Source organism: Pseudonocardia xinjiangensis (assembly GCF_050948425.1).
GTDB lineage: Bacteria > Actinomycetota > Actinomycetes > Mycobacteriales > Pseudonocardiaceae > Pseudonocardia > Pseudonocardia xinjiangensis.
Window position 1 is genome coordinate 6,710,432 of sequence record NZ_CP192009.1, and the last position, 226,432, is coordinate 6,936,863.

The window sequence follows — 226,432 nt, forward strand, 5'->3', positions numbered from 1 at the left end:
CGGTGTCGGCGACCACGACCGGCACGGGGCACGTCGGTCCGAGCGCCGCGGTGAGCAGGCCCGCTGCCGCGCCGGAGGTACCCGGCCTGCGCAGGAGCACCAGCGCGCGCGGCCGCGAGCCGGCGAGATCAGAGATACGGGCGTCGGCGGCCCCCTGGGCCGCTGACCGCACCTGGGCGCCCGCCGTGGCGGCACCGCGGAGCACGCCACTCGTGTCGAGGGCGGTCAGCGCCCGCGGATCGGCGAGCAGGATGTCGTCGAGCACGGTCACCCGCCGACCGCACCGGAGGTCGGGGGGTCGGCGGGCTGGATGGCCTCGTCGAGCAGCAGCACCGGGACACCGTCCACCACGGGGAAGGCGCGGCCGCACTCCGTGCAGGTGAGCACGTCGGCCGCCGGGTCGGTGGCGGTGCCTGCCCGCAGCGGGGCGTGGTCGTCGGAGGGGCAGGCCAGGATGTCCATCAGCTGGGGGTCGAGCTCTACGGCCACGGTCTACCTCTTTCTGTGCGTAACGGCTCCGCGGGGCGGATCCGTACCCCGCGATGCTGCCAGGGCGAAGCGCTCGGCGCCGGGTCCATCCGGACACGGTTTGCGTGCCCGAGGACCGTTCGCTAAGCGCGGATGACCGCGAGAACCTCGTCACGCAGCACGGCGACCGCCTCTGCGTCGGCGGCCTCGACGTTGAGCCGGAGCAACGGCTCCGTGTTCGACGCGCGCAGGTTGAACCACGACCCGTCGGGCAGCCGCACGGTGAGCCCGTCGAGCTCGTCGAGCTCGACCCCGTCGCGGCTCCCGTAGCGCTGCTTGATCGCGGCGATCCGGCCGGCCTGGTCGGCAACGGTCGAGTTGACCTCACCCGACGCGGCGTAGCGCTCGTAGCCGGACATGAGCTCCGAGATCGGCCCCTCCTGCTCGGCCAGCGCGGCCAGCACGTGCAGCGCGGCGAGCATCCCGGAGTCGGCGTTCCAGAACTCGCGGAAGTAGTAGTGCGCCGAGTGCTCCCCGCCGAACACGGCGCCGGTCTCGGCCATCGTCTGCTTGATGAACGAGTGCCCCACCCGGGTGCGGACCGGCCTGCCCCCGTGCTCGGTGACGATCTCCGGCACCGCCTGCGACGTGATCAGGTTGTGGATGACGGCGGAGCCGGGCGCCTTCGCCAGCTCACGGACGGCCACCAGCGCGGTGATGGCGCTCGGGCTGACGGGGCCGCCGAGCTCGTCGACGACGAAGCAGCGGTCGGCGTCACCGTCGAAGGCGAGCCCGATGTCGGCGCCCTCCTCCACCACGCGCTTCTGCAGGTCGACGAGGTTGGCGGGGTCGAGCGGGTTGGCCTCGTGGTTGGGGAACGTGCCGTCGAGCTCGAAGTACATCGGCACGACGTCCACCGGAAGCTGCCCCAGCACGGGCGGCACCGTGTATCCGCCCATGCCGTTGCCCGCGTCCACCACGACCCGCAGCCGCCGCCCGGCGGGCAGGTCGACGAGCCCGCGGAGGTACTCGGCGTAGCCGATGAGCAGGTCGCGCTCGGTGACGGTGCCGCCGCCGGGACCGGCAGGCACCCCCGCCTCGACGGCCTCGCGGATCTCCGTCAGGCCCGTGTCCTGCCCGATGGGGACCGCGCCCGCCCGGCACAGCTTGATCCCGTTGTACTTCGCCGGGTTGTGGCTCGCGGTGAACATCGCTCCCGGCAGGCCGAGCGTGCCGGAGGCGAAGTAGAGCATGTCGGTGCTGGCCAGACCGATCGAGACGACGTCGAGGCCCTGCCCCGTGACACCGTCGGCGAACGCGGCCACGAGTTCGGGAGAGCTGCTGCGCATGTCGTGCCCGACGACCACGGCGCTCGCGCCGTCGGAACGCACGAGTGACGCCATGGCGGCGCCGATGTCCCGGACGGTCGGGGCGTCGAGCTGGTCACCGACGACACCACGGATGTCGTAGGCCTTCACGATCGCCGACAGGTCTGCCACGGGTAAAGACCCTAGCGGGCGCCCGAACCCGCAGACGGTCGGCCGCGCCGCTCAGTCCTCTGCAGGACCCGGAAGCACCCGAAGGTGCCCTCGACGGCCGGTGCCGGTGGTGGGCACGGCGTCGACCGGCCGGTCGACCCGGCCTGCCTCCCGCACGGCCTCGGCCAGCGCGGTGAGGTCGTCGTTGCTGTGCGGGGGCGGGGCGAACTCGCCCTCGAACCGCACCACCTCCCAGCCGCGCGGCGCCGTGAGGCGGTGCGCGTGCTTGGTGCACAGGTCATAGGAATGCGGTTCGGCCTGCGTGGCCAACGGGCCTACGACCGCCGTGGAATCGGCGTAAACGTAGGTGAGCGTGGCCACCGCGAGCTCGGTGCACCCGGTCCGCGAACACCGCCGCACACTCAGCACGTCACTGACGATAGCGCTTGGACCGCCTGTCATCCCACCGCGACGCGCGGGCATCGAGCAGCGGGCCCGCGTAGCCGTAGGATCGCGCGGGTGACCACCGCGCGCCGCATCCTGCGCCGCTCGCCCCGCCGGCGGGACCGACGAGGCCGGGGCCTGCGCGGGCTGATGTATCCGGCCACCACGCCTGCCTCCCGAACCCGCGCGGAGAAGTTCGACGCGATGGTGCTGGAGGCGCTCGAGCCGATCGAGCTGCGCTGGGGCACGGAGCTCGCCGAGCTGGACCTCGCCGTCGACGAGGTGCCGGAGGTCGACGAGACGTCGCCGGACGAGGTGGTCTGGGGCCAGGGCGTGCTGGCCGACATCGGGGTGCCGCTCGCCCAGCTGGTGCCGGCGGGCGTCGACCCGGAAGGACTGCCGTCGCGGGCGCGGATCGTGCTCTACCGGCGTCCCCTCGAGGCGCGTGCGCGTGGTGGCGCCGACCTCGCCGACCTGCTGCACGAGGTGCTCGTGGAGCAGGTGGCGGAGTACCTCAACATCGAGCCCGACGCCGTCGACGGCGGCGCCTGAGGCGAGGGGCGGACACCGCCCCTGTCCGCCGGAGCGGTGGCGGTCACCGGGCCGGCAGGTGAGGACCCGATGCTCGCCCGCACAGCTGTCTCCCCGACGCTGCTGATCGGGGGGCTGCGGGCGAGACCGGGGACCGGGTGGCCAGGTCGGTTCGGGCGTCAGGCCGGGGGGCTAGGAGACGGCGCGGCGCAGTCTGCGCCGTTCCCGCTCCGACAGGCCGCCCCAGATCCCGAACCGCTCGTCGTGGGCGAGTGCGTAGTCCAGGCACTCGGCCCGCACCTCGCAGCCCGAGCAGATGCGCTTCGCCTCTCGCGTGGAGCCGCCCTTCTCCGGGAAGAACGCTTCAGGATCGGTCTGCGCGCAGAGCGCGCGCTCCTGCCAGTCCTGCTCCTCGGCATCATCCTCACCGAGCGAAACGATCCCCTCTCCGAACGGATCGAGAGCCGGAAACGGCACACCCGCCGTCGTCTCGACCAGCTCCATCGTGGCTGTGATCACGTTCACTCGCCCACCTCCCCGCACCCCGGCGAATGGCTGCCCGCGGGGATCCATCGGTACCCCACCCCTGAATAACAGCTATGTAAGTACAGCGCTGTCAGTCGGGCCTTGGCAAGCCGAAGCTGCCGTCCGGGTGATGCACTCCACCCGGTCGGTCGCGCGATCAGCACAATGGTCAGGTGCGCCACGTATCGAAGAGGGTCAGTCCGTGGTTCCTGATACTTCTGGCCGTGGCGATCGGCGGTGGCGTACTCACGGTGCTCGGCACGCCGGAGATGGTGTTCGCCGGCACATCCGTGCTGCTCACGGCCGGTGTCGTGCTCCTGGTTCTGGGGGGCTGGGCGGTGTCGCTGTGCCTCCACGAGTTCGGTCACGCGGCCGTCGCGTACCGGGGCGGCGACCTGTCGGTGCGAGACAAGGGGTATCTCACCCTCGACATCCGTCGCTACACCGATGTCGGACTGTCGTTCGTCCTCCCAATCGTGTTCCTCCTGCTGGGTGGTATTCCGCTACCTGGTGGCGCTGTGTGGATCAACCATGCGGCGATCAGGTCACGCGGCATGCGGAGCTTGGTCTCACTTGCCGGTCCCGGGATCAATTTCGTGATCGGAGCGTTACTTACGGCAGCCGTGGCGCTCGTGCCGATGCCGTACGGGCTCGCCGTCGGGCTGTCGTGCCTCGCGCTGATCCAGGTGCTCGCATTCGTCCTGAACATCCTGCCGGTGCCGGGTCTCGACGGGTTCGGGGTACTCGAGCCGTACCTCTCCCTGCCCGCGCGCCGGCTGGCGGCACAGGTGCGCCCGTGGGCCCCGATCGTCCTGTTCCTGTTGATCATCGGGGTGCCCGGCGTTGCCCAGCTGTTCTTCCAGGCGGGCGGCGCGGTCTACTCCGCGGTCGGCGGCGACTTCGGCCTCGCGGCCGAGGGGTACGACCAGCTGCTCTTCTGGCGCTGACCTGCCAGGCCCGTCCTCATTGCAGCAAAGCCACGTTCATGCCGTCAGATTGCGTGAACGTGGCTTTGCTGCAATCCGGGGTCCTGCGCGGCGCGGACCATCGTGGCCACCGTGTCGGAGTCCTCGGGCAGCGCGTCGAGGGGCCACCAGCGCAGGTCGAGGGACTCGTCGCTGATCCGGGGCACCGCGCCGGCCGGTGCGTGCACCAGGAACCGGACGTCGAGGTGGCGCGTCGGCACGCCGCTGGAGCAGGTGATCGGGTGCACGCCGATGTGCAACGGCTGCGGGGCGATCGTCAGCCCGTCGATGCCGGACTCCTCGGTCGCCTCCCGCAGCGCGGCGTCCCGCAGCGAGACGTCGGCGTCCTCGCAGTGACCACCGAGTTGCAGCCACCGTCCGACGCGCGGGTGCAGGGTGAGCAGCGTCCGCTCGCCGTCGGCGTCGAGGACCAGCGCCGAGGCCGTCAGGTGCCCCGGCTCGCACGACCGCGAGCACGCATCGTCGGGCCGGGCCGCGAGGAACGCGAGCAGGGCGTGCTGCAGCGCCTGCTGCTCCTCGCCCACCGGCTGCCAGGCCGCCAGCTCGGCTGCCGCGGTGGCCGGGGCTACCACTCGACGAGCCCGGTCCCCGGATCCCGCGGCGGCCGTGGGACCAGCGGCTGGGCCGGCATCCCGACGGCGACGGCACCGAGCGGCTGCCAGTCGGGCGGCAGGTCGAGCGCTGCGCGCACCACGTCGGGGGCGAAGATCGTGGACCCGACCCAGCAGGACGCCAGCCCCTCGGCGGCCAGTGCCACCAGCAACGACTGCACCGCCGCGCCTCCCGCCACCGTGAACATCGTGCGTTCACCGAGGCGACGGGCCTCGTCGGGATAGGTGTGCATGCCGTCGCCGGTGCGGAAGGCCAGCACGAGCTCGGGTGCGCGGCGCAGCAGGTCACCGCGGCGCATCCGGCGCTCGACCTCGTCGGCCGGGCGGCCGTCGGCCTCCAGGTGCTCGCGCCACCGGGCCGCCATCCCGTCGAGCACGGCGGCCCGGCGCTCGGCGGTGCGCACCCAGGCGAAGCGGATCGGCGTGCTGTGGTGCGGCGCGGGCGCGGTGAGCGCCACGCCGACGGCCCGGCGCAACGCGGCGCCGTCGACCGGCTCGGCGGAGAAGTCACGGGTGCTGCGGCGCAGCAGCACCGCCTCCCGCCTGCCCTTCGCGATGGCTTCGTCGGTGCCCAGCCAGAACATGTCCTCGTCGAGCGGGCGCACGAGCTCACGAGCGGTGGAGCCGTCGTCGACGGGGCGCATCCCGCGCACCACGGCCACCGGCAGCCCGCCCAGCTTGCCCTTCACGAGGTCGGCGGCAGACGCCAGCTCGTCGGCGATCGCAACCTCGGTGACCAGCAGCTCGTTGCCCTCGGCGTCCTCGGCGCCCGCGTACCGGTGCAGCACCTCGAGGCCGGCCGAACCGATCGCGACGTCGGTCTGCCCGACCCGCCACGACCGGCCCATCGTGTCGGTCACCACCACGGCGACCTCCACACCGAGCAGCCGTCCCAGCTCCGCACGCAGCCGCGCCGCGCTGGCGTCCGGGTCGGCCGGCAGCAGCGCCAGCTCGTCGCGCCGCACGTTGGAGCCGTCGATCCCCGCTGCGGCCTGCACGATGCCGAGCTTGCCCGCGACGATCAGCGTGCGCCCGCGCCGCGCGAGAACGCGCTCCGTCTCGGCGTCCACCAGCTCACGACGCAGCGCGTCGCGCGCCTCGGGGTCGGTGGGCGCGGGCACGAGGCGGCCCTCGACCTTGGAGAAGATCTTCGACGTCACCACGACGACGTCGCCGTCGACGATCCACGGGGCGGCGGCGGCGAGCGCGCCGGCCAGGTCGTCGCCCGGCCGGAACTCCGGCAGCCCGCGAACGGGGAGGACGGTGATCGCGTCGGGGGCGGCGTGGTCGGTGACCGGCTGCTGGTCAGGCAACTGCGGCACCGGCCAGCTCCAGGGCGCGGCGCGCCATCTCGGCCGTGGCGTCGACGTCGGTCATCAGCAGCGGAACCGACCGCACCTCGACGCCGGGCACCTCCGCGGTGTCGCCGGTGTGCACGAGCCAGCCGTCGAGCAGGCCGCCGTCGGCGCGGGCCCCGAGGTGACGGCCGACGGCCTCCGCCGTGGTCTCCACCCCGATCGCGCTGAGGCACGCGTCGGCCATGCCCCGCAACGGCCTGCCTCCGACGATCGGCGACAGCCCGACGACCTTGGCGCGCGTGTCGCGCAGGGCGTCGCGCATCCCGGGGATCTCCAGCAGCGTCCCGATGCTCACCACCGGGTTGGACGGCGCGACGAGCACCGCGTCGGCCCCCGCGATCGCCTCCCGGACCGCGGGCAGCACGGTCGCCTGCTCGGCGCCGATCGAGGCGAAGCTGTGCGCGACCGGCTCGGCCTTGTGCCGCACCCACCACTCCTGGAAGTGGATCGCCTTGCGCGCCTTCGGGCCCGTCTCCGGGTCGTCGACCACGACGTGGGTCTCCACGCGGTCGTCGGTGGCGGGCAGGAGCGTGACGCCGGGCTGCCAACGGTGGGACAGCGCCGCCATGACGTCCGAGAGCGGGTAGCCGGCCCGGAGCATGCGGGTGCGGACGAGGTGGGTGGCGATGTCGCGGTCACCGAGGCCGAACCACGTGGGGTCGGCCTCGTAGGCGGCGAGCTCGTCGCGCACCGCCCACGTCTCCCCCGCCCGGCCCCAGCCGCGCTCCGGGTCGATGCCCCCGCCGAGCGTGTACAGGCAGGTGTCCAGGTCGGGGCAGATGCGCAGGCCGTGCATCCAGACGTCGTCGCCGACGTTCACGACGGCCGTGATCTCGTGCTCCGACTCGCCCGCCCCGACGGGAGGCAGTCCGAGGGCCGCCTTCACCCCGAGCAGGAACCTGGCCCCACCGACGCCGCCGACCAGCACCGTGACTCTCACCCGCGCGAGCCTACGCGCGGGAGATCGGCCGCTGAGCAGCGGCGGCGGGTACCGGGACGCCCGGACCAGGGCGCAGGTCAGGGCTTTCCGTCGCCCACGCCCGCCCGGTTCACCGGAAGGCGGTGGCCTGCTCGGCCGCCCATCGGTCGAAGCGGAGCGGCGGGCGGCCGGTGAGCCGTTCGACGGTGTCGGCCACGGTGGACGCAGCCGCCGGCGGGTTCGACTGCCACGCGACGAGCAGGTCGATCAGCTCGTCGGCATAGCCGTCGGCCCGCCACCTCGCCCTGGCCTGCTCCTCGGTGAGCTCCACGAACTCGACGGGCCTGCCGATCGCCCCCGCGATGACCGCCACCCGCTGCCGCGGGGTCAAGGTCTCCGGACCCGTGATCGAGTAGGTCCGCCCGGCATGGCCCTCACCGACGAGCACCGCGGCCGCCACCGCCCCGACGTCCGCCTCGTGCACGACGGCCACGGGCACGTCAGCGAACGGCTCCCGCACCACGCCGTCGGTCGCGATCGAGGCCGCCCAGGCGAGCGCGTTGCTCATGAAGTCGACGGGCTGCAGTCGCGTCCACTCCAGACCGCTCGCCTCGACGGCCTGCTCCACCGGCCCGTCCTGCCCGTTCCACAGCAGGGCGACCCGCCGGACGCCCGCCTTCTCCGCGAGGTCGGCGATCTCGGGCCCGGTCGTCAGGGTGGCGTAGTCGTCGCCGCCCGTCGTGAGCAGGTGAACCGCCGTCACGCCGTCGAACGCCGGGCCGAGGGTGTCCGGATCGGTCAGGTCACCCGCCACCACCTGCACGCCGGCGGGCAGCGCGGCGCGTTCCGGGCGGCGGGTCAGCGCGCGGACGTCCTGGCCCGTGCGAAGCAGGTGTTCCACCACGTGACGCCCGGCCTTGCCGGTGGCGCCGGTCACGAGAATCGTCATGGGCGGGACGCTAGGAGCTGAAGTCGACTACAGGTCAATACCGACGGACAGGATCAACCGGACATCCACCCACCGTCCACGATCCACCGCTGCCCGGTGCAGGAGCGGCTGTCGTCGGCGGCGAGCCAGAGCACCATCCGGGCGATGTCGTCGGGCTCGAGACGGTGCGGGAGGCACTGCGCTCTGGCCCGGTCGGCGTCCGCCTCCGGGGTGAGCCAGTGCTCGAGCTGACGCTCGGTCATGACCCAGCCGGGCAGGACGCAGTTGACGCGGACGCCGTCGGGTCCGTAGTCGCGGGCCAGCGAGCGGGTCATGCCTTCGATCGCGGCCTTGGCGGTCATGTAGGCGGTGAGGTCGAGCAGGTCGATGTGGGCGCTGATCGACCCCAGGTTGATGATCGAGCCCCGCCCGGCGGCGCGCATCGCGGGGGCGACGGCCTGGGCGGCGAAGAACTGGTGGTCGAGGTTCACCCGCATCCGGGCGTCCCAGTAGGCGGGGTCGATCTCGGCGCTGGGGTGGCGGGTGTCGTCGGCGGCGTTGTTGACCAGCACCTGCACGTCGCCGAGCTCACCGGCGATCTCGGCGATCGTGGTCCGGTAGGCGTCGAGGTCGCGGACGTCGCAGCCGCGGAAGAGCGGCCGGGGGTGCCCGTCGGCGGCGACGGTCTCGACGAGCGCGGCACCGGCCTCCTCGGCGATGTCGACGAACCCGACGCGCGCGCCCTGCGCGGCGAACTGGCGGACGAACTCCGCCCCGAGCCCGCTGGCCCCGCCGCTGATCAGCACCACGGCGTCGCGCAGGCTCGGGTAGGTGGCGTACCCGGTCACGGCACCACCACGGCGCGACCGGTGGCGCCGTCGCGCAGGGCCCGGTAGGCGTCCTCGACGCCGTCGAGGGGGTACTGCGCGCCCAGCAGCGCTTCCAACGGGAGCCGCCCGGCCTGGTACAGCGCCAGGATCCGGGGCAGGTCCACCGGCGGGTTGGCCGAGCCGTAGAGGCTGCCGACCAGGTGCTTCTGCTGCTGCACCAGCTCGTTGATCGGGATCGACGCGGTGGCGTCCACCGCGGCCAGCCCGACCGCGATCGCGGTGCCGCCGGGGCGCAGCGCGGTGAAGGCCTGGCGCAGGGTGTGCGGGCTGCCGACGGCGTCGAGCGCCACCTCGGCGCCTCCCCCGGTCAGGTCCTGCACCGCCGCCACCACGCCGGCCGCGTCCAGGCTGCCGGCGTCGACGGTGTGGGTGGCGCCCAGCTGCCGGGCCAGCTCCAGCTTGTCGGCGGCCATGTCCACCACGACAACGGGTCCGGCCCCGACCAGGACCGCGCCCATCACCGCCGACAGCCCGACACCGCCCGCGCCGATCACCAGCAGCGGCCGGCCGGCCAGCTGGCCGCCGACGTTCACCACCGCACCGAGCCCGGTGATCACGGCGCAGCCGGTGACCGCGGCGACCGCGACCGGCACGTCCTCGGGCAGCGGCACCACCGCGCGCTGCGACACCACCGCCCGCTCCGCGAAGCACGAGACGCCCAGGAAGTGGTGCACCTGCTCCCCGCCGCGGTGCAGCCGCGAGGTGCCGTCCATCAACCCGCCCGAGCGGGCCTGCACCCGGCCGTAGATGCACATGACCGGGCGGCCGGTCATGCAGAACTCGCAGAACCCGCACCGCGGGCGCCAGGTGAACGAGACCCGGTCCCCGACCTTCAGCGTGTCGACCCCGGAGCCGACCTCCTCGACGACCCCGCAGCCCTCGTGCCCCAGCACGATCGGCAACGGGCACGGGATGTCGCCCGCCATGTAGTGCAGCTCGGTGTGGCACACCCCGGCCGCCTCCACCCGCACCAGCACCTCGCCGTCGTGCGGGGCGTCGAGCTCGACCTCCTCGACCTGCAGCGGCGTGCCGGGTTCGCGCAGGACGGCGGCCCTCATGCGGCCGTCCCGTTGCCCGCCCGGCCGGCGTACCAGTCCTCGGGACCGTTCTCGGTGACCGCGACGAAGACGTCGTCGGGCCGGACACCCACCGCCTCCAGCTCCTCCGCGATCGCCGCGAAGGTGGCCTTCTTGGTCTCGGTGCTGTAGCCGCGGACCATCAGGATCTGCACGAAGACGACGGCGCCGCGGTCGACGCCGAGGTAGTGCCGGTCGTAGGCGAAGGACTCGACGGGCAGGCTCCGCACGATCTGGAACCGGTCGTCCACGGGCATCCCGAGACCGCGCACCAGGCCCGCGTTGACACCGTCGGCGATCGCGCGGCGCTGCTCGTCGGGGGTGGTGTCGGGCAGGTCGATCCTCACCAGCGGCATCAGGCCCACGGCTCCTTCGTCACACGGACATCCTGCCCCGTACGGGCGGACTCGCCGATCGCCAGCGCGATGGCGTGGTCCTGGCAGCCCTGCGCGAGCGGGTAGGGCTCGGGGCCCTCCCCGCGGGCCCACGCTCCGGTGGCCTCCAGGAACGCCGCGACGGCGATGTCGTCCTCGGACAGCCGGGTGCCGACGTAGGGGTTGCGGTACACCACCTTGCCGTCGACGCTCACGAAGTCGAGGTCGTTGCCCTCGAGGTTCATGTCGACCCCGGTGCGGCGGTAGACGAGGTGCGACTCGACGGGGCTCGTGGCGTCGACCATCCGCACGAGGCGGTCGTCGACGAGCTCGCCGGTGGAGCCGCGGACCACGATCCGCCGGGCGCGCAGCGGGTTCCACCACTGGTTGTCGGTGAAGTCGTAGAGGCCGGAGCGGCCGCCGAAGTCGATGGTGGCAAGCGTGGTCTTGCGCGGCTCTGGGGCAGCGTCCTCGTGCCAGCCGCCGAACGAGAGCGGGTCGACCAGCGGCGCGGTGAAGTCGCGCCCGGTGACCACGGCCTCGTCCATGTCCACGCCGAGCAGGCCGCGGATGAGGGAGACCGCGTGGTACATGTGCGTGGAGGAGAGCTGCACCGAGGTGGGCTCGCCGATCAGGCCGTCGCGCACCACCGCGAGCCGGGCGGCGTGGCCCGGCATCAGCAGGTACTGCTCGGCCACCTGCACGAGGCCACTGCCGCCCACGTCGGACCACAGGGAGCGCAGGCCGTCGAGGTCGGGGGCCGGTGGGGTCTCGGCCAGCACGGGCACGCCGAGGGCCACCACCTCCCGCGTGGTGACGGGCATCTGGCCCCACGGCACCGACGCGATCACGAAGTCGGGACGGTCCGCGGCGAGCAGTTCCTCCACCGTGCGGAACGTCGGCACGCCCCACTCGGCGGTGACCTCCTGGCCCCGCTCGGCGGTCCGCGTGACGACGCCTGCGGCGCGCAGCCGGTCGGGGGCGGCCCGGGCCAGCCGCAGGAAGAACAGCGAGCGCCAGCCGCTGCCGACCACGCCGAACGTGGTGGGGGTGCGGGGCGTGGGGTCGGGTGCGGTCATCGCAGCCAGTTCTCCTCGGCGGGGGTGAGGTCGGCGAGCACGGTCCAGAGCTCGTCGGGGATCGGGTGGGTGGCGAGCTGGATCGTCTGCTCCAGCCGTTCCGGCCGGGACATCCCGACCACCGTGGACGTGATGCGCGGCTCCCGCAGTGAGTACTGCAGCGCGGCTGCCGCGAGTGGCACGTCGTGCTCGGCGCAGGCCCGTTCCATGGCGGCGGCGGCCGCGAGCACCGGCTCGCGCGCAGGGCCGTAGGCGTACTTCGGCTGGGCCGCCGGGCCCTTCACCAGCAGGCCGCCCCCGAAGGGAGCGCCGTTCAGGACGGCCACGCCGGCCGCCGCGCACTCGGCGAGCAGCGGTTCGGCCGAGCGGTCCAGCAGCGTCCAGCGGTTGTGGGTGAGCACCACCTCGAAGGCACCGGTGGCCACGAACCTGCGCAGCAGGTCGATCGGGCCGCCCGCCACGCCGATGTGGTCGACCAGTCCCTCCGCGACCAGCTGCTGCATCACCTCCACCGGGCCGCCGGGGGCGGTGGCCTCGGCGAAGGTGATCCGCTCGGGATCGTGCAGGTGCAGCAGCCGGATGCGGTCCACCCCGAGGTTGGCCAGGCTCTCCTCGAACGACGCCCGCACGCGCGGCCCGTCGAACGGACCGCCGTCCACGGGGTCGACCTTGGTGGCGAGCAGTACCCCGTCGGGCACGCCGCCCAGCTCCCGAACCACCGCGCCGATGCGGCGCTCGCTGGTGCCCGCGCCGTAGCCGTTGGAGGTGTCGACGAAGGTGAACGGCCCGGCGAACGCGCTGCGGACCGTGGCGAGCGCCCGTTCCTCCGGCACCGCGTAGCCGTAGACGGAGGTCATGTCGCCGAGCTCACCGGTGCCCACACAGAGCGGGGTGACACTCAGTCCGGTGCGGCCGAGGGCCCGCGGGGTCAGCACGTCCACGAAGTCTGCTCCTGTCCGATCTTGCTGTCACTGCTCACGACTTCCCTCTCAGGTCTTCACCGCACCGGCGGTGAGCCCGGCGACGAACCAGCGCTGGAAGACCACGTAGGCGATCACCATCGGGAGCGCACTCAGCGTCATCGCGGCGGTGAGGGCGGGCCAGTTGGTGGAGTACTGGCCGATCAGTGCGTTGGCCGCCGGCTGGATGGGCTGGTCGCCGGGCTCCGAGATCAGCGCGCTGGCGAACAGCAGCTCGTTCCACACCCCGATCATCTGGAAGATCGCCACGGTGGCGATGCCGGGCATGGCCAGCGGCAGCATCACCCGCCAGAAGATCTGCACCTCGCTGGCGCCGTCCAGCCGGGCCGCCTCGGCGAGCTCGTTGGGGAGCGCCTCGAAGAACGTGCGCATCAGGAACAGCGAGAAGGAGACGCCACCCGCGGTGTAGACGAGGATCAGGCCCAGCTGGCTGCCCAGCAGCCCGAAGGTCTGCAGCTCCAGGTAGACCGGGATGAGCGTCGCCACGCCCGGCAGGAACAGCGCACTGGTGATCACGAAGAACAGCAGGTTCCGCGCGGTGAAGCCGATGCGGGCGAAGGCGTAGCCGGCCAGCGTGGCGGCCACGATCGTGAACACGAGTGTCGCGCCGGTGATGAGCACGCTGTTGAGGAAGTTGCGCCAGATCTCCAGCTCGTTCCAGGCGAAGACGTACGCCGAGAACTGGATCTTCTCCGGGATGAGCGGCCCGGAGAACGCGGTGTTCTGGGGCCGCAGCGAGGTGAGCACCATCCACACGAGCGGCCCGATCGCCCCGGCGGAGATCACCACCATCGCCGCGTGCCACAGCACCCGCCGCAGCACCGCCCCCGGGTCGCGGCGCCTGCCGCGCGCCACCGGGGGCGGCGCCGGCGGCCGGACGCCGGCGTCCACCGTCGTGGTCATGCGTCTCCCTTCCGGAACCGGTAGAGCAGCAGGGTGGCCACCCCGGCGACGAGGAAGACGACCACGCTGATCGCCGAGCCGTAGCCGAAGGAGGAGACGCCGCCCGTGGAGGACCCGAAGGTCAGCAGGTAGGTGTAGGTGCTCAGCGACTCCGAGGCGTGCAGCGGGCCGCCGTTCGCCATCACGAAGTTGAGGTCGAAGACCTTGAGGCCGTTGAGGACGTTGAGCATGACGACCACCTCGATCACCGGCCGCAGGATCGGGATCGTGATGCTCCACGCCTCGCGCAGCGGCCCAGCGCCGTCCATCCGGGCGCTCTCCGCGATCGCCGGGTCGATGTTCCCCAGCGCCGCGTAGAAGATCAGCATGAACAGCCCGGTGGCCTGCCACAACGACACGACGATGATCGTCGGCAGCACGGTGGCGGTGTCACCGAGCCAGGGGTGGGTGAGCGCGCCGAGCCCCACGTCCGTGAGCAGGCGGTTGACCACGCCGAAGACCGGCGTGAGCCCGAGCCGCCAGAGCAGGCCCGTGACCGTCAGGGAGATCGCGGCCGGGAGGAAGAGCAGCGTGCGGTAGACCACCGCGCTGCGCCGGGGTCCCGCGTTGACCAGGAGCGCCAGGCCGAGCGCGAGCCCGGTCTGGAGCACGGTGGTGACCACCGTGTACACGACCGTCACCACCGCGGCCTGGACGAACGTGGGGTCGGTCAGCATGACGCCGTAGTTGTGCAGGCCGGCGAAGTAGGTGCCGCCGAAACCGTCGGAGCGGGTCAGCGACAGGTAGAAGGTGCGGGCGACCGGGTAGGCGATGAACACGACGAAGAACGCCAGCGCCGGGACGACGAAGCTCAGGCCGGTGGGGGTGGACCATCCGGTCAGCGGACGTCGGCGCCCCGGCCGCGGCGGGGCCGCGGTGCGGGTGCTCGGGGCGAGGGAAGCCATGGGCGGGGCCGCGTCAGATCTTCCGGGCCTGCACGACGGCGGCCTCGATGGCGGTGGCGGCCGCCGCGGGGGTGGCCGAGCCGTTGATGACAGAGACCACGCCGTTGGACACGGCGTCGAGCGAGCCCTGCCCGAAGAGGATGTGCGGGGCGCCCTCACCGTCGAGCAGCCACTGGGTCATGGTCTTGATGTCATCGCCGGTCACGCCGGCTGCGGCCTGCTTCGTGCAGGGCATCGAGAAGGTGTCGTTCATCATCTTCAGGTAGCGCTGCGGGTCGTAGAGGTACTTGAGGAAGTCGATCGCGGCGTCCTTGTTGTCGGACTTCTCGCTGATCGCCCACGTGTAGCCCGCCTGGTTGGCACACCAGTGCTTCCCGCCCGCGGTGTAGGCGGGCGTCTTCGCGATGCCGTACTCCTTCAGGAACCCGGCGGGGGCCTCCTTCTGCAGCACCGGCGGGAAGAACGACCCCGAGAAGAGCATCGCCGCCTTGCCCGTCATGAAGGTGCTGTTGGAGGTGTCGCTGTCGACCGCGAGCACGCCCTTGTCGAACACCCCGGCGTCGGTGAGCCGCTTCACGACCGTCAACGCCTCGACCACCTCGGGACGGTCCCAGGTCACGCCCGGCTTCTCGTGGGAGTCGAGGTCGAGCACGATCTGCGGATCGCCGGAGATCTGCGTGATGATCGGCAGCATGAAGTCCGACAGCTGGTTGCTGGGCGTGCCCTGCGCGGACATCGGCACGTAGCCCGCGGCGTTGATCGCCGGCGCCATCGCGATCAGGTCGTCCCAGGTCTCCGGCGGTTCGAGACCCAGCTTGCCCATGATCGTCTTGTTGTAGAACAGGCCGAACGTCTGGGCGGCCCAGCCCACGGCGTACTGGCCGTCGCCGTAGACGTTCTCGTCGTTGGTGGACGGGAAGAACCCGTCGAGGAACGGCTGCCCCAGCGCCTGGCGCAGGTCCACGATCCGCCCCGCCTTGCCCAGGGCGAGCGTGGAGACCAGCGGCATGAAGATGTCGGCCTCGTTGTTGGCCGCGAGCGCCGCCTGCAGGGCGGGCGCGTAGCTGCCGAAGTCCCAGTAGCGGGGTTCGATCTTCACGTTGGGGTTGATCGCTGTGTACTCGGCGATGGTGGCCGCGAACGCGTCCTCGAACTCCGAGGCCCAGGTCCACAGGCCGAGGGTGGTGGTGCCGCTGCCGCTGCCGCCACCCGCGCCGCAGGCGCTCAGCGCGGCGGCGGCGCCGGCGGACAGCCCGGCGACCGCACCCATCCGCAACAGGCTGCGGCGACTGAACCGGCCTGCGTCGAGGGTCCGGGCCAGGGAAGAACCGTTCACGTCTACCTCCGGGGAACGAGCGCCGACGAGACCTCGACGCCGGTGTCAGGTCACGGGCTGGGTGGGCCCGCGCAGTGCCTCAGCCCTTCGTCAGCTGCTCGCGCAACGTCTCGCGGACGGTGCAGTTCTCGAAGGCGAAGGAGTCGGCGAGAGCGCAGAGCTCGCTCTCGTCGAGCCCGCGCAGCAGGTCGGCGTACTCGTCGACCAGCGGCTGCGCGAAGGTGATGTTGAGCAGCAGCGTCCGGACCCAGTCGAAGCGCCCCCACGGGTAGGGGTCGAAGCCGGGGAACTCCCGCTCCACCAGGTCCTGGACGGGCTGGGTGACCTCGCGGACGCCCTCGCCCCTGCTCCCCCACTGGTCGGCGCCCAGCCGGTCCTTCTTCGCGACGAAGTCGGCGAAGTGGCGCCGGTAGGGGGAGTCCGGGGCGGCGCTGACCAGCCCCTGGCGGCCGATGTCCTTGTACATCCAGATCGACCAGCCGGCGTCGTACTCCCGGTAGATGTCGAGCTGGTCGGCCAGGATCTGCCTGCGCTGCTCGTCGACGGCCGGGTCGCCGGTGTAGATGGGGCCGAACTCGCCGACGTAGATCGGTGTGCCCGTCGACCGCGCGTACTCCGAGCGTTGCAGGAACTTGCGCTCGACGGCGTCCCGGTCGATCCACACGCCGTCGGTGTGTCCCGGGTAGGGACCCCCACGGCCGAGACCGGCCGCCACGTAGTCGTGGCAGGTGTAGACGGTGTTCTCCCAGGGTTCGGTGAACATGTCGAACTCGGTGGAGTAGGTGTTGCCGTCGACGAAGAGCGTGTGGTGGGGGTCGACGGCCCGGATCGCGGCGGCCAGGCGCTCGTAGAACGGGCCCACCACGGCGCGGGACTCGTCCGCCGGCTCGTTCATCAGGTTGTAGCCCGCCACCCGGACGTCGCCGGAGTAACGGTCGGCGATCGCCTCCCACAGGTGGACGACGCGGTCCTGGAAGTGCCGGTGCTCCCAGAGCAGCGCGCGGTGCGTGGAGTTGTCGGAGTGCCAGTGCTGGTTCTGGGATCCCGGCAGCGCGTGCAGGTCGATGACCGACGTGATGCCGTGGGCCCCGAGGGCGGCGATCGCCCGGTCGAGGTGGCGGAAGCCGTCCTCGGTCACCTCGAACGGGCGCATGTCGTCCTCGAGGTGGCGGTAGTTGAGGGCGATCCGCACCGAGTTGAGACCGACCTCGGCCAGGAAGGCGGCGTCGGCCTCACCGAAGAAGCTGGTGAGGAGCCGCTCGAAGAAGAGCTCGTAGCGGTCGTCGCCGATCGCCTTGCGGACGGCCGCGCGCATCATCGACTCGTTCGCCGCATAGCCGGTGATGAAGTTCTCCATGTTGAGCCAGCCGCCGAGGCACACCCCCCGCATGCGGAACGGCTTGCCGTGGACGTCGAGCAGCTGGGCTCCGTGGGTGCGGATGTGCTGCAGGGCTGCGGCGGGCACTCAACCAGCTCCTCATCGAGTGGATGTTTCGAAAGTTTGCGATACTTCCGATGCTCGTCGGGACGCTAGAGCGCGGATGTGATCTCCGTCAAGCCTTGATCTGAGCCTCTGCCAGGCGTACGGCGCTGGACAGGGCGTTCCACTTAACGAAACCTTTCGCATACTGCGGGTGACGGTGCAGGCTGTGCCCTCGGCGCCGAGCCCGGCCACAATGAGGACGATGGGGGGAAATCGGATGACTCAGCCCGAGGGTCGCCGCAAGCGGTCGACGCTCGCCAGCGTCGCGACCGCGGCCGGCGTCTCGCTCGCCACGGTGTCCAAGGTGGTCAACGGACGCGACGACGTGGCACCCGACACCCGCGCCGAGGTCGAACGCCTCCTCGAGGAGCACGAGTACGTCCGGTCCGCCAAGCGACGCGTCCCGTCCCGCTCACGCACCATCGCCCTGGTCTTCGACGACTTCATGAGCCCGTACGCCACCGAGCTCATCCGCGGGGTGACCGACGCTGGCGTCGAGTCGGAGGTCGACGTCGTCGTCGGCCGCTTCTCGATCGACAGGGCGGGACCGAGCAGCGGGGCCGGGTGGGCCCAACGGCTCGTCCGCGACGGCCGCGACGGCGTGCTGGTCGTGACCTCCGACCTGACCCTCCAGCAGCTCGCCGCGTTCGAGCGCGCCCGGCTGCCCCTGGTCGTCATCGACCCCGTCCACCTGCCGCGCGCCGACGTCACGAGCATCGGGGCCACCAACTGGTCCGGGAGCCTGAGCGCCACCGAGCACCTCATCGGTCTCGGGCACCGGCGGATCGCCTTCGTCCGCGGCCCGGACGGGGCCATGGTCGGGCAGACCCGGCTGCACGGCTACCGGGCGGCGATGACGAACGCGGGGCTGACCCCGGAGCCGGACCTGGTCGTGCCTGGCGACTTCGGCTTCGAGGCGGGCCTCGCGGCCGGCAGGCGGCTGCTGGCGATGCCGGATCCGCCCACGGCGGTCGTCGCCGTCACGGACGTGGCGGCGTTCGGGGTGCTCCAGGCCGCGCACGCGGCGGGCCTGGGGGTGCCGTCCGACCTCAGCGTGGTCGGCTTCGACGACACCTACATGGCGTCGTGGTCGTGCCCGCCGCTGACCACGGTGCACGCCCCGCTGCAGGAGATGGGTCGCGTCGCGCTCCGCACGCTGCTCCGCATCGCCGACGGGGGCACGGTCGACTCCCACCACGTCGAGCTGGCCACGGAGCTCGTGGTGCGCGCGTCGACCGGGCCACCTCAGATCGCGCGGTAGTCCTTCGGGGAGAACCGCGGGCCGAACCGGGGCCTGCGGAACCCCGACACCTCCACGAACCGCACCGCCCGCTGGCGCTGGGGCGCGTACGGGGCGAGGACGCCGAGCATGCCCGCGTCGTCGAGCGGACGCCCGACGAGCGCCCAGCCGACCAGCGTGGGGATGTGGAAGTCGCCGACGCTCACCGCGTCCGTGTCACCCCACGCGCGCTGCGCCACCTCGGCCGCGGTCCACACCCCGATCCCGGGGACCTTGCGCAGCAGCTCCCGCCCGGGCTCACCGCCGAGCTCGCAGGCCGCCTCGAGGCGGTGCGCCACCGCGGCGCAGGCGAGGATCGCGCGCCGCCGGGCGGAGTCGACACCCGCCTTGTGCCACTCCCAGTCCGGGATCTCCCGCACCTGCGCCGGGCTGGGCGGCACCCGCATCCCGTCCGGTGCCGGACCGGGCGCCGGGTCACCGAAGCGCCGGCAGAGCTCCCGCCACGACCGGCGGGCCTCCACCCCGGTGACCTTCTGTTCGAGCACCGACGGCACGAGCACGTCCCACACCCGGCCGGACGCGCCGAACCGCAGGCCGGGCATCCGCCGCGAGGCGTCGGCGACGAGCGGATGGTGCGCGACGAACTCCTCCGGCCGGTCGCCCGCCCCCAGCAGCATGGGCAGCCCGTCGAGCGACCACTGCGCGCCCGGACCCCACGCGTCGCAGACGACGGTGCCGTCGGAGCGGCGGCGCAGGCGCGTGGTCGCCGGGCCGTCCGGGGTGGTGGAGACGCGCCAGATCGCCGAGCCCTCGCCCGCGGAGCGCCACGTGGGGTCACCGCGGCCGCGGCGCAGAGGGGCGAGCACCCCCGCCAGGTCCAGCCGGTACTCCGGTCGCCACTCCCGCGTCGCCATCACACCCGCGGCGCGCCTGCTGACCTACACATCGGGGGAGAAGCGCAGCCCGTGCGGGGGCAGGACCACGTCCGGCCAGACCCGCATGCCACGGCGCAGCTCGCAGTACGCGCCCACGACGGCGCGGTCGCCCACCACGGTGTCGTTGACCAGCGCGCCCTCCTCGACGCGGGCGCCCGCACCGATGACGGAGTGCTCCACCACCGCGCCCTCACCGACCACGGCCCCATCGAACAGCATGGCGCCCTCGACGCGGGCACCCGCCCCGATCCGCACGCCCCGGCCCACGGTGGTGCCCCCGAAGACCAGCGCGCCGTCGGCGATCTCCGCACCCTCCAGCACCAGCGACTCGCCGGTCGGCCCGGGGAGCGCGGCGGAGGGGGCGACGCCGCGCACCAGGTCGGCCGAGCCGTGGATCAGGTCGGCGGGGGTGCCCATGTCACGCCAGTAGGCGTTGTCGACGTGGCCGGAGACCTGCGCGCCCGCCAGGAGCAGCTCGGGGAACGTCTCCCGCTCCACCGACACCGGGCGACCCTCGGGGATCGACTCGATGACCGAGCGGCGGAACACGTAGCAACCCGCGTTGATCTGGTCGGTGGGCGGGTCCTCGGTCTTCTCGAGGAACTCCAGCACCGAGCCCGACTCGTCGGTGGGGACGCAACCGTAGGCACGGGGGTCCTGCACGCGCACGAGGTGCAGCGTCACGTCGGCGTCGGTGCGCCGGTGGGTGTCGACGACCGCGCCCAGGTCGGTGCCGCACAGCACGTCCCCGTTGAAGACGAGGACGTTGTCGGTGGTGAGGTACTTGGCCACGTTGCGGATGCCGCCGCCGGTGCCCAGCGGGTGGTTCTCCACCACGTACTCGATCTCGAGCCCGAGGGCGGCCCCGTCGCCGAAGTGCGCGGAGAACGTCTCGGCCAGGTACGAGGTGCCGAGCACGACGCGTCCGACACCGGCCGCACGGATACGCGACAGCAGGTGCGCCAGGAACGGCACGCCCGCCGTGGGCAGCATCGGCTTGGGGGCCGACAGCGTGAGTGGCCGTAGTCGTGTCCCTTTGCCCCCGACCAGCACCACGGCTTCGACGTCCTGCAGCACGCTTTCTCCTCCAGCTCCGTACGGCTCCGGGTAAAGCCCGGTCTCGAGCTCGGTAAAGCCCGGTAGTCAGCTCTCGGTTTTTCGAGTCGCGGTGTTTCGGACCGCGGCGTTGCGGCCGGTCACGGCACCCGAACGGGTTGCGAGCGCCAGGAGCAACCGGGCCGGCGCCCCGCTGCGGGCGGATACGTACCGGCGTAGGCCGTCCACCGGTGTGGCCAGGACGCCGTCCCCGTTGCGGGCCGCGGCGGCCACCTCGACGCCGGGCGCGTGGACCACCAGCCAGCCCGCGCGGAGCAGCCGGTCGGCCAGGTCGACGTCGGCCATGTCCACGGGCCCCGCAGTGTCGAGATACCGCGGGTCGAAGCCGTCCACGGAGTCCCAGGCGGCCCGGCGCAGCAGCACGCACGACGTCGAGAGCCATCCGGTCGGCCCGGCGCCTGCCCCGACCGGGATCCGGCCGCGCAGCGCCTGCGTGGTCGAGGGCAACGCGCCGGCGGACGGCAGGACCGAGCCCGCCGCATCGCGCAGCCGTGGCCCGATCAGGCCGGCCCGCGGGTACCGGGCGGCGGCCGCGAGCAGCCCGTCCAGGACATCGGCGTCCCACCGCACCACGGGGTCGGCGATCAGCACCCAGCCCACCTCGGCGTCGAGGCCGGCCACCGCGCGGTTGATCGCGGCGGGGCGCCCGATGTCCTCGGCGAGCCGCAGCACCTCGACGCCCGCCCCGGGGTCGTCGACGACCGCGGTGGCGTCCGCGACGACGGTCAGCACGACACGGACCGGGCGGGGGGCCGGTGTGGACACGGTCGCCGCGAGGCGATCGACGTCCGGGCGCCCCGAACGCGCGACGGTGACCACGGCGAGCTCGTTCCCGTACTTCCGGGCGGCGTCGCGGGTGACCGATTCGCTCCGTTCCGGATCGCGGCGGGTGTCCCCGTCGACCGGGGCGCCGCGGATCGGATCTCGGTCCACGCGCGCACCCTAGTGGCGACGCGGCACCCGAGCGCCGCGGCCCACCGCTGATGGGGGTACCCGATCAGGCGATCCTTCGGCTCAGTCGTCGCCCGGGTCGCCGCCGTCCAGCTCCGCCAGCGCCTGCCGCGCCGAGGAGTCCCCGGAGTCGGCCGAGATCTGCAGGTAGCGGCGGGCCTCGTCGAGCCGGCCCTCGTCGAGGAGGAAACGACCGAGCACGTACGCCCAGCCCGGCTCGGCGTGCCGCTCCGCCTCGCGGAGCTCGCGCTCGGCACCCGCGGTGTCACCCCGGCCGGCGAGGAACTGTCCGTAGGCGGTGTGGGCCCGCAGCGCACCCAGCTCCCCGGCCCGGCGGTACCACGACTCGGCCTCGTCGGCCCGGCCCTCCATCGCACGGACATCAGCGAGCGCCACCAGCGTGTCGGGCCGGCTCTGGGCGGCGTACCGCTCAGCGGCAGCCGCGGCCGCGGAGAGGTTGCCCGCCTCCAGGTGCAGCTCCACGACGTTCGCGGCGGCCAGCTCGTCACCGGACTCCGCGGCGTAACCGAGAAGCTGCACCGCCTCGGCGAGCCTGCCCTCGTCGCGGAGCAGGATCGCGAGGTCGTTCGCCGCCACGAGCTCACCGGACTCGACGGCCAGCCGCAGCATGCTCTCGGCGCGTGCGCGTTCCCCGAGCTCCGCCAGCGCCACCCCGAGGCGACCGGCGAAGCGCACGTGGCCCTGCTCCACCACCACCGTCAGCCAGTCGGCGGCGGCGTGCCAGCTCCCGCTGTCGAGATAAGCGCGGGCCAGCAGATCAGCGGCCGACGGCTCGCCGGCCGCCACGGCGCGGCGCAGCACGTCGACGGCGTCGAGCGGGCGGCCGGCGTCGAGCTGGGCGGCTCCCTCCGCGGACAGGGGTTCGGGCGGCACCGGGGACGGCTGTGTCATCGTCATCTGGCTCCCTCATCGAGTGATCGATCGTCCCACCAGGCGGACCGATTTACCCCTTGTACGTGGCGATCACCGTTCTATAAGCCATTCGGCGGATCCGCTCGGGAACGACCCGATAGCCACCCCGCACGAGGATGTTGCGGGCGAACTGGGGCCACGTCGTGAACCCGATCAGCTTGAAGCGGCGCTGGATCGCGACCTCGGCACGCAGCTGGCGCAGGCCGCCCCGGCGCGCGTAGGCGCCCTCCCCGACGCGGTACTTCACGAGCGGCTCGGCGACGTTGGCCACCCGCGCCCCCGCGAGGATCAGCTTCGCCCAGAGCAGGTAGTCCTCCATCAGCGCGAAGTCGGTGTACCCACCGACCGAGCGCACCAGCTCGCGCCGGTACACGACGGTGGGATGGTTGAACGGGACGGCGAACCGGGCCCGCGCGCGGATGTCGGCCGGGTCGATCGGCGGGGTCCGCATGCCCACGATGTCCCCCGGGTCCGCACCGAACTCCAGCAGGCCGGAGCCCACGATGTCCACGCCCGACTCCATGATCGGCATCTGGACGGCGAACCTGTGCGGGAGCGAGATGTCGTCGGCGTCCATCCGCGCGACGACGGAGTGGTGGCAGGCCGCGAGCCCGGCGTCCAGCGCGGGGCCGAGACCCACGTTGCGCTCCAGCGCCACCACGTCCACCGGCACCGGGCTCGCCGCGGCGAGCTCCGCGATCCGCGATCCGAGCGCCGCGGGCACCGGGCCGTCGCGCACGATCACGACCTGGTCCGGCCGCCGGGTCTGCTCCTCCACCGAGGAGCGGAACGCCTCGGTGAGGAAGTCGGGCCGGTCACCCGCCCACACCGGCAGCAACAACGACAGCTGCTCGGGCAACGAGAGCTCCCCTCTTCTCCCGGGCTACCCACCCGGGGTGACTCTCAGTAGTGACGACGAGGGCGACCATGGTCACCCGCGACACGCGCACGGCCATCGCGGGAGTGCGCAGCCGGTGCTGCACCCTAGGAGATCCGGTAGCGACGGCCAGCGGAGGTGCACAGGTGGACGGACGGGGCTGGTCGGACGGGTCGGCCTGGTCGTCGTCCGGCAGGCAGCGCAGCAGCTCGTACCACCCCACCAGGCCCACCCGCCGTGAGAGCGAGTCCTACCCGGACCGCTCGGCCCGGTACCGGCGGACCTCTCCCGAGCCCCCGACGCGAGCGCGTGGCGTGCCACGGGCGCCGAGCCGGCGCCCCGCCCGCAGCGCCGCGGCGGGCACGACGACGGCACCCCCCAGACGCACCCGTCCGGCCCCGCCTGCGCGTCCGAAGCGCCCGAAGAAGCCCCCACGCACCCTCCGAGAACGCATCAGGCTCTTCCTCGTGGTGGCGTCGGCGCTCGTCCTGGTGCTCACCGGCTCCGCGTGGGGCCTCTTCCGCGACATCACCGCCGGGATCACCACCACCGACGTCATCACGGGCAGCGATGACGACGGCGCGGACAACATCCTGCTCGTCGGTGTGGACAGCCGCACCGACGCGCAGGGCAACCCGCTGCCCCCCGAGGTGCAGCGCCTCCTGAACAGCGGCCCCGACTCGGGCGTGCTCAACTCCGACACGATCATCGTGCTCCACGTCCCGCAGGGCGGCGGAGCGGCGGCCGCCTTCTCCATCCCCCGCGACAGCTACGTCGACATCCCCGGCTACCGCCGCGACAAGATCAACGCGGCCTACCCGGCGACCAAGGCACTGGCGGCCGAGCGGCTGGTGGCCGACGGGGTGCGCGACCCGAAGCAGGTCGACGCCGAGTCGGCGCAGCAGGGCCGCACCGCCCTGATCCAGACCGTCCAGAACCTCACGGGCCTGCACATCGACCACTACGCCGAGATCAACCTGCTCGGGTTCTACAACCTCACCACGGCGATCGGGGGCGTCGACGTCTGCCTCAAGGCGCCGGTGGACGACCCGTTCTCAGGAGCCGACTTCCCCGCCGGGCCGCAGACGATCTCTGGTGCCGCCGCACTGGCGTTCGTCCGGCAGCGCCACGGCCTCCCCGAGGGCGACCTGTCCCGGATCCGCCGCCAGCAGGTGTTCCTCGCCGCCGTCTCCGACAAGATCCTCTCCGGTGGCACGCTCACCAACCCGGGCAAGCTCAGCTCCCTGATCGACGTCGCCCAGAAGTCACTCGTGGTCGACTCGGGCTGGAACCTCCTCGCGTTCGCGCAGCAGGCGTCCGACATCGCGGCGGGCCATCTGGAGTTCGTCACCATCCCCACGCAGGGCGGCGAGACCAACGCGCGTGGCGACGTCGTACTCGTCGACCCCGGCGTCGTGCACACGTTCATCGAGCAGCGGATCGCGGAACAGCAGCAGGCCGTGCAGGCCACGCAGGAGGCCCCGCCCCCGCCGCCGCCACCGGCGCAGCTCGACGTGATCGCGTCCCGCTACGTCGTCGACGTGCGCAACGGCTCGAACCTCTCCGGCATGGCCGCCACGGTCGCCGGCCGCATGCGTGACCTCGACTTCGTCCCGGGCACGGTGGACAACACCGACCCGACGCCCACCTCGACCGTCCACTACACGGGCTCGGACGGCGACGCGGCGCGCGCCGTGGCCGCCCAGCTGGGCAACATCCCCGTGGAGAGCGACGACCAGGTGACACCCGGACACCTGCTCGTCGTGCTCGGTGCCGACTTCAACCCCGCGACCGTGCCCGCTCCCGTCGACGACGCGCCGGCCCGCCCGTCCCCCGCCGCACCTGCGCCGTCGGCACCGATCACGGCGGCGGGCGTCCCCTGCGTCGACTGACCTACGGTGAGCCGGTGACGCTCACCGCCGCCCTGCTGGACCCGCTGCGCTCCGGCGCGGCCGCCGCCCGACCGCTGATCACGTTCTACGACGACGCGACGGGCGAGCGCATCGAACTGTCGGCCGTCACCACGGCCAACTGGGCCGCGAAGACCGCCAACCTGCTCCGCGACGAGTGCGACGTGGAGCCGGGCACCCGGGTGGCCCTGCTCCTGCCCGCGCATTGGCAGACCGCCGCGGTGCTGCTCGGCGCGTGGTGGTGCGGCGCCGAGATCGTGGCCGCACCGGAGGACGCGGAGTGGGTGCTCTGCGACGCCGACCGCATCGACCTCGCGCTGGCCGCGGAGCCGGCGGGCGGCGTGGTGGCGCTGTCGCTCGACGCCTTCGGGAAGGGCGTGCCCGGACTGCCGTCCGGCGTGATCGACTTCGCCACCGAGGTGCGGCTGCACGGCGACGACTTCGTGCCGTGGTCCCCCGTCCCCGACGACACCCCCGCGCTGGCCGGGGCCACGGTCACCGACGTGTTCGCCGACGCCCGCGCCCGGGCCACGGCGCTGGGGCTCACGGCGTCCGACCGGGTGCTCTCCACCCTGGAGTGGACGAGCCCCGACGGGCTGGGCGACGGCCTGCTCGCGGTGCTGGCGGCCGGGGCGTCACTGGTTCAGGTCCGGAACCCGGCGCCCGACGCGCTGGAGCGCAAGGCGCAGACCGAACGCGCGACGAAACGGCTGCACCCCTGACCCGCCCCACCCACCCCCCGCGGGCGGCCGCTACGCGATGAGCTTGTCGGTGAAGTCGTCCGTGCGGGTCTCCGGCATCAGCAGCAGGCAGACCAGGCACAGCACCGCAACCCCGATCAGGTACCAGGACACGCCCGTCGTCGCGTGGGTGCGGGCCAGGACGTCCGTGGCGATCAGCGGGCTGATGCCGCCGCCGATGATTCCGGCGGCGCTGTAGGCGAACGAGGCCCCGGAGTAGCGGTAGCGCACCCGGAACAGCTCGGGGAAGTAGGCCCCCATCGGGCCGTAGAGCAGCGCGAAGCACAGCAGGCCGACGATCATCGCGATCCCGATCAGCACCGGCTGCCGGGTCTGGATGAGCCAGAACAGCGGGAATGCCCACAGCCCGGACAGCACGGCTGCGGCGATGCACAGTTTGCGCCGGCCGACGCGGTCCGAGAGCGCCGCGAACCAGAGCGTCGCAGCGCCCATGGCCAGCGACGCGATGATCGCCTCGGTGAGCATCGTGGTCTTGTCGATGTGCAATGTCGCGGTGCCGTAGGACAGGCAGAACGTGGTGATCGTGTAGAACATCGTGAACGCCAGGATGAACGACAGCGTGGCGAGCACGAGCACGCCGGGCTGGCGCCGGAGCAGTTCGAGGAACGGCACCCGCACCTGCTGGTGGGCCGCCACCGCCGCCCGGAACACCGGGGTCTCGGCAATCCGCAGCCGGATGTAGAAGCCGACCACCAGCAGCACCGCCGAGGCCCAGAACGGGATACGCCAGCCCCAGGACGCGAACGCCTCCGCGCTCATGCTCGCATTCAGCACCAGGTACAGGAAGTTGCCCAGCGCGAACCCGATCGCCGGCCCGAGCTGTGGGAATGCCGAGTACAACCCGCGTTTGCCCGCAGGGGCGTACTCCGTGGCCAGCAGCACCGCGCCGCCCCACTCACCGCCCAGCCCGATGCCCTGCAGGAAACGCAGCACCGCCAGCAGGATCGGCGCGGCCACACCGATCGCGGCGAACGACGGCACGCAGCCGATCAGCACCGTGGACAGGCCCATGACAAGCAGAGAGGTGATCAGCATCCGCTTGCGGCCCAGCCGGTCGCCGAAGTGGCCGAACAGGATCGCGCCCAGCGGCCGCGCGATGAAACCCACCGCGAACGTGGCCAGCGCGGCCAGCGTGCCGGCGGCCGCCGAGAAGGACGGGAAGAACAGGTTGCCGAAGACGAGCGCGGCGGCGGTGCCGTAGATGTAGAAGTCGTAGAACTCGATCGCGGTGCCGATGAAGCTGGCAACGGCGATCCTGTTCCGCGACGGCGCGGCGGCAAGCGTACTGGTCACGAACTCATCCCAACGCCCGAACACGGACAACGGTGGACGACATTCGACACCGACCCGAGACGACTCTGCCCGTTTCGGGATTATGGTGCCCGATTGTCCGGTCCGCGGAGCCACTCGATCTGGTCAAGACGCCTCCGGTCGGATCTGATTGCGGCCACAATGCCCCAGCCTTCCGGACGCAGCAACGCCACCGGCAGTTTGTTACGTCACAGGTGGGCCCGGAGTCTTTCCCGACGGGCCGGGATTGCGCCACCGGTCATTACGGCGCAATTACGCACCCGGCCCCACAGCACTGCGACCACTCCGGGGGCTAGCCCTTCAGCAGGGCCCGGGCCATCACCATGCGCTGGATCTGGTTGGTGCCCTCGTAGATCTGGGTGATCTTCGCATCGCGCATCATGCGCTCCACCGGGAAGTCCTTCGTGTACCCGGCGCCCCCGAGCAGCTGCACCGCGTCGGTCGTGACACTCATCGCCGTGTCCGACGCCAGGCACTTCGCCGCGCTCGAGATGAAGCCGAGGTTGGGCTCGCCGCGCTCGGCGCGCGAGGTGGCGACGTACACCAACTGGCGCGCGGCCTCCACCTTCATCGCCATGTCGGCGATCATGAACTGGAGGCCCTGGAACTCGGCGATGCTCCGGCCGAACTGCTTGCGCTCCTTGGCGTAGGCGATCGCGACGTCGAGCGCGCCCTGCGCGATTCCCACGGCCTGCGCGCCGATCGTCGGGCGGGTGTGGTCGAGGGTCCGCAGCGCCGTCTTGAAGCCGGTGCCCTCCGCCCCGATGATGCGGTCGGCCGGGATCCGGCAGTCGGTGAAGTAGATCTCGCGGGTGGGTGAGCCGTTGATGCCGAGCTTGCGCTCCTTGGGCCCCACCTCGAAGCCGGGGTCGTCCCGGTGCACCACGAACGCGGAGATGCCGTTGGCGCCGCGCTCCGGGTCGGTCGACGCCATCACCGTGTACCAGGTGGACTCCCCCGCGTTGGTGATCCAGGCCTTCGTGCCGTTCAGCACCCAGGAGTCGCCGTCGCGGCGGGCCCGGGTCCTCATCGACGCGGCGTCGGAACCCGCCTCCCGCTCGGACAGGGCGTAGCTGATCATCGCCTCGCCCGAGGCGATGGAGGGGAGCACCTGCTTCTTCAGGTCGTCGGATGCCGAGAGCAGGATCGGTGTGAGCCCCAGCCCGTTGACCGCGGGAATCAGCGACGACGACGCGCAGACGCGCGCCACCTCCTCGATCACGATGCAGCCCGCGAGCTCGTCGGCACCCTGGCCGCCGTACTCCTCGGGGATGGTGACGGCCTGGAACCCGGCCTTCACCAGCGCGGTGCGCGCCTCCACGGGGTAGCGACCCTTCTCGTCCACCTCGGCGGCGTGGGGGGCGATCTCCTTCTCCGCGAGCGCGCGCACCGCATCGCGCAGCGCCTCGTGCTCGTCGCTGAGCCGATACGTGTCGAATGCGGCATCCATGAAGGGAAGCGTAACGGCACTGCGTGCCACGATTCAAGGTGGTTGCTACCCTGCGTGCCATGACTGGGGCCACCCGCCGCGGCCGCTCCGCACAGGGGCGCGCCGAGGTCCGTCGCGACCTCGTGGCGGCCGCCGTCACGCTCTTCCGGGAGCGCGGTTACGAAGACACGACGGTCGACGACATCGCCGCAGCCGCGGGGGTCGGGCGCCGCACCTTCTTCCGCTACTTCCGCAGCAAGGAGGACGCGGTCTCGCCCGACCACGAGACCGCGCTGGCCAGGGCGGCAGAGGTCTTCGAGACCGCGCACGCCACCGAGCCCGCCGCAGCGCTGGCCCTGCGCGCGGGCGAGACGGTGTTCGACATCTACACCGACGACCCGCACCTGTCGGTGGAGCGCTACCGGCTCACCCACGACGTGCCGGTGCTGCGCGACCGGGAGTCCGCGAGCATCGACCACTACCGGCGGCTGTTCACCCGGTACCTGCGTGGTCGCTTCGCCGACGATCCGGACGGCGACCTGCGCGCCGCGGTGATCGGCGCGGCGGTGGTGGCAGCGCACAACCTGGCACTGCGTGCCTGGCTCGCGGCCGGTGCTCCCGAGGACGGGATGGAGGCCTGCCGCCTGCGGTTCCGGCGGGTGGCCGAGATGCTGCCGGGAGAGCCTGCGCACACCAACGGCCTGCACGCGGTGACCCGGCGCCTGGAGCAGGCGGTCGTGCGCCTGGAGCGCACGACACCCCCCGCGCAGTAGCGTTTCCTCCTGGGTCGGTCACAGGGCCTCAGCCACTGGTGCCGCGGAGGCCCCCCTCCATCTCCGCGCTGGCGGCGTCCAGTGGCACGCCGGACGGGTCCCGCAGCACCAGGGTCGCGAGAATCGCCAGCACGAAGCACACACCTGCGAGCAACGTGGTGACCCTCAGGCCGTAGGCGCTCAGCACGAGCGGTGCGACGAAAGCGCCGAGGAACGCCCCCACCTTGCCGAGGCTGGAGGAGATCCCGTGGCCGGTGCTCCGCGCCGCCGTCGGGTAGCACTCCGCGCTCAACAGAATCAGGCCCGGATTCGGGCCGAATGCGGAACCGAACAGGGACAGCCCGAACACCACCGCGAATGGCGCGACCGTATCCGTCAGGCCCGGGATCGCGGCGATCAGCAGCATCGAGGCCGCACACAGGCAGAGCCCGGAGATCTGCAACGTGGTTCGCCGCATACGGTCGATCAGGGCGAGCCCGACCAGCGCACCGGTCACTCCGAAGCAGACCACCAGCAGGGCGTTGATCGCCACGTTCGTCACGTTGTCGGTGGCCGGCGAGATGCTCTTGATCAGCAGCGGCTGGCTCACCGAGTTGCCGTAGGACGCCACGTCGTAGAAGAACCAGCTCACCCCGGTGCCCACGAGCGTGAGGAGAAAGATCCTGTTCCGGAGCATGTCGCTCAATGAGAGCTTCACGCGAGCCGGGCGGGAGACCACACCGATCCCGCTTCGCTCCGAGAACGCCGAGAGATCGTCGGCCGCCCGCTCCCGGTCCCCCGCCACCCGCAACGTCCAACGCGGCGATTCGGGCATGTGCCTGCGGTTCCAGAGCACGATGATCGACGGAATCGCGCCGAAGCCGAGGATGATGCGCCACGCCAGATCTGATGGCGTGCCCGCGGCCAGGATGAGCAACGACACGAGATACGCCGTCATCTGCCCGAGGACGTAGAACGCGAACGACAGGCCTACCAACCTGCCTCGATTGAAGCGGTTCGCGTACTCCGTCATGATCACGCCGGACGCGGGGTAGTCGCCCCCGATGCCCAGACCGAGGATGAACCGGGCGACCAGCAGCCACGTGAAGTTGGGTGAGACGGCGGACAGCAGAGCGCCGACCACCATGATCGCTGCTTCGAGCCCGTAGATCCGGCGCCGGCCGAGGAGGTCGCCCAACCGTCCGAAGAGGAACGCACCGATCGCGGTGGCCAGCAACGCGGAACTGCTGGCCACCGCCACCTGGCCCGCGTCGAGCCCGAACTGTGGTCTCACGAGCAACATCACCGTACCGATGACGTTGAGGTCGTATGCGTCGGTGAAGAAACCTGCACCCGCCGTGATCGCCGCCTTGAAATGGAACAGGCTCAATGGTGCATCGTCCAGCGCTTCCTCGATCGGGTCGGATATCACCGGCACCACCGTCCGGCCACGGCGGACTGATCGCAGCATCTGTAGCTCCATACTCCAGGCACAACTCGGCCGACGTCAACATTCCAAGAAGCTCTCCGACGGTAATGCTGACCCGGCGTGACACTCTGGTGAACTCCGGTGAAACTGCACCGACCGAAGCCCGGACAACTCGGTCCGGTTCCCCGGAGTGGCCGAGGCCATACTGTGGTGATGACTATCTATCCCAGAGGCTGCCGGTTGCGCCTACGGTGGATGCGATTTGCGGGGCGACTCCTCGCCCGTTTCCGTGATTCGCCCCGATCAGCAGACTCGTCGGAAACTCGACAACAAGTAAGGACGGGACATGTCGCGCGTGCTTTTTCTGGGAGACGTCGTCGGACCCGATGCAGTCGATTACGTCTGCGAGCGGGTTCCGACGCTCCGCCGGGAGCGTCGGGCGGATCTTGTCGTGGTCAACGCCGAGAATGCACTGCGCAGCGGACCGCGGATCCGCACGGGTTTCGGCATGAGCCAGGACATCGTGCGACGGCTCTGCGAGTCCGGGGTGGACGTCATCACCAGCGGAAACCACGCGTGGGACGGCGAGGTCGCCGAGGTGGAACGGGTACTGGCGCATCCGCGCGTGCTTCGCCCGGCGAACATGCCCGCCGGCGTTCCCGGCAAGGGCTCGATCACGCTGGGTGTCCGGGACCACGCGATCACGGTGGTCAACATGATGAGCAGATCCGCCGTGGTGGAGGCCCAGCCGATGTTCCAGCGCTGGCTCGACCACCCGGGGCATGTCGGCCCGCTCTGGCCGGCCTGGGAGGCCGTCGATCGGCAGGGGGCCACCATCGTCGACCTCCACGGCCTGGTGATCAGCGAGAAGCAGGCGTTCGCCTATGCGGTGGACGGCCAGGCGGCCGCCGTGCTGGGCACCCACACCCACGAGGCCACCCACCATCTGCACCTGCTCCCCCGCGGCACGGCGCTGGTCACCGACGTGGGGATGACCGGACGGCTCGGCGGCGTCACCGGTATCGCCCCGGCGCATTGGGTGGCCACGTTGCGGGGCGAGGACGTCACGGATCTCCCGCCGTACGAGCTCGCCGACGGCCCCATGACCCTCGGGGCGGTCGTGGTGACGATCGACGGGAAACGGTCCACGGCGATCGAGCGGGTCAGCTGACCGTCCGGCATGTCCCGACCAGGTTCGAGCAGGACGCCCCGCAGCCCTCGTGCCGAGCTCGTGAGGGACGTGGACGTGCGTGATCCCCGGGCCGCACCATCGGGTGCGCAAGCCGAGCTGGACGGGCTCGGGCCCGGGGATCACGGGTGACTGCCTGGAATTCGCCGGCACCACACCGGCTTCCACTTGGCCGTCGAAACGAGTCCTGTGGTGCTAGCGGACAGCCACCTCACGAGTCCTGTAGCTAATCAACGCTGGACCACCTCCTCTCACGTGTACTGCCACCCTACGTGCGGGAAGCGGCAGCGCGCCACGGGATTTTCGGCGTCCTCAGCCCTGCCCCGCGGCGGCCCGCAGGGCCGTGTCCTTGGCCAGGACGGACTCCGCCAGCTCGGCTTGAAACCGCTCCATCCGGGCCAGAAGTTCGGGGTCACCGGCCGCCAGGATCCGGACGGCGAGCAGGCCGGCGTTGCGTGCGCCGCCCACCGCGACGGTGGCCACCGGGACCCCGGCGGGCATCTGCACGATCGACAGCAGCGAGTCGAGCCCGTCGAGCTTCGCGAGCGGCACCGGCACGCCGATCACGGGCAGCGGGGTGGCCGCGGCGACCATCCCGGGTAGGTGCGCGGCCCCACCGGCACCGGCGATCACCACGCGCAGCCCGCGGCCGGCCGCGGCGGTGGCGTAGTCGAGCATGCGCTGCGGGGTGCGGTGGGCGGAGTACACGCCCACCTCGTACGGCACGTCGAACTCGGCGAGGGCCAGCGCAGCGGCCTCCATCACCGGCCAGTCCGAGTCGCTGCCCATGATCACGCCGACCAGTGGCTCAGGCATGCTGCACCTCCCGTTCGACCGTCCCCGTGTGGGGCGACCACCCGTCGGGCCACTCGGCGGTGGAGAGCCACGCCGCGGCCAGCGCGGCCCGGCGGCGCACGACGTCCATCTCGGCGCCCAGCGCCGTCACGTGGCCCACCTTGCGCGCAGGCCGCTCCTCCTTGCCGTACAGGTGCACCTTGACGTCGGGGAACCGCGCGAAGAGGTGGTGCAGCCGCTCGTCGGTGCTCATGGCGGGCGGCTGGGCGGCGCCGAGCACGTTGGCCATCACCACGGCGGGAGCGGTGGGCGTGGTCGTGCCGAGCGGGTAGTCGAGCACCGCACGCAAGTGCTGCTCGAACTGGGACGTGCGGGAGCCCTCGATCGTCCAGTGCCCGGAGTTGTGCGGGCGCATCGCGAGCTCGTTGACGACCAGCGCGCCGTCCGTGCGCTCGAACAGCTCGACGGCCAGCAGGCCGGTGACGTCGAGCTCCGCCGCGATGCGCAGGGCGAGCTCCTGCGCCGTGACGGCCACGTCCTCGTCCAGGCCGGGGGCGGGCGCCAGGACCTGGACGCACTGGCCCTGCTCCTGCACCGTCTCCACCACGGGCCACGCCGCCGCCTGGCCGTACGGCGAGCGCGCGACGAGCGCGGCCAGCTCGCGGCGCATCGGGACGGCCTCCTCGACCATCAGCGGCGTGCCGGCGGCCAGCAGTTCGGCGACCAGGTCCTCGGCCGGGGCGTCGAGCATCCAGACGCCGCGGCCGTCGTACCCGCCGCGGACGGCCTTGAGCACCACGGGCCAGCCGTGCTCGGCGCCGAAACGCGCGACGTCGCTCGCGTCGCGGACCTCGGCGAACCGCGGCACGGCAGCACCGAGCCCGGCGAGCCTGCGCCGCATCACCAGCTTGTCCTGGGCGTGCAGCAGCGCGTCCGGGCGCGGGTGCACGGTGACACCCGCGTCGACGAGCGCGCGGAGGATCTCCTGCGGCACCTGCTCGTGGTCGAAGGTGACCACCGTGGCGCCGCGCGCGAACTCGCGCACCGCAGTCAGGTCGGCGGCGGCTCCGCTGTGCACGTCGGCACACACCAGCGCGGCGGGGTCGCCGGGGCGCTCGGCGAGCACCCGGAGCGACTGGCCGAGCGCGATGGCGGCCTGGTGGGTCATGCGGGCCAGCTGCCCGGCGCCGATCATGCCGACGACGGGAAGGGGGCGGGAAACGGACGGGTCCACGATGCGGGAAGCCTACCTGCGGGCGCCGCGCTCTCGGCGTCTGGCACGATCGAGCAGGTGCCTATGGTCGAGTCGGTGCTGGCAGCCATCCCGCAGCCCTACCGTGACGTCGCCGTCAAGCATCGCGAGCTCGTGAAGTTCGCCGTGGTCGGCGGCTCGACCTGGGTGATCGACACCGCGATCTTCCTGTTCCTCAAGAGCACCGTTCTCAGCGACAAGCCCATCACGGCGAAGATCATCTCGGTGCTGGTGGCCACGATCGTGTCCTATGTCCTGAACCGCGAGTGGTCCTTCCGCACGCGTGGAGGCCGGGACCGGCACCACGAGGCCGCGCTGTTCTTCATCATCAGCGGTGTGGGCGTGGTGGTCTACACGGCCCCGCTGGCGATATCGCGCTACGTGCTCGATCTCCAGGTGCCGGACGTGAGCCTCCTGACGCAGGAGATCGCCGACTTCGTCAGCGGCCAGATCATCGGGGTGCTCGCCGGCATGGCGTTCCGCTGGTGGGCGTTCCGGCGGTTCGTCTTCCCCGACGAGAACGCGCGCAGCAAGGTCCCCACGAGCTGAGGCCGCCCCGGGGGAGGCCCCCGGGGCGGTCAGCGCGGTGGTGAGGAGACCGGCAGCGGCGTGCCCACCACGGCGTCCGCCCGCGCCACCGGCAGGAAGATCGTGAACATCGGCGGCCGGGCCCGGGACAGCTCCAGCCGCCCGCCGTCGGCCTCGACGAGTGCCCGGGCCAGCGCGAGCCCGAGCCCGGTGGACGACCCCACCGAGACCCCGCGGTCGAAGACGTGGGGCACCAGCTCCTCCGGCACCCCCGCTCCGGCGTCGCTGACCTCGATGAGCAGGCTGTTCTCCGCCGCCCGTGCGCTGAGCGTGACGGTGCCGGCCCCGTGCTGGATCGCGTTCTCGACCAGCGCCCCGACCGCCTCCCGGATCCGGGCGGGCGTCACCCGCGCCAGCAGCCCGGCGGGCACCCGCAGCTTCAGCGACCGCCCGGCGGCGCGCAGAGCGGGCCGCCACTCGTCCGCGACGGTGCTGAGGCCCTCCCGCAGGTCCTGCAGCTGCGCTCCTGCCGCCCGGGCCGCGCGGGCGGCCTCGAGCAGCTCGTCGAGCACGGCGGAGAGGCGCTCGGCCTGCTCCAGCGCGGCCAGTGCCTCCCGGCGCGCGCTCGGGTCGGGATGCTGGGTGAGCTCGTCGAGCCGTAGCTGCAGTGCGGTGAGCCGGCTGCGCAGCTGGTGAGACACGTCACCGACGAGCGCGCGCTCGCGCTGCACGAGCTCCGCGAGCGCCGTGGCCGAGGTGTCGAGGACGTCGGACACCGCGTCCAGCTCGGGGATGCCGTGCCGCTCGGGTGCGGAGCGGAAGTCGCCGGCGCCCAGCCGGGCCGCGCGGTCGGCGACTCCGCGGAGCGGCTCGGCCAGCCGCCGGGCGGTGACGGTGGCCACCACCGCTCCGGTGGCGACCGAGAGCACCACCAGCAACGCGACGACGAGCGTGACCTGCACCTGTTCGGCACGCAGGACCAGGTGTGGCTCCTCGAGCGTGATCGAGCCACCTGGACCGAAGGGGATGGTCTCCGACACGGGGTTCGCCCCCACGTCGGGGCCGATCACGTGCGGCGGCTGACCGGCCTGCTGCAGCACGAGGCGACCGCCCGCCGGGATGGCCAGCTCGAGCGCCCGCATGTCGACGTTGGAGAAGTCCCCGTTGGCGCCGGTGAGGGTGGCGTCCAGCCGCCCGGCGACCCGTTCGAGGCTGGACGTCAGCTCGCCGCGGGTGAAGTCCTCGACGAGCCGCCAGGTGGTGATGGTGAGCGGCCCGCCGAGCACCAGCGCGGTGATGGCGACGACGAGCAATGTGGACTGCAGGATGCGGCGACGCAACGCAGGGACCGATCAGTCGTGGTTGAACCGGAAACCGACGCCGCGCACAGTAGCGATCCGGCGCTCACCGCCGATCTTGCGGCGCAACCACGACATGTGCATGTCCAGGGTCTTGGAGGTCTTCATCTCCGGGTCGTTCCAGACCTCGCGGAGAATCTCCTCGCGGGTGACGACCTGGCCGGCGCGCAACAGCAGCACGCGCAGCAGCTCGAACTCCTTGTTGGCGAGGCCGATCTCGGCCCCGTCGACGAGCACCCGCCTCCCGGACAGCTCCATGCGTACGCCGCCCACCTCCACCGACTCCGGGGTGAGCCTGCGCAGCAGCGCCCGAACCCTCGCCAGCAGCTCGGCGAGCCGGAACGGCTTGCCGACGTAGTCGTCGGCCCCCGCGTCCAGCCCGACGACGAAGTCGACCTCGTCGGTGCGCGCGGTGAGCATGAGAACCGGCAGGTCAGGGGCGTCGAGCCGCACTCTGCGGCACACCTCCAACCCGTCCATCCCGGGTAGACCCAGATCGAGAACGAGCAGGTCGACCTGCCCGAGCCGCACCCGCTCCAGCGCGGCGGCGCCATCGACGGCGACGTCCACGTCGTAACCTTCGCGCTGCAGTGCGCGCGACAAAGGTTCCGCGATGGCGGCGTCGTCCTCAGCCAACAGGACGGTGGTCACAGCCCCAGTCTATGCACCTTCTGGTCGGGCTGTCCGACAATCGGGCCGCGGCACGCCCCGCGTCCCCGCTCACTCCGTCACCGGCGAGCTCACGACGGTCACCGGCCGGCCGTGCCGCGGGAGCGAACCTCGGCGTCACCGGCGGGTGAGGCAGGCTCTCCGTTGTGGACAGCGATCTCGAGCTCGCCCTGCGTCTCGCCGACACCGCGGACGCCATCACCCTCGACCGGTTCCGCGCGGCCGACCTGCGGGTCACCCGCAAGCCGGACCGCACGCCGGTCACCGACGCGGACACCGCGGCCGAGGACGCCATCCGCCGCACCCTCGCAGCGGAACGTCCGGACGACGCCGTCCTCGGTGAGGAGGGTGGGGGTGGAGTGCCGGAGTCCGGCCGCGGCTGGGTGCTCGACCCGATCGACGGGACCAAGAACTTCTCGCGCGGCATGCCCGTCTGGGGCAGCCTGATCGCCCTCGCCGTGGACGGCGAGCCGGTCGTCGGGGTCGCGAGCGCGCCCGCACTGGGCCGGCGCTGGTGGGCGGCCCGCGGTGCCGGCGCGTGGACCACCGACGCCCCGGGCGCCCCGCCGCGCCGGATCACCGTCTCCGGCGTCACGGACCTCGCCGACGCGTACGTCTCCACCACCGACATCACGACGTTCGCCGAGCTGGGACGCCGCGAGGACTACCTGCGCCTCGTCGACTCCTGCTGGGAGAGCCGCGCCTTCGGTGACTTCTGGCAGCACTGCCTCGTCGCCGAGGGCGTGCTCGACCTCGCCGTCGACGTCATCGCGAACACGTGGGACCTGGCCGCGCTGCTGCCGATCCTCGCCGAGGCGGGCGGCGCGCTCACCGACCTCGCCGGGGTGGCGACGCCCGCCGGTGGGGACGGGATCGCCTCGAACGGCAGGCTGCACGACGACGCGCTGGCGATCATCGGCAGGGAGAAGCGGAACCCGTGACCGAGCTCGCCTACGAGGACTTCACCCCGGGCCGGGTCTTCGACCTGGGGACGACGGTCGTGGACCGGGACGAGATGCTCGCGTTCGCCCGCCGGTTCGACCCCCAGCCGTTCCACGTCGACGAGGAGGCTGGGGCGGCGTCGATCTTCGGCCGCCTGGCGGCATCCGGCTGGTTCACCGCGGCGCTCTGGATGCGCGCCTACGCCGACGGCGTGCTGGCGCGCGCCACGTCCGTCGGCTCCCCCGGCGGCGACGAGATCCGCTGGCCGGCACCCGTCTTCGCGGGTGACGAGCTGCGGGCGACCATGGAGGTGCTGGAGGCGCGGCGCTCCCGCAGCCGCCCGGGGCTGGGGCTGGTGCGGCTGCGGGCGCTGCTGCACCGCGGCGACGAACTGGTCTACAGCAGCACGTTCACCGGGATGTTCGGCACGCGCGACGCGCAGTAGCCCCGCCGCCCGGCGCCCGCCCCCGTTGCAGCAAAGCCACGTTCATGCCATCTGGTTGCGTGAAAGTGGCTTTGCTGCAACTCCGGGGGCCGCGTCAGCCGCGGTCGGCGAGCTCCTTCTGGTACTTCTCCGTCATGTGGGCGACGGCCTGGTTCTGCTGCTCGGCGTGCCCCTCCCGGGTCTCGGTGGCGCGGGCCTTCGCGTCGAGCGTGGCCTGCGCCTGGCCCTGGAACCTCGGCATCACGTGCTGCGCGATGAGCTCGTAGGACCGCCGGGTCGCGTCCGGGTTGGCCCACTCGTGCGCCATCAGCAGCATGGCGCCGAAACCACCGGACTGGTCCACGAGCTTCTGCACCTGGGCTGCGGCGTCGTCGGGCGTACCGATGGCGCCGATACCGGCCTCGTTGACGAAGTCGATCATCTCCCGGACGTCGCCGCCCGCCACGGCCATCTGCGGGAACGCCGCCACCTTCTGGAAGTAGCGGAACCACTGCTCGATGCCGTGCTCGACGTCCTTGTACGCCTGCTCGCGGGTCTCCGCGATGTGCATGAGTCCGACCAGGCGCCACTTCAGACGATCGACGGCGGTGCCGTACGCCCCGGCCCGCTCCTCCATGACGCCCCAGTGGTGCGCCAGCGCGTCGAAGCCCTCCTTGGTCAGGGTGGCGCCGATGGAGAGCAGGCCGACCCCGTACCGGCCGGCGAGCCGGGGCCCGGTCGGCGAGGCGACCGCCGCGACCGCGACGTCGAACAGCGGGTCGGAGTACGGGCGCAGGTGCAGCCGGGCGTCGACCAGCGTGTGGGTGCGGGTCGTCGCGTTCACCGGTTCGTCGCCGCGCAGCAGGCGCATGACGATGTCGAGGTTCTCCTCGAGCAGCTCGCGCGTGTCGGTGGGGTTCAGGCCGATCATCGCGGAGTCGGTGGGCAGTGAGCCCGGACCGACCCCCAGCATGATGCGGCCGCGCGTGAGGTGGTCGAGCAGCACCATGCGCTCGGCCACCCACAACGGGTTGTGGTAGCTCAGCGAGGTCACCCCGGTGCCGAGCTTGATGTGCCGCGTGCGCTCGGCCGCGGCGGCGATGAAGATCTCCGGTGACGCGATGATCTCCGAGCCGGCGGAGTGGTGCTCGCCGATCCACGCCTCGTCGTAGCCGAGGTCGTCGAGATGCTGGACCAGCCGTAGGTCGCGCTGCAGGGCGCTGGTCGGGTTCTCCCCCGCGGGGTGGAACGGGGCCAGGAAGGTGCCGAAACGCAGTCGTGTCACGAGCGGACTCCAGTCGTCGACGACAGTCCTCCCGACCGTAGGCATGCCGACCGGGAAGCGCAGCTCCTCTGTCGGTCAGGGACCGCCCAGCGCGCGCACAACTCGCGACGGTGACGGCCTGCCGAGGTGGTGGGCCATCCAGGTGCTCGTGGCGACGAGCGCGTCGAGATCCACACCGTGGCGGATGCCCAGGCCGTCGAGCATCCAGACGAGGTCCTCGGTGGCCAGGTTGCCGGTGGCCGACTCGGCGTAGGGACAGCCACCGAGCCCACCCGCGCTCGCGTCCACGGTGGTGACCCCGTGGCGCAACGCGGCCAGTGTGTTGGCCAGCGCCTGCCCGTAGGTGTCGTGGAAGTGCACGGCGAGCTGCCGGACGGGGACCCCGCCGGCCACGCACGCGTCGAGCACGGCGCTGACGTGGCCCGGCGTGCCGGTGCCGATCGTGTCGCCCAGCGACAGCTGGTGGCACCCCATCTCGACGAGCCTGCGTCCGACCGCGGCCACCTGGCACGGCGCCACCGCGCCCTCCCACGGGTCGCCGAAGCACATCGACACGTAGCCGCGCACCCGGAGCCCCCGCGCCAGTGCCCGGCCGACGACCGGGGCGAACATGTCGAACTGCTCGTCCAGGGTGCGGTTGAGGTTGCGCTTCGCGAACGTCTCGGTGGCGCTGGCGAAGATCGCGATGTGCCGCACGCCCGCGGCCAGCGCGCGGTCGAGGCCCCGCTCGTTGGGCACCAGCACCGGATAGTCGATGCCGTCGACGCGCACCATCCGGCGCAGCAGGTCGGCGGCGTCCGCGAGCTGCGGCACCCACCTCGGGTGCACGAAGCTGGTGGCCTCGAGAACGCGGAGGCCGGTACGCGCCAGCCGCTGCAGGAACTCGGCCTTCACCTCGACGGGCACGACCGTCGACTCGTTCTGCAGCCCGTCGCGCGCCCCGACCTCGTAGATCGTGACGTGGTCGGGGAGCGTGGGATCACGCACGACCATCGGAAGCTCGCGGGGCCGTCCAGCACCACTCATCCCCGCAGCTTCGTGGCCCTCGGCGGGCGGGTCAACGTACACGCCGCCCGAACGACGCAGTCGTTCGAAAAGGCCGGAACCGCGGGCCGCCCGGCCCGCCCGGCCGTAGTCTCGACGTTCGTGGGAGAGCCGGACGTGAGCCGCAGCACAGGGCCCGGCGATCGGAGATGGGCCTCCACCGGGTGCCCACCGGGCTCCCGCTTCGAAGCCTGGCGCGACGTACTCGGCGCGACGCACCTGCCGTTCGCCGTCGACCTGTCCGAGCCCCCGGTCGAGGCCTTCTCCGCGGAGGTGCGCGAGCACCACCTGGGGGACCTGACGCTGGTCGACACGCGGGCCTCCCCGCACCGAGGGGTCCGCAGCCGCCGGCAGGTCGCCGTCTCCGCCTGCGACGTGGTCGGCCTGCAGTACGTGGTGTCCGGGCGGGAACTCGTCGACCTCGGGCACGAGTCCGCGGTGATCGGGCCCGGCGATCTCCTGCTCTGGCACGGGGACGCGCCGGTCGGCTACGAGGTGATCGAGCCGCTCCACAAGCGCACCCTGATCCTGCCGCGCGCGGTCGCCGCCGCGGCGCTGCCCGGGTTCCGCGGCAGGTTCCTGGCCTTCCCGTCCCGCACCGCGCCGGTTCCGACCGCGCTGGTCGGGCTGCTGGCCCTGCTCAGCACCGAGCTCACGGGGATGGACGACGGGGCGCGCGCCGCCTCAGCGGCACTGACCGTGCAGCTGGTCAGGTTGCTCGACCCGGGACGGGGCGAGCTCGCCCGCCACTCGCGACGGGACCTGCGGGAACGGGTGCTGCAGTACGTGGACGACAACCTCGGTGACCCGGCGCTGTCGCCGGCCACGATCGCGGCGGCGCACGCCGTCTCGGTGCGCAACCTGTACTCGGCATTCGACGGCCTCGGCACCACACCGGCCGCCCACATCCGCCACCAGCGGCTCGCCCGCTGCCGTGCCGAACTGGCGGACACGTCCGGCTCGGTCGGGGACATCGCGTTCCGGTGGGGCTTCCGTAACCGGGCGCACTTCAGCCGGCTGTTCCGCGACCGCTACGCGATGCCGCCCAGCGAGGTACGACGGCGACGGGGCAGGTGATCGGCGCCCGGCGGCTCAGCCCTCGGACCGCTTCAGCAGGTGGTCGACGAACCAGTCGCGCGCCGCCGTGCTCGCGATCTGTGCGCCCGCGCCGCGGTACCCGGCGAAATGGTCACCGGGGACGGTCACCAGCTTCTTGGGCTGCAAGGCCCGCTCGTAGGCCTCGAGCGCCCAGTCGCCGGGGGCCACGTCGTCCGCCGGGGCCACCACCATCAGCACCGGGGTCGGGGAGATCTGCGGCACGTACCACCCCGGCTCGTAGCCGGCGAGGTACTCGACGCTGCGCAGCGTGATCTCGTTCGCCCATTCCGGGTCACGTTCGGCGGCGCCGCCCGGCGCGAAGAAGTACTCGTAGGCCGAGCGGGACGGGAGGCCCGCCTGTACCGAGGGGTCCTCGGCGACCAGCGGGACCACGGCGGGCGCCTCCCCCCGGTACCGGGCCCGCCGGTCGGCCGCGAAGGCTTCCCGGGTCGGCGCCACCATGTCGACGCGGACCAGTGCCCGCAGCTCGCGGGAACCACTGATGAACGGGGCCTGCCCGACCACCGCACCGACCCGCCGGTCGATCGCGCCCACCACGAAGGCGTGGCCGGCCGAGAAGCTCGTGCCCCACACCCCGATCCGCCCGGCGTCCACGTCCGGCCGGTTCTGCGCGTAGGTGATCGCGTGCTGGTAGTCGCGGATCTGCTCCCACGGGTCGACCTCGTGGCGCGGCTTTCCCGCCGCGACGTCGGACCGGCCCCAGCCGCGGTGGTCGTACAGCACCACGGCCAGCCCCGCGGCTGCGAAGACCTCGGCGAAGTCGTCGATGAAGTGCCTGATGGTGCCGCCCCAGCCGTGCGCCATGACCACGCACGGAGCAGACTGCGCCCCGCTATCGGCGGGGTGGAACCGGCCCCGCAGCGTGACGCCCTCGGCGTCGAACTCGATCTCCTCGAACATGGTGCCCCCGTCTTCTCGGCTCTGCCGCCAGTCTCTGCGGGGCACCGGAGGGGGGCGTGCCGAATCCTGCACGGATCAGTTGCCGATCCGTGCGCGCTCCTAGGCCTGGGTGTCGGCCAGCTCCTGGTACAGCATCGCGTGCACTCTCTGCACGCCCGGAACGTCGTCGAACTCGAGTGGCTCGTCCGACGCCGACTCGATCACCAGCGTGCCGCAGCCCAGGATCCGTTCGAAGATCGTGTGCCGGAACTGCACGCTGTTGATGCGTCTCATCGGGATGTCGATGCCCCGGCGCGACAGCACGCCTTCCCGCACCAGCACCCGCCGGGTGGTGACGACGAAGTGGGTGGTGCGCCAGCGGACCACCGGCACCACCGTGAACCGGACGACGAGCGCCAGCGCGAGGACGGCGAGCGCCAGCCAGGCCCACGGGGCCCAGGTCTGCGCACGCACCACCGCGGCGAGGAACGTGCCGACCGCAACCACCAGCAGCAGCACCAGCACCGGGACGACGACCATCTTCCAGTGCGGGTGCTTGTGCATCACGACCTGCTCGCCCTCGACGAGGAGCTCGTCCGGGTAGGCCACCCAGCCACGGTACTGCTCAGTCGGCAGGCCGCAGGTGTACGACGTCGCCCGCCGCGACGGCCCGCCGGTGGCCCGCCGGGTCGAGGAGCAGCAACCTGCCGTCCCGGTCGACGTCCTCGGCGATGCCGGTGAGGACCGTGCCGCCGGGCAGCTCCACCCGCACCTCGGAGCCGAGGCTCGCGCACCCCGACCGGTAGTCGGCGCGCAGCCGGGTGGCGTCCGGGTCGCCACGGCCATCGCGCCATTCGGCCTCCCGCTCGGCCAGCCGCCGGAGCAGCGCCACGAGCACGGCGGTGCGGTCGGCCGGGCCACCCTCGGCCGCCAGCGACGTGGCACCGGGCTGGTCGGGGGGTGACCCCACCACGTTCAGCCCGATCCCGACGACGACGGCGGGGCGCGCGTGGTCGGCGACCTCGGCGAGAATCCCCGCCACCTTCCGGTACCCCGGGCCGAGCAGCAGGTCGTTGGGCCACTTCAGCCCAGCCGGAGCGGTGGTGAGCTCCCGGACCGCGTCGAGGGCGGCGAGCCCGGCGAGCAGCGGCAGCCAGCCGAACCGCGACGGCGGGACGCCGGTGGGACGCAGCAGGACGCTCACGGTGATGCCGGACCCCGGCGGGGCCACCCAGGTGCGGGCGAGCCTGCCTCGGCCGGACTCCTGGTACTCCGCGACGAGCACCGACCGGTCCGGGGCGCCTGCGGCCGCGGCAGCCATCAGGTCGGCGTTGGTGGAGCCGGTGCGCTCGACCACGTCGAGCTGAGCCCAGGGGCCGACGAGCGACGTGCGCAGCACATCCGCGTCCAGCGGCTGAGCGGTCCGGTTCATACGGGCGGACGCTACCGACGGTGCGGCCGCGGCGCGTGATGCAGCGCGGTGTCCGCGACGGACGGACGCCGGCGGGCGACGGACGTGCCGAAATCGTCCCCGCGTCGCCGCCGGGCGGGAGGGGAGCGGACCAATCGGTCTAGACCGCCACCACCCGCGGCCCGCTCAGGGCCCCGTGGAGCTCGGACCGCGACGTGATCCCGAGCTTCGGGAAGGTGCGGTACAGGTGGGTGCCGACGGTGCGGTGGGAGAGGAAGAGCCGTTGGCCGATCTCGCGGTTCGAGAGCCCCTGCGCGGCCATCCGGGCGATCTGCAGTTCCTGGGGTGTGAGGAGGTCGTCGCGCCCCTCGGGCACGTCCACCCGGCTCGTCTCGCCGGACGCGCGCAGCTCCTGACGCGCCCGCTCACCCCATGTCCGTGCACCGAGTGCGTCGAACGCCTCCCGAGCCGCGCGGAGCAACGGGCGCGACTCCACCGCCCGCCGATGCCGCCGCAGCCACGTGCCGTACGCGAACGCGACCCGGGCCCGCAGGAACGGCCAGGCGCTCAGATCGGCACCCAGCGCGTCCCGGAAGAGCGCCTCGGCGTGCTCGTCCGAGGCGAGCAGCGGCCGGACGGAGCAGAGGTTCACCCGCAGCAGCGGGGACCGGGTCTCGGCGACGATCGGCTCGAACTCGTGCACGATCACCCGCGCCTCGTCGGTGTGCCCGCTGTGCACCGCGGCCTCGACGAGGTCCACGAGGACCCAGTCACGGACGTAGCCGTGGTGAGCGATGTCGCCCGGGTCGAAGATCCGGCGCAGGTCTTCGTAGGCGTCGGCATGACGGCCCGCGGCGAGCGCGGTGGACCCACGAGCGAGCTGGACGAGCGACAGCATCGGGGTGGCGCCCATCGACAGCGACAGGCCCTCCGCGCACGTCGCGAGCGCTTCCGCCGCCGACTGGTCCCCCTGCAGGCCCACGACGGTCGCCTCGGCCGCCTTCGCGGCCGTCGCCCAGGTCGGCTGACCCGTCTCGACCGCGAGCCGCGCGCCCTCCTCGGCAGCCGATATCGCCACGCGCCAGCCGCCGAGGAAGATCCCCGTCCAGGCCTGGGACACCAGCGCGTAGGCGAGCAGCCCCAGCCGGCCCTGGGCGCGCAGCCCCGCGACGGCCGCCTCGAGGAACCGCGGCGCCTCGGGGAACGCGCCGATACCGGTGGCTGCCGAGCCCAGCAGACGCAGCGTCTCGGGGTCGCGCGCGGCGTCCGCGTCGAGCCGGGCGACACGATCGAGGACGACGGCACCCCGCTCGCGGGGGGCGGCGAACGCCAGGGTGGCGAGCAGTTCGGGCGTGTCCTCGGGCACCGGGATCCGCTCCGCGGCCGCGACCACGAGCTCCCGGGTGTGCCCGTCCGGATTGGCCCACCAGCACCGCAGCGCCACCAGCAGGAGCGCATTCAGCGCCCGGTAGGCGTCGCCTCCGAGCCGCAGCCGGTCCGCGATCTCGACGATGGCGGCGACCTTCGCCGAGCCCGACCACTGGCCCGCCTCGAACATCTCCCGCAGCCACGACAGGCGCGGGCGCTCCAGGGGCCCGAGCTCCAGCGGCTCGGCCTCGTGCAGCAGGCTGAGGACGAGGTCGCGGCGTCCGATCTCGAACGCCAACTCGGCGGCCCGGAGCAGCCGACCACCTCGCCGTGCGGGGTCCTCGGTCAGCTGCGCCGCCCGTTCCAGCGCACTGACGGCACCCGCGATCGCCCCCCGCCGCGCTGCGCGCGTGGCGGCGGCCTCCAGCTCGTCCGCCGCTTCGTCGTCGGGCCCGAGCCGGCACGCGACGCGATGCCACACGCGCCGGTCGGGCTGGTCGGTCAGGACGCTCGCGAGCGCGGCGTGTGCCGCCTGGCGCCGGGCCATACCCGCGGTCTGCCGGATCGCCGAACGCACCAGGGGATGACGGAAGCGCAACACGGTCTCGTCGGGCGCGGTCTCGTCGACGGTCACGAGCGCCGCGGACACCGCGGGCGCGATCTCCGCCACGGACAGCTCGGCCCCGAGCAGCACGCCTGCGGCGCGCACGACCTCGGCCAGGGAGTCGCCGTCGTTGAGGGCGGCGACCAGTAGCAACGCACGCGTGCGGGTCGGCAGCTCCGACTCGCGGGCCGCGAACGCCCGCTCCAGACGCGTGGTCAGCGGTAGCCACGGCGGGAGCGCGGGCGCGTCACCGAGGTCCTCGAGGGCACGCGGCAGCTCCACGAGCGCGAGCGGGTTGCCCGCGGCCTCCTCGAGCAGCCGCTCGCGGCGGGCAGGTGCGAGGCCGGGCGCGTGCGCGTCGAGCAGCCGCGCGGCAGCGGCATCGTCGAGGGCCGCCAGGCGCAGCTGCGGCAGGCTCGGGTCGGCGAGGGGATGTTCGGACCCCTCTCGGCCGGCGGCCAGCAGGATGACCGGATCGGACTCCAGGCGCCGCGCGACGAAGGCCAGCACGTCGGCGGTGCCGCGGTCCAGCCAGTGCGCGTCCTCGACGATCAGGACCAGCGGGGCGCGCGCCGCGCTCTCCGCGAGCAGGTCGAGCACCGCCAATGCGATGCGGAACAGCTGAGGGGGCGCCGCGTCGCTCAGGCCGAAGGCGACCCTCAGGGCCTCCCGGTGGGCCTCCGGCAGCCCGTGGGTCGCCGGGAGGATCGGTCGCAGGAGCTGGTGGAGGGCCGCGAAGGGCACGGTGGCCTCGGACTGCACACCCGCGGTCCGGAGCACCCGGATGCCGCGTTCCGTCGCGCGTCTCTGCGCGGCGGTCAGCAGCGCCGACTTCCCCACGCCGGGTTCGCCGATCACGACCAGGGCCCCGCCCCGCTGCGGTGCAGCGTCGACGAGATCGTGGAGTGCCGTGATCTCCACGGTGCGCCCGAGGAGTTCTCCACCAGCCGGCATCACGCTCGCTCACCTTCTTCGATTCCCGGGATCCATTCCCGGCGAAGCCACGGAATGTGTCCGAAGAAGAACCGCGAGCAACTGCCGCCGACACCTCCGCGCAGCATTCGATCCGGCACGGTGGTCGGGCCATCGTTCGACATGGCTCAGGGTGTCCGTCGCGGTCGGTCGTTGGCGGTCTCGAAGTTCGCCTGGGTCGGCCGCCCTCGACTCGAAGCCGGAGAGCGCGGGGCAACCGGACCATCGAGGATCCTAGGACGAATTCGTCCACACCGGTCAGATCACCGGAAAATGAGTGAGCGGATCCGCCGAACAACGGAAGGGAATCCCATTTCCGTAGTGGACCGCTGACGCTGCGCGAGACCCGGGCGTCGGCGGCGCCCGGCGCCCACCCCCGGGTTGACCTGTCCGGATTAAGCTGCCCAGCCATGAGCGAGGGACGACGATGAGCGCCGCTGCTGAGCCGGTCGGGGACGCGTCCGGGGCCGACGAGCCCGACATCCACACCACGGCAGGCAAGCTCGCCGACCTCTACCAGCGCATCGACAGCGCGGTGCACGCCGGCAGCGCGGCGGCGGTGGAGCGCCAGCACGCGAAGGGCCGCCAGACCGCCCGAGAACGGGTCGACCAACTGCTCGACCCGGGCTCCTTCGTCGAGCTCGACGCCCTCACCCGGCACCGTTCCACGAACTTCGGGATGGACGCCAACCGCCCGCTCGGGGACGGTGTCGTCACCGGCACGGGCACGATCGACGGCCGTCCCGTCGCGGTGTTCAGCCAGGACGCCACGGTGTTCGGCGGGGCACTCGGCGAGGTGCACGGCGAGAAGATCGTCAAGGTCATGGACCTGGCCGCGAAGATCGGCTGCCCCGTCATCGGCATCAACGACGGCGGCGGGGCCCGCATCCAGGAGGGTGTGGTCGCGCTCGGCCTCTACGCCGAGATCTTCGTGCGCAACGTGCGCAGCTCCGGTGTCGTCCCGCAGATCTCACTGATCATGGGGCCGGCCGCGGGTGGCGCCGTGTACTCCCCTGCGCTCACCGACTTCACGGTGATGGTCGACGGCACCAGCCACATGTTCATCACCGGCCCGGACATCATCAAGACGGTCACCGGCGAGGAGGTCGACTTCGAGGACCTCGGCGGCGGCCGGGCCCACAACACGAAGTCCGGGGTGGCGCACTACCTGGCCGACGACGAGGCGGACGCGTTCGCCTACGTCAAGGAACTGCTGAGCTTCCTGCCGTCCAACAACCTCTCCGAGCCGCCCGCGTTCCCGGCGCCGGAGCCGACGGACGGCGCGATCGCCGACGGGCTCACCGACACCGACCTCGAGCTCGACAGCATCATCCCGGACTCCCCGAACACCCCGTACGACATCCGCGAGGTGATCAACCGGGTGCTCGACGACGGCGAGTTCCTCGAGGTGCACGAGCTGTTCGCGCCCAACATCGTGGTGGGCTTCGGCCGGGTGGACGGCCGGTCGGTCGGCGTCGTGGCGAACCAGCCGACGCAGTTCGCCGGCTGCCTGGACATCGACGCCTCCGAGAAGGCGGCCCGGTTCGTCCGCACCTGCGACGCGTTCAACGTCCCCGTGCTGACGTTCGTCGACGTGCCCGGCTTCCTGCCCGGCACGGAGCAGGAGTGGAACGGGATCATCCGTCGCGGCGCCAAGCTGATCTACGCCTACGCCGAGGCCACGGTCCCGAAGGTCACGGTGATCACCCGCAAGGCCTACGGCGGCGCGTACGACGTGATGGGGTCCAAGCACCTGGGTGCCGACGTCAACGTGGCCTGGCCGACCGCGCAGATCGCCGTGACCGGCTCAGCCGGAGCGGTGAGCATCCTCTACCGCAAGGAGCTCAAGGGCCTCGAGGGCGACGAGCTCGCCGCCCGGCGGGCCGAGCTGCAGCAGCAGTACGAGGACACCCTGGCCAACCCCTACATCGCGGCCGACCGCGGCTACATCGACGGCGTCATCCCGCCGTCGCACACGCGCGGCCACATCGCGCGCGCCCTGCGGCTGCTGGCCACCAAGCGGGAAGCCGTGCCGGCCCGCAAGCACGGGAACATCCCGCTGTGACGGCGCCCGGCGAGGCGACCCCCGAGGAGCGCCGGGCGCTGTTCCGGGTGGTGCGGGGCGACCCGACCGACGAGGAGGTGGCCGCGTTGACCGTGGTGCTCGCCGCGGCGGCCGCCACACCCGGCACGACGTCGGCGCCGGCCGTCCGGGACCGCTGGTCGGACCCCGTGACCAGGTTCCGCGTGCCGCTGCACCCGGGCCCCGGCGCGTGGAAGACCTCCACCTGGCCCCGCTGAGGCCTGCCGCGCGCCGCCAGCCTCAAGGTTCGCCCAAGTTCCTGGCCTCCCCGCTGTGATCGCCCCCACACTCGGCTCACCGGCCGAGGGGGACGGGCCGTCCGTCCGGACGGCAGACCCGCAGCCAGGAGGAGGGGACCGGCGTGGACACCGACACGATCGTCAGGATCGGCCTCATCGCGCTCGTGGCCATCGCGGTGCTGACCGCGATGCCCCGCCTGCGTGGCACCTCCAGCAAGCGCACCGCCACCGGCAAGGGCGCCGGCTCCACGCCCGTCCGGCGGGAGCCGTACGGCACCGGCGCCGGCGACGCCCCCGCCGACACGAACCCCGTCGGCCACCCGACGGGCCCGGACGGCGGCCGGGGCAGCTGACGCCTGGTTGCAGCAAAGCCACTTTCATGCCACCTCGTTGCGTGAAAGTGGCTTTGCTGCAGCGTGTGGGCTCCGGCGGACGGCGGCGCTGGTCGCAGGGGGCTCGGCGGTCCATGATCGGGGCATGGGGGAACGTGTGGTGCCGTCGGTCGAGGAGATCCGGCACGCCGCGGAGCACCTCGACCCGGTGTTCGCCGGGTCCCCCCTCCTGTCCGGCACCACGCTCGACGCCGGGGGCGCCCGGGCCGTGCTCAAGGTCGAGACCCTCAACCCGATCCGATCGTTCAAGGGTCGCGGGGCGGTCACGTGGATGCGCGAGGTCGGGTCGACGGCCGGCGGGGTGGTGTGCGCGTCGGCGGGGAACTTCGGCCAGGGGCTGGCGTATGCGGCCCGCGCGGCCGGGACCTCGTGCCGGGTCTTCGTCGGGGCGTCGGCGAACCCGGCGAAGGTCGAGTCGATCCGCGCTCTCGGGGCCGAGGTCGAGGTCGGTGGCCCCGACTACGACTCCGCCATCGCGAGCGCCCGGCAGTTCGCGAGCGCGTCCGGGCTGAGCTTCGTGCAGGACGGCCGGGACCCGTGGATCGCCGCGGGGGCCGCGACGATGGCGCTCGAGGTCACCGAGGCCGGGACGCTGCCCGACGTCGCGCTCGTTCCCGTCGGCAACAGCGCACTGATCCTGGGTGTCGCCCAATGGCTGCGGCACCGCAACCCCGAGGTCCAGGTCGTCGGCGTCTGCGCCGAGAACGCCGCGGCTCCCGCCCTCTCGTGGCGGGCGGGCCGGGTGGTCACCACCGCGAGCGCCACCACCGTCGCCGACGGGATCGCCGTTCGCGAGCCGTTCCCGGAGTCGGTCGCGGCGATGCTCGATCACGTCGACGACATGGTCCTGGTCAGCGAGGAGCAGCTCCGGAGCGCGACGCGGTGGCTGGCCGCCGACGTCGGGCTCCTCGTCGAGCCCGCCGGTGCTGCCGGGGTGGCCGCGCTACAGGCTGACCCCGACCGGTACGGGGGCCGGACCGTGCTCATCCCGCTCTGCGGGGGCCATCTGCCCCCGGACGCGCTGGACTGGAGCGAGGAATGGAGCAGGTGAGCGGCTGACCCGCACGCGGGTCCACCGTGGGGTGGAGACGCGATCTCCACCCCGGGTCCACCGCCGGGCCGACGATCACCGGGCCCGCACGCAGCAGGGTCGTCGGCATGGAGATCCTCTCGTACGCGCTCGCGGGCCTCGTGCTCGTCTGGGTGCTGTCGCGGCAGTTCAGCGGCCGGTTCGTGTCCTTCCGACGGGCCGTGGTGCTGCCGGTCGTCCTCGTGCTGGTCGGGCTCGACCAGGCCTGCAACGCCGACATCCGCTGGACCGGCGCGGCGGTCGGGGTGGTGGTGCTCGACCTCCTGCTGATGGTGGGGCTCGGGGCCGCTCGGGGCGCCGCGGTCCGGTTGACCGAGCGCGACGGCTACCTCTACCAGCGCGGTGGCTGGCCGCTCCTGGTGCTCTGGGTGGTCTCGATCGGCGCCAGGGTGGGCGTGGCCGTCCTGACCACCGGCGACGCGCGGGCGGCCGCTGCGACCACCGTGGCGCTCTCGGTGGGGGTGAGCCTCGCCGCCCAGTACGCGGTGCTCAGCTACCGGGTCCGGGCCGACGGGAGGCCGCTGCGGCCGGGCGCCCGTGATCGACGCGGCGCCGTGGCGGGGTCCAGACTCGACCCGTGATCGTGGAACGCGGCCCGCTGCGGGTGGCGGGCAACCTGGTCTGGTTGCCGATCGTGCTGGTGGCGTCGTTCGTGAGAGAGCCGCCGCCCACGCACCCGCTCGCCGCGGTCGCCGCCGCGGCCGTCGCGACCACGGGCTGGGCACTCCTCGGGTGGATGCGCGAGGACCCACCGTGGTGGTGGACGCCCGCAGGTGTCGCCGCGACCGGCCTGGGCGGCGTCGCACTCCTGGCCACCACGCGGTCCCCCACCCCGTTCGCGTTCCTCGTCTACGCCGTGCTGATCGCCGCGGTCAGGTTTCCCGTCGCCGCCGCGGCGGCGACGCTCGTCGGAGCGGTCATCGGCCTGGTCGCGGTGAGTCTCGGGTCCGCACCGGCCGTCGTCGCGGTGTACGTGCTCCTGCTCGTGGCGATACTGCTGTTCGGGATGGGGCGCCGCGAGAGCGCCCACCGCGCCGAGCAGCGGGAGCTCGCCGTCGTCGCCACCGCGAGGGCGCACGAGGAGCACGCCCGCGCCGCGGCCCTCGACGAGCGCGCCCGGATCGCCAGGGACGTCCACGACGTGCTCGCGCACTCGCTGTCCGCGCTCGCGGTGCAGCTGCAGGGGGCACGGCTGATGCTGCTGCGCGACGGCGCCCCGCCGGACACCGTGGCGCAGGTGGAGCGGGCGCAGCGGCTGGCCACCGACGGGCTGGCGGAGGCGCGCAAGGCCGTCGCCGCCCTGCGCTCGGAACCGGTCGACGTCGTCGAGGGGCTGCGGGCGCTCGTCGCCGACGCCCCCGACGCCACGCTGCAGATCGACGGCGAGCCGGCCGGCCTGGCGGCGGGCGAGCGGGAGACGGTGCTCCGCACGGCCCAGGAGGCCCTCACCAACGCCCGCCGGCATGCTCCGGGAGCGCCGGTGCACGTGCGGCTGACCCGCCGCGGCGCGGCCACGGAGCTGGTGGTGCAGGACCGCGGTGGAGCGCCCGCACCCCGGCAGCCGGGTGGCTACGGCCTCACCGGCATGGCCGAACGGGCCGCGCTGGCCGGCGCCGAGCTGGAGGCCGGCCCGGTGGCGGACGGCTGGCGGGTGCGGCTGCGGCTGCCCGCGGCGGACGCGATGCGGGCGTGAGCGCCCGGGACGGCCGGACGGCCGCGGAGCTGCGCGTCGTGCTCGCCGACGACCAGACGATCGTGCGCGAGGGCCTGGTCACCCTGCTCGACCTGCTGCCCGGGATCCGGGTCGTCGGCGCCGCGGCCGACGGCGACGAGGCCATCGCCCTCGTCGCCCGGCACGCCCCCGACGTCCTGCTCACGGACCTGCGCATGCCGGTGTGCGACGGGGTGGGCGCCACGCGGCGGGTGCGCGCGGAGCACCCCGGCACGGCGGTCGTCGTGCTCACGACCTACGCCGACGACGCCGCCGTGGTCGACGCGCTGCGCGCAGGCGCGCTCGGGTGGCTGTCCAAGGACGCCGACGCCGAGGCGATCGGGCACGCGCTGCGGTCCGCCGCGGCGGGGCAGTCCACGATCGACTCCGCAGCGCTCGCCCGCCTGGTCGCCGCCGGTCCCCGGCCGTCCGGCCCACCTCCCGACGGCCTGACGAGCCGGGAGGCCGAGGTGCTCGCTCTGATCGCGGCCGGGCTGTCCAACCGCGAGATCGCGCGCCGCCTCGTGGTCGGGGAGGCGACGGTGAAGACGCACGTCAACCACCTGTTCGCCAAGGCCGGCCTGCACGATCGGGCCCAGGCCGTGCGCTACGCCTACCGGCACGGGCTCGTCGCCGAGTGACCTCTAGGCTCGGTCGTCGTGCGTGTCGTACTCGCTTCCGCCTCCCCCGCCCGGCTCTCGGTACTGCGAGCGGCGGGCCTCGACCCGGTCGTCGAGGTGGCCGACGTCGACGAGGAGGCGCTGCTCGACACCGTGCCGCACGCCTCGCCGGGCGAGAAGGTCACCACCCTCGCCGGCGCGAAGGCCACCACGATCGCCCGCCGGATCGCCGGCACCCACCCGGACGCGGTCGTGATCGGCTGCGACTCGATGCTGCACGTGAACTCCGAGCTCGTCGGCAAGCCCGGCGACGTCGAGGTGGCCAGGCGGCGCTGGCGGGCCATGGCCGGGCGCACCGGTGAGCTCGTCACCGGCCACACCGTGCTGCGGCTGGCCGACGGGGAGATCGACCGGGTCGCCGAGGGACACGCGGTCACCGTGGTGCGGTTCGCCGAGCCGAGCGACGAGGAGCTCGACGCCTACCTCGCCACCCGTGAACCGCTCGCCGTGGCCGGCGCCTTCACGCTCGACGGCCTCGGCGGCTGGTTCGTCGAGGGCATCGACGGTGACCCGTCCAACGTCATCGGCATCAGCCTGCCGCTGACCCGCCGCCTGCTGGCCGGTGTCGGTGTCCGGGTGACCGACCTGTGGACCTCGACGGCCTGACCGCGCCGGAGACCGTGATCGACTCCGCCACGATCGATATACCGTCGTGGTCGTGAGCTACTACGAGGACACGCGTGCGGCGTTCCGTCGTGGCGAGACGGCGGTCGTCGAACGGTTGAGCCGGGAGGAGCTCGCCCGCGCTCGCGGGAGCGCCGACGTCGACGCCGAGGTGGAGGCGCTCTGCATGCTGGCCAGGGTGGCCGTCCGCGGCGGAGACGTCTCCGAGGGCCGGCGGTTGGGGCGGGAGGCACTGGAGCTCGCGCGGCGCGCGGGCCGGCGGCGGCTCGAACTCGCCCCGACGCACATCCTGGCCGGCTCCGCGCGGATCTCGGGGGACCTCGCGTCGGCACGCACGCTCTACGCCGAGAGCATCGCGCTCAGCGAGGAGTTCGGCAACGCCGACCGGGTGGTCATGGAGATGCACAACCTGGCCTACGTCGAGTGGCACGCGGGTGACGTCGACCGCGCCCGGGAGCTGTTCACCACGACCTGCCGGCGGGCTCTCGAGCAGGGGATCGACGACTTCCTGCCCTACGTCACGCTCGACGCGGCGATCGTGGCCGAGATCGACGGCGACCACGTCCACGCCGCCCGCCTGCTCGCCGCCGCCGAGAGCGCGCTCGCCACGCTCGGGCAGATCCTCGACCCGGACGACGCGATCGAGCAGAAGGAACTCCGTGGCCGGCTGGTCACCGCGCTCGGACCGGACGGGTTCGACGCCGCATACGCCACGGGAGCCGGCCTCGGGCTCCGCGAGGCGCTCGGGGGGTGATCGCCGCTGCCGGTTGCACTACACCCGAGCGGACGGTGAGGACTAGCCTGAACGCATGGCGCTGCCCCACGACACCGACCCGAAGCTGGCCGAGTACGCCCACCCCGAGCGGCTGGTCACCACCGAGTGGCTCGCGCAGAACCTGGGCACCGACGGTCTCGTCGTCGTCGAGTCCGACGAGGACGTGCTGCTCTACGACACCGGGCACATCCCCGGCGCCGTGAAGGTCGACTGGCACACCGAGCTGAACGACCCCGTCACCCGCGACTACGTCGACGGGGAGGGGTTCGCGCGGCTGTGTGCCGAGCGCGGCATCTCGCGGGAGAGCACCGTGGTCTTCTACGGCGACCGCAACAACTGGTGGGCCACCTACGCACTCTGGGTGTTCTCCCTGTTCGGCCACCCGGACGTGCGCATCCTCGATGGCGGCCGGGCCAAGTGGGTCGCCGAGGGCCGCGAGATGACCACCGAGCAGACGAAGCCGACCCCCACCGACTACCCGGTGGTCGAGCGCGACGACGCCACCATCCGCGCGTTCAAGGACGACGTGCTCGCCCACCTCGGGCTCGTGGGTCGGGGAGGGGCGCTGGTGGACGTGCGCTCGCCCGGCGAGTACTCCGGCGAGCTGCTGCACATGCCCGACTACCCGCAGGAGGGTGCGGTCCGTGGTGGCCACATCCCGGGCGCGGCGAGCGTCCCGTGGGCCCGCGCGGCGGCCGAGGACGCCACCTTCAAGCCGCGGGCCGACCTGGACGCCATCTACGTGCAGGAGCAGGGGCTCTCGGCCGAGGACGACGTGGTCGCCTACTGCCGCATCGGCGAGCGCTCCAGCCACACCTGGTTCGTGCTCACCCACCTGCTGGGCTTCGGCAAGGTCCGCAACTACGACGGCAGCTGGACGGAGTGGGGCAACACCGTGCGCGTGCCGATCGTCCAGGGCTCGGAGCGCGGTTCGGTATGAGCACCCGAGCGACCGGAGCACCGGCCGAGCGCTGCGAGGGCGGGCGATGAGCGAGCTTGCGAGCGAATCATCGACACAGCGCCCGGGGGAAAAGCCGGTCGAGCGCAGCGAGGACGTGCGATGAGCCTCCCCCCGCAGCTCGCCGAGCTGGTCGAGGACTTCTCGGAGGTCGGTCCGAAGGACCGGCTGCAGCTGCTGCTGGAGCTGTCGCGGGAGCTGCCCGCGCTGCCGGAGCGCTACGCCGACGCGGCCGACACGATGGAGCAGGTGCACGAGTGCCAGTCGCCGCTGTTCCTGGCGGTCGAGGTGGAGCCCGGGGGTGACCGGGCCGTGCACCTGTTCTTCTCGGCACCGCCGGAGGCGCCCACCACCCGGGGCTTCGCGTCGATCATGCACACCGGGCTCGACGGCGAGCCCGCCGCCGAGGTGCTGGCCGTGCCCGACGACTTCTACACCGCGCTCGGGCTGGCCCAGGCCGTCAGCCCGCTCCGGCTGCGCGGCATGGCGGCGATGCTCGCCAGGATCAAGAACCAGGTGCGCACGGCCACCGCAGCGGCCTGACTAGGCAACCTCAAGTCCTGGTCAAGAAGGTTCTCGCCGCCGCAAGAGGGCAGCAACACTGTGAGACGTCTCATAAGGACGGCTCAGGAGGTGTGCGGTGGCCCTCACAGCAACAGCTGACACCTGGGGCATCAGCGGTCCGACGTTCCTGCTCGCCTATCTCGTGATCGCGGTGGCGGTCTGGGTGGCGAGCACGCGAGCCCGCCGGGTGCTCGCCGAGTCCCGGGTCACCGCCCCGGCCATCGACCTCACGACCCGTCCGCACGACATCGCCTACCTCAACGGAGGCGCCGACCTGGCGGTCGTGTCCGCGCTCAGCGCGATGCACCTGCGCGGGACCGTCAGCTCATGGCACGGCGCCGTCCGCGCCGCCGGCCGCCTCGAGCCCGGCGCCGACGAGCTGGAGCGCGCGATCCACGCCACCGCCCGGGGCGGCCAGCGCAAGCGGTTGCCGTTCCACCGCCAGGTGGCCGCCGCGCTGGCCGCGATCGACGCGCGCCTCGTGACCGCCGGGCTGCTGCTGTCGCCGCAGCGGCGGCTCCGGATCCGGCAGATGGGCCTCTGGATGCTCGCCGTGGCCGTCCTCGGTCTGGTGCGGGTGGTCGCCGGGGTGGCCGAGGCCAAGCCGGTGGGCTTCCTCGTGGCGGCGCTGGTGGCGGTCACGGTCGTGGCCACGGTCCAGCTCTCGCGCGCACCGCGGCGCACCCGGCTGGGCGACCGCACGCTCGCCGCACTGCGCGACGAGCACCACCTGCTGTCTCCCAAGGTGAAGCCCAACTGGGCGATCCAGGGGCCGGCCGGTGCCGCCCTGAGCGTCGGGATCTTCGGGATGAGCGCGCTGTGGGCGTCCGACCCGTCCTTCGCCACCGAGCTGGCCGCCCAGCGCGCGACCGCAGGCGGGGGCACCGCCGACGGCGGCGCCGGTGGGAGCGGCGGCGGTGACGGAGGGGGAGGCGGGGGCGGGGGCTGCGGCGGAGGCTGCGGTGGGTGAGCGGCCCGCGTCGCTCCCGGCCGGGGTGGGGGTCGGCTGGCGACCGGAGATCGCCGCATGGGTCGCCGGCCTCGCCGCGCCCGCCTTCTGCGAGGTGATCGCCGAGTCGATCGCTCCGGCAGCGGCACATCGCGGGGTGACGGAGCTCCGGGAGCGGGGTGTCCCGGTCGTGCCCCACGGCGTCCGGCTCTCCCTCGGCGGCGCCGAACCCGTCGAGGCCCGCCGGGTCACGCACCTCGCGGCGTGCGCCGCCGCACTGCAGGCCCCGCTGGTGAGCGAGCACATCGCCTTCGTCCGCGCAGGCGACCTCGACGCCGGACACCTGCTCCCCGTGCCGCGCACGCGGGAGGCGCTGGACGTGCTCGCCCGCAACATCCGGCGCACACAGGCCGAGCTCGACGTCCCGCTCGCGCTGGAGCCGATCGCGGCGCTGTTCGACTGGCCCGAGGACGAGTACACCGAGGCCGACTTCCTCACCGCCCTGCTGGAGCGCACCGGGGCGCTGCTCCTGCTCGACGTGGCCAACATCCACGCCAACGCGGTCAACCGCGGCCAGGACCCGGAGGCCGTGCTCGACCGGCTGCCTCTGGACCGGGTCGCCTACGTGCACGTCGCCGGAGGTGCGGAGCACCCCGACGACCCCGGGATCTACCACGACACCCACACCCATCCGGTGCCCGCAGCCGTGCTGCGCCTGCTCGAACGGCTCGTGGAACGGACCGCGCAGGCCCCGCCGGTGATGCTGGAGCGCGACGGCCGCTACCCACCCGCCGCCGAGCTGCTGGCCGAGCTGGACGCGATCGCGGCCGCGGCCGGGCGCCCGCCCGTCGGGCAGCAGCGGGTGCCCCGGTGAGCCACGACCACGGCCTCGCGGCCCGGCAGGCCGAGCTGGTGGCGGCGCTCGTCGCGGGCGCACCGGTCCCCCACGGCTTCGACGTCGCCCGGATCGACGCCACCCGGCGCGCACTCCTGCGCAAGCGCGCAGGCGAGGCGGCGACGGTGTGGCCGCTGCTGGCGGCGTCGCTGGGAGCCGAATGGCCGCGCGTCTTCGCCGCGCACCACGCCGGCCGCGAACCCTCCGGCGCCCTGCGCGAGGGCTGGGACGTCGCCAGCGCCCTGCACCGGCGCGGCGAGCTCGGCAGCGCGGCCGGAGCCGAGCTGGCCGAGCGGGAGGCCGCGTTCCGGTACGACGGGCACCGGCCCCCGACGCCGCGCCGCCTCCGCCGCCTTCGCCGCCTGCTGCGGGGCGTCAGGAAGCTCACGGGCCGACGGTGACCGACCGCGCCGGGCACGAGGGATCCACCCCCTTAAACTCACCGGTAACAACCGATTCGGGGCACCCGTCCCAGCGGACACCACGAGGAGGCCGACCGTGGCGCGCTTGAGCAAGGTTCTCGTCGCGAACCGTGGGGAGATCGCCGTCCGCGTCATCAGGGCCTGCCGCGACGCCGGACTGGGGAGCGTCGCCGTCTACGCCGACCCCGACCGGGACGCCCCCTTCGTGCGCCTGGCCGACGAGGCGTTCGCCCTCGGCGGCACCACCGCCGCCGACTCCTATCTCGCGATCGACAAGCTGCTCGACGTCGCGAAGCGCGCCGGTGCCGACGCCGTCCACCCCGGGTACGGCTTCCTCAGCGAGAACGCCGACTTCGCGCAGGCCGTCATCGACGCCGACCTCACCTGGATCGGCCCCACCCCGCAGGCCATCCGCGACCTGGGGGACAAGGTCACCGCCCGGCACATCGCCACCCGGGCGGGCGCGCCGCTCGTCCCCGGCACCGCCGAGCCGGTGAGCGGGGCCGACGAGGTGGAGGCCTTCGCCGAGGAGCACGGGCTCCCCATCGCGATCAAGGCCGCGTTCGGCGGCGGGGGCAGGGGCATGAAGGTGGCCCGGGAGAAGAAGGAGATCGCCGAGCTCTACGAGTCGGCCGTCCGCGAGGCCACCGCGGCGTTCGGCCGTGGCGAGTGCTTCGTCGAGCGCTACCTGGACAAGCCCCGCCACGTCGAGGCCCAGGTGCTGGCCGACACCCACGGCAACGTCATCGTGGTCGGCACGCGCGACTGCTCACTGCAACGGCGGTTCCAGAAGCTCGTGGAGGAGGCGCCCGCGCCGTTCCTCACCGACGAGCAGCGCAGCACGATCCACGAGGCCGCCAAGGCCATCTGCACCGAGGCGGGCTACCACGGCGCCGGCACCGTCGAGTTCCTCGTCGGGCAGGACGGGCTGATCTCGTTCCTGGAGGTCAACACCCGGTTGCAGGTGGAGCACCCCGTCTCGGAGGAGACGAGCGGGCTCGACCTGGTGCGCGAGCAGTTCCGCATCGCCGAGGGCGAGGTGCTCAACCTGCTCGAGGACCCCGAGCCGCGCGGGCACTCCATCGAGTTCCGGATCAACGGCGAGGACGCCGGCCGGAACTTCCTACCCGCGCCGGGCACCGTCCGGTCCATCTCCTTCCCGGCAGGCCCCGGGGTGCGGGTGGACGCGGGCGTCGAGCCCGGTTCGGTGATCGGCGGCCAGTTCGACTCGCTGCTGGCCAAGCTCGTCGTCACCGGCTCGGACCGGGCGCAGGCCCTGGAGCGGTCACGCCGGGCGCTGGCCGAGTTCCAGGTCGAGGGCATGGCCACGGTGCTGCCGTTCCACCGGCTCGTCGTCGAGGACCCGGCGTTCGCCGCGACGGAGGAGAAGGACTTCACCGTCCACACCCGGTGGATCGAGACCGAGTGGGACAACACCGTCGCGCCCTTCGAGGGCGGCGAGGACGCCGAGGAGGACGCCGGGCCGCGCCAGACCGTGGTCGTCGAGGTCGGCGGCAGGCGGCTGGAGGTCTCGCTGCCCGCCGACCTGGCCATCGGTGGAGGCGCGGGCGCTGGCGCAGCGGCCAAGGCGGCGCCCCGCAAGCGTGGCGGTGGCCGCGGCGGCGCGACGGCCTCCGGCGACGCCGTGACCGCGCCCATGCAGGGCACGATCATCAAGGTCGCGGTGTCCGACGGCGACACGGTCTCGGCGGGTGATCTCGTGGTCGTGCTGGAGGCCATGAAGATGGAGAACCCGGTGATGGCGCACAAGGACGGCACGATCACCGGCCTGGCGGCGCAGACCGGTAGTTCCGTGTCGCAGGGCACCGTGATCTGCGAGATCAAGGAGTAGGCGCACCGCGCGCTCCCGCCATGGAACCGGTGGAGATCAACGCAGGCTCCTGGTACCTGCGCGCCCTGCGCGCCGACGACCGCATCGACGACCGGCCCGCCGTGGTGGCGTCCTGCCTCGATCCGGAGATCCGCCGCTGGCGCCGCAGGCCGGCGGCCACCCGGGCGGAGGCCGACGCCTACGTCCGGCTCCGCGCCCGCGAGTGGAGCCGCGACGAGCGCTACACGTGGGCGGTGTGCGAGCCCACCACCGGGGAGATGATCGGCGAGGTCGAACTGGCCGCTCTCGACCTCGCCGCAGGCACGGCCGAGGCGGCCTGCTGGGCGCTCCCGGCGGCCCGCGGCAAGGGGATGACCACCACCGCACTGTCCGCGGTGCTGCGGTTCGGGTTCGCCGGGCTGGGCCTGCGCCGCGTCACCTACGCCTGGGCCGAGGGCAACAACGCATCGGCCCGCGTGGCGATCAAGTGCGGGTTCCGGCCGGAGGCGCGGCAGCCGTCGGCCTGGGTGGTCGACGGGCGGCACATGGACGTCCTGGTGGCGGCCCGGTCGGCGACGGATAGTTGACCTTCGAGCACTAGCGTCCTACCGTCGTCGGGCCAGGCATTCCACAGCGACCCCGCACCGTGCTGGACAAGTGCATAGCGGACAGCAGTGACGCATCCCGTGACCACCACGGGGCCCGGTGACTCCGCCACGCGGAAGTGCCGCGCCGCGGATCCGTTCGCCACGCAGGCTCAGGCCGCGCCGCGAACACGCCCCCATCCCGACCGGCGACCAGGATCCGTATGCCCCCCGACACGTTCGTGACCACCCACATCCACATCGACGGGCCGATACCCGGTCCCCACTCCCTGCTCACCCTCACCTCCGCCGCGCACTCGCCCGACGGAGACCCGACCGCCGTGTTCACCACCAACGTGCGTGAACTGCCCGGTGCCACCCTCCACCCCGTCGCCCTCCAGACCTGGAGGCGGCGAGCGGATGACTGGCTCTCCACCCGCCGGGCGACCCGACCACCCGCCCTCGCGATGAGTGCCTACGCCCAGTGGATCGACCGACTCCCCGGGCGCCCGGTCTTCGTCGCCGACACCGCAGAACCGGACTATCTGTTCCTGTACTGGTACCTGCAACGCTTCACCGGGCACTGGCCCTTCGCCAGGACCCTCACCGATGCGGATCTCCACGCCCGCATCGGATGCTCGATGCTCTGCCCGCTCGCCGGGTGCCGGACGCCGGAGACGGTGCTGGCCAGGACGAGCTGACGCTCCACGACGGCCGGTGCGGACTGCAGCCGCACCGGCCGTCGTGCGTCCCGGGGTCGGCCATGCCCGCCGACCGACGCCTGGAAGCTCCCCCGGCGCGCCTCCCAGACCCGCGGAACCCTCAGGGGCCCGCCGGGGGTTCGCTCGCCACCCCACGGCCCGCGGTATAGCCGACGAAATGTGCTACTTATATTCGTCTACCCCTACACCACGTATATGAGCGATGAACACCATCTGTCACGAGAGCGATGTTCCCTTGGATGCACACTCGCTCTCCTCGGCGCCCACCAAACAGGCCGGCCGCCTACGCGGAGCTGTGGCGGCGCCTCGAGCATCTCGAAGCACGACCGCCCCGCGGGTCTCCGCCCCGGGATGACCTCAACGAGCGGATCGTCGCGTTCATGTGCAACCACCCGGGCATGAAGCTCACCGCCCAGAACATCGGCGAGGACACGCACGGGTTGGGCACCCCCTGAAGACCCTGGCGAACAGCGGGATCATCGGGAGTGAGAAGGAAGACGGCCAGACCCGCATGTACCTGTGGCCAGCCGCCAACTGACCGGCACATCGCCCCTGATCGCCACAGAACCCCCTGCTCGCCCTGATCAGGGGGCTCTGTTGTGTCCAGGTCAGACGCGGAACTCTTCGCGGATCTAGGCTTGCGGCGGCTGCGGAGTCGGAGTCGGTGTCGGTGTCGGCCAAGCCGTCGTCGGAGGCGGGGGCTGCGTCGGCCGGACCGTCGTCAAAGGCGGCGTCCGAGTCGTCGGCGGAGCCGGAGTCTCGAAGGTCGGCCTCGTCGGCGGCGGAGTCACCGTTGGGCGCGGGGCCGTCGTCGTAGGAGGAGCCGGCGACCAGTCGACCGTCCCATCGGTCTTGCAGACCATCTGTATCACCGACCCCTGGTTCGGCGCGCTGATCCGGATCTCAACCACGCCTTCGTCGTCGCTGTCGGTATTGCACGGCAGGCCGGCCAGGTTGTCGAGGCTCCCGAGCGAACCCCCCTCGCCGTTTCCGCCCAAACCTCCGGACCCGCGAGGTCCACGGGGTCCGGCAGGCCCGGCAGGCCCGGGAGCGCCGCCGTTCCGGTCCCACGAGATCGGAGTCTCCTGCCACGGACCGCGCCTCGTGATGCAGTCGCCGTCGCGACGGTCGAGGAGCATGCGGATCGCGCCGGTCCGCTCATTGACACACGCACGGTAGGTCTCTGCGCCGCCGCGGCTGGACATCGCGTAGGCGGTGCCCCCGACGAGTAGCCCGACGACCGTCAGCGATGCGGTGACGAGGATAAGACGGGACGGTCGTTTCACACGGACTCCGATTCCGGATGCGCCGGTCGTCGTTGCTTGGGGGGGAGCGGAGCGACGGGGATGCGCGGAGATGCTGGGGGCACCGGCTCGTCGCCGAGGGCCATCGGTCCGTTACGCCCCAATACCGAGGTTGCGCCATCTGACGCAATGCCCGCCGGAGCGGCGTCGAGCCCCGCCGGCCCAAGGTCCGCTGCCCGGCCGGACACGTCACCGTGGGCCTGCCGCCCCGCGCATACCGGGAGCCCTGCCCCACCAGTTGACACCGACCCGCTAGCCCCCCTTTAGGCTGGCGGACAAGGGGGGCTAGGCTTATCCTCGTGGTGTTCAGGGAGATGAAGCTCCGCGCGGTAGAGAAGGCGCTCATAGCGCACGGCTGCCAGGTCTTGCGCAACACCGGCGACCACACCGTGTGGAAGTGCCCATGCGGCGCGCACCGCGCGCCCGTACCACGGCATCGCGACATCTCCCCGGGCGTAGTACAGAGCGTCGGCAAGCAGATGGCCTGCCTGCCGGAAGGGTGGTTGCAATGAGCACCTACAGCGTCCAGGCGAAGCGATGGGCCCGCGGCTGGGAGCTGCACATCTTCGACGCCCAAGGCGCCGAGGTCGGCGTAACCCAGTCACACACCATCGCCGGAGCAGGTCGAATGGTCCGCGACTACCTCGCGCTGCAGCGCGACGAGGACCCCGACGCCGTTGAATTCACCGTGCGCGCCGAGCTCGACGCCGCCACCACCGCAGAGGTCGAGCAGGCACGCAAAGAGATGCGGGCAATCGAAGAGGCACAAGAACGAGCGGCCGAGCACTGGCGCTCGATCGCCCGTCGGCTCAGGGACTCCGGCCTCACCGGCGGCGACATCGCCGCAGTGCTCGACGTGTCACCCCAGCGGGTCTCCCAGCTCACGAAGGCCTCCTGAAACGACGAAGAGCCCCCGCCCGGACCTCCGAAGAGGCCAGGCGGGGGCTCTCGCGGCACTGCACCTTGTACTTCGCCAGCTCGCTGGCGGCCTTCGCCCGCAGGGCCTCCCATTCGGCGATGGCCCTCACCGCGCCGGCGCGGATCTCGGGTGAGACGTTGCCCTTGCCTTCGGCCCAAACGCTGCTTGTCCTCCACCCAGGCGCGCTGCACGAGGCACTTCGCCATCTCGGGTGTGACTTGCGGTCCTCGGCCCAGGCGCGGCAGCGCTCGATGACCGGGCAGGAGAGGCAGACGCGGCCGGCGTCGACGGCACGGGGCGGGTAGCCGCGCATACGCTCGCCGTCCGCGGGGGGCTCGAGGAGCCGGTAGTCCGCGCCGACGCACGCGCTCTGGGAGCGCCAGTCGTTCTCGTCGCCGAGCAGCTCAGCAAGGAGGGCGGGGTGGGTTCCTGCGCGATCAGGCGGACGACCGAGCATGAGCGCAACCAGCTCGAACTGTTCACCGCGCGATCACCGCCCGATCCGTCTCTGCGCCGTACATTGCGCGGACGGAAGCGCCGATGGACTGGTGAGCGCGCAGTTCCGATTCGAGCGCGCGGGCCTGCCGGTCGGCGTGCTTGAACGCGAGCTGGGCGATGTCGCGGACGTCCCGTTCCGCCGCGGTGGCCAGCTCGATGGCGTACTTCTTCTCGTGCGCCGGTCCCTCGTGTGAGAGGTAGGCGCTGGCGAACACGCGGTCGTACTCGGCCTCCGCGACGCGGGCCGGGTTATCTGAAAGGGGCCCTGCGGGGGACGGCGATCCCACGCGAGGGGGACTGATCCGGTTCCGTTGCCGCCTAGCTTTCGTGCCCATGGGGTCCTGTTCGGCCAGGTGGCCGGCCTTGCTTCCCGCTGGATGGTCGGCCGGGTACGCGGTGGTCCTCGCCTCGAGGGCGGTTGCCGGCTCACCGTCCTTCAGTGGGGTGGCGTTCTTCCCAGCGGGGTGGGTGGCGGTGCTACCGGCGGCGCTGTCCGCAGCGTTCTGCCTGGCGACAGGTCTGGGTGCGACTCGCCGGTGGCCGCCACGATGGCGCCGGCTGCTGGCGTGGCTGGGATGGGCGGCGGGAGCGTCAATGATCGCGTACTGCCTCCTGTTCTGGATCGACCTGACGATGATCTTCATGCTGCCGTTCGGTGTCGACAGCCGAGATCAGCTCGTCGGGCTGCCCCTGCGGAGCGCGGGCGTCGCGGCCGGAGCTCTGACACTGTGGTGCGCCGCCACGGAGCTCCGCCAAGTCCGGTCGGCATGTGATCGCTGCGGCCGGCTTCACGGACTGTCCCCGGAGCGGCGCACCGAGCCGTCGCCGTGGTGGGCCTACGCGGGCGCCTACGTGGCTGTCGCCGGTCTGGCGGCACGGCTCAGCCCCGCACTCGTGGAAGGACTGAACCTCGACGGACCGGGCGGGGCCGGGTTCACGATCTTCGTCGGCCTCATGGTGCTGGCGGGGACGTTGTTGCCGTTGGCACTGGCTCACCGGTGGGGACGAGTGTGGCCGGACTGGTCGCCGTGGGCCGGGCAGTTCGTCCCCAGGTGGCTGGTGCTCGGGCCAGGAGTGTTCATGGGGGTCGGGTTGAGCGCGTACTTCGGCGTCGGCGGGATGACCGCGATGGCCGTCGGGGCGACACCCGCCGGCCTGGGCGCCGTGCTGGAGATCGGTGGCTACACACTCTGGGGTGCCGGCCTGCTCGTCGCGTCGACCTCCTACTACCGCCTGACCAGACCCGAGTGTCAGGGCATCCACACGGGCCTGATCAGCGACGGAGCGGGATGAGGCCTGTCGTGTACGCGATGACCACGGCCTGCGTACGGTCGCGTGCTCCGAGCTTGGCCAGTATCCGGGACATGTGGGTGCGTACGGTCTCGACGCCCAGGAAGAGCGCTTGCGCGATCTCGGCGTTGGTCTGCCCCGCGGCCACCTGGGTCAGAACGTCGCTCTCCCGGTCGGTCAGCGCCGGCCCCCGGTAGGTGACCTCTGCGGGGGCCCGGGTGGCCACGAGCGTTCGTAGCGCCTCGGGGAACACCAGGCTCTCACCGAGCGCGACGGTCCGCACCGCGGTGATGATCTGCTCGGCGTTCGCACGCTTGAGCAGGAACCCGGACGCACCGGCGCGCAGCGCCCCGAAGACGTGCTCGTCGGCGCCGAACGTCGTGAAGACCAGCACCCGCGGCGCGTCGGGCAGCGTCAGCAGTTGCTCGGTGGCCCGGATGCCGTCGAGCGTGGGCATCTGGACGTCCATGCACACGACCGAGGGACGCATGCGGCGGACCAGTCCCACCGCCTCGACGCCGTCGCTCGCCTCACCGACCACCTCGATGTCCGGCTCGGACTGAAGCAGGTTCCGCAGGCCGCTGCGGATGATCGGCTCGTCGTCGACGACCGCGACGGAGATCGGTTCACCCACGGTGGCCCACCGCCCACGGCAGGTGCGCGGACAGCCGCCATTGTGCGTTCTCGGCGCCCGCCTCGAACCGGCCGCCGAGCAGCGCGACGCGTTCGTCGAGACCGACGAGCCCGCGTCCGCGGCGGCGCGACGGCGCGTCGGTACCGGCGGGGTTGGTCGCGGTGATGACGAGGTGGTCGCCCTCCGGTCCCACCCTGAGGGTGACGGGCCCGGGTCCGCCGTGCTTGGCGGCGTTGTGCAGAGCCTCCGAGCAGACGCGGTACGCCGTGGTGGACAGGAGCGGGCCGACCGGCAGCTCTGCCACCTCGAACGTCACGTCCAGACCGAGCTTGCGATGCTCGTCGACGAGGGTTTCGAGCTGGTCGAGCCCCGGTTCGGGTTGCCGCAACGGCTCGTCGTCGCGCAGCAGTGCCAGCACCTGATCCAGCTCGCCGAGCGCTCGCCCGGCGAGTGCCTCGATCGTGGTGAAGGACTCGGCCGCCACATCCGGATCGCGGCGCAGCAGCCGGGCGCCGGCGGTGGCGTGCAAGGAGATGCCGCTCAACGCGTGCCCGACGCCGTCGTGCAGGTCACGTGACAGCCTGCGGTACTCGGTCTCCTGGTGCAGCCGGGCCGTGACCTCGGCGAGCCGGTCCGTGCTGGTCGGCCCCAGCAGCCGGGACGCGGCCCGGGCCATCACCGCGCCGGCACCGAGGACGAGTCCGACGGTCCCGGCGACGACGCCCACCGCCCCCGCGGCGGTGAGCGCCCAGCCCAGTGGGGTCGACGGCCGGGCCAGCCGGACGATGAACTCGGCCTGCCCGCCCCGCACGATGACGACGGCCAACGCGCCCAGTACCCACACCGCGAGCACCACCCACAGCCCGGTGGCGAAGCCCAGGATCTGGTGGGCGGCGGTGTAGACGGCGGTGCGCCACCGGTGCTCCCACCGGAGCTGTTGCGGACGGACGAGCCCGGTGTCGACCCGCAGCAGCGAACGGGCCGCCTCGACCTGCAGGTCGCGGATCCCGGGGAGCAGACCGATGGTCAGCACCGGTACCGACCCGAGCCCCACCACCACTGCGGGCATCGGCACCCCGGGCCCGGCCAACGCCGGGGAGAAGGTCCAGACGATGATCGCGACAGCGAGGCAGAATGCGGCGCCTATCAGCAGGTAGACGGCGCGACGCGGCACCTCCTGCCAGTTCATGCGTCCATGATGCCCATCACACCCGCTTCGGGCGCCTCCCCCGTCCGGGGGACGCTCCCTCGATCACGGGGGATGCGCGGTCGGCCGAGAGGAACCGGTCCCGGCCAGAACACGTCGTCGGCCATCTCCTGCCCGGCGTACCCGGACCTATGCTGCGGAGGCGTGGACGTCGAACTCCGTCATCTCCGGGCGTTCGCCGCCGTCGCGCGGCAGCGGTCGTTCACCCGCGCGGCGGAGCAACTCCTGATCACCCAGCCGGCGTTGACGCGCACGGTCCAGCAACTCGAGGCGGCACTCCAGGTGCGACTGCTCGACAGGACCTCGCGCCGGTTCGAGCTCACCGAAGCCGGGCAGGAGTTCCTGATCCGTGCCGAGCGGGTGCTCGCCGAGATGGACGAGGCGCTGGCGGCCGTGCGCGGGCAGGTCACCGTCCGCCTCGGGTTCAGCTGGCTGCTGCCCGACCCATGGGCCCAGCACGCGGTGAGCATGTTCGAGCAGGCCACGGGCAACACCGTCTCGCTGGTCCGCTGCGACGACCCGCTTTCCTGCCTCCGGCAGCACACGATCGACGTCGCGCTCGTTCGCGGCGACATCGCCCCGTCACCGATCCGCGTGGTGCACCTGTTCGACGAGAAACGGGTCGCGGTGTGCTCGGAACACTCCGAACTGGCCGACCGGGAACAGTTGGCCTGGAGCGACGTGCCCAAGTGGCCGCTCGTGGTGAACACCCTCAGCGGCACGACCGGACCCTGGACGTGGGCGCCGGGGGAGGGACCGGCTCGCATCATCGAGACCGCGAACTTCGACGAATGGCTGGAGTCGGTGGCCGCCGACCGCGGGATCGGCGTGGTCCCCGACGTCGCGAGGCGGCGTCACATTCACTCGGCCGTCAGGTTCGTCCCGCTGGTCGGCGCGCCACCGGTCCCTGTTTCCCTCGTATTCGTGCCGCACGTGCAAGAGGCATTGATGCGGAAGTTCGTCGAAGCCGCCGTTGCCGCGATCAGTGCCTGAACTGCTGACCGAAAGCGGCGAGCGCCCGGAAATTCCGTAGCCCGACGTCCATGCCTGCGGAACATGGATGCGCTACGCCAGGCATTTAACAAGGCGCCGTGCCGCACTTACGTTCGATGACGAGCCGACAAGGGAGAACTCGTCGTCATGATCCGCATCGTGAGCGCAAGGCGAGCAATGTGCTCGGAAGCATCGTCGTCCCCGTGGCCGATCGTCGGGCAGGGCGCGGCGGCGCTCGCGGCGAGTATGGGGATCGGCAGGTTCGTCTACACCCCGATCCTGCCCCTGATGCAAGCGCAGACGAGCCTGTCCCCGCAGTGGGGGTCGGCGCTGGCGACGGCGAACTACGTCGGCTATCTCGCCGGGGCGTCGGCCGGAATCCTCGTCCCGGCGTTGGTGCGCTCGGCGGTGGCCCTGCGCACGTCGCTGATCGTGCTGGTCGCGACCTTGGCGCTGATGCCGGTCACGCAGAACGACGCAGTGTGGGCCGTGCTGCGGCTGACCGCGGGCGCCACCAGCGCGCTCGTGTTCGTCATCGCCGTCAGTGCCGTGCGCCGTCACCTGCGTGATCACGGTTCGCACCTGACCGGATGGGCTTTCGGCGGCATCGGCACCGGCATCGCCCTGTCCGGGATCCTGGTGCTCCTCCTCCGGTCGGTGGCCACCTGGCGGGCGGCCTGGTGGGCGTCGGCGGCTCTCGCGCTCGTCCTCGCGGCAGGCGCCTGGGCGCTGCAACCGGAGCCGGAACCGGAGGGCGCGGCCGGAGTCGGCCGGGCCGGGCCGGGGACGGACACCTGGTTCTGGGCGCTGTTCGCCGGCTACACGCTGGAAGGTGTCGGCTACATCATCGCCGGGACGTTCCTGGTGGCGGCGATGGACCAGAACGCCTCCGGCTCGACCGGCAGCGGTGCGTGGGTTCTGGTCGGGCTCGCCGCCCTGCCGTCCTGCGCCCTGTGGGCGCGGCTGGGCAAGCGGTGGCCGGCATCGGCGCTGCTGCCGGTCGCGCTGGTGATCCAGGCTCTCGGCATCGCTCTGCCCGCTGTCTCCGGGGGCATCGGACCAGCGGTGGTGTCAGCTCTGCTGTTCGGTGCGACGTTCGTTGGCGTCACCTCGATGGCACTCGGGATCGGCGCGCACCTGCGGTTCCCGCGTGCGGTGGCCTTGTTGACCACCGGGTACGGCGCCGGGCAGATCGCCGGCCCACTGGTCGTCACCCCGTTGTTGAGCCATGGCTACCAGCAGCCTCTGCTGGTCGGCGCCGCCGCCGTCCTCGCCGCCGCCCTCGCCTCCGCGGCACTGCGATTCCGATTCCCGCGCCGGCCGGATCGCGTGGCGGAAATCTCTCGATAACCACTCCGCACGACAACCAGAGAACACGAAGGGGAACAGACCGTGGGAAACCTCCAGGGACAGCAGGTCGCCATCATCACCGGCGCCTCGCAGGGTATCGGCGCCGACCTGGTCAGCGCCTACCGGAAGCTGGGCTACGGCGTGGTCGCGAACTCACGCTCGATCGCGCCGTCCGAGGACCCGGACATCGTGAGTGTCCAGGGCGACATCGCCGACGCAGATACTGCGCAGCGGGTGATCGGAGAGGCACTGAGCAGGTTCGGCCGCGTCGACACACTGGTCAACAACGCCGGCCTCTTCATCGCGAAGCCTTTCACCGAGTACACGGAGGAGGACTTCGCCGCCGTGGTGCGGGTGAACCTGGCCGGGTTCTTCCGCATCACGCAAGGAGCCGTGGAACTCATGGAGAGCCAGGGAACAGGGCACATCGTCAACATCACGACGAGCCTGGTCGACCACGCCAACTCGAACGTGCCGTCCGTGCTCGCCTCGCTGACGAAGGGCGGCCTGGGCGCCGCCACGAAGTCGCTGGCCATCGAGTACGCGACGCGCGGCATCCGCGTGAACGCCGTGTCTCCGGGAATCATCAAGACCCCGATGCACCCGGTCGAGACCCACGAGGCGCTCGCCGGACTGCACCCCGTGGGCCACATGGGCGAGACCAGGGACGTCGTCGACGCCGTCGTCTATCTCGAGTCGGCGCCCTTCGTGACCGGAGAAGTCCTGCACGTCGACGGCGGCCAGAGCGCCGGTCACTGACCCGCGCAACATCTCGGAGAGGAGCAGGAAGAAATGCCGGTCGTGACCATCAAGGTGACCCGAGAGGGAACCACTCCTGACGCGCACTCGGTGACCGCCGAGGAGAAGGCCGCGCTCATCAGCGGAGTCAGCGCGCTGCTGCTCGACGTGCTGAACAAACCGGTCGACTCCACCTTCGTCATCATCGACGAGGTCGAGACCGAGAACTGGGGCTGGGGCGGCCTGCCGGTGGAGCAGTTCCGTGAGCAACTGCGTGCGCGTCAGGCCGAATGACCAGCAAGAGGTCCGGCGCCGGTTCGACCGGTTGCCGGAGGCCGCGACGGCCGGTGCGGACTGCAGCCGCACCGGCCGTCGTGCGTCCCGGGGTCGTTCACGTTCGTACACAGGTTCCCGGGAACGCCCCCGGCACCGGATCTCCCCGCCCTACCGTCGCCGCGAGATCTCGCGCACGGGAGGACACCATGGCCGAGCCCGCCCTCGAACCGCTGCCCGACGCATCCCGGCACGTGCTCACCGCCGTCGAGTTCGACGTGCTGTGGGAGCGGCTCCGGCTCGGCCCCACGCCCGTCGTCCTGCGCCTGGAGTCGCCGGGCCGCACCCGTGCCGGGCGGCGGGAGCTCCAGGCGGCGGGCTGGCAGGCGCTGCGCCGGCGCGGGCTCGCCGGGCCGTCCGGCCCGGATCCCGGGCTCACCCGGCTGCTGCACCTCCTGGCCCGTCCCGCCGAGCAGCTGGAGCTGCGGGGGCGGTGGCAGCACAGGGTGCGGGCCGTGGCCGCAGGCGGCCCCGACGCGTGCGTGCTGGCGGTCCGCCAGGACGCCACCGTCACCCTGGGAGCGCACGGCTCGCTTCCGGCCGCACTGCTGCGCGCGCTCCCCCACGTCCCGCCGGGTCCCGGGCGGGCCGCCACCGTGCCGTCGGCCGTGCTCGCCACCGCCGCGGCGGGCCCCGGACTGCGGACGGCGCTCCTCGCCGGGAAGGTCGCTCCGGCCGATGCCGGCCTCCTGGCCCGCATGGTCACCGGCATCGACGCGGGCGCGCAGATCGTCGCCCTCAGCGCCGACCGCTGGGGCGTGCTCCGCCGCGCGGGCGGTGTACTCGCGATCCTCGACGGACCCCGCGGCCGCTACCTCATGACGCGCTCCGCCGGCGAGGACGGCGTCGAGTGGACCACGGTTGCGCCCACCGACCCCCGCAGGCTGGGGCACCGGGTGTCGGAGCTGCTCGCCGCGGCGCGCGCCGCAGCGGGTAGCGGCTGACGCCCCCGCACGCGGATCGTCAAGATCATGCCCGCTTGCCGGGCATACCTCCGAACGGGTTAACGTACCCGCCACTCACCCCTCGGAGGATCACCATGGCCGTCAGTCGCAGGGCGCTGCTTCTCGGAGGAGGATCGGCAGCACTGGCCGTCGCCGCCGGCACCACCACGGCCTTCGCGCAGACCCCTGCACCGGCCCCGCCGCCGGGCGAGCCGGGGGTGACCGGCACGCTCCGGCTGCTCGGCGACACCGCACCGGTCCGGGCCGAGCAGCGTCTCACCCACCTGGGGCTGAGCTGGTCCGGAGAGCCGGACGTCGGGTTGCGGGTGCGGGTCGGGTCGGACTGGCAGGCCCTACCGGTACGGGCGGCGTGCGGCGGGGGGCGCGACGACAGGCCCGGCCGACGGCGCTCCGCGCTGGTGGCCGTCCCCGACACCGGGGAGTACACACTCGACATGGGCACCGACACCCCGGTGCGGGTCGGCGAGATCAACACGATGGCCGAGCCGAAGTCGGCTTCCGGACCTCGGAGCGAGAAGTGGGACGACGGCCTCGTCTACCGCACCCGCGCCGGGTGGGGCGCCGACGAGGGGCTGCGGTTCAGCGCCGAGGGCACCGAGCTGTTCCCGCCCACCTGGCACCCGGTGCAGACGCTGACCGTGCACCACTCGGCCACCCAGAACAACGACCCCAACCCGGCGAGCACGGTGCGCGGGATCTACTACGACCACACGGTCACGCGCGAGTTCGGTGACCTCGGCTACCACCTGCTGATCGACGAGGCGGGCGCCCTCTACGAGGGCCGCTGGTCGGGGGACGACCCGGTTCCGGTCTTCGGCGGCGCGTCCACCCACAAGGCACCGCTGATGGCCAACGCCGCCCACGTCGGCGGCTTCAACGCCGGCAACGTCGGGGTGGTGCTGCTCGGCGACCTCGTCGACGTGGAGCCCACGTCCGCGGCGCTGGACACCCTGCTCCAGGTGCTCACGGTGCTCACCCGCGTCTGCCGGCTGGACCCCACGGGCACCACCGACTACGTCAACCCGATCTCCGGTGCCACGGCCACGGTGCCGACCATCTCCGGGCACCAGGACTGGGAGCCCACCACGGAGTGCCCGGGCGACAAGCTCCACGCGAAGCTCCCCGAGATCCGCAAGCGGATCGCCGCCGCCCTGGCCTGAGGGCCCGCGCGGAGTGGTGCGCCGGAGCGCTCAGCCGTCGAGGTTCCGAGCGCCCGTACCGCGCCCGGCCACCGCCCCGGCGACACCCGCCACCACCGTCACGCCGGCGAGCAGGATCGCCACCAGCCCGAGGCCGCCGACGAGCAACCCGATCACCGCGGACACCGCGCCGACCGCGAGCCCGGTGCGCGCCACCGCCGCCCCCGTGCGGTCGCGGGACACGTAGCGAGCGGCTCCTGCCGTGAGCAGGATCGCGAGCAGCCCGCTGAGGGGGGCGAGCAGAGCGACGGGCGGCAGGAGCAGGTAGGCGGCGTCGTCCACGAGCTGCGCGCCGATCCCGGCGATCAGCACTGCGCCGGCGGGCACGCGGGACGTTGCAGGCAGAGTGGTCATCACTCGATCGTGCGCGGCCGGCCGGGCGCCGGCATCAGGGATCGCCCGGACCGGACCCGGAGCCGGGACCGCAGGGCATGCGGGAGCGGCCTCGCCCGGGCGGGTGCCCGGGGTAGCTTCAAGATCCCGTTTGCCCCGTCGCCGGAGCCCGTCGCCCGGCCGCACCAGCAGGAGTCCACCCAGTGCCGTCCGCATCCCGCGTCTTCACGGAGCTCAGCACGTCCCGACGGCCGACCGATACCAGACCGATCATGGGTCGCGCGGTCGTGCTCGGCGCCAGCATGGCGGGCCTGCTGGCGGCCCGGGTGCTGAGCGACCACGCCGAGGAGGTCGTCGTCATCGAGCGCGACGCGGCCGACACCGGGTACGAGCCCCGGCCGGGGGTGCCGCAGGGCAGCCAGGTGCACGCGCTCCTGCCGGCGGGTCAGGTCCAGCTCGAGCGCTGGTTCCCCGGGTTCGCCGAGGAGGCGCTCGCGGCCGGCGCCGTGGTGCCGTCGCCGTCCGGCACCCGGATGTACGTCAACGGCGTGCTGCAGCCGCCCCCGCAGCGGATCGCGGGATCGGGCATCGCGCTGGTGACGACCCGGCCGTTCCTCGAGGCGATGGTCCGGCGCCGGACCACGGCCATCGCCAACATCCGGATCGTCCACGGGCGCGCCGAGGGCGTGGTCTTCACCGGCGACAGGGCCACGGGAGTGCGGTACCGGCCGACGGGCGAGAGCGCCGACGCCGACGCGACCATCCAGCCTGCGGACCTGGTCGTCGACGCGATGGGCCGGTCGAGCCGCCTCAGTGACTGGCTCGAGGAGAACGGCTGGGTCCGGCCGCCGATGCAGCGGATGCCGATCAAGCTGAACTACGCCACGGCGATGTTCCGCCGCGACGAGCAGATCAGCGACATCAGCGTCGTCGTGTCGCAGACCCGCCCCGCGGCGGACCGGGTGGCCCGGATCGGAGGCATCAACGCCGTCGAGGACAACCGCTGGATCATGTTGATCTCGGGTTACGCGGACGACCGTCCGAGCCGTGATCCCGCCGAGTTCGCCGCCCGGTGCCGCCGGGACTTCCCGTCCGTCTTCGGGGACATCGCCGAGCAGGCCGAGATGCTCGGGGACGTGATCACCTACCACCAGGCCGACAGCAGGCGGCGCGAGTTCCACGAGCTGGAGCGCTTTCCCGCCGGGCTCGTGGCGATCGGGGACGCGGTGGCGTCGTTCAACCCCGTCTACGGGCAGGGGATGACCTCCGCGGCGCTGCATGCGTCCTGCCTGTCGGCGTACCTGCGCGGGGAGCCGCGGCTCGACGAGCCGGCGCGAGAGTACTTCGACAAGGTGCGGGTGGTCGTCGACGCGGCCTGGCAGGTCTCCACCCTCGCCGACCTCGCGCTGCCCCACGTCGACGGCCCCTACCCGCCCGGCTACGCGCTGATCTCCAAGCTGGGCGACATGGTGCTCGCGATGTCGGCGGTCGATCCCGAGATCAACCGGCGGATGAGCATGGTCACCACGATGCTCGCGCACCCGAGCACGCTGGCCCGGCCCAGCACGCTCGTGCGGGCCGTGGGCGCCAGGCTGCGCACCGGCCTCCGGAGCCGAGCCTCGGCGAGATGACGAGCCCGGTCAGTCCAGGTCGCCGTGGCGCATGAGCTGGCGTCCGGCCTCGGTGATCGAGCCCGACAGCGACGGGTACACCGAGAACGTGTGGGCGAGGTCGGCCACGGTGAGGCCGTTCTGCACGGCCAGCGCGATCGGCAGGATCAGCTCGCTCGCCACCGGGGCGACGACCACACCGCCCACCACCACGCCGGTGGCGGGCCGGCAGAAGAGCTTCACGAACCCGCGGCGCAGCCCCTGCATCTTCGCCCGCGGGTTGGTGGACAGCGGCATCATGATCGTGCGAGCCGGCACCTCGCCCGCGTCGATCGCCCGTTGGCTGATCCCGACGGTCGCGATCTCCGGCCGGGTGAACACGGCCGCCGCCACCGTCTTCAGCTTGATCGGCGCCACGCCCTCGCCGAGCGCGTGCCACATCGCGATCCGGCCCTGCATCGCGGCCACGGAGGCGAGCATCAGCACCCCGGTGCAGTCGCCCGCCGCGTACACGCCCGGCACCGACGTGCGCGAGACCCGGTCGACGGGGATGAAGCCGCCACGCCCCGGCTCGACGCCGATCTTCTCCAGCCCGATGTCGGCGGTGTTGGGCACCGACCCGACGGTCATGAGCGCGTGCGAGCCGGTGACGGTGCGGCCGTCGGCGAGGGTGACGACCACGCCGTCCCCGTCGCGTTTCACCGTCTCGGCGCGCGCCTGCGCGAGGATCTCGACGCCCCGCTCGGCGAAGACGTCCTGCAGCACGGCCGCGGCGTCGGCGTCCTCGCCGGGGAGCACGCGGTCGCGGCTGGAGATCAGGGTGACCCGCGCCCCCATCTCCACGTAGGCCGAGACGAACTCCGCGCCCGTCACCCCGGAACCGATGACGATCAGGTGCTCGGGCAGCGCCTCGAGGTCGTAGAGCTGGCGCCAGGTGAGGATGCGCTCGCCGTCGGGGACGGCGTCCGGCAGCACGCGCGGCGTGGCGCCGGTGGCGATGAGGACGACGTCGGCGGGAAGCTCCTCGCGTCCACCATCGGGTGTCCGCGTCTCGACCACGTGGGGCGCCCGCACGGAGGGCTCGTCGGTGAAGACGGCGGTGCCGCGGACGATGCGCACGCCCTCCCGCTCCACGCGGGCCCGCACGTCGGCGGACTGCGCGAGCGCCAGGCGCTTCACCCGGGCGTGCACCGTGGGCAGGTCGACGCCGATGGCCTGCCGGTCGGCCGTGACGCCCAGGTCAGGGGCACGATGCAGGTCGACTCTGATGCCCGCGGACGAGATGAAGGTCTTGGACGGCACGCAGTCGTCGAGAACGCACGCACCGCCCATCCCTTCGCGCTCGACGACGGTGACGTCACTGCCGTGCTGGGCCGCCACCAGCGCCGCCTCGTACCCCGCAGGCCCCCCGCCCATGATCACGATGCGCGTCACCGAGGCATGCCTCCTCCTGATGTCCGGTTCCCCGAGAACGGTACGCGGGCGATGGCGCACTACTCTGTGGCGGTGCCGCTGTACGCCGCTTACGGGTCGAACATGGATCCTGCGCAGATGAAGGAGCGTGCCCCGCACTCGCCGATGGCGGGTACCGGGTGGCTCGTCGGCTGGCGGCTCACCTTCGGGGGCGAGGACTACGGCTGGGAGGGCGCGCTCTCCACGGTGGTCGAGGACCCGGAGTCGCAGGTCTTCGTCGTGCTCTACGACGTCTCCGAGCTCGACGCCGACCAGCTCGACCGCTGGGAAGGCGGCGAGCTGGGGCTGCACAAGAAGCTCCGGCTACGGGTGCACACCCTCGACGGCGATGTCCTGGCCTGGATCTACGTGCTCGACGCCTACGAGGGCGGGATGCCCAGCGCCCGCTACCTCGGGGTCATCGCCGACGCCGCCGAACAGGCCGGCGCCCCGGCCGACTACGTCTCGGCGCTGCGCAACCGCCCGAGCGGCAAATCCGTCTGACCCCTCGCGGCGCGCCACGGGCCCGATCAGCGAACGGCACGAGCCGCCGGTTCCCCTGGGGGACCGGCGGCTCGTGCGGGGCGTCAGGGGGCGGTGAGGGCCGTGAGCGCGGCCTGGATGAGGACGCGGACCCCGAAGGGGAGGGCGCGCTCGTCGAGGTCGAACGTGGGCTGGTGGATGTCGCGCATCGGGCCGTGCCCGGGCCACACCCCGAGCCGGGCCATGGCGCCGGGAGCGTGCTCCAGGTACCAGGCGAAGTCCTCGCCACCACTGCTCTGCTCGGTGCTGGTGGCGGCGTCGGTGCCCCGGACGGCGATGGCGGCGTCGGCCAGCATGCCCGCGCTGACCGCCTCGTTGACCACGGGCGGCACGCCGCGGATGTGCTCGAGCACGTAGCCGGTGCCGGTGGGGGCGAGCAGCGCCGAGACCAGCGAGCGGATCTTGGCCTCCAGCTCCCCCCACGTGTGGTGGTCGGCGGTGCGCAGGGTGCCCCGCAGGACACCGTGCTGCGGGATGGCGTTGGCCGCCTCCCCCGCGTGCACGGCACCCCAGACGAGGACGGTGCCCGAGCGCGGGTCGACCTGGCGGGTGAGGAGCAGCGGCAGCTGGGTGATGAGCAGGCCGAGGGCCTCGACGAGGTCGGCCGTGAGGTGCGGGCGTGAGGTGTGGCCGCCGGGAGAGGTGAGCCGGACCTCGAGGACGTCGCACGCCGACGTGATGGGCCCGACCCGGGTGCCGACCTTGCCGACCTCGAGACGGGGGTCGCAGTGCAGGGCGAAGACGCGGTCGACACCCTCCATGACGCCGTCGGCGACCATGTCGATCGCGCCGCCGGGCTGAACCTCCTCGGCGGGCTGGAAGATGAGCCGCACCCGGCCGGGCAGTGCAGGCGCGGAGGCCAGCGCGAGACCGGCCCCCAGGAGCATGGCGGTGTGCGCGTCGTGCCCGCAGGCGTGCATCACGCCGTCGACGGTGGAGCCGAACGGGAGGCCCGTGTCCTCCTTGAGGGGAAGTGCGTCGAGGTCTGCGCGGAGGGCGACGCAGCGGTCGCCGTATCCGATGTCGCAGACGAGGCCGGTGCCGCCGGGCAGGGTGCGGGGCTCGAGCCCCGCGGCCATCAGCCGCCGTGCCACCAGTTCGGTGGTGCGGTGCTCGGCGCGTCCGAGCTCCGGTACGGCGTGGATGGCGCGTCGCCAGGCGACCACGTCGGTTCGGTGTGCCGCCAGCCAGGAGTCGAGCCATGGCGGGCCACTGCCCGCACCCATATCATTCACGGCCAGCTCCGCAGGCGGCACGAGGTCGTTGTGCGCCTCCAGCAAGGTCACCGCACACCACCGCGTGCAGCGGTCCCCCGAGGACCGGTCGCAGCGCGCAACGTCAGCGGTGCGCGCATTGAGGCTGCTCTGTCGTGCATCTAGCCATCGTGCTCACCCGGACGGCGGTGTTCCAACCGGAAACGCATCAGGGGCCGGAATCCGCGCCGAGGGGTTGCGGATCTGCTGCGGGCGGGCACGCGGACTGTGACGAACGGTCGCCGGAAGCTGAGGCGAACGGGGGTTGACACCGCTCGTCGCCGCTCGTCGAACGCCCATGCGGCACGCAGTGTCGCCATGCTGGACCTCTCAACAACCACCCACACCCACAGGGGTCAACTCCCCCCTTCGGGAGCAACCCGGGAGCAATCCCGGTGCGTACGCGGGGGCCGCCAGCGCCGCTCCTGCGCGGGCCGGGGAGAATGGGTACGTGTCGCAGGACAGCCCGGAGGGCCAGCACGTGCGCCTGATCGGCGGCCGGTACCGGCTGTCCGATCTCCTCGGCAGCGGCGCCATGGGCACCGTCTGGGCGGGTTACGACGAGGTGCTGCAGCGCCGGGTGGCGGTCAAGGAGCTAAAGGTCCCGCCGGGTGTTCCCGAGCAGGAGGCGGCGGAGGCACGCGAGCGCATCATGCGTGAGGCGCGGGCCCTCGGCGGCCTGTCGCACCCGAACATCATCACCGTGTTCGACGTGGTCGACGTCGACGGCGCACCGGTGGTCGTCCTCGAGCTGGTGCCGTCCCGCAACCTGGCGACGATGATCGGCGAGCAGGGCACGCTGACGCTGCAGCAGTCGGCGGTGGTCGGCTTCGCAACGGCGGGCGGCCTGCGGGCAGCGCACCGCAGCGGGATCACGCACCGGGACGTCAAGCCGGGCAACGTGCTCGTGGCCGACGACGGCCGCGTGAAGCTCACCGACTTCGGCATCGCCCGCAACATCGCCGACGCCCCCATGACGAGCGTGGGGCTCGTCCTCGGCTCCCCCGCCTACATCGCGCCGGAGGTGGCGGCAGGCCAGCCGGTGACGCCGGCGGCGGATCTGTGGGGGCTCGGCGCCACGCTCTTCGCGGCGCTGGAGGGGCGCCCGCCCTACGACGTGCACGGCGACCCGGTGTCCACGATCACCGAGGTGGTGGACGGCGAGGTCCCGCGGCCGCGCACGTCGAGCGCGGTGGCCGACGTGATCATGGCACTGATGGTCAAGGACCCCGACGCGAGGATGCCGCTCGACGAGGTCCGCCACCGGCTGCGGCCGCTCATCGACGACCCGGACGACCCGCTCTACCCTGGCTCCCCCGACGCGCCCACCATCGGGGCGGGTCTCCCCGTTCCGACCGCCGCGGAGCGCGCCGAGTTCAGCGCCGGTCGCCCGGCTCCCCTGCCGCCTGCGCCGACCGGCGCGCGCCACCTCGTGGAGCCGGCCCCGCTGGCGACGTCGCCGGGCCCCCTGCCGCCGGCCCGTACCCGCCAGCCCGCCCCGGTCCGGCCGGTGGCCGCCACGGCCTCCCGGCGCCACTCGGCCGCCGCCCCGCCCGTGACGGGCATGGCCGCGGTCGGGCTGGTGGTCGCGGGAGCGGCGGTCGTGGTGGCCGGTGCGATCGGCGGGTGGACCGCCACGCGGCTGCTGGCCGGGCAGTCCCCGTTCACCACCGCCACCGTCTCGTCGGCCGACACCGCACCGTGAGCGGCTCCGCCCTCGCCACCGCCTGACGTCACCATCGGTCGCTAGTGCGGTGGCCACAAACGTCCACCGGGTTCCTCGCGGGCCCAGGCGGCCCCTCGCGGCGTTGCCGCCCTGGCAAATACCCCGGTATGAGCTGCGGGCGGCGCCTTGCGAGGAACCACCTGGATCCCGCGATCAACCCGGCAACGTCCGTGGCCACCGCACTAGGCTCGGCCCATGAGCGTCGAGGTCTCCCCAGCACCCGCCGTCGCCGCCGCAGCGGCCATCGCCGCAGCCACCGGAGTGGACAAGCACGACGTGGCCGTGGTGCTCGGGTCGGGCTGGCGGCCTGCCGCCGACATCATCGGTGACCCCGCCCACGAGATCGCGATGGCCGATCTGCCGGGCTTCGTCACCCCCGCCGTCGCCGGGCACGGCGGCACGATCCGCTCGGTACCCGTCGGAGAGCACCGGGCGCTCGTCCTGCTCGGCCGCACGCACCTCTACGAGGGCCACGGCGCCGACCCGGTCGCCCACGGCGTCCGCACGGCCGCGGCGGCCGGCTGCCGCACCGTGGTGCTCACCAACGCGGCGGGCGGCATCCGGGAGGGCATGTGGGTCGGTGAGCCCGTGCTGATCTCCGACCACCTGAACCTGACCGGCCGCTCGTCACTGGTGGGCCCACGCTTCACCGACCTGACCGACCTCTACTCGCCACGGCTGCGTGCGCTCGCCCGCGAGATCGACCCGTCGCTGTCCGAGGGTGTCTACGCCGGTCTGCCGGGTCCGCACTTCGAGACACCTGCCGAGATCCGGATGCTGCGCGGGCTGGGTGCCGACCTCGTCGGGATGTCCACGGTGCTGGAGGCGATCGCGGCGCGCGCCGAGGGCGTCGAGGTGTTCGGGCTGTCGCTCGTCACCAACCTGGCCGCCGGGATGACCGGCGAGCCGCTCGACCACCACGAGGTGCTGGCCGCGGGTGCGGCGTCGGCAGGCCGGATGGGTGCCCTGTTGCGCGACCTCATCGCCCGCTCGTGACCCTGCCGCCCGACCTGCGTGACGCGGCCACGCGGTGGATCGCCGACGACCCCGACCCCCTGACGCGCACGGAGCTGCAGCGGGTGCTGGCCGCGGCCATGGTCGGCACCCCGGGGGCGGTGGACGACCTGCGCGACCGGATGGCGGGGATGCTGCGCTTCGGCACCGCCGGGCTGCGCGGCCCGGTGCGTGCGGGGCCGGCCGGGATGAACGTGGCCGTGGTCCGCCGGACCACCGCCGGGCTGGCCGCGTGGCTGGCCCGCCGGGGGGACTCGGGGCCGGTGGTGGTCGGCCGCGACGCGCGGCACGGGTCGGAGGCGTTCGCCACCGCGGCGGCGGAGGTGCTGGCCGGCGCGGGGTTCCGGGTGCTGACCCTGCCCGCGCCGTTGCCCACGCCGGTGCTGGCGTTCGCCGTCCGCGAGCTCGGCGCCGTGGCCGGCGTGCAGATCACGGCATCGCACAACCCGCCTGCGGACAACGGCTACAAGGTCTACCTGGCCGACGGCGCGCAGCTCGCGCCCCCGTCGGACGCAGAGATCGAGGCGGCGATCCGCGCAGCTCCGGCCGCGGTGTCCGTCCCGACCGCCGCCACCGCCACGACCGTGGACGTCACGGAGGCCTACCTGGACCGCGCCGGTCGGCTGCCGCGCGGCACGGCCCGGCAGCTGCGGGTGGCGCTCACGCCGATGCACGGGGTGGGCGGGGCCACCGCGGTGCACGCGCTGCACCGGGCCGGGTTCACCGACGTCCACGTCGTCACCGCGCAGGCCACTCCCGATCCGGACTTCCCGACGGTCTCCTTCCCCAACCCGGAGGAGCCGGGGGCCACCGACGCGCTGCTCGCGCTCGCCGCCGAGGTGGACGCCGATCTGGCGATCGCCCTGGACCCCGACGCCGACCGGTGTGCGCTGGCCGTGCCGGACGCCGGGGGCGGCTGGCGGATGCTGACCGGCGACGAGACCGGCGTGCTGCTGGGCGACCACCTGCTGCGGTCGGGCGCCGCCCGCGGTGTGCCCTACGACGACCCGCTGGTGGCCACCACGATCGTCTCCTCGTCGATGCTCCGGCCGCTCGCCGCCGCCTACGGGGCGCGGTACGCCGAGACCCTGACCGGCTTCAAGTGGATCGTCCGGGGCGGCCCGGGGCTGGTGTACGGCTACGAGGAGGCGCTCGGCTACTGCGTCGACCCCGACGCGGTGCGCGACAAGGACGGCATCGCAGCCGCGGTGCTGGCCTGCGACCTGGCGGCGGGGCTGAAGGCAGCGGGCCAGGGACCGGCCGACCGGCTCGACGAGCTGGCCGTCGCGCACGGGGTGCACCGCACCGAGGGGGTGTCGGTGCGCCGGGACCCGGCAGCCCGCGACGCCCTCGTCGAGCGGCTCCGGTCCGGGACGCCGGCAGGATGGTCGGCGCAGCGGCCCGCCCCCGACGTCCTCGTCCTGCGGCGCCACGGCGAACGGCTGGTGATCCGCCCGTCCGGCACCGAACCGAAGGTCAAGGCCTACCTCGAGGTGGTCGAGCCGGTACCGCACGCCGCAGCACTGGCCGAGGCGAAAGCCGCCGCTCGCAGGCGCCTCGACGCCCTGCGCGCCGAGGTCCACGAACTGCTGGAGGGCTGACGGGGCGGCTCGGCTAGCCTGCGCCGATGGTTCGGCCCAAGGTCCACGACGAGGCGCTGCGGGACCGGCTGCTGCGGCACGCGCTGGAGCGCGTGTCGGCCGACGGGATGCCGGCGTTGAGCCTGCGCGCCCTCGCCGCCGAATGCGACACGTCCACCACCGCCGTCTATTCGCTGTTCGGCGGGAAGGCCGGGCTGCTGACCGCCCTGTTCGACGAGGCGCTGCGCCGGTTCCGCGCTCACCTGGCCGTCCCGCCGGGTAACGACACGCTCGACGACCTGGTCCAGCTGGCGCTCGCCTACCGGCAGGGTGCGCTCGCGCAGCCCCACCTGTTCGAGGTGGTGTTCGACGGCGACCCGCAGGAGCTCGCGAGCGGTGCCGCGCTCGCCCCGTTGCGCGAGTTCGTGCAGCGGGCCGTCGAGGATGACGCGCTGCGGCCCGACCTCGACCCGGCCACCGCCGCCCTCGCACTGTGGGCCACCGTCCACGGCTGGGTGTGCCTGCAGCTGCGCGGCCTGCTCCCGCCGGGCGCGGAGTCCCGGTTCGAGGACGCGCTCCGGTCCGTCACGGCCGGGTGGGCCGCGGCGGCGCCGTAACCGGCCGACGGGTCAGACCGCGCCGAACTGGCGGTCGCCCGCGTCCCCCAGGCCCGGGACGATGAACGCGGAGTCGTTGAGCCGCTCGTCGATGCTGGCGGTGATCACCCGTACCGGGAGGCCGCTGCTCCGCAGGTGCTCGACACCCTCGGGCGCGGCCAGCACGCAGATCGCCGTGACGTCGGTGGCGCCCCGCTCGGTGAGGAGCCGGATCGTGTGCGCCATCGAGCCGCCGGTGGCGAGCATCGGGTCGAGCACGAACACCGGGCGCCCCTGCAGCGAGTCCGGCAGCGACTCCATGTACGGGACGGGCTGGTGGGTCTCCTCGTCGCGGGCGAGCCCGACGAACCCCATCTGCGCCTCCGGCATCAACCCGAGCGCGGCGTCCGCCATGCCGAGCCCGGCGCGCAGGACGGGAACCAGCAGCGGCGGGTTGGCCAGCCGGAACCCCAGGGTGCGCGCCACCGGCGTGTGCAGCGGGGCGGAGGCCAGCGGCGCGTCCCGGGTGGCCTCGTAGATCAGCATCAGGGTGAGGTCGCGCAACGCGGCGCGGAAGGTGGGGTTGTCCGTGCGCGCGTCGCGCAGCTCGGAGAGCCGAGCCTTGGCCAGTGGGTGGTCGACGACCTGCACGTCCATGGCGGAGAGGTTAGCGCCGACCAACCGGACGGCACGGGCGTCCTGTCCGTCCCGTCACGGCGCCGGTGCGGCCTGCGCCGCGTCGTAGGCGGCGCGGGCGGCGGCGATCTCGTTCTGGTGGGCCTCGGTCCAGGTGACCAGCGCCTGGATGGTCTCGTGCAGCGTGGAGCCGAGGGGTGTGAGCTCGTAGTCCACCCGCGGCGGGACGACGGGGTACACGGTGCGGCGCACCAGCCCGTCGCGCTCCAGCTGGCGCAGGGTGACCGTGAGCATCCGCTGGCTGACGCCGTCGATCTCGCGGCGCAGCTCGGTGAAGCGCAGCCTGCGCCGCTCCAGCAGAGCGATGACCAGCAGCGACCACTTGTCTGCCACCCGGTCGAGGATCTGGCGGACCTCGCAGTCCTCCCGGGTGTCCCACTGGTGGGCGTCCCAGCGCCCCTCGGCGTCCTCGTGCGGTGGTCCGGTATCGCAGCAGTGCGTCGGTGACTTCGAAGTGCCTTCTTCCACGCTTCCCGATGGTGACTCACGATGTGGTCGGTTACAAGACAGAACCGACGAATGGAGCAATTCGGTGCCCGTACCCACGTCCTCGCCCGCGCCGGCCCGGCTCCACGAGCGCATGAGCGGCCGCGCGTGGGGCCTGCTGCTCGTCCTCTGCGGCGCGATCTTCCTCGAGGGCATCGACGTCTCCATGATGGGCGTGGCCCTGCCGTCGATCCGCGCCGAATTGGGCATGTCCACCAGTGCGCTGCAGTGGGTGGTGAGCGCCTACGTGCTCGGCTACGGCGGGTTCGTGCTCCTGGGCGGCCGGGCCGCCGACCTGCTGGGCAGGCGCCGGATGTTCCTCACCTGGCTCGTGGTGTTCGTGGTCTTCTCCGGCCTCGGCGGGCTCGCCACCGAGGCCTGGGTCCTCGTCCTCGCCCGCTTCGTGACCGGGGTGGCCGCGGCGTTCATGGCGCCCGCCGGGCTGTCCATCATCACGACGACGTTCGCCGCGGGCCGGGCCCGCAACCGGGCCGTCCTCGTCTATGCCGGGGCGGGAGCGGGCGGTTTCTCGCTCGGCATGGTGGTCGGCGGGCTGTTGGCCGCCGTGGACTGGCGGTGGGTGTTCTTCGCGCCCGTGCTGATGGCCGCGGCGATCCTGGTGGCCGCGCTGCTGCTCGTTCCGCGGGAGGCACGGCCGGTCCGCGTCTCCGGAGGCTTCGACGTCGCCGGAACGGCCACCCTGACGGGCGCGATGCTGCTGCTCGTGGTCGCGGTGGTGCGGGCGCCCGACGTCGGGGCCCTGACGACTGTCGGCACACTCGCGGGCACCCTCGCGCTCTTCGCGGTGTTCGTGCTGGTCGAGCGCCGGTCCGTGGCCCCGCTGGTCCGGCTGGGGATCCTGCGTTCCGCCCCGCTGCTGCGGGCGAACGCGGGTGCGCTGCTGCTCGTCGGCTCGTTCATGGCGTTCCAGTTCACGGTCGTGCTGTACCTGCAGGAGCTGCGCGGCTGGTCGGAGGTCGAGACGGGTCTGGCGCTCGCCGTGGCCGGAATCGACGCCGTGCTCGCGCCGACCCTCACCCCGTGGCTGGTGAACCGCTTCGGCAACGCGAAGGTGGCCGCCGGGGGGCTGGTCCTCGCGGCCGTCGCCTACCTGCTGTTCCTGCCGGTCGGACTCGACTGGGGCTTCGTCGCGATGCTTCCTGCGCTGCTCGTCCTCGGCGTCGGGTTCGCCCTCGCGTACGGGCCGCTCACGATCGCCGCCACCGACGGGATCGCCGACCACGAGCAGGGGCTCGCGAGCGGCCTGCTGACGACCTCGTTCCAGTTCGGCGCGGCGGTCGGGCTGGCGGTGGTGGCGGCGGTGATCGTCGGCAACACCGCGGGCGACTCCCCGCAGGCCGTGCTCGACGGGCTCCGGGCCGGCCTGGTCGTCCCGCTCGTCGGCGCGGTGATCGGCGCGGTTCTCACCATGGCCGGGCTGCGCAGGCGGGCGCCGCGAGCAGCCTGACCGGGGTCCCGGGACGGGCGACTCGCGCACGCAGAACGGGCGACTCGCGGGGTAGGAACGGGCGACTCGCGGGCGGGGGTCACGGCACCGGACGGCCCGGGGTCTCGCTCGTCCAGGCCCATCGGCCGTCCGGCTGCCGGGTGGCGCGCATCCGGTCCTCCAGCACCGGGTCCATCTCGTGCTCCCGGCAGCCGGTGGCGGCCCAGCACGACACCACGATCTCCTCGCCGGTGGCGTCGAGCCGCAGGAAGCTCTTGAACTGGGGCACGGCGTTCGAGTCGAACAGCACCGACATCAGGTTGTGCGCAGGCGCCGTCCCCCGTGCGGGCAGCGGGAAGATGAAGTCGGCGGCACGGCGTTCCCTGGCCGGCACGGTGGCCGAGCCCGCCCGCGGCGGCGTGATGCCCACCCGCTCGGCCATCAGCGTGGTCGCGTCGTCCGGGGAGATCACCAACCGGCCGAGCCCGAGGCCGAGGACTCGGTCGTAGCGCCTGCTGAAGTGGGCGAGCGAGTCGCCGCGCAGCGGGTAGCAGCGGAAGTCCTCCTCGTGGACGGCGGGCGCGAGCCGGTCCACGTTGGGGATCTGGTGGGTGGCCGAGAGATAGGCGCCCGAGCCGCCCGCCACGAGGTACAGGATCGTGCGCCCGTCGGGCTGCCGCACGGGGTAGCGCTGGTAGTTGTGGTCGTCCCCGCCGATCGCCGCGACGTAGTTGTTCGCCGGGTCGGTGACGATGTCGTCGACGAACCCGCCGCCCTCGATCGGGCACGGCTGCGCGTCGGCGTAGGTGTAGAGGGGCTTCCCGGTGAGCAGGATCTTGGGGCGGTCGCCCGCCGACACCTCCCGGAGCCAGTCGCCCTGGTCGCGGTCGATGTGGCCGTCGATCCCCACGTCGATGAGCACCAGCCGCACCGGACCGGCGTCGATCGCGCAGTACGGCCCCGGCTGCACCGCCTGCTGCGACTCCTCGTCGCGGTACCAGCGCATCTCGGCGACGTCCTGTGCGGTGGCCTTCGGCGCGTGCCGCCAGAGCAGCCGGCGCACCACCCGCTTCCACCACGGGCCGGGCACGTCGGGCGAGGGCTCCCCCACGTCGGGCGCCACGTCGCAGAAGGTGGTCATGAAGCCGGTAAGCCCGTCGTACCAGTCGTGGTTGCCGGGCAGGCCGTAGAGCGGAGCCCGGTAGCCGGCGTAGGCCCGGTAGAAGCGGTCGCGGTAGGCGCGCACCCCACCGGCCGGGTAGACGACGTCGCTGCACACGATGCCGAGGTCGGTGTCCCCCGCCACCCGCTCCAGCACCGGCACCACCACGTACTGCGAGGCGTCCCCCTCGCCCGGGTCGCCGAGCACCGCGACGGAGATGCTGTCGCGGTCGGCGAAGCGGGTGACGAGCCGGTCGCGCGGCGGGGGCGGCGCGCCCGCCGCCTCGGCGTAGGCGTCGAGCCGGCGCAGCCACTCCCGCCGCTGACCGTCGGTGGGGTCACCGAACCGGCGCGCCAGCACGTCGTTGCGCGAGGCGATGAGCGGACCGGGCGACAACCAGCTGAACCGGTTGTCGACGGGTGCGAGGCCGGCGCCGATGCCGGGCTGCCTGCACCCCCAGCCGGCACCCCCGGTGGAGCTGCGGGACGGCTCGCTCCCGAGTTCGGGATGCAGCGCGGTCACCGCGCACCTCCGACGAAACGGACGACCGCATCGGCCAGCGCCGGCCCGGCGTCCTCCTGCAGGAAGTGCCCGGCGCCGGTGATCGTCGGATGCTCGCGGCCTGCCGCGCCCGGCATGGTGCGGCGCAGGATCGGCTCCATGGCCGCCGTGATCGGGTCCCCGTCGCTGAACGCGCACAGGAACGGGATCTCGCTGCGCGACAGCGTCGCCCAGGCCGCGCGGTTGGCCTCCGTCGCCGGGTCGTCGGGCCGGGTCGGCACGAGCAGCGGCATCGCCCGCGGGCCCGCCTTGTAGCTCTCGTCCGGGAACGGCGCGTCGTAGGCCGCGCGGACCTCCGGGGAGAACGGGGTGCGGCAGCCGGCCTGCACCAGGCGGGCGACGTCGAGGCGCTCCGCCTTCTCCACGGCCCGGCGGAACTGCCACCACACCTCGGGCATGTCGTGGTCGCCGGTGGGCAGTCCGGTGTTCGCGGCCACCACGGCGGCGAACCGGTCGAGGTGCTCGGCCACCAGCCGCAGCCCCAGCAGGCCACCCCAGTCCTGCCCGACGAGCGTGACACCGCGCAGGTCGAGCACGTCGAACACGAGCGACCGCAGCCACTCGACATGGCGGGCGTAGCTGTGGTCGGTCACCTCGGTGGGCTTGTCGGAGCGGCCGAACCCGACGAGGTCGGGGGCCACGGCCCGCAGCCCGGCCGCGGCCAGCACCGGGAGCACAGTCCGGTACAGGAACGACCAGCTCGGCTCGCCGTGCAGCAGCAGGACGGGCGGTCCGTCCGCCGGGCCGGCCTCCACCCAGGCCATCCGCAGCGATCCGCCGTCGGGATCGGGGACGTCGCCGTAGCAGGGAGTGAGAGCGAAGTCGGGGAGGTTGGCGAACCGCTCGCCGGGTGTGCGGAGGCAGCGCATGAGCTGATCTTGACAGTTGCCGCCGTCCCGGCCGACGGCGCTTCGCGGAGCCGGGGCCTCCGGCGCGAGCCGCTCCGCGGCGGTCCGGCTCCCCGGTCCGCGGTGACCGTCCGCGACCCTGGGACGGAGGGTGACCGGCGCCACAGTGACGAGCTGCGCCCGCGGCCCCCGCCCGTTGCCGGCGCCGGTCGAGGCCGGCCGTCACCACATCGGGAGACGAACACCCGACCGCGACTCGTGGCCAATCACATTCCGCAACCATTCCGGGGTGCACTACTCCATCGTGGACGGGCGTCCAAGGTTCGATGGAGCAGCGGAACACCTGGTCCGGACCATCTCTGGATCATCGTCGGCAGCGGCCCGAGGGGCGAAGTCCGTACCGAGGGTAATGATGACTAAGAGTGCCAAGATCGACACATTGATCCTAGTCAGTGGCGGGTGTACACCGTTTCAACCGCCCTATCACCCACTTGTCGGTACCCACCGTGATCGATCTCCCAGATTCACCCTGACCCGAATGGGTGGTCTGCCACAAACACTGTCACGCCGAAGGCCTCCCCGACGCTGTACTTATGACTAGGAGGTGATCCGGTGCCGGAGAACTCAACTTCCGACGAAGCGACGCTGGTCGCTGCGGCGGAGAAGCTTACGCAGTGCGACGGTTATGTTGTGCTCGCCGTCGACCCTCAGACCGGAGAGGTTGATGCCCACGGACCGTTCGACGGCCTGACGGCAACAGTCAAGGCCGATCAACTGCGCCGCGATTTCGATCGCGGTGGCCTGGAGGACGTCACTGTCGGCGTCGTCCGTCTGCACAGCTCCACCTGACCACCCGCTACGGGACGCTCCCCCCAACCACTCGCGGTCGCCCGCTGCGCCATCGGCGCGGCGGGCGGCGCGCTGTTCAGGATCGAGCAGTGCGGCCGGCGCCCTCCGGGGTGATCGCGCCGGGAGGCCGGACGGCAGCGGCGACGACCCTCGATCGCGGGCCTGCGGCCCTTACACTCAGCGCCGTGACAACGATCGTCCCCGCTCCGCGGCCCGACGCGCGCACCGCAGGCCGAGCGCCTGTCGACACCCGCGACGGCGTTGCCGGTCCGGGGTTCCGCGACGTCGGTCGTGACGAGGCCTCCCTGCGCCGCTTCCTGCACGGGCTGCCGGGTGTCGACCAGGTCGGGCTCGAACGCCGGTCGGCGGTGCTGGCCACGCGGAGCATCAAGCGGGAGTCGAAGCTCCAGGCCCTCGACATGGCCATATCCATGATCGACCTCACCACGCTGGAGGGGTCCGACACGCCGGGCAAGGTGCGGTCGCTGTGCGCGCAGGCCCGCCGCCCCGATCCCGACCACCCGCAGGTTCCCCCCGTGGCCGCCGTCTGTGTCTATCCGGACCTGGCCGGGATCGCCGTCGAGGCGCTGCGCGGCTCGGGGGTGGCGGTGGCCGCCGTCGCCACCGCGTTCCCGTCCGGGCGCTCGTCGCGGGCGGTCAAGCTGGCCGACACCGCGCTCGCCGTCGAGGCCGGGGCCTCCGAGATCGACATGGTGATCGACCGCGGCGCCTTTCTCACCGGCCGCTACGGCGCCGTGTACGACGAGATCGCCGCGGTGAAGCAGGCCTGCGGCAGCGCGCACCTCAAGGTGATCCTCGAGACCGGGGAGCTCGCCGGCTACGACGACGTGCGTCGCGCGTCCTGGCTCGCCCTGCTCGCGGGCGCCGACGTCATCAAGACCTCCACGGGCAAGATCTCCCCGGCGGCGACGCTGCCCGTGGTGCAGCTGATGCTGCAGGCCGTACGGGACTGGCACCGCGCCACCGGCGAGCTGCGGGGTGTGAAGGCCGCGGGCGGCATCCGCACCGCGAAGGACGCGATCCGCCACCTCGTGGCGGTCAACGAGGTCGCCGGGCCGGCGTGGCTCACCCCGCAGCTCTTCCGGTTCGGCGCGTCATCCCTGCTCGGCGACCTGCTGCGGCAGCGCCGCACCCAGCAGGGCGGGCACTACGAGAGCACCGACCGGATCGGGAACGCCTGATGGACTGGACCTACGCCCCCGCCCCCGAGTCCGCGGCGCTCGCGAACCTCCAGCCTGCCTACCGGCCGTTCCTCGACGGGCAGTTCGTCGACGGCGGCGGCGAGCCGTTGAAGACCACGAACCCGGCCACGGAGGAGGTGCTCGCCGAGGTCGGCACGGCGGGCCCGGCCGACGTCGACCGGGCCGTGGCGGCCGCCCGCCGCGCGTACACCGAGGTCTGGGGCCCGATGCCCGGGGCCGAACGGGCCAAGTACCTGTTCCGGATCGCGCGGGTGGTCGCCGAGCGCTCCCGCGAGCTGGCCGTGCTGGAGACGCTGGACAACGGGAAGCCGATCCGCGAGTCGCGCGACATCGACGTGCCCACGGCCTCGGCGCACCTGTTCCACCACGCCGGTTGGGCCGACAAGCTCGGCTACGCGGGGCTGGGCCCCGATCCCCGGCCGCTCGGTGTGGTCGGTGCCGTGATCCCCTGGAACTTCCCGCTGCTCATGGCCGTCTGGAAGATCGCTCCGGCGCTCGCCTGCGGCAACACGATCGTCCTCAAGCCGGCGGAGACCACGCCGCTCACCGCGCTCGTGCTGGCCGGGATCGCCGCCGATGCCGGGCTGCCGCCCGGCGTGCTCAACGTCCTCCCCGGCGCCGGTGACGTGGGCGCAGCCCTCGTCGGGCACCAGGGGCTGGACAAGGTGGCCTTCACCGGCTCCACCGAGGTCGGCAAGGAGATCCAGCGGCGCCTCGGCGGCACCGGCAGGCGGCTCACCCTGGAACTCGGTGGGAAGGCCGCCAACATCGTCTACGACGACGCGCCGCTCGACCAGGCCGTCGACGGCGTCGTCGACGGGATCTTCTTCAACCAGGGCCACGTGTGCTGCGCGGGGTCGCGGCTGCTGGTGCAGGAGTCGATCGCGGAGGAGTTCGAGACGCTCCTGCGCGCCCGGATCGAGACGCTGCGCGTGGGCGACCCGCTCGACAAGAACACCGACGTCGGCGCCATCAACTCGCGCGCCCAGCTGGACCGGATCGTCGACCTCGCCGCCGCGGGTGACGCCGAGGGGGCGCAGCGCTGGACCAGCTCGTGCGCGTTGCCCGAGCGCGGCCTCTTCTTCCCGCCCACCGTCTTCTCCGGCGTGGAGCAGACGATGCGGGTGGCGCGGGAGGAGATCTTCGGACCGGTCCTGTCGGTGCTCACGTTCCGCACCCCTGACGAGGCCGTCGCCAAGGCCAACAACACCCCGTACGGCCTCTCCGCGGGCATCTGGACCGAGAAGGGCGCCAAGGCGCTCTGGACCGCGCAGCGCGTGCGCGCCGGCGTGGTCTGGGCCAACACCTTCAACCGCTTCGACCCGACGGCGCCCTTCGGCGGCTACCGCGAGTCCGGCTTCGGCCGGGAAGGCGGCCGGATCGGCCTGGAGGCCTACCTCGACGCCTGACCTCCGGGCCGCCGCGGCCGTCACGTACGGGTCGCGGTGATCAGGAGCGCCGGTCACGTGACGGATTCGGTGGGTCCCTCCTCGCTCCTAGCGTCGCTCTCACCAGCAGCGACGAGGGGAAGGAGCCCACCATGACCGACGAGCGACTGCGTCTGGTGGTGATCATCGGGAGCACGCGGGAGGGCCGGTTCGGGTCCACGGTGGCCGACTGGTTCGTCGGGGAGGCGAAGCAGCACGCCGACATGGAGGTCGACGTGCTCGATCTCGCCGACGCCGCGCTGCCGGACCGGCTGACCGGCTACGGGCAGCCGGTACCGCCGCAGGTGGCGGCCGTGGCTCCGCGCCTGGCGGCCGCGGACGCGTTCGTGGTGGTCACGCCCGAGTACAACCACAGCTATCCCGCGCCACTGAAGACGCTCGTCGACTGGTACGGGCCGGAGTGGCAGGCCAAGCCGGTGGCGTTCGTGTCCTACGGCGGGATGTCGGGTGGCCTGCGTGCGGTGGAGCACCTGCGGCCCGTGTTCGCCGAGGTGCACGCGACCACGGTGCGCGACACCGTGAGCTTCCACGGCGCGTGGGCCCGGTTCGGCGACGAGGGCCGCCCGTTCGAGGAGGCGGAGTGCTCGGCGGCAGCGAAGACCCTGCTCGACCAGCTCGCCTGGTGGGCCGTGGCCCTGCGCGACGCCCGTGCCGCGCGCCCGTACGTCACCGGGTGATCGTCCTTGACCTCGAGTGAGCTTCAACTCTTAGCGTCGGAGTCCCGATCTGTCCAGGAGGGACGACGATGGCCACGAGAGCGGTAGAACCCGGGCGGACGAGCTGGCCGCCGGTGGTGGCGCTCGGTCTCGCGATGCTGATGGTCACCTCCGAGATGACGATCCCCGCGGTGACCCTCCCCGGCATCGGCGCGGAGCTGGGGGTGTCCGCGGCGGCGACGGCGTGGGTGCTGCTGGCCTATGCGCTGCCGTCGGCGGCCGTGTCCGTCCCAGCCGGGCGCTGGGCTGACGGAGCGGACGTCCGCGCGGTCTTCGCCCTGGCCATGATCGGCCTCGGGCTGGCGAGCGCGCTGGTGGCGTTCGCCCCGACGTTCCCGCTGGTCGTCGTCGGCCGCCTGCTGCAGGGGATCGCGGGTGCGCTGGTGATAGCCGCGTACATGCCGATCATCAGCGGCAGCGTGCGCCCGGAGCAGCGGGGGCGCGCGATCGGGTTCGTGATCACGATCATGACGATCGGCGCCACGGTGGGCATGCCCGTCGGCGGCCTGGTGGCCGAGGTGTTCACCTGGCGCGAGGTCTTCCTGATGAAGATCCCGCTGGTGGCCGTCGTGCTGTGGGTGGGCCTGCGCACGATCCCGCGCACCCTGGACCGCGGGCTGCCCCGGCCGAGCGGCGAACTCGTGCGCGAGGCGCTGCTGCTCGGGGGCGCGGTGGCGGCACTGCTGCTCGCGCTCGACGAGGTGGACGGGCAGCCGCTCGTCGCCGCCGCGCTCGGGGTGGCGGCGATCGGCCTCGGGCTGTGGTGGACCCGGCTGACGGCGTCGGGACCGGTGATCGCGCTGGTGCGCGGGCGCTCGTTCGCGGCAACGCTGCTCGCGCTGTTCACGACCACCTTCACCGGCGGCCTGATCGCGTTCCTGCTCCCGTACTTCGTGGCCGATGTGCTGGGCGACGGCCCCGACGTCACCGGTGTGGCGCTGCTGTTCGTGGTCGGCGCGATGGCACCGATCTCCCCACTCGCGGGGCTGCTGTCCGACCGGTACGGGACGAGGGCGGTCGCGATCGTCGGGAGCGCGGTGACGGTGGTCGCGATGCTCTCCATGCTCACGCTGGACGCCGGTTCCGGGCTGGCGGACCTGGCCTGGCGGCTGGTCCTGCTCGGGGTGGGGTCCGGGCTGTTCAACCCGGCGATCAACACCGCGCTGCTGATCGGCACGCCGTCCGGGTCGGAAGGGGTGGCCGGGGGCGTCGGCATGACGGTCCGCACGATCGCGATGACGGTCGCCCCGGCGGTGACCGCGCTGGCCTGGACCGTGGCCGGGGGCGGTGCGGGGGGCTTCCGCGCCGGCGTCGTCGTGATCACCGCGACGGTGGGCATCGGGCTCATCGTGCTGCTGGCGCCGGCCTCGCCGGGAGCCACCCGAGCCGCGGCGGAGGGGGCCCGATGAAGAACGTGGCCCGGGTGCCGGTCCACCCCGCCCTCCCCGGCCGGGCCACCGAGACCGCGGTCGTGCAGCGCCTGCTCGACACCGCCCGCGCGGGCCGCAGCGCCGCGCTGGTGGTCGGTGGTGAGGCCGGGATCGGGAAGTCGACCCTGCTCCGGCACGCCGCCGCGGCCGCGCCGGACATGCTGGTGCTGACCAGGACGGGCGTCGAGACCGAGACGGAGCTGCCCTTCGCCGCCCTGCACCTGCTGCTGAAGGACACCATGGCGGGGGTCGACGAGCTGCCCGGGGCCCAGGCGGACGCGCTGCGCGCGGCGCTCGGGCTGGCGACGGCCGAACGCGCGCCCGACCGGTTCCTGGTCGGGCTCGCCGTGCTGACGCTGCTCGCCGAGCTGGCGGCGCAGCGGCCGGTGCTGTGCCTGCTCGACGACGCCCACTGGTTCGACCGGGCCTCGGCGCAGGTGCTGCTGTTCGTCGCGCGCCGGCTCGACGCCGAGGCCGTGGTGATGATCTTCGCGGCGCGCACGGGACACGCCCCCGCGTTCCCGGCCCCGGGACTGGCGGAGCTCACCCTGCCCCGGCTGGACGAGACGACCGCCCGCCACGTCCTGGACTCCGGGGCCGGTGACCTTCCCCGGCACATCCGGGAACAGCTGCTGCGGGAGGCGGCAGGCAACCCGCTCGCTCTGCACGAGCTGCCTGCGGCGCACCGCGCGGGCCGCGCACCGGTCTACCCGCTCGGTCCGCCCGAGGCCGGGCGCGGTGGGTCGGCGCCGACGCACAGCCCGGTGGAGCGGGAGTTCGCCGCCCGGATCGCGGCGCTGCCCGACAGCGTCCGCACCGTGCTGCTCGTGGCGGCGGCGGACAACACCTGCGACACCGGTGTGGTGCTCGCGGCCGCGCAGCGCCTCGGCAGTTCCGTGGCCGACCTGGAGGCGGCGGAACGCGCGCGCCTGCTGATGTTCCAGGAGGGGTGCCTCGGTTTCTGGCATCCGCTGATCCGCACGGCCGCCTACGGCAGCGCCACCGTGGTCGGCAAACAGGAGGCCCACCGCGCGCTCGCCGACGTCCTCGACGGGCGTCCCGACGTCGACCGCCGCAACTGGCACCGGGCCGCTGCGAGCATCGGACCCGACGAGGACGTCGCCGCCGCGCTCGAGGAGAGCGCGCGCGGCGCCGCGGACCGGGGCAGCAACGAGGGGGCGGCGGCCGCGTACGAACGCGCCGGTTCGCTCAGCCCCGACCCCGCCCGGCGGACCAGCCGGCTGACCGCGGCAGCGGAGGCCGCGGCGGACGCCGGTCACCGCGAGTGGGCGGCCACCCTCGCGGTCGACGCCGCGCGGCCCGTGGCCGACCGGGTGCAGCTCGCGCGGCTCGCCCTGATCCACGCCCGGCTCGCCGACGAGGTCAACCGGCCGGAGGAGACCCACCGGCTGCTGATGGAGGCCGTGGCGCCGACGGCGGCCGTCGCGCCCGGGCTGGCCGACGAGATGCTCCTGTGGGCCGTCGAGGCGGGGTGGTCGGCGCGGGACCGCGGCATGGTCGAGCAGGTCGTGGCCGCCGCCGACCGCCTCGGCGACGCGCGGTACGTCCGTGCGCTGTCGGCGGTGGCGCTCGCCCAGCTCCCCGGCTCCGACGACACCGCGCTGCCGGGAGCGGTCACCGGCCTGCGCGAGATGGCGATCTGCCATGACTCGGGGTCGCCGCGGGTCGGCGCCACCCTCGCCGCCTGGCACCTCGCACTCGGCGACCACGTCACCGCCCACGAGCTCGCCGCCTCCGCCGAGCGCGACTGCCGTACCCGCGGCGCCCACGGCGTGCTGCCACGGGTGCTGGCCGTGCTGGCCGCGGGCCGGTGGCACCTGGGCCACCGCCACGACGCGGCCGCCGCAGCCGCCGAGGGGCTGCAGCTCGCCCGGGACGCGGGCCACGAGCAGGCTCTCGGTGAGCTCGCGGCCGTGGCGGCGCAGCTGGCGGCCGTCGAGGGCGATGAGGTGCGCCTGGCGGCCGTCCTCGCCGAGCTCGACGGGCGACGGAAGCCGCGGGGCTTCTCCGAGGCGGCGGCGGCCGCGCGCAGCCTCCTGGACGTGGGGCTGGGCCGGTTCGAGACCGCCGCCGACCGGCTCACCGAGCTCGTCGCGCACCCCAGCCGCCGTCAGTCGCTGCCCGACCTCGTGGAGGCGGCGACCCGCGCCGGGCGCCCGGAGCTCGCCCGCGACGCCGCCGCGCGCTTCGAACGATGGGCCGGCCACGTCGGGCAGGACTGGGCGCGGGCGGTTGCGCTGCGCTGCCGGGCGCTCGTCGACGGCGGTGACCGGGCCGAACGCCTCTTCGCCGAGGCCGTGGCGCACCACCGGCTCGACGGGGCACGGCCCTTCGAGCGAGCCCGCACGGAGCTTCTCCACGGGGAGCTGCTGCGCCGGGGCAGGCGCCGCGCACACGCCCGGGCACCGTTGCGGTCGGCGCTGGAGACGTTCGAGGAGCTCGGCGCCCGCCCCTGGGCCGAGCGCGCGCGGGCCGAGCTGCGGGCCACCGGGGAGAGCCGGGCCGACGCGCAGCCGGGTCCCGATCTGCTCACGGAGCTCACCCCGCAGGAGCTGCAGGTCGTCCGGCTCGCCGCGGCCGGGCTCAGCAACCGCGACATCGGGGCGCAGCTGTTCCTCAGCCCGCGCACGGTGGGCTACCACCTGTACAAGGCGTTCCCGAAGCTCGGCGTCACCTCCCGCGCGCAGCTCGTCCGGCTCGACCTGCCCGCCTGACCGGAAGGATCACGGACCACGGCGTCGCCGCCGGAGCAAGCGGGCTCCACCCGCAAGGGCTCCGGCGGACAGCAGGCCGAGGACGACAGGCAGGGCTGTGGGGGCCAGCGGCCACGCCGGCCCTTCGAGGACCAGGCCGTCGGTGGGCAGCTCGAGCGCCTTCGCCGTCCACCGAGCGGTCGCGACGTCGATGCTGCCGGCGAGATCGGCCAGCGCGACGTCGTAGGCGAAGCCGGACCGGTCGTGCAGGTACTCCGGCGCAGGGCCACCGGGCACCTGTCCGAAACTACGCGTGGCGGCCGCCGCGACGCCGGGCACGACCAGGCGGTCGAGGCTCGGCGCGGCGTCCGCCAGGCCGGCGCGGGGCAGGAAGGTCAGCCCGTGCGAGGAACGCACCGCGGCACCGCCTGCGGTCAGGGCCAGCGTGCGGGCGGCCAGCGACTGGCCGCCGTGTGCGTCGAACACCGAGGCGAGCTCGATCTCGCCGACGCCGTCGGTGAGCAGCACGCCGATCACCGCGGGGTCCCAGCGGTAGCCGGCATTGACGATCGCGACGGGGTCGGGCACGGCGATCCCGGTCGTGACGGCCGGGGCGGCGCGGTGGTGGCGCCAGCCGACGGCCGCGGCGGCGTCGGCGGCGACCGCGGGACCGGCCAGCCGCTCGACCATGTGCAGCGTTCCGTCGATGCCGGAGAGGATGCCGGCGGTGGTGACGACATCTCCGGCGTCGACGAAGCGCTGCCCGTGGACCCAGTCCACCCCCGGGTAGCGCCCCTCGTACCGACCGACCCGCAGCCGGTGCGCGGTGGCCGGCCGGCCGTCGAGCAGTCCGGCGGACGCGAGCACACCCGCCCCGTTGCACACGCTCAGGAACAGCGCCCCGCGATCGGCCTGCACCCGCAGCCAGTCGGTGACCGGAGCCGTGCTGGGCTCGCCGTCGTCGGGCAGCGCCGGGACGACCACGAGGTCCGGGGTGACCCCGCCGGTGCGGGTGGCGAGGTCGTCGAAGGTGAGGTCGGGGACGATGTCGAGGCCGCCGGTCAGCGGCAAGGGGCGCCGCTGGGGCGCGACGGTGTAGACGTTGAACCGGCCCGTCGCGGCAAGGATCTCGTACGGTGCGAGTACGTCGGAGACCTCGGCTCCGCGGTCTCCGACGACGACCACCGCCGTCGGCTTGGCGGGGTCGTGCCGGACCGGCGACGCGGCGGGGACGGCACGAGCCGGTCCCGGGGCGTTCAGTGCCTCGAAGGTCGCGACGGCGGAGATCGCCGCACCTCCCACCGGGAGCAGCAGTACGGCGACGACCACCGCGGCGACGCGGGCCGCGCGGAGCAGGGCGGTACGCACGGCCGCCTCAGTGCCAGTACTCGGAGCGGCGCCACAGCATGGCGACCAGCATCAGCGGGAACATGATCACGTGCCCGGCCATCATCAGGGCGTGCCCGGACAGCCCGCCCAGCCAGTACGGCACCAGCAGCGCCACGAACGGCAGGTACATCACGGCGCACATCTCCACGGTCCGCGGCCACGAGTGGCGCCGGATGCGCATCCACAGCCCCATCGCGACGGTCATGTTCGTGGCCATCACGAGCGCGTCCACGTCGGCCCGCGCCAGCCAGTCGGACGGCCAGAGCGGGCCGAGCGCCACCATGCCGATGATCATGGCGGCGACCATCTCCAGGTAGTGCCCGACGAAGCGGGCGAGTTTGCGGCCCGCGCCGCGGGTCGGGTGGGCGGTGTCGCTGGTCGTCATGGCTGGCTCTCCCCCGGCTCGGTGCGACTGCTACGAGCGAGGGTCGCGGCCGCCGTCGCCCGTGCCATGTGCCGGAGGTCATGGACCGGGGTCATGCCGTGGCATGACCGGCACGACGGAGGAGTCAGAGCAGGTCGAGGGCGCGGGCGCGGAGGGCGGCCTGGGTGCGGTCGCGGGCGCCGAGCTTGGCCAGCACGTTCGTCACGTGGTTCTTCACCGTGCCCTCGGCGAGGAACAGCACGGCGGCTATCTCCCGGTTGCTGCGGCCATCGGCCAGCAGCCGCAGCACTCCCAGCTCGCGGTCCGACAACGGCACGACCAGCGGCTGCGGGCGTGGCATCGGCGGGGCGTCGGAGAGCTGGGCGAACCGGGCCACGACCTTCGCCGCGACCGACGGCTGGAGCACCGACTCGCCCCGCGCAGCGGCCAGCACCGCCTCGGCCAGCCTCTCCGAGGAGACGTCCTTGAGCAGGTAGCCGACCGCGCCGGCGCGCAGGGCCGCGAACACGTCCTCGTCGTCATCGAAGGTCGTCAGCGCGATGACCCGGACGCCGGGCTGCTCGACGCGGAGCCTGCGAGCGGCCGCGACGCCGTCCAGCACCGGCATGCGCAGGTCCATCAGCACGACGTCGGGCGCGAGCTCGGCTGCCCTCCGCAGTGCCTCGTCGCCGTTGCCGGCCTCGCCGACCACCTCGATGTCGTCGCGGATGGTCAGTAGCGTCGCCAGCGCCTCGCGGAAGAGCGCCTGGTCGTCCACGAGCAGTAGCCGGACTGGACGCTGTATGGACTGTTCGCTCGCAAGCTCGCTCACGTCGGCACCTCCATGCGGAGCGTCCAGCCCCGTCCCGTCTCCGATTCGACGTGCAGCCGTCCGCCGAGCTGAGCAGCCCGTTCCCGCAGCCCCAGCAGGCCGAAGCCGGATGCCTGTCCGTCGGCGGTGCCCGTCCCGTCGTCGCGGACCTCGACGCGGACCGCGGCGTCCGCGTAGTCCAGCACCAGGTCGGCGCGGTTCGCGCGGGCGTGCTTGCGGACGTTCGTCAGGCCCTCCTGGGCGGCCCGGTACAGCGCCTCACGGGTCTCGTCCGGCAGCGGCCGCTCCGCGCCGGACACCGCGAGCCGCGTGGGGACGCCGGACGCCGAGGTCTCCTCTGCCAGCGCGTGCAGCGCCTCGGGCAGTGGCGGGATCGAGCGCGGCTCGCGCAGGGCGCCCACCGAGCGGCGTACCTCGGCCAGTGCGGCCACGGCCTGCTGCTGTGCATCGGCGAGCACGGCGTCAGCCCTGGCCGAGTCGGCCGGCAACACCGCCCGTGCGGCCTTGACCTGCATCTGGACCACCGTGAGCGAGTGCCCGAGCCCGTCGTGGATGTCGCGCGCCACCCGGTTGCGTTCCTGCGCGGTGGCGAGCCGCTCAGCCTGCGAGGCGTAGTCGCGCAGTTGCTCGTGCGCCTCGGCCAGCTCTGCGCGGGCCGACCGCTCCCGGCGCAGCAGCTCCGTGACGACCGCGCCGAACAAGACGGAGACGAACAGGCCGGATCCCTCGCGCAGCGCCTCACCCAGCGGCATCGGGGCGTGCACGAACGGGACGAGCACGATCACCAGTGCTGTGGCCGGGAGCGGGAGCAGCAGCACGCACTGGCTCACCAGCGCCACGAGGAGGAGCGTGGCCCCGACGCTCGGATCGTTCGCGAAGACCGCGACGGCCAGCGGGAGCTGGACCGCGACGTACGCCACCGCCCACCCGAGGCGACCACGCCGTAGCACCCACAGGAAGCCGACCGTCCCCAGCACCGTGAACAGCGCGCCGAGTGGCAACGCCGGGCCGAGATCCCCGGAGGCCACGGCGCCGAGCATCAGCGTGACGAACGCGCAACCGGTGAGCGCCGCGATGGCCCGGTTCATGTGGTCACTGTGGGGTGTCCGAATGGTCGGGGTCAACGGAGAAGGTCAGGGTTGCGGAGAAGATCAGGGTCGCGGAGAGGTCGTTGCGGGCATCATGTGGCGGTGCGGCCGTAGGCTCATGCGCCATGAGCCAGCCCGCGCCCGTCGACGGCCACCTCGGTGTCGCCAAGACCTACAAGCTCTACGTCGGCGGCGCGTTCCCGCGGTCGGAGTCCGGCCGCAGCTACCCCGTCCGCGACGCGCAGGGCGCGCTCCTCGCACACGCCGCGCTCGCGTCCCGCAAGGACGTCCGCGACGCGGTGAGTGCCGCCCGTTCCGCGTTCGGCGGCTGGTCGGGCGCCACCGCGTACAACCGCGGGCAGGTGCTCTACCGCGTCGCCGAGATGCTGCAGGGCCGTCACGACCGGTTCGTCGACGTCGTGGCCGAGGCCGAGGGAGTGCCGCGCGAGCGGGCGACGACGCTGGTGGACGCGTCGATCGACCGCTGGGTCTGGTACGCCGGGTGGACCGACAAGCTGTCCGGTGTGCTCGGCTCGGTCAACCAGGTGGCCGGTCCGCTCGTCAACTGGTCCACCCCCGAGCCGACCGGCGTCGTCGGCGTGCTCGCGCCGCAGTCGTCGGCCCTGCTCGGGCTCGTCGACGTGCTCGCCCCGGTGCTCGCCACCGGGTGCACCGCAGTGGTCGTGGCGTCGGAGAACCGGCCGTTGCCCGCGATCGAGCTCGCCGAGGTGTTCGCCACCTCCGACGTTCCCGGCGGGGTCGCCAACCTGCTCACCGGCCACGTCGCCGAGCTGGCGCCGTGGCTCGCCGCCCACGCCGAGGTGCAGGCGCTCGACCTGGCCGGCGCCCCCGCGGAGCTGACCACCGAGCTGGAACGGGCCGCGGCCGACACCGTCAAACGGGTCCTTCCCCGGCCCGCCACCGAGCCCGATCCGATGCGTCCGCCCGGCATCGCCCGGCTGCGGGCCTTCACCGAGATCAAGACGGTCTGGCACCCGGTCGGGCGCTGACCAGCCAGCGGCCTACCCTTTCGTCGTGGCCAGCGACATCGTCCCGATCCAGCTCTCCCTCACCGAGGGGGACCTCGTCACCCTGTGGGCCCCGCGGTGGCGCGAGGACGGCGAGGAGTGGGAGGCGTTCCTCGGCGACGACGAAGCGCTCTTCGCGTTTCCTGAGGTCGCCCAGCTCGCCGCGTTCGTCCGCACTGCGACCGAACACGACCTGGTGGACCACCCGGCGTGGTCGGTGGTGCCGGACCTGACCGTCGCCGAGCTGACGCCGGAGGAGACGCAGCGCTACGACATCGTCGGGGTGCCCGAGCTCGTGGCCGAGGACCCCGACACCTGGACGATCAGCGAGCTCGCCGAGATCACCGACATGGTGCGGTCGATCGCCGACGTCTGCGAGCTGGACGTCGTCACCGAGGTCGTCGACTCGGCGCCCGCCTTCGCCCTGCTGCGCCAGGGCACCCTGCCGTTCGTCGGACGCGAGGGCGCGCGGCTGTGGACGCAGCTGGTCGACACGGTCGCCGAGCGCTGGGACGAGGTCATCGACGCGCTCGACGACCTCGTCGACACCCCGGACGTCGATGCGGCGGCCCTCGCCGCGGCGGAGAAGGAGGTCGTGGTCGTCGACGAGGTCGACGAGCCCGTCCTCGCCACCGTGGGCGACGACCGGGACGAGAGCGAGGACGACGAGCCCGCCGGTTTCTGGGAGGAGGTCGGCATCGACCCGGTCCGCATCACCACCCGCGACGGCGAGTACGTCACCCTGCGCTGCTACCTCGACGACGCCCCGGTCTTCCTCGGCTCGAACGGCAAGATCGACGTCTTCCCCACCGAGCGCGCCCTCGCCCGCTGGCTCGGCGAGGACGGCGCCGACGGGCACGACCTCGTCGCCGCCTCCACGTGGTCGGAGGTCGTCGAGCGGGCGGCCGTCGGCGAGCTGGAGGTGGAGGTCGACGAGCTGAACTCCTACACCCTCACCGGGCTCGACGACGACATCGCCGAGGGCACCCTCACCGTCGACCCGTCCCAGCTGGAGCTGGCCGTGGAGCTGCTGCTGGACGTGGGCGAGTGGGCAGGCGACGACGACGCCCGCGAGGCGCTCGCCGAGTCGCAGGCCCTGGGGTGGCTGGTCTCGTTCGTGATCAAGCCCGACCCCACCCGGCTCGCGCCCAGCCCGCCGTTCGACGCGGAGGCGGCACGGTTCCGCGAGCTGGTCGAGGAGCTCACCGCGCGCCTCACCGTGCACTGACGCACCCGGACGGCCGGGCCGTCAGGCCATCAGTGCCGCGTACCCCGGCTTGATCACGTCGTTGATCAGCGCGAGGCGCTCGTCGAAGCCGAGGAAGGCCGACTTCATCGCGTTGACCGTGAACCACTGCAGGTCGGCCCACCCGTAGCCGAACGTGTCGGCGAGCGCCGTCATCTCGCTGGTCATCGACACGTCCGACATCAGCCGGTTGTCGGTGTTGACCGTGACGCGGAACCGGAGCTCGGTGAGCAGGCCGATCGGATGGTCGGCCAGCGACTTCGCCGCGCCGGTGTGCACGTTGGACGTGGGGCACATCTCCAGCGGGATGCGCATGTCACGCACGTACGCGGCGAGCAGTCCCAGCCTCGGGGTGCCGTCGGCGCCCAGCATGATGTCGTCGACGATCCGCACGCCGTGGCCCAGCCGGTCGGCGCCGCACCACTGCAACGCCTCCCAGATCGACGGCAGGCCGAACGCCTCCCCGGCGTGGATCGTGAAGTGCGCGTTCTGCTGGCGCAGGTACTCGAACGCGTCGAGGTGGCGGGTGGGAGGGAACCCGGCCTCGGCGCCGGCGATGTCGAAGCCCACCACTCCGAGGTCGCGGTAGCGCACCGCCAGCTCCGCGATCTCCCGTGACCGGGCGGCGTGGCGCATGGCGGTGAGCAGGCAGCCCACGCGGATCCGCCTGCCGCGCTCGGCGGCCCGGGCCGAGCCGACCCGGAAACCCTCCAGCACGGCCTCGACCACGTCGTCGAGCGCGAGACCCTGTTCGACGTGCAGTTCGGGAGCGAACCGCACCTCGGCGTAGACCACGCCGTCGGTGGCCAGGTCCTCGGCGCATTCGGCTGCCACCCGGACCAGCGCGTCGACGCTCTGCATCACCCCGACGGTGTGCCCGAACGTCTCCAGGTAGTGCTCGAGGGAGCCGGAGTGCGAGGCGGCGAGGAACCAGCTGCCCAGCTCATCGGCATCCGTGCTCGGCAGTCCGGCGTAGCCGACGGCGTCGGCGAGCTCGACGACGGTGGCGGGCCGCAGCCCGCCGTCGAGGTGGTCGTGGAGCAGCACCTTCGGTGCGTCCCGGACGGAGTCGATGTTCAGCGGCACGGGCACCCCGTCACGCTAGAACACGACAACCCGTCCCGGGGTGCCCGATCCGGTACGCGAGCTCCGGGCGGCGGTCACCGGTCGGGAGACGGCCGCCGGACCGCATCCTTCGCCCAGCGGGCTCCCCACCGCGGCGGCTCACTTCCCCTTGCCGCCATTGCCCTCCTTGCCGCCCTTGCCGCCGCCGTGATCCGAGACGTCGCCCCGGTTCTCCGCCCCTTGGCGGTTCGTGGCACCGCTGTTGTTCCTCGCGTTCCGGTAGCCGTCGTCCCCGTCCTCGGCGGTGCCCCCGCCCGTCCCCGGGCGGGGGCGATCGGTATCGGGGTCGGACCGGCCGGTCGGGGGCGTCGAACCGGACCGCTCGTCCCGGAGCCGCCGCGCATCGCTGCCCTCAGCGGCCCGTCCGGCGGTGGCTGCCGGCGAACGGGTCGGGGCGGGACGGGGAGCAGCAGCGGTGAGCGCGACCGCTCCCACCTGCGGAGCCGCCGGTCGGGCTGCGACGAGGGGTGGCACCACGACCGGCGCGGCCGCAGCCGCGGGCGGAGGGGAGGACGGGAGGGCCGGGGAGGACAGACCGCCGGAAGCGGCTCGGGGCGTCGATGGGGTGCCCGTGGCGGTGGTCATGACCAGCGCCCCCGCTGTGAGCACGGCACTCGCGGCAGCCGCAGCAAGCCATCTCGACCGGCGGCGCGGACGTGGTGCCGGGCCCGGTAACCCGGCCGTGTCCCCGGCCGAAGCGGTCAGCTGTGCTGCCACGGTCGCTGCGGAGGGCCGCTGGTCCGGATCATCGGCGGTCATCGCGCTCAGCAGCGACCGCAGGCCGTCCGGGAGCCCGGCGGGAACCGCGGGCCTCCGGTGCAGCCGGGCGACCGCGGACTCCACCACGTCGCCCGGGTACTCGCGCCTGCCCGTCACCGCCTCGAGCAGGATCAGGCCGAGCGCGTAGACGTCGGCCGGGGGGCCGACCGCCTGGCCCCGGACCTGCTCGGGAGCCATGTACGCCGGCGTGCCGACGACGAACCCGGTCGCGGTCACCCGCGTGGCGTCGATGAGTCGGGATACGCCGAAGTCGGCGAGGTAGGGCCGCTGATCGGCGTCGAGCAGGACGTTGCCGGGCTTCAGGTCGCGGTGCACGAGGCCCCGCTCGTGCACGTGCGCCAGTGCGTCCGCCAGGCGTGCCCCCATGGCCGCGGCCGTCCCGACCGGCACCGGCCCGCCGGCGATGCGGTCCGACAGCGTCCCCCCGTCGACCAACTGCATGACCAGATAGGCCAGGCCGTTGTCGACGCCCGTGGCGTAGAGCTCAACCAGAGCAGGGTGGCGCAGCTCGCCCAGCGCCGCCGCCTCCACGACGTGGCCCGGGCGGCGCGGGCGGGACACCTGCGGGTCGAACAGCTTCACCGCGACCGACCGTCCGGAGTGCCGATCGACTGCCCGATACACGGTTGCGGCCGCACCGGCGCCGAGGACGTCCCCGAGCTCGTAGCGCTCGGCCAGCGCGGGTACGAGGCGGTCCTCGTCGACTTCGGGCACGGGTGATCTTTCCCAGGTGCCGCTCCGCTCAACCCCTCACCGGGCTGACATGCTGATCTCCATGGCCTTCGATGGCGTTGTCGTGCTCGTGACGGGCGGCTCCCGCGGTATCGGCCGGGCTGCCGCCCTCGAGTTCGCCGCGGCGGGCGCCACGGTCGCGATCCAGTACCGCCAGGACCGTGAGGCGGCCGATGAGGTGCTCGCGGCGCTCGGCGGCGGCCCGCACATCGCGCTCCAGGCCGACGTCGCCGACCCCGCGCAGGTGCAGACCCTCGTGCGGTCGGTGGTCGACCGCCTCGGACGGGTCGACGTGCTGGTCAACAACGCCGGCGTCTACGCCCGGCACCCGGTGCTGGACACCGACTACGCCACGTGGCAGGAGGCCTGGCGGGAGACCATCGACACCAACCTGGTCGGGCCGGCGAACCTCGTGCACTGCGTGGTGCCCCACATGGTCCGCAACGGGGGCGGGCGGATCGTCAACGTCACCTCCCGGGGCGCCTTCCGCGGCGAGCCGGACCACCCCGCATACGGGGCGAGCAAGGCCGGGCTCAACAGTTTCAGCCAGTCGCTCGCCCAGGCGCTGGCACCGCACGGCATCTACGTCACCGCGGTCGCGCCGGGCTTCGTCGAGACCGACATGGCAGCGCCCTACCTGCACGGACCCGGTGGCGACGCGGTCCGGGCGCAGAGCCCGCTCGGGCGGGCCGCCACCCCGGAGGAGATCGCCAGGGTGATCGTGTTCCTCGCCTCGCCGGGCACGGAGTCGGCCGTCGGCGCGATCGTCGACGTCAACGGCGCGTCCTACCTCCGGACCTGACGGCCGGGCCCCGCCGGTGGCGTGACCTGGCCGCCCACTGGCTCCGCTGGGTGAGCGAAAGCCCTCCATACTGCTCCAATCGGGCGAACCCACTCCGAACGGGGAGCGCCGAGGGAGTGATCAACACGGGTCGCTACCCTCAGTGCGCACGGCACTCCCCGTTGTCCGGCTCAGAGGAAGCTCCCCGCCGCCATGAGCAATGACTCCACACTGTCGTTCGACCGCATGCGCGGCATGCTCATGCGAGCCGCGGAGATCCGCGACAGCGAGCAGCAGCAGATCTTCGACTCGCTCGACGAGATCCACGCCCGCCTCGCCGCACTCGACGCCCTGGGCACGATCCGCAAGCGGATGACCGAGCTGCCCGACCGCACCGAGGTCAGCGTCCTGGCCGAGCGCCTCGACGAGACGGTCGCCAAGCTCGACGCCCAGGACGCCGCGATCGCCGCCGTCATGCGGGCCGTCGAGGCGATACCCGACAAGATCGCCAAGCCGATCGCCCAGCTGGACGGGCGGCTCGACGGCATGGCCGGGCGGCTGGAGGGCGTGTCGGGCCGGATGGACGGGCTCGACGACCGCCTCGGGGGCCTGCACAAGCGCCTCGACGACCTGGACAACCGCCTCGACCGCCACGAGATGCGGCTCGACGCGATGCCGTCGTCGGTCGGCACCCCGATCAAGGAGCGGATCGACGGGATCGAGCGCACCGTCCGCGAGCAGCTCGACAACGCCGTCCGCGCCATGGACGAGTCCGACGAGGGCATGCGCAACCTCCTCGGCGACACCAGCATCGGTCTGCACCGCCGGCTGGAGGACCTGGCCGCCCGCCCCGCCGTCGACCCCACGGAGCCGCTCGACGGGCTCGCAACGCGGCTGGGGTCGCTGGCCGAGCGGCTCGACGCCGTCAGCGCCCGGCTGGACTCCCTCGAGGAGGGACTGTCCGGACGTCTCGGCTCCCTCGGCGGCGAGATCGACCAGAAGCTCGGGAAGCTCGACGCCGCGCTGGTGGCCCGGCCCGACTCCCACTCGGTCCGGACGCTCGTGGAGCAGGCCAACGAGGAGTCCGAGCGGCGCAACGCCGGCCAGCTCGACGAGGCCATGGCCACCTTCGCGGAGCTGATCCTGGGCCGTGGCGCCGCCGTCCAGTCACCTCCCCCGCCGCCCCGCCCCGCCCAGCGCCGGCAGTCGCGCAAGGTTGTCGTGAAGTCCCCCAACGGGGCGTCGGTCGGCGACATCGTCAACGACGACCCGGACGACTGACGGCCCACCGTCGGCCCCGGCCGCTCCCGCGGCGGGGCGGCCCGGCCCGGTGATGACCGTGAGACTCACGGATCCGCCCCCGCGGGGGCGGATCCGTGGATCTCGGACTGATCAAGCCGGGGCGGCCGGGGTCACCGGGTGCGGATCGTGTCCAGCAGCAGGGTGCCGCGGGCGGCGGGCTCGTCGGAGACCACCAGCCCGTCGGCCAGCGCGGCACGAGCCCCGGGCACCGCGTCGGGGGTGTCGGTGTGCAGCTCCAGCAGCGGCTGCCCGGCCTCGACCTCATCACCCGGTGCGGCGAGCAGCAGCACCCCGGCCGCGGCCTGCACCGCGTCCTCCTTGCGGGCCCGGCCCGCTCCCAGCCGCCACGCCGCCATCCCGACGGCCATGGCGTCCACCCTGCTCAGCACGCCCGAGCGCTCGGCGAGCACCGGTTCCACGTGCGTCGCGGCCGGGAGGGGCGCCGACGGGTCGCCGCCCTGCGCGGCGATCATCCGCTCCCACACGGGGTAGGCGGCGCCGGAGGAGAGCACCTGCGCCGGGTCGACGCCGGTGATGCCGGCCAGTGCCAGCATCTCCCGGGCCAGTGCCACGGTCAGCTCGACCACGTCGGCGGGGCCCCCGCCGCGCAGCACCTCCACGGACTCGGCCACCTCGAGCGCGTTGCCGACAGCGCGCCCGAGCGGCACGGACATGTCGGTGAGGACCGCGGTGGTGGCGAGGCCGTGGGCGCCGCCGATCCGCACCATGGTCTCGGCCAGCTCCCTGGCCAGCGGCTCGGTCTTCATGAAGGCCCCGGATCCGACCTTGACGTCGAGCACGAGGCCTCCGGTGCCCTCGGCGATCTTCTTGCTCATGATCGAGCTGGCGATGAGCGGGATCGACTCGACGGTGCCGGTGACGTCGCGCAGCGCGTAGAGCTTGCGGTCGGCGGGGGCGAGCGTCGGGGTGGTCGCGCAGATCACCGCGCCCACGTCGGCGAGCTGAGCGGCGATCTCCTCCAGCGACAGCGCCGCGCGCCAGCCCGGGATCGACTCCAGCTTGTCCAGCGTGCCGCCGGTGTGGCCGAGCCCGCGCCCGGACAGCTGCGGCACGGCGGCCCCGCACGCGGCGACGAGGGGGGCCAGCGGGAGCGTGATCTTGTCGCCGACCCCGCCGGTGGAGTGCTTGTCCACCAGCGGACGGCCGACGTCCGCGAGCGCGAGGACGTCACCCGAGTCGATCATCGCCTGGGTCCAGCGCGCGATCTCGTCGGCGTCCATGCCGTTCAGCAGGATCGCCATCGCGAGCGCGGCCATCTGCTCGTCGGCGACCTCCCCGCGGGTGTAGGCCGCGAGTACCCAGTCGATCTGGTCGTCGGACAGCCGCCTCCCGTCCCGCTTGGCGGTGATGACGTCGATGGCGTTCGGCAATTCCGTTCCTTCCTCAGATCCCGTTCACGACGCCCAGGCCGGTCCGATGTCGCGGGGGGCGCCCAGCACCCGGTGCCGGCCCGGTGATCGACCCATGACCCGCTTGAACGCGACGCTGAACGCGCTCTCGCTGCCGTACCCGACCCCCGCTGCGATGGAGGCGACCGTCCGCCCGCTCTCGCGCAGCGCCCGGGCCGCGGTGTGCATGCGCACGCGGAGCACGTAGTCGGCCGGGGAGGCGCCGACGACCTCCTTGAACCGGAGCGAGAAGGTCGACCGGGACATGCGCGCGATCCCGGCCAGCTCGGGTACCGACCACGGGTAGGCGAGGTCGGCGTGCATCGCGCGCAACGCGGCACCGATCTGCGGATCGAGCGACGCCCCCAGCCAGCCGCTGGTCGCCGCTCCGCCGGCCTCCGCGTACGCCCGCAGCGCCTGTAGCAGGACCACCGCGGAGAGCCGGTTCAGCATGGCCGCCCGGCCCAGCCGGTCGCCGCCCACCTCCGTGCCGAGCAGGATGATCGTCGCCCGCAGGGCGGCCGCGTCCCCGGACTCCGCAGGGATGTGGACCACCGGCGGCAGGACGCCGAGCAGCAGCGGGGCCGCGTGCACGTCGAACGTGAAGCCGGCGCCCACCAGCGTGGTGTCGTGCCCGGTACCTACGCGCGGATGCGGCCGGCGTGTCCCGTCGGGGTCCCGGTAGACGGCGTTCGCCGAGACGGCCGGGGTCTCCAGGTCGCTGCACAGCCGGTAATGCCGCCTGCCGACCACCAGGTAGCAGTCGCCCTGCTCGGCGCGCAGTGGCTCGTCACGGCCCTCGGCGGTGACCCAGCAGGCGCCCTCGACCACCGCCTCGCACCGGATGTCCAGCCGCCCGCTGAACGCGACTGCCCAGCGTCCGCCTGCGTGGAGCGGGACCCCTACCATCCCCTCGACGCTCAGCAGCGTCAGCACGTGCTCCAGGGGGTCCACCACAGCTCCGGACGATCACGAAAGGACGACGGACATCGGCAAATGGACCCTACGCGGGCCCCCCACCTAGCGTCGGTGAAGGGCGGCCCGGACGGGGCCGTGGTCGACAAACCGAGAACGAGGAGTGGCCCGTGGTCGCCGACGCGGCACATGAACGGACGCTGGTGCTGGTGCACGGCGCATGGCACGGAGCATGGGCCTGGGAGCTGCTCGTCCCCGAGCTCGCGGCCCGGAGCTGGCGTACCTCCACAGTGGACCTGCCCAGCGCCTCCGGCGATCCGGAGGCCGGGATGTACCGCGACGCCGAGGTCATCCGCGAGCACCTCGCCGGCATCGACGGCCCGATCACCGTGCTCGCCCACTCCTACGGTGGCCTGCCGGTCACCGAGGTGGCCGCCACCGTTCCGCGGGTCACGCAGCTCATCTACCTGGCCGCCCACATGCTCGACGTCGGCGAGTACGTCCTCGGGCCGACGGGCGGACCGTGGTTCGACCCGGAGGAGACGCCGCTGCTGCCGGTGCCGGACAGCTCGACGGTGCTCATGTACGCGGACGTGGCCGCCGACGTCGCAGAGGCCGCGGTGGCCAGGCTGCGACCGCAGAGCTCCCTGTCGTTCCTGGAGCCTCTCACGCGAGCGGCCTGGCGCCGGCTCCCCTCGGCGTTCGTCGTCTGCGACGAGGACCGGATCTTCCCCCCGGTGCTGGCGCAGACGCTGCCGCCGAAGGCCGACCTGGTCCGGCACCTCCCCACCAGCCACTCGCCGTTCCTGTCCCGGCCGGCCGAGCTGGCCGAGCTCATCGGCGAGATCAGCGCCGCACTGGCGGTCCTGCCCGACAAGATCAGCAACTGACCGCGGCTGCGGGGTGCGGGCCGTTCCCCGCCACGGCCAGGTGACCGCCACGGCCGTCCGAGCGAGCGAGGTCGACGTGGTGGGGGTGCGACGCTGCCGCGACCCCGCTGACGTCGACCTCGCGCGAGGAGCAGGGCCCTGCCCACCTAGCGCTGCGGCAGGTCCTCCGGGCCGAACGCGTCCGGCAGCACCTCGCGCATGGGGAGGATGCCGCGTGGGGTGTCGACCAGGCAGTCCGGGCCGCCGAACTCGTAGAGAATCTGCCGGCACCGCCCGCACGGCATCAGGAGATCGCCCGCGCCCGACCGGCAGGCCACCGCGGTGAACCGGCCGCCGCCGGTCAGGCGCAGCTGCCCGGCCATGGTGCATTCCGCACAGAGGCCGAGCCCGTACGAGGCGTTCTCCACGTTGCACCCGGTGACGACCCGGCCGTCGTCGCACAGGGCCGCCGCCCCGACCTGCAGGTGCGAGTACGGGGCGTAGGCCGAACCGGCCGCGGCCACGGCGGCCGCGCGCAGGGCGTCCCAGTCGGGCTCAGTCACCTTCGCCCCGCCGGTACTCGACGCCGATGGCGGCGGGTGGTCGTAGCCGTTGCGACGCCACGGCGAGCACCAGCAGCGTGACGAGCTGCGGTGCGTACGCCGCGAACTCCCGCGGCACGGTGTCGATCGAGAAGTAGACGGCGTACACCGCCGCTCCCGCGACCGCCGCGATCAGCGCCGCCCGCCACCGGCGCCGCGCCGCCCACAGCAGCGCGAGCCCGACCGCCAGGATCGTGGCCCCGTAGAGCAGGCCGTGGACGGCCTCGCCACCGGCCCGCAGCTGGACGCCGTCGACGTAGCCGAACAGCGCCGACCCGGCGAGCAGGCCACCGGGGCGCCAGTTGCCGAAGATCATGGCGGCGAGCCCGATGTACCCGCGGCCGCCGGTCTGGCCCTCCAGGTAGCCCAGCTGGCCGGGGTTGAGCGTGAGCGCCGCCCCGCCGAGCCCGGCGAGCGCGCCGGACGTGACCACCGCGATGTACTTGTAGGTGGCGACCTTCACGCCGAGCGACTCGGCGGCCACCGGGTTCTCCCCGCACGACCGCAGCCGCAGGCCGAAGCGGGTGTGCCACAGCACCAGGTAGCTGATCGGGACGAGCGCGAACCCGATGATGACGAGCGGCGTGAGCCCGCTGACCAGGCCGCCGAGGAGCCCCGCCACGTCGGAGAGCAGCACCCGCTGCTGGGACTCGACGGCCGCCAGCCCGTCGGCCACCGGTTGCACGGAGAACGTCTCGAACGCCTCGACCCGTGGGGACTGGCGCGGGTTCTGCGAGATCGGCTCGAACAGCAGCGTCGAGAGGTACTTCGTGACGCCCATGCCGAGCAGCGTGATCGCGACGCCGGACACGATGTGGTTGACGTTGAACGTGACGGTGGCGACGGCGTGCAGGAGCCCGCCGAGCGCCCCGAACACGATGCCGCCTGCGACCGCGGCCCACGGCCCCCACTGGTAGCCGGCCCACGCCGCGCCCCAGGTGCCGAGGATCATCATGCCCTCGAGACCGATGTTGATGATCCCCGAGCGCTCGCTCCACAGTCCGCCGAGCCCGGCGAACAGGATGGGGAGCAGCAGCAGCACCGCCGCCTGCGTGGTGCCCCGCGAGGTGAGCTGGTACTGGCCGGTCAGGGTGGCCGTGACCGAGAGGATCACGACTCCGACCACCACGACGGTCAGCACGCGCGCCCAGGTCGGGACCCGCCGCCTGCCCGGTGCGGGCGGCGGTGGCGACGTCACCGGCGCGGTGCGGAGCGTCGTCATGACGCCACCTTCTCGGCAGCCTTCTCAGCAGCCGCGGTGTCCCGTAGCTGCGCGGCGACCCTGCGCTGCTCGGCCGCCAGCTCGTAGCGCCGGACGATCTCGTAGGCGATGACCACGGACAGCACCACCGATCCCTGCATGATCAGCACGATCTCCCGGGGCACCCCGACGTTGTCCAGCGCGAGCGCGGACTTGTCCAGGAACGCCCACAGCAACGCCCCGAGCGCGATGCCCAGCGGATGGTTGCGGCCCAGCAGGGCGACCGCGATCCCGGTGAAGCCGTAGCCCTGCGGCGAGGTGAGCGTGTACGCGAAGTCGCGCCCCAGCAGCTCGGGCAGCCCGACGAGCCCGGCCACCGCACCGGAGAGCACCAGCGCGATGATCACCATCCGGCGGGCGTCGACCCCACCCGCCGTGGCGGCCGTCGGCGACTCCCCCGACGCCTTCAGCTCGAACCCGAACCGCATTCGGTTGAGCAGGAACCAGTAGCCCAGCCCGAGCAGCGCGGCCACGCCGACCATCCCGAACAGCGTGCCGCCGGAGCCGAAGGAGATGCCCGGGAACTGTCCGCTCGGCTCGATCGGGGCGGTGGAGATGTTGTTGCCCTGGAGCACCCCGAACGAGTCGGGCTTGATGAGGAACGCGATCAGGCCGGTCGCGATGAAGTTCAGCATGATCGTCGAGATGACCTCGCTGACCCCGCGGTAGGCCTTGAGCAGGGCGGCGATGCCCGCCCACGCCGCACCCACCACCGCCGCGACCACGATGATCACCAGCGTGTGCACCACCGGGGGCAGCACGAGCGCACCCCCGACGATCGCGGCCACACAGGCCGCCAGCCGGTACTGGCCCTCGATACCGATGTTGAACAGCTTCATCTGGAAGCCGATCGCAACGGCGAGCGCGGCGATGTAGTAGACGGCCCCGCTGTTGACGATGTCCACGGCCGTCGTGCCCTCGCCGACCTGCGTGATCATCACCCGCAGGGCGGTGAGCGGGGAGTCGCCGCTGATCAGCAGCGCGACCGCGCAGAGCAACGCGGCGAAGACGATCGCCAGTGCAGGCGGCAGCAGCACCGTCCGGATGCGCGTCATGCCACCGCTCCTCGCCCGTCGTCGGCGCCGGTCATCGCCGCACCCAGATCCTCCGGCGTGACGGTGGCGGGGTCGGCGTCGGCGACCAGCGCCCCGCGCAGCATCACCTTGATCGTGTCGGACAGCCCGATCAGCTCGTCGAGGTCCGCGCTGATCAGCAGCACTGCGAGGCCGCGCGCCCTGGCCTTGCGCAGCTCCTCCCAGATGCCCGCCTGCGCCCCGACGTCAACACCGCGGGTCGGGTGCGACGCGATGAGCAGCACCGGATCGCCCGAGAGCTCCCGGCCGACCACGAGCTTCTGCTGGTTGCCGCCCGACAGCGCGGCAGCAGGCACGTCGACGCTCGGTGTGCGGACGTCGAACTCGGCGACGATCCGCTCGGTGTCGCGCCGGGCGGCCGCCCGGTCGAGCAGGCCCAGCAGGCCGCCCCGGGACACCGGCGGCCTGCTCTGGTAGCCGAGCATGCGGTTGGCCCACAGCGGCTGGCTGGCCAGGATGCCGTGGCGCGTGCGGTCCTCCGGCACGTAGCCGATCCCGGCCTCGCGCCGCTCCAGCGTGCTGGCGTGGCTGAGGTCCGTCCCGGCGAGCACGACCGTGCCTGCGCTCGCCCGGCGGATACCCATGATCGTCTCGACGAGCTCGGTCTGGCCGTTGCCCTCGACACCCGCGATGCCCAGCACCTCACCGGCGTGCACCACCAGGTCGATCCCCGCGAGCAGGGGACGCGCACCGGACTCCGCGTGAAGCTCCAGCCCCTCGACGCGCAACACCTCGCGGTCGGTCACCGTGGAGTCGCGGGTCTCGGGGCTCGGGAGCTCGCTGCCGACCATCATCTCGGCGAGCTGCCTGCTGGTGACCGAGGCCGGGTCGGCCGTGCCCACCGACATGCCCCGGCGGATGACCGTGATCGAGTCGGCGATGGCGCGCACCTCGTCGAGCTTGTGGGAGATGAACAGGAACGTGAAACCGTCGGCGCGCATCGTGCGCAGGGTGTCGAACAGCTCGTCGACCTCCTGTGGCACCAGCACCGCGGTGGGCTCGTCGAGGATCACCGTGCGGGCACCGCGGTAGAGCACCTTGATGATCTCGACGCGCTGCCGGTCGGCCACCCCGAGTCGCTCCACCAGCGCGCGAGGGTCGACCTCGAGCCCCACGGTGGCGGCCAGCTCGGCGATCCGGCGCCGGGCCGCACCGCCGATGCCCAGCATCGCCTCGGCCCCGAGCAGGATGTTCTCCGCGACGGTCAGGTTGTCGGCGAGCATGAAGTGCTGGTGGACCATGCCGATCCCGGCGCGGATCGCGTCGGACGGGGAACGGAACCGGACCACGTGGCCGTCCACCGAGATCGTGCCCTCGTCGGGCTGCTGCATCCCGTAGAGGATCTTCATCAGCGTCGACTTGCCGGCGCCGTTCTCACCACAGAGGGCGTGCACCTCACCGCGGCGGACCGCGAGATGGATGTCGTCGTTGGCGACCACGCCGGGGAAGCGCTTGGTGATGCCGGTGAGCTCGACGGCGTACTCGGCCGCGCTCGTGGCCATGAGATCAGGCCTTTCGAAGGGGGACGCGGATCCGGGGGGCCGGGCCGCGCGCGGCGGCTCCCGGCCCCCCGATGGTGCCCCAGGTTCAGGACGACGACGGCGTCGAGTTGACCGTGATCGCGCCGCTGATGATGGCCGCCTTGTAGGCGTCGAGCTGGGCGGCGATGTCGTCGACCTTGCCGCCGGACGTGGCGTAGCCGACCCCGTCCACCTTCAGGTCGAAGACCTTCGGCAGCGTCGTGAGGTTCCCGGCCGCGGAGGCGTTGATGTAGTCGAAGACCGCCACGTCCACCCGCTTCAGCATGGACGTGATGATCACGTCCTTCACGTCGGCCAGGCCCGGGATGTTGTACTGGTCGGAGTCGACGCCGATGGCCGACTTGCCCGCGGCCTTCACGGCCTGGAACACACCCTGACCGGACGCGCCCGCGGCGTGGTAGATCACGTCGGCGCCCCCGTCGAGCTGGCCGGTGGCCACGACCTGGCCCTTGGCCGGGTCGCTGAAGCCGGTGAAGTCACCGGCCGGGGTGAGGTAGTCGACGTCCACCTGGATGTCGGGGGCCACCGCCTTCGCGCCCTGCACGTAGCCGGCCTGGAACTTCTGGATCAGCGGCTGCTCGACCCCACCGACGAACCCGATCTTGCAGGTCTGCGTCTTGAGCGCGGCGGCGGCACCCACGAGGAAGGAGCCCTGCTCCTCCGCGAACACCAGCGGCGTCACGTTCGGCAGCTCGACCGAGTTGTCGTCGACGATCGCGAACTTGGTGTTCGGGCTCTCGGCGGCGACCGTCTTCAGCGCGGTGGCGTACTTGAAGCCGACCGTGATGATCGGGCTGTAGCCCTCGCTGACGAGCTGGCGCAGGCGGGTCGCCGCGGCGTCCTCGCTCTCGTTCGGAGCGGCCGTCAGCTCCTTGGTGTTCTGCTTCATCAGGCCGAGCTGGCTGATCGCCCGGTCGAGACCGGCGCCTGCGGCGTCGTTGAAGGACGCGTCGCCGCGCCCACCGATGTCGAACGCCAGGCCGACCTTGAGCCCGCTCGCGTCGGCGTTCGGCAGGGGCGCCGCCGAGTTCGCGGCACCCCCCGCCGGGACCTGCGGCGCGGCGTTCTTCGCGCACGCTCCCGCGTTGGTTCCGCCGCCGGCGGAGGGCTGGGTGGTCCCGGTGTCGCGGGCACAGCCCACCACCACCAGCGCGCTGGTCAGCACGGCAGCTGCCAGCACGAATCCTCGTCTGATCCGCACTGAAGAACGCCTCCTGTTTCCGGCCGGCCCGATCTCGGACGGCACGACGGAGGGACCGTAGCCGAGCGACAGATCAGTTCACACGAAGGACTCCGCGGCGTGACCGAATCGTCGGCTCCGGTCGGTGACCACAGGATCACCCCCCGCAACCTCGCGCCACCCCCCACCCCCGCGAGTCGCCCGTTCCCGCCGCGCGAGTCGCCCGTTTTGCGCGCCCGAGTCGCCCGCTTCTGGCGCGAGTCGCACAGAGACACGGCGAGCGCTCCGCCCCTCCGCTCCCGCGCCGACCGGCCCCGTTGATCGCGGTGAGAGTCACGAATCCGCCCCTCAAAAGGGCGGACATCCGCATCCCGGACCGATCATGTCGCCGAACCGGGTCGGTGATCGCCGTGAGAACCACAGATCCGCCCTCGCAGGGGCGGATTCGCCGATCTCGGAATGATCAGGCCGGGGTGTCCGTGCTCAGCCCGGCCGCGGCCCGCATCGCGTCCACCTCACGGGCCGACTCTGATCCACAAGGCACCGGCTCATGCGTCGCGGCCGCGGCGTAATGCGCCATTGCCGAACTTGCAGCGCAACTCTGACCCCCGCCTTATCGTCCGGCCCGACCGAGCGGAGGACGGATTGCGGATTACGCGGATTCGGGCATTTCGGTCGCCGGGGCGCCCGCATCGGGTGAATGGTTTCGGCGACAGGGGGGTGCTCCTGTCACTCCGACCGTCACGGCGGTACCCGACCGTAGAGTCGCAGCGTGCGATTCCTGGGCGTGATCGCGGTGGTTGCCGCCCTTGCTGCGCCCATCACCTCCGGGCCGTCGGTCGGCTGTCCCGGTCAGCAGGTGCCTCCGCCGCCGCCGGCCCCGACCGAGGTCGTCGGGCCTGCACCGGAGCCGCTGCCCTGGCCGGCCGAGCCGGTGGGAGGTCCGCAGCTGGGTGGCTGCGGGGAGATCGGAACGGACGGCGCACCGCAGGTGGGAGCCGCGTCGTGGGTCGTGGCCGACCTGGACTCGGGTGCCGTGCTCGCCGCCCGAGCGCCGCATGCGCGGCACCGGCCTGCGTCAACCCTCAAGGTGCTCACAGCGCTGGTCGCGCTGCGGAACCTCGACCCGGACGCGGTGGTCGGCGCCACGACGGAAGACATGCAGATCGAGGGCAGCAAGGCCGGCATCGGGGCCGGGGGCCGCTACACGGTGCGCCAACTGCTGGCCGGCCTGCTCCTCAACTCCGGCAACGACACCGCCCAGGCTCTCAGCCGCGCGCTCGGCGGCGACCCCGTCATGCTGGCCCGGATGACCGCCGTTGCCCGCGAGGTGGGTGCGCTCGACACGCTCCCGGCCACGCCATCCGGGCTCGACGGGCCGGGGATCGCGTCGTCGGCCTACGACCTCGCGGTCCTGTTCCGCGTGGCGATGCGGAACCCGCTGTTCGCCGGCACGCTCACCACGCCGTCCGTGCCCTTCCCCGGATACGGCGACCGGCCGGGGTTCGCGTTGTCGAACACCAGCAGGCTGCTGGCCCGCTATCCCGGTTCCCTCGGTGAGAAGACCGGGTTCACCGACGCCGCACGGCACACGCTCGTCGGGGCTGCCCAGCACGGCGGCCGACGCCTCGTGGTCGCGCTGATGCGTGGCGAGCAGCATCCCGAGCCGATGTGGAGACAGGCTGCGGCGCTCCTGGACTGGGGCTTCGCCCAGCCGATGGACAGAACACCGGTCGGCACCCTCGTGGACCGGGCACCGGTGGTCGCCCCCACAGCAACGAGCGACGCTCCCCCACCGGCCGTGGCAGCGAGCGAGCCGGCCCCGCCGAGCACCCAGCCGGAACTTCCCCTCCTGCCGATCGGGATCGCCGTCGTGGTCGGCGCAACGGTCGCCGTGGTCGCGGTGGGGCGCCGGTCCCGCAGCTGAGGCCAACGGGTTCCGGGCGACTCGCGCACGCGAAACGGGCGACTCGCGGGGACGGGGCGGGCGACTCGCGCACCCGAAGTGGGCGACTCGCGGGGGTGGGGTGGGCGGGGGCGGGGGGTCAGTCGCGGCGGCGGCCCAGGAGGAGGCGGCTGCCGAGCAGGCCCGTGACGAGGCCGGCGCCGAGCAGGCCGGCGGCCGTGCCGCGGGTGGGGCCGGAGTGCACCGTGACCTCGGAGCGGATCACCGCCGGGCCGGGGACGGGGGCGGGTTCCTCCTGCTCGTTCTCGTCCGCGGTGGCGGCCCAGGCCGTGACGAAGAGGATGAACCGGGAGACGAAGAAGGCGAAGACGAGCAGGCCGAGCAGCGGGCCGAAGATCGCCCCGCTCGGCGAGGTGGTGACCGAGGCGAGGTAGAAGGTCATTACCTGCTTGAGCACCTCGAAACCGACCGCGCCCAGCACTGCGGCCTTGGCGGCACTGCGCAGGGTGGCGTGCTCCCGGGGCAGGCGGGCGATCACCCAGAGGAAGATGAACCAGTTGGCCACGAGGCCGAGCACGACCCCGAGCACGGTGAGCAGGACCGCTGCCCAGCCCTGGTCGGCCAGCCCGACGAGCCGGAGCAGGGTGGCGGCGAACCCCGACGCCAGCCCGGTGATGGCGAACGAACCGACCAGCGCCAGCCCGAGACCGATCAGCGTGAGCAGGTCGAAGAAGATGCGCTTGGGCAGGGCGGGGGTGGCCGGTACCTGTCCCCACTGCTCCGACAGCGCCTCCCGCAGGTTGGACATCCAGCCGATGCCGGAGTACAGCGCCGCGAGCAGACCGACCGCCCCGACGGCGTTGCGTGACGCGATCGCCCCGTCGATGATCGGGTTGATCACGCCCTCCAACCCGGCAGGCACGTTCTTGGAGATCCCCGCCTGGAGCTGCGCCAGCAGCTCGGGACGGAAGAACAGCACGTAGCCGGCGGCGGCGAACGCGACCATCACGAGCGGGACCAGCGACAGCACGCTGAAGTACGTGATGGCGGCGGCGTAGTGGTCGCCGTGGCGGTCGGTGTAGCGCCCGCCCGCGCGCACGAGATGGTCGATCCACCTGTGGCGCGCCCGCAGCTTCTCGAGCCTCGACGGCCCTGCTGCTTTCGCCTTCGCTGCGGGGGCGGCCACGCGCCTCACCTCATCCTGTCGGTGGCAGGAACCCGATCTTCTCGTGGACGGCGGCCAGCGTGGCCCCGGCGACCTCCCGCGCCCTTGCGGCGCCGCGGGCGAGCACCCGGTCGAGCTCCGCCGGGTCGTCCAGATACGTGCGTACCCGATCCTGCAGCGGATCAACGAAGTCCGCGACGACGTCGGCGAGATCCTTCTTCAGGTCGCCGTAGCCCTTGCCGGCGTACTCCGCCTCGAGCTCGGAGATCTTGCGGTCGGTGAGGGCGGAGTAGATGGTCAGGAGGTTGGAGACGCCGGGCTTTGCCTCCGGGTCGAACCGGATCTCCCGCTCGGTGTCGGTGACTGCGGAGCGGATCTTCTTCGCGCTCACCTTGGGGTCGTCGAGCAGCTCGACGATCCCGGACGGGCTCGATGCCGACTTGCTCATCTTCGCCGTGGGGTCCTGCAGGTCCTGGATCTTGGCGGCCCCGGAGAGGATGTAGGGCTGCGGCACCGTGAGCGCCTTGCCGAAGCGGGAGTTGAACCGCTGGGCGAGATCGCGGGTGAGCTCCACGTGCTGGCGCTGGTCCTCGCCCACCGGCACCCGTTCGGGCTGGTAGAGCAGGATGTCGGAGGCCTGCAGGATCGGGTAGGTGAACAGGCCGACGGTGACCCGCTCGTCGGAGCCCTGCCGCGCCGACTTGTCCTTGAACTGTGTCATCCGGCTGGCCTCACCGAAGCCGGTGATGCAGCCCAGTACCCACTCCAGCTGCGTGTGCTCGGAGACGTGGGACTGCACGAAGATCGTGCACCGGTCGGGGTCGAGGCCGAGAGCCAGCAGCTGCGCCACCGAGTTGCGGGTGCGGGCGGCGAGGGTCTTCGGGTCGTGCTCCACGGTGATCGCGTGCAGGTCGGGGACGAAGTAGAACGCGTCGTGGTCGTCCTGCAACGCCACCCACTGCCGGATCGCACCGAGGTAGTTGCCCAGGTGGAACGATTCCGCGGTCGGCTGGATGCCGGAGAGCACCCGCGGGCGGCGGTCGGTGGCTGCGGTCATGCCTCGATTCTCGCAACTGCGGTCCTCGGGGTGACGGGCCGGTGCCCGGCGCCACAGCGATGGGTCAGCCGGCTCCGGCGACGGTGCCCGCGTCGACGAGCCTGCCGATCTCGGCGGCGTCGAGGCCCAGGACCTCGGCGAGGACCTGCTCGCTGTCGCGGCCGAGCTCCGGCGTCTCGCCGGGCGCCCCGTGGTCGCCGTTCCAGCGCAGCGGCGAGCGGGCGGTGATCGCTTCCGCGCCGCTCGGGAGGGACATGTCGGCGAGCACCGGGTGGGCGCCCTGGCGGTGGGCGGCGACCACCTCGGTCATGCCCCGGTAGCGGCCCCAGAGCACCCGGGCGGCGTCGAGCTCCTCGCTGACCCGCGCCAGGTCGCGGGCGGCGAACCACGGCCGCAGGATCGCCGCGATCGTCTCCCGGAGCCGGTAGCGCTCCGACTCGCGGTTGAGGTCGGCCTCCAGTGCCGTCTCCAGCGCGGCGAACACGGCGGCCGTGCCCGTGACCTTGCGCAGCGCGTCCCACTGTCCCTCGGTGAGCGCGACGACCATCACCCGCTGGCCGTCCGAGCAGGCGAAGTCGACGCCGAAGCTGCCGTACACGTGGTTGCCGTGCCGCGGCCGCTCCCGGCCGCGCTCGGCCGCCTCCGACAGCCAGCCCAGGTTGGCGACACCGGCCAGCGCCACGTCCGACAGAGCCAGCTCGATGTACGCGCCCCGCCCCGTGCGCCCCCGGTCGTGCAGGGCGGCGAGCACGGCGGTGGAGATGCTGAGGCCCGCCGTGAAGTCCCAGGCAGGCAGCACGTGGTTGACGGGCGCGCCGCCCTCCTCCGGCCCGGTGATCTGCGGGATCCCCACCTCCGCGTTGACGGTGTAGTCCACCGCGGGACGCCCGTCGGGGTAGCCCTGGACACGCACGTGGATCAGGTCGGAACGGCGGGCGACGAGCACGTCGTTGGCCATCCAGCGGCGCCCGACCACGTTGTCGACGAGCACGCCGCGGTCCGGTCCCGGCGCCGTGACGAGTGCGGTGAGCAGCTCCCGGCCCTCCGCGGAGCGCAGGTCGAGCGCCACCGAGCGCTTCCCCTTGTTCAGCGACGCCCAGTAGTACGACTCGGCCTGCGCACCGCCCGTCCCGTTGCCGGCCACGGGCCAGCGGTGCTGGTCGCTGCCACCGCCGATCGGGTCGACGCGGACGACGTCGGCGCCGAGCTGGGCGAGGGTCATCCCGCCGGTCGGGCCCGCGACGAAGCTCGCGCACTCGACCACGTGCAGGCCCTCGAGCGGGCGGCTCATCCGGTTCCCCTGGTGGTGGACGACAGTTCGGTCCTCGGGTCAGTTCTCGGAGTCGGGCGCCGGCTCCTCACCGGCCGGCTCGACCCGGCGGACCTCGACGGTGCGCTTGTCGAGGTCGATCGGGCCGAGCTCCCACTCCTGCCCGTTGCCGGACTCGCCGGACTCGTCACGGATCTTCTGACCGGGGAAGAGCTCGCCCAGGATGCCCATGGCCCCACGATACGGCCGCCACCCCCGTCGGCGTCCGCTCCGGAGCGGCAGGCGGCGGCCGTCATGCGCCGGTCATCGCCGCGACCGCGGACTCGGCGAGCCCGAGCAGCGCCCGGTCCGTACCGGGCGCGCCGACGAAGCAGAGGCCGGCGGGACGGCCGTCGGCGGTGCGCAGGAGCGGCACCGACACCGCGGGCGTCCCGGCCGCCGACGCGAGGTGGGTCAGCCGCAGCGTCGCCGAGCGCTCGTCCTCGACGGCCCCGCCGCCGTCGGGGAACGGCGCGCCACCTGCCGTCGTCGGGATGACGAGAACCGCGTCGTCGAGCAGGTCCCGGAGCAGGCCGCCTGCCGCCGCCACCGTCTCGCGAGCGGCGCGCGCGGCGTCCTCCGTGAGGGCCTTTCCGACGGCGAAGCGGCCCGCGATGTCGGCACCGAGTGCACCGGGATGGGTGTCGATCCAGCCGCCGTACTCGCGCCACGCCTCGTGGGCCTGCACCGTGCGGAACGCCGTCACCCAGGCGGCAGGCGCGGCGGGGTCGAGATCGACGGCTTCGGCGGCGGCGAGCACGCCGTGGGCGACGAGCCGCTGCCGCACGTCCGAGGCCGCCGCGACGATGTCGGGTGCCACGCCTGCATCGAGTACGGGCAGGACGATCGTGCGGCGTGCCACGGCGCGCCCGGGCAGGTGCGCGAGCAGGACGTCGGCCACCCGTGCCGCCGTGCGCGGCTCGCGGGCCAGCCAGGCGACGGTGTCGAAGGACGGCGCGAGCGGCTGCATCCCCTCGGCGGCCACCGCGCCGTGCGTCGGCCGGAGACCGACCAGCCCCTGGTACGAGGCCGGGACGCGGATCGAGCCCGCGGTGTCGGTGCCGAGGCCGATGTCGACCTGGCCCAGCGCCACCGCAGCGGCCGGTCCGCTGGTCGACCCACCGCTCACCGCGCCGGGAGCGGCGGGGTTGGGCGGCGTCCCGTAGTGCGCGTTCTGGCCGGCCAGGCTGTAGGCGAACTCGTCGGTCCGGGCGATGCCGGCCACGCTCGCCCCGGCGCCTAGCAGCGACTCCACCGCGGCGGCGTGGCGGTCGTGGCGGTCCTGCTCCGCCAGCCAGGTGGGGTTGCCTGCGCCGGTCACCTGCCCGGCCACGGCGAAGAGGTCCTTCACGGCGACCGTGAGCCCGTCGAGCACGCCGGGTGCCGTCGGGCCGACGAGCGGATCGGCGAGGATCCGCCATGTCGATGTGTCCACGGGTGCCGGGCCGCAGTCGTGCTCAGGCGACGTTCTGGGTGGCGACGAACAGCCTGCGCAGGTGCGCCCCTGACGTGATCGGCTCGTACCTGGGCTCCGTTCCCGGGTCGACGCACGTCGGGATGCAGCGGATCTCGGCGTCGTAGTTGGGGTTGTGGAAGAAGATGACCGACTGCCGGCGGCTCCCGGCCACGTCACCCGCGTCGGGGTTGACCACCCGGTGCAGCGTCGAGACCCACCGGTCGTTCGTCCACCTGGCCAGCAGGTCCCCGATGTTGATGACGAACGCGTCCGGAACGATCGGGACGTCGACCCAGTCGCCGTCGGCGTTGCACACCTGGAGCCCGCCTGGCCGGTCCTCCGTGGCGAGGATCGTGAGGCTGCCGTAGTCGGAATGGGCGCCTACCCGCAGCTGTCCGGGCAGCGGCGCCACCTTCGGCTCGGGGTAGTTGCGCACCCGCAACCTGCTGATGGGCTTGTCGATCTTGTCGGCGAAGTAGTCGTCCGGCAGCTCCAACGCCACGGCGAAGATCTCCATGAGCAGCGCTGCCAGGTCGCCCATCGCGCGGTAGTAGGTGCAGTAGATCCTGCGCAGCTCGGCAGGCTCCTCGGGCCAGAGGTTGGGCGCGAAGTGCGTACCCGCCGCGGCCGAGCCGGCGTAGTCGGGGTCGGGCAGGTCGACGGGGCCGATCATGAAGCTCTCGTTGAGGTCGCCTGTCGTGACGGCGGCGTCGCGGGACCGTCCGACCGACTCGCCCTCGATGCCCACGTAGCCCCGCGAGACGTCCGGAGCCGGCCGCCGGACCCGCAGCTTCTCCTCGATCGGGAGATCGAAGAAACGGCGGGTGACGTCGCCGATCTGGGCGAGCCTGCGCTCGGGGACACCGTGGCCGGAGATGACGAGGAAACCGATGTCGCGACAGGCGGCGTCCACCGCGGCGGCCACTGCCGCGCGGTCAGCCGGGCTCCCGTTCCGGAAGGGGGCGATGTCGATCAGGGGTACGGACAGCAGCGTCATGCGGTTCCTCCTGGTCGGTGCAGGACCGGCAGACCCCGGGTGAACGAGGGACGGCCGTTCTTGAGTCCCCAGCAGGCGGGGGCCACGCGAGCGACGGCGCCGGCCTCGTCGGCCGCGTCGAGGCACACGAGGTCGGCGCGGGCTCCTGGCCGGATGCCGTAGTCCGGTGCGCGCAGGACCCGCGCGGCGCTCGTCGTGACCAGTTCCAGGCATTCCCGCAGCTGCGCGCGACTGCCCGCGTGGCAGACGTTGGCGTAGAGGTTCGCCATCCGGACGAGAGAGCCGTCACCGAACGGTGTGAAGGCGTTGAGCACGTTGTTCGTGGCCACCGAGCACGTCGCACCGCCCGCCAGCAGCGGCCCGAGAGGCACCACCCCACGTGGCCTGGCGGCGCCGGCGGCGCGGCCCATCAGGAAGAGGTCGGTCGCGGGCAGCACGGTCATCGCCACCCCGGACCCGGCCACGAGCTCGCACAGGGCGGCGTACTCGGCGGGCGGCACCAGGGAGAGCTGCGTGACGTGCCCGACCGTCACCCGCCCCTCCCAGCCCTGCGCGACGGTGCGCTTGCAGACATCGGCCAGCTGCATCCCCTCGGCGGTCTCGGCGAGGTCGAGGTGCAGGTCGACGTCCACGTCGTAGCGGCGGGCGAGCTCGAACACGCGGTCGAGCTGGCCCGAGGGGTCGACGTCGGCGTACGGCGCACCTCCGACCACCGGCGCGCCCCGTTCGAGCGCCTCGACGAGCAACGCGTCGGTGCCCGCGGAGTCGGTGAGCCCTTCCTGCGCGAAGACGCAGACCTGCACGTCCACGGCCCAGGCGAGATCCGCGGCCAGCCGGTGCACGGCGTCGAGCCCGCGCAGGCCCACCACGGGATCGACCTCGACGTGGGTGCGGACCCGCGTGGTGCCGTGCCGGACGCAGTCCTCCAGCGTGGCGCGCGCCCGCTCGTAGACGTCGTCCTCCGTGAACGCGGCCTTGATCCGCGCCGTCTCCCGGATCGCCTCGGCCAGCGTGCCCTCGGTCTGCACGCAGCGGTCGGCGGTGCGCGACTTGTCCAGGTGCAGGTGCGTGTCCACCAGCCCCGGCACCACCAGGCGGCCGCCCGCGTCCAGCTCGGGGCACTCGGCGTCGAGGTGGTGCTCGACGGCGACGATGCGCCCGGCCTCGATCCCGATGTCGACCGGCGCCGCGCCGCCGTCCGGCGTCCGGGCCCGGCGCACCACCAGCTCCAGCATCGCGCTCCCGTCCGGACGGCGACGCTCCTGGCGCGTTCGCCCCGTCCACGGTAGGAGTTTTCCCGGAAACCGCGCGCGACCTGATGTAACCGGCACGTGAAAAGACCACGCTCATCGGGAGGAATGGCATCACGCCCCGGAGTCGTCCATTGTTCAGGAATCGACCGGTCGGCGCGGAAGCCATTCCTCCCGAAAGCGACGACCCGCGTCAGGCGGAGGTCAGCGGAATCAGCCGGGGACCCGGCCGCTCCGCAGGCACCACGCGGGCCACGGGCTCGAGGTAGGTGGTGCTGCGCTGCCGCACCGGCCGTCCCGCCTTCTCCGCGATCGCCGCCAGCTCGGTGACGGTGCGCGCCGAGCCGTTCTCCGAGCCCGCCATCCGGCTGATCGTCTCCTCCATGAGCGTGCCGCCCATGTCGTCGGCGCCGCCCTGCAGGATCTGTGCAGAGAGGTCGTCGCCGAGCTTCACCCACGAGCACTGCACGTGGTCGATGCGCCCGTGCAGGGCGAGGCGGGCGAACGCGTGCACGGCGCGGTTGTCCCGCGTGGTGGGTCCGGGCCGGGCGATGCCCGCGAGGTAGATCGGCGCGTTGTGGTGCACGAACGGGAGCGGCACGAACTCCGTGAACGACGCGCCGCCCGCCTCGCGCGACCTGTCCTGCTGGACGGCGAGCGTGCGCAGGTGGCCGAGCCAGTGCCGCGGCTCGTCGACGTGGCCGTACATCATCGTGGACGACGACGGGATGCCGAGCCGGTGGGCGGTGCCCACCACCTCCAGCCACTGCGCCGCGGGCAGCTTGCCCTTCGTGAGCACCCAGCGCACCTCGTCGTCGAGGATCTCGGCCGCGGTGCCCGGGATCGAGCCGAGCCCCGCGTCGCGCAGCTCGGTGAGCCACTCCTCGATCGAGACGCCGGCCTTCGCCGCCGCGCTGACGATCTCCATCGGGCTGAACGCGTGCACGTGCATGTCCGGCACGGCGGCCTTCACGGCGCGCACCAGGTCGGCGTAGAAGGTGACCGGCAGCTGCGGGTCGATGCCGCCCTGCATGCAGACCTCGGTGGCACCGTCCTGCGCGGCCTCCACGGCACGGGCGGCCACCTCGTCGAGCGACAGCCGGAACGCGTCGGCGTCGCGCTCGCGCTGGGCGAACGCGCAGAACCGGCAGCCGACGTAGCAGACGTTCGAGAAGTTGATGTTCCGGTTGACGACGTACGACACCGGCTCGCCCACCACGTCGGCGCGCAGCTGGTCGGCGAGCCGCGTGAGCTCCTCGAGCGCGCGGCCGTCCGCGGTGAGCACCGCCATCGCGGCTGCCTCGTGGGCCGGGTCGAGCAGCGCCGCCGGGTCGGAGGCGGCGAGCACGAGCCCGGCACGGACGTCGGAGTCGAGCCGCTCCGGCGCCGACTGCTGGTGGGCCGCCAGCTCGGACCGCAGCTCGTTCCAGTCGCCGTACACCGACTCGAAGTCGCCGCGGCGGTCCTCGGTGCGTCCCTCGGTGTCGATCTCGGTGTTCAGGTCGATCCGGCCGGACGACTCGAACCCGCCGTCGGGCTCCTGCCACGGCCGCCCCTGCACCGCCGCGCTCGCGTTGGCGAGTCCCGTCTCCGGGTCGGCGAGCGCCGCGACGTGCGCGTGCAGCCGCGTGTCGATCCACGGCGAGCCCGCCAGCACGTACTTCGGGTAGGCGGTGAGCCGCTCCCGCAGGGTGAACCCGGCCGCGGCGGAGCGGACGGCCAGCTCGTCGATCGCGGGCCACGGCCGCTCGGGGTTGACGTGGTCGGCCGTGACGGGCGAGACGCCGCCCCAGTCGTCGATGCCCGCGCGGAGCATGAGCGCGAACTCCTCGCCGACGAGGTTGGGCGGAGCCTGCACGCGCATCTTCGGGCCGAGCACCACGCGGGCGACGGCGATGGTGGCCGCCAGGTCCTCGAGATCGGCGTCGGGGTCGTTCGCCATGGCGGTGTCGGGCTTGGCACGGAAGTTCTGGATGATCACTTCCTGGATGTGGCCGTGTGCCCTGGCCGCCGAGCGGATCGCGAAGATCGACTCGGCCCGCTCGGTGCGGTTCTCCCCGATCCCGATCAGGATCCCGGTGGTGAACGGGACGCCCACCCGCCCGGCGTCGGTCAGAGTGCGGAGCCGGACCGCGGGGTCCTTGTCCGGGCTCCCGTAGTGGGGGCCGCCGGGCTCGGACCACAGGCGCGTGGCCGTGGTCTCCAGCATCATGCCCATGCTCGGGGCCACCGGCTTGAGCCGCGTCAGCTCCGCCCAGCTCAGCACGCCGGGGTTGAGGTGCGGGAGCAGGCCCGTCTCCTCCAGCACGGCGATCGCGCAGGCCCGCACGTAGTCGAGCGTGGAGCCGTAGCCACGCGCCTCGAGCCACTCCTTGGCGGCGGGCCAGCGGTCCTCCGGGCGGTCGCCGAGGGTGAACAGGGCTTCCTTGCACCCCGCAGCCGCGCCCGCCCTGGCGATCTCCAGCACCTCGTCGCGTTCCAGGAACGCGGACGGAACGCGATGCGGCACCGTGGCGAATGTGCAGTAGTGGCAGCGGTCGCGACAGAGCCTGGTGAGGGGGATGAAGACCTTGCGGGAGTAGGTGACCACGCCGGGTCGGCCCTCGGCGACCAGGCCGGCGTCCCGCACCCGGGACGCGGCGGCCAATAGCTCGTCGAGCTCCTCCCCGCGTGCGGCCAGCAGCACGGCTGCCTCGGTGACGTCGAGCGCGGCACCGTCACGGACCCGGCGCAGCGCTCGACGCAGGGCGGAGGCAGAGACCGGCAACTCCGGCACGCTCACGAAATCAGACACTCCTGAACAGTAGGTCGCAGAATCGGAGCGGTCGACCGACGGTGCCTGCGGCCGGGGTGACGGGCGCCACCCCGCTCCCGGGTGAGGAAAGCCCGGCCCTCACCTCACCGCCGCGGCCAGCTGCGCCACCAGGGAGTCGATGACGCTGGGCAGGCTCAGCACGGTGCCCCAGGTCCACGCCGCGGAGACCATCGGGTCCTCCACGAAGATCGAGCGCCCGGCCCGGACCACGCCCAGCTGGGAGTACAGCGGAGCGGCCTCCACCTCCGGTCGCACCTCCGGGCTGAAACCCGTGTTCCACAACAGCACGTCGCGGTCGAGCAGACCCATCTGCTCGTCGCTGATCGTCGCGCCGTCCTGGTCACCGGCGAGCTGACCGATCTCCGGCGGGATCGTGAAGCCGAGAGCGGCGACCAGCTGGGAGCGTTGGTCGTTGGGCGACCGGACGAAGGACAGCCCCGGCTCGTTGCGCTCGGCGACCACGGCGCTGCGCCCCTCGAACTGCGGATGTGCGGCGCGGGCGGCGGCGAGCCGGGCGTCGATCCCGGCGATGAGCTCGTCGGCGCGTTCCGGACGGCCGAGCGCCCGGCCGGCGAGCCGCGTGTACTCCTGCCACGGCGCCCCCCACTCGGGAAACCCGGCGGGCGGCCCGACGGTCGGCGCGATGCGCGAAAGCGTCTCGTACTGGGTGGCGTCCATGCCGGTGTAGAGCCCGATGATCAGGTCGGGAGCCATCGCGGCGATCTCCTCGTACCGGTACTCGGGGGTGCCGGTGAAGGTGCCACGGTTCATCACCACCGGCTGCGCGTCGCCCAGCTCGTCCTGCGCCCACGGCCAGGTGGCGTAGGGGTGGTCGCCGTACCAGTCGGTGACCCCGACCGGGCGGACGCCGAGCGCGAGCACCGGGTCCTGGTCGCTGTACCCGACGGTGACGACCCGCTGGGGCGCGGCGGGGATCCGGGTCGTCCCGTTGCGGTGCTCCACGCTGAGCGGGAAGCCGCCCGTGCCGGACGCCGGGGACGCCCCGGTCGCGCTGTCGGTGGCCCCGCCGCAGGCCGTCACCAGCCCGAGCGCGCCCAGCGCACCCGCGCCGGTCAGCAGCCTCCGGCGCGTGATGCGGCCGAGAACGGGTTCGCGAAGTGTGGCGGGCACGGGGCCTCCAGGGCAGATCATCGGGGCGGCTCAGAGGATAACCCGATTCGTCACGATCGCCCGGATGCCTGCCCGCCTCACCGGGGGCGGACCTCCCGGGCCCACGCCGCCAGGCCGCGGGCGAAACCCTCGAGGTCGCGCGGGGAGAGGTCGCCGAGCGCGGCGATCAGTGGCGCGGAGCGCTCGGCGACGACGCCTTGCACGACCTCACGCCAGTCGTCGGAGATGCTGACCAGAGTGCGTCTGCGGTTGTCCGGATCCTCCCGGCGGGCGACGACCCCGGCCCGGCTCAGGTCGCCGACCAGTTCGCTGGCCGTCGAGAGCGACACCCCTATCCGGCCCGCCAGTTCGGTGACGCTCAGCGGTGGCGACGGAGCGAGCTGGGCCAGCACGCCGCCGTGCCGGGCGGTCAGCCGGTGCTCGGCGAACAGCACGGCGAGCGCCTGCGGAACCTCGGCGGCCTCGCGCCGGAAGTACGCCCCGATCTGCGGGATGTACCCCAGCACCTGCGCCACCTGGTCCCCGCTCGGCAACTCGTCCTTGTCGGCCACGAGCCCAGCGTATAAGGTTCGTATATCCAAAGTGTTTGTTAATCCGAAGTAACGGCATCGGAGGACCGAGATGGCCAGGCCCGATCAGCAGGCCCTCGCCCCGCCCCTTCCCCGACCCCCGTTCACCGATCCGATCCCGGGTACCTGGCTCTATCTCGGGCTCAGCGTCGATCCGAGGACGATCGGCCCCAGGGTGCGCCGCAGCGCCGAGCGCGCCCGGATGATCGCGCGCTGCCACGCGCTGCTCGACGACGCGGGCGTCGGTGACCAGGGCGGTCTCGCGGACGCGACCGTGCTTGAGACGGTTCTGATCCCGCCGATCAGCGAGGTCCCGCGGTTCGACGTGGTGGTGCTCGCCCGCGCCGTCGTCGGACCGGACGATGCTGCGCCGCTCGCGGCGCTCCGGGCCGGGTTCGAGGCCGACGGCATTCCGGTGGTGCAGGCGATGACCGCGCACAACGTGCGCCGCTTCGGCGACACCGAGCGCACCCGGGACGCGACGTTCCTGCTCAACCACTTCACCGCTGCCGATGCAGACGATGCGCAGGCGGCCTGGGACGACATCTCCGGCTGGTACGCCGGGGTGCTCGGGGTGGACAACTCCACCCTGCTGCGCCCGGAGCCCGACGCCCCCTATGCGCTGGTCAACTACGTGCGGCTGCCCGGTCCCCCGCTGTCGTTCCTGCTGCGCCAGCTCGTCTCCCCCAGCTACTACGGCCAGGTCCGGGCGCGGCTGCGGGCCCATGAGATGACGTTCCTCCCACTGCTGCTGCGCCCGGCGTGACCGGTCACCGAAGGAGAAGCACGTGAAGCTGGTGGTGTTCGGGGCGAACGGCCCCACCGGACGGCTGCTCACCCAGCAGGCCCTCGACGAGGGACACACGGTCACAGCCGTGACCAGGCGGCCCGACGAGTTCCCGCTGACGGCGCCGCAGCTGCGCGTGAGCGGCGGCGATGCTCTCGACCCGGCCGCGGTCGCCCGCGCGGTGGCAGGCCAGGACCGGGTGATCTCGACACTGGGCGTCCCGTACACCAAGGAGCCGGTCACGACGTTCTCGCAGGGCACCCGCAACATCGCGGAAGCGATGAGCCGGCACGGCCTGCGCCGGCTGGTCTGCGTCAGCTCCATCGGCGTGCACACCGACATTCCGCCGGAGATGACGTTCCTCTTCCGCAGGGTCGTCGGGCCGGTCCTGCTCAGCATGGGACGGTCCGTCTACGAGGACGTTCGCCGCATGGAGCAGATCGTCCGCGCCACCGATCTCGACTGGACGATCGTGCGGCCCTCAGGGCTGTTCGACACCGCCGCCGTCAGCGACTACGGCGTCATGGTCGCTCCGCAGCGGGTGACCGGAATGTTCACCTCCCGCGCCGACCTGGCCGACCTCCTTCTCCGCGAAGCCGTCGACGACCGGCACGTGCGCACCTGCATCGAGGTGACCACCACCCAGGGCACCCCCAACTATCTGAAGGTGTTCGTCAAAGAGGCGCTCCACATCGGCGGGTGACGCGCCCCGGCCGCGTCATGGACACATATCGCTGCTGCACCGGCGCCGCCGACAGCCAGATGTGTCCATATGTCTGTGGTGCTCGCCCACCGCGCCCGCCTACGCGACGTCCGCCGGCTCTCCGCCGGTGACAGCCAGCAGCTCGGCATAGGTGCTGGGGAACACGGCGTGCGGGATGCCGCCTGCCGCCCAGACCTCGTCGAAGCTCTCCAGATCCCGGTCGACGAGCGTGCGCAGCGGTGCCGGGTGCCCGACCGGCGCCACCCCGCCGATGGGCTGCCCGGTGGCCTCGCGCACGAACTCCGGAGACGCCCGGCGTACCCGTTCCACCCCGAGGAGCGCCGCGACCTTGGCCGTGTCCACCCGGTGCGCGCCGGAGGTGAGCACGAGCAGCGGGACGCCGCCGGACATCTCGAAGACCAGGGAGTTGGCGATCTGCCCCACCTCGACGCCCAGCGCCGCCGCGGCGGCCGCGGCGGTGGTGGCGGCGTCCGGCAGCACCCGCAGCCGGGCGATCCGGGACGGGTCGGCGCCGCCCGCGGTGAGGGCGGCCACCACGAGGTCGATGTTGCGGTGGGTGGCGGTGCTCATGGCCGCATCCCATCACGCCGGGCGGCGAGCGAGCGACCCCATTGCAGCAAAGCCACTTTCATGCCACGAGGTTGCGTCAAAGTGGCTTTGCTGCAACCCGGGAGCCGCTCAGCCCGGGTCCTCCGCGATCCGGGTGCCGGTGAGCTGACGGCCGTCGGACGCGCGCAGCAGGCAGATGACGTCGCGGCCCGTGAAGCTGGACGAGGAGTCGGCCCTCGTCTCGAACGACGCCTGCGACGGCACGAGGGACGCGACCTCGAGCCGGTCCTTGTCCGGCCCGGCGACCAGCCCCGAGTCGAACACCAGCGAGCACGCCTGCCCCGCGTAGCCGGCGAGCTGGTCGCGCCCGGGATACGGCAGCTCGCGCTGGGTGCCGAACGGGTCGAAGGTCTGGAAGATCTCGAGATCGTGCGGGCCGTCGCAGCTCACCGTGGAGCCGATGGGGAACGCCCGGCCCGGCGCCAGCTGCCCCTGCAGACAGGCCCGGGACATGGAGCCGAAGACCGGCACGTCACCGCCCTGGCCGTAGGTCAGTGTGGTGACGGCGGGGCCGGCCGGGGCGAAGACGCCCGCTCCGGCCAGTGCGAACCCGCCCACCAGACCCAGCACCAGGCCCAGCACCAGCGCGGCCACCGGCCACCCCCACCGGCGGGACGCGGTGGCGGACGCGGCCTGGGTGGTCGGTGGACCGCCGAACATCGGCGCGGTCTCCGAGCCCGTCGAGGCCAGCAGGGCAGCAGCCTGGACGCCGGTGAGCCGGGCCTGCGGGGACCGCTGCAGCAACCCCGCGATGACCGCTCCGAGCGGCCCGCGGGTGCGGGCGGCCGGCACGTCGGCGTGCAGCACGGCGGAGATCGTGGCCGCCGCCGTCTCCCGGGCGAACGGGCCGGCGCCGTGCAGGGCGTGGAACAGCGTCGCGCCAGCCGCCCACAGGTCGGCGGCCGGAGTGGCCTGCGCCCCCTCCAGCCGCTCCGGCGACATGTAACCGGGTGACCCGATGACCGAGCCCGTGGTGGTCAGCCCCGGGTCGTCGACGGCCTGGGCGATCCCGAAGTCGGCCAGCCGCACGCGGCCGTTCGGGCCGAGCATGACGTTGCTGGGCTTGACGTCGCGGTGCACCACGCCGTTGTCGTGCGCGGCCCGCAACGCGCTCAGCAGCTGCTGGGCCACGGTGGTGGCCGTCCGCTCGTCGAGTGGCCCCTGCCTGGCCACCACCTCGGCGAGGGTGGGGGCCTCCACCAGCTCCATGACGATGTGGTCGACCCCGTCGTCGGTGACCACGTCGTAGACGGTGACGATGCCGGGGTCGTTGAGCCGCCCGGCCGTGCGCGCCTCCCGCAGCAGCCGCTCCCGGAACGAGCGTCGCTCCTGGAGGCCGAGGCCGTCGGGCAGGTGCAGCTCCTTCACCGCCACCTGCCGGCCCATCACCCGGTCCTCGGCACGCCACACGATCCCCATGCCGCCGCGGCCGAGCTCGCCCAGCACCACGTAGCGACCCCCGATCAGGCGGGTCGGGCTGACCGGGGTCATGACCCGTACACCACGGTGACGGGGGCATGGTCCGACCAGCGCTCGCCGTGGCTCGCGGCCCGCTCCACCACCGCGGAGACGGCACGGGCGGCCAGCCCGGGCGTCCCGACGTGGTGGTCGATGCGCCAGCCCGCGTCGTTGTCGAAGGCGCGGCCCCGGTAGGACCACCACGAGTACGGGCCATCGACGCCTGGCTGCAGCGCCCGCACGACGTCCACCCACCCGCAGGCGAACAGGGCCGCCATCCACTCCCGCTCGTGGGGCAGGAACCCGGAGTTCTTGACGTTGCCACGCCAGTTGCGGATGTCGGCCTCGGTGGGCGCGATGTTCCAGTCGCCGCAGACCAGCACCTCGCGGTCCTCGGCGGCCGCCTTCTCCCGCCGCTCGGCGAGGTAGGTGGCGAACAGGGCGAGGAAGCGGTCCTTCTCCTCCTGCCGCGGCGTGCCGACGGTGCCGTTGGGCAGGTACAGCGACGCGACCGTGACGCCGGGCAGGTCGACCTCCAGGTAACGACCGGACCCGTCGAACTCCGCGGCGCCGATGCCCACCCGCACGGCGTCCGGCGGCTCCCGGGTGAGCACCGCGACGCCGTTGCGGCCGCGGGCGCTGTCACACGGGGCGTAGGCGAGGTGCCAGCCGTCGAGAATCGCAGGCGGTATCTCGTCGAGCTGCGCGCGGGTCTCCTGGAGGCACACGACGTCGGCCGAGGTGCCGGCCAACCACCGGAGCAGCCCCTTCGCCGCGGCCGCCCGTACCCCGTTGACGTTGACCGAGCTGACGGTGCGCACGCCCGCAGCGTCCCTCAGGCGCAGTTCGTACCCGGCAACGGGGTCAGGAACTGGCTCGCCGCCCACCGGTTGCCCTCGAGCTGCCGGAAGCCGTTGGTGATGATCCGGGTGCCGTCGACGCGGTCGCCTCGGACGAGCGTCTGGACGAGGGCGGAGTCGGCGCTGGGCTCGGTGCGCACGTTCAGCTCGTCGGCGGCCACCTCGAGCTGGCAGCCGGTGGACCCGTCGGCGCTGGTACGCAGCTCGTCGAGGCCGCCGCGGTCGATGATCGCGACGAGCGCGAGCACCACGCCGGCGAACACCACGAAGGTCCAGCCGCGGAACGTCTTCTTCTCGAGCTTCGGAACCTTGAACCTTGCCACGGCCATGTCTCCCGGGGGACGGTGGTGTGCACCAACGGTAGCGGAACGACCACCCGGATCCCACCGACGATCTTCGGCGATTGTGACGTCGTCCGGTCTGATCGTCGTGTCCCCGACTCGATCCCACAGGCGTCCGGAACAGGGGATAGCGTGTCGGGAAAGGAGCATCGCGCTCCGCCGTCCAGGTCCGACCAGTCCCGAGGCAGGCCCGAAGCAACGATGAAGGTCATCTACACATACACGGACGAGGCACCGGCGCTCGCCACGCACTCGCTCCTGCCCATCATCGAGGCGTTCGCCGGCAAGGCGGGGGTGGACGTCGAGACGCGTGACATCTCCCTCGCCGGCCGCATCCTCGCGCAGTTCCCGGATCGGCTGACCGACGCGCAGCGGGTGCCCGACTCGCTCGCCGAGCTCGGCGACCTGGCGAAGACGCCAGAGGCCAACATCATCAAGCTGCCCAACATCAGCGCCTCGATCCCCCAGCTGAAGGCGGCGATCAAGGAGCTGCAGGGCGCGGGCTACGACATCCCGGACTACCCGGAGGACCCCCGCACCGACTCCGAGAAGGCAGCGCGCGCGTCGTACGACGCGGTCAAGGGCAGCGCGGTCAACCCCGTCCTGCGTGAGGGCAACTCCGACCGCCGCGCCCCCGCGTCGGTCAAGAACTTCGCCCGCAAGCACCCGCACTCCATGGGTGAGTGGTCGGGCGAGTCGGCCTCGCACGTCGCCACCATGAGCGACGGCGACTTCCGCCACTCCGAGGTGTCGCTCACCCTGGAGGAGCCCACCGAGCTGCGGATCGAGCACGTGGCGGCGGACGGCACGGTCACCGTCCTCAAGCCCGCGTTCCCGGTGCTGGCCGGGGAGATCGTCGACGCCGCGGTGATGCGCAGGGATGCGCTCCGGGCGTTCCTCGCCGAGCAGATCGCCGACGCCAAGGCCAAGGGCGTGCTGTTCTCGGTGCACCTCAAGGCCACGATGATGAAGGTCTCCGACCCGATCCTGTTCGGCCACGCCGTCGAGACGTACTTCTCCGACGTGTTCGCGCAGTACGGCGAGGACCTCGCGTCGGTCGGTGCCGACCCCGACGACGGTCTCGCGAGCGTGCTCACCGCCCTCGAGAAGCTGCCCGCCGAGAAGTGCGAGGCCATCGAGAAGGCGATCACCGCCTCCTACGACAGCGGTCCCGCGCTGGCCATGGTCGACTCCGACCGCGGCATCACCAACCTGCACGTCCCCAGCGACGTCATCATCGACGCCTCGATGCCGGCCGCCATCCGCTCCTCCGGGCAGATGTGGAACGCCAAGGGCGAGCAGCAGGACGCGAAGTTCGTCATCCCGGACTCGTCCTACGCCGCGCTCTACGACGAGACCCTCGCGTTCTGCCGCGAACACGGTGCGTTCGACCCCACCACGATGGGCACCGTCCCGAACGTCGGCCTGATGGCGCAGAAGGCCGAGGAGTACGGCAGCCACGACAAGACGTTCGAGATCGCGGCAGCCGGCACCGTCCGGGTGGTCGACGCGGCCGGCACCACCCTGCTGGAGCACGAGGTCGCCGAGGGCGACGTCTGGCGCGCCTGCCAGACCAAGGACGCCCCGATCCGCAACTGGGTGCAGCTCGCCGTCTCCCGCGCCCGCGCCACCGGCGCGCCCGCCGTGTTCTGGCTCGACGAGACGCGCGGCCACGACGCCGAGGTGATCGGGAAGGTCCGCACGTACCTGGCCGAGGAGGACACCGACGGCCTGACCGTCGAGATCCTCCCCGTCGCCGAGGCCACGCGGTACACGCTGGAGCGCACGAAGCGCGGCGAGGACACGATCTCGGTCACCGGGAACGTGCTGCGCGACTACCTCACCGACCTGTTCCCGATCATGGAGCTCGGCACGAGCGCGAAGATGCTCTCGATCGTCCCGCTGATGAACGGTGGCGGGCTGTTCGAGACCGGCGCGGGCGGCTCGGCGCCGAAGCACGTGCAGCAGCTGGTGCGCGAGAACCACCTGCGCTGGGACTCCCTCGGCGAGTTCCTCGCGCTGGCCGTCTCGCTGGAGTTCCTGGCCGAGAAGGACGACAACCCCCGCGCGGCACTGCTCGGCAAGGCACTCGACGACGCCACCGGGAAGCTGCTGGAGAACGGGAAGTCCCCGTCGCGCCGCGCGGGTGAGCTGGACAACCGGGGCAGCCACTTCTACGTCGCGCTGTACTGGGCCCAGGCACTGGCCGAGCAGACCGACGACGCGGAGCTGGCGACGATCTTCGCTCCGCTGGCCGAGCGCCTGGCCGCCGAGGAGTCCACGATCGTCGACGAGCTCAACTCCGTGCAGGGCAAGCCGGTGGACCTGGGCGGCTACTACTACGTCGACAAGGCGAAGACGGACGAGATCATGCGCCCCAGCACCACGCTGAACGAGACGATCGCGGCCTTCTAGCCGCCCGCACCCCGCACCACCCCGGATTGCAGCAAAGCCACTTTCATGCAACCTCGTTGCGTGAAAGTGGCTTTGCTGCAACGGGGGGCGGGGTTCCGGCGGCCACCGCGCCGGTGAAAACCGGTTGTGGCCGCCCGTAGCGTCGACAGGCGTGCTCGCGCCCTATCCCCAGCTCCTCGTCGCGGGCTACCGGCGCTACGCGAGCTACCGCCAGGCCACGGTCGCCGGACTCGCCACCAACATCGTCTTCGGGCTCCTGCGGGCCGCCGTGCTCACCGCCGTACTGGCCGAACGCGGCACGGTCGCCGGCTACGACCTGGCCACGGCCGTCACGTACGTCTGGCTCGGGCAGGGACTGCTCAACGTCGTGCTGCTGTGGGGTGACCAGGAACTGGCCCGCCGGATCCGCACCGGGGACGTCGTCGTCGACCTCGGGCGGCCATGGGACCTCCAGTCCGCGATGCTCGCCACCGACCTCGGCCGCGCCGGCCATGCGGTCGTGATGCGGCTGCTCCCGCCCGCCGCGGTCGGGGCGCTGCTGTTCCCGTTCCGCTGGCCCGAGCGGCCGGAGACCTGGCTGCTGTTCGCCGTCTCCGTCGTGCTCGCGGTGGTGGTGAGCTTCGGCATCCGGTTCCTGCTCAACGCGAGCGCGTTCTGGCTGCTGGACGCCCGGGGCGTGCTGGCCGTGTGGGGTGTCGCGGGCGGGGTGCTGAGCGGGCTGGTGGTGCCGCTGGCGTGGTTCCCGGCGTGGGCGCAGGCGGTGCTGTGGTGGACGCCGTTCCCGTCGATGTTCCAGAGCTCGATCGACGTGTTCACCGAGCGCGGCAACCCGTTCGGGCTGCTGGCCACCCAGCTGGTCTGGGCCGCCCTGCTCCTCCTCGCCGGCCGCGCGGTACTGGCGAGAGGCACCCGCCGCCTGGTGGTGCAGGGTGGCTGACCCCGGCGCCGACGGCCCGGCCAGGTTCAGGAAAGCCACTTTGCAGTCCGCAGAGGGCAGGAAAGTGGCTTTCCTGAACTTTCCCGGCTCCATCCCGGCGGGGCCGCGCCGGGGCGTCTACCGGCGGATCGTCGCGTCGCGGATCCGCAGCCAGCTCGCCTACCCCGGGTCCTTCGTGCTCGACGTCGTGGCGCAGCTCATCGGGCAGGCCATCGAGCTCGTGGTGATCCTCGTGGTGTTCACCCAGGTCAGCTCCCTCGGCGGGTTCTCGGCGCCCGAGGTCGTGCTGATCTTCGGGCTGGCCGCCACCGCGTTCGGGCTCGCCGACCTCACCGTGGGCCAGGTCGAGGAGCTGCCCACCTACATCCGCACCGGCGAGTTCGACGTGATGCTGCTGCGTCCGCTCGGCACGCTCCCGCAGTTGCTGTCGGCCGACGTCGCGCTCAAGCGGCTCGGGCGCGTCGCCTTCGGACTGGGGGTGCTGGGGTGGTCGCTGGTCAGCCTCGACATCGACTGGACGCCGGGGCGCGTGCTGCTCGCCGTCACCGCGCCGCTGGTGGGTGCGGTCATCCTCTCCGCGATCTGGGTGGCCGCCAACGCCGTCTCGTTCTGGCTGGTCGACGGCCGTGAGGTGGCGAACTCCGTCACCTACGGGTCGGGCTTCTCCACCTCGTACCCGATCACGATCTACGGCCCGTGGCTGCGGCGGGCCATGTGCTACGCCGTGCCGGCGGCGTTCGTGGCGTACTTCCCGGCCCTCGCGCTGCTGGGCCGCCCCGACCCGCTCGGGCTGCCCGAGGCGCTGCGGTGGAGCTCCCCGCTCGTCGCGGCGGTCGCGGTGGCCGGGGCGGCTCTGGTCTGGCGCACCGGTGTCCGGCACTACCAGGGGACGGGATCATGATCATCACGACCGACGGGCTACGCCGCGACTTCCTCGTCGGCACGAGGCTGCGGCGCCGCCGCGTCACCGCTGTGGAGGACGTGACGCTCGACGTCGAGCGCGGGGAGGCGGTCGGGTTCCTCGGGCCGAACGGTGCCGGCAAGTCCACCACGATCAAGATGCTGACCGGGGTGCTCGTGCCCACCGCGGGCCGCGCGAGCGTGTGCGGGCTCGACCCGGTGCGGGAGCGGCGCGAGCTGGGCCGCCGCATCGGTGTGGTGTTCGGCCAGCGCAGCCAGCTGTGGTGGGACCTGCCGCTCGCGGAGAGCTTCGACCTGCACGCCGCGATCCACCGCGTCCCCCCGGCGCAGCACCGGAAGCGGCTGGACGAGTGCGTCGAGCTGCTCGACATGGGCGGCTTCCTGCGCACCCCGGTGCGGCAGCTGTCGCTGGGCCAGCGGATGCGCGGGGAGGTCACCGCCGCCCTGCTGCACTCCCCCGAGCTGCTCGTGCTCGACGAGCCGACGATCGGCCTGGACCTCACCAGCAAGGAGCGGCTGCGCTCGTTCCTGTCGGAGGTGAACGCGCGCGGCGACGTCACCCTGCTGCTCACCACGCACGACCTGCCCGATGTCGAGCGGCTGTGCCGGCGGGTGGTGGTGATCGACCAGGGCCGCGTGCTGGTGGACGACGAGCTGGCGGCGCTGCGCCACGGGTTCGCCGGCAACCGCGTGCTCGTCGTCGAGCTCACCGAGCCGGCCCCGCCGCTGCTCGGCCTGGCCGGCGTGGTGGACGTCGTGGTGGAGGCCCAGGGTCTGCGGCAACGGCTGGAGTTCTCCCCAGGCGCGACCACGGCCGCCGAGCTGATCGCGACCGTGGCGCAGCGGGTGGAGCTGCGCGACGTCTCGGTGGTCGAGCCGTCCATCGAGGACCTGGTCCGGACGCTCTACGCGCGCTGATCAGGGCTGATCAGGAGGTGCTGCTGCTGACCCCGGGGATGGCACCGCCGCGGAACGCCTCGACGAACAGGGCGTGGTCGGCCCGCACCTGCGCCGCGTACTCGTGGGCGAACTGCACGACCCACGCCACGAACTCGTCGTCCCGCCCGGCGACCGCCCGCATGATCGCGTCCTCCGTCTGGAACGGGACCAGGGAGTGGTCGGCGTCGGAGTCGGCCACGCAGTGCACCTTCGCCGTCGCGCGGCCCAGGTAGTCCACCACGGGCGCGATCTCCGACGGCTCGGTCAGCTCCGACCAGTCCAGATCGGCCTCGTACGGCGACACCTCGCCGACCACAAACCCGACCCCGTCGAGGTCGGTCCAGCCCAGGAACGCGTCGGCGTGCGCCTGCAGCGCGCGCTGGGACACCGCCGTGCGGTGCCCGTGGTGCTGGAACGCCCCCGCGATCGCCGGATCGGTGACCACCCGCGACGGCGCCGCCACGTTGCCCTGCTTCACCGACAGCACCACGTCGTTGTCCAGCGCCTGGTTGTAGCCCTCGATCAGCACCGTGTACGCGGGCAGCCCCGCACTGCCGATGCCGAACCCGGAGCGCCCGGCCACGTCCTTCACGGTGTAGGTGACCCCGCGGAACCGCTTCGCTGCCGGGATCGTCTCGATGTAGCGCTCCACGGCCTCGGTGACGGTGGCGCGCTCCCCGTCGTCGAGCCTGCGCAGGCCGGGTACCTCCCGGAGCACGCGGTCGAAGCCCTCGGTCTCGGTGATCCCGTCGAGCAGCCGCACCCGCGTCCGCAGCCGGGCCAGCTGCAGCACCTGGTGGACCGCCCCGTCGGTGGTGCCCAGGCGCAACGAGAAGCTGCGGTCGTCAGCCCGGTCGACGAACCAGCGCACCTGGTCCAGGTAGGCCCGCGCGTACCGCTGCACGAGCATGGTGATGTCGTCGTCCGAGATCGCCTTGCGCCACCCCAGCAGTGCGAGGCTCGCGGCGAAGCGGGTGACGTCCCAGGTGAAGTGCCCGACGTAGGCCTCGTCGAAGTCGTTGACGTCGAAGATCAGCACCCCGTCGCCGTCCATGTACGTGCCGAAGTTCTCCGCGTGCAGGTCACCCTGGATCCACACGCGGCTCGTCCGCTCGTCGGCCCACGGGTCCTCGCGCTGCGCGACGTCGGCGTAGAACAGGCACGCGCTGCCGCGGTAGAACGCGAACGGGTCGGCAGCCATCTTGCGGAACTTGGTGCGGAACGCCGCCGGGTCCGCGGTCATCAGCTCGGAGAAGGCATCGACCAGCGTTGCGACGATCTGTCCCGAACGGTCGCTCATACCCCGATCATGCCGCGAAGTCCGGCGATCGACGCCCGCTCGCCTCGATCGATGCCGTCAGGCAGGAAAGACGACGGGCGCGGCACCCTCGGGGAGCGGCACCCGGAGCACCCGCATCTGCAGGGCGAGCAGCGAGTAGTAGCCGACGACCGTGGTCAGCTCCACCGCACCCGCCTCGCCGAGCGCGCCCACGGCCGCGGCCCAGGTCGGGTCATCGACGTCCCCGGTGGTGAGCAACTGCGTGACGGCCACGGCGACCACCCGCTCGCCAGGGTCCACCGGCTCGACGGCACCGCCGGTGCGCACCGACTCCACCAGCGCGTCCGGCAGGCCCGCCGCCCTGGCCAGCGGGGCGTGCGCGTGCCACTCGAACGCGGCGCGGTGATGCGCGGCCACCAGCAGGATCGCGAGCTCGCGCTCCCGGTCCGACAGCACGCCCCGGTACCGCAGCGCCGCGCCGACACCCTGCAGGGCCACCCCGCTGCGAGGGGCGCGCAGCATCGCGTCGAACGGACCTTCCAGGGAGCCGTCCGCCCCGCGCTGCACCGGGCGGGGCCGCTCGTCCAGCGCGGTCAGGAAGGCGCGCTGCTCCTCGTCGAGCTCATCGGGACGCAGGGGCAGCAGCCGTCGGGAGACCATGGACCCACGGTGCCCGAGCGCTCACCCGAAGTCGAAGGAACCGCGGGTGATCGTCACCGCCAACGCCGTCATCACCACACCGAACGCGGCGTAGCACAGGACGTCGACCGGACGGCTGCGGATCGCCAGCAGACCGACGCGGTCGACGGGAAGCAGGATGCGCAGCAGCCCCGCCACGAGCAGGGCGCCGCCGAGCAGCACCGCGCCCTCGCGCCAGTGCTGCGTGAGCACCCGCACCATGCCGGCGGCCGCGATGAGCATCACCAGCATCACCGGGGCGTACACCGGGAGCCGCGTGCGGATACCGGCCATGTCAGCCCCCGGTCGCCTCTCGAAGAACAGGCCTGCTCACGTGGACAGGCTCCGTTCGGCTGCCTCCACCACGTTCGTCAGCAACATCCCCCGCGTCATCGGACCGACCCCACCGGGCATCGGCGCGAGCAGGCCCGCCACCTCAGCCACGTCCGGAGCGACGTCGCCGACGAGGCCCGAGTCGGTGCGGGTGACGCCGACGTCGAGCACCGTGGCACCCGGCCGGACCATGTCGGCCGTGATCAGCCCCCGTACCCCCGCCGCCGCCACGACGATGTCGGCGCGGCGCACCTCCGCCGCGAGGTCACGGGTACCGGTGTGGCACAGCGTCACGGTGGCGTTCTCGCTGCGGCGGGTGAGCAGCAGCCCGAGCGGCCGCCCGACCGTGACCCCGCGGCCGACGACCGTGACCCGGGCCCCGTTCAGCTCCACGCCGTAGCGGCGGCACAGCTCGACGATGCCGCGTGGCGTGCACGGCAGCGGACCGGGTTCGCCCAGCACGAGGCGGCCGAGGCTGACGGGGGCCAGGCCGTCGGCGTCCTTGGCCGGATCGATGCGCTCGAGCGCAGCGCCCGCGTCGAGACCCTTCGGGAGCGGCAGCTGCACGATGAAGCCGGTGCATGCCGGATCGGCGTTCAGCTCGTCGATCGTCCGCTCGACGTCGGCCTGGGTCGCGTCCGCCGGCAGCTCGCGCTGGATCGAGGTGATCCCGACCTTCATGCAGTCACGGTGCTTGCCGCGCACGTAGGAATGCGATCCCGGATCGTCACCGACGAGCACGGTGCCCAGGCCCGGCACCACTCCGTCGGCCCGGAGCTTCTCGACCCGGCCCGCGAGCTCGCCCAGCAGCTCGTTCAGGGTCGCCTTTCCATCCATCAGCGTCGCCGTCACGTCACCATCCTCCACCACGTCTCTCGCCCGTCGATCCCACCGGCAGGCCGTCAGGAGATGCGGAGTCCGTGGGCCGCGGCGAACGCGATGGCCTGCTCGGCGTCGATCGTGGCCCCGAGCAGCCGGCCCTGGACGAGACCGTCGGCGCCGATGCGGGCACCGCGCAGGTCGGCGCCCTCGAACCGGGTGCGCAGCAGGCGGGCCCCGGTGAGGTCGGCGCCCCGCAGGTCGCACTCACGCAGATCGGTCTCCACCAGGTTCGCCTCCCGCATCCGCAGCCCGGACAGGTCCGTCTTCCGCAGGTCGGCCCGGCCGAGCGCGACGAGGGTCAGGTCGCAGTCGGTGATCACGAGCGGCCGCAGCCGGCAGTCGATGAGCGACGTGCCCAGCAGCGTGCAGCCGCGGAACGAGGAGCCCCCGACGGTCGCGCGCCGGATCATGCAGGTGCGGAACGCGCTGCCGCGGTGGACGGAGTCCCCGAGGTCGGCGCCGGTGAAGTCGCACTCCTCGAACACGCACGACTCGGTGACCAGGCCGCGCAGGTCCGCGTCGATGAACCGGCACCGGACGAACCGCCGCTGCCGCCACGGCTCGTCCCCGACACGCACGTCGGACAGGTCCAGATCGATCTGCTCGGTGTCGTCGTGCACGCCGACACCCTCCCATCCGGCCCCGTCCGGCCCTCGCCGCACCGCACCACCCGCCCACCCAACCCCCCGCGAGTCGCCCGCCCCGACCCCGCGAGTCGCCCGTTTTCCGCGTGCGAGTCGCCCGTCCGTTCAGGACTCCGGACGTGGCAGACTGCCGGTCGTCGATCCGGCAAGACATCCGGTCAACCGCTCACCCGCCCATGGAGGTTCACGTGATTCTCATCGTCCTGAGGGCCAAGATCCGCCCGGAGAAGCGCGACGAGTGGCTGGCCGGGATCAGTCAGTACACCGCCGACGTGCGGAGCGAGCCCGGCAACGTCTCGTTCGACTACTTCGCGAACGGCGAGGACCCGAACGAGTTCGCGATCGTCGAGGTGTTCGCCGACTCCGACGCGGGCTCGGCGCACGTCGCCACCGACCACGCCAAGAACTTCTTCACGTGGATGCCGCGGGTGGTCTCGGAGAAGCCCCGGATCAACTACCAGGATCTGGACGGCGAGGCCTGGTCCGAGATGGCCGAGGTCTCGCCCGAGTAGCACCCGCGGCGCGGACGGGCTCCGGCTCGTCCACAGCACCCGATGAGGGGCTGATCGGACCTCGCAGCGGTGTCGCAACGAGGTCGATCGGGCGCACAATGTGACCCATCCGGCGTATCACGCCGGGGCCGGCCGCCTCAACGAGGAGCGAGTGGATGAGTGTGAGGGATGTCCGGCCCCGGACGCAGAACGAGACGCCCGCCGCCGCGACCGTCCCCGGCGGCAACCCGGCTCTGCTCGGCCTGCCCGCTCTCCTGTCCGGGGGCGTCACCCTCGGCCTCTGGCTCGTCGGCTACCTCGACACCGCCACCCTGCCGGGCGGCATGATCCCCGCGGTCACGGTCTCGTCGGGCCTGTTCCTGCTGGTGGCGTGCATCTGGGGGGTCCGGGTCGGGCAGGGTGCCCTCGCCGGCATCTTCGGCACGTTCTCCGCGTTCTGGCTGAGCTTCGGGTTCCTGGTGCTGGGCGCGATCAACGGCTGGTTCGGCATCTCCACCGCGCCGTCACTGCGCACGGAGCAGCTCCAGAACGTCGCGGCCACCTTCGTGCTGTCGTGGCTCATCGTCTTCGCGACGCTCACCGTGGCCACGCTGCGACTGCCGCTGGCCTACACCTCGGGCTTCGCGGTGGTGTGCACCACGCTCGCGCTCGTGCTCGGCTTCGTGGTGAACGGCAACGAGCTGTTCGCCACGCTCGGCGGCATCACGACGTTCGTCTTCTGCGCGATCTACGCCTACATCTTCGTGGACGCGATGACGCAGGAGCTCGGCGGCGACGCCATGCCGATGGGTGATCCGATCCAGCAGTAGTTGCAACCGGGATACGTAGTATCCAGCTATGCGGATGGGACGGGGCGTCGAGTGGGCGGTGCACGCGCTGCTGACGATGACGTGGCTCGGTGACGACGAGCCCGTCCCGACGGCGCAGCTGGCCGCGAACTACGAGCTGCCGCCCGCGTACCTGAACAAGCAGCTCCAGGCCCTGGTCCGAGCGGGCCTGCTCGTGTCGGTGCCCGGCGCCCGCGGCGGGTTCCGCATGGCGCGCCCGGCCCAGGAGATCACGCTGATGGACGTGGTGGCCGCGATCGAGGGCCCGGACGACGCGTTTCAGTGCACGGAGATCCGCCGACGCGGCATGGGCGAGAACCTGCCCGCCGGCACCTTCCGGGCCCCCTGCGCCGTGAGCGCCGGCATGCAGCGGGCCGAGCTGGCGTGGCGCAGGTCGCTCGCCGCGCAGACCATCGCCGACGTCCGCGCGGAAGCCGACGCGCGCGCGCCGGGTGTCGCGCCCATGGTCCGCCGGACCTACGGGCGCGACTAGATCGTTCCGAGTTGCCGAGGTCGTCGACGAGTGGAAGGTGAATCTGGATGTCAGATATCCTGGTTTTGGGTGGCGGTTTCGCGGGTGTCTGGGCCGCCGCCGGCGCGGTGCGGGCCCGCCGAGCCGCCGGCGTGCCCGCGGCGGACCTCCGCGTCACCCTCGTCTCCGCCGGTGACGACATCGTGATCCGGCCGCGCATGTACCAGTCCGATCCGGACCGGATGCGGGTGCCGCTCGACCGGATACTCGGCCCGATCGGCGTCCGGCGGGTGGCCGCCACGGCGACCGGGATCGACACGGACGCGCGGCGCGTCACCGTCGTCGGCCGGGACGGGCGCACGGCGGAGCTGACCTACGACCGGCTCGTGCTCGCGACCGGTAGCCAGCTGGTCCGGCCGGACCTGCCCGGCGCCGAGCACCTCTTCGACGTCGACACGATGCCGGGAGCGGCGCGGCTGCACAGCCACCTGCACCGGCTGCCCGCCGACGCGGTCGGCGACGGCCGCTTCACCGCCGTCGTCGTCGGTGCGGGGTTCGCCGGCCTCGAGGTCGCCACCGAGCTGGTGGGCAGGCTCCGCGACATCGCGACGCCGGTGGGCGCGGCCGAGCAGGTCCGCGTCGTGCTGGTGGAGCGGGAGGGCGTCGTCGGCCCCGAGCTCGGCGCCGGCCCCCGCCCGCTGATCCTCGAGGCGCTGGCCCGGCTCGGCGTCGAGCAGCGCCTGGGCGTGACGCCGGAGAGCGCGACCCCGACCGGGGTCCGGCTCTCCGACGGGAGCGAGATCGCCGCGAGCACCGTCGTCTGGACGGCGGGCATGACCGCCAGCCCACTGACGGCGGACATCCCCGCCGAGCGCGACCGGCTCGGTCGGCTGCACGTGGACGAGTACCTGCGCGTCGTGGGAGCCCCCGACGTCTACGCCGCCGGTGACACCTCCGCCGCGCTCGCGGACGAGACCCATCCCGTCATGCAGAGCAGCCAGCACGCCCAGCCCCTCGGCAAGTACGCCGGGCACAACGTCGCCGCCGACCTCCTCGGCCGCCCGCAGGTCCCGTTCGAGCCCGAGCCCTACGTCACCTGCCTCGACCTCGGCACCGCCGGGGCGGTGCTCACGACCGGGTGGGAACGGACGGTCCGCAAGACCGGGCAGGACGCGAAGGACCTCAAGCACCTGATCAGCGCGGTGGCGATCTACCCACCCGTGGACGACGCGGAGGCGATCCTCGCCAGGGCCGACTACCGCAGCACCACGTGGAGGGCCTCCGCCGATGCGACGACCACAGCGGTGTGAGCCGCCGGGCCGTCACCGGAAGTCGCGGGACTTCACCGGCACGGTGAGCGCCAGCCGCTGCAACCGATCGGCCACCAGGTTCAGCACGCCTTCCGGGCTGCGCTCCAGCCGCCCCCGGACCAGCAACGCCGTGCTGCCCATCGCGACCGTGCGGTAGCGCGCCCACAACCCCTCCGAGCAGGTGACGTTGAGCATCCCGCTCTCGTCCTCGAGGTTGACGAACGTGACCCCGCGCGCGGTGGCCGGCCGCTGCCGGTGGGTCACGAGCCCGCCCACGAGCACCCGGGGCGGCGTCTGCTCCGGGTCGCCTGCCACGAGGTGGCGCCCGACCGCGTCCAGCCCGTCGATCCGCACCGCCCCCAGCCCGTCGAGCCGTTCCCGCAGGTGCTGCATCGGGTGGCTGTCCGGGGAGACGCCCGTGGCCCACACGTCCGCGGCGGTGAGCTCGACGCCGGTGAGACCGGGCAGCGCAGGCGCGTCCAGCCCGACGGCCGTGCCGGGCAGCTGCTCGGGACGCACCGCGGCCACCACCCCCGCCGCCCACAACGCCGAGCGGCGGTCCACCCCGAAGCACCCGAACGCCCCCGCAGTGGCGAGCGCCTCGGCCTGCGGCACGGTGAGCCGCACCCGGCCGGCCAGGTCGGCGAGGTCGCGGTAGGGGCCGCCCCGCTCCCGCTCCGCGTCGATCTCCTCGGCGGCCTCCAGGCCGACGCCCCGCACCTCGGCCAGCCCCAGCCGGATCGCCTGCCCACCCGTGCTGAGCGCATCCGGCTGGAGCACCGCCTCGGCCCGTCCCAGGTTGACGTCCGGGCCTCGCGTGAGCACGCCGTGCCGCCGCGCGTCGGCCACCAGCGACTGGGGCGAGTAGAAGCCCATCGGCTGCGAGTTGAGCAGCGCCGCGCAGAACGCTGCCGGGTAGTAGTGCTTGAACCAGGCGGAGTAGTAGACGAGCGAGGCGAAGCTGATCGAGTGGCTCTCCGGGAACCCGAAGTTGGCGAACGCCAGCATCTTCCGGAAGATCCCGTCGGCGACCTCGCCGATGATGCCGTTGGCCGCCATCCCGGCGAAGAACCGCTCCCGCAGGCGCTCCATCTTCTCCTCCGAGCGCTTCGAGCCCATCGCGCGGCGCAGCTCGTCGGCGTCGCCTGCGCTGAACCCCGCGACGTCGACGGCCACCTGCATGAGCTGCTCCTGGAACAGCGGCACGCCGAGCGTCTTGTCCAGCGCGCCCGCCAGCAACGGGTGGTCGTGCTTCCACTCCGCGCCGTTGCGCCGCTGGATGTAGGGGTGCACGGAGCCGCCCTGGATCGGCCCGGGCCGGATCAGCGCCACCTCGACCACCAGGTCGTAGAAGATCCGCGGCTTCAGCCGGGGCAGCGTGGCCATCTGCGCGCGTGACTCCACCTGGAACACCCCGACCGAGTCGGCCCGTTGCAGCATCGCGTACACGGCGGGGTCGGTGGGCTGCAGCTCGTGCAGCTCGATCCGCTTGCCGTGGTGCTCGGCCACCAGGTCGATCATCAGGTGCAGCGCGGTGAGCATGCCCAGCCCGAGCAGGTCGAACTTGACCAGGCCCGCGGCAGCGCAGTCGTCCTTGTCCCACTGGACGACGGTGCGGCCCTCCATCCGCGCCCACTCGACGGGCACCACCTCGGAGACGGGCCGGTCGCAGATGACCATGCCGCCGGAGTGGATGCCGAGGTGGCGCGGGAAGCCGAGCAGCTCGTTCGCCAGCTCGACGACCCGGTCGGGCATCCCGGCGGGGGCCGTGGCCGTGTCCCCGACCGGGCCGTGCCAGCGCTCGATCTGCTTGCTCCACGCGTCCTGCTGGCCCGGTGAGAACCCCAGCGCCTTGGCCATGTCGCGGACGGCGGAGCGCGGCCGGTAGGTGATCACGTTGGCCACCTGGGCGGCGCACCCGCGGCCGTGGCGGCGGTAGACGTACTGGATCACCTCCTCACGACGACCGGACTCGATGTCGAGGTCGATGTCCGGGTAGCCGTCCCGGGCCGGGGACAGGAACCGCTCGAACAGCAGCCGGTGCGCCACGGCGTCGACGTTGGTGATGCCGAGCGCGAAGCAGACCGCGGAGTTGGCGGCCGACCCGCGGCCCTGGCAGAGGATGTCGGTGCGACGGCAGAACTCGACGATGTCGTGGACGATCAGGAAGTAGCCGGGGAAGTTCTTCTCCTCGATGATCTTCAGCTCGCGCTCGACCGTCTCCACGGCCTCCGGGTACTCGGCGTGGCTGCCGTAGCGGCGGGCGACCCCCCGGAAGGTCAGCTCCCGCAGCCAGCTCGCCTCCGTGTGCCTCGGTGGGACGTCGAACGGCGGCAGCTCGGGCGCCACCAGGTCGATCGAGAACGCGCACTCCACCCCCAGGGCCGCCGCCCGCGCCACCGCACCCGGGTAGCGCTGGTCGAACCGGGCCGCCATCTCCGCGCCCGACCGCAGGTGGGCGGTGCCCGCGGGCGGCAGCCAGCCGTCGGCGTCGTCGAGGCTGCGCCGGGCCCGCACCGCCGCCAGCGCCGTGGCCAGCGGGAACCGGTGCGGGGCGGCGTAGTGGGCCGCCGTGGACGCGACAGTGGGCAGGCCGGCGTCACGCGCGAGATCGGCGAGGACGTCGTTGCGCTCGGTGTCGGTGGGCAGTGCCTGGTGGGTGAGCTCGACGACCACGTGGTCGGCCCCGAACCGCTCCACCAGGCGGCGCAGCTCCTTCCCGGCGGCGTCGCGGCCGCCGGTGCGCAACGCCTGGCGCACCGCGCCCTTGCGGCACCCGGTGAGCACCACCACCTGCCCCGCGGTGTCGGCCACGACCTCGTCGAAGTCGTAGACCGGTCGACCCTTCTCCTGCCCCGCCAGCTGGGCGGTGCTGATGGTGCGGCACAACGAGCGGTAGCCGTCGGGGTGGCGGGCGAGCAGCAGCAGGTGGCTGCCCTCCGGATCGGCCACGCCGTTCTGCGGAGCCGTGAGGCCGAGGGAGAGCTCGGCGCCGAAGGCCGTGCGCACCCCCAGCTCGGCGGCCGCCTCGGCGAACCGGACCACCCCGTACATGCCGTCGTGGTCGGTGAGCGCGATCGCGTCGAGGCCCAGCCGCGCGGCCTGCTCGACCAGCTCCTCGGGATGGCTCGCCCCGTCGAGGAAGCTGAAGTTGGAGTGGCAGTGCAGCTCGGCGTACGGGACACGGTGCTGCGGCTCCGGCAGCTCCGGCGGGACGTAGGGCCCGCGCTTGCGCGACCACGCCGGGCTGTCGCCGCCGTCGACCTCCGGCCCGCCGGCGATGCTCGCACCGTCACGCGCATTGCCCGCGAGCGCAGCCTCCAGCTCACGCCACGGGACGTCCGGGTTGTTCCAGCCCACCCCGCAAGTCGAACATACGTTCGATGATCCTTTCAACTTCCCGCGCGTGCGAGAGTCCCCCCGTGATCGTCTGGGTGAACGGCGCGTTCGGCAGCGGGAAGACGACACTGGTCCGCGAGCTGCACCGGCAGTGGCCCGCGACGCTGGTGTTCGACCCCGAACAGGTCGGCTACGTGCTCCTGCGAGATCGTGGACGTCCCCACCGGGAACTTCCAGGACCTCCCCCTGTGGCGGCGGCAGGTCGCCGCCATGGCCGTCGGGCTCCTCGAGGAGTACCACCGCCCGCTGCTCGTGCCGATGACGCTGGTGGAAGCCGCCTACCTCGACGAGATCATCGCGGCCGTCGGCGGGATCGCGGTGCGGCACTTCTACCTGGACGTGCCTCGGGACGTCCTGGTCCAGCGGATCGAGGGCCGCACGATGACGCCGGACGACCCCGGGCGCGACGCCGACGTCCGGGCCTGGTGCGGGGCCCAGATCGAGCGGTGCCGGGCCACGACGGACCGCCTGCCCACGGGCACGGTGTTCCTCGACGGCAGGCAGCGCGTGCCCGAGCTCACGGCCGCCGTGCTGGAGCACCTCGGCCGGGCTCCGTCCGTCAGGCGCTGAGCACCCCGGCGGGGAGGTGGTCCTCGATCGCGCGCAGCAGCGCCGCCTTCGGCCGCGCGCCCACCACCTGCGTGACGACGCGCCCACCGACGTAGAGGTTGAGCGTCGGCATCCCGAGCACGCCCGCGTCACGTGCCGTGGCGGGGTTGGCGTCGACGTCGAGCCGGGCGACGACCAGCCGTCCCTCCTGCTCCGCGGCGATCTCGCGCAGCACCGGCTCGATCATCCGGCACGGCGGGCACCACTCCGCGGTGAAGTCGAGCAGCACGGGCAGCGCGGCGCGCAGCACGAGCTCGTCGAACGTGGCGTCGGTGACAGTGACGATCATGAAATCTCCTTCGGGTCCTCGCACGGACGGGGTCAGGTGACGGGGTCAGGTGTCGTGGGGCGTGACGGCGCAGCGCGGTTCGGGCGCCTCACCGAGCTGGGCGACGAGCTGGTCGCGCACGGCATGCAGCCGCGTGATCCAGTCGTCGACCTCGGCGACCTTGCGACGCTGGACGGCACGGGAGTCGGGGCAGCTCGCGCCGGTCGCGTGCCCGGCGCGCAGGCACTCCACGAACGGGCGCGTCTCCTCGAGCGCGAAACCGAGATCCACCAGCGACCGGATCTCGGCGACCACCCGCAGGTCGCGCTCGTCGTAGTCGCGGTAGCCGTTGGCCCGGCGCCGCGCGGGCAGCAGACCCAGCTCCTCGTAGTGGCGCAGCGCCCGGGTGCTCACCCCGGCCCGACGCCCCAGCTCCCCGATCCGCATGCCCCGACGCTAAACCTTGCCGCCGACGAGAAAGCCAGCCCGAACGCGGCCCCCGGAAGTTCAGGAAAGCCACGTTCAGGTCCTCTCCGGGCAGGAAAGTGGCTTTCCTGAACCCCAGCCCTGAACCCCAGCCCTGAACCTCAGCTCTGGGCGATCTCGCCCGAGCCCCGGCGGATCAGGGTCGTGGGGACGAGGCGGCGCTGCGGGGGGCTCGCGTCCCCGTCGATGCGGGCGAAGAGCAGGCCGGCGGCGATCCGGCCGATCGCGGTGGGATCCTGCGCCACCACCGTGACGCCGGGGCGGAGCAGGTCGGCCAGCAGGAAGTCGTCGAACCCGACGAGGGCGACCGCGTGCTCCAGGCCCAGCCTCCGCAGCGCCCGCACCGCCCCGACGGTCACCAGGTTCTGCGCCGTGAAGAACGCCGTGGGCGGGTCGGGGCGCCCGAGGAGGGCGGTGACCGCGCCGTCGGCGACACCGGCGTCGCGCACGTCGCGCACCACGAGCGCAGGGTCCACCGGCAGCCCGAGCCCCCGCAGCGCCTCCTCGTAGCCGGCGTGGCGCTGCCGGGCGGTGGCGATGGTGGTGCGGTCCCCGAGGAACGCGATGCGCCGGTGCCCGGCAGCGGCGAGATGGCGCACGCCCTCCGCCGCACCGATCTCGTTGGTGGTGACCACCGAGTCGACCGGGAGGTTGTTCGCCTCGCGGTCCACGCAGACGATCGCCGTGCCCGCGCGCAGCTCGGCGGCCAGGTGCGACTGGTCGTCGCCCGCCGGAACGAGCAGCAGGCCGTCGACGTTGCGGGCGCCGAACGCCTTCGCGAGTGCGCGCTCGCGGGCGGGGTCCTCGTCGAGGCTCGCCGAGTAGACCACCACTCCCCGGTGCTCGGCCTCGTCCTCGACGGCGCGCTGTACGGCGGCGGAGAACGGGTTGGCGACGTCCTCGAGGAGCAACCCGATCGATGCCGTCCTGCGATCCGACCGGCGCAGGATGCGGGCTCCCACGTTGGGACGGAAGTCGAGCTCGTCGATCGCCTTCCGCACGCGCCGCTCGAGCGGGGGTGACACCCCGCCCTCGTCGTTGACGACACGGGAGACGGTCTTGAAGCTGACCTGCGCGCGGGCCGCGACGTCACGCATGGTCGGGCGGCGCCCACCGGGCTCACGGAGGCTCATGGTTCCCCAGTCAACGTTGCCAAGTTGTTACTGCTCGACGGCGACCCGGCCTTGTGAAGTCGCCGCAAAGCGGTCACAGTCGCTGACAACGTTGTCTAGTTTGCTACCAGATGTCAATGATGACGAAGGGTCGCAGCACATGAGCCAGGCATGGACAGCACGACGCCGGGCGGCCGCTCTGGCCACCGGGATGGCTGCGGCGCTCGCCCTCGCCGCGTGCGGGGGCGGCGACACGGGCGGCGCCGCGAGCGGGAGCCAACCGGTCGTCGGCCTGATCACCAAGACCGACACCAACCCGTTCTTCGTGAAGATGAAGGAGGGCGCGCAGGCGGCGGCCGCCACCCAGGGCGTGCAGTTGCAGACGTTCGCCGGCAAGCAGGACGGCGACAACGAGTCGCAGGTGCAGGCGATCGAGAACCTGATCTCGGCCGGAGCGTCGGGCTTCCTCATCACGGCGAACGACTCCAAGGCCATCGTGCCCGCCCTCGACCGGGCCAGGCAGGCCGGGATGCTCGTGATCGCGCTCGACACCCCGATCGACCCCGCCGACGCCGCCGACACCACGTTCGCCACCGACAACTACCAGGCAGGGCTGCTCATCGGGCAGTGGGCGAAGGCGAAGTTCGACGCCGAGGGCAAGCAGGCCAGGATCGCGATGCTCGACCTCAGCGCCAACCAGGTGTCGGTCGACGTCCAACGCGACCAGGGCTTCCTCGAGGGCTTCGGCGTGGACGTAGGTGACAAGACCCGGATCGGCGACGAGTCCGACCCGCGCATCGTCGGGCACGACGTCACCGACGGCGCCGAGGAGGGTGGGCGCACCGCGATGGAGAACCTGCTCCAGAAGGACCCGTCGATCAACCTCGTCCACACCATCAACGAGCCTGCCGCAGCCGGCGCGTACGAGGCGCTGAAGGCGGCGGGCCGGCAGAACGACGTCACGATCGTCTCCGTCGACGGCGGCTGCCCCGGCGTCGAGGCCGTGAAGTCCGGCGCGATCGGCGCCACGTCGCAGCAGTACCCGCTGAAGATGGCCTCGCTCGGCATCGAGGCGATCGCGAAGTTCGCCAAGGACGGCACCAAGCCCGAGACCACGGCGGGCAAGAGCTTCTACGACACGGGCGTCGAGCTGATCACCGACCAGCCGCAGCCGGGCGTCCCCTCCAAGGACACCGCTTTCGGAGCAGCGAACTGCTGGGGCTGATCCCCGGCTCCCCTCACGCCTGACGCACGAAGGAGTGCATCCACATGGCGAACGACACGTCCCCCGGCGGGGGAACCGCCACGGTGCCCGACCCCGGGGCCACGGGCTTCGACGAGCGCCGATCGGAGTCACCGCTCCAGCGCATCCAGCACGTCCTGCACGCCAACCCGATCCTCGGGCCCCTCGCCGTGCTGGTGCTGGCGATCATCGTGTTCTCGATCGTCAGCGGCCGGTTCCTCTCGGCGGCGAACCTCGGGCTCGTGCTCGCCCAGGTCACCGTCATCGCGGTGCTGGCGCTGGGTCAGACCCTGATCATCCTCACCGCGGGCATCGACCTGTCGGCCGGCGCGATCGCGGTGTTCTCCTCGATCCTGATGGCGAACCTCGCGACGGACCTCGGCGTGCCCGGGGCGCTCGCGCTGGTCATCGGTCTCGTGCTGGGCACGGCGATGGGCGCGATCAACGGGCTGCTGGTCACCCGGCTCGGGCTCCCGCCGTTCATCGTCACCCTCGGCACGCTGAGCATCTTCTTCTCGCTCAACTCCGTGGTGTCCCGCAGCGAGACCGTGCGCGGCTCGGACATGCCGTCGATCATGACGTGGACCGGCACCACCTTCAGCCTCGGCGGCTTCCGGATCACCTACGGCTCGATCATCATGCTGCTGCTCTTCGCCGTGTTCTGGTACGCGCTGTCCAACACCGCGTGGGGCAAGCACGTGTACGCCACCGGCGACGACATCGAGGCCGCGCGCCTGGCCGGCATCCGCACCGGGCACGTGCTGTTCTCCGTCTACACGGTGGCCGGGCTGCTCTACGCGATCGGCGCCTGGGTCCTCATGGGGCGGCTCGCCTCGGCCAGCCCGAACGTCGGGGTCGAGTACAACCTCGACTCCATCACGGCCGTCGTGCTCGGCGGTACCAGCCTGTTCGGCGGACGCGGCCTGGTGCTCGGCACGCTCGTCGGTGCGCTCATCGTCGGGGTCTTCCGCAACGGCCTGCAGCTCGGCGGGGTCGACGTCGTCTGGCAGGGGTGCGCGATCGGCCTGCTCGTACTCGTCGCGGTCTCCATCGACCAGTGGATCAGGAAGGTGCGCGCATGACCGCCGAGACGAGTGCGGAGGCGGGGTCGCAGAAGAGCCCGGTGCGCGAGCCGGTGCTGCAGGCGAAGGGCCTGGTGAAGCGGTACGGCATGGTCACGGCCATCGCCAGCGGCGACCTCGAGCTCTACCCCGGTGAGATCCTCGCCGTGATCGGCGACAACGGCGCGGGCAAGACGAGCCTGATCAAGGCGCTGTGCGGGGCGATCATCCCCGACAGCGGCGAGATCCTGCTCGACGGCAAGCAGGTGCACTTCAAGAACCCGATGGACGCCCGCCGGGCCGGGATCGAGACCGTCTACCAGTCGCTGGCCGTGGCACCGGGCCTCGACATCGCCGACAACCTCTTCCTCGGCCGGGAGGTGCGCAAGCCCGGTGTCCTCGGCTCGGTGTTCCGGATGCTCGACCGCAAGCGCATGAAGGACGAGGCCAGCCGGCACATGAGCGAGCTGGGGATCGCCACCCTGCAGAACATCGGGCAGGCCGTGGAGAGCCTGTCGGGCGGCCAGCGCCAAGGCGTGGCCGTGGCCCGGTCGGCCGCGTTCGGGAGCAAGGTGATGATCCTGGACGAGCCGACCGCGGCGCTCGGCGTGAAGGAGAGCAACCGGGTGCTGCAGCTCATCCGGGACGTCCGCGACCGCGGCCTGCCGGTGATCCTCATCAGCCACAACATGCCGCACGTCTTCGACATCGCCGACCGGATCCACATCCAGCGGCTCGGGCGGCGCGCCGCGGTGATCACCCCGCAGTCCCACACGATGTCGGACGCGGTCGCGATCATGACGGGGGCCACGGAGGCGCCGCCGCCCGTGGCCTGAGGCCCCGTGCGCGGACACGAGCTCCCGCACCCGCGTCCGCGCACAGGGGTCAGTCGTAGATGCCCGTGACCCACCACCTCCCTTCCCGGGCGAGCAGCAGCAGCGCCACGCCGCCGTCCACGGCGACCTGGAGCCTGCTGCTCGACCCCTCGCCCACCCACCACCGCTGGTGCAACGGCCAGGGACCCGCCCAGCCCTGCACCATCTGCGGGTTCCCGTCGTCCACCACGAGGTGGTGGGGAGGCGCGGACAGCAGGTCGGGCGCGGTGAGCCGCACCGGGACCCCCGTGGCGTCGACCAGCTCTGCGGGGAGCGGCTGCGGGGGCACCGTCGCCGGGGACGGCGCGGGCAGCCGCCCCGGCCAGGACGGCGGTGGGTCGGGCACCGCGGGACGACCGGTGGGGCGACGCGGGACGGGGACCCGGCGCCACCGGTTCGTGGAGGGTGCCGTCCCCCCGTTCCCGTCCGCGGCGGCCACCTCGGCGGCGGACACCCGCCCGGTCTCCTGCACCACGTCCTCCGGCCACCCCGCAGGCGCCGCGGAACGCCAGGCTGCGGCCGCCTCGGGTGCCGGATCCACGGGAGCAGCACCGCCCGCTCCACGCACCGGCTCCGCCCGGCCCGCAGGACCCGGCGCAGCCGCCGCGGGCCCGGTCCCCTGGCCGGTCACCCCCGGCTCCTGCCCCGCGTCGCCCGCCGGGGTCCGGGCCGCGGGAGCCGTCGCCGTCCCGGGCGTCCAGAGCTCCGACCACACCTCGCCGGTGGCCACGGCCGGCGACACCGCCGGTCCGGAGTCGAGCGCCCGGTCGTCACCCCACGGCACCAGCCGGATCTGCTCGGCGGGATCCCGCCCACCCACCAGCACCCCGGTGAACACCGACTCCGGACCGAGGAGCGCCTGCACCCGCACCAGCGCCCGGCCCGCCCGCTCGTCGGCCTCACCGACCTCACCCCACAACCCGAGCTGCAGTGCCCCCGCCCCGACCGTCTCCTCCGGGACCAGCCACAGCCGCGACACCGCGCCCGGCCCGTCGGCTGCGGCGGCCGTGGCCCGCGAGCGGGTGAGCCAGGCGTCGAGCTGCCAGCGCACCCGGTCGACGGTGCCGGCGGGGGTGAGCGGCTCGGCGCAGCGCCAGATCCGGTGCAGCTCCTCCCCGGCCACCGTGCGGGCGGCGACGCCCAACCGGGTGCAGGAGAGCCCGTGGCCGGCCAGCGTGCGGTGCAGCCGCTCCGCCAGCCCGCGGGCCGCGAAGGCGGCGGCGTCGACGCGGTCGACGGGTGGGTCCAGCTCGATCTCCACGGTGAGCTCCTCCGGCGGCCTGCGCCGCACGGGTGGCCGGGGGTCGAGGCCACGGGCGAGCCGGTGGCAGAGCACGGCGTCGGCGCCGAACCGGGAGGCGACGTCCTCGGCGTCGAGCGCCGCGAGAGCTCCTAGGCTGCGCAGCCCCAACCGCAGCAGCAGCCCGACCAGTTCGGAGCGGTCGATGTCGGGCTCGCGGTCCAGTTCCTCCACGCCGAGCGGCGCGAGGAACGCGGGAGTGTCGCCGGGCGCGACGGCCAGGCCGCGGCGCGCCGCGAGCACCGCGGCGAACAACCCGTCGGCCACGCCCACCTGGCACTCCACGCCCGTGCGGGCGGCGACCTGGTCGACCAGCTTCTCCGCGGCCGCCTGCTCACCCCCGAACCAGCCGACGGGGCCCTGCGCCGCCAATGCCACCAGCCCCGGCCGCACCACCTCCACCCCCGGCGCGAGCTCCTCGACCGCGGCCACGACCGGCTCGAAGGCACGGGCGTCGCGATCGGGGTCGCGGTCGAGCACCACCAGCTCGGGGCACCGGGCCTGCGCCTCCCGCCTGCGCAGGCCACGGCGCACGCCGTGGGCACGGGCGACCGCCGAGCAGGCCAGCACCCGGTTGGCCACGACCACCGCGACCGGCCGGTGCGGAGGGACGTGGGCGGCCATGGCCGCGGCCGTGACCGGCCAGTCGGGCGACCACAGCGCGAGCACCCGCGTGACAGGCCCGCTCACGGCAGTGCCCCGGCGGCCCCCGGCGCAGCCACTTCGCCCCGGCGCCCCTCCCTCGTCATCCCGCCACCCGGTCGCCGAGGGGAGCGCCGACCGGCTGCTCCGCGGCGCTCTCCGTGACACCCGCCACCGCGCTCCCCGGTGCCGGCAGCAGCAACCGCGCCGCGCGTCCCGCCGGTGCGACCCCGCGGCCCCGCAGCTGCACCCGGACCCGGCGGGAACACAACCGCCCGGCCCCGGCCTCCAGCCCCTGCCACCGGGTGTCGGCGCAGCTCAGCTCCACATCCGCGCCCGGCCACTGGCCGAGAGCCAGCAGCACGGCACCCCGCTGCCGGGCCCTGGCCGCCAGCCGTTGCCGGTCGGCGGCACGCACCCCGGCCCGCGCGGCTCCCGAGACCACGACGAGATCCATCCCGTCCAGCAGCGCGACCGTGACCGCCATCAGGTCGGCGCCCGGATGAGGGACCAGCGCCAGCCGCTCCAGCCGCACCCCGGCCTCGGCGGCGGCCAGCAGCCCGAGCCCCGGCCTGCCGACCACTCCCACCCACGCGCCACCGGCCGACGCCTCGGCGAGCAACGCGAGCAGCAGCGAGGTGGCGCCCGGAACGGCCGGGAGCGCGACCGTGGTCCCCCGGCGCAACCCACCTGCCGGCAGGAACCGGGCCAACGGTTCGACCACCGGCAGCACGCCGTCCTCCACCTCGGCGGCGGACACCGGCCGCGCGCCTCCCGAACGCCCCTCCATGCGCCGGAGGAGCCCTCTGGCCAGCTCCAACCGGCTCCCCGGATCCACCGGTAGGCCCTGCGCCGCCGTGGCAGCCACCGCATCACGCACCCATGCCTCCCCAGACGCCCACGCCGCGGGGAAGGTCGGCGATCATCGAACGTACGTTCGAAGTCTAGTCGTTCCCGCTGGTCACGCCAACGCTTCCGCCGCCGCATCACCCGATGGCACGACACCCCCCGCGAGTCGCCCCGTTCCCACCCGCGAGTCGCCCGGTTCGGCCCCGCGAGTCGCACGATTCCGCCCCGCGAGTCGCCCCGTTCCCGCGCGCGAGTCGCCCGGTTCGGCCCGCGAGTCGCCCGATTCCCGCGCGCGAGTCGCCCGGTTTCGGCCCGCGAGTCGCCCGATTCCCGCGCGCGAGTCGCCCGGTTTCGGCCCGCGAGTCGCCCGGTTCGGCCCCGCGAGTCGCCCAATTCGCGTGCGCGAGTCGCCCCCACTCAGCTCGCGTTCCCTCCGCACGATCAACCTCGGAAAACGGCTGGCGCCGCCCGCTAACGTCGTCACCGTGGGATGCACCTACTACCGGCTGCGCCGCCCCTCCCGGACGCCGCGCCGCTGATCCTCCGCCCCTCCCGGGGCCGCACCGCCGCGCGCCGTCCGATCCGGATCCCCCATCCCGATCGACGCGAAGCGCAGGTCACCCATGTCCTCGTCCATCCCGCACCGTTCCACCGGCGGCCGCCACGAGCTCGGCCAGAACTTCCTCTCCGACCGGCGCGTCGCCGCCCGCATCGCGGGCCTGGTGCCGCCCGGGGCGGTCCTGGAGCTCGGCGCCGGCGACGGCGCCCTGACCCGGCAGCTTGCCGCCCGGCCCGGCTCGGTCACCGCCGTCGAGCTGGACCCGATGCGGGTCGCAGAGCTGCGGCGCGCGCTCGGCCACCGAGTCCGCGTGCTGCACGAGGACATGCTGCGGTTCCGGCTCGCCGGCGACCACCACGTCGTCTCGAACGTGCCCTTCGGCATCACCACACCGGTGCTGCGCCACCTCCTCGCGCAGCAGGGGTGGGGAACCGCGGTGCTGTTGCTGCAGTGGGAGGTCGCGCGGAAACGGGCCGCGGTCGGCGGGACGACGCTGCTCACGGCGAGCTGGTGGCCGTGGTACGAGTTCGCGCTGGCCGAGCGGGTGCCGGCAGCCGCGTTCCGGCCCCGGCCCGGAGTGGACGGTGGCGTGCTCGTCGTCACCCGGCGGGAGCGCGAGCTGGTCGGTCGGGCGGACCGGGTCCGGTACCAGCAACTGGTCCGGGCAGCGTTCGGCGGAGACCGCCTGGTCACCACCCTGCGGCGGTCACACCCCGGGATCCGGGCCTGGTTGACGGCGCAGGGGCTGAGCGGATCGGTGCGGGCGCGGGATCTGGCAGCGCAGCACTGGGCGTCGCTCTTCCGGAGCACGCCGCGCCCTCACCCGGGCGCCCGACCGGCCCGTCCCCACGAGACGAGGACGCACCGGTAGGGCGACTCGCGCACGCGAACCGGGCGACTCGCCGGCCGAACCCGGGCGACTCGCGCGCACGAACCGGGCGACTCGCGGGGCGGAATCGGGCGACTCGCGGGGCGGGGCGGGCGGGGCGGGTCAGTGGGCGAAGTGGCGGGTGCCCGTCAGGTACAGGGGGACGCCCGCGGCGGCAGCTGCGGCGGTCACCACGTCGTCGCGCACCGAACCACCCGGCTGCACGACCGCGCGGACGCCGGCGTCGAGCAGCACCTGCAACCCGTCGGGGAACGGGAAGAACGCGTCGGACGCCGCCACGGAGCCGCGGGCCCGGTCGCCGGCCCTGGCGACCGCGAGCCGGGCCGCGTCGACCCGGTTGACCTGGCCCATCCCGACCCCGACGGCAGCGCCGCTCGAGGCCAGGAGGATCGCGTTGGACTTCACCGCGCGGCAGGTGCGCCAGGCGAACGCCAGGTCGGCCAGCACGTCGGCGGGCACGGGGTCGCCGGTGGCCAGCTGCCAGGAGGTGGGGTCGTCGCCGGGGGCGTCGATGGTGTCGCGCTGCTGCAGGAGCACGCCACCGGAGATCGCACGCATCTCGGCTCCGGCCCGCTGCAGCTCCGACGGCATCCGCAGCACGCGGATGTTCTTCTTGCGGGTGAGCACCTCGAGCGCGCCGTCGGCGTAGGACGGGGCCAGCACGACCTCGGTGAACACCTCGGCGACCTGCTCGGCCATCTCCACGCTCACCTCGCGGTTGACCGCGATCACGCCGCCGTAGGCGCTGACCGGGTCGGTGGCGTGGGCCTTGCGGTGGGCATCGGCGATGTCGGTGCCGACGGCGATACCGCACGGGTTGGCGTGCTTGATGATCGCGACGCACGGGGCGTCGTGGTCGTGTGCCGCGCGCCAGGCGGCGTCGGCATCGGTGTAGTTGTTGTAGGACATCTCCTTGCCGTGCAGCTGCTCGGCTTCGGCGAGGCCGGGCCGCCCCGAGACGTACAGCGCGGCCGCCTGGTGCGGGTTCTCGCCGTAACGCAGGGTCGTGGCGCGCTCCCACGAGGCGCCCACCCACGACGGGAAGGCCTCGCCGCCGGGGTCGGGGGCGAGCACATCACCCATCCAGGACGCCACGGCGATGTCGTAGGTGGCGGTGTGCCGGAACGCTGCCACGGCGAGCAGCCGGCGGTCGGCGAGCTCGAACCCGCCGTTCTTCACCTGCTCGAGCACCCAGTCGTAGCGGGCCGGCTCGACGACGACGGCCATGCTGTCGTGGTTCTTCGCCGACGCGCGGACCATCGCCGGGCCCCCGATGTCGATCTGCTCCACGCACTCGGCGGGCGAGGCGCCGGAGGCGACCGTCTCGGTGAACGGGTAGAGGTTGGACACCAGCAGGTCGAACGGGGCGATCCCGAGCTCCCGCAGCTGCTCGACGTGCTCCGGACGCCGCGTGTCGGCGAGCAGCCCGGCGTGCACGCGCGGGTGCAGCGTCTTGACGCGGCCGTCGAGGCACTCGGGGAAGCCGGTGAGCTCCTCGACGGGTGTGACGGGCACGCCGGCCTCGGCGATGCGCTGCGCGGTGGAGCCGGTGGACACGATCTCGACACCGAGGCCGTGCAGGCCGGTGGCCAGGTCCGTCAGCCCCGTCTTGTCGTAGACGCTGATCAGTGCGCGTCGTACGGGACGGCGCGCCGGGGTCTCGGCGGAGCTCACGGGATGGTCACCTCTCGTCCGGTCACGGTGGCTCCCTGCCGGGCCAGCGCGGCGACGGTGCCCACGAGCAACCGCCGCTCCTCGATCTTGATGCGTTCGTGCAGCGACTCGACGCTGTCGCCCGGTTCGACGGGCACCGCGCTCTGGGCCAGCACCGGGCCCGTGTCCACGCCGTGGTCGACGAGGTGCAGGGTGGCTCCGGTGACCTTGACGCCGTACGCGAGCGCGTCGGCGACTCCCCGGATCCCGGGGAAGGCGGGCAGCAGCGCGGGATGAGTGTTGATCATCGGGCTTCCGACGCCGCTCAGGAAACCCGGTCCGAGGATCTTCATGAACCCCGCGCTGACCACGAGATCGGGACGGTGCTCGGCCACCGCCTTGGTGAACGCGTCGTCCCATGCGGTGCGGTCGGGGTGGTCGGTCACCCGCTCCACGAAGGTGGGGATGCCGGCGCGCTCGGCGCGGGCCAGTCCCTCGATGTCGCCGCGGTCGGCTCCCACGGCGACGACGCGGGCCGGGTAGTCGGCCCCGGCCGTGGCGTCGAGCAGCGCCTGCAGCAGCGTGCCGGAACCGGAGACCAGGACGACCAGCCTGGCTGGAACAGGGAGATCCACCCGGTAGGTACGACTCGGCGACGCGGGCAAGCGGGGACTCCTCGACTCGGCGGATGACCCCACCAGCGTAGGCCGCGGCGCAGGTCACACCGCCCCCGGCGCCCACCTCCCCCCGCGACGCCGGACGGCCGAGCCGCGATCGTCGGCCACGCGTCCCTTGCAGATATTACGCAAATCCGTAATATCGGACGAATGGAGCGGGTCCGGGCAGGGCAGGCATCACCCACCCGGCGCGGCGCGACGGCCGGGGTGGCCGCCGTGAGCATCGTGCTCGCCCTCACCGTCGGGCTGCTGGCCCGGCCTGCTCCGAGCCGGCTCCCCGCCGGCCACGTCGGGGACGCTGCGCTCGCCGCACTGGCCCGGGAGGTGGTCGGCGAGGACCGGCCCGCCCTCGCCGTCGCGGTCGTCACCGCGGGGGAGGTCCGGACCGCGGCGGTCGGCGCAGGTCTCGAGGATCGCTTCGAGATCGGCTCGGTCAGCAAAGGCCTCACGGGTCTGCTGTTCGAGGACATGATCGAGAGCGGTGAAGTCTCCCCCGAGACCCGCGTCGGAGATCTCGTCACTCTCGACGGGCCGGTCGCGGAGGTGACCCTCGCGCAGCTTGCGACCCACGCGTCCGGCCTCCCGCCGCAACCCTCGACCGCCGGTCAGTTCGTCGACAACGTCTGGAGCTCACTCACCGCGGGCAACCCCTACGACGGGACGGTCGCGCAGCGGCTCGCCGACCTCGGCGGGACCGAACTCGGCGCCCCGCCCGGTACCTATTCCAACGTCGCCTTCGAACTGCTGGGCGCCGCGCTCGCCGGGGCGGCCGGGACTCCTTTCCCCCGGCTGCTGGCCGAGAGGGTGCTCACACCCATCGGCATGAGTGACACGAGCGTGCCCGTCTCACCGGCCGACCTGGGCCCCCGTGACCTGCGCGGTGAGACCGCCGGGGGGCGCCTGGCGGACCCGTGGGTCGGCGAGGCGGTCGGGCCGGCGGGCGGCCTGCGCGCGAACGTGTCCGACATGGCCATCCTCGCTCGCGCGCTGGTCGTCGGCGCGGCTCCCGGCATCGGCGCGCTCTCTCCCCGTGGCGTACTCGACGAGGATCGGATCGGCTGGGCCTGGATCACCACCGTGGTGCCAGGAAGCGAGCGGTCCGTCGTCTGGCACAACGGCGGCACCGGCGGGTTCACGTCCTTCATCGGGATCGACCGTGCGGCGGGCACGGCCGTCGTGCTGCTGTCCGCCGTCGGGGAGCCACCGGGACGGGCGACGACGGCGGGGTTCGCTCTGCTCGAGCGCATCGGGGGTGCCGCGTGAGCCAGCTGGTGGGGATCGTGGTCTGGTCGGCGTCGGCGTGGTACGTCGGCGCGCAGGTCCTGCGAGCGTGGTCGCGGGGTACGTACGCGGCCCCCGACCGGTTGGTGCTCATCAGCTCGACCGTCGACGCCGTCGTGATCCTGGCGGTCGTACGCGCGGTGGTGCCGCCGCCCGGCCTGCTGTCCTGGGCGTGGGTGGCAGCCACAGCCGCCGTCGGTGTCGGGATCGCCGGGGCGGTCCTGCGCTGGCCCGCGCTCGGCTGGGCCGTCCCCGGCACCGACGGCCGTCCCGCGCGACGGGTCCGGGACCCGAGACGCCGGGCGTTCCTCGGCGCCGCCTACGCCGGGGTCGGTCTGTGCCTGGTCGTCGTGCTCGCCTGACCGGGACGGACGGGCGCTGCGCCTCGGCTGTCTCCGGGTCAGCGCTCCTCGGACCGACGCGTCCCGGTGTCGCGGGGCCGGCGCTGCGAACCGGTCCGTCCGGCCTCGGGCCCCGCGCCGTCCCCTTCCGCCGCCGCCCGCCGCGCCGCCTCCCGCTCGCGCTGGGCCACCAGCTCGCCGACGGTGCGTGGGCCCCGCTGCTCCGGGACCACCCGGCCGCGAACGGTGCCGTCGGGCGCGGCGGCCTGGGCGCGAGCCGCCGGTTCCGTGCGTTCCCGCTTGCCCCACCAGCGCTTCTTCTCGGCCCGCTCGGCAGCCTCGCGGGCGGCCTGCCCGGCTCCCGCCCGTGGCTGGTCGGACAGCTCCCGCCCCCGGTCGCGCTCGGTCCGCTTCGGGGTTGCCCGGCGGGGGGCGCTGCGCTGGGGCGGCACGCGGCGCGGGCCCACCCGCTGGGGCAGGGCCCGCCCGGTGCCGGGGTGCTCGTCAGGAGACGTGGCCGGTCGGGCGTCGGCGCTCCGGCTGCCGGAGCGCCGGTGGTCCTCGCCGTCGGGCCGGTCCCCGTCGCTCGCCGCTTCATCGTCCACCGCTCCCTCGGCCGCTCCCTGGTCCGACGCCTCGGTGGTCGGTGCCGGCGTCGCCGGGTCCTCGTCCGGCCGGTCCTCGCTGCGCTGTTCGGCCCGGTCCTGGTCACCGGCATCGGGATCGGGATCGGCGGTCGGGATGTCGCCGCTCGCCTCGTCCGCGGAGGCGTCGTCCTCCCCGCGGACGGGCGCAGTGCCCTCGGCCATGGTGCAAGCCGGTACCGCGGCTTCGGCCTCGGCCGCCCCGGCATCCTCTTCCCGGCGGAGCCGGACGAACACCACGACCACCATCGGCACGCCGACCCACAGCAGAACGGCGGGCACCACCAGCCCGGACAGCCGTACCGGGTCGAACGGCCCGGATCCCAGCCGTCCCCCGGCCAGCCACGCGAGCAGCCCGACGGCGACGGCCGTGAGGACCCCGGTTGCGGCGACCGCGCGCAGCCGCGCCGCGGCACCGGTGGCGGCCAGGCAGGCACGCCCGGCCAGCACCCCGACGGCAATGGGCAACAAGAACACCACAGCAGCCCACACCGGGGGCGCGGACGTCGGCAGCGCAGCCAGGAGCGGGAAGCTCGAACGCTCCCCCGCGGAGGCGGCAAGCGGGGTGGCCACGCCGGTACCGACCGCGATACCGGGGCCGAGTGCCCAGCTCAACGAGGCGATGACCGCGTTGGGGAGATACGCGAGCGCGAGCAGCGTGACGCCGAGGCCGGCCCCGAAGTCGGGGGCGAGCTCCTCGTAGGCCGCCGCGACGTCCGCCACCCCCAGTGCCAGGCCCACCAGCAGGACCACGGACCCGACGAGCACGAGCCCGGTGACCGCCATCGCGGTGGCGCGCAGGGTGGGGCGGAACCAGCCGGGGAAGCGTCCGAGCCATCCCGACGGCCATCCACAGGCCCGCAGCACGCCGACCGTCGCAGCCACTCCCGCGACGAGGCCGCCGCCGACCATCGCGGACCACGGGGTCACGACCACCTCCGCCGCCCGCGGCAGCAGCGCGCTGCCCAGCACGGCGACGGAGGCGTGGGCACCCGCGATGCTGGCCACCACCGCTCCGGCCTCGGCGCGGGCCCGGCACTCGAGCCTGCGCACCGCCCATCCGGAACCGAGAACGACGACTCCGGCGACCGCGATCGTCGGCAGCAGCGGCAGCACGCTCAGCGGCTGGCCACCCAACGCGAGCGGGATCTGGTGCGCGGCCAGCCACAGCGGGATCGCGGCGGCGAACGCACCGTCGATCGAGATGCCGCCGCCCCCGGTCGCGATGACGAGGACCGCAGCGGGCACGAGCAGCGCATAGCTGACGATGACCGTGCCCATGGCACCGGCCAGCAGCAGTCGCAGGCGGTCCAGGCCCACGACGGCGCCCGTGTCCGACGGGTCGTCGGAGCCGTCCGGATCGGGGTCGGTGTCGGGGCCGGCGAGAGTGCGGGTCACGGCCTCAGGGTCTCAGCGCGGAGCCCCACGACGGGTCAGGCACGCCGGGCGCTGTCGTGCGACAGGCGATGCGGCCGAAAGCCCGGCCGCGGTGACGCAGTGCGACCGCCGTGGCCGGGTGCCGTCAGTTCTGCGACCGGTCGCCGGGCTGGATGAACCTGGTCTGCTCGCCGCCGCCACCACCGCGACCCTCGTCCGGGTTCTGGGGGGTGTCGCGCTGCTCGTGACGGCCCTCGACCGACTCCTGCCAGCCGGGCTGGGCCGGGGCGGCCTCACCCTGCGGGTACGCCGCCGTGACGTCGGAAGCCCCGGGGGCGCCGGACGCGAGCGGGGTGCCGGGGGACGGGGTGTCGGCGGTGGCGTCGGCCGGGGCGCCGCCGTACCAGTTGGGAGCCGCTGCGGGACGGGCACCGGGGTCGGGCTGGCCGGGAGCGCCCTGCTGACCCCAACCGCCCTGGGCAGGGGGCTGGCCGTAAGCGGGCTGGCCGCCGTAACCCTGCTGCCCGTACCCGGGCTGCTGGGCCCCGTAGGGCGCCTGCTGGCCGTAGCCGGGCTGGCCGCCGTAACCCTGCTGCCCGTAACCGCCCTGGCCCGGTCCGTACTGCTGGTACCCACCCTGCTGCTGGGGGTAGCCCTGCGGCGGGTACTGGCCTCCGTAGCCCTGCTGCGGGTGGCCCTGCGCGGGCCGCGAGCGGGGCGTCGGCGCCTTGACGAGCCCGGCGTCGAGCAGCACCGCACCGATGACGGCCACGGCCTCCAGGAACGCGAGCACCAGGGCGACCACCACGGTGGTGGACGGCACGCCGAGGGTGACCAGCTGGAGGAGCAGCAAGGTGCCGGTGGTGACCACGACAGCGGCGGGCACCAGCACGCGTCCGGCCTTCGGCAGCAGCGCCGCACCGGCCAGGAGCCCACCGCCCACCAGCAGCGGCGCGACGATCGACGAGGCGAAGCCGCCCAGGTTGTCGAAGAAGCCCAGGAGGTAGATCACCAGGGCCAGACCGGCCGCGACGAGCGTCAGCAGCCGCGCCGGGCCGGGGGCGAGGGGCGCGTCGGCAGCACCCGTCCGGTTGGGCTGCTCGGCGCCTGACGCCGAGGCCTCCGTCGGGGACGACCCCGTGACCGGTGGCGTGGACGACCCCGACGGCGACGAGGCGCCGTGGGCCGGTGTCGCCCCTGGTGTCCCGGGCTGCTGACTCATGAACGAACTCCCTCGGTGCGGACTCCGCGGTCCGTTGCAGGCGGTCTCAGAACGCTAACCCATAGCGGCGGTGGGTGTGTGCCCGGGAGAACCGGGTTCCCTCCGCAGTCGGGGAAGCCACGCTCCGGCCCGGTGAGGGCGGAACGTGGCTTCCCCGCGGAGGTGCGGTACTAGCCGGCGGTGATGAGCTCGCGCATCAGGTCGGCGGTCTCGCTGGGGGTCTTGCCGACCTTGACCCCGGCGGCCTCGAGGGCTTCCTTCTTGGCCTGGGCAGTGCCGGCGGAGCCGGAGACGATGGCTCCGGCGTGGCCCATGGTCTTGCCCTCGGGGGCGGTGAACCCGGCGACGTAGCCGACGACGGGCTTGGTGACGTTGGCCTTGATGAACTCCGCGGCGCGTTCCTCGGCGTCGCCGCCGATCTCGCCGATCATCACGATCGCGGTGGTGTCGGGGTCGGCCTCGAACGCGGCCAGTGCGTCGATGTGGGTGGTTCCGATGACCGGGTCACCACCGATTCCGATCGCGGTGGAGAACCCGATCTCGCGCAGTTCGTACATCATCTGGTAGGTCAGCGTGCCCGACTTCGACACCAGCCCGATCGGGCCCGCGCCGGCGATGTCGGCGGGGATGATGCCCGCGTTCGACTTGCCAGGGCTGATGATCCCGGGGCAGTTCGGACCGATGATCCTGGTCCGGTTCCCCTTCGCCACGGCGTGCGCCCAGAAGTAGGCGGAGTCGTGCACCGGGATGCCCTCGGTGATCACCACGGCGAGGGGGATCTCCGCGTCGATCGCCTCGATCACGGCGTCCTTGGCGAACTTCGGCGGCACGAACACGACGCTGACGTCGGCCCCGGTCTCCTTCATCGCCTCCTCGACGGTGCCGAAGACGGTGAGGTCCTTGCCCCCGATCGTCACCGTGGTGCCGGCCTTGCGGGCGTTCACCCCACCCACGATGTTGGTGCCTGCCGCGAGCATCTTCGCGGTGTGCTTGGTGCCCTCACCGCCGGTGATGCCCTGCACGATCACCCGGCTGTTCTCGTTCAGGAAAATCGCCATGACTCAGACCCCCGCAGCCGCAAGCTCGGCGGCCCGGTCGGCCGCGTTGTCCATCGTGTCCACCTGGGTGACCAGCGGGTGGTTCGCCTCGTCGAGGATCCGGCGGCCCTCGAGCACGTTGTTGCCGTCCAGCCGCACGACCAGCGGCTTCGTCGCGGCGTCACCGAGGATCTTCAGCGCCTCGACGATGCCGTTGGCCACCGCGTCGCACGCGGTGATCCCGCCGAAGACGTTGACGAACACGCTCTTCACCGCGGGGTCGCCCAGGATGACGTCCAAGCCGGCCGCCATGACCTCGGCCGAGGCGCCGCCGCCGATGTCGAGGAAGTTGGCCGGCTTCACGCCGCCGTGCTTCTCACCCGCGTACGCGACCACGTCGAGGGTCGACATGACCAGGCCCGCGCCGTTGCCGATGATGCCGACCTCGCCGTCGAGCTTGACGTAGTTGAGGTCCTTCGCCTTCGCCTTCGCCTCGAGCGGGTCCTCGGTGCGCTGGTCGACCAGGTCGGCGTGGCCGGGGTGGCGGAAGCCGGCGTTCTCGTCGAGCGTGACCTTGCCGTCCAGCGCGATGACCTTGTCCTGCGGGTCGCGCACGAGAGGGTTGACCTCAACGAGGGTGGCGTCCTCGGAGACGAAGGTCTCCCACAGCTTCACGATCACGTCGGCCGCCTCGTCGGCGACCGCCGCCGGGATCTTGCCCTGCGCCACGATCTCGGCCGCCTTGGCCTTGTCGACACCCGCGATCGCGTCCACCGGCACGCGCGCCAGCGCATCCGGACGCTCGACGGCGAGCTGCTCGATCTCCATGCCGCCCTCGGCCGAGCACATGGCGAGGAACGTGCGGTTGGACCGGTCCAGAAGGAAGGAGAAGTAGTACTCCTCCGCGATCTCGCTGGCCGCGGCGATCAGCACGCGGTGCACCGTGTGGCCCTTGATGTCCATGCCGAGGATCGCCTCGGCCCTCTCCTTCGTCTCCTCCGGAGTCTTCGCGAGCTTGACGCCGCCCGCCTTACCCCGGCCGCCGGTCTTCACCTGCGCCTTGACCACCACGGCGGTGCCGAGCTCGGCCGCGACCGCAGCCGCCTCGTCCGCCGTCTCCGCCGTCCGGCCCGGCAGCACCGGGACTCCGTGGGCGGCGAAGAGGTCCTTCGCCTGGTACTCGTACAGGTCCACTGGCTCTCCCTAAATCCCCACTGCGCCGTGCCGCTGCGGGCCTGGAGCCCGCGCCATCACCTGCCGACGCGACACTAGCGACGCCCCGCGTACCGGCCCTGAGCTGCCCCGGTGACCGCAGTCACGCCATCGGGCGTCCGGTTCGGCGCCGTTCATGACGATCCGGAACCGGCGCCATCTGCATCTGTCACCTACCGTCGACCCATGGCGCTCGTCCGGGCGGGACTGGGCCGCCTGGCCACGGTGGCCGCGGCGGCGCAGACGACCGCGATCGAAATCGGTCGAGCGGGCGCGTATGCCGCACGCACCTTCGGCGCCCCGGCAGGAGTCCGCGGCCTCGCCGTCGAGTGGGCGTGGCTGGCCGCCCACCTGGTGGTGTACCCGGCAGGTCTCCTGCGCGAGCAGCTCGCCGACTCCGGCGGCTACCGGACCGACTCGCTCCCGCCGGTGCGGCGCAGCCTCCTCGTCACCGACCTGGAAGCCGCCGGGACGCCGATCCTGCTGGTGCACGGGATCATGGACAACCGGTCGGTGTTCACCGTGTTCCGCAGGTCCCTGCGCAGGCGCGGCTTCGGCGCCGTGCACGCGGTGAACTACAGCCTCTTCACCGGCGACATCCGCACCGCGGCCCACCAGCTCGGGAGCCACGTGGAGCAACTGCGGGAGCGCACCGGCGCCGAGAAGGTGCACATCGTCGGGCACTCGCTGGGCGGCATGATCGCCCGGTACTACGTGCAGCGCATGGGCGGCGCGGCGGTCGTCGACACGCTCGTGACGCTGGGCAGCCCGCACGGCGGCACCCTCACGGCCCATCTGCTGCCGACCCCGCTGGCGCGCCAGCTCCGGCCGGGCTCGGACCTGATCGAGGAGCTCCGCAGGCCGGCGCCCCGCTGTGCCACCCGGTTCCTCGTCGTGTGGAGCCGCATGGACCAGATGGTCATCCCCCAGCGCAACGGCCGCCTGATACATCCGGACCTCGATGTCGAGGAGCTCGAACTACGTGACGTCGGTCACTTGTCCATGCCGATCGATCCTCGAGCGGTGCACTGGGTAGCCACGGCACTCGCCCGTTCGGACCACCGGCCTCACCCGTTGATCCGAGGTCAACGCCAACGACCGGCCCCGGACGACACGCTCGGTCACCCCGCCTCTCCGGCGTCCTGAGCGCCGCGGGATTCACCCGCGACACGCCGCGCCAGATTTGCCCGCTGACCACACCGGCGCTACGTTTCGCCCGTCCGGATCACAGGCCGGTCACGACAGCAGCGGTGGCGACCCCGATCGCCACTGCGGGTTTCCCCAGCCCGCGCGGTCAGGACCCGATGCGGACACCACCGGTTAGACGTCGAGAAGGGCAGGACTTGGCGCGCCACCGCTCCCCAAGCGGCGCCCAGGCGGACAACCCCGATCGCGCGACGCCCCAGCGTGTCGTCGCGGTCCCGAGCGGGCACCGCCTTCCGGCGCCACCCGCCGCACCGGTTCCGGCGCGATCTGCCGCACCGGTGCGCAGCCGGGTCACTGCGGCCGACCCCGGCCGTCCGGTGCCCGGGCGCGTCGTCGCGGTCCCCCATGGGCACCGCCTGCCGGCGCCGCCCACCGCATCGCTGCGCGGCCGGGCCACCGTCGCCGCGGTCGCCGCAGGCGCGGCGGTGGCGGCCGGGCAGACGCTCGTCTCGCCGCTGCTCGGTGGCGCAGACCTCGCGCCGCAGGCCATCGGCGCACTGGTCCCCGTCGCCGACGTCACCCACGCCCCCGCCGCCGGCCCCGCTGTCGACGCGATCGGTGGCGACCAGCTGCTGCCCGACCCGTTCGCACTCGGCGAGCTGGACCCCGCCTCGCAGGTCGACGTGCAGAACCTGGCGAAGGCCGTGGACCTGGGCCGCGAGCTGGCCCGCCAGGCGGCGATGATCGAGGCCGCGCTCGCCAACGGTGCCCCCGAGGCGCACCTGTACGGCGACTTCGCGTTCGTGCGCCCGACACTCGGTCGCCTCACCTCGGTCTTCGGCTCCCGCTGGGGGGTCTCCCACAACGGCATCGACATCGCCGGCCCGATCGGCACCCCGATCTACGCGCTCACCGACGGCGTGGTCGAGGAGGCGGGACCGGCCAGCGGCTTCGGCCTCTGGGTGGTGCTGCGCCACACCGACGGCTCGCAGAGCGTGTACGGCCACGTGAACCGCATGTTCGTGCACGTCGGCGAGAAGGTGAAGGCCGGCGAGGAGATCGCCGAGATGGGCAACCGCGGTTACTCCACCGGGCCCCACCTGCACTTCGAGATCTGGGACAGCGGCGGCACGAAGATCAACCCGATCCCGTGGCTGCGCAAGCGCGGCATCGACTTCTAGACCGGGTGCCACCGCACCCCGGGCGCCGGGCGCCCGGGGCCCGCGCTCACAGCTTCTGCAGCGGTACCCCTCCGATGAGCATCAGCCGCACGGTGCCCGCGCTACCGAAGTCGATCGTGACGGTGGCCCGCGCCCCGGCGCCGTCGGAGGCGATCACCGTGCCGAGGCCGTACTTGTCGTGGTTGACGCGGTCGCCGACATCGAGGCTGATGGTGGGGGCGAGCGAGCGCTGGGGCACGTTCCAGCTGCCCCGGTCGGTGGCGGCGGGACGACGACCGAACCCGAAACTGCCCACCGGCGCCGACCGCTCCGGCTCGGACCGGCGCCACTCGACCAGGTCGTCGGGGACCTCGGCGAGGAACCGGGACGCCGGGTTCGCGTTGGGCTGCCCGAACGTCGAACGGATCATCGCCCTGGTCAGGTACAGCCGCTCCTGCGCCCGCGTGATGCCGACGTAGGCCAGGCGCCGCTCCTCCGCGAGCTCGGCGGGGTCGCCCATGGCGCGCATGTGCGGGAACACCCCGTCCTCCCAGCCGGTGAGGAACACGACGGGGAACTCCAGGCCCTTGGCGGTGTGCAGGGTCATCAGCGTGACCATGCCCTCGTCGTTGTCCGGGATCGAGTCGGCGTCGGCCACCAGGGCGACCCGCTCGAGGAACGCGGCCAGCGAGCCGGGCGGAGGCGCGCCGACGGCCACGTCGGAGTCGTCGAGATCGGCCACGGCGGCGTCGCCCGCGAACTCCCGGGCGACGGTGACGAGCTCGGCGAGGTTCTCCAGCCGCGACCCGTCCTGCGGATCCTCGCTGGCCTCCAGCTCGGCCGTGTACCCCGTCTTCGCGTAGACGGCCTCCAGCAGCTCGGAGGTCTCCTCGCCGCGCTCCACCAGCTCGGCGAGGTCGTCGAGGATGCGCACGAACGCCGCGATGCAGCGCTGCGAGCGGGTGGCCAGACCGGGGACCCGTTCCGGCTGCTCGGCAGCGGTGCGCAGGGCGGCGGCGAACGAGATGCGCTCGCGGTCGGCGTAGGTGGCCACCAGCTCCTCGGCGCGGTCGCCGATCCCCCGCTTGGGCACGTTGAGGATGCGCCGGAGGCTGACCGTGTCCTCCGGGTTGGACAGCACGCGCAGGTAGGCCAGCGCGTCGCGGACCTCGCGGCGCTCGTAGAACCGCACCCCGCCGACGACCTTGTACGGCAGCCCCACCCGCAGGAACACGTCCTCGAACACCCGGGACTGGGAGTTTGTGCGGTAGAAGACGGCTACGTCGGAGTTGCGCACCTCGCCGGAGTCGACCAGCCGGTCGATCTCCTGGGCGACGAACGCGGCCTCGTCGTGCTCGTTGTCGGCGACGTAGCCGACGACCTTCTGCCCGTCACCCTGCTCCGACCACAGCCGCTTGTCGCGGCGGTCCGGGTTGCGCGCGATCACGGCGTTGGCGGCGGTGAGGATGCGCTGGGTGGAGCGGTAGTTCTGCTCCAGCAGGATCGTGCGGGCGTCCGGGTAGTCCTGCTCGAACTCGATGATGTTGCGGATGCTGGCGCCGCGGAACGCGTAGATCGACTGGTCGGAGTCGCCCACCACGCACAGCTCGGCGGGCGGCGCGCCCTCGGCGGCGGGCGCCACCAGCTCGCGCACCAGCGCGTACTGCGCGTGGTTGGTGTCCTGGTACTCGTCGACGAGCACGTGGCGGAAGCGGCGGCGGTAGTACTCCGCGACGGCGGGCAGGCGCTGCAGCAGCGCGACCGTCTCCATGATGAGGTCGTCGAAGTCGAACGCGTTGGCCGTGCGCAGCCGGGCCTGGTAGACGGCGTAGACCTCGGCGACCTTGCGCTCGTACTCGTTGGTGGCGCGCTCGGCGGCGTCCTGCGGGGCCAGCAGCTCGTTCTTGAGGTTGGAGATCTGCGCGGCCAGCCCGCGGGCGGCGAACTTCTTCGGGTCGAGCTCCAGGTCGCGCCCGACCAGCCCGACGAGCCTGCGGGTGTCGTCGGCGTCGTAGACGGAGAATGCGCTGCGCACACCCAGGTGCTGGGCCTCGCGGCGCAGGATCCGGACGCACATCGAGTGGAACGTGGACACCCACATCGCGTTGGCGCGGCGCCCGACCAGCGCGTCGACGCGCTCCTTCATCTCGGCGGCGGCCTTGTTGGTGAACGTGATCGACATGATCTCGCCGGGGTGTGCCCCGCGCTCGGCGAGCAACCAGGCGATGCGGTGGGTGAGCACCCGGGTCTTGCCCGAGCCCGCGCCCGCGACGATCAGCAGCGGGGACCCTTCGTGGACCACCGCCTCGCGCTGGCGCGGGTTGAGACCCTCCAGCAACGCCGCGCCGCGGGCGGTGCGGGGCTGGACGGTGCGGGCGGGTAGTTCGAACAGCGCGCTCATCGTGTTCGAAGAGTACCGGCGGCTTCTGACGGGGCCTGCTGTGGCACACTCGGAACGTGCGACTGAGCAGGCGATTTTTCTACGGGTACCGGACACCGGTGCCCGTGGCCTGCTGACCAGCCCCCACGACGCCCCGGAGTCCTCAGGACCCGGGGCGTTCTCGCGTCACGGGCCAGGGCTCCCGACCTGGAGGAGATCATGACCGTGACCACCGGCGACAACACCGCTCCCGCCGACGACGAGCCCGCCGACGACATCCCGGCCGAGGACGAGATCCAGGACCTGCGCGTCGAGATCGACCGTCTCGACGCCGAGATCCTCCGGCTGGTGCAACGGCGCACGCATGTCTCGCAGCGCATCGGCCGGGCCCGGATGGCCGCAGGTGGCCCGCGGATCGTCTACAACCGGGAGATGGCGGTGCTCGCCCGCTTCCGTGAGCTGGGTGCCGAGGGCCGCGAGCTCGGGATGCTGCTGCTGCGGCTGGGACGCGGCAGGCTCGGCGGTCGCTGAGTTCCCCCGGGTGCGAGTCCCCCTGTCGGATCCACCCCCTCGGTGGCGTTTCGTGGCACTGTTGACGACATGGGCACCGTGTTCGGGATCGTCGCAGCGGTTGTCGCTCTGGTCGGGCTCCTCGCCGCACTGGGACACGTCGGCTACCTCGCCATGCTCAACAACGCCGCCAAGAAGCGCGGGCTGTCCGGGGGCACCACCACCGACTACGTCAACAGCCGGTGGAAGGTCGCGGGCGGCACCGCGGGAGTCGCCCTCCTCGCCCTGCTGATGACGTCGTCGGACTCGGTGCCGATCGACCTGGTGGGGCTGCTGCTCGGCGGCGGGGCCGGCCTCTACGCGAAGCAGGCGCTCGACTCCACGCGGTCGCGTTTCCGCAGCCTGCCCTGATCGCCTGACGCGGTCCCCCGCTCGTCCGGTGACTAGTGCGGCGGCCACAAACGTCCACCGGGTTCCTCGCGCGCCCATGCGGCCCCTCGCTGCGTTGCCGCCCTGACGAATACCCCGGTATGAGCTGCGGTCGGCGCCTTGCGAGGAACCACCTGGATCCCGCGATCAACCCGGCAACGTTCGTGGCCACCGCACTAGAGTTCGCCGGTGACCACGCCTCCCCCTGAACCCCTCCGGCCTCGCGCCGGGGTGCGGACCGACGTCGAGCGCGCGCTCGTCGTCACCGCCCATCCCGACGACGTCGACTTCGGGGCCGCCGGCACGGTCGCCGCCTGGACGGCGGCCGGTATCGAGGTCACCTACTGCATCTGCACGTCCGGTGACGCCGGCGGCTACGACAACACCCCGCGCGACGCGATGGGCCCGCTGCGGGAGGCCGAGCAGCGGGCTGCCGCGGCCGCGGTCGGGGTGCGGGACGTCCGCTTCCTCCGGTACCCGGACGGCAGGCTGACCCCCAGCATCGAGCTGCGCCGCGACATCAGCCGCGAGATCAGGAGGGTCCGGCCGCACCGCGTCCTGACGCAGTCCCCGGAGATCTACTGGTCCCGGCTGGGCGTGTCCCACCCCGACCACCGGGCGGCGGGGGAGGCGGCGCTCGCCGCGGTCTACCCCGACGCGCGCAACCCGTTCGCCCATCCCGAACTGCTCGCCGACGAGGGGCTCGAGGCATGGACGGTCGGCGAGCTGTGGGTCATGGGAGCGCCGGACGAACGCATCGACCATGCCGTGGACGTGACCGACACGTTCGACCGCAAGATCGCCGCACTGCGGGAGCATCGCTCGCAGACGTCCCACATGGACGACCTGGAGAGCCGGCTGCGGGGCATGACCCGGCGCTGGGCGCAGCGGTTCGACTTCCCGGGAAATCGGCTGGCCGAGGCCTTCCAGGTCATCACCATTGGATGAGCGGTAGCTGCACCGCGACGAACGGAAATACTCCATCTGGGTGAAAAACGCTGGGCGGACGAATGACTCTTGGTTTACCAGAACCACATCCGGTAGACATTCGGTCGTCCGTTCACTCAAAGGGAGGACGTTGCAGTGGCTCAGATGGTTTCTCGCGGCGGCTCGCGGCTGACTCCGGTCAGCGTGGTCACGGTCGCCGATCTGCTGAGCCGCAACGCTCCGGTGACCACCAAGCTCGACGTCAACGAATCCGCTACCGGCGTCTCCGTCGGCAGCCTGCTGCGTCGTGAGGGTCGCGCCCCGCACGCCCTCGACCGGCCCGTGCAGCCCCGGGCCCACCAGGAGTTCGAGGGCACCGACGAGCCCACCACCGTCCATGCCGTCGTGGAGCCCGCCGGGAAGTCCGCGATCGTCAAGCGCGGCGCAGTGGCGGCCGGCGCGCTCCTGGCCGTGGGGTCGGTGCTCGGCGCCGCCGCGCTCACCGAGATCGCCCCCACCGGCACCGAGGCGCAGGGCGCCCAGGGCGACGGCTGGGCGGGTCAGGGCCGGCTCGACAAGAGCTCCGCGGCACCCGTGCTGCCCACCGCGAGCGTGATCGACCCGTCCTCCGCCACCGACTCACTCGACGCGGGCGCGGGCGCACCCACGTCCTGGGTGCCCGTCGCGTTCCCCACCGCGATCGCGGGCGTGCCCACGGTGCTGGCGGCAGCCAACGGCGCGCCGAGCAGCGCGGTGCCCGGCGCCTCCCAGAGCAGCACGGGTGGCTCCAGCGCCGCTCCGAGTGCCCCCGCAACCGGCGCATCCGCTGCCCGGACCACCGAGAACCCGGCTCCCCCCGCCCCGCCCACCGCCGCAGGCGACTCCGCCGTCGCGAAGGTCGGCAACACCGCAGGCGGCACCGTCGAGAACGTCGGAGGGGCCCTCCCGGGCACCGTCGGCAAGACGGTCGGGGGCCTCGGCACCACCGTCAAGGACACCGGCGACACGCTCGACAAGGTCACCGCGCCGGTCACCGACACGCTCTCCCCGGTCACCGGGCCGGTCGTCTCGCTGCTCAGCACCAACAGCTCCGCCAAGACCTCCGCTCCCCAGCAGGCCGACGACGAGTCGTCGAGCGACGACGAGAAGAGCGGCCGCCACAGCCGCAGCGACGACGACGACCGCAGCGACGACGGTGGCAAGAACGACAGCGACCGCGACAGCGGAGGCTCTGGCGGCCTCCTCGGCGGCGTCGGCAAGGTCGCCGCGGGCCTGCTCGGCGGCTGACCGCCCGGGAGCGGACCGGCGGGTTACACCAGCCGCCGGTCCGACGCCCACCGCGACAGCTCGTACCGGTTGGACAGCTGCGTCTTGCGCAGCACGCTCGACACGTGCGTCTCCACCGTCTTCACCGAGATGAACAGCTCCCCGGCGATCTCCTTGTAGGCGTAGCCGCGCGCGAGCAGCCGCAGCACGTCCCGCTCCCGCCGGGTGAGCAGGTCGAGCTCAGGATCACCGGGCGGGGCGGCACCCGGCCGCTCGGAGAACACGTCGAGCACGAAGCCGGCCAGCCGCGGTGAGAACACCGCGTCGCCCGACCGCACCCGCCGCACGGCGTCGGCGAGCTCACTGCCCGAGATCGTCTTCGTGACGTACCCGCGCGCGCCCGCCCGGATCACCGCGATGACGTCCTCCGCGGCGTCCGACACGCTCAACGCCAGAAAGACCACGTCGGGCAGCTCCGGCCGCAGCTGGCGCAGCACCTCCGCGCCCCCACCGTCGGGCATGTGGACGTCGAGCAGCACCACGTCGGGCCGCAGGTGGCGGATCGCGGCAACCGCCTCGTCCACGGAGCCCGCCTCGCCCACCACCGTGACGTCGGGGACGTGGCGGTCGAGCTCCGCGCGTACCCCCGAGCGGAACAGGCCGTGGTCGTCGACCAGGAAGACCCGGATCGGCGCGGGGACCGGGGCACCCGGAGTCTCGTCGGGGGTGTCGGTCATGGCGTCGCTTCCTCCTGGGCCCGGGCCTCCGGCTCGGGTTCCGTGTCGGCCGGTTCGTCCACCGGCATGCTCAGGTGCACCTCGGTGCCTTCGCCCGGCGCGCTCCGCAGGCGCACCGCACCGCCGTGCCGCCTCATCCTGCCGTGCACCGAGTCGGCGAGACCGTGCCGGTCGTCCGGCACCGCGTCCGGGTCGAACCCGACGCCCCGGTCGCGGACGAACACGTGCACCTCGGAGGGCTCGACCTCCACGTACGCGCTCACCTCGTCGACCTTGGCGTGCTTCGCGGCGTTGACCATCGCCTCGCGGGCGGCGAGCACGAGTGCCCGCAGGCCGTCGTCGAGCCGGCGGTCGCCGACCACGACCGGCCGGACGTTGATCGCGTAGGTGTCCTCCACCTCGGCCGCGGCCGCGGTGATCGCGGCGGCGAGGCCGGAGTCGAGGGTGGGCTCACCGGACGCGCGCGCGGACCGCCCGTAGCCGGTGGGGCCGTAGAGCCAGTGCCGCAGCTCGCGCTCCTGGCCCCGGGCCAGCCGCAGCACCTCACGCGGCTGGTCGGACTGGCGCTGGATGAGCGCGAGGGTCTGCAGCACCGAGTCGTGCAGGTGTGCGGCGATCTCCGCGCGTTCCGCCTCGACGATGCGCTCACGGCGCTCCTCACCGAGCTCGCGCATCAACCGCACCCACCAGGGAACGGTCAGCACACCCACGCCGAGCAGCGTCGCGAAGACGGCCAGCAACCCGAACTGCACCTGCGAGAGATCGAGGTTGCCGATCAGGAACACACCGATCCCGCTCGCGACGAACACCGCTCCGGCGATCACCCGCAGCAGCGCGGTGCGCCCGCCCCCGGCGATGCCGGTGACCCCGGAGCGCGCGCCCGCCGTCCAGCGGCGGCGCTGCGTCTCGTCGGCCTCGCGCCACACCACGGCGGCGCCGACGGCCGCCACCCCGAGCGGCCCGACGACCCAGCCCACGACCGTGTTGCCCACCGCGGCGGCGGCGAGGCCCGCGCCGATACCGAGCGCGGCCAGGCCCATCGCCTGCTGGCGCTCGGCGCGCCGGAGCGGCCGGACGACGTCGGTCTGCTCCTGCTGCAGGAAGATCCAGAGCAGCCCGTAGGCCAGCACCCCCGCCCCGCTGACCCCGGTGAGCAGGACGAACGCCGTGCGCACCCAGAGGACGTTGACGCCGAGGTGGTCCGCGACGCCCCCGGCCACCCCTGCGAGGAACCGGCCGCTGCGTCTGCGGGCGAGTGGCGGCGTGCCGGCGGCAGGCGCGCTCGGCTGCGGCGCGGGCGGCGGCGTCGCCTCGGGGACCGTTGTCACGCGTTCATCGTCACATGTGGGCACAGGACTGACATCGGGGAAACCTCCGGGATCACTCCGGGCCATCCCCCATACCCGCGGGCCCGGACGCCGAGCAAGCTCTGTCCCATGGAGGCAGAAGAACAATGAACCGGACAGACGTGCACACCACGCTGCGGGAGATGTGGGACACCCGGCCTGCGCGACCGCGCGACGACCGGCAGGTAGCGGGTGTGGCGGCCGCGATCGCACGCCGCTACGACATCGACCCGACGCTGGTGCGCGTCGGCTTCGTCGTCGCGGCCTTCACGGGGATCGGCGCCGCGCTCTACATCGCCGGCTGGTTCCTGCTCCCGGAGCAGCCTGCCGACCCCACCGCACCGGCACAGCCGCGGCCACCCAGGACGGTCCTGGTCATCGGCCTGGCAATCGCCGCGCTGGTGAGCGTCGGGTCGATCTTCGGCGGCGACGACCGAGGCATCCTGTTCCCCGCGCTGGCCGTCGCGGTCCTGCTGTTCCTGCTGCACCGCAGCCGGGGCCACCGCGGAACGGGCGCCGCGGCTTCGGCCGGGGCCGAAGCTCCCACCACGATCACGCCGAGCGGCGTCTCCCTGTCCAAGGAGACCGCCGGTACCGCGACCCCTCCGGGAGCCACGACTCCGCCGGCATGGGACCCGCTGGGTGCCGCCCCGTTCGCCTGGGACCTCCCGGAGCCGTCGCCGGTCGGGCCACCGCCTGCACCTGCGCAGCGCCGGCTGCCCGTCACCTCGGTGACCCTCGGTCTCGCTTTGCTCGCGGGCGGCATCACGGCCGTGATCATGCTCCTGGCCGGGGCGCTCACACTGGCGAACCTGCCGGTGGTCCTCGGCGTGACGCTCGCCGTGATCGGCGCCGGCCTGGTGCTGGGCGCGTTCGTCCGCTCCGGCCGCGGCCTGATCCCGGTGGCCCTGGTGCTCGGTGCGCTGACCTGGGCGCTGGTGGCCGCGCCGCTGGACCGCTGGCAGGGCAACGGCGTCGGCGAGCTGCGTGCGGCCCCCACCACCGTCGCGGCGCTGCAGCCCAGCTACCAGCGCACCGCCGGTGAGATCGCGCTCGACCTGCGCAACCTCGACCTGTCGGTGCCCCCGGGCGGCAACGCGAGCCCGGTGCGCTCCGCCATCACGCTCGGCGTCGGCGACGTCGAGCTCTGGGTGCCTCAGAACGCGGACCTCACCCTGACCAGCACCACCGGTGTGGGCGACGTGGAGTTCGACGGCCGGTCGGAGTCCGGCCCGGGTGCCCACATCGCCGTCACCGACGACCTGGGCGCCGACGGCGTCCCCACCGGACGACCGCTCGTCGTGACGATCGAGACGGGCGCAGGCAGCGTGGAGGTGCACCGTGGCTGACACGTGGAACGAGCAGCCGACCGGTTCGGCTGCCCCCGCGGCCCGGCGCCGCGGCCCGGACCTGCTGATGATTCTGGTCGGGGTGCTCGCGCTGGGAATGTCGGCAGCGGCGTTCGTGGGTGAGGTGCCGTCGCTCGCCGGGCTCGACCCCCGGTGGCTGCTCGCCGCAGGGGCCACGGTGATCGGGCTCCTGCTGCTGGTCGGGAGCCTCCGGGGACGCAACGCCGGCTGATCGGCAGGACGACCGGGACCGGCGACGGGGAGTGGCCGGGACCGGAGGTCGCGCTCGGGGGAGCGGCGGCCGCGCAGGGCGGCACCAGGGTTTCGACGACCCTGGTGCCGCCCTCGTCGCGTTCCCGGGGCAGCGATCAGGCCTGGCGGCGGGTGGGCTCCAGCCCGGCGGCCTCGAGTATCTCCGGCACGCCCCGCTCGTAGCCGACGGACATCACGTGCACCCCGGCCACACCGGGGACCTCCCGCAACGCCGCGACGGTCTCCGCGGCCGCGGCCATGCCCTCCGCAGCGACCCGGTCGGCGGGCACCCCGCGGAGCCTCCGCTCGAACGAGGGCGGGATGACGACGCCGGGGATGCCGGCCATGAACTCGAGGGCCCGCAGCGACCGGATCGGCCCGACGCCGGCCAGGATCCCGCACCGGCCGTCGAGCCCGAGGTCGCGCACCTTCTGCATCCAGACGACGAAGTCGTCGACGTCGAACACGAACTGGGTCTGCACGAACTCGGCCCCGTCGGCCACCTTCTGCTCGAGCCGGTCGGGCACACCCGTACCCGTGTCGACCGCGCCGAGCAGGTACTGCGGAGCCGGGTCGATGGCCCGGCCGGACATCAGCCGGCCCTCGTCCCGCAGCGTGCGCGCCACGTTCATCAGGCCGCTGGAGCTCAGGTCGAACACGGGGGTGGCGTCGGCGTGGTCACCGCGCTCGGGCCGGTCACCGGTCATCAGCACGAGGTTGGGGACGCCGAGAGCGCCCGCCGAGAGCAGGTCGGACTGCAGGGCGATGCGGTTGCGGTCGCGGCAGGTCATCTGCATGACCGGCTCGAGGCCCTCGGCGAGCGCGACGATGCTGCCGGCGAAGCTCGACACCCGGACCTGGGCACCCTGGTTGTCGGTGACGTTCGCGGCGTCCACCCAGTCGCGCAACAGCGCGGCGGACTCGCGGATCTCGTCCACGTCGGCGCCGCGCGGCGGCCCGATCTCGGCGGTGACGGCGAACCGTCCGGTGCGTAAGGCGTCGGCGAGGCGGCCGGGCCGCTCCGCCGGGACCGCTACTCCCACTCGATCGTGCCCGGTGGCTTGCTGGTGACGTCGAGAACCACGCGGTTGACCTCCGCGACCTCGTTGGTGATCCGGGTGGAGATCCGTTCCAGCACGTCGTAGGGCAGCCGCGTCCAGTCGGCGGTCATGGCGTCCTCGCTGGACACCGGCCGCAGGACCACCGGGTGGCCGTAGGTGCGGCCGTCGCCCTGCACCCCGACGCTGCGGACGTCGGCGAGCAGCACCACGGGGCACTGCCAGATGGTGCGGTCCAGCCCGGCGGCGGTGAGCTCCTCCCGCGCGATCGCGTCGGCGGCCCGCAGCGTCTCGAGCCGGTCGTGGGTGACCTCGCCGATGATCCGGATTCCCAGCCCGGGACCGGGGAACGGCTGGCGCTCCACGATCGCCTCCGGCAGCCCCAGCTCGGCCCCCACCCTGCGCACCTCGTCCTTGAACAGCGCGCGCAGCGGCTCGACCAGCGCGAACTCGATGTCGTCCGGCAACCCGCCGACGTTGTGGTGGCTCTTGATCGTGGCCGTGCCGGAGCCGCCACCGGACTCGACGACGTCGGGGTAGAGCGTGCCCTGCACGAGGAAGCCCACATGTTCCTCGGCCGCCACCTCCGCCGTGGCCGCCTCGAAGACGCGGATGAACTCCCGGCCGATGACCTTGCGCTTCTCCTCCGGGTCGATGACCCCGGCGAGCGCGTCGAGGAACCGCTTGTTCGCATCGACGGTGTGCAGCTTCGCTCCTGTGGCGGCGACGAAGTCGCGCTCCACCTGCTCCCGCTCACCTGCCCGCAGCAGCCCGTGGTCGACGAACACGCACGTGAGCCGGTCGCCGATCGCCCGCTGCACCAGCGCCGCCGCCACCGCGGAGTCGACACCGCCCGACAGCCCGCAGATCGCCCTGCCCTCGCCCACCTGGGCGCGCACCGCGTCGATCGTGTCGTTGATGATCGACGACGTGGTCCAGCCGGGAGCGATCCCGGCGATCTCGTGCAGGAACCGGCGCATCACCTCGCGCCCGTACGGCGAGTGGCCGACCTCCGGGTGGTACTGGACGCCCGCGAGGCGCCGCTCGGTGTCCTCGAACGCCGCCACCTTCGCCCGCTCGGACGACGCCGTGACCACGAAACCCTCCGGCGCGCGCACCACCGAGTCGCCGTGGCTCATCCACACCGGGTGCCGGGCCGGGAGCCCGTCGTGCAGCGCGCCGGGCGCGGCACAGACCGTCAGCTCGGTGCGCCCGTACTCGCGGGTGCCGTCCGGCGCCACCTCCCCGCCCAGCGACCGCGCCATCGCCTGGAAGCCGTAGCAGAGCCCGAGCACCGGGATCCCCGCGGTGAACAGGGCGGGGTCGACGCTCGGCGCGCCCGGCTCGTACACGCTCGACGGACCACCGGAGAGGATCAGCGCGGCGGGTTTCCGCGCCACGATCTCGTCGACGGGGGTGTCGCCCGGCACGATCTCGGAGTACACCTGCGCCTCCCGCACCCTCCGGGCGATCAGCTGGGCGTACTGGGCCCCGTAGTCGACGACGAGGACAGTGGGCGGCTGCACCCGTACCACGATAGTCGGCCCCCGCAGCGGCCCACTGATCCCCGCGACCCGCACGGGAGCGCCCTCGACAGGGCCGTGGTGGACGGCTCACCCGGGATCTCCTCGCGAGCCGAACGCCAGCGCCCTGGTGAGGGCGGTGGTGGAGGGCTCGGGCCGATCATGCGGACCACTGGAACCGTGGGCGCGGTGACGCCGTCCAACCGCGCATGGAACTCACCGGACCCTTCCGTGGCTCGGCCGCCGTCGCATGTGGGCTGCTGACCCCGAAGATGCTGCGCGGCCCACGCTTCCGCCGCGTCTTCCCCGACGTGTACGTGTGTGCCGGGATCGAGCTGGATCTGACGATCCGCTCGCTGGCCGCGCTCGCTCTCGTCGACGGACGAGGTGTCCTGGGTGGCTACTCCGCCGCGGAGTTCCTCGAGGCCACCTGCGGACCAGCGGACGCCCCTGCCGAGATCGTCGTGTGCCACCGGGTTCGCGGCCGTCCTGGACTGCGCGTCCGAGAGGACGTGCTGCCGGCCGACGAGATCACCTGGGTGGACGGGGTGCCCGTCACCTCCCCGCTTCGTACCGCGTACGACCTGGCCCGCCGCTCACCCCTCGTGGAGGCGGTCGTCGCCGTCGATGCGCTCGCGCACGCATCCGGCTTCGCGCCCGAGGAGCTCATCTCCGTCGGCCGCCGACGTCGTGGCCGGCCACCCCGCCCCCGACGACCATGTGTTCGGCCCCAACCGCCTCGACATGGCCTACCCCGGGGTCCGGCTCGTCGTCGAGTACGACGGGGGTGAGCATCGTGCACCGGACAGGGCGTTGCGCGACCTCGACCGGCAGGCGTGGCTCTCCACCGCGGGCTAGCCGTACGCCGGCGCCCTGCGCGCGGCCGTGATGTACGGCTCACGGCACTTGGTCAGCCGCGGACCGTCAGCCCGACCCGCTGGAACTCCTTGAGGTCCGAGTAGCCCGTCTTCGCCATCGCCCGCCGCAGGGCGCCGAACAGGTTCACGGTGCCGTAGGGGCTGTCGGCCGGGCCGAAGAGCACCGACTTCAGGTCCCGCTCGCCCGGCGCGAAGCCGGTCACCTCCGAGCGCGGGAGGGAGGGGTGGGCCGCCGCCGAGGTCCAGTACAGCCCCTGCCCCGGCGACTCGGACGCCTCGGCGAGCTGCTCGCCAAGCATCACGGCGTCGGCCCCGCAGGCGATCGCCTTGGCCATGTCACCCGAGCCGGCCATGCCCCCGTCGGCGATCACGTGGACGTAGCGGCCGCCGGTCTCGTCGAGGTAGTCGCGGCGGGCCGCGGCAGCGTCGACGATCGCGGTGGCCATCGGCACGCCGATCCCGAGTACGTCGTCGGTGGTGGTGGCGGACGACTCCCCGTACCCGACGATCACGCCTGCGGCGCCGGTGCGCATGAGGTGCATCGCGGTGCGGTAGTCACCCACGCCACCGGCCACGACCGGGACGTCGAGGGAGTTGATGAACTCCTTGAGGTTGAGCGGCTCCCCGCCCGATACGTGCTCGGCGGAGATGATCGTGCCCTGCACGACGAGGATCTCGACGCCGGCCGCGAGCAGGTCGGGGGTGAGCTCGCGGGCCCGCTGCGGGCTCACGCGGGCGGCCACCGTGATGCCGGCCGCGCTCACCGTCTTGAGCGCCTCGGTGAGCAGCGCGGGCTGGATCGGGGCGGCGTGCAGCTCCTGCAGCAGGCGCACCGCGGCGGTGGGGTCGTCAGCCGCAGCGGCGTCGAGCACCCGCTCCAGCGCACCCTGGGCGTCTGCGTGCCGGGCCCACAGGCCCTCGGCGTTGAGCACGCCCAGACCGCCCAGCTGCCCGATCCGCACCGCACTGGCCGGCGACACGATGGCGTCGGTCGGGTGGGTCACCAGCGGGATCTCGAACTGGTAGGCGTCGAGCTGCCAGGCGGTGGAGACCTCCTGGGAGCTGCGGGTCCGCCGCGACGGCACGATCTCGACCTGCGACAGGTCATAGCTGCGACGGGCCTCCCGGCCCATCCCGATCTCCACGAGGTCACGCACGGGTGACCAGCGTAGACAGCCCGGGGCGCGGGGTCCTAACGGGCCACGTAGTTGGGCGCCTCGACCGTCATCGTGATGTCGTGCGGGTGGCTCTCCTTGAGCCCCGCCGCGGTGATCCGCACGAGCTGCGCCTGCTGCAGCTGCTCGATCGTCTGCGCACCCGCGTAGCCCATCCCGGACCGCAGCCCGCCGACGAGCTGGTGCACGACCTGGCTGAGAGGACCGCGGAACGGGATGCGCCCCTCGATGCCCTCGGGCACGAGCTTGTCCTCGCTCAGCACGTCGTCCTGGGCGTAGCGGTCCTTCGAGTAGGACTTGCGGCCGCCCTCCCCGCCCCGCGAGCGCATCGCCCCGAGCGAGCCCATGCCGCGGTAGGTCTTGAACTGCTTGCCGCCCACCAGGATCAGGTCGCCCGGCGACTCGGCGGTGCCGGCGAGCAGGCTGCCGAGCATCACCGTGGACGCGCCTGCGGCGATGGCCTTGGAGATGTCACCGGAGTACTGGATGCCACCGTCGCCGATCACCGGTACACCGGCGTCCGCGCAGACCAGCGAGGCCTCGTAGATCGCGGTGATCTGCGGGGCGCCGACCCCGGCGACGACACGGGTGGTGCAGATCGACCCGGGGCCGACCCCCACCTTCACGGCGTCCGCGCCTGCCTCGACGAGCGCCTGGGCACCGGCCCTCGTGGCCACGTTGCCGCCCACCACGTCGACGTTGTGGCCGATCTCGGCCCGCAGCTTGGCCACGGTCTCCAGCACCCGGCGGGAGTGCCCGTGTGCCGTGTCGACCATGACGACGTCGACGCCGGCCTCGACGAGCTGCATCGCGCGCGCGTAGCCCTCTTCGCCGACGCCGACGGCCGCGGCCACGACGAGACGGCCGTCAGGGTCCTTCGTGGCGAGCGGGTACTTCTCGGTCTTGTTGAAGTCCTTGATCGTGATGAGCCCGCGCAGGATGCCGTCGCCGTCGATGATCGGCAGCTTCTCCAGCTTGTGCCGGCGCAGCAGGCCGAGCGCCGCCTCCGCGGTGACGCCCACCCGGGCGGTGATCAGCGGGGCGTGGGTCATCACCTCGTGGACGGGCCGGCTGTGGTCCATCTCGAACCGCATGTCGCGGTTGGTGATGATGCCGACGAGGTGGCCGCCCGCGTCGGTGACGGGGACCCCGGAGATGCGGAACTTCGCGCACAGCGCGTCGACGTCGGCCAGGGTGGCGTCGGGTTTGCAGGTGACCGGGTCGGTGACCATCCCGGCCTCGGAGCGCTTGACGACCTCCACCTGGGCGGCCTGCTCCTCGGGGGAGAGATTGCGGTGCAGCACGCCGAGCCCGCCCGCGCGGGCCATGGCGATCGCCATCCGGGACTCCGTGACCGTGTCCATCGGCGACGACACGAGCGGCACGCGGATCCGCACCCGGCGGGTGACCTGCGTGCTGGTGTCGACCGCGCTGGGCACGACATCGGACTCGGCGGGGAGCAGCAGTACATCGTCGAACGTCAGGCCCAGCATCGCGAACTTGGGGGGCAGTCCTGCGGCCTCGCTGGTCATTGCCACCATCCTGTCGATCCCTGCCCGTCATCCTCCGTAGAACGTCGGTACGGGCGGCGGGGAGGTTTCCCGACATCGTATCCGCGGCGGCGCGGCAGACGGCACGCCCGCGCCGAGTCCATCACCACAGTCCGGTCCATCACCGCCGTCCCGCCCGCCGTGAACCCGACGCTCACGACTCGTCACGGGCACGGTGCGGGTATCGTGAGAGTGTGTCACCTGATGCCTTGCCACCGGACCCCTTCGCCGGTGACCCGCACGATCCCGCGCTGTCCCTCGAGGGGCCTGAGGGCGGCGAGCAGGACGGGCTGAGCGAGGCCGAGCGCGACGAGGTGGTGGCCGATCTGGCCGACCTCGCCGTCTACCAGGCACTGCTGGAGGCCCGCGGAGTGCGCGGCATCGTCGTCGACTGCGGCGACTGTGGCGAACAGCACTTCCACGAGTGGAGCCTGCTGCGGGCAAGCCTCCAGCAGCTGCTGGAGGAGGGCCAGATGCGGCCCCACGAGCCTGCCTTCGACCCCGACCCCACGAGCTACGTCACCTGGGAGTACTGCCGCGGCTACGCCGACGCGGTGCTCTCCGACTCCTGACACCGACGCATACGGCGACGGCCCCCGATCCGAGTGGATCGGGGGCCGTCGCCGTATGCGGGTCAGCTGATGGTGGCCGAGGGCGGCGGCGTGCCGGAACCGGCAGCCGTGGCGCCCGTGCTTCCCCCGGCACCCGGGTTGGAGCGGGTGGTGTCTCCCGCCGGCGTGGTGGCGCCGCCGTCCGGCCGGCCCTCCGCGGTGGCGGGTGGGGTCTGCGGACCGGAGGTCGGACCGGCACTGCCGGTGCCGCCGCGGCTCGGGCTGTCGGTCGTCGTCGGCGGAGGCTGGGGCGACGGGGTGCTGGAGTGCTGCGTGCCGGGTGACGGGTTCTGGCTCGTGCCGTCGCCAGCCGCCGGGGCCTGCTGCCTGCGTGGGTCCGGGGTGGCGCTGCGGGGGTCGCGCGAACGCGGATCCCTCGGATCCCGGGGATCCCGCGGATCGGACGGAGAACGCTCGGGCGCAGACGCCGCGGACGTCGGTGCCGGAGTCACCGACGTCGGCGCCTGCGTGCCGGACGCCGGGTCGGGTGCCACCGGCGCGGTGCGCCCGGAGCTCGGCGACTCCCGCACCCCGGCACCCGGAGGCACCGGCCGGGACGGCTGGGTGGACAGCGGGGTGCCCGGATCGGTGGGCGTGCCCTGGGGCGTCTCCGCCGCCTTCGCGACGAGGAACTCCTGCACCTGGGCGAGCTCGGTCTTGCCCTCCTCGGGGCGCACGACCTCGAGGTCGGCCTTCGCCTGCGCGAGCTCCTGCGCCGCGACGACGGGCTGCCCGGCGACGAGGGCCTCCTTGGCCTTCGTGATGCGGGCCTCGACCCGGACCGCGGCCTCCACGGACTCGGCGCGCTGGCTGTACAGCACCTTCGACACACCCCACAGCGCGTCGTCGGGCTGGGCGTTGTAGGAGCTGACGGACACGCCACCGACGGCGAGTACGACGAACGCCGCGGCCGCGGCCACCGGGGCCAGCCGCCGGGTGCGCCGGACCGGCCGCCGGGCGGCCATGACGGTGGCCACGGCGGTGTCGACGTCGACGAGTTCGGGGATCGGCTCGACGTCCACGTCGGCCTTCCAGGCCGCGAGGATCGCGGCGACCCGGTCGTCGGTGTCGTAGCCGGAGCGGCCGGGGGACGACACCGTCATGCCCGCGGACAGCGCGTTGATCAGCTCGTCATCGGCCTGGACCGCGACGAGGTCGAGCGGTTCGCTCACCTCGTCGAGCGGGACAGGGCGCGTGTTCATGCCGGGGGGGCGATGGCCGTTGCTGCCGCCGCCCGGCCGCCGGTGGCGGTGTTCGAACGGGTTGCGTCCGGGGTCGTTGTTGTCGTGACGCACTCACACCACCTCCTCTTCTGGCATTGACCTGCGCAAACGGGAAAGCGCCCGGTGCTGGGCCACACGGACGGCTCCCGGCGTGGATCCGACGGCTTCCGCCGTCTCCTCGGCGGACAGCCCGACGACCACGCGCAAGACGAGTATCTCTCTCTGTTTCTCGGGGAGCGTGTCGAGCAACCGGCCCATCTCGCCGGACAGCTCGACGCGAAGTACACGCTGTTCTGGCCCGTCCGCGGACTCCACCGAGTCGGGCACGTCGGCAACCGGCTCGGACCGGTTGCGCGTGGCGGCACGGTGGGCGTCGATCACCTTGTGTGACGCGATGCCGTAGACGAACGCCAAGAACGGACGGCCCTGGACTCGGTACCCGGGCAAGGCCGTGAGCACGGCCAAACACACCTCCTGCGCGACGTCGTCGGCCGAGACCGACGACCGGTCCATCCGGCCCAGGCGCGCCCGGCAGTAGCGCACGACCATGGGCCGGATGATGGCGATCACGCGCCCGACGGCTGCCGGCTCGCCGGCCATGGCGCGGCTCACCAGTTCATCGGGAACGTCTGTCGTCTCACTCATCGCGCACAGTTGCCCAGGTGTTACTGAACATGTTCGTCATCATCCGTTCGTGAGGCTGATCACGGACAGTGCTCAACCGTGTCCTCAGTGCGGACCACCGTAGCGAAGTAGAACGGCGGTCCTGGATGGGTCCTCCCCATGGGAGGAGACGCGCCGGATGACCGGCAGATGCATGCTCAGGGCGGTAACCACCCGAATGGCGGCGTGCAACACCGCGGGAGCTGACACCGCGGCGGCAGGGCGCGTGGCTGCGCTGTCGGCAGCCACGTCGCCTGTTGAGTCAGCCCGGACGCTGGTCCGGGGTGGTGCGGAGGGCCTGGGGGCGCGCTGGGACGGCGCGGGTCAGGACGCTCAGGAGACGAGGCCGCGCCGGAAGCCGTGGGCCACCGCCTGGGCGCGATCGCGCACGCCCAGCTTGCGGAAGAGCCTCCGGGCGTGAGTCTTGACCGTGTCCTCGGAGAGGTAGAGCTCCCGTCCGATCTGGCCGTTGCTCTTGCCCTGGCTCATGCCGCGCAGCACCTGGAGCTCACGCTCCGTGAGCTGCACGCCCGGATCCGTAGGAGCCCGGGGCGTGGGCACGGCAGTGCTCGCCAGAGTGTGCGCGAGCGCGGCCACCAGTTCTGGGCGCGAGGCGTCCCAGCGGAGGTAGCCCCGTGCCCCGCCGGCGATTGCGGCGGCGATGCTGCCCGCGTCGTCGGGGGCTCCGAACACGATGACGTTCGCCTGTGGGTGAGCGGCGACAAGCCGCCTCGTGGCCTCGACCCCAGTGGGCACCGCCCGCTGGGTGCCGACCAGGACCACGTCCACCGGCTGCCGGGAGAACCGGGCCAGCAACTCGTCCCCATGCGCAACGCAATCGATCCGGTGCACCCCCGGCACCGCGGACATCACGCGGGTCAGGCCTTCGCGGACGCTGCGACGATCGTCGCAGATGAGTACCGTCGTCACGACGATTCCTTCCTGCAGCTTCCTGCAGCCGGGTGATGTGTCACCCCCCTCATCGGCGGGCGACAGGCTCACCTTGACACGATCAGGGCCGGTTTGTGCCCTCCATTCGGGAGAGTTGCGCCGAGTGGCACTGGTCATGTGGGTGACGTAAGACCGAATGGACTAATTACATTACCGGGGGTGGAACAGAGACCCTGCCGGAGTCCCCCAACAGGCGCTTGCCAAGAGGGTCTGCCCTCTCTTCGATGACGCTCAGCGTGGCGAGCGCGGCGTGTCGTCGGCGTGCCGGACCGTCGAGCGGGTCGTTCACCGATTCTCCAGAGATTGTCCGAGTGGCGTCGTTTGCGTTCGAGGGCGTTCCGGCGCCGCGCTCGAGAAGATCAGCTGCAGCCAGTCGAGCGGGCCACACAAGCGGGAGCAATCCCGCTCGTTCCGCTTCGGCCGCCGCCGCGTCGAGCTCGACCACCGCTGCCGCCGGTTCGGTGCCCGCGACGGCGGCGGCGACGGTGAACACGATCCGGGACTTGAGCACGTGCCGTACGGAGCCTGCGTGTTGTGCGCACTCCAGCGCCTGACGAGCCGGTTCGACCGCCCCGGCCGCGTCGCCGCGCACCAGAGCGAGCTCGGCGCGCACCCAACCCAGCCGGACGGTCGGCCGCCATTCACCGCCCCCCGCTCCCCCGGCCCGCAGGAGCGACTCCGCCGTGTCGAGCAGGCGCTGCGCGGAGGCGGGGGCGCCGGTGCCGACGGCGTCGGCGGCCAGCCCCACCAGCGCGTCGACACGAGCGGCGAGCAGACCGCTGCCGTAGAGGTCCGCTGCCGGGTCACACGCTACCGAGGAGGCAAGGCGCAGGCCAAGGGCGTCATACCTGCGCGCAGCAGCGTGCCCGCCGAGCTGACGGCGGTGGGCGGCGAGAGTGATCGCCGCGTGCGCCGCGACGGCGACCGGCACACCGGGGCCCACCAGCAGGGGTTCCAGCACAGCGGCCGCTGCGGCGTACCGTCCCTGGCCGCCGAGCGCGACCGCCACGTACCAGCGCTCGAGCGCCGACGAGCCGGGCCGCACCCGCACGGGGGCACCCGGTTCGGCACCGAACGCCACCGCCTTGGCGTCAGGCGCAGCAACTGACCGCAGCGCGAGCGTGCCGGTCACACCAAGACCGCGTCGCTGATCGTCGCCGTCGCCGCCCGCAGGGACAGCAGCCGACCCGTCCGTTCCGGCAGGGCGACGCCGTCCCAGCCCGGGCCGGCGACGTAGCGGCGAAACCGGGGCCGGGTCCGGGGCAACGCCTCCAGCAGGCCCACATCGGCCACCTGCGGCAACTGGGCCCACAGCACGACAGCGACGGGCGCGGTACGCCGGATCGCGGCCACGAGCGCCGTGACGGGCAGGTCGGCACCCAGCGCGCGGCAGGGAATGCCCCGTTCGGCCAGCGCGGCCGCGAGCACCACCAGCGGGAGCATGTGCTGCTCGTCGGGCATCGCGCCCAGCAGCACCGGACGCGCGTCGGCCACGGGCCGCAGCGCCGCGGCCCTCGCACCGAACGCCGGGCGGACGCACTCGCTGACGAGATGCTCGATCTCGACCCCGACGCCGCTGTGCGCCCACCGCTCGCCGACAGCGGCCAGCACGGGCCGGACGACGTCGTCCCACGCGGACTCCACGCCCGAGGCGGCGATCGACTCCTCGAGCAGCCGGTGCACCGCGGGGGCGTCGAGGGCAAGCGCCGCCCTGCCGAGTCCACGGGCCGCCCGGCTCGCTCCGGGCAGGCGCAGGACGCGGCCGCCTACGCGGACGCGGCCGTCGTTCCCCTCCTCGAGCAGCTCGACGGGGGACGCGCCGCCGTTCTCCGTGACCTGTACCGGCACCGGGGGGACGACAGCAGCAGGCCCGACGGTGCGGGCCGAGAGCGCGTACGCCGCGGCGTCCGCCGGCGACGCACCACGCACGAGTGCGCGTTGCATGAGCTCGAGCCGGGCCAGATCCGCGGGCGAGTAGCGCCGATGGCGGCCGGGGGTGTGCGCCGTGGGGCCGATCCCGTAGCGACGGTCCCAGGTACGCAGCGTGGCGGGAGCGACGCCGAGCCTGCGGGCCGCGGCCGCGACGCTCAGCCACGCCTCGGTGGCGGCGTTCGGCGCCGGCACCGCGGACACGGACAGCCCGGGCGTGTGGCGGCCTTCACGATCCGGCGGCGACACGTCGGGCTGCACCAGCTCATCGTGCTGGTCCGGGGCGGACGGGGCAAGCCGAAAGGACGCTTTGAACAAGGTTTGACGCGGTCTATGGTGGGGATACCGACTTTCGTCGAGGAGAGCGTCGAAACAGGCGAGGTGAGGTACGTGGCGGATACCCGACGGCTTCCGGTGCCGGTCACGGAGATCTGGGACTGGCAGATGCACGGAGCCTGCCGCGGGATGGACAGTGCGTTCTTCTTCCATCCCGAGGGCGAGCGCGGACCGGCTCGCGCCCACCGCGAGGCGCGGGCGAAGGGCGTCTGCCGCGGGTGCCCGGTTCTCGAGCAGTGCCGGCTGCACGCGCTGTCGGCCCAGGAGCCCTACGGCGTGTGGGGCGGGCTGTCGGAGTCCGAGCGCGACCAGATCATCCGGGGTCACGACCGGACGTTGCGGATGGCGGACGGCCGGAGGCAGCGGCCGCAGGTGCGCAACACGCACTGATCGCCGAACGTCGAACGGCGGGCCGCCCTGGGGGTCGGCCCGCCGTTCGGATGTGGCTGGTCGATCAGTGCCCGTGGCCGTGGCCGTGGCCACCCGCAGCGGCCGGCTCGGCCTGCTCCGGCTTGTCGACGATCGCGCTCTCGGTGGTGAGCACCATCCGCGCGATCGACGCGGCGTTGACCACCGCGGAACGGGTGACCTTGACCGGGTCGACGACCCCGTCGGCCATCAGGTCGCCGTAGGTCAGAGTGGCGGCGTTGAAGCCCTGGCCCCACTCCAGGTCGGCAACCTTGCCGACCACCACAGCGCCCTCGAGACCGCCGTTGGCGGCGATCCAGAACAGCGGAGCCCGCAGCGCGCTGCGCACGACCGCGACACCGGTGGCCTCGTCGCCGGTCAGCCCGAGGTTGCCGTCGAGCGCGACGGCGGCGTGCACCAGCGCGGAGCCACCGCCCGGCACGATGCCCTCCTCGACCGCGGCCCGGGTGGCGGACACCGCGTCCTCGATGCGGTGCTTGCGCTCCTTGAGAGCGGTCTCGGTGGCGGCGCCGACCTTGATGACGGCGACGCCGCCGGACAGCTTGGCCAGCCGCTCCTGCAGCTTCTCCCGGTCCCAGTCCGAGTCCGAGGACTCGATCTCGGCCTTGATCTGCGCAACCCTGCCGTCGATGGCGTCCTTGGTGCCGCCGCCCTCGACGAGGGTGGTGGCGTCCTTCGTGATGACGACGCGGCGCACCGTGCCCAGCAGGTCCAGCCCGGCCTCGGACAGCTTGAGCCCGACCTCCGGGTTGATGACGGTGCCACCGGTGGCGATGGCCAGGTCGTCCATGAACGCCTTGCGGCGGTCACCGAAGAACGGCGACTTGACCGCGGCGACCTTGATGGTCTTGCGGATCGAGTTCACGACCAGCGTGGACAGCGCCTCGCCCTCGAGGTCCTCTGCCACGATCAGCAGCGGCTTGCCGTCGGCCAGCACCTTCTCCAGCAGCGGGAGCAGGTCGGCGATGGCGCTGATCTTGTCGCGGTGCAGCAGGACGTAGGCGTCCTCGAGCACGGCCTCCATCGACTCGGCGTCGGTGACGAAGTACGGCGAGAGGTAGCCCTTGTCGAACTGCAGGCCCTCGGTGATCTCCAGCTCGGTGGCGAGCGTGGAGCCCTCCTCGATGGTGATCACACCGTCCTTGCCGACGGTCTTGAGCGCCTCGCTGATGAGGTTGCCGATCTCGGCCTCGCGGGAGGCGATCGTGCCGACCTGAGCGATGTGCTCCTTGTCGTCGACCGGGATGGCCTTCTTCGCGAGCAGCTCGCAGACGGCGTCCGCCGCCTTGGAGATGCCCACGCCGAGTGCGGTGGGGTTGGCGCCGGCCGCGACGTTGCGCAGGCCCGCGGCCACCATCGCCTGGGCGAGCACGGTGGCGGTGGTGGTGCCGTCACCGGCGACGTCGTTCGTCTTGGTGGCGACGGACTTCGCCAGCTGAGCCCCGAGGTTCTCGAACGGGTCCTCGAGGTCGATCTCGCGCGCGATGGTGACGCCGTCGTTGGTGACGGTCGGTCCACCGAACTTCTTGTCCAGCACAACGTGGCGGCCGCGCGGGCCGAGGGTCACCTTGACCGCGTCGGCCAGCTGGTTCACCCCGCGCTCCAGCGCGCGGCGCGCCGTCTCGTCGAAGGTGATCTGCTTCGGCATGTCCTGCCTCTCTTGATTCTCCGGGGAAAACACGCCGCCCCGGTGGCCCGCTCGGTCGAGGGACCACCGGGGCGGCGGCTACAGAACTGCCTGCGTCAGTTGACGACCGCGAGGACGTCGCGCGCGGAGAGGATGAGGTACTCCTCGCCGTTGTACTTGACCTCGGTGCCGCCGTACTTCGAGTAGATGACGACGTCGCCGACGGCCACGTCGAGCGGGACGCGGTTGCCGTTGTCGTCGACCCGGCCCGGGCCGACCGCCAGGACCTTGCCCTCCTGGGGCTTCTCCTTGGCGGTGTCCGGGATGACGATGCCGGAAGCGGTGGTGGTCTCCGCCTCGCTGGCCTGGACGACGATCTTGTCCTCGAGCGGCTTGATGTTTGCCACGCCGATGACCTCCCCTTCCTGGGGTACGTGCCTTCGCCTACATGTTCAGGGATGACAGCCATCGGACGTCCCGTCGTCGCGGGTGCCGGAACATCCTGGCCGTGCCGTTGGCACTCTACCCATGAGAGTGCCAACGCCTCAACGCCGGTGGCCGCTATGACCCGAAGCGGTACCGATCCCGCCCGCCGCCGGCCACCCCTCGTATCGCCGCTGGTCACGACCGGAGGCGCGCGGCGCGGCACCCGGAGGCGCACAAGCAGTCCCGAGCAGGGCACACCTCACGAAGCCGCGTAGATCGTCGGAAACCTCGCCTACCGTTCACCGGCCGGTGCCCGCCGCGCCACTCGCCGCACGGGAGGGTGATCAACGCTGAGCGGGTGACCACAGACGCTCCTCCCACCACCTCGACGCACAGCAGGCGCCGCGTGCTGCGGGCCGGCCTGACCGCTTCCGCCGTCCTCGCCGTTCCCGGCACGGTGCTCACCGGGCTCGCAGGCGCCGCGTCCGCCGCACCTGCGGCACCTCCCGGCAACCCGTTCACCCTCGGCGTCGCGTCCGGGGAGCCCGCACCGGACGGGATGGTGCTGTGGACGCGGCTCGCCACCGATCCGCTGGCCGAGGACGGTCTGGGCGGCATGGGCGGGCGGAACACGGAGGTGGAGTGGGAGCTGGCCACCGACGAGGGGTTCCGGAAGATCGTCCGCAGGGGCGTGGAGACCACCGGGCCCGAGCTGGGGCACAGCGTGCACGTCGAGCTGGCCGGCCTGACCGCGGGACGGGAGTACTTCTACCGGTTCCGCGCCGGGAAGGAGCTCTCCCCCGCGGGCCGCACGCGCACCGCGCCGCCCGCGTCGGCGATGCAGCCGCTCAGCATGTGCTTCACGTCGTGCTCGCAGTACGAGCACGGCTTCTTCACCGCCTACGCCCGGCTCGCCGAGGAGGAGCCGGATCTCGTCCTGCACCTCGGCGACTACCAGTACGAGTACACCGCGGGCGACTACGTGGCCCCTGGCGGGAACCCGCGCAACCACGTCGGCCCGGAGACCGAGACCCTCGGGAACTACCGGCAGCGCTACGCGCAGTACAAGACCGACCCCGACCTCCAGGCCGCCCACGCCGTCGCGCCGTGGCTCGTCGTCTTCGACGACCACGAGGTCGACAACAACTGGGCCGACGAGGTGCCCGAGCACCCGGAGACCCCGCAGCCGAACTTCCTCGCCCGCCGGGAGGCGGCGCTGCGCGCCTACTGGGAGAACATGCCGCTGCGCCGGGCCCAGCGGCCGAAGGGCATCGACATGCGGCTCTACCGCACGGTGTCGTGGGGTCGGATGGCGAACTTCCACATGCTCGACACCCGCCAGTACCGCGGTGACCAGCCGTGCGACGACAAGTTCAACTCCGACTGCACCGCGCGCACCGACCCGGCGCGCTCGCTGCCCGGCTCGGCGCAGGAGAAGTGGATCGCCGACGAGTTCCGCCGCTCCCAGGCCCGCTGGGACGTGCTCGGCCAGCAGGTGTTCTTCTCCCAGGTCGACTTCACCCCCGGCGCCGGACGCGGTTTCAACCCCGACGCCTGGGACGGCTACCCCGGCTCGCGGGACCGCGTGGTGGACTCCTGGACCGCCTCGAAGGCGCGCAACCTGCTGGTGCTGACCGGCGACGTGCACGCGCACTGGGCCGCCGACATCAAGCAGCGCTTCGACGACCCGGCGGCTCCTGTCATCGGTTCCGAGCTGGTGTCCAGCTCGGTCACCTCCGGCGGCGACGGCTCGGAGACGCGCGCCGACACCGCATCGACGCTGGCGGACAACCCGCACATCCGCTTCTACAACAACCGTCGCGGCTACGTGCGGACGAAGTTCACGCCCACCGAGGTGACCGCCGACTTCCGCGTGGTGCCCTTCGTGCAGCGGCCGGGCGCACCCGTCGAGAACCGGGGGACCTTCGTCGTGCAGGACCGGAAGCCGGGTCTCCAGCAAGCCTAGGACACCGCCCGGCGGCGGCGTGCGCGGACACGAGAGCCCACTCGTGTCCGCGCACGTCGTATCGTTTTTAGCATGCCTAAGATCGGTTCGAGCGACCTCGACGTGTCCCGCCTATGCCTGGGCGGCAACGTGTTCGGCTGGACGGCGGATCGCGATGCCTCATTCGCCGTCCTCGACGCGTACGTGGCGGCGGGAGGGAACTTCGTCGACACGTCCGACTCCTACATGTGGCGCGCGCCGGGCAACTCCGGCGGCGAGTCGGAGACGATCATCGGTGAGTGGATGGCGGCGCGCGGGAACCGCGACTCGATGGTGATCGCCACCAAGGTCGGCTCGTGGCCGCAGCGGCCGGGACTGTCGCGCGCCAACATCACCGCCGCGGTGGAGGACTCGCTGCGCAGGCTGCAGACCGACCGGATCGACCTCTACTACTCCCACCGCGACGACCCGGACACGGCGCAGGAGGAGACCCTCGACGCCTACGACGGGCTGGTGCGGGCGGGCAAGATCCGCGCGATCGGCGCGTCCAACTTCACGGCGGACCGGCTGCGCTCGGCGCTGGAGATCTCCGCCCGCGACGGGCTCACGCCCTACGTCGCGCTGCAGCCGCACTACAACCTGCTGGAGCGCGCCGAGTTCGAGACGGCTCTCGCCCCACTGCTCGCCGAGCAGGGCCTGGCCTGCCTGCCGTACTTCGGGCTGGCGAAGGGCTTCCTGACCGGCAAGTACCGGGCGGGCACCGAGGTCGAGAGCGTGCGCGCCGAGGGGGCGCGGGAGTACCTGAACGACCGCGGGCTGCGGGTGCTGGCGGTGCTCGACGAGATCGCCGCGGGCCACGAGGTGCCCGTCGCCGCAGTCTCGCTGGCCTGGCTGGCCGACCAGCCCACGGTGGCCGCCCCCATCGCCAGCGCACGCACCACGGAGCAGCTCGCCGACCTGCTCCCGATGCTGGAGCTGCACCTCACCGACGACGAGCTGCGGCTGCTGCGGCACGTCAGCGAGTGACGCACCGGTGAGGTTCGTGGTCGGCAGCGCCGCCGACCACGCACCCGCCGTCAGGCGCCCGGCACCGAGCCGGCGAGCGGCGCGAGCCTGCCGAGCCGGGGTCGGATCACGGCGTCCACGCTCCAGGTGGCACCGGCCGCCGCGTAGAACAGCGCGAGGGCGCCGAACACGTAGCCGATCGACGGGCCGAGGTCCGTCTGGCCGGTCATGTAGGGAATGTGCATGTGTTCGGCGGAGGTCCAGATGCCGATGGACCAGAGCGCGGTGGCGATGAAGGCGAGGTTGGAGAAGACGCCGAGGATCAGTGCCACTGCGAGCACGGACTCGACGATGGCGGTGATCAGCGCGAACATCCCGGGATCGGCTCCCGCGACGGCGTGCCAGAGCTGGATCCAGCCGTGCAGCATCGGCGTCGGGACCTTGGTCGGATCGAGCTCCTTGCCCAGCGTCTGGCCGTGGATCCACCCGGGAAGCCACTTGAAGGTCGCGTCGATCGCCCACAGCACGCCGAAGAGGATTCGCACCACAGCAGCACCGTGCAGCCGACGCAGTGACCAGCCCGCCGGAATGTAGGAGCCGGTTCCGCGCATGTTGTCGGCATTCAGGACAGCACTCACGTCTTACCTTCCGGAAGATTGGTTGAGCATTGAATCACCAACGGTAGCTGGGGGACTCTATGCGTCAAGCCGATGCGACCCACGTCGCCCGGGAGGCGATGTGACCTTCCGGTCAGGAAAACAACAGGCTGATATCGAACCGATCCGGGTTCATCGCAAAAGGTGCGAACCAACCCCGGGAACAACCTCGTAATCGGGAGATCAGACCAGGACTTCGGTGATCGGCAGCGACGAGTCGGCCGGCAGTTCCGGCGACGACGGGGCCGCGCCCGCCGCCACCAGGTGAGCCCCCAGCGCGGCGACCATCGCACCGTTGTCGGTGCACAGCCCCGGCCGCGGGACGCGGAGCCGGACCCCGGCCGCGGCACAGCGCTCCTGCGCCATCTCCCGCAACCGCGAGTTGGCCGCGACCCCGCCGCCGAGCAGCAGCGTGTCCATCCCCCGCTCGCGGGCGGCGCGCACGGCCTTCGCCGTGAGCACGTCGACCACGGCCTCCTGGAAGCTCGCGGCGACATCGGCCACCGGCACGGTGGTACCGGCCCGCTCCAGCGCCTCGACGTGCCGCGCCACGGCCGTCTTCAGGCCGGAGAAGGAGAAGTCGAACGGTGCGTCGCGCGGGCCCGTGAGACCCCGCGGGAACGCCACCGCCGCACGGTCCCCGTCCCTGGCCACGCGATCGATGTGGGGCCCACCGGGAAACGGCAGCCCGAGTAGGCGCGCGACCTTGTCGAACGCCTCGCCCGCCGCGTCGTCGATGGTGGCGCCGAGCGGGGTGACGGGCCCGGCGATGTCGGGGACGTCGAGGAGGCTGGAGTGGCCACCGGACACCAGTAGCGCCAGGCACGGCGGCAGCGGACCGTGCTGCAGCGTGTCCACGGCCACGTGCGCGGCCAGGTGGTTCACCCCGTACAGCGGCACGTCCCAGGCGGCGGCGTAGGCCTTGGCCGCGGCCACCCCCACCAGCAGGGCACCGGTGAGCCCAGGACCCGCCGTGACGGCCACGGCGTCGACGTCACGGCCGGTGACCCCGGCGGTGGCGAGCGCGCGGTGCACGGCGGGAACCATCGCCTGCAGGTGCGCCCGGGACGCGACCTCCGGCACCACCCCGCCGAACCGGGCGTGCTCGTCGACGCTGGAGGCCACCTCGTTGGCCAGCAACGTGACCGCAGCGCCGGGCTCGGCGCGCACGACTCCTACGCCGGTCTCGTCGCAGGAGGTCTCGATCCCGAGGACGATCATGGCGTCGGCTCCCGTCGCATCGTGTGGGCGTCGGCTCCGCTCGGGCTGTAGTACCGCCTGCGCAGGCCGACCACGGTGAAGCCCTCGGCCTCGTACATCAGCCGGGCGGCGTCGTTGTCGGTGCGCACCTCGAGGAACACCGTGGCGTGCTCGGCGTCGGCCACCGCGAGGAGCCCGCGCAGCAGCTCCCGTCCGATCCCGCGCCGCCGGTGCGCGGGATCGACCCCGATCGTGTGGATCTCCGCCTCGGCCTGCGGCGGACCGGCCACGAACGCGATCCCGGCGTAGCCCACCAGCTCGTCGCCGACCCGCGCGGCGAGGTAGTGGTGGCCCGCGCGCAGCTCGTCACGGAACGCCCGGGCGCTCCACGGGTCGTCGCCGGGGAACAGCATCCTCTCCAGCTCGGCGCAGCGCTGCGCATCGGACTCGCGCAGTGCGTCGATCGGCACGGTCGCGGTCATCCGGCACTCACCCGCTTGCGCGCACCGGGCTCCACGGCGTCGGGACGGCGCAGGTACAGCGGCTCCAGGGGGCCGGGCCGCGCGCCGGACCGCAGCGCGACGGCGGCCACCGCGACGAGCCCGGCGGGCGAGGGCGACGCCGGCTCCCGCTCGGGCAGTCCCACCGCGGCGGCCGAGGCCCCGGCGGCGGCGACGGCCCCCAGCGCGGCCGCGCGGGCAGCCAGCGCGACCGGGGCCTCGACGTGCGGACCGTCGACCCGCCGGGACGCCCCGTCCCCGTCACGCAGAGCGCCGTCGTAGAGCGCCCAGTAGACCTCGCGGCGCCGGGCGTCGGTGACGACGAGCAGCCGGCCCGGGAGGGCCGGAGCGGCGGCGAGGGCGTCCGCTGCGATCGCGTCCAGCGAGCAGACGCCGTGGACCGGGACGTCGAGGGCGTCACCGAGCGCCGCGGCGGTGACCATCCCGACGCGCAGGCCGGTGAACGGTCCGGGCCCGGTGCCGGTGACCACGGCGTCGACGTCCCGCAGCGCCACCCCGGCCTCGGCACACGCGGCCAGCACGCCGGGCATGAGGAGCTCGGCGTGCTTGCGGGCGTCGAGGGTGACCCGGACGGACCGCTCGACGGGGCCTGCGTCGGTCAGTTCGACGACGCCGGCCGTGACGGCGGGCGTCGCGGTGTCCAGGGCGAGCACGAGCACGTCACGAGCCTACGAGCGTGCGGCACCGGCCGGATGGACGGGGCGGCTCACCAGCCGGCGAGGAGCTTCGGCAGGTCGCCCGGGCCCTGGACCACCGCCTCGGTCACGGCCGCTCCTCCACGCGGTGCACGCTCGCCACGCGCACGTCGTCGGGGCGGCGGGTGAGGCGCACGAGCAGGTGCCGCGCGGAGAGCCGTTCGGCCACCCCCTCGCCCCACTCGACGGCCACCACGGCGTCGGCGAGGTCGGTGTCGAGGTCGAGGTCGTCCAGCTCGGCGGCCCCGCCGAGCCGGTAGGCGTCCACGTGGACGAGCGGCACGCCTGCCCCACCGGGGAGGGGGCGGTGCTCCCTGGCGATCACGAAGGTCGGGGACGTGACCGGTCCGGCCACCCCGAGGCCCCGGGCCAGGCCGCGCACGAGAACGGTCTTGCCCGCACCCAGCGGCCCGGACAGCACCACCAGGTCGCCCGGGCCGAGCCCGGCGGCCAGCCGCTCGCCGAGCGCCTCGGTGTCGGCGGCGTCGGGCAGCTCCAGCTCGACGTCGAGCTCGATCGGCGGGGTCACGCGCGCCGTCGCAGCCCGTTGGGGGCGCTGCGGGCGACGCTGCGGCGCAGCAGGTCCGCCAGCGCCTCGTCCATGCGCCCGGGCTGCTCCAGCATCGGCAGGTGGCCCACGCCCTCGAAGCGCACGAGCGTGGCCTCCGGTAGCTCCGCCGCGATCACGTCGCTGTGCGAGACGGGAATGACGCGGTCGGCGTCGCCCGCCGCGACGAGCACCTCACACGTCGAGAGAGCAGGGAGCGCGGCGAGCCGGTCGTGGCTGCCGACCGTGTCGACGAAGTCGGTCAGTGCGTCCACCGCGTTGGCGCTGATCATCTCGTCCACCAGGTCGACCAGCCACGGCTCGACGTTGCGGTCGCCGTAGGCGAAGTTGCGCGTGATCGCCCAGATCACGTCGCCCGCCACCTTCCGCACGCCCTCCACCAGCTTGGGCTGGAGCCGGGCCAGCAGCCCGACACCCCGGGTGAGCGGGTTGTGCCGCGACAGCAGGGTGCCCGAGAGCCCCGCACTGCCCACCTCGCCTGCTGACGTCGAGACCAGCGCGACGCCCGCCACCCGCTCGGCGAACAGTGCGGGGTGCTGCTCCGCCAGCGCCATGATCGTCATGCCGCCCATCGAGTGCCCCATCAGCACGAGAGGACCCTCGGGGGCGAGCGCGCGGACCACCGCGTCAAGGTCGTGGCCGAGCTGCTCGATCGTGCAGCTCTCCTTCGGGGCCCGCTCGGAGCGACCGTGGCTGCGCTGGTCGTAGAGCACGACCCGGATGGCCGGATCGTTGAGCGCGGGCAGGGACCGCCGCTGGAAGTGCCAGGTGCGGCGGTCGAGCGCGAACCCGTGCACGAGCACGACGGTGAGCGCCGCGTTCCCGCTCGGCGCCTCGATCTCCTCGCACGACAGCCGCACCCCGTCGTCCGCCGTGACCGACGACGACTCGCTGACCGGCGTCCGGCCCGGCTCGGGTGGCCCCTCCGCGAGCTGCGTGGCGAGGCGGCGCCGCTCGGCCGCGATCTTGGAGTGCTTGCGGGCGGCCACCCCGACCGCGACACCGGTGGCCGCGGCCCCTGCCGCCCCGGCGACCGTGCCCCAGATCTGCCCCCGGTTCACCACGACGACCCGCCTCCGACCACGGTGCGGACGACGCGACGCCCGCGCATGCCCGTGACGACCTCGTAGTGGATGGTGCCGAGCTCGTCCGCCCAGTCCTGGGCGGTCGGCTCGCCGTGGTCACCGGGACCGAACAGCACTGCGAGCTCCCCCTCCTGGACCGCGTCGTCGCCGCAGTCCACCACCACCTGATCCATGCTGACCCGCCCGACGACGGGCCGCACCACGCCACCGAGCAGCACCCGCATCCGCCCGTTGAAGCCGAGCCTGCGCGGCACCCCGTCGGCGTACCCGAGCGGGAGGAGCGCGAGCGTGGTCTCGCGCGGCGTCGTCCACTCGTGCCCGTACGAGACGCCCTCACCGGCCGGCACCCGCTTCACCAGCGCCACCCGGCACCGCAGCGTCATCGCCGGCCGCAGGGGGCTCTCCGCAGGCGGCCGGTCCATCGGGTCGAGCCCGTAGACGGCGATGCCGGGGCGCACGAGGTCGAAGTGCACGTCGGGACGGCTGAGCGTGGCCGCGGAGTTGGCGAGGTGACGGATCGGGTTCAGGCCGCGGTCGACCGCCTCCTGCCAGGCGACGGTGAGCCGGGCCGCCTGCCGGTCGATCGTGGGGTGGTGCGGGACGTCCGCGTAGGCGAGATGTGACCACACCGCGACGACCTCCGCGAGCCCGTCGGCCGCCGCCTTCGTCGCGTCGTCGAGCAGGTCGGCCCACTCGGCGGGCTGCGCGCCGTTGCGGCTCAGCCCCGTGTCGATCTTGAGGTGCACCCGGGCAGGCCGCCCCGCCCGGCGGGCGCCCGCGAGCACCGCGGCGAGGTGGCTGCGGGAGGACACCGACAGGTCGACGTCCGCCGCCACCGCACCGGTGAAGTCGTCGTCGGGAAGGTGCAGCCAGGACAGCACCGGCGCGGTGATACCGGCCTGCCGCAGCTCCATGGCCTCCTCGAGCGTGCACACCCCGAGCCAGGCGGCCCCCGCGTCGATGGCGGCGCGCCCGACCGGCACGGCGCCGTGGCCGTACCCGTCGGCCTTGACGACGGCCATCACACCGGCGCCCGGGGCACTGGCCCTCAGTACCCCGACGTTGTGCCGTACCGCGTCCAGATCGACGACGGCCTCGGCACGCGCTCCACCCGGCGGATCAACCACGCCCGCATCATCTCATCCACACTCGTCCCATCGTGGACAGAGCGACCGCGCCGCTCACACCCCTCGGACCGACCGGATCGCCGCCGGGATCGCGGCCTGCAACCGTGACGCGGGCGCAGGCGCGCCCCGCGCGGCCAGTTCCGACGCGAGCGCATGCACGTGGGCCGCACATCCGGCCGCCCACCACGGCTCGAACCCGGCGGCCAGCAGTGACCCGATGATGCCGGTGAGAACGTCGCCGGACCCGGCGGTGGCCGCCCAGGAGGACGTGGCCGGGTGCACGAGCACGCGTCCGTCCGGGTCGGCGACGACGGTGGCGTTGCCCTTGAGCAGCACCGTGACGCCCAACTCGGCCGCGGCCCGGCGGGCGGCGGCGATCCGGTCGTCACCGACCTCCCCCGCGACTCGCGCGAACTCACGGTCGTGCGGCGTGACCACCACCTGCCTGCCCCGCAGCGCCGCCCGCAGGTCGGAGTGCTTTGCGAGCAGAGAGATGCCGTCTGCGTCCACGCAGAGCGGCACCTCGCGGGCGATGGCCTCGGCCAGCACGGCCCGGCCCGCGTCGTCGACCCCGATGCCCGGACCGACCGACCAGGCCTGCGTCCGGTCGGCATCCATGATCGACTCCGAGGCGACGACCTCGGGCCAGTGGTCCCGGACGCCGGCTGCGGCACTCCCGGCGAACCGGACCATGCCGCTGGTCGCGAGGGTCGCGGCACCGGCGGCCAGCACGGCGGCCCCGGGGTACGTCGCCGAACCCGCGGCGATGCCCACCACCCCTTGGGTGTACTTGTCGTCCCCCGGCCCCGGCACGGGCCAGCGCCCACCCACGTCGGCCACCTCCAGCACCACGGCGTGCGGCTCGGGCAGCAGCGGCCCGAGCCCGATGTCCACCAGGTGGACCTCGCCGCACCGGTGCGCCGCGAGCACGTGCACGGGCTTGAGCGCGCCGAACGTGACGGTCGCCGCGGCGGTGACGGCCGGGCCGTCGACGGCCCCGGTGTCCGGGTCGACCCCGCTGGGCAGGTCGACGGCGAGCACCGGCACCCCGGCGTGGTCCACCGCGGCCACCAGGCGGGCCGCGGGTTCCCGCAGGGCACCGTGCCCGGAGATGCCGACGATGCCGTCGATCACCAGGTCGGCCCCCAGCGCGGCCACCAGCCCCGCGTCCGCGTCCACGAAACGGCCGCCCGCGCGGCCCAGCGCGGCGAGCCCCGCCGGGTGCGCACGCGCCGCGTCCAGCAGCACCGCCGTGACGCCGACCCCGCGCCTGCGCAGCTCCACGCCGGCCCACAACGCGTCCCCGCCGTTGTTGCCCGCCCCGACGAGCAGCACCACCCGCCGCCCGGCCACCTGCCCGTCAGCCGCGAGCATCCGGCGCGCGTGCACCGCGAGCCCGAACGCGGCGCGGCGCATCAGCGCACCGTCAGGAGTGCGGTCCAGCAGCACAGCTTCGGCGTCCCGCACCTGCTGGGCCGTCCAGACGCCCCTCATCGACCGTCCCTCGCTGCCATCGTCGGAGCGTAGGACGCCGGGGGCGCCCGCCGCCGGACGACCCGCGGCCGGCGGCACGCACAGGTGCTCCGTGTTGCGTTCGCCCGCCCGGCGCCGCAAGGACTACGGTGCTGCGCTGTGACCCGGACCCGCCCGTTCCCCCGGCCACCCGAGGTGCGCAACGCCAAGGAGGCCGTGGAGCAGCTCTCCCGGCCCGGCCCGCACCAGGTGCTGCGCGGCGACCTCGGCATGGTCGGCATCCCGGGCGTCGTGTTCGCACCGGAGGAGGGCCTGGGCCTGCCCGCCGTCGCGTTCGCCCACGACTGGCTGCAGCCCGCCGAGCGCTACGCCGACCTCCTGCGCCACCTCGCGTCCTGGGGCATCGTCGCGGCCGCCCCGTCGAGCCACCGCGGCCCGCTCCCCAGCCACGCCGGCTTCGCCGCCGACCTGCGCACCACGCTCGACGTCTGCGCCGGCGTACGCCTCGGGGACGGGCGGATCAGCGTGGACTCCCGCCGCACCGCACTCGCCGGCCACGGGATCGGCGGCGGCATCGCCCTGCTGGCGGCACAGGACCGCCCGCGCCTCCGGGCCGTCGTCACGATCGCCGTCGCGCAGACCCGCCCGTCCGCGGTCGACTCCTCCCGCGCCCTGACGCTGCCCGTGCTGCACCTCGCCGCGGCCAAGGACACCGTCGCCCCCGCCGCCGGGCACGCGGAGCCCATCGCCGCGTCGGCGGGCGGCCCGGTGTGGCTGCGGACGCTGAACAAGGCCACCCACACGGGGTTCCTCGAGGGCGTGCACTGGAGCGACTTCGTGCTCTCCGGCAGCCCCGACGCGAAGACCCGCCGCCTCACCCGGGCCCTCGTCACGGCGTTCCTGCTGCACCACCTCTGCGACGAGGACCGCGCCGACGTCCTCGTGGACGGCAAGGTCCCCGGCACCACCCTCGCCGACCGCCACTGACTCCCCGACCCCGCGAGTCGCCCGTCCCCACCCCGCGAGTCGCCCGCTTTCAGCGCGCGAGTCGCCCGATTCGACCCCGCGAGTCGCCCATTTCAGCCTGGCGAGTCGCCCGTTCCGGGTGCATGAGTCGCGCCCGCCGCGGAACGACTCCGCCCGGAACGGGCGACTCGCCCACGCAGAACGGGCGACTCGCGCGCGCAGAACGGGCGACTCGCGGGCAGCTACCGCAACCGCCCAGCATTCCGGAGTCGTAATGCTGTTCTCCGGCGCTCGCAGCAGCAGTACGGCTCCGAAGTACGTCGCGGGGCGCGGGGTCAGTCCGGGAGTTCTGCGATTCTCATGCCGCGTTCGTCGTCCGTGCGGCGGGCTTCCGTGCTGCCCAGGCGGATACCGGTGTGGCGGGTGGGGGGTGGGTCCCATCGGTACGGGTCCGCGGCCTGCCGCGCGTACGCCTCGCCCAACTCCGCGGCGGCCCTGGCCTCGCGGCCGAGCTCGAGGCCCAGATGCGCGGTGCGCTCCACCCACTCCTGACCGCGGGCGTCCGGCCAGTCCTGGGTGATCTCCTCCGACAGCCTGCCCACCTGCCGGCCAATCTCGGCGAGTGCGTCGGCGAGGCCGGTCCACCACCGCCCCGCACCGGACAGGGCATCGGCATCGGCATCGGCATGTGTCATGCGTGCTCCTCGCCGGAGAGCCCGTCCTGGATCCGGCGCAGGGCGACGGCGACGGCGTCGTCGGCGCTCGTCGCGGCCGAGGCGGCATCGGCGAGTGCGGCACTGAGCTCGGCCAGCTCGCGGACCGCGACGAGCACGGCCGCACCCAACCGCTCGTGCTCAGCCGTCAGAGCCCGGCCGCCCACGGGGCCGGGCCCGAACCGGAGCGCCGCCCGGAGATCCTCGGAGAGGCCCGCTGCGGTGACCGCGTGGGAGCGGAGCTGATCGGGGTGCAGACGCAGCTCGGACGACATGGCCTGATGGTGCAGTACGGAGGCGGTGGAGCGAGGCGGAACGGGCGATTCAGCTCGCCGCGGCGACGACCTCGGCCAGCCGCAGCGCCACGTTGTCCGCCTGCTCGGAGGTGGGCGCCTCGACCATCACCCGCACCAGCTGCTCGGTGCCGGACGGGCGCAGGAGCACGCGACCGGTGGCGCCGAGCTCCGCCTCAGCGGCCTCGACGGCCTCCCGCACAGCGGCTGATCCGGCGACCGCCGCCTTGTCGGCCACCTGCACATTGCGGAGCACCTGAGGCAGCGGCGTGATCACGGACGCCAGCCCGGCGAGAGACGAGCCGGTGGCCGCCATCCGCGCCATCAGCCGCAGTGCGGTGAGCAGGCCGTCGCCGGTGGTGGAGTGCTGCGGGAGCACGACGTGGCCCGACTGCTCGCCGCCGAGGCTGAACCCGCCCGTCCGCAGCTCCTCGAGCACGTACCGGTCGCCGACCTGGGTGGTGAGCACCGCGATACCGGCTTCCTGCATGGCCAGATGCAGGCCCAGGTTGCTCATCACCGTGGCGACCAGGGTCTCGTGGGCGAGTTCGCCTGCTTCCAGCATGGCGAGGGCGAGCACCGCCATGATCTGGTCGCCGTCGACCGCCGCGCCGGTGGCGTCGACGGCCAGGCAACGGTCGGCGTCGCCGTCATGGGCGATGCCGAGATCGGCACCGTGCTCCCGGACGGCCTTCTGGAGCGGCCCGAGATGGGTGGACCCCACCCCGTCGTTGATGTTGAGCCCGTCGGGGTCGGCGTGCATCGCGATGACGTCGGCACCGGCCCTGCGATACGCCTCGGGGGCGACGGCGGACGCAGCCCCGTGCGCACAGTCGACCACGACCCGCAGCCCGGCGAGCGACCCCGGAGTGGCCGCGACCAGATGGTCGCGGTAGCGCTCGGCGGCATCGACCAGGTCGTGGACCCGGCCGATGCGCGTGCCCGTCGGCCGCTCGTGGCGGATGTCGAGGCCCTCTTCGATCGCACTCTCGAGCACGTCGGGGAGCTTGTGGCCGCCCGCCGCGAAGAGCTTGATGCCGTTGTCCGGCATCGGATTGTGCGATGCGGAGATCATCACGCCGAAGTCGGCACCGAGCGACCCGACCAGGTAGGCGACCGCCGGGGTGGGCAGCACTCCTACCCGCACCGCGTCGGCCCCGGCCGATGTCAGACCGGCGACCACCGCGGCCTCGAGCATCTCCCCGCTCGCCCGCGGGTCCCGCCCGACGACGGCCACCGGACGGTGGGACCGGTCGCGTGCCGCGAGCACGCGAGCGGCGGACGCGGAAAGGGCTACGGCGAGCTCCGGAGTGAGGAGCTCGCCGTTGGCCAGTCCGCGAACGCCGTCGGTGCCGAACAGACGTCGCACTGCGACCGAACGTGCACGGTCGCCAGCAGGCAGATCCAAGATCAGCGCTTGCTGTACTGAGGAGCCTTACGGGCCTTCTTGAGGCCGTACTTCTTGCGCTCGATGACGCGCGGGTCACGGGTGAGGAAGCCGGCCTTCTTGAGCGGCGGGCGGTCCTCGGAGTCGGCCTCGATCAGCGCGCGCGCAATGGCCAGGCGCAGTGCACCGGCCTGGCCCGACGTGCCGCCACCGTGCAGGTTGGCGAAGATGTCGAAGCGCTCGGTCTTCTCGACGGTGACCAGCGGCTCACGGATCAGCTGCTGGTGCAGCTTGTTGGGGAAGTACTCCTCGAGCGTCTTCCCGTTGAGACGGAACGATCCGGTGCCCGGCATGAGCCGGACACGGACGACGGCCTCCTTGCGGCGCCCGACGGTCTGGATCGGCCGGTCGGAGAACACCGCCGGGACCGGAGCCACGTCGATGTCGGCATCGATGTCGACGTCCGTGTCGGCGTCGTACTCGTCGGCCGCATCGGTGTCGGCGTCGCCGTCGGCGAGGTCGGTGGCGTCGGCTTCGAGCGCGGCCTCCTCGACGGCCTCGATCTCGGCGGCCGCCGTCTCGGCAGCCTCGGTCCCGGGCTCGGGGGTGGTCACGGGCTGTCCCTCTTCGTTCTCTGGGGTGGTCACTGAGCGACCTGGGTGATCTCGAACGCGGCCGGCTGCTGCGCGGCGTGCGGGTGGTCGGGCCCGGCGTACACCTTGAGCTTCTTGCTCATCGCCCGGCCGAGGCGGTTCTTCGGCAGCATGCCCTTGATCGCCTTCTCGACGAGACGGTCGGGGTGCTTCTCGATCATCTCGCCGACCGAGCGCTGCTTGAGACCGCCCGGGAAGCCGCTGTGGCGGTAGACGAACTTGTCCGTCCGCTTGTTGCCCGAGACGGCGATCTTCTCCGCGTTGACGATGATGACGAAGTCACCGGTGTCCATGTGCGGGGCGTACGTCGGCTTGTGCTTGCCACGCAGGAGCGTGGCTGCGTGCGTGGCGAGGCGGCCGAGCACCACGTCCGTGGCATCGATCACGTGCCAGGCGCGGGTGATCTCGCCGGGCTTGGGGCTATACGTGGGCACGGACCTACCTCGTCGCTGTCTTGTGCTCGTCGAGAAACTCGGGAGCTGCCTTCGGTGCGCGGGTGCGGGAGCAAGGCGCCGGGCCCGCGGACGGACCATGCGGGCCGCCGTCAAGCGACCGCGGGTCTTCACCCACCGCACGTCGAAGAACGAGGGTACCCGCCGGTCCGAAGCAGGGTCAAAACGCCCCCTCCAACCGCCGGGTAGCTCGCTCCCGCAGCCGCGGTGACTACCGCCAGCGGGCCGCGTTGGCCCGCTCGACCTGCTGGTAGCTGTCGTTGGCTGTGCCCAGTGCCACCCCGATCTGGGCCAGTACCGAAGCCAGGTCGGCGGCGGCCGTGTCCCACTTGCGTTGCGTGGCCTGGTACTCCGTGGCCGCCTGCCCCTCCCAGGTGGCGACCATGGGCGCCAGGAACCGCTTGAGCTCCTCGAGCTGGCCGGAGATGCGGCCAGCGGTGGCCCCGACGTCAGCCCGCGCCGCTTCCAGCGCTCCGAACGTGACCTTGATCTCAGACATGGCTCCCCCTCAGCCCAGCGCCGCGCGGATCGCGGACAGCTCGCCGGAGTGCTGCTCCTCCTGCGCGCGGTAGCTCGCGCCCGTGCCCTCGATCGCCTCGCCGATGGTGCGCAAGGCCTCACTCAGCGCCCGGGCGTCGGTGTCCCACCGGGCCATCAACGCGGTGAACGCCGTGGCCGCCTCTCCCCGCCACGCCCCGGCCAGCGGGGCGAGCCTGCTGCGCAACGTGGCCAGGTCGGCCTGCACGGTGTCGTTCACCGTGAACACGTGCCGCCCGGCCCGCTGCATCTCCTCGACGGTGGTACCGAACCCGTCGGCCATGCCGATCACCCCTGTCCCGTGCCTGGTCTGCTTGTCCGGCCACCGTCGCAGGGAGCGCGCCCGCGTGGGGCCGAACCGGCGGGATCGTGTGCGGGTGCGAACGCGGGAGGCCGGTGGACGGCCCGGGGGCCGCGACGGGCCGCCGGGCTCAGGCTCGTCGCAGCGAGGCGACGACCACGTCGCACGCAGCCCGCACCGCGCTGCTGCCGGCTGCCGTGTGCCGGCAGCCGACGCTGAGCTGCGCATCCCCGTCGAGGAGCACGAACCAGTCGACGACGGTCCGGCCGTCCGCCCCGCGCTGGCGGTAGGTCGCCACCTCGCGCCCGGCGAGCGTGGTGGTCGTGTAGTCCCGCAACGCGGACCCGGCCGCCGCCGCCGACTCGAACTCGGCGCGCAGCTCGGCCCGGGCCCGCTCGGGCTCGGCGCCGGTGTCGTAGCCGAGCGGGCTCCGCTCGACCGCGATCAGATCGCTGCCCTCCGGCGCCCCCGCCGGGGTGAGCAGGGTGCGGCGCCGCTCCGGCAACCCGCCGGTGTGCTCCCACCCCGCTGGGACGTCGAGCCGGTAGCCGTACTGCACGAGCACGCCGGCAGGCACCACGGCGGCCGGCGGTCGCGAGGGCAGGAGCACGCCGACGCCGAGGAGGCCCGCGACGAGCACGGCGGCCGCAGCGGCCGAGGAGACGATCCGCAGCAGGCTGCGGGTCCGGACGGGCGGCGGCGGCAGCCTGCGGGCGACCGGGGCCGCACGGCGCTCCGGGCCGGTGCCGGGAGCCGCGAACGGGCCCGCGGCCCTCGACTCGCTGTGCGGAGTCCACCCGGCGTCGGGCACCCGCGCCGACCACGGGTGACCGCCGGCGTCGGGCAGCACCAACGCCCCCAGCACCGCGGCGACGTCCGGCCTCGGGGCCACGGCGACTCCCGCGGCGCCGGCGATCCCGGCCTCGTCCACGAGCTCCGCGAGCAGCGGGGTGCGGGTCACCCCACCGACGAGCAGCACCGGGGCGGGTCCGGCCTCCAGCAGCACCTCGCGCAACGCCTCGACCGCGACGGCGAGCTGTCGCGCCAGCAGCGGGCGGACCTCGCTCGCCCTCACGGGTACCGGCCCGGGTGCGCCCGCCTGCACCGAGGGCAGCAGCGAGAGCGCCTCACGTACGCGCCGGGCCTTGGCAACGGCCGCGGGGTCGTCCGACGGCAGCCCCAGCAGCTCCGCCAGCACCGCGTCCAGCGCGGCGCCGGCCACCGCACGGGACCGGACGGCGAGCACGTTGCCCGAGGCGTCCAGCCGGGTGGCCTCCGCGACCCCGTGCCCGACGTCGAGCACGGCCACGTCCCCGCGCCCGGCCGCGGCGACCGGCGCCGGGACCGCACGGACCCGGCAGGCGAGACCGGCGCACCGGCCCACCCAGGACGCCGTACGCGGCGCGGGCCAGCCCGGCGGATGGACCAGCACCAGCTCCTCCGGCCCGGGAGCGAACTCCGCCAGCAGCGACGCCACCGTGACGCCGCGAGCCGGTGTCCGGGCCACCAGCCAAGGCTCACCGTCGGCACCCGCCGCTGCCACCCGCGCCGTTGCCGCCCCCAGCTGGACGGCGACCCGGACCGGCGTGCCGCTCACCGTCCTCCCCTGCTGTGCCGCCCGCGGCGGGGGCACGGGCCGCTCACGGGTCGTCCTCGACGTCCGGCGGCAGCCAGGCGAGCTGGATGCGGCGGGCGCCACGACGCCGGTCGACGAGCGTGGCTCGTCCCGGCGGCAGGGACGCCGGCTTGACCGACTCGACCAGCGCACCCTCGTCGGGGCTGCCGTTCATCACCAGCCCCGGCACGGCCAGCTCACGCAGCCGCCCGAGCAGCGGGTCGAACAGCGCTCGGCCGGCGCCGCCGCAGCGCCGGGCCACGACCAGGTGTAGGCCCACGTCCTTGGCCTGGGCGAGGAACTCCACCAGCGGCACGAGCGGGTGCTGCGCGCCCCCGCCGGGCGCGACGAGGTCGTAGTCGTCGACGAGCACGTACACCTCGGGGCCGGTCCACCAGCTGCGTTCGCGCAGGGCCCGCGGCGTCACGTCCGGGCCGGGGAGCCGCCTGCGCAGCGATGCCGCCACCTCGCGGGCCGCCTCGGCGGTGGCGTCGGCCGTGCTGGCGTAACCGATCAGATGGGTGTCCGGGACGACGCCCAGCAGCGTGCGGCGATGGTCGACGACCACGAGCCGGGCGGCCTCGGGCCCGTGCCGGTCGGTGATCCCGCGCGCGACGAGCCGCAGCAGGTTGGTCTTGCCGCTCTCCGCGTCGGCGAAGCACAACAGGTGCGGGTCTGCGGCGAGGTCGAGCTCCACGCGGCCGAGCCGTTCCTCGTCGACGCCGATCGGGACTCCGGTGGACCCGGGACCGGCTGGCGGCAGCCGGTGGAGGTCGATGCGCTCGGGCAGGAGCCGCACCGGGGGGAGGCCGGCACCGGGCCAGGCTTGCGCGATCACCCCCACCAGCGCGGCCTGGTCGGTGGCGCCGGTGCTCAGCCGGGGAGCCGCGACGACGGCCGGGGCGCCGTCGGGCGCGAGCCCGTGACCGGGCCGGGACGGCACCTCGGCGGCCCGGCGGCGGTCCACCTCGGACTCGGCGGGCTCCCCCAGCCGCAGCTCGATGCGGCCACCGAGCAGGTCCTTGAGTGCCGGACGCAGCTCGCTCCACCGACCGGCCGAGATCGCCAGGTGCAGCCCGTAGGACAGGCCCTGAGCGGCCAGCGGCAGCAGGCGCGCGTCCAGGTCGTCGAAGTCGCCGCGCAGCGTCAGGTACCCGTCGACGACGAGCAGCAGGTCGGTGCTCGGTTCACCGGGGTGCGCGCCTGCCGCCCGGCGGGCCCGGAACTCCTCGACCGAGGCGATCCCGGCCTCGCGGAAGAGCCGTTCGCGCCGGGCGAGCACGGCGGTGAGCTCGGCGACGGTGCGCCGGACGAGGTCGACCTCCTGGCGCCCGGCGACGGTGCCGACGTGCGGCAGCCCGGCCAGGGACCCGAGCGCCCCGCCACCGAAGTCGAGAACGTGCACGCCGAGCTCGTCCGGGGTGTGGGTGAGGGCGAGGCCCAGCACGGCGGTGGCCAGCGCGGTGGACTTGCCCGCCCGCGGACCGCCCACCACGGCCAGATGCCCGGAACCGCCGGCCAGGTCGATCACGAGAGGGTCGCGCCGCTGCTGGTAGGGCCGGTCGATCAGGCCCACGGGCACCTGGAGCACGCCCGTCCGGGCCGCCGGCGGACCCTGGCCGGGCCCGGCGTGGACCGGGCCGAGCACCTCGTCGAGCGGTGGTGGGGCGTCCAGGGGCGGCAGCCAGACGCGGTGCGCCGGCGGGCCCTGACCCGCCATCGCGGCGATCACGGTGTCGAGGACGGTGGGGCCGTCCACGCCGTCGGTCTCGGTGGCGGTGACCGGTTCCGCCGGCGTGGCCTCGGGTACGGGGCCGACCCGGAAGGGGTACGCGCGGGGCCGGCCCGCCACGGGCCCGGACCGCGGCGCCGCTGCGGCGCCGGGGCCCGACACGTAGGCGGCGCGGAACCGCACGAGCTCGTCGGTGCCCGTCGCGAGGAAGGCCGAGCCGGGCGCGGACGGCAGCTGGTGGGCGTCGGGCACGCCGAGCACCGCGCGGGACTCCGAGGCGGAGAACGTGCGCAGCGCGATCCGGTAGGACAGGTGCGACTCCAGCCCGCGCAGCCGCCCTTCCTCGAGGCGCTGCGAGGCGAGCAGCAGGTGGATCCCGAGCGAGCGCCCGAGCCGTCCGATGGTGACGAGCAGCTCGATCAGCTCGGGTCGTTGGGCGAGCAGCTCGGAGAACTCGTCGACCACGACGAACAGCGCGGGCAGCGGCGGCAGCTCGGCTCCGCCCCGGCGGGCCGCGGCGTAGTCGGCGACGCCCACCAGGTTGCCTGCGGCGCGCAGCAGCTCCTGGCGGCGGGTGACCTCACCGGCCAGCGTGTCGGCCATCCGGTCCACCAGCGTCAGCTCGTCGGCGAGGTTGGTGATCACGGCCGAGACGTGCGGCAGCCCGGCCAGCCCCAGGAACGTGGCGCCGCCCTTGAAGTCGACCAGCACGAGGTTGAGCTCCGCGGGTGAGTGCGTGGCCGCGAGACCCAGCACGAGGGTGCGCAGCAGCTCGCTCTTGCCCGACCCGGTGGCGCCCACGCAGAGCCCGTGCGGTCCGCTCCCGCCCTGCGCGGACTCCTTGAGGTCGAGCACGACCGGGCCACCGCGCTCGTCGACGCCGATCGGGACGCGCAGCCTGTCGGTCTCGGCGCGGCTCCAGCGGGCACGCAGCGCGGCGATCCCGGCCGGGCCCGGTTCCAGCCCGAGCAGCGCTGGCAACCCCGGCGCCCGGCGCGGGGCCGCATCACCGCCCGGCGCGGCGCCGCCGGACCGGTAACGGGCCAGCCGCCGCGCGAGTGCTCTGGCCTCGGCCACGCCGAGCCCGTCGGGGTGCCCGATCGGGGCCGGCTGCTGGTCGTCGGGAGCGAGGTCGGGGTGCCGCCGGTCGGTGGAGCCGACGCGGTGCAGTCCGTGCGCACCCACCAGCAGCCGCACGACGGACGGACCCGGTCGCCGTCCCGGCGGCGCGCCCACGCGCAGCACCGTGACCCCGGCGACGCCCGCCCACGGCCCCGGTCCCTCGGCCACCTCGTCGACGACGACGAGCAGGTGCGGCTCACCGGTGCCGGGACCCGCCGGCCTGCCCGCCAGCTCGGCCACCCACCAGCGGCGGACGTCGTCGGCGTCGCCGGAGACCATCCGCAGCGGGCCGACGGCGTCGCGCCTGCGGGGGTGGGCGACGTGCGGGAGCCACTTGACCCACTCCCACTCGGTGGCGAGCGTGGGCGGCGCGACGACGGCGAGCAGCGCGTCGGCCGGGCTGTGCCAGAGCGCGTACTGGGCCACGAGAGCACGGGCGAGAGCGCGGGCGGGCCCGAGCCCTTCCGCGGGATCGGCCGGTTCGAGCCACACCGTGGAGCTCGCCCGCAGCGACAGGGCCACCGGCAGGTCGGGCACGACGGCGTGGCCCAGCAGGAACCGGCGCAGCGCGAGCGCCGTGACCGGTTCCAGGCCCTCGACGGGCCCGGTCTGCGGCGCCACCAGCCGGGTGGCCAGCCGCTGCGCGCCGCGCCCGATGCGCAGCTGCCCGAAGTCCGGGTCGGCTGGCCTGCGTTCCCAGAGCCGGCCCGCCGCGAGCACCGCCGGCCACGCCGCCGGGTGCGGGTGCAGCGACTCCAGCACGGCACGCTGCTCGGCCGCGATGCCGCGGACCCGGCCGCGCAGCAGCGACAGGTAGCGCAGGTAGTCGCGGCGGTCCTCGTCGAGGCTCGCCGAGCGGTTGCCGCCCCCACGGCCGGCGCCGGTCATCATCATGGCGAGCGTCGAGATCGCGAACATGCCTCCGAAGAGCCAGGAGGTGGGGTTGCGCGGGCCGAGCACGGCGATGAAGCCGACGGAACCGAGCAGCATGACGACAGGGAGCAGCCGGGCCAGCATCCCCGCGGGAACGATCCGCTCCGGCTCGGGGGGAGGCTCGAGCGTGAGCTCCCCACCGGGCATCCGCGACGGCACCCGCCGTGGCCGGACGACTCCGACAGTTCCCATCGGCACCCCTCCCCGCCGGTCAACCGGCCCCGAACGAGTTCTGCCGAACGGGCCCGCCCGCGGCCCCGGCGCTGCGATGCTAGGCAGCCGACGGGGTCCGCCGGGGCCGTTCCGGAGAAGTCGTCCTGTCGCTCGCGGAGGGAGACACCACGTGCGTGCCGCTGCCGCCGACGCGGCCTACTGCCGGCTCACGGTGCTCGCCCCCCGGGCGAGGGTCGACGTCGCGCTGCCCGCAGACGTGCCGGTCGCCGAGCTGGTGCCGATGGTCCTCGAGCTGGTCGGGGAACCGGTGTTCGGCCTGCGCCCGGTCCCGTGGCGGCTGTCCGGCGCCGCGGGCGGCCCGCTGCCTGCCGAGGCCACCCTCGGCGAGCTCGGTGTGCTCGACGGCGAGCTGTTGCGGCTCGCCCCCCAGGGCCCGGCTCCGGTTCCGCCGGTCTTCGACGACCCCGTGGACGCGCTGGCGGCCACGGCGGCCACCGCCGCGGCAGGCGATCGCCGGTTCGGCGCGGGTGTGGTGCTGGCCGTGGCCCTCGCCGCGGCGGCGCTGCTCGCGGGCCGGCCCGCAGCGCCCGGGACGCCGTGGACGGCGTGGACGGCGGCGGTCGCGGTGTTGGCGGCCGTCGCCGCGGTGGCGCACGCCGCCCGGCTGGGCCGCACCGTCGAGGCGCCCGACGGGGCGAGCAGGGTCGAGTCCCTCGACGGGGCGGCCCGGCTGCAGGCGGCGAGCACAGCGGCGCTGGCGGCCGTTCCGCTGGCCGCCGCGGCCGGGTGGGCGGCCCTGTCCGCCGCGGGCGGCGCTGCACAGCTGCTGCTGGCCACGGCCGCGGCAGGCATCGCCGCCGCACTCGCCCAGATCGCGCTGCGAGTGGTGGCCCCCGTGCTCGTCGGCACCGTGGTGGCCGCGGTCCCGATGGGGGTGGCCGCGGTCGTCGTCCTGCGGTTCGGCGTCGCCCCGGCTGCCGCGGCGGCCGCCGTGGGCGCGGTCGCGCTCGCCGTCGGCCCCGTGCTGCCGCGGGCCGCGTTGCGCCTCGCCGGGTTGCCCCGGCCGGTCGTGCCGGCCGACGGTGCCGAGCTGGTGGACGCCGACGACGGCCCCGACCTGCTGCCGCCCGCCGAGCTCGCGGAGCGGGCCGACCTGGCACGCGGCTATCTCGCCGGCCTGGTCGGCGGCTGCGCCGTCCTCGCGGCCGCTGCCGCACTCCCGGTCGCGGCGGCCGGTGGGTGGGCCGGGCCGGCCTTCGCGGCGGTCTCGGTGGCCGTACTCGCCCTGCGGGCCCGCAGCTTCGCCGACCGCGCCCCGGCGCGGGTTCTGCTGGGGAGCGCCGTCACCGCGGGCGTGGGGCTGGCCGTACTGGTCGCCACGCAGGTGGGTCCCGGCGCCCGGCTCGGCGTCGCGGCCGTCCTGCTCGTGGCGGCAGCGGCGGGCTCGCTCGCGCTCGGGCGCACCCGGCCGGCGGGCTCCCCCGTCTCCCGCCGGGCGGTCGACCTGCTGGAAGGCCTGCTCGTCGCCGCCTCGATCCCGCTGGCACTCGCGGCGATGGACCTGTTCAGGCTGGTCCGGGGCCTGTGAGACGGGCGGCATGCGCGGTGGCCACGGCACTCGCGCTCACCGGGCAGGCGGCTCCCGCCATGGCCCACCCGGTGCCGCCCCCGATCGCCGTGCCGCCGCCCGCCGGTGACCCGCCCGGATCCACTCCCGGCCTGCGCGCGCCCAGCCGCTGCACCCCGCCCGAGGCGGACCCGGAGCCTGCGGCCGACCCCATCGCCACCCGGCTGCGGCTGCCCGAGCTCCACCGGCTGGCCACTGGCCGCGGCCAGCTCGTCGCGGTGATCGACACCGGGGTGTACCCGCACCCGCTGCTCGGCGACCGGGTGCGCGGCGCCGGGGACTACCTCACCGGTGGCGACGGCCTCGACGACTGCGACGGCCACGGCACCGCGGTCGCGGGCCTGCTCGCCGCGGCGGCGGAACCGGGCTCTCGCGGCCGGGCCGCCACGCCCATCGGGATCGCGCCCCGCGCGCGGCTGCTCGCGATCCGCCAGTCGAGTCCGTCGTTCGAGGTTCCCGGGCCGGGTGGCACCACCCGTCCGGCCGGCGACACCCGCACGCTGGCGGAGTCGGTCGTGCTGGCCGTCCGTAAGGGCGCCGACGTGGTCAACATCTCCGAGGCCGTGTGCCTGAGCGCCGCCCAGGCGGCCACGGCGGGCGCCGACCTGCAGGCAGCGCTCTCCTTCGCCGCCCGGGCCGACGTCGTGGTCGTCGCGGCAGCGGGGAACGTGGGTTCGGGCTCGTGCGTCGAGCCCGGCGCGGGCCAGGTGTCGCTCCCCGGCTGGTACGACGACCAGCTGCTCGCGGTGGGGGCCGTCGGCCCGGACGACGCCCCGGCCTCCTTCACGGTGCCCGGACCGTGGGTGGATGTCGCCGCCCCCGGCACCGGGCTGCGCTCGCTGGCCGTCGGGGGCGGCACGACCTCCACCGGCGTCGAGGGCACCAGTTTCGCGGCGCCGTGGGTGTCCGGGCTGGCTGCGTTGGTGCGGGAACGCTATCCGGAGCTCACCGCGAAGCAGGTGACCGACCGCATCCTCGCCACGGCCCGCCCGCCGGCCCGCGGCCGTGACGACCGGGTGGGCCACGGTGTGATCGATCCGGTCGCCGCACTCACCGCGGTGCCCGCCGTGCTCCACCCGGCTCCGGAACCGGCAGCCGCGGTGACGGTGGTGACGGAGCTCCCCGGCACCGCACCGCGGCCGGCGGCGCCGTCGTCGGGCCCACCGGTCGACCTCGTGGCGGCCGGTCTGCTGCTGCTGGCGGGTGCGGCGGCCGCGGTCCTGCTGCGCCGCCGCCCGCGCAGGATGCGCTGAGGGACCCGGGGCTTGGCTCAGCCGGCCGGCAGCACGTCCACCACCCGGCCCGCGGCAGCGAGGTCCAGGGCCGGTCCGGCCGGCAGCAGGCGCAGTGCCGCCTCCGGAGCGGGCTCGGCGGCGGTGATCCCCAGTGCGGCGGCCGTGGCGTCGTCGGCGACGCCGTAGCCGACGCCGGTGGCGGCCACCAGCCACAACGGGCCGGTGCCCGGCGGGCGTCCCGGCCCGGTGGCCCGCACCGCGCCGCCGGGCCCCACCGCCACGGCGTCCACGCGGGTGCCCGGGCCGTCGGCCTGGGCCAGCGCCACCGGTGGCGCCGCCGCGGGCAGCGGCTCCGCGGCGCCCGTCCACACCGCACCGGACGGCCCCCCGTCCGCCGTCCACGTCCAGCACATGACGGGCGACTCGGCGGGCTCGCGCAGCTGTGGCGCCCCTGCGGGCCAACCGTCGACCGGCAGGTCGTCGACGAGCGCCGCCGCGGCCAGCTCGGTGGGCCCGATGGGCAGGTCCTGCGCCTGCCCCGCGGCCACCCGCAGCAGCTCGGCCACGACGTCGGGCACCTCCTGCAGGCCGCCGGCCAGCACGGCGAAGTGCCGCGGGGCCCCGCCCACCGGGGTGGTGACCAGTACGTCGCCGATCCGCCCCGGCAGCCCGGCGGGAGCGGTGCCGCCACGACCGGCGACCTCCGGGGTGGCCAGGGCCGCGCCCTCGGGCACCAGTGACACCACGTCGGGTGCGGCGGCGCGGGGGATCCGGCCGGTGAGCCCGAACGCGGCCAGCACCCGGCCGTCACCGGTGTCGACGCGGTGCCGGCGGCCCTCCGTGACCAGCCAGGTGGCGCCGTCGGGTCCGTCGAGCAGCACCCCGTCGCCCGGCGGCATCGGCTCGGGTGCCGCCATGCCGGCCACCACGGTGGTGCCGACGAGGGTGCCGTCGGCCGTGGTCCGGTCGCACACCGCCCACCGGGGTGGCGGTGCCGGACCGCCCGGCTGCACCGCGACCGCCCCCGGGACCGCGGCGGTCGGGGTGCGCGCCGCAGCGGCGAGGGCGGCGTCCGGCACCGCGACGGGGGTGGCGGTGGCCGGGTCGGCGTCGGTGCTGCCGCCCGTGCGCAGCGCCGCCAGCACCAGCCGGGCCGCGGGGAGGTTGGCCACGGGCACGAGCCGGTCGGGCCCGTGCGCCACCACGTACATCGCGCCGGATCCCGCGCCGATCACCACGTCCTGCTGTTTCCAGTCGGGCCTGGGCACCACCACCGAGTACACCGCGGCGCCGCAGAGCCCGAGCAGCCCCAGCACCACTCCGGCCAGCGCCGCGCGGCGCTGCGACCGGATCTGCTCGTGCAGGGGCACCGGGTCACCGCGCACCAGCGCCGCCTCGAGCCGGCGCAGGCCGAACCGGTACGCGTCCACCTGGTCGCGGGTGGCGGGGGCGCGCACGGCGCTCGGTCGCGACACGGTCCGACGCTAGCTCTGCAGGTCACCGCCCCGTGGGCGTTCGGGAGAACTGGGGCCGGCTACCCGACGGAGATCGCGTCCAGCCGCTCCCGCAGGAACGGCGCGGAGACGACCGGCTCGAGGTCCGACCGGCGGCCGATCGGCGGGGTCAGCGGCGTGACCAGCGCGTCGTGGTCCAACTCGAAGAAGAACACCAGCGAGACGAGCTCCTCGTGCGGGGACTCCGGCTGCGGCGGCAGCACCCGGTGCCGCCCGGAGCGCCAGCGCAGGCCCGTCCAGTGCGCGAGCAGGTCGCCGATGTTGACGGTGAGCGCGGCCGGGTCGTACGGGGCATCGACCCAGCCCGTGCCCTCGATGTCGACCTGCAGACCACCCGCGCCCGGCTCGCGGTCCAGCACCGTGACCGTCCCGAAGTCGGTGTGGGAGCCGATCCGGAACTGGCCGGGGGCGGGCGGGCCGACCTCGGTGAGCGGCGGGTACCGGTTGATGTTGAACGTCCACGTCGGGTGGCAGGCGAGGCTGGTCAACGTCTCCCGGGACAGGCCGAGGGCGTCCGCACACAGCTCCAGCAGCTCGCGTGACACCGCGGTCATCGCGGCCGCGTAGCGGTCCACGGCGTGCCGCAGCTGCGGCACCTCGGACGGCCACACGTTCGGCGGGAACCACACGTCGTCGACCTCGGGGTCGCCCGTCGGGGTGTCCGGCCCGACGGCGAAGGACTCCTTGAGGTCTGGCGGTGTCTCCGTGCCCTCGACGTTCCCGTTCGCCTCCACCCCCGGGGCGAGCCAGCCGCGGCCACCGATCCGCACCGCATAGCGGGCCTTCACCTCGGCGGGCAGGGCGAAGAAGGCCCGCGCCGCCGCACGCACCTCGGCGCGCAGTGCGGCGTCCACCCCGTGCCCCGTCACCAGCAGGAAGCCGGCCCGTTGCAGTGCCTCGTCGACGGCGGGACCGATACCCGCGGCACCGCCCCGCCACGCCGCCAGGTCGACCGTCGGGATCATGAGGGTTCTCCGATGTCCTCGTGCCACAGGTCCGGGCGGGCGGCGATGAAGTCGGTCATGAGGTCGACGCAGCGACCGTCGTCGAGCACCGTGACCGAAACGCCGTGCTCGGCGAGCCAGTCGTGGCCGCCGTGGAAGGTGCGGGCCTCTCCGACGAGCACCGCGCCGATCCCGAACTGGCGTACGAGCCCGGAGCAGTACCAGCACGGCGAGAGCGTGGTCACCATGATCGTCGAGCGGTAGTCGCGTTGCCGCCCGGCCGCGCGGAACGCCGCCGTCTCGGCGTGCATGGAGGGGTCGTCGTCCTGGACGCGGCGGTTGTGCCCGCGCCCGAGCAACGTGCCGTCGGCGGCGAACAGCGCCGCCCCGATCGGGATGCCCCCCTCGGCGAGGCCGGCCCTGGCCTCGCCGAGGGCGACGTCGAGCAGCGCGGCCGGATCGGTCACCGCCGGGTCGGGCAGGGTGGTCACGGTCTCACTCTGCGGGGCGAGCCGTCCGTCCCGCAAGCGGCGCGGCGCGGAACAGCAGCGCGTACACCGCGGCCGACAGCGCGATGCCGACGAGGAACGTCACGTCCCCCACGCCGGGGACGAGCCGCGGCACCAGCCCGACGAACAGCACCTGGTTGGAGAACAGCGGCACCGACACCACGATGCCCACGAGGAGGGCCACCACACCAGCGGGGTTGCGGTGGCCGCGGTCGTAGAGCAGCTCGGTCGGGAGCCTGCCGCGGCGCAGGTACTGGTCGGTGAGCACCACGCCGAGCCACGGCCCGATCCAGTAGACGATGACGAGGAGGAACCCCTCGTAGCTGTGGGCCGCGTCCGGGAGTGCGATCAGCGCGATGAGGAAGCCGACCACGCCGAATGCGGCGGCGACCACGGCGCGCGCCCAGCGGAACGGGACGTCCACGCCCATGCTGAGGAAGGCCATCGCGCCCGAGTAGACGTTGAGCACGTTGGCCGCGATCGCGCCCAGCGCGATGGCCAGCAGGGTGAGGCTCGCGAGCGCACCGGGGAGCACGCCGACGAACGCGGTGGCGGGGTTGTCGGACTCCACCCCGGCCGCCGCGGTGGCGCTCACCGACGCCGCGCCCACCACCATGAGCACGGTGGTGGAGCCGAACAGCCCGAGCCCGGCGGCGAGCCCCGTGCGCAGCCGCGATGACTCGGCAGGCAGGTAGCGGGCGTAGTCGGCCGCGTACGGGCTCCAGCCCGCCGTGTAGCCGAACACGGCGCCGACGGTGAGCAGGAACCCGCCGACCCCGCCGGTGCCGCCACCGGCGGGAACGGCCGACGGGTCCGACCGCGCGAGCACGATCACCGCCGCGAACGCGAACACCACCGCGAGCACGGGGAAGGCGAAGCGCTCGAAGACCTGCACCAGGTTGTGCCCGACGAACGCGACGCCGATCTGCACGAGCACGACGACCACGAGCCAGGCCGCCGCCGGCAGTCCGGTGAGCGAGTTCAGGGCGAACGCCGCGCTCACGCTGTTGACCGCGAACCAGCCGAAGCCCGACGTGATCGTCATGAGCCCGGCGGGCAGCGCGTTGCCCCGGTAACCGAACGCGAGCCTGCCCAGCACCATCTGCGGCACACCCGCGGCGGGACCACGGGCCGAGAGCACGCCGTGCGCGAGCGCCGCCAGCCCGTTGCCGAGCAGCACCGCGGCCACGGCCTGGGGGAAGGTGAGCCCGAACGCCTGCACGGAGAGAACGCCGACGAACACCGTGGCGAACTCGAGGTTCGGGGAGGTCCAGGTCCAGAAGAGCTGCCGTGGGCGGCCGTGGCGCTCGGCGGCCGGGATCGGCTCGTTCCCGCCCGGCTCCACGGCGATCACGCGCCCGCCGTAGTCACGGTCGACGGAGACCGGCTGTACGGGATCCGCTGTCATGGACGCTCCTCGGATGCGCGCTCTGGCCGGATCAGCGGTGCGGTGGCACCACGGTGAGGCCCAGTGCCTGCAACACGGCCTGCATCTGCTCCACCGCGGTCTTCCCCGGCCGTTCCCGCAGCTGGAGAACCGCGCGCTCCACCTGTTCCGCGGTCACCACCCTCGCTGCCGTCGCATCCGCCACGGCCGTGCCGACGGGTTCCCCCCGTACCGGCAGCGTGATCGTGGCGTGGGGGGAGGTGGCCGCAGCGGGGGCTGCGGCAACCGGGGGCTCGACGGGGTCGGGCAGCCGCGTGGGGGGCGAGGTGAGCACGGCATCTCCGTTCTGATCAGCAGGCACGGGTGTGAAGGGCGCGCCCGGTGTGCCGGACGCGCCCTCTGGATCACGGTACGGGCACGGGTGATTTGTTCCCATTGCGAGGACGGGGGCTCCCCGTGGGAGTTACACAGAGTTGACAGACGAACCATCAAGGGAGGCTGGGCGGGGCCGTCAGTGTGACGGCCGACGAGCGTCAGCGCCAGACCCGGCAAGGAGAGCCGCCGGCGAACATTCCCTGGTCGTCGACCAGTGCCAGGTCGAGCAGTCGGAGACGGTCGGGGTCGGCGATCACCTCGAACCCGGCGATCTTCTCGTCCGCGATCGTGAAGGTGAGGGCGAGGAGCAACCGGCCGTGCGGGGCCACCACGGCTCCGATCCTGCCGTTCACGAGGACCGGCTCGGCCACGTGAACGCGTTCTCTCGAGAGGAGACGTGCCTCCTCCGCCACGTCTCGCGCACCCCGGATCTCGGTTGCGACGCCCGGCGGAAGGGCGGCGGGTTCGGCCCGGCGGACGACGTCGGGCGCGAGCACCTCCAGCAGCGCGTCGATGTCACCGTCGCGTACGGCCGCGAGGAAGGCCTCGACGACCCGCCGGTGCCGGACGAGCGCGCCGGCGGGCACAGCGTCTGCACCTCGAACCTTCCTGCGGGCGCGACCGGCGAGCTTCTTGGCCGCGGCCGGCGAGCGCGCCACGATCGGAGCGATCTCGTCGAACGGCACGGCGAACACGTCGTGCAGGACGACGACGACCCGCTCGGCGGGGGCCAGCCTGTCCAGGACCACCAGCAGCGCGCGGCCTGCCGCGTCGGCCTGCTGTGCCTCGTGGGCGGGATCGGTACCTCCCACGCCGGTCCCGAACGGCTCGGCGCGCTCGGGCAGCCGCGACCCGACGGGGTGCTCCCGCCGCGCCGCGCGGGAGCGCAGCATGTCCAGGCACAGGCGAGCGACGACCGTGGTCAGCCAGCCGGCCAGGTTGTCGACCGCGCCGGTGTCGGAGCGACTGAGCCGCAGCCAGGCTTCCTGCACGGCGTCGTCCGCCTCGCCGAGCGAACCGAGCATCCGGTAGGCGACAGCGCGCAGGTGGCCGCGGTGCGTCTCGAACCGTTGGGCCAGCCGGTCCTGCTCGTCCATGTGTCCCCTCTGCTCCACGGGCTCCGTCATAGGGATGACGAGACGGACGCACCTGATGGGACAGGGAGCTGCAGATGACTTTCCTGCGCGTGGACTCGAGCATCCGCGACGAGGACTCGGTCAGTCGTGAGCTGACCGACGCCGTGGAGCGAGCCTGGCTGGCGGCTGACCCGGACGCCGAGGTCGTCCACCGCGACCTCGCCGCGGCTCCCGTCCGGCTCGAGACGTGGCAGCTCGCCACCTACGGGGGGTTCCTCCCCCCGGACCTGCGGACCCGGGCCATGCGGGACGCCAGTGCCGCCGCCTGCCGCGCCGCCGACGAGGTGCTCGCCGCCGACGCCATCACCGTCGGCGCCCCGTTGTACAACTTCGGCGTCCCCGCGGCCCTGAAGTCCTGGATCGACCTTCTGATCACCGATCCTCGCTTCGACCCCCGCCACACGCCGCTCGGCCGGTCCCTGGCCGGCGTCCCGCTGAGTCTGGTCATCGCCCGCGGCGGCGGCTACGGCCCGGGATCCCCCCGCGAGGGCTGGGACCACTCCACCCCGTACCTGGAGCGGATCTTCGGTGACGTGTTCGGCGCCGAGGTCACCCTGATCGTCGCCGAGCTCACCGCCGCCGACGTCGACCCCGCCATGGCCGCGCTGCGGCCGCTGGCCGCGCGGTCCCGCGCCGATGCACTCGCCCGTGCCGGGGCCGTCGCCGCCGAGCACGCCAGGGCTCACGGCGCGCCGAGCACCCGGCGGCGACGGGTGGCGCTGGCGCGGGCGGCGAGCTCGGCGTCCGGCGGATAGTCGACGGCCACGAGCGTGAGCCCGTGGGCGGGGGCGACGGGCACATCGCTCGCGCGCTCGACGCGTGTGAGCAGCTCGGCGGGCCAGTTCGCCGTCCGGCGCCCGCGCCCGACGTCGAGCAGCGCCCCGACCAGGCTGCGCACCATCGAGTGGCAGAAGGCGTCGGCGGACACGGCGGCCTCGACCACCCCGTCCTCGGCGAGGGTCCAGGACAGCTGCTGCAGCGCCCGGACCGTGGTGGCTCCCTCCCGGCGCTTGCAGAACGCGGCGAAGTCGTGCTCGCCGAGCAGCAGCTCGGACGCGGTCGTCACCGCGGTGAGATCCAGCGGGTGCGGCCAGGACAGGGTGTCCCGCGCCCGCAGGGGCTCCGCGCCGTGGGCGGCGGTGGCCACCCGGTAGCGGTAGTGCCGGCGCAGCGCCGAGAACCGCGCGTCGAAGGCCTCCGGCACGGGCGTCACCGCCCGCACCCGGACGTCCGGCGGCAGCAGCCGGGCCAGCCTGCGCACCAGCCACGCGGCGTCGAGGTCGGCCGGAAGGTCGGCGTGGGCCACCTGCCCGGTGGCGTGCACGCCCGCGTCCGTGCGACCCGCGACGGTCAGCGCCACGGGCTCCCGCAGCACCGTCGAC

220 protein-coding genes and 1 pseudogene (2 of these 221 cut by a window edge) are annotated in these 226,432 nt (G+C 73.2%); 91 read left to right on the top strand and 130 right to left on the bottom strand.

Annotated elements, in window-relative coordinates; translation table 11 throughout:
• The 4 genes from ACQPZA_RS31550 to ACQPZA_RS31565 all read right to left on the bottom strand — a co-directional run.
• A protein-coding gene (locus ACQPZA_RS31550; protein WP_433275713.1) for a hypothetical protein crosses the window boundary here: on the bottom strand, window positions 1-271 show its start. The gene continues 857 nt to the left of window position 1, outside the view; 271 of the gene's 1,128 nt are visible here — the first part of the coding sequence; the start codon lies at window positions 269-271; its stop codon lies beyond the left edge, outside the window.
• On the bottom strand, window positions 268-489 hold the full coding sequence (locus ACQPZA_RS31555) for a Trm112 family protein (RefSeq protein ID WP_169399712.1): 222 nt from the start codon (window positions 487-489) through the stop codon (window positions 268-270). Before ACQPZA_RS31555 ends, ACQPZA_RS31550 begins: the two co-directional genes overlap by 4 nt.
• Window positions 490-611: 122 nt before the next feature.
• Complete coding sequence (locus ACQPZA_RS31560; protein ID WP_433275714.1) at window positions 612-1,967, bottom strand: phosphomannomutase/phosphoglucomutase; 1,356 nt, start codon at window positions 1,965-1,967, stop codon at window positions 612-614.
• Window positions 1,968-2,018: 51 nt separating this feature from the next.
• Complete coding sequence (locus tag ACQPZA_RS31565) at window positions 2,019-2,366, bottom strand: DUF3499 domain-containing protein (protein WP_169399722.1); 348 nt, start codon at window positions 2,364-2,366, stop codon at window positions 2,019-2,021.
• Window positions 2,367-2,465: 99 nt separating this feature from the next.
• Here ACQPZA_RS31565 and ACQPZA_RS31570 point away from each other — a divergent pair, with 99 nt between their 5' ends.
• A complete protein-coding gene (locus ACQPZA_RS31570) occupies window positions 2,466-2,942 on the top strand; it encodes a metallopeptidase family protein (protein WP_169399714.1) in 477 nt (158 codons plus the stop codon).
• Between the two features lie 171 nt (window positions 2,943-3,113).
• On the opposite strand, the gene ACQPZA_RS31575 is transcribed toward ACQPZA_RS31570, so the two are convergent.
• Window positions 3,114-3,425 (bottom strand): WhiB family transcriptional regulator, encoded by a 312-nt coding sequence (locus tag ACQPZA_RS31575; RefSeq protein ID WP_246267691.1) that lies wholly within the window; start codon window positions 3,423-3,425, stop codon window positions 3,114-3,116.
• Between the two features lie 245 nt (window positions 3,426-3,670).
• Here ACQPZA_RS31575 and ACQPZA_RS31580 point away from each other — a divergent pair, with 245 nt between their 5' ends.
• Window positions 3,671-4,393 (top strand): site-2 protease family protein, encoded by a 723-nt coding sequence (locus ACQPZA_RS31580; RefSeq protein ID WP_312859517.1) that lies wholly within the window; start codon window positions 3,671-3,673, stop codon window positions 4,391-4,393.
• A gap of 44 nt (window positions 4,394-4,437) precedes the next feature.
• Here ACQPZA_RS31580 and ACQPZA_RS31585 read toward each other — a convergent pair whose 3' ends face one another.
• From ACQPZA_RS31585 to ACQPZA_RS31645, 13 genes are all read right to left on the bottom strand, one after another.
• On the bottom strand, window positions 4,438-5,004 hold the full coding sequence (locus tag ACQPZA_RS31585; protein ID WP_433275715.1) for an NUDIX hydrolase: 567 nt from the start codon (window positions 5,002-5,004) through the stop codon (window positions 4,438-4,440).
• Window positions 4,998-6,365, bottom strand: coding sequence for a coenzyme F420-0:L-glutamate ligase (locus ACQPZA_RS31590; protein ID WP_433275716.1), 1,368 nt, complete (start codon window positions 6,363-6,365; stop codon window positions 4,998-5,000). Before ACQPZA_RS31590 ends, ACQPZA_RS31585 begins: the two co-directional genes overlap by 7 nt.
• Window positions 6,349-7,341, bottom strand: a complete 993-nt coding sequence (cofD, locus tag ACQPZA_RS31595) for a 2-phospho-L-lactate transferase (RefSeq protein ID WP_433275717.1) — start codon at window positions 7,339-7,341, stop codon at window positions 6,349-6,351. The genes ACQPZA_RS31590 and cofD overlap by 17 nt, the downstream gene beginning before the upstream one ends.
• A 109-nt stretch (window positions 7,342-7,450) precedes the next feature.
• Window positions 7,451-8,269 carry an NmrA family NAD(P)-binding protein gene (locus tag ACQPZA_RS31600; protein WP_433275718.1) on the bottom strand — a complete coding sequence of 273 codons (819 nt, stop codon included), beginning with the start codon at window positions 8,267-8,269 and terminating at the stop codon, window positions 7,451-7,453.
• A gap of 53 nt (window positions 8,270-8,322) precedes the next feature.
• Window positions 8,323-9,096 (bottom strand): SDR family NAD(P)-dependent oxidoreductase, encoded by a 774-nt coding sequence (locus ACQPZA_RS31605; protein WP_433275719.1) that lies wholly within the window; start codon window positions 9,094-9,096, stop codon window positions 8,323-8,325.
• Window positions 9,093-10,196, bottom strand: a complete 1,104-nt coding sequence (locus ACQPZA_RS31610; protein WP_433275720.1) for a zinc-binding dehydrogenase — start codon at window positions 10,194-10,196, stop codon at window positions 9,093-9,095. Before ACQPZA_RS31610 ends, ACQPZA_RS31605 begins: the two co-directional genes overlap by 4 nt.
• Complete coding sequence (locus ACQPZA_RS31615) at window positions 10,193-10,570, bottom strand: tautomerase family protein (protein WP_169400605.1); 378 nt, start codon at window positions 10,568-10,570, stop codon at window positions 10,193-10,195. The genes ACQPZA_RS31610 and ACQPZA_RS31615 overlap by 4 nt, the downstream gene beginning before the upstream one ends.
• On the bottom strand, window positions 10,570-11,667 hold the full coding sequence (locus ACQPZA_RS31620) for a Gfo/Idh/MocA family protein (protein WP_433275721.1): 1,098 nt from the start codon (window positions 11,665-11,667) through the stop codon (window positions 10,570-10,572). The genes ACQPZA_RS31615 and ACQPZA_RS31620 overlap by 1 nt, the downstream gene beginning before the upstream one ends.
• Window positions 11,664-12,608: an aldo/keto reductase gene (locus tag ACQPZA_RS31625; protein ID WP_433275722.1), complete on the bottom strand. Its 945-nt coding sequence runs from the start codon at window positions 12,606-12,608 to the stop codon at window positions 11,664-11,666. Before ACQPZA_RS31625 ends, ACQPZA_RS31620 begins: the two co-directional genes overlap by 4 nt.
• 48 nt (window positions 12,609-12,656) lie before the next feature.
• Complete coding sequence (locus ACQPZA_RS31630; RefSeq protein ID WP_433275723.1) at window positions 12,657-13,550, bottom strand: carbohydrate ABC transporter permease; 894 nt, start codon at window positions 13,548-13,550, stop codon at window positions 12,657-12,659.
• Entirely contained in the window at window positions 13,547-14,494 is a 948-nt protein-coding gene (locus ACQPZA_RS31635) for a carbohydrate ABC transporter permease (protein ID WP_169398580.1), read from the bottom strand. Before ACQPZA_RS31635 ends, ACQPZA_RS31630 begins: the two co-directional genes overlap by 4 nt.
• Before the next feature lie 13 nt (window positions 14,495-14,507).
• Window positions 14,508-15,830, bottom strand: coding sequence for an ABC transporter substrate-binding protein (locus tag ACQPZA_RS31640; protein ID WP_169398581.1), 1,323 nt, complete (start codon window positions 15,828-15,830; stop codon window positions 14,508-14,510).
• 79 nt (window positions 15,831-15,909) lie between these two features.
• Window positions 15,910-17,295, bottom strand: coding sequence for a glycoside hydrolase family 5 protein (locus tag ACQPZA_RS31645; protein WP_433275724.1), 1,386 nt, complete (start codon window positions 17,293-17,295; stop codon window positions 15,910-15,912).
• 235 nt (window positions 17,296-17,530) lie between these two features.
• On the opposite strand from ACQPZA_RS31645, the gene ACQPZA_RS31650 reads away from it, so the two are divergent.
• The gene (locus ACQPZA_RS31650) at window positions 17,531-18,574 is read left to right on the top strand and encodes a LacI family DNA-binding transcriptional regulator (RefSeq protein WP_433275725.1); all 1,044 of its coding nucleotides are present in this window, start codon (window positions 17,531-17,533) and stop codon (window positions 18,572-18,574) included.
• Here the strand turns inward: ACQPZA_RS31650 and ACQPZA_RS31655 are convergent.
• From ACQPZA_RS31655 to ACQPZA_RS31680, 6 genes are all read right to left on the bottom strand, one after another.
• Entirely contained in the window at window positions 18,559-19,467 is a 909-nt protein-coding gene (locus ACQPZA_RS31655) for a DNA-3-methyladenine glycosylase family protein (protein ID WP_433275726.1), read from the bottom strand. The genes ACQPZA_RS31650 and ACQPZA_RS31655 overlap by 16 nt on opposite strands.
• A 24-nt stretch (window positions 19,468-19,491) precedes the next feature.
• Complete coding sequence (locus ACQPZA_RS31660) at window positions 19,492-20,562, bottom strand: sugar phosphate nucleotidyltransferase (protein ID WP_169398603.1); 1,071 nt, start codon at window positions 20,560-20,562, stop codon at window positions 19,492-19,494.
• A gap of 69 nt (window positions 20,563-20,631) precedes the next feature.
• On the bottom strand, window positions 20,632-21,537 hold the full coding sequence (locus tag ACQPZA_RS31665; RefSeq protein WP_433275727.1) for a hypothetical protein: 906 nt from the start codon (window positions 21,535-21,537) through the stop codon (window positions 20,632-20,634).
• Between the two features lie 81 nt (window positions 21,538-21,618).
• Entirely contained in the window at window positions 21,619-22,473 is an 855-nt protein-coding gene (locus ACQPZA_RS31670) for a tetratricopeptide repeat protein (RefSeq protein WP_433275728.1), read from the bottom strand.
• 46 nt (window positions 22,474-22,519) lie between these two features.
• A complete protein-coding gene (locus ACQPZA_RS31675; protein WP_433275729.1) occupies window positions 22,520-23,347 on the bottom strand; it encodes a glycosyltransferase in 828 nt (275 codons plus the stop codon).
• Between the two features lie 268 nt (window positions 23,348-23,615).
• Complete coding sequence (locus tag ACQPZA_RS31680; protein WP_433275730.1) at window positions 23,616-23,819, bottom strand: hypothetical protein; 204 nt, start codon at window positions 23,817-23,819, stop codon at window positions 23,616-23,618.
• A 13-nt stretch (window positions 23,820-23,832) separates the two neighbouring features.
• Here ACQPZA_RS31680 and ACQPZA_RS31685 point away from each other — a divergent pair, with 13 nt between their 5' ends.
• Together ACQPZA_RS31685 and ACQPZA_RS31690 are read left to right on the top strand one after the other, a co-directional pair.
• Window positions 23,833-25,257, top strand: a complete 1,425-nt coding sequence (locus ACQPZA_RS31685) for an LCP family protein (RefSeq protein ID WP_169398588.1) — start codon at window positions 23,833-23,835, stop codon at window positions 25,255-25,257.
• 14 nt (window positions 25,258-25,271) lie between these two features.
• Window positions 25,272-25,997, top strand: coding sequence for a TIGR03089 family protein (locus ACQPZA_RS31690; RefSeq protein WP_433275731.1), 726 nt, complete (start codon window positions 25,272-25,274; stop codon window positions 25,995-25,997).
• 30 nt (window positions 25,998-26,027) lie between these two features.
• Here the strand turns inward: ACQPZA_RS31690 and ACQPZA_RS31695 are convergent, their stop codons facing one another.
• Together ACQPZA_RS31695 and ACQPZA_RS31700 are read right to left on the bottom strand one after the other, a co-directional pair.
• Entirely contained in the window at window positions 26,028-27,329 is a 1,302-nt protein-coding gene (locus tag ACQPZA_RS31695; RefSeq protein WP_169398590.1) for an MFS transporter, read from the bottom strand.
• Window positions 27,330-27,639: 310 nt separating this feature from the next.
• Entirely contained in the window at window positions 27,640-28,797 is a 1,158-nt protein-coding gene (locus tag ACQPZA_RS31700; protein WP_169398591.1) for an acyl-CoA dehydrogenase, read from the bottom strand.
• A 59-nt stretch (window positions 28,798-28,856) separates the two neighbouring features.
• Between ACQPZA_RS31700 and ACQPZA_RS31705 the strand changes: the two genes are divergently transcribed.
• Window positions 28,857-29,549: a TetR family transcriptional regulator gene (locus ACQPZA_RS31705; RefSeq protein ID WP_169398592.1), complete on the top strand. Its 693-nt coding sequence runs from the start codon at window positions 28,857-28,859 to the stop codon at window positions 29,547-29,549.
• Between the two features lie 28 nt (window positions 29,550-29,577).
• On the opposite strand, the gene ACQPZA_RS31710 is transcribed toward ACQPZA_RS31705, so the two are convergent.
• Window positions 29,578-30,999 (bottom strand): MFS transporter, encoded by a 1,422-nt coding sequence (locus ACQPZA_RS31710; RefSeq protein ID WP_433275732.1) that lies wholly within the window; start codon window positions 30,997-30,999, stop codon window positions 29,578-29,580.
• A 304-nt stretch (window positions 31,000-31,303) separates the two neighbouring features.
• On the opposite strand from ACQPZA_RS31710, the gene ACQPZA_RS31715 reads away from it, so the two are divergent.
• Window positions 31,304-32,128, top strand: coding sequence for a YmdB family metallophosphoesterase (locus tag ACQPZA_RS31715; RefSeq protein ID WP_433275733.1), 825 nt, complete (start codon window positions 31,304-31,306; stop codon window positions 32,126-32,128).
• Window positions 32,129-32,458: 330 nt separating this feature from the next.
• Here ACQPZA_RS31715 and purE read toward each other — a convergent pair whose 3' ends face one another.
• Both purE and ACQPZA_RS31725 read right to left on the bottom strand, forming a co-directional pair.
• Window positions 32,459-32,962 (bottom strand): 5-(carboxyamino)imidazole ribonucleotide mutase, encoded by a 504-nt coding sequence (purE, locus tag ACQPZA_RS31720; protein ID WP_433275734.1) that lies wholly within the window; start codon window positions 32,960-32,962, stop codon window positions 32,459-32,461.
• Window positions 32,955-34,175 carry a 5-(carboxyamino)imidazole ribonucleotide synthase gene (locus tag ACQPZA_RS31725; RefSeq protein ID WP_433275735.1) on the bottom strand — a complete coding sequence of 407 codons (1,221 nt, stop codon included), beginning with the start codon at window positions 34,173-34,175 and terminating at the stop codon, window positions 32,955-32,957. The genes purE and ACQPZA_RS31725 overlap by 8 nt, the downstream gene beginning before the upstream one ends.
• A 63-nt stretch (window positions 34,176-34,238) precedes the next feature.
• Here ACQPZA_RS31725 and ACQPZA_RS31730 point away from each other — a divergent pair, with 63 nt between their 5' ends.
• Window positions 34,239-34,742 (top strand): GtrA family protein, encoded by a 504-nt coding sequence (locus ACQPZA_RS31730; RefSeq protein ID WP_211174843.1) that lies wholly within the window; start codon window positions 34,239-34,241, stop codon window positions 34,740-34,742.
• Window positions 34,743-34,771: 29 nt separating this feature from the next.
• Here ACQPZA_RS31730 and ACQPZA_RS31735 read toward each other — a convergent pair whose 3' ends face one another.
• Together ACQPZA_RS31735 and ACQPZA_RS31740 are read right to left on the bottom strand one after the other, a co-directional pair.
• Window positions 34,772-36,061: an ATP-binding protein gene (locus ACQPZA_RS31735; protein WP_169398597.1), complete on the bottom strand. Its 1,290-nt coding sequence runs from the start codon at window positions 36,059-36,061 to the stop codon at window positions 34,772-34,774.
• Window positions 36,062-36,073: 12 nt separating this feature from the next.
• Window positions 36,074-36,730 carry a response regulator transcription factor gene (locus tag ACQPZA_RS31740; protein WP_169398598.1) on the bottom strand — a complete coding sequence of 219 codons (657 nt, stop codon included), beginning with the start codon at window positions 36,728-36,730 and terminating at the stop codon, window positions 36,074-36,076.
• A gap of 164 nt (window positions 36,731-36,894) precedes the next feature.
• Between ACQPZA_RS31740 and hisN the strand changes: the two genes are divergently transcribed.
• Together hisN and ACQPZA_RS31750 are read left to right on the top strand one after the other, a co-directional pair.
• Complete coding sequence (gene hisN, locus ACQPZA_RS31745) at window positions 36,895-37,689, top strand: histidinol-phosphatase (RefSeq protein WP_433275736.1); 795 nt, start codon at window positions 36,895-36,897, stop codon at window positions 37,687-37,689.
• Window positions 37,686-38,135: a MaoC family dehydratase gene (locus tag ACQPZA_RS31750; RefSeq protein ID WP_433275737.1), complete on the top strand. Its 450-nt coding sequence runs from the start codon at window positions 37,686-37,688 to the stop codon at window positions 38,133-38,135. The genes hisN and ACQPZA_RS31750 overlap by 4 nt, the downstream gene beginning before the upstream one ends.
• A 94-nt stretch (window positions 38,136-38,229) precedes the next feature.
• Here ACQPZA_RS31750 and ACQPZA_RS31755 read toward each other — a convergent pair whose 3' ends face one another.
• Together ACQPZA_RS31755 and ACQPZA_RS31760 are read right to left on the bottom strand one after the other, a co-directional pair.
• Window positions 38,230-39,399, bottom strand: a complete 1,170-nt coding sequence (locus ACQPZA_RS31755) for an LLM class flavin-dependent oxidoreductase (protein WP_433275738.1) — start codon at window positions 39,397-39,399, stop codon at window positions 38,230-38,232.
• Between the two features lie 75 nt (window positions 39,400-39,474).
• Window positions 39,475-40,425: a hydroxymethylglutaryl-CoA lyase gene (locus ACQPZA_RS31760; RefSeq protein WP_433275739.1), complete on the bottom strand. Its 951-nt coding sequence runs from the start codon at window positions 40,423-40,425 to the stop codon at window positions 39,475-39,477.
• Between the two features lie 135 nt (window positions 40,426-40,560).
• On the opposite strand from ACQPZA_RS31760, the gene ACQPZA_RS31765 reads away from it, so the two are divergent.
• The gene (locus ACQPZA_RS31765; RefSeq protein ID WP_433275740.1) at window positions 40,561-41,520 is read left to right on the top strand and encodes a helix-turn-helix domain-containing protein; all 960 of its coding nucleotides are present in this window, start codon (window positions 40,561-40,563) and stop codon (window positions 41,518-41,520) included.
• 15 nt (window positions 41,521-41,535) lie between these two features.
• On the opposite strand, the gene ACQPZA_RS31770 is transcribed toward ACQPZA_RS31765, so the two are convergent.
• From ACQPZA_RS31770 to ACQPZA_RS31785, 4 genes are all read right to left on the bottom strand, one after another.
• Complete coding sequence (locus ACQPZA_RS31770; RefSeq protein ID WP_433275741.1) at window positions 41,536-42,462, bottom strand: alpha/beta hydrolase; 927 nt, start codon at window positions 42,460-42,462, stop codon at window positions 41,536-41,538.
• A 99-nt stretch (window positions 42,463-42,561) separates the two neighbouring features.
• The gene (locus ACQPZA_RS31775) at window positions 42,562-43,050 is read right to left on the bottom strand and encodes a PH domain-containing protein (RefSeq protein ID WP_433275742.1); all 489 of its coding nucleotides are present in this window, start codon (window positions 43,048-43,050) and stop codon (window positions 42,562-42,564) included.
• Between the two features lie 16 nt (window positions 43,051-43,066).
• Window positions 43,067-43,873, bottom strand: a complete 807-nt coding sequence (locus tag ACQPZA_RS31780) for a biotin--[acetyl-CoA-carboxylase] ligase (protein WP_433275743.1) — start codon at window positions 43,871-43,873, stop codon at window positions 43,067-43,069.
• 139 nt (window positions 43,874-44,012) lie between these two features.
• On the bottom strand, window positions 44,013-46,778 hold the full coding sequence (locus ACQPZA_RS31785) for an ATP-binding protein (RefSeq protein WP_433275744.1): 2,766 nt from the start codon (window positions 46,776-46,778) through the stop codon (window positions 44,013-44,015).
• Between the two features lie 445 nt (window positions 46,779-47,223).
• Between ACQPZA_RS31785 and ACQPZA_RS31790 the strand changes: the two genes are divergently transcribed.
• The 19 genes from ACQPZA_RS31790 to ACQPZA_RS31880 all read left to right on the top strand — a co-directional run bounded on the left by ACQPZA_RS31790 (window position 47,224) and on the right by ACQPZA_RS31880 (window position 63,517).
• Window positions 47,224-48,861: an acyl-CoA carboxylase subunit beta gene (locus ACQPZA_RS31790; protein WP_433275745.1), complete on the top strand. Its 1,638-nt coding sequence runs from the start codon at window positions 47,224-47,226 to the stop codon at window positions 48,859-48,861.
• The gene (locus tag ACQPZA_RS31795; protein ID WP_169399438.1) at window positions 48,858-49,097 is read left to right on the top strand and encodes an acyl-CoA carboxylase subunit epsilon; all 240 of its coding nucleotides are present in this window, start codon (window positions 48,858-48,860) and stop codon (window positions 49,095-49,097) included. Before ACQPZA_RS31790 ends, ACQPZA_RS31795 begins: the two co-directional genes overlap by 4 nt.
• Window positions 49,098-49,240: 143 nt before the next feature.
• The gene (locus tag ACQPZA_RS31800) at window positions 49,241-49,471 is read left to right on the top strand and encodes a hypothetical protein (protein ID WP_433275746.1); all 231 of its coding nucleotides are present in this window, start codon (window positions 49,241-49,243) and stop codon (window positions 49,469-49,471) included.
• A 124-nt stretch (window positions 49,472-49,595) separates the two neighbouring features.
• Window positions 49,596-50,561 (top strand): threonine ammonia-lyase, encoded by a 966-nt coding sequence (locus tag ACQPZA_RS31805; RefSeq protein WP_433275747.1) that lies wholly within the window; start codon window positions 49,596-49,598, stop codon window positions 50,559-50,561.
• Between the two features lie 107 nt (window positions 50,562-50,668).
• Window positions 50,669-51,181 carry a hypothetical protein gene (locus ACQPZA_RS31810; protein ID WP_433275748.1) on the top strand — a complete coding sequence of 171 codons (513 nt, stop codon included), beginning with the start codon at window positions 50,669-50,671 and terminating at the stop codon, window positions 51,179-51,181.
• On the top strand, window positions 51,178-52,293 hold the full coding sequence (locus ACQPZA_RS31815; RefSeq protein WP_433275749.1) for a sensor histidine kinase: 1,116 nt from the start codon (window positions 51,178-51,180) through the stop codon (window positions 52,291-52,293). Before ACQPZA_RS31810 ends, ACQPZA_RS31815 begins: the two co-directional genes overlap by 4 nt.
• A complete protein-coding gene (locus ACQPZA_RS31820; RefSeq protein ID WP_433275750.1) occupies window positions 52,290-52,952 on the top strand; it encodes a response regulator in 663 nt (220 codons plus the stop codon). Before ACQPZA_RS31815 ends, ACQPZA_RS31820 begins: the two co-directional genes overlap by 4 nt.
• A gap of 18 nt (window positions 52,953-52,970) precedes the next feature.
• Window positions 52,971-53,597 carry a Maf family protein gene (locus tag ACQPZA_RS31825; RefSeq protein WP_433275751.1) on the top strand — a complete coding sequence of 209 codons (627 nt, stop codon included), beginning with the start codon at window positions 52,971-52,973 and terminating at the stop codon, window positions 53,595-53,597.
• Between the two features lie 52 nt (window positions 53,598-53,649).
• Complete coding sequence (locus ACQPZA_RS31830) at window positions 53,650-54,369, top strand: tetratricopeptide repeat protein (protein ID WP_433275752.1); 720 nt, start codon at window positions 53,650-53,652, stop codon at window positions 54,367-54,369.
• 55 nt (window positions 54,370-54,424) lie between these two features.
• Complete coding sequence (locus ACQPZA_RS31835) at window positions 54,425-55,330, top strand: sulfurtransferase (protein ID WP_169399430.1); 906 nt, start codon at window positions 54,425-54,427, stop codon at window positions 55,328-55,330.
• A 120-nt stretch (window positions 55,331-55,450) separates the two neighbouring features.
• Window positions 55,451-55,891: a SufE family protein gene (locus ACQPZA_RS31840; protein ID WP_433275753.1), complete on the top strand. Its 441-nt coding sequence runs from the start codon at window positions 55,451-55,453 to the stop codon at window positions 55,889-55,891.
• 97 nt (window positions 55,892-55,988) lie between these two features.
• The gene (locus ACQPZA_RS31845; protein ID WP_433275754.1) at window positions 55,989-56,882 is read left to right on the top strand and encodes a TIGR04222 domain-containing membrane protein; all 894 of its coding nucleotides are present in this window, start codon (window positions 55,989-55,991) and stop codon (window positions 56,880-56,882) included.
• Window positions 56,830-57,735: a DUF692 domain-containing protein gene (locus ACQPZA_RS31850; RefSeq protein WP_433275755.1), complete on the top strand. Its 906-nt coding sequence runs from the start codon at window positions 56,830-56,832 to the stop codon at window positions 57,733-57,735. The genes ACQPZA_RS31845 and ACQPZA_RS31850 overlap by 53 nt, the downstream gene beginning before the upstream one ends.
• A complete protein-coding gene (locus tag ACQPZA_RS31855) occupies window positions 57,732-58,157 on the top strand; it encodes a hypothetical protein (protein ID WP_433275756.1) in 426 nt (141 codons plus the stop codon). The genes ACQPZA_RS31850 and ACQPZA_RS31855 overlap by 4 nt, the downstream gene beginning before the upstream one ends.
• A 106-nt stretch (window positions 58,158-58,263) precedes the next feature.
• A complete protein-coding gene (locus tag ACQPZA_RS31860; protein WP_433283079.1) occupies window positions 58,264-60,030 on the top strand; it encodes an acetyl/propionyl/methylcrotonyl-CoA carboxylase subunit alpha in 1,767 nt (588 codons plus the stop codon).
• Window positions 60,031-60,050: 20 nt separating this feature from the next.
• Window positions 60,051-60,596, top strand: a complete 546-nt coding sequence (locus tag ACQPZA_RS31865) for a GNAT family N-acetyltransferase (RefSeq protein WP_433275757.1) — start codon at window positions 60,051-60,053, stop codon at window positions 60,594-60,596.
• Window positions 60,597-60,817: 221 nt separating this feature from the next.
• Window positions 60,818-61,294, top strand: coding sequence for a hypothetical protein (locus ACQPZA_RS31870; protein ID WP_433275758.1), 477 nt, complete (start codon window positions 60,818-60,820; stop codon window positions 61,292-61,294).
• Window positions 61,295-62,918: 1,624 nt separating this feature from the next.
• Complete coding sequence (locus ACQPZA_RS31875; RefSeq protein ID WP_211173978.1) at window positions 62,919-63,131, top strand: type II toxin-antitoxin system HicA family toxin; 213 nt, start codon at window positions 62,919-62,921, stop codon at window positions 63,129-63,131.
• Window positions 63,128-63,517, top strand: coding sequence for a hypothetical protein (locus ACQPZA_RS31880; protein WP_169395265.1), 390 nt, complete (start codon window positions 63,128-63,130; stop codon window positions 63,515-63,517). The genes ACQPZA_RS31875 and ACQPZA_RS31880 overlap by 4 nt, the downstream gene beginning before the upstream one ends.
• Here the strand turns inward: ACQPZA_RS31880 and ACQPZA_RS31885 are convergent.
• Together ACQPZA_RS31885 and ACQPZA_RS31890 are read right to left on the bottom strand one after the other, a co-directional pair.
• Window positions 63,501-63,995, bottom strand: coding sequence for a WhiB family transcriptional regulator (locus tag ACQPZA_RS31885; RefSeq protein WP_433275759.1), 495 nt, complete (start codon window positions 63,993-63,995; stop codon window positions 63,501-63,503). The two genes, ACQPZA_RS31880 and ACQPZA_RS31885, sit on opposite strands and share 17 nt — an antisense overlap.
• A 22-nt stretch (window positions 63,996-64,017) precedes the next feature.
• Window positions 64,018-64,323: a hypothetical protein gene (locus tag ACQPZA_RS31890; RefSeq protein WP_433275760.1), complete on the bottom strand. Its 306-nt coding sequence runs from the start codon at window positions 64,321-64,323 to the stop codon at window positions 64,018-64,020.
• A 307-nt stretch (window positions 64,324-64,630) separates the two neighbouring features.
• Here ACQPZA_RS31890 and ACQPZA_RS31895 point away from each other — a divergent pair, with 307 nt between their 5' ends.
• A complete protein-coding gene (locus tag ACQPZA_RS31895) occupies window positions 64,631-65,329 on the top strand; it encodes a hypothetical protein (protein WP_433275761.1) in 699 nt (232 codons plus the stop codon).
• Here ACQPZA_RS31895 and ACQPZA_RS31900 read toward each other — a convergent pair.
• Window positions 65,310-65,960, bottom strand: coding sequence for a response regulator (locus ACQPZA_RS31900; RefSeq protein ID WP_433275762.1), 651 nt, complete (start codon window positions 65,958-65,960; stop codon window positions 65,310-65,312). The genes ACQPZA_RS31895 and ACQPZA_RS31900 overlap by 20 nt on opposite strands.
• Window positions 65,953-67,149, bottom strand: coding sequence for a sensor histidine kinase (locus ACQPZA_RS31905; RefSeq protein ID WP_433275763.1), 1,197 nt, complete (start codon window positions 67,147-67,149; stop codon window positions 65,953-65,955). The genes ACQPZA_RS31900 and ACQPZA_RS31905 overlap by 8 nt, the downstream gene beginning before the upstream one ends.
• A 162-nt stretch (window positions 67,150-67,311) precedes the next feature.
• On the opposite strand from ACQPZA_RS31905, the gene ACQPZA_RS31910 reads away from it, so the two are divergent.
• From ACQPZA_RS31910 to ACQPZA_RS31935, 6 genes are all read left to right on the top strand, one after another.
• Entirely contained in the window at window positions 67,312-68,160 is an 849-nt protein-coding gene (locus ACQPZA_RS31910; protein WP_433275764.1) for a LysR family transcriptional regulator, read from the top strand.
• Between the two features lie 177 nt (window positions 68,161-68,337).
• Window positions 68,338-69,510 (top strand): YbfB/YjiJ family MFS transporter, encoded by a 1,173-nt coding sequence (locus tag ACQPZA_RS31915; protein WP_433275765.1) that lies wholly within the window; start codon window positions 68,338-68,340, stop codon window positions 69,508-69,510.
• Window positions 69,511-69,552: 42 nt separating this feature from the next.
• Window positions 69,553-70,269, top strand: a complete 717-nt coding sequence (locus tag ACQPZA_RS31920; protein ID WP_433275766.1) for an SDR family NAD(P)-dependent oxidoreductase — start codon at window positions 69,553-69,555, stop codon at window positions 70,267-70,269.
• A 33-nt stretch (window positions 70,270-70,302) separates the two neighbouring features.
• On the top strand, window positions 70,303-70,542 hold the full coding sequence (locus ACQPZA_RS31925; protein WP_433275767.1) for a tautomerase family protein: 240 nt from the start codon (window positions 70,303-70,305) through the stop codon (window positions 70,540-70,542).
• A 188-nt stretch (window positions 70,543-70,730) separates the two neighbouring features.
• Window positions 70,731-71,525 (top strand): ESX secretion-associated protein EspG, encoded by a 795-nt coding sequence (locus ACQPZA_RS31930; RefSeq protein ID WP_433275768.1) that lies wholly within the window; start codon window positions 70,731-70,733, stop codon window positions 71,523-71,525.
• A gap of 95 nt (window positions 71,526-71,620) precedes the next feature.
• Window positions 71,621-72,706 (top strand): peptidoglycan recognition protein family protein, encoded by a 1,086-nt coding sequence (locus ACQPZA_RS31935; RefSeq protein ID WP_433275769.1) that lies wholly within the window; start codon window positions 71,621-71,623, stop codon window positions 72,704-72,706.
• A gap of 30 nt (window positions 72,707-72,736) precedes the next feature.
• Here the strand turns inward: ACQPZA_RS31935 and ACQPZA_RS31940 are convergent, their stop codons facing one another.
• A complete protein-coding gene (locus tag ACQPZA_RS31940) occupies window positions 72,737-73,099 on the bottom strand; it encodes a hypothetical protein (protein ID WP_169395253.1) in 363 nt (120 codons plus the stop codon).
• Between the two features lie 251 nt (window positions 73,100-73,350).
• Here ACQPZA_RS31940 and ACQPZA_RS31945 point away from each other — a divergent pair, with 251 nt between their 5' ends.
• Window positions 73,351-74,709, top strand: a complete 1,359-nt coding sequence (locus ACQPZA_RS31945; protein ID WP_433275770.1) for an FAD-dependent oxidoreductase — start codon at window positions 73,351-73,353, stop codon at window positions 74,707-74,709.
• A gap of 9 nt (window positions 74,710-74,718) precedes the next feature.
• Here the strand turns inward: ACQPZA_RS31945 and ACQPZA_RS31950 are convergent, their stop codons facing one another.
• Window positions 74,719-76,122 (bottom strand): NAD(P)H-quinone dehydrogenase, encoded by a 1,404-nt coding sequence (locus ACQPZA_RS31950; protein ID WP_169395251.1) that lies wholly within the window; start codon window positions 76,120-76,122, stop codon window positions 74,719-74,721.
• Window positions 76,123-76,194: 72 nt separating this feature from the next.
• On the opposite strand from ACQPZA_RS31950, the gene ACQPZA_RS31955 reads away from it, so the two are divergent.
• Entirely contained in the window at window positions 76,195-76,644 is a 450-nt protein-coding gene (locus ACQPZA_RS31955) for a gamma-glutamylcyclotransferase (protein ID WP_169395277.1), read from the top strand.
• Window positions 76,645-76,727: 83 nt separating this feature from the next.
• Here the strand turns inward: ACQPZA_RS31955 and ACQPZA_RS31960 are convergent, their stop codons facing one another.
• Window positions 76,728-77,909 (bottom strand): amidohydrolase, encoded by a 1,182-nt coding sequence (locus tag ACQPZA_RS31960; protein WP_433283080.1) that lies wholly within the window; start codon window positions 77,907-77,909, stop codon window positions 76,728-76,730.
• Window positions 77,910-78,387: 478 nt separating this feature from the next.
• On the opposite strand from ACQPZA_RS31960, the gene ACQPZA_RS31965 reads away from it, so the two are divergent.
• The 4 genes from ACQPZA_RS31965 (at window position 78,388) to ACQPZA_RS31980 (ending at window position 82,873) form a co-directional block, all read left to right on the top strand.
• On the top strand, window positions 78,388-79,641 hold the full coding sequence (locus ACQPZA_RS31965) for a serine/threonine-protein kinase (protein ID WP_312859021.1): 1,254 nt from the start codon (window positions 78,388-78,390) through the stop codon (window positions 79,639-79,641).
• 216 nt (window positions 79,642-79,857) lie between these two features.
• On the top strand, window positions 79,858-80,658 hold the full coding sequence (locus ACQPZA_RS31970; RefSeq protein ID WP_433275771.1) for a purine-nucleoside phosphorylase: 801 nt from the start codon (window positions 79,858-79,860) through the stop codon (window positions 80,656-80,658).
• Window positions 80,655-82,277 carry a phospho-sugar mutase gene (locus ACQPZA_RS31975; RefSeq protein ID WP_433275772.1) on the top strand — a complete coding sequence of 541 codons (1,623 nt, stop codon included), beginning with the start codon at window positions 80,655-80,657 and terminating at the stop codon, window positions 82,275-82,277. Before ACQPZA_RS31970 ends, ACQPZA_RS31975 begins: the two co-directional genes overlap by 4 nt.
• Window positions 82,278-82,303: 26 nt before the next feature.
• On the top strand, window positions 82,304-82,873 hold the full coding sequence (locus ACQPZA_RS31980; protein WP_433275773.1) for a TetR/AcrR family transcriptional regulator: 570 nt from the start codon (window positions 82,304-82,306) through the stop codon (window positions 82,871-82,873).
• 12 nt (window positions 82,874-82,885) lie between these two features.
• Here ACQPZA_RS31980 and upp read toward each other — a convergent pair whose 3' ends face one another.
• Together upp and ACQPZA_RS31990 are read right to left on the bottom strand one after the other, a co-directional pair.
• Complete coding sequence (upp, locus tag ACQPZA_RS31985; protein ID WP_169395247.1) at window positions 82,886-83,509, bottom strand: uracil phosphoribosyltransferase; 624 nt, start codon at window positions 83,507-83,509, stop codon at window positions 82,886-82,888.
• A gap of 54 nt (window positions 83,510-83,563) precedes the next feature.
• A complete protein-coding gene (locus ACQPZA_RS31990; protein WP_433275774.1) occupies window positions 83,564-84,016 on the bottom strand; it encodes a winged helix-turn-helix transcriptional regulator in 453 nt (150 codons plus the stop codon).
• A 64-nt stretch (window positions 84,017-84,080) separates the two neighbouring features.
• On the opposite strand from ACQPZA_RS31990, the gene ACQPZA_RS31995 reads away from it, so the two are divergent.
• The gene (locus tag ACQPZA_RS31995; RefSeq protein WP_433275775.1) at window positions 84,081-85,502 is read left to right on the top strand and encodes an MFS transporter; all 1,422 of its coding nucleotides are present in this window, start codon (window positions 84,081-84,083) and stop codon (window positions 85,500-85,502) included.
• 79 nt (window positions 85,503-85,581) lie between these two features.
• Here the strand turns inward: ACQPZA_RS31995 and ACQPZA_RS32000 are convergent, their stop codons facing one another.
• Window positions 85,582-87,165, bottom strand: coding sequence for a metallophosphoesterase family protein (locus tag ACQPZA_RS32000; RefSeq protein ID WP_433275776.1), 1,584 nt, complete (start codon window positions 87,163-87,165; stop codon window positions 85,582-85,584).
• Window positions 87,162-88,073 carry a haloalkane dehalogenase gene (locus ACQPZA_RS32005; protein WP_433275777.1) on the bottom strand — a complete coding sequence of 304 codons (912 nt, stop codon included), beginning with the start codon at window positions 88,071-88,073 and terminating at the stop codon, window positions 87,162-87,164. The genes ACQPZA_RS32000 and ACQPZA_RS32005 overlap by 4 nt, the downstream gene beginning before the upstream one ends.
• Before the next feature lie 591 nt (window positions 88,074-88,664).
• Between ACQPZA_RS32005 and ACQPZA_RS32010 the strand changes: the two genes are divergently transcribed.
• The 6 genes from ACQPZA_RS32010 to ACQPZA_RS32035 all read left to right on the top strand — a co-directional run bounded on the left by ACQPZA_RS32010 (window position 88,665) and on the right by ACQPZA_RS32035 (window position 96,453).
• Window positions 88,665-88,901: a hypothetical protein gene (locus tag ACQPZA_RS32010; RefSeq protein ID WP_169395244.1), complete on the top strand. Its 237-nt coding sequence runs from the start codon at window positions 88,665-88,667 to the stop codon at window positions 88,899-88,901.
• Between the two features lie 305 nt (window positions 88,902-89,206).
• A complete protein-coding gene (gene deoC, locus ACQPZA_RS32015) occupies window positions 89,207-90,103 on the top strand; it encodes a deoxyribose-phosphate aldolase (RefSeq protein ID WP_433283081.1) in 897 nt (298 codons plus the stop codon).
• A complete protein-coding gene (locus ACQPZA_RS32020; protein ID WP_433283083.1) occupies window positions 90,100-91,533 on the top strand; it encodes an aldehyde dehydrogenase family protein in 1,434 nt (477 codons plus the stop codon). Before deoC ends, ACQPZA_RS32020 begins: the two co-directional genes overlap by 4 nt.
• Before the next feature lie 131 nt (window positions 91,534-91,664).
• The gene (locus ACQPZA_RS32025) at window positions 91,665-92,249 is read left to right on the top strand and encodes an NADPH-dependent FMN reductase (protein ID WP_433275778.1); all 585 of its coding nucleotides are present in this window, start codon (window positions 91,665-91,667) and stop codon (window positions 92,247-92,249) included.
• Window positions 92,250-92,317: 68 nt separating this feature from the next.
• Entirely contained in the window at window positions 92,318-93,697 is a 1,380-nt protein-coding gene (locus tag ACQPZA_RS32030) for an MFS transporter (protein WP_433275779.1), read from the top strand.
• Window positions 93,694-96,453, top strand: coding sequence for a helix-turn-helix transcriptional regulator (locus tag ACQPZA_RS32035; RefSeq protein ID WP_433275780.1), 2,760 nt, complete (start codon window positions 93,694-93,696; stop codon window positions 96,451-96,453). The genes ACQPZA_RS32030 and ACQPZA_RS32035 overlap by 4 nt, the downstream gene beginning before the upstream one ends.
• Before the next feature lie 9 nt (window positions 96,454-96,462).
• Here the strand turns inward: ACQPZA_RS32035 and ACQPZA_RS32040 are convergent, their stop codons facing one another.
• The 4 genes from ACQPZA_RS32040 to ACQPZA_RS32055 all read right to left on the bottom strand — a co-directional run bounded on the left by ACQPZA_RS32040 (window position 96,463) and on the right by ACQPZA_RS32055 (window position 100,105).
• Window positions 96,463-97,800, bottom strand: a complete 1,338-nt coding sequence (locus ACQPZA_RS32040; RefSeq protein ID WP_433275781.1) for a DJ-1/PfpI family protein — start codon at window positions 97,798-97,800, stop codon at window positions 96,463-96,465.
• Window positions 97,801-97,807: 7 nt separating this feature from the next.
• A complete protein-coding gene (locus tag ACQPZA_RS32045) occupies window positions 97,808-98,206 on the bottom strand; it encodes a hypothetical protein (protein WP_433275782.1) in 399 nt (132 codons plus the stop codon).
• Window positions 98,207-98,330: 124 nt separating this feature from the next.
• Window positions 98,331-99,017 (bottom strand): response regulator, encoded by a 687-nt coding sequence (locus ACQPZA_RS32050; RefSeq protein WP_433275783.1) that lies wholly within the window; start codon window positions 99,015-99,017, stop codon window positions 98,331-98,333.
• Complete coding sequence (locus tag ACQPZA_RS32055; protein WP_433275784.1) at window positions 99,014-100,105, bottom strand: sensor histidine kinase; 1,092 nt, start codon at window positions 100,103-100,105, stop codon at window positions 99,014-99,016. Before ACQPZA_RS32055 ends, ACQPZA_RS32050 begins: the two co-directional genes overlap by 4 nt.
• 125 nt (window positions 100,106-100,230) lie before the next feature.
• Between ACQPZA_RS32055 and ACQPZA_RS32060 the strand changes: the two genes are divergently transcribed.
• Entirely contained in the window at window positions 100,231-101,115 is an 885-nt protein-coding gene (locus ACQPZA_RS32060) for an aldehyde dehydrogenase family protein (protein ID WP_433275785.1), read from the top strand.
• A gap of 25 nt (window positions 101,116-101,140) precedes the next feature.
• Window positions 101,141-102,361 carry a primosomal protein gene (locus tag ACQPZA_RS32065; protein WP_433275786.1) on the top strand — a complete coding sequence of 407 codons (1,221 nt, stop codon included), beginning with the start codon at window positions 101,141-101,143 and terminating at the stop codon, window positions 102,359-102,361.
• Window positions 102,362-102,382: 21 nt separating this feature from the next.
• On the opposite strand, the gene ACQPZA_RS32070 is transcribed toward ACQPZA_RS32065, so the two are convergent.
• Together ACQPZA_RS32070 and ACQPZA_RS32075 are read right to left on the bottom strand one after the other, a co-directional pair.
• Window positions 102,383-103,471 (bottom strand): adenosine deaminase, encoded by a 1,089-nt coding sequence (locus ACQPZA_RS32070; RefSeq protein ID WP_433275787.1) that lies wholly within the window; start codon window positions 103,469-103,471, stop codon window positions 102,383-102,385.
• 132 nt (window positions 103,472-103,603) lie between these two features.
• Complete coding sequence (locus tag ACQPZA_RS32075; RefSeq protein WP_433275788.1) at window positions 103,604-104,998, bottom strand: protein kinase domain-containing protein; 1,395 nt, start codon at window positions 104,996-104,998, stop codon at window positions 103,604-103,606.
• Window positions 104,999-105,059: 61 nt separating this feature from the next.
• Here ACQPZA_RS32075 and ACQPZA_RS32080 point away from each other — a divergent pair, with 61 nt between their 5' ends.
• Both ACQPZA_RS32080 and ACQPZA_RS32085 read left to right on the top strand, forming a co-directional pair.
• A complete protein-coding gene (locus tag ACQPZA_RS32080; protein ID WP_433275789.1) occupies window positions 105,060-105,818 on the top strand; it encodes an SDR family NAD(P)-dependent oxidoreductase in 759 nt (252 codons plus the stop codon).
• Between the two features lie 192 nt (window positions 105,819-106,010).
• A complete protein-coding gene (locus ACQPZA_RS32085) occupies window positions 106,011-107,078 on the top strand; it encodes a PA containing protein (RefSeq protein ID WP_169395233.1) in 1,068 nt (355 codons plus the stop codon).
• 131 nt (window positions 107,079-107,209) lie between these two features.
• On the opposite strand, the gene ACQPZA_RS32090 is transcribed toward ACQPZA_RS32085, so the two are convergent.
• Both ACQPZA_RS32090 and ACQPZA_RS32095 read right to left on the bottom strand, forming a co-directional pair.
• Window positions 107,210-108,490 (bottom strand): thymidine phosphorylase, encoded by a 1,281-nt coding sequence (locus ACQPZA_RS32090; protein WP_433275790.1) that lies wholly within the window; start codon window positions 108,488-108,490, stop codon window positions 107,210-107,212.
• A 24-nt stretch (window positions 108,491-108,514) separates the two neighbouring features.
• Complete coding sequence (locus ACQPZA_RS32095; RefSeq protein WP_433275791.1) at window positions 108,515-109,465, bottom strand: AraC family transcriptional regulator; 951 nt, start codon at window positions 109,463-109,465, stop codon at window positions 108,515-108,517.
• Between the two features lie 128 nt (window positions 109,466-109,593).
• Between ACQPZA_RS32095 and ACQPZA_RS32100 the strand changes: the two genes are divergently transcribed.
• The gene (locus tag ACQPZA_RS32100) at window positions 109,594-110,313 is read left to right on the top strand and encodes an alpha/beta fold hydrolase (protein WP_433275792.1); all 720 of its coding nucleotides are present in this window, start codon (window positions 109,594-109,596) and stop codon (window positions 110,311-110,313) included.
• 146 nt (window positions 110,314-110,459) lie between these two features.
• Here ACQPZA_RS32100 and ACQPZA_RS32105 read toward each other — a convergent pair whose 3' ends face one another.
• The 5 genes from ACQPZA_RS32105 to ACQPZA_RS32125 all read right to left on the bottom strand — a co-directional run bounded on the left by ACQPZA_RS32105 (window position 110,460) and on the right by ACQPZA_RS32125 (window position 115,970).
• Window positions 110,460-110,855, bottom strand: a complete 396-nt coding sequence (locus ACQPZA_RS32105) for a cytidine deaminase (RefSeq protein ID WP_433275793.1) — start codon at window positions 110,853-110,855, stop codon at window positions 110,460-110,462.
• Window positions 110,848-112,116 carry an ABC transporter permease gene (locus ACQPZA_RS32110; RefSeq protein ID WP_433275794.1) on the bottom strand — a complete coding sequence of 423 codons (1,269 nt, stop codon included), beginning with the start codon at window positions 112,114-112,116 and terminating at the stop codon, window positions 110,848-110,850. Before ACQPZA_RS32110 ends, ACQPZA_RS32105 begins: the two co-directional genes overlap by 8 nt.
• Entirely contained in the window at window positions 112,113-113,210 is a 1,098-nt protein-coding gene (locus ACQPZA_RS32115; protein ID WP_433275795.1) for an ABC transporter permease, read from the bottom strand. Before ACQPZA_RS32115 ends, ACQPZA_RS32110 begins: the two co-directional genes overlap by 4 nt.
• Window positions 113,207-114,751: an ABC transporter ATP-binding protein gene (locus ACQPZA_RS32120; protein WP_433275796.1), complete on the bottom strand. Its 1,545-nt coding sequence runs from the start codon at window positions 114,749-114,751 to the stop codon at window positions 113,207-113,209. Before ACQPZA_RS32120 ends, ACQPZA_RS32115 begins: the two co-directional genes overlap by 4 nt.
• 85 nt (window positions 114,752-114,836) lie before the next feature.
• On the bottom strand, window positions 114,837-115,970 hold the full coding sequence (locus ACQPZA_RS32125; protein ID WP_433275797.1) for a BMP family lipoprotein: 1,134 nt from the start codon (window positions 115,968-115,970) through the stop codon (window positions 114,837-114,839).
• A gap of 772 nt (window positions 115,971-116,742) precedes the next feature.
• Here ACQPZA_RS32125 and ACQPZA_RS32130 point away from each other — a divergent pair.
• A complete protein-coding gene (locus ACQPZA_RS32130) occupies window positions 116,743-117,897 on the top strand; it encodes a D-alanyl-D-alanine carboxypeptidase family protein (RefSeq protein ID WP_433275798.1) in 1,155 nt (384 codons plus the stop codon).
• A gap of 118 nt (window positions 117,898-118,015) precedes the next feature.
• Here ACQPZA_RS32130 and yhjD read toward each other — a convergent pair whose 3' ends face one another.
• The 10 genes from yhjD to ACQPZA_RS32180 form a co-directional block, all read right to left on the bottom strand.
• A complete protein-coding gene (gene yhjD / locus ACQPZA_RS32135) occupies window positions 118,016-119,062 on the bottom strand; it encodes an inner membrane protein YhjD (protein WP_433275799.1) in 1,047 nt (348 codons plus the stop codon).
• 10 nt (window positions 119,063-119,072) lie between these two features.
• A complete protein-coding gene (gene trpS / locus ACQPZA_RS32140) occupies window positions 119,073-120,098 on the bottom strand; it encodes a tryptophan--tRNA ligase (protein WP_433275800.1) in 1,026 nt (341 codons plus the stop codon).
• A 64-nt stretch (window positions 120,099-120,162) separates the two neighbouring features.
• Entirely contained in the window at window positions 120,163-121,389 is a 1,227-nt protein-coding gene (locus ACQPZA_RS32145) for a CoA transferase (RefSeq protein ID WP_433275801.1), read from the bottom strand.
• A gap of 39 nt (window positions 121,390-121,428) precedes the next feature.
• Window positions 121,429-121,599 carry a hypothetical protein gene (locus ACQPZA_RS32150; protein ID WP_169398779.1) on the bottom strand — a complete coding sequence of 57 codons (171 nt, stop codon included), beginning with the start codon at window positions 121,597-121,599 and terminating at the stop codon, window positions 121,429-121,431.
• Between the two features lie 61 nt (window positions 121,600-121,660).
• Entirely contained in the window at window positions 121,661-122,842 is a 1,182-nt protein-coding gene (locus ACQPZA_RS32155; protein WP_433275803.1) for an amidase family protein, read from the bottom strand.
• Window positions 122,843-122,864: 22 nt separating this feature from the next.
• Window positions 122,865-123,860: an isopenicillin N synthase family dioxygenase gene (locus ACQPZA_RS32160; RefSeq protein ID WP_433275805.1), complete on the bottom strand. Its 996-nt coding sequence runs from the start codon at window positions 123,858-123,860 to the stop codon at window positions 122,865-122,867.
• Window positions 123,857-125,095 carry an amidohydrolase family protein gene (locus ACQPZA_RS32165; RefSeq protein WP_433275807.1) on the bottom strand — a complete coding sequence of 413 codons (1,239 nt, stop codon included), beginning with the start codon at window positions 125,093-125,095 and terminating at the stop codon, window positions 123,857-123,859. The genes ACQPZA_RS32160 and ACQPZA_RS32165 overlap by 4 nt, the downstream gene beginning before the upstream one ends.
• 208 nt (window positions 125,096-125,303) lie before the next feature.
• Window positions 125,304-127,904 carry a bifunctional FO biosynthesis protein CofGH gene (locus ACQPZA_RS32170; RefSeq protein WP_433275809.1) on the bottom strand — a complete coding sequence of 867 codons (2,601 nt, stop codon included), beginning with the start codon at window positions 127,902-127,904 and terminating at the stop codon, window positions 125,304-125,306.
• A 99-nt stretch (window positions 127,905-128,003) separates the two neighbouring features.
• Entirely contained in the window at window positions 128,004-129,056 is a 1,053-nt protein-coding gene (locus ACQPZA_RS32175) for an iron-siderophore ABC transporter substrate-binding protein (RefSeq protein ID WP_433275810.1), read from the bottom strand.
• Window positions 129,057-129,133: 77 nt separating this feature from the next.
• Entirely contained in the window at window positions 129,134-129,607 is a 474-nt protein-coding gene (locus ACQPZA_RS32180; RefSeq protein WP_433275812.1) for a MarR family winged helix-turn-helix transcriptional regulator, read from the bottom strand.
• A gap of 70 nt (window positions 129,608-129,677) precedes the next feature.
• Here ACQPZA_RS32180 and ACQPZA_RS32185 point away from each other — a divergent pair, with 70 nt between their 5' ends.
• Together ACQPZA_RS32185 and ACQPZA_RS32190 are read left to right on the top strand one after the other, a co-directional pair.
• Entirely contained in the window at window positions 129,678-130,391 is a 714-nt protein-coding gene (locus ACQPZA_RS32185) for a hypothetical protein (RefSeq protein ID WP_433275814.1), read from the top strand.
• A 22-nt stretch (window positions 130,392-130,413) separates the two neighbouring features.
• The gene (locus ACQPZA_RS32190) at window positions 130,414-131,115 is read left to right on the top strand and encodes an NAD(P)-dependent oxidoreductase (protein WP_433275815.1); all 702 of its coding nucleotides are present in this window, start codon (window positions 130,414-130,416) and stop codon (window positions 131,113-131,115) included.
• A gap of 99 nt (window positions 131,116-131,214) precedes the next feature.
• Here ACQPZA_RS32190 and ACQPZA_RS32195 read toward each other — a convergent pair whose 3' ends face one another.
• The 4 genes from ACQPZA_RS32195 to ACQPZA_RS32210 form a co-directional block, all read right to left on the bottom strand.
• On the bottom strand, window positions 131,215-131,706 hold the full coding sequence (locus ACQPZA_RS32195; RefSeq protein ID WP_169398772.1) for a YbaK/EbsC family protein: 492 nt from the start codon (window positions 131,704-131,706) through the stop codon (window positions 131,215-131,217).
• A 108-nt stretch (window positions 131,707-131,814) separates the two neighbouring features.
• Window positions 131,815-133,236, bottom strand: a complete 1,422-nt coding sequence (locus tag ACQPZA_RS32200; protein WP_433275817.1) for a serine/threonine-protein kinase — start codon at window positions 133,234-133,236, stop codon at window positions 131,815-131,817.
• On the bottom strand, window positions 133,233-134,024 hold the full coding sequence (locus tag ACQPZA_RS32205; protein ID WP_433275819.1) for an exodeoxyribonuclease III: 792 nt from the start codon (window positions 134,022-134,024) through the stop codon (window positions 133,233-133,235). Before ACQPZA_RS32205 ends, ACQPZA_RS32200 begins: the two co-directional genes overlap by 4 nt.
• Before the next feature lie 14 nt (window positions 134,025-134,038).
• Window positions 134,039-134,386, bottom strand: coding sequence for an SH3 domain-containing protein (locus tag ACQPZA_RS32210; RefSeq protein ID WP_433275821.1), 348 nt, complete (start codon window positions 134,384-134,386; stop codon window positions 134,039-134,041).
• Between the two features lie 219 nt (window positions 134,387-134,605).
• Between ACQPZA_RS32210 and ACQPZA_RS32215 the strand changes: the two genes are divergently transcribed.
• From ACQPZA_RS32215 to ACQPZA_RS32230, 4 genes are all read left to right on the top strand, one after another.
• Window positions 134,606-136,819: an NADP-dependent isocitrate dehydrogenase gene (locus tag ACQPZA_RS32215; RefSeq protein WP_433275823.1), complete on the top strand. Its 2,214-nt coding sequence runs from the start codon at window positions 134,606-134,608 to the stop codon at window positions 136,817-136,819.
• A 151-nt stretch (window positions 136,820-136,970) separates the two neighbouring features.
• A complete protein-coding gene (locus tag ACQPZA_RS32220) occupies window positions 136,971-137,756 on the top strand; it encodes an ABC transporter permease (protein WP_433275825.1) in 786 nt (261 codons plus the stop codon).
• 64 nt (window positions 137,757-137,820) lie between these two features.
• Window positions 137,821-138,657, top strand: coding sequence for an ABC transporter permease (locus ACQPZA_RS32225; protein ID WP_433275827.1), 837 nt, complete (start codon window positions 137,821-137,823; stop codon window positions 138,655-138,657).
• Window positions 138,654-139,595, top strand: a complete 942-nt coding sequence (locus tag ACQPZA_RS32230) for an ABC transporter ATP-binding protein (RefSeq protein ID WP_433275829.1) — start codon at window positions 138,654-138,656, stop codon at window positions 139,593-139,595. Before ACQPZA_RS32225 ends, ACQPZA_RS32230 begins: the two co-directional genes overlap by 4 nt.
• Before the next feature lie 10 nt (window positions 139,596-139,605).
• Here the strand turns inward: ACQPZA_RS32230 and ACQPZA_RS32235 are convergent, their stop codons facing one another.
• Genes ACQPZA_RS32235 through ACQPZA_RS32255 form a run of 5 tightly spaced genes read right to left on the bottom strand, consistent with a single transcriptional unit; the run spans window position 139,606 to window position 143,408 of the window.
• Window positions 139,606-140,916 (bottom strand): DUF2252 domain-containing protein, encoded by a 1,311-nt coding sequence (locus ACQPZA_RS32235; protein ID WP_433275831.1) that lies wholly within the window; start codon window positions 140,914-140,916, stop codon window positions 139,606-139,608.
• A gap of 57 nt (window positions 140,917-140,973) precedes the next feature.
• Window positions 140,974-141,555 carry a carboxymuconolactone decarboxylase family protein gene (locus ACQPZA_RS32240; protein ID WP_433275833.1) on the bottom strand — a complete coding sequence of 194 codons (582 nt, stop codon included), beginning with the start codon at window positions 141,553-141,555 and terminating at the stop codon, window positions 140,974-140,976.
• A gap of 21 nt (window positions 141,556-141,576) precedes the next feature.
• Window positions 141,577-141,867 (bottom strand): DUF3017 domain-containing protein, encoded by a 291-nt coding sequence (locus tag ACQPZA_RS32245; protein ID WP_169398763.1) that lies wholly within the window; start codon window positions 141,865-141,867, stop codon window positions 141,577-141,579.
• 36 nt (window positions 141,868-141,903) lie between these two features.
• Window positions 141,904-142,758 (bottom strand): bifunctional methylenetetrahydrofolate dehydrogenase/methenyltetrahydrofolate cyclohydrolase, encoded by an 855-nt coding sequence (locus ACQPZA_RS32250; RefSeq protein ID WP_433275835.1) that lies wholly within the window; start codon window positions 142,756-142,758, stop codon window positions 141,904-141,906.
• 50 nt (window positions 142,759-142,808) lie between these two features.
• Window positions 142,809-143,408 carry a pentapeptide repeat-containing protein gene (locus ACQPZA_RS32255; RefSeq protein ID WP_433275837.1) on the bottom strand — a complete coding sequence of 200 codons (600 nt, stop codon included), beginning with the start codon at window positions 143,406-143,408 and terminating at the stop codon, window positions 142,809-142,811.
• Between the two features lie 212 nt (window positions 143,409-143,620).
• On the opposite strand from ACQPZA_RS32255, the gene ACQPZA_RS32260 reads away from it, so the two are divergent.
• The 4 genes from ACQPZA_RS32260 to ACQPZA_RS32275 all read left to right on the top strand — a co-directional run bounded on the left by ACQPZA_RS32260 (window position 143,621) and on the right by ACQPZA_RS32275 (window position 146,553).
• Window positions 143,621-143,944 carry a putative quinol monooxygenase gene (locus ACQPZA_RS32260; protein ID WP_169399970.1) on the top strand — a complete coding sequence of 108 codons (324 nt, stop codon included), beginning with the start codon at window positions 143,621-143,623 and terminating at the stop codon, window positions 143,942-143,944.
• A gap of 155 nt (window positions 143,945-144,099) precedes the next feature.
• A complete protein-coding gene (locus ACQPZA_RS32265) occupies window positions 144,100-144,753 on the top strand; it encodes a GPR1/FUN34/YaaH family transporter (RefSeq protein WP_433275839.1) in 654 nt (217 codons plus the stop codon).
• A 28-nt stretch (window positions 144,754-144,781) separates the two neighbouring features.
• Window positions 144,782-145,264 (top strand): RrF2 family transcriptional regulator, encoded by a 483-nt coding sequence (locus ACQPZA_RS32270; RefSeq protein ID WP_169399968.1) that lies wholly within the window; start codon window positions 144,782-144,784, stop codon window positions 145,262-145,264.
• Between the two features lie 47 nt (window positions 145,265-145,311).
• The gene (locus ACQPZA_RS32275) at window positions 145,312-146,553 is read left to right on the top strand and encodes an NAD(P)/FAD-dependent oxidoreductase (protein WP_433275841.1); all 1,242 of its coding nucleotides are present in this window, start codon (window positions 145,312-145,314) and stop codon (window positions 146,551-146,553) included.
• Between the two features lie 12 nt (window positions 146,554-146,565).
• On the opposite strand, the gene ACQPZA_RS32280 is transcribed toward ACQPZA_RS32275, so the two are convergent.
• A complete protein-coding gene (locus tag ACQPZA_RS32280) occupies window positions 146,566-149,913 on the bottom strand; it encodes an error-prone DNA polymerase (protein ID WP_433275843.1) in 3,348 nt (1,115 codons plus the stop codon).
• A 189-nt stretch (window positions 149,914-150,102) separates the two neighbouring features.
• On the opposite strand from ACQPZA_RS32280, the gene ACQPZA_RS32285 reads away from it, so the two are divergent.
• Window positions 150,103-150,522 (top strand): hypothetical protein, encoded by a 420-nt coding sequence (locus ACQPZA_RS32285; RefSeq protein ID WP_433275845.1) that lies wholly within the window; start codon window positions 150,103-150,105, stop codon window positions 150,520-150,522.
• Here ACQPZA_RS32285 and ACQPZA_RS32290 read toward each other — a convergent pair.
• The 3 genes from ACQPZA_RS32290 to ACQPZA_RS32300 form a co-directional block, all read right to left on the bottom strand.
• Complete coding sequence (locus ACQPZA_RS32290; protein WP_433275847.1) at window positions 150,512-150,850, bottom strand: thioredoxin family protein; 339 nt, start codon at window positions 150,848-150,850, stop codon at window positions 150,512-150,514. The two genes, ACQPZA_RS32285 and ACQPZA_RS32290, sit on opposite strands and share 11 nt — an antisense overlap.
• Before the next feature lie 45 nt (window positions 150,851-150,895).
• Window positions 150,896-151,276, bottom strand: a complete 381-nt coding sequence (locus ACQPZA_RS32295; protein ID WP_169399963.1) for a MerR family transcriptional regulator — start codon at window positions 151,274-151,276, stop codon at window positions 150,896-150,898.
• A gap of 140 nt (window positions 151,277-151,416) precedes the next feature.
• Window positions 151,417-152,448, bottom strand: coding sequence for a LacI family DNA-binding transcriptional regulator (locus tag ACQPZA_RS32300; RefSeq protein ID WP_433275849.1), 1,032 nt, complete (start codon window positions 152,446-152,448; stop codon window positions 151,417-151,419).
• A gap of 139 nt (window positions 152,449-152,587) precedes the next feature.
• On the opposite strand from ACQPZA_RS32300, the gene ACQPZA_RS32305 reads away from it, so the two are divergent.
• The 3 genes from ACQPZA_RS32305 to ACQPZA_RS32315 are packed head-to-tail and all read left to right on the top strand — an operon-like array spanning window position 152,588 to window position 155,567.
• Window positions 152,588-153,652, top strand: a complete 1,065-nt coding sequence (locus ACQPZA_RS32305) for a sugar ABC transporter substrate-binding protein (protein WP_433275851.1) — start codon at window positions 152,588-152,590, stop codon at window positions 153,650-153,652.
• 44 nt (window positions 153,653-153,696) lie between these two features.
• Window positions 153,697-154,752 carry an ABC transporter permease gene (locus ACQPZA_RS32310; protein ID WP_433275852.1) on the top strand — a complete coding sequence of 352 codons (1,056 nt, stop codon included), beginning with the start codon at window positions 153,697-153,699 and terminating at the stop codon, window positions 154,750-154,752.
• A gap of 41 nt (window positions 154,753-154,793) precedes the next feature.
• Window positions 154,794-155,567: an ATP-binding cassette domain-containing protein gene (locus tag ACQPZA_RS32315; RefSeq protein ID WP_312859545.1), complete on the top strand. Its 774-nt coding sequence runs from the start codon at window positions 154,794-154,796 to the stop codon at window positions 155,565-155,567.
• A gap of 49 nt (window positions 155,568-155,616) precedes the next feature.
• Here the strand turns inward: ACQPZA_RS32315 and ACQPZA_RS32320 are convergent, their stop codons facing one another.
• Together ACQPZA_RS32320 and ACQPZA_RS32325 are read right to left on the bottom strand one after the other, a co-directional pair.
• Window positions 155,617-157,530 (bottom strand): DNA polymerase Y family protein, encoded by a 1,914-nt coding sequence (locus ACQPZA_RS32320; RefSeq protein ID WP_433283085.1) that lies wholly within the window; start codon window positions 157,528-157,530, stop codon window positions 155,617-155,619.
• 121 nt (window positions 157,531-157,651) lie between these two features.
• Entirely contained in the window at window positions 157,652-158,428 is a 777-nt protein-coding gene (locus ACQPZA_RS32325; RefSeq protein WP_433275854.1) for a hypothetical protein, read from the bottom strand.
• Between the two features lie 592 nt (window positions 158,429-159,020).
• Between ACQPZA_RS32325 and erm the strand changes: the two genes are divergently transcribed.
• Window positions 159,021-159,827 (top strand): 23S ribosomal RNA methyltransferase Erm, encoded by an 807-nt coding sequence (gene erm / locus ACQPZA_RS32330; protein WP_433275856.1) that lies wholly within the window; start codon window positions 159,021-159,023, stop codon window positions 159,825-159,827.
• 120 nt (window positions 159,828-159,947) lie between these two features.
• Here the strand turns inward: erm and purH are convergent, their stop codons facing one another.
• Together purH and purN are read right to left on the bottom strand one after the other, a co-directional pair.
• A complete protein-coding gene (gene purH / locus ACQPZA_RS32335; RefSeq protein ID WP_433275858.1) occupies window positions 159,948-161,519 on the bottom strand; it encodes a bifunctional phosphoribosylaminoimidazolecarboxamide formyltransferase/IMP cyclohydrolase in 1,572 nt (523 codons plus the stop codon).
• The gene (gene purN / locus ACQPZA_RS32340; protein WP_169399017.1) at window positions 161,516-162,133 is read right to left on the bottom strand and encodes a phosphoribosylglycinamide formyltransferase; all 618 of its coding nucleotides are present in this window, start codon (window positions 162,131-162,133) and stop codon (window positions 161,516-161,518) included. Before purN ends, purH begins: the two co-directional genes overlap by 4 nt.
• A gap of 192 nt (window positions 162,134-162,325) precedes the next feature.
• On the opposite strand from purN, the gene ACQPZA_RS32345 reads away from it, so the two are divergent.
• Together ACQPZA_RS32345 and ACQPZA_RS32350 are read left to right on the top strand one after the other, a co-directional pair.
• Window positions 162,326-163,438, top strand: coding sequence for a serine hydrolase domain-containing protein (locus ACQPZA_RS32345; RefSeq protein ID WP_433275860.1), 1,113 nt, complete (start codon window positions 162,326-162,328; stop codon window positions 163,436-163,438).
• Window positions 163,435-163,818 (top strand): hypothetical protein, encoded by a 384-nt coding sequence (locus ACQPZA_RS32350; RefSeq protein ID WP_433275862.1) that lies wholly within the window; start codon window positions 163,435-163,437, stop codon window positions 163,816-163,818. Before ACQPZA_RS32345 ends, ACQPZA_RS32350 begins: the two co-directional genes overlap by 4 nt.
• Window positions 163,819-163,856: 38 nt before the next feature.
• Here ACQPZA_RS32350 and ACQPZA_RS32355 read toward each other — a convergent pair whose 3' ends face one another.
• The 4 genes from ACQPZA_RS32355 to sucC form a co-directional block, all read right to left on the bottom strand.
• Entirely contained in the window at window positions 163,857-165,839 is a 1,983-nt protein-coding gene (locus tag ACQPZA_RS32355; protein WP_433275864.1) for a cell division protein PerM, read from the bottom strand.
• A gap of 124 nt (window positions 165,840-165,963) precedes the next feature.
• Window positions 165,964-167,040 carry a DUF5336 domain-containing protein gene (locus tag ACQPZA_RS32360; RefSeq protein ID WP_433275866.1) on the bottom strand — a complete coding sequence of 359 codons (1,077 nt, stop codon included), beginning with the start codon at window positions 167,038-167,040 and terminating at the stop codon, window positions 165,964-165,966.
• 170 nt (window positions 167,041-167,210) lie between these two features.
• Window positions 167,211-168,098: a succinate--CoA ligase subunit alpha gene (gene sucD / locus ACQPZA_RS32365; protein WP_433275867.1), complete on the bottom strand. Its 888-nt coding sequence runs from the start codon at window positions 168,096-168,098 to the stop codon at window positions 167,211-167,213.
• Between the two features lie 3 nt (window positions 168,099-168,101).
• A complete protein-coding gene (gene sucC, locus ACQPZA_RS32370; RefSeq protein WP_169399005.1) occupies window positions 168,102-169,271 on the bottom strand; it encodes an ADP-forming succinate--CoA ligase subunit beta in 1,170 nt (389 codons plus the stop codon).
• Window positions 169,272-169,475: 204 nt separating this feature from the next.
• Here sucC and ACQPZA_RS32375 point away from each other — a divergent pair, with 204 nt between their 5' ends.
• Both ACQPZA_RS32375 and ACQPZA_RS32380 read left to right on the top strand, forming a co-directional pair.
• Complete coding sequence (locus ACQPZA_RS32375) at window positions 169,476-170,435, top strand: esterase/lipase family protein (protein WP_169399006.1); 960 nt, start codon at window positions 169,476-169,478, stop codon at window positions 170,433-170,435.
• A 338-nt stretch (window positions 170,436-170,773) separates the two neighbouring features.
• On the top strand, window positions 170,774-171,616 hold the full coding sequence (locus ACQPZA_RS32380) for a M23 family metallopeptidase (protein ID WP_312859423.1): 843 nt from the start codon (window positions 170,774-170,776) through the stop codon (window positions 171,614-171,616).
• A 46-nt stretch (window positions 171,617-171,662) separates the two neighbouring features.
• Here ACQPZA_RS32380 and pcrA read toward each other — a convergent pair whose 3' ends face one another.
• Window positions 171,663-173,996 (bottom strand): DNA helicase PcrA, encoded by a 2,334-nt coding sequence (pcrA, locus tag ACQPZA_RS32385; RefSeq protein WP_169399007.1) that lies wholly within the window; start codon window positions 173,994-173,996, stop codon window positions 171,663-171,665.
• Window positions 173,997-174,194: 198 nt separating this feature from the next.
• Here pcrA and ACQPZA_RS32390 point away from each other — a divergent pair, with 198 nt between their 5' ends.
• The 4 genes from ACQPZA_RS32390 (at window position 174,195) to ACQPZA_RS32405 (ending at window position 177,128) form a co-directional block, all read left to right on the top strand.
• Window positions 174,195-174,506, top strand: coding sequence for a chorismate mutase (locus ACQPZA_RS32390; protein WP_169399008.1), 312 nt, complete (start codon window positions 174,195-174,197; stop codon window positions 174,504-174,506).
• 69 nt (window positions 174,507-174,575) lie between these two features.
• Window positions 174,576-174,896, top strand: coding sequence for a hypothetical protein (locus tag ACQPZA_RS32395; RefSeq protein WP_211174953.1), 321 nt, complete (start codon window positions 174,576-174,578; stop codon window positions 174,894-174,896).
• 207 nt (window positions 174,897-175,103) lie between these two features.
• The gene (locus tag ACQPZA_RS32400; protein ID WP_433275870.1) at window positions 175,104-175,862 is read left to right on the top strand and encodes a PIG-L deacetylase family protein; all 759 of its coding nucleotides are present in this window, start codon (window positions 175,104-175,106) and stop codon (window positions 175,860-175,862) included.
• A gap of 144 nt (window positions 175,863-176,006) precedes the next feature.
• Window positions 176,007-177,128 carry a hypothetical protein gene (locus tag ACQPZA_RS32405; RefSeq protein ID WP_433275872.1) on the top strand — a complete coding sequence of 374 codons (1,122 nt, stop codon included), beginning with the start codon at window positions 176,007-176,009 and terminating at the stop codon, window positions 177,126-177,128.
• 23 nt (window positions 177,129-177,151) lie between these two features.
• On the opposite strand, the gene ACQPZA_RS32410 is transcribed toward ACQPZA_RS32405, so the two are convergent.
• The gene (locus tag ACQPZA_RS32410) at window positions 177,152-177,844 is read right to left on the bottom strand and encodes a response regulator (protein ID WP_169399010.1); all 693 of its coding nucleotides are present in this window, start codon (window positions 177,842-177,844) and stop codon (window positions 177,152-177,154) included.
• Window positions 177,841-179,238, bottom strand: coding sequence for an ATP-binding protein (locus ACQPZA_RS32415; RefSeq protein WP_433275874.1), 1,398 nt, complete (start codon window positions 179,236-179,238; stop codon window positions 177,841-177,843). Before ACQPZA_RS32415 ends, ACQPZA_RS32410 begins: the two co-directional genes overlap by 4 nt.
• Window positions 179,239-179,297: 59 nt before the next feature.
• Between ACQPZA_RS32415 and ACQPZA_RS32420 the strand changes: the two genes are divergently transcribed.
• Together ACQPZA_RS32420 and ACQPZA_RS32425 are read left to right on the top strand one after the other, a co-directional pair.
• Window positions 179,298-180,539 carry a PspC domain-containing protein gene (locus ACQPZA_RS32420; protein ID WP_433275876.1) on the top strand — a complete coding sequence of 414 codons (1,242 nt, stop codon included), beginning with the start codon at window positions 179,298-179,300 and terminating at the stop codon, window positions 180,537-180,539.
• Window positions 180,532-180,771, top strand: coding sequence for a hypothetical protein (locus ACQPZA_RS32425; RefSeq protein WP_433275877.1), 240 nt, complete (start codon window positions 180,532-180,534; stop codon window positions 180,769-180,771). Before ACQPZA_RS32420 ends, ACQPZA_RS32425 begins: the two co-directional genes overlap by 8 nt.
• Before the next feature lie 136 nt (window positions 180,772-180,907).
• Here ACQPZA_RS32425 and ACQPZA_RS32430 read toward each other — a convergent pair whose 3' ends face one another.
• Both ACQPZA_RS32430 and guaA read right to left on the bottom strand, forming a co-directional pair.
• A complete protein-coding gene (locus ACQPZA_RS32430) occupies window positions 180,908-181,834 on the bottom strand; it encodes a methylenetetrahydrofolate reductase (protein ID WP_433275878.1) in 927 nt (308 codons plus the stop codon).
• Entirely contained in the window at window positions 181,825-183,375 is a 1,551-nt protein-coding gene (gene guaA, locus ACQPZA_RS32435) for a glutamine-hydrolyzing GMP synthase (protein ID WP_433275880.1), read from the bottom strand. Before guaA ends, ACQPZA_RS32430 begins: the two co-directional genes overlap by 10 nt.
• 269 nt (window positions 183,376-183,644) lie before the next feature.
• On the opposite strand from guaA, the pseudogene ACQPZA_RS32440 reads away from it, so the two are divergent.
• Window positions 183,645-184,040, top strand: a pseudogene (locus ACQPZA_RS32440) (type IV toxin-antitoxin system AbiEi family antitoxin); the annotation flags it as partial.
• Window positions 184,041-184,062: 22 nt separating this feature from the next.
• On the top strand, window positions 184,063-184,230 hold the full coding sequence (locus tag ACQPZA_RS32445) for a hypothetical protein (protein WP_433283172.1): 168 nt from the start codon (window positions 184,063-184,065) through the stop codon (window positions 184,228-184,230).
• Between the two features lie 52 nt (window positions 184,231-184,282).
• Here ACQPZA_RS32445 and ACQPZA_RS32450 read toward each other — a convergent pair whose 3' ends face one another.
• Both ACQPZA_RS32450 and guaB read right to left on the bottom strand, forming a co-directional pair.
• Window positions 184,283-185,407, bottom strand: coding sequence for a GuaB3 family IMP dehydrogenase-related protein (locus ACQPZA_RS32450; RefSeq protein WP_344017147.1), 1,125 nt, complete (start codon window positions 185,405-185,407; stop codon window positions 184,283-184,285).
• 35 nt (window positions 185,408-185,442) lie between these two features.
• Window positions 185,443-186,957, bottom strand: a complete 1,515-nt coding sequence (guaB, locus tag ACQPZA_RS32455; protein ID WP_169399144.1) for an IMP dehydrogenase — start codon at window positions 186,955-186,957, stop codon at window positions 185,443-185,445.
• 212 nt (window positions 186,958-187,169) lie between these two features.
• Here guaB and ACQPZA_RS32460 point away from each other — a divergent pair, with 212 nt between their 5' ends.
• Window positions 187,170-187,547 carry a DUF5319 domain-containing protein gene (locus ACQPZA_RS32460; protein ID WP_169399143.1) on the top strand — a complete coding sequence of 126 codons (378 nt, stop codon included), beginning with the start codon at window positions 187,170-187,172 and terminating at the stop codon, window positions 187,545-187,547.
• A gap of 62 nt (window positions 187,548-187,609) precedes the next feature.
• On the opposite strand, the gene ACQPZA_RS32465 is transcribed toward ACQPZA_RS32460, so the two are convergent.
• From ACQPZA_RS32465 to ACQPZA_RS32485, 5 genes are all read right to left on the bottom strand, one after another.
• Window positions 187,610-188,881, bottom strand: coding sequence for an anti-sigma-D factor RsdA (locus ACQPZA_RS32465; protein WP_433275883.1), 1,272 nt, complete (start codon window positions 188,879-188,881; stop codon window positions 187,610-187,612).
• On the bottom strand, window positions 188,882-189,454 hold the full coding sequence (locus tag ACQPZA_RS32470) for a sigma-70 family RNA polymerase sigma factor (protein WP_169399141.1): 573 nt from the start codon (window positions 189,452-189,454) through the stop codon (window positions 188,882-188,884).
• Window positions 189,455-189,805: 351 nt separating this feature from the next.
• Window positions 189,806-190,402 (bottom strand): response regulator transcription factor, encoded by a 597-nt coding sequence (locus tag ACQPZA_RS32475; RefSeq protein ID WP_075942692.1) that lies wholly within the window; start codon window positions 190,400-190,402, stop codon window positions 189,806-189,808.
• A 166-nt stretch (window positions 190,403-190,568) separates the two neighbouring features.
• Window positions 190,569-191,474, bottom strand: coding sequence for a hypothetical protein (locus tag ACQPZA_RS32480; protein ID WP_433275885.1), 906 nt, complete (start codon window positions 191,472-191,474; stop codon window positions 190,569-190,571).
• A 77-nt stretch (window positions 191,475-191,551) separates the two neighbouring features.
• Window positions 191,552-192,613 (bottom strand): MerR family transcriptional regulator, encoded by a 1,062-nt coding sequence (locus tag ACQPZA_RS32485; protein ID WP_433275887.1) that lies wholly within the window; start codon window positions 192,611-192,613, stop codon window positions 191,552-191,554.
• 129 nt (window positions 192,614-192,742) lie between these two features.
• Between ACQPZA_RS32485 and ACQPZA_RS32490 the strand changes: the two genes are divergently transcribed.
• Window positions 192,743-193,078 (top strand): WhiB family transcriptional regulator, encoded by a 336-nt coding sequence (locus ACQPZA_RS32490; RefSeq protein WP_169399139.1) that lies wholly within the window; start codon window positions 192,743-192,745, stop codon window positions 193,076-193,078.
• Between the two features lie 64 nt (window positions 193,079-193,142).
• Here ACQPZA_RS32490 and groL read toward each other — a convergent pair whose 3' ends face one another.
• Together groL and groES are read right to left on the bottom strand one after the other, a co-directional pair.
• Window positions 193,143-194,765, bottom strand: coding sequence for a chaperonin GroEL (groL, locus tag ACQPZA_RS32495; protein ID WP_169399138.1), 1,623 nt, complete (start codon window positions 194,763-194,765; stop codon window positions 193,143-193,145).
• A gap of 95 nt (window positions 194,766-194,860) precedes the next feature.
• Window positions 194,861-195,151 carry a co-chaperone GroES gene (gene groES / locus ACQPZA_RS32500; protein ID WP_010225616.1) on the bottom strand — a complete coding sequence of 97 codons (291 nt, stop codon included), beginning with the start codon at window positions 195,149-195,151 and terminating at the stop codon, window positions 194,861-194,863.
• Window positions 195,152-195,528: 377 nt separating this feature from the next.
• Between groES and ACQPZA_RS32505 the strand changes: the two genes are divergently transcribed.
• Entirely contained in the window at window positions 195,529-197,136 is a 1,608-nt protein-coding gene (locus ACQPZA_RS32505) for an alkaline phosphatase D family protein (protein ID WP_312859436.1), read from the top strand.
• Window positions 197,137-197,208: 72 nt separating this feature from the next.
• Window positions 197,209-198,141 carry an aldo/keto reductase gene (locus ACQPZA_RS32510; protein ID WP_433275890.1) on the top strand — a complete coding sequence of 311 codons (933 nt, stop codon included), beginning with the start codon at window positions 197,209-197,211 and terminating at the stop codon, window positions 198,139-198,141.
• A gap of 50 nt (window positions 198,142-198,191) precedes the next feature.
• Here ACQPZA_RS32510 and ACQPZA_RS32515 read toward each other — a convergent pair whose 3' ends face one another.
• The 8 genes from ACQPZA_RS32515 to ACQPZA_RS32550 form a co-directional block, all read right to left on the bottom strand.
• Window positions 198,192-198,758, bottom strand: a complete 567-nt coding sequence (locus tag ACQPZA_RS32515; protein WP_169399136.1) for a hypothetical protein — start codon at window positions 198,756-198,758, stop codon at window positions 198,192-198,194.
• A 201-nt stretch (window positions 198,759-198,959) separates the two neighbouring features.
• Window positions 198,960-199,997, bottom strand: coding sequence for a tRNA (adenosine(37)-N6)-threonylcarbamoyltransferase complex transferase subunit TsaD (gene tsaD / locus ACQPZA_RS32520; RefSeq protein ID WP_433275892.1), 1,038 nt, complete (start codon window positions 199,995-199,997; stop codon window positions 198,960-198,962).
• Window positions 199,994-200,458: a ribosomal protein S18-alanine N-acetyltransferase gene (rimI, locus tag ACQPZA_RS32525; RefSeq protein ID WP_433275894.1), complete on the bottom strand. Its 465-nt coding sequence runs from the start codon at window positions 200,456-200,458 to the stop codon at window positions 199,994-199,996. Before rimI ends, tsaD begins: the two co-directional genes overlap by 4 nt.
• Window positions 200,455-201,156 (bottom strand): tRNA (adenosine(37)-N6)-threonylcarbamoyltransferase complex dimerization subunit type 1 TsaB, encoded by a 702-nt coding sequence (gene tsaB / locus ACQPZA_RS32530; protein ID WP_433275896.1) that lies wholly within the window; start codon window positions 201,154-201,156, stop codon window positions 200,455-200,457. The genes rimI and tsaB overlap by 4 nt, the downstream gene beginning before the upstream one ends.
• Window positions 201,157-201,259: 103 nt before the next feature.
• Window positions 201,260-201,721, bottom strand: a complete 462-nt coding sequence (gene tsaE / locus ACQPZA_RS32535; RefSeq protein ID WP_433275898.1) for a tRNA (adenosine(37)-N6)-threonylcarbamoyltransferase complex ATPase subunit type 1 TsaE — start codon at window positions 201,719-201,721, stop codon at window positions 201,260-201,262.
• Window positions 201,718-202,824, bottom strand: coding sequence for an alpha/beta fold hydrolase (locus tag ACQPZA_RS32540; protein WP_433275900.1), 1,107 nt, complete (start codon window positions 202,822-202,824; stop codon window positions 201,718-201,720). The genes tsaE and ACQPZA_RS32540 overlap by 4 nt, the downstream gene beginning before the upstream one ends.
• A complete protein-coding gene (gene alr / locus ACQPZA_RS32545) occupies window positions 202,818-203,972 on the bottom strand; it encodes an alanine racemase (RefSeq protein WP_433275902.1) in 1,155 nt (384 codons plus the stop codon). Before alr ends, ACQPZA_RS32540 begins: the two co-directional genes overlap by 7 nt.
• Before the next feature lie 54 nt (window positions 203,973-204,026).
• On the bottom strand, window positions 204,027-205,466 hold the full coding sequence (locus tag ACQPZA_RS32550) for an NAD(P)H-hydrate dehydratase (protein ID WP_433275904.1): 1,440 nt from the start codon (window positions 205,464-205,466) through the stop codon (window positions 204,027-204,029).
• 138 nt (window positions 205,467-205,604) lie between these two features.
• Between ACQPZA_RS32550 and ACQPZA_RS32555 the strand changes: the two genes are divergently transcribed.
• A complete protein-coding gene (locus ACQPZA_RS32555; RefSeq protein WP_344017145.1) occupies window positions 205,605-206,432 on the top strand; it encodes a dienelactone hydrolase family protein in 828 nt (275 codons plus the stop codon).
• Window positions 206,433-206,746: 314 nt separating this feature from the next.
• Here ACQPZA_RS32555 and ACQPZA_RS32560 read toward each other — a convergent pair whose 3' ends face one another.
• From ACQPZA_RS32560 to eccCa, 9 genes are all read right to left on the bottom strand, one after another.
• Entirely contained in the window at window positions 206,747-207,106 is a 360-nt protein-coding gene (locus ACQPZA_RS32560; protein WP_433275907.1) for a hypothetical protein, read from the bottom strand.
• Window positions 207,103-207,399: a hypothetical protein gene (locus tag ACQPZA_RS32565; protein WP_433275909.1), complete on the bottom strand. Its 297-nt coding sequence runs from the start codon at window positions 207,397-207,399 to the stop codon at window positions 207,103-207,105. Before ACQPZA_RS32565 ends, ACQPZA_RS32560 begins: the two co-directional genes overlap by 4 nt.
• A gap of 49 nt (window positions 207,400-207,448) precedes the next feature.
• Window positions 207,449-208,786 (bottom strand): phosphoglucosamine mutase, encoded by a 1,338-nt coding sequence (gene glmM / locus ACQPZA_RS32570; protein WP_169394174.1) that lies wholly within the window; start codon window positions 208,784-208,786, stop codon window positions 207,449-207,451.
• A 41-nt stretch (window positions 208,787-208,827) separates the two neighbouring features.
• The gene (gene rpsI, locus ACQPZA_RS32575) at window positions 208,828-209,418 is read right to left on the bottom strand and encodes a 30S ribosomal protein S9 (protein WP_169394175.1); all 591 of its coding nucleotides are present in this window, start codon (window positions 209,416-209,418) and stop codon (window positions 208,828-208,830) included.
• Window positions 209,419-209,447: 29 nt separating this feature from the next.
• Window positions 209,448-209,891: a 50S ribosomal protein L13 gene (gene rplM, locus ACQPZA_RS32580; protein WP_169394176.1), complete on the bottom strand. Its 444-nt coding sequence runs from the start codon at window positions 209,889-209,891 to the stop codon at window positions 209,448-209,450.
• A 229-nt stretch (window positions 209,892-210,120) separates the two neighbouring features.
• Window positions 210,121-210,408 carry a WXG100 family type VII secretion target gene (locus ACQPZA_RS32585; protein WP_169394177.1) on the bottom strand — a complete coding sequence of 96 codons (288 nt, stop codon included), beginning with the start codon at window positions 210,406-210,408 and terminating at the stop codon, window positions 210,121-210,123.
• 9 nt (window positions 210,409-210,417) lie between these two features.
• The gene (locus tag ACQPZA_RS32590) at window positions 210,418-210,729 is read right to left on the bottom strand and encodes a WXG100 family type VII secretion target (protein WP_211173726.1); all 312 of its coding nucleotides are present in this window, start codon (window positions 210,727-210,729) and stop codon (window positions 210,418-210,420) included.
• A gap of 148 nt (window positions 210,730-210,877) precedes the next feature.
• Entirely contained in the window at window positions 210,878-212,344 is a 1,467-nt protein-coding gene (locus ACQPZA_RS32595) for a type VII secretion-associated protein (protein WP_433275913.1), read from the bottom strand.
• A gap of 43 nt (window positions 212,345-212,387) precedes the next feature.
• On the bottom strand, window positions 212,388-216,341 hold the full coding sequence (eccCa, locus tag ACQPZA_RS32600) for a type VII secretion protein EccCa (protein ID WP_433275915.1): 3,954 nt from the start codon (window positions 216,339-216,341) through the stop codon (window positions 212,388-212,390).
• A gap of 151 nt (window positions 216,342-216,492) precedes the next feature.
• Between eccCa and eccD the strand changes: the two genes are divergently transcribed.
• On the top strand, window positions 216,493-217,911 hold the full coding sequence (gene eccD / locus ACQPZA_RS32605; RefSeq protein WP_433275917.1) for a type VII secretion integral membrane protein EccD: 1,419 nt from the start codon (window positions 216,493-216,495) through the stop codon (window positions 217,909-217,911).
• A gap of 17 nt (window positions 217,912-217,928) precedes the next feature.
• On the top strand, window positions 217,929-219,203 hold the full coding sequence (gene mycP / locus ACQPZA_RS32610) for a type VII secretion-associated serine protease mycosin (RefSeq protein WP_433275919.1): 1,275 nt from the start codon (window positions 217,929-217,931) through the stop codon (window positions 219,201-219,203).
• Window positions 219,204-219,220: 17 nt separating this feature from the next.
• Here mycP and eccB read toward each other — a convergent pair whose 3' ends face one another.
• The 6 genes from eccB to ACQPZA_RS32640 form a co-directional block, all read right to left on the bottom strand.
• Complete coding sequence (eccB, locus tag ACQPZA_RS32615) at window positions 219,221-220,660, bottom strand: type VII secretion protein EccB (protein WP_433275921.1); 1,440 nt, start codon at window positions 220,658-220,660, stop codon at window positions 219,221-219,223.
• A gap of 59 nt (window positions 220,661-220,719) precedes the next feature.
• Window positions 220,720-221,664 carry an isopenicillin N synthase family dioxygenase gene (locus ACQPZA_RS32620; RefSeq protein WP_433275923.1) on the bottom strand — a complete coding sequence of 315 codons (945 nt, stop codon included), beginning with the start codon at window positions 221,662-221,664 and terminating at the stop codon, window positions 220,720-220,722.
• Entirely contained in the window at window positions 221,661-222,134 is a 474-nt protein-coding gene (locus tag ACQPZA_RS32625; protein ID WP_433275925.1) for a nucleoside deaminase, read from the bottom strand. The genes ACQPZA_RS32620 and ACQPZA_RS32625 overlap by 4 nt, the downstream gene beginning before the upstream one ends.
• 4 nt (window positions 222,135-222,138) lie before the next feature.
• Entirely contained in the window at window positions 222,139-223,560 is a 1,422-nt protein-coding gene (locus tag ACQPZA_RS32630) for a purine-cytosine permease family protein (RefSeq protein ID WP_433275927.1), read from the bottom strand.
• A gap of 31 nt (window positions 223,561-223,591) precedes the next feature.
• A complete protein-coding gene (locus ACQPZA_RS32635; RefSeq protein WP_433275929.1) occupies window positions 223,592-223,873 on the bottom strand; it encodes a hypothetical protein in 282 nt (93 codons plus the stop codon).
• A 199-nt stretch (window positions 223,874-224,072) separates the two neighbouring features.
• On the bottom strand, window positions 224,073-225,011 hold the full coding sequence (locus ACQPZA_RS32640) for a sigma-70 family RNA polymerase sigma factor (RefSeq protein ID WP_433283087.1): 939 nt from the start codon (window positions 225,009-225,011) through the stop codon (window positions 224,073-224,075).
• Window positions 225,012-225,085: 74 nt separating this feature from the next.
• Between ACQPZA_RS32640 and ACQPZA_RS32645 the strand changes: the two genes are divergently transcribed.
• Complete coding sequence (locus tag ACQPZA_RS32645) at window positions 225,086-225,805, top strand: FMN-dependent NADH-azoreductase (RefSeq protein WP_433275930.1); 720 nt, start codon at window positions 225,086-225,088, stop codon at window positions 225,803-225,805.
• Here ACQPZA_RS32645 and truA read toward each other — a convergent pair.
• Window positions 225,733-226,432, bottom strand: partial view of a tRNA pseudouridine(38-40) synthase TruA gene (truA, locus tag ACQPZA_RS32650; RefSeq protein ID WP_433283089.1) — the 3' portion only. Its footprint extends 230 nt past the window's final position; the window shows 700 of its 930 coding nt (coding positions 231-930); the start codon falls outside the window, past its right edge — the gene reads right to left on this strand; it ends in the stop codon at window positions 225,733-225,735. The genes ACQPZA_RS32645 and truA overlap by 73 nt on opposite strands.

Bases quoted from the DNA above. Each gene is read 5' to 3' on its own strand.
- ACQPZA_RS32025 (WP_433275778.1), top strand. From the start codon at position 91,665: ATGACCGACGAGCGACTGCGTCTGGTGGTGATCATCGGGAGCACGCGG.
- ACQPZA_RS31575 (WP_246267691.1), bottom strand. From the start codon at position 3,425: ATGGAGCTGGTCGAGACGACGGCGGGTGTGCCGTTTCCGGCTCTCGAT.
- ACQPZA_RS31945 (WP_433275770.1), top strand. From the start codon at position 73,351: ATGGGTCGCGCGGTCGTGCTCGGCGCCAGCATGGCGGGCCTGCTGGCG.
- ACQPZA_RS32200 (WP_433275817.1), bottom strand. From the start codon at position 133,236: ATGACCCCGGTCAGCCCGACCCGCCTGATCGGGGGTCGCTACGTGGTG.
- ACQPZA_RS32235 (WP_433275831.1), bottom strand. From the start codon at position 140,916: ATGAGCGACCGTTCGGGACAGATCGTCGCAACGCTGGTCGATGCCTTC.
- ACQPZA_RS32510 (WP_433275890.1), top strand. From the start codon at position 197,209: ATGCCTAAGATCGGTTCGAGCGACCTCGACGTGTCCCGCCTATGCCTG.
- ACQPZA_RS32080 (WP_433275789.1), top strand. From the start codon at position 105,060: ATGGCCTTCGATGGCGTTGTCGTGCTCGTGACGGGCGGCTCCCGCGGT.
- ACQPZA_RS32035 (WP_433275780.1), top strand. From the start codon at position 93,694: ATGAAGAACGTGGCCCGGGTGCCGGTCCACCCCGCCCTCCCCGGCCGG.
- ACQPZA_RS32395 (WP_211174953.1), top strand. From the start codon at position 174,576: ATGGGCACCGTGTTCGGGATCGTCGCAGCGGTTGTCGCTCTGGTCGGG.
- tsaD (WP_433275892.1), bottom strand. From the start codon at position 199,997: ATGATCGTCCTCGGGATCGAGACCTCCTGCGACGAGACCGGCGTAGGA.
- ACQPZA_RS31615 (WP_169400605.1), bottom strand. From the start codon at position 10,570: ATGCCGCTGGTGAGGATCGACCTGCCCGACACCACCCCCGACGAGCAG.
- ACQPZA_RS32320 (WP_433283085.1), bottom strand. From the start codon at position 157,530: ATGGCCGCCCACGTCCCTCCGCACCGGCCGGTCGCGGTGGTCGTGGCC.
- ACQPZA_RS32060 (WP_433275785.1), top strand. From the start codon at position 100,231: ATGAGCCAGCCCGCGCCCGTCGACGGCCACCTCGGTGTCGCCAAGACC.
- ACQPZA_RS31705 (WP_169398592.1), top strand. From the start codon at position 28,857: ATGACTGGGGCCACCCGCCGCGGCCGCTCCGCACAGGGGCGCGCCGAG.
- ACQPZA_RS31915 (WP_433275765.1), top strand. From the start codon at position 68,338: ATGTGCTCGGAAGCATCGTCGTCCCCGTGGCCGATCGTCGGGCAGGGC.
- ACQPZA_RS32055 (WP_433275784.1), bottom strand. From the start codon at position 100,105: ATGAACCGGGCCATCGCGGCGCTCACCGGTTGCGCGTTCGTCACGCTG.
- ACQPZA_RS31610 (WP_433275720.1), bottom strand. From the start codon at position 10,196: ATGAGGGCCGCCGTCCTGCGCGAACCCGGCACGCCGCTGCAGGTCGAG.
- ACQPZA_RS31770 (WP_433275741.1), bottom strand. From the start codon at position 42,462: ATGTTCGAGGAGATCGAGTTCGACGCCGAGGGCGTCACGCTGCGGGGC.
- ACQPZA_RS32145 (WP_433275801.1), bottom strand. From the start codon at position 121,389: ATGAGCCGCCCGCTCGAGGGCCTGCACGTGGTCGAGTGCGCGAGCTTC.
- ACQPZA_RS32270 (WP_169399968.1), top strand. From the start codon at position 144,782: ATGCGGATGGGACGGGGCGTCGAGTGGGCGGTGCACGCGCTGCTGACG.
- ACQPZA_RS31895 (WP_433275761.1), top strand. From the start codon at position 64,631: ATGATCGCGTACTGCCTCCTGTTCTGGATCGACCTGACGATGATCTTC.
- ACQPZA_RS31810 (WP_433275748.1), top strand. From the start codon at position 50,669: ATGGAGATCCTCTCGTACGCGCTCGCGGGCCTCGTGCTCGTCTGGGTG.
- ACQPZA_RS32215 (WP_433275823.1), top strand. From the start codon at position 134,606: ATGAAGGTCATCTACACATACACGGACGAGGCACCGGCGCTCGCCACG.
- trpS (WP_433275800.1), bottom strand. From the start codon at position 120,098: ATGACCGCAGCCACCGACCGCCGCCCGCGGGTGCTCTCCGGCATCCAG.
- ACQPZA_RS32585 (WP_169394177.1), bottom strand. From the start codon at position 210,408: ATGTCTGAGATCAAGGTCACGTTCGGAGCGCTGGAAGCGGCGCGGGCT.
- ACQPZA_RS31935 (WP_433275769.1), top strand. From the start codon at position 71,621: ATGGCCGTCAGTCGCAGGGCGCTGCTTCTCGGAGGAGGATCGGCAGCA.
- ACQPZA_RS31960 (WP_433283080.1), bottom strand. From the start codon at position 77,909: ATGGGTGCGGGCAGTGGCCCGCCATGGCTCGACTCCTGGCTGGCGGCA.
- ACQPZA_RS31730 (WP_211174843.1), top strand. From the start codon at position 34,239: ATGGTCGAGTCGGTGCTGGCAGCCATCCCGCAGCCCTACCGTGACGTC.
- ACQPZA_RS32230 (WP_433275829.1), top strand. From the start codon at position 138,654: ATGATCATCACGACCGACGGGCTACGCCGCGACTTCCTCGTCGGCACG.
- ACQPZA_RS31650 (WP_433275725.1), top strand. From the start codon at position 17,531: ATGACTCAGCCCGAGGGTCGCCGCAAGCGGTCGACGCTCGCCAGCGTC.
- ACQPZA_RS32290 (WP_433275847.1), bottom strand. From the start codon at position 150,850: ATGATCGTCACTGTCACCGACGCCACGTTCGACGAGCTCGTGCTGCGC.
- ACQPZA_RS31600 (WP_433275718.1), bottom strand. From the start codon at position 8,269: ATGACGATTCTCGTGACCGGCGCCACCGGCAAGGCCGGGCGTCACGTG.
- ACQPZA_RS32110 (WP_433275794.1), bottom strand. From the start codon at position 112,116: ATGACGACGCTCCGCACCGCGCCGGTGACGTCGCCACCGCCGCCCGCA.
- ACQPZA_RS32160 (WP_433275805.1), bottom strand. From the start codon at position 123,860: ATGACGCTGCTGTCCGTACCCCTGATCGACATCGCCCCCTTCCGGAAC.
- ACQPZA_RS31790 (WP_433275745.1), top strand. From the start codon at position 47,224: ATGAGCGCCGCTGCTGAGCCGGTCGGGGACGCGTCCGGGGCCGACGAG.
- ACQPZA_RS31700 (WP_169398591.1), bottom strand. From the start codon at position 28,797: ATGGATGCCGCATTCGACACGTATCGGCTCAGCGACGAGCACGAGGCG.
- ACQPZA_RS32085 (WP_169395233.1), top strand. From the start codon at position 106,011: ATGAGCAATGACTCCACACTGTCGTTCGACCGCATGCGCGGCATGCTC.
- ACQPZA_RS32305 (WP_433275851.1), top strand. From the start codon at position 152,588: ATGAGCCAGGCATGGACAGCACGACGCCGGGCGGCCGCTCTGGCCACC.
- ACQPZA_RS31980 (WP_433275773.1), top strand. From the start codon at position 82,304: ATGGTTCGGCCCAAGGTCCACGACGAGGCGCTGCGGGACCGGCTGCTG.
- ACQPZA_RS31880 (WP_169395265.1), top strand. From the start codon at position 63,128: ATGAGCACCTACAGCGTCCAGGCGAAGCGATGGGCCCGCGGCTGGGAG.
- ACQPZA_RS31805 (WP_433275747.1), top strand. From the start codon at position 49,596: ATGGGGGAACGTGTGGTGCCGTCGGTCGAGGAGATCCGGCACGCCGCG.
- ACQPZA_RS32345 (WP_433275860.1), top strand. From the start codon at position 162,326: ATGGAGCGGGTCCGGGCAGGGCAGGCATCACCCACCCGGCGCGGCGCG.
- ACQPZA_RS32045 (WP_433275782.1), bottom strand. From the start codon at position 98,206: ATGACGACCAGCGACACCGCCCACCCGACCCGCGGCGCGGGCCGCAAA.
- ACQPZA_RS32410 (WP_169399010.1), bottom strand. From the start codon at position 177,844: ATGACCGACACCCCCGACGAGACTCCGGGTGCCCCGGTCCCCGCGCCG.
- ACQPZA_RS32185 (WP_433275814.1), top strand. From the start codon at position 129,678: ATGGCCAGGCCCGATCAGCAGGCCCTCGCCCCGCCCCTTCCCCGACCC.
- ACQPZA_RS32630 (WP_433275927.1), bottom strand. From the start codon at position 223,560: ATGACAGCGGATCCCGTACAGCCGGTCTCCGTCGACCGTGACTACGGC.
- ACQPZA_RS32295 (WP_169399963.1), bottom strand. From the start codon at position 151,276: ATGCGGATCGGGGAGCTGGGGCGTCGGGCCGGGGTGAGCACCCGGGCG.
- ACQPZA_RS31680 (WP_433275730.1), bottom strand. From the start codon at position 23,819: ATGCGTTCTCGGAGGGTGCGTGGGGGCTTCTTCGGGCGCTTCGGACGC.
- ACQPZA_RS31865 (WP_433275757.1), top strand. From the start codon at position 60,051: ATGGAACCGGTGGAGATCAACGCAGGCTCCTGGTACCTGCGCGCCCTG.
- ACQPZA_RS32470 (WP_169399141.1), bottom strand. From the start codon at position 189,454: ATGAGTGAGACGACAGACGTTCCCGATGAACTGGTGAGCCGCGCCATG.
- upp (WP_169395247.1), bottom strand. From the start codon at position 83,509: ATGGACGTGCAGGTCGTCGACCACCCACTGGCCAAGGCTCGGCTCTCC.
- ACQPZA_RS31710 (WP_433275732.1), bottom strand. From the start codon at position 30,999: ATGCTGCGATCAGTCCGCCGTGGCCGGACGGTGGTGCCGGTGATATCC.
- guaB (WP_169399144.1), bottom strand. From the start codon at position 186,957: ATGACCAGCGAGGCCGCAGGACTGCCCCCCAAGTTCGCGATGCTGGGC.
- ACQPZA_RS31835 (WP_169399430.1), top strand. From the start codon at position 54,425: ATGGCGCTGCCCCACGACACCGACCCGAAGCTGGCCGAGTACGCCCAC.
- ACQPZA_RS32005 (WP_433275777.1), bottom strand. From the start codon at position 88,073: ATGCGCTGCCTCCGCACACCCGGCGAGCGGTTCGCCAACCTCCCCGAC.
- ACQPZA_RS31630 (WP_433275723.1), bottom strand. From the start codon at position 13,550: ATGACCACGACGGTGGACGCCGGCGTCCGGCCGCCGGCGCCGCCCCCG.
- ACQPZA_RS32240 (WP_433275833.1), bottom strand. From the start codon at position 141,555: ATGGTCTCCCGACGGCTGCTGCCCCTGCGTCCCGATGAGCTCGACGAG.
- ACQPZA_RS32195 (WP_169398772.1), bottom strand. From the start codon at position 131,706: ATGAGCACCGCCACCCACCGCAACATCGACCTCGTGGTGGCCGCCCTC.
- ACQPZA_RS32265 (WP_433275839.1), top strand. From the start codon at position 144,100: ATGAGTGTGAGGGATGTCCGGCCCCGGACGCAGAACGAGACGCCCGCC.
- ACQPZA_RS32590 (WP_211173726.1), bottom strand. From the start codon at position 210,729: ATGGCCGACGGGTTCGGTACCACCGTCGAGGAGATGCAGCGGGCCGGG.
- pcrA (WP_169399007.1), bottom strand. From the start codon at position 173,996: ATGAGCGCGCTGTTCGAACTACCCGCCCGCACCGTCCAGCCCCGCACC.
- ACQPZA_RS32030 (WP_433275779.1), top strand. From the start codon at position 92,318: ATGGCCACGAGAGCGGTAGAACCCGGGCGGACGAGCTGGCCGCCGGTG.
- ACQPZA_RS31780 (WP_433275743.1), bottom strand. From the start codon at position 43,873: ATGAACCGGACCGCTCAGCCGCTGGACGCGGATGTGCTGCGCACGTCG.
- ACQPZA_RS32550 (WP_433275904.1), bottom strand. From the start codon at position 205,466: ATGAGGGGCGTCTGGACGGCCCAGCAGGTGCGGGACGCCGAAGCTGTG.
- ACQPZA_RS31785 (WP_433275744.1), bottom strand. From the start codon at position 46,778: ATGCCGGCTGGTGGAGAACTCCTCGGGCGCACCGTGGAGATCACGGCA.
- ACQPZA_RS31760 (WP_433275739.1), bottom strand. From the start codon at position 40,425: ATGAGTGGTGCTGGACGGCCCCGCGAGCTTCCGATGGTCGTGCGTGAT.
- ACQPZA_RS31620 (WP_433275721.1), bottom strand. From the start codon at position 11,667: ATGACCGCACCCGACCCCACGCCCCGCACCCCCACCACGTTCGGCGTG.
- ACQPZA_RS31840 (WP_433275753.1), top strand. From the start codon at position 55,451: ATGAGCCTCCCCCCGCAGCTCGCCGAGCTGGTCGAGGACTTCTCGGAG.
- rimI (WP_433275894.1), bottom strand. From the start codon at position 200,458: ATGACCGCGACCGTGCCGATCGACGCACTGCGCGAGTCCGATGCGCAG.
- eccCa (WP_433275915.1), bottom strand. From the start codon at position 216,341: ATGGGAACTGTCGGAGTCGTCCGGCCACGGCGGGTGCCGTCGCGGATG.
- ACQPZA_RS31930 (WP_433275768.1), top strand. From the start codon at position 70,731: ATGGCCGAGCCCGCCCTCGAACCGCTGCCCGACGCATCCCGGCACGTG.
- ACQPZA_RS31940 (WP_169395253.1), bottom strand. From the start codon at position 73,099: ATGACCACTCTGCCTGCAACGTCCCGCGTGCCCGCCGGCGCAGTGCTG.
- ACQPZA_RS32620 (WP_433275923.1), bottom strand. From the start codon at position 221,664: ATGATCCCGACGGTCGACCTGGCGGCGTGGCGGGGCGGTGCCGCGGGT.
- ACQPZA_RS32360 (WP_433275866.1), bottom strand. From the start codon at position 167,040: ATGAGTCAGCAGCCCGGGACACCAGGGGCGACACCGGCCCACGGCGCC.
- ACQPZA_RS32310 (WP_433275852.1), top strand. From the start codon at position 153,697: ATGGCGAACGACACGTCCCCCGGCGGGGGAACCGCCACGGTGCCCGAC.
- ACQPZA_RS32300 (WP_433275849.1), bottom strand. From the start codon at position 152,448: ATGAGCCTCCGTGAGCCCGGTGGGCGCCGCCCGACCATGCGTGACGTC.
- ACQPZA_RS32560 (WP_433275907.1), bottom strand. From the start codon at position 207,106: ATGACACATGCCGATGCCGATGCCGATGCCCTGTCCGGTGCGGGGCGG.
- ACQPZA_RS31670 (WP_433275728.1), bottom strand. From the start codon at position 22,473: ATGACGATGACACAGCCGTCCCCGGTGCCGCCCGAACCCCTGTCCGCG.
- ACQPZA_RS32245 (WP_169398763.1), bottom strand. From the start codon at position 141,867: ATGGCCGGTATCCGCACGCGGCTCCCGGTGTACGCCCCGGTGATGCTG.
- ACQPZA_RS32275 (WP_433275841.1), top strand. From the start codon at position 145,312: ATGTCAGATATCCTGGTTTTGGGTGGCGGTTTCGCGGGTGTCTGGGCC.
- ACQPZA_RS32375 (WP_169399006.1), top strand. From the start codon at position 169,476: ATGGCGCTCGTCCGGGCGGGACTGGGCCGCCTGGCCACGGTGGCCGCG.
- ACQPZA_RS31635 (WP_169398580.1), bottom strand. From the start codon at position 14,494: ATGGCTTCCCTCGCCCCGAGCACCCGCACCGCGGCCCCGCCGCGGCCG.
- ACQPZA_RS32120 (WP_433275796.1), bottom strand. From the start codon at position 114,751: ATGGCCACGAGCGCGGCCGAGTACGCCGTCGAGCTCACCGGCATCACC.
- purE (WP_433275734.1), bottom strand. From the start codon at position 32,962: ATGCCTGAGCCACTGGTCGGCGTGATCATGGGCAGCGACTCGGACTGG.
- ACQPZA_RS32420 (WP_433275876.1), top strand. From the start codon at position 179,298: ATGAACCGGACAGACGTGCACACCACGCTGCGGGAGATGTGGGACACC.
- ACQPZA_RS31715 (WP_433275733.1), top strand. From the start codon at position 31,304: ATGTCGCGCGTGCTTTTTCTGGGAGACGTCGTCGGACCCGATGCAGTC.
- sucD (WP_433275867.1), bottom strand. From the start codon at position 168,098: ATGGCGATTTTCCTGAACGAGAACAGCCGGGTGATCGTGCAGGGCATC.
- ACQPZA_RS32150 (WP_169398779.1), bottom strand. From the start codon at position 121,599: ATGGGCATCCTGGGCGAGCTCTTCCCCGGTCAGAAGATCCGTGACGAG.
- ACQPZA_RS31925 (WP_433275767.1), top strand. From the start codon at position 70,303: ATGCCGGTCGTGACCATCAAGGTGACCCGAGAGGGAACCACTCCTGAC.
- ACQPZA_RS32415 (WP_433275874.1), bottom strand. From the start codon at position 179,238: ATGGCCCGGAGTGATCCCGGAGGTTTCCCCGATGTCAGTCCTGTGCCC.
- ACQPZA_RS32165 (WP_433275807.1), bottom strand. From the start codon at position 125,095: ATGCTGGAGCTGGTGGTGCGCCGGGCCCGGACGCCGGACGGCGGCGCG.
- ACQPZA_RS31870 (WP_433275758.1), top strand. From the start codon at position 60,818: ATGCCCCCCGACACGTTCGTGACCACCCACATCCACATCGACGGGCCG.
- ACQPZA_RS32645 (WP_433275930.1), top strand. From the start codon at position 225,086: ATGACTTTCCTGCGCGTGGACTCGAGCATCCGCGACGAGGACTCGGTC.
- ACQPZA_RS31970 (WP_433275771.1), top strand. From the start codon at position 79,858: ATGAGCGTCGAGGTCTCCCCAGCACCCGCCGTCGCCGCCGCAGCGGCC.
- ACQPZA_RS32390 (WP_169399008.1), top strand. From the start codon at position 174,195: ATGACCGTGACCACCGGCGACAACACCGCTCCCGCCGACGACGAGCCC.
- ACQPZA_RS31655 (WP_433275726.1), bottom strand. From the start codon at position 19,467: ATGGCGACGCGGGAGTGGCGACCGGAGTACCGGCTGGACCTGGCGGGG.
- ACQPZA_RS32115 (WP_433275795.1), bottom strand. From the start codon at position 113,210: ATGACGCGCATCCGGACGGTGCTGCTGCCGCCTGCACTGGCGATCGTC.
- ACQPZA_RS32640 (WP_433283087.1), bottom strand. From the start codon at position 225,011: ATGGACGAGCAGGACCGGCTGGCCCAACGGTTCGAGACGCACCGCGGC.
- erm (WP_433275856.1), top strand. From the start codon at position 159,021: ATGTCCTCGTCCATCCCGCACCGTTCCACCGGCGGCCGCCACGAGCTC.
- ACQPZA_RS32565 (WP_433275909.1), bottom strand. From the start codon at position 207,399: ATGTCGTCCGAGCTGCGTCTGCACCCCGATCAGCTCCGCTCCCACGCG.
- ACQPZA_RS31885 (WP_433275759.1), bottom strand. From the start codon at position 63,995: ATGCTCGGTCGTCCGCCTGATCGCGCAGGAACCCACCCCGCCCTCCTT.
- ACQPZA_RS31905 (WP_433275763.1), bottom strand. From the start codon at position 67,149: ATGAACTGGCAGGAGGTGCCGCGTCGCGCCGTCTACCTGCTGATAGGC.
- groL (WP_169399138.1), bottom strand. From the start codon at position 194,765: ATGCCGAAGCAGATCACCTTCGACGAGACGGCGCGCCGCGCGCTGGAG.
- ACQPZA_RS32405 (WP_433275872.1), top strand. From the start codon at position 176,007: ATGGTTTCTCGCGGCGGCTCGCGGCTGACTCCGGTCAGCGTGGTCACG.